216 protein-coding genes, 1 other RNA gene and 2 riboswitches (2 of these 219 running past the window's edge) are annotated in these 228153 nt (G+C 70.5%); of the genes, 74 read left to right on the forward strand and 143 right to left on the reverse strand.

What is annotated here, in order from left to right:
- The 3 genes from IT072_RS12155 to sucB all read left to right on the forward strand — a co-directional run.
- Window positions 1-33, forward strand: the 3' portion of a protein-coding gene (locus IT072_RS12155) for a leucyl aminopeptidase (RefSeq protein ID WP_223356948.1). Its footprint begins 1455 nt before the window's first position; the window shows 33 of its 1488 coding nt (coding positions 1456-1488); its start codon lies off the left edge, out of view; it ends in the stop codon at window positions 31-33.
- Window positions 34-136: 103 nt separating this feature from the next.
- A complete protein-coding gene (lpdA, locus tag IT072_RS12160) occupies window positions 137-1510 on the forward strand; it encodes a dihydrolipoyl dehydrogenase (protein ID WP_223356950.1) in 1374 nt (457 codons plus the stop codon).
- A gap of 68 nt (window positions 1511-1578) precedes the next feature.
- Window positions 1579-3075 (forward strand): 2-oxoglutarate dehydrogenase, E2 component, dihydrolipoamide succinyltransferase, encoded by a 1497-nt coding sequence (gene sucB, locus IT072_RS12165; protein WP_223356951.1) that lies wholly within the window; start codon window positions 1579-1581, stop codon window positions 3073-3075.
- Window positions 3076-3081: 6 nt separating this feature from the next.
- Here sucB and IT072_RS12170 read toward each other — a convergent pair whose 3' ends face one another.
- A complete protein-coding gene (locus IT072_RS12170) occupies window positions 3082-4599 on the reverse strand; it encodes a hypothetical protein (RefSeq protein WP_223356953.1) in 1518 nt (505 codons plus the stop codon).
- A gap of 138 nt (window positions 4600-4737) precedes the next feature.
- Here IT072_RS12170 and lipB point away from each other — a divergent pair, with 138 nt between their 5' ends.
- From lipB to IT072_RS12185, 3 genes are read left to right on the forward strand one after another with little or no spacing between them, the layout of a single operon-like run.
- Window positions 4738-5436, forward strand: a complete 699-nt coding sequence (gene lipB / locus IT072_RS12175) for a lipoyl(octanoyl) transferase LipB (protein ID WP_223356955.1) — start codon at window positions 4738-4740, stop codon at window positions 5434-5436.
- A complete protein-coding gene (gene lipA, locus IT072_RS12180; RefSeq protein ID WP_223356957.1) occupies window positions 5433-6422 on the forward strand; it encodes a lipoyl synthase in 990 nt (329 codons plus the stop codon). The genes lipB and lipA overlap by 4 nt, the downstream gene beginning before the upstream one ends.
- A gap of 49 nt (window positions 6423-6471) precedes the next feature.
- Complete coding sequence (locus tag IT072_RS12185; protein ID WP_223356959.1) at window positions 6472-7170, forward strand: DUF4191 domain-containing protein; 699 nt, start codon at window positions 6472-6474, stop codon at window positions 7168-7170.
- A 77-nt stretch (window positions 7171-7247) separates the two neighbouring features.
- Here IT072_RS12185 and IT072_RS12190 read toward each other — a convergent pair whose 3' ends face one another.
- Window positions 7248-7673 carry an RDD family protein gene (locus tag IT072_RS12190; protein ID WP_223356961.1) on the reverse strand — a complete coding sequence of 142 codons (426 nt, stop codon included), beginning with the start codon at window positions 7671-7673 and terminating at the stop codon, window positions 7248-7250.
- A 137-nt stretch (window positions 7674-7810) separates the two neighbouring features.
- Between IT072_RS12190 and glnA (IT072_RS12195) the strand changes: the two genes are divergently transcribed.
- Entirely contained in the window at window positions 7811-9235 is a 1425-nt protein-coding gene (glnA, locus tag IT072_RS12195) for a type I glutamate--ammonia ligase (RefSeq protein ID WP_223356963.1), read from the forward strand.
- Between the two features lie 226 nt (window positions 9236-9461).
- Here the strand turns inward: glnA (IT072_RS12195) and IT072_RS12200 are convergent, their stop codons facing one another.
- The 4 genes from IT072_RS12200 to glnA (IT072_RS12215) form a co-directional block, all read right to left on the reverse strand.
- Window positions 9462-10406 carry a DUF4238 domain-containing protein gene (locus IT072_RS12200; RefSeq protein WP_223356965.1) on the reverse strand — a complete coding sequence of 315 codons (945 nt, stop codon included), beginning with the start codon at window positions 10404-10406 and terminating at the stop codon, window positions 9462-9464.
- Between the two features lie 264 nt (window positions 10407-10670).
- Window positions 10671-11255: a hypothetical protein gene (locus IT072_RS12205; RefSeq protein WP_223356967.1), complete on the reverse strand. Its 585-nt coding sequence runs from the start codon at window positions 11253-11255 to the stop codon at window positions 10671-10673.
- Between the two features lie 76 nt (window positions 11256-11331).
- Window positions 11332-14337: a bifunctional [glutamine synthetase] adenylyltransferase/[glutamine synthetase]-adenylyl-L-tyrosine phosphorylase gene (locus tag IT072_RS12210; RefSeq protein WP_223356968.1), complete on the reverse strand. Its 3006-nt coding sequence runs from the start codon at window positions 14335-14337 to the stop codon at window positions 11332-11334.
- Between the two features lie 7 nt (window positions 14338-14344).
- Window positions 14345-15682: a type I glutamate--ammonia ligase gene (gene glnA / locus IT072_RS12215; RefSeq protein WP_223356969.1), complete on the reverse strand. Its 1338-nt coding sequence runs from the start codon at window positions 15680-15682 to the stop codon at window positions 14345-14347.
- Window positions 15683-15763: 81 nt separating this feature from the next.
- Between glnA (IT072_RS12215) and panB the strand changes: the two genes are divergently transcribed.
- Window positions 15764-16615 (forward strand): 3-methyl-2-oxobutanoate hydroxymethyltransferase, encoded by an 852-nt coding sequence (panB, locus tag IT072_RS12220; RefSeq protein WP_223356970.1) that lies wholly within the window; start codon window positions 15764-15766, stop codon window positions 16613-16615.
- 6 nt (window positions 16616-16621) lie between these two features.
- Here panB and IT072_RS12225 read toward each other — a convergent pair whose 3' ends face one another.
- The gene (locus IT072_RS12225; protein WP_223356971.1) at window positions 16622-16834 is read right to left on the reverse strand and encodes an SPOR domain-containing protein; all 213 of its coding nucleotides are present in this window, start codon (window positions 16832-16834) and stop codon (window positions 16622-16624) included.
- A 12-nt stretch (window positions 16835-16846) separates the two neighbouring features.
- On the opposite strand from IT072_RS12225, the gene map reads away from it, so the two are divergent.
- Entirely contained in the window at window positions 16847-17713 is an 867-nt protein-coding gene (map, locus tag IT072_RS12230) for a type I methionyl aminopeptidase (RefSeq protein WP_223356972.1), read from the forward strand.
- Here map and IT072_RS12235 read toward each other — a convergent pair.
- Window positions 17700-19157, reverse strand: coding sequence for an MDR family MFS transporter (locus IT072_RS12235; protein ID WP_223356973.1), 1458 nt, complete (start codon window positions 19155-19157; stop codon window positions 17700-17702). The genes map and IT072_RS12235 overlap by 14 nt on opposite strands.
- A gap of 69 nt (window positions 19158-19226) precedes the next feature.
- Between IT072_RS12235 and IT072_RS12240 the strand changes: the two genes are divergently transcribed.
- The 8 genes from IT072_RS12240 (at window position 19227) to IT072_RS12275 (ending at window position 28560) form a co-directional block, all read left to right on the forward strand.
- Entirely contained in the window at window positions 19227-19847 is a 621-nt protein-coding gene (locus IT072_RS12240; protein ID WP_223356974.1) for a TetR/AcrR family transcriptional regulator, read from the forward strand.
- Between the two features lie 10 nt (window positions 19848-19857).
- Window positions 19858-20613, forward strand: coding sequence for a polyphosphate--glucose phosphotransferase (gene ppgK, locus IT072_RS12245; protein WP_223356976.1), 756 nt, complete (start codon window positions 19858-19860; stop codon window positions 20611-20613).
- Between the two features lie 214 nt (window positions 20614-20827).
- Window positions 20828-20917 carry a potassium-transporting ATPase subunit F gene (locus tag IT072_RS12250; RefSeq protein ID WP_223356978.1) on the forward strand — a complete coding sequence of 30 codons (90 nt, stop codon included), beginning with the start codon at window positions 20828-20830 and terminating at the stop codon, window positions 20915-20917.
- 1 nt (window position 20918) lies between these two features.
- The gene (kdpA, locus tag IT072_RS12255; protein WP_223356980.1) at window positions 20919-22583 is read left to right on the forward strand and encodes a potassium-transporting ATPase subunit KdpA; all 1665 of its coding nucleotides are present in this window, start codon (window positions 20919-20921) and stop codon (window positions 22581-22583) included.
- 4 nt (window positions 22584-22587) lie between these two features.
- Window positions 22588-24747: a potassium-transporting ATPase subunit KdpB gene (kdpB, locus tag IT072_RS12260; protein ID WP_442786760.1), complete on the forward strand. Its 2160-nt coding sequence runs from the start codon at window positions 22588-22590 to the stop codon at window positions 24745-24747.
- A gap of 23 nt (window positions 24748-24770) precedes the next feature.
- On the forward strand, window positions 24771-25379 hold the full coding sequence (kdpC, locus tag IT072_RS12265; RefSeq protein WP_223356981.1) for a potassium-transporting ATPase subunit KdpC: 609 nt from the start codon (window positions 24771-24773) through the stop codon (window positions 25377-25379).
- Between the two features lie 2 nt (window positions 25380-25381).
- Complete coding sequence (locus IT072_RS12270; RefSeq protein ID WP_223356983.1) at window positions 25382-27871, forward strand: DUF4118 domain-containing protein; 2490 nt, start codon at window positions 25382-25384, stop codon at window positions 27869-27871.
- Window positions 27868-28560 carry a response regulator gene (locus tag IT072_RS12275; protein ID WP_223356986.1) on the forward strand — a complete coding sequence of 231 codons (693 nt, stop codon included), beginning with the start codon at window positions 27868-27870 and terminating at the stop codon, window positions 28558-28560. Before IT072_RS12270 ends, IT072_RS12275 begins: the two co-directional genes overlap by 4 nt.
- Here IT072_RS12275 and IT072_RS12280 read toward each other — a convergent pair.
- From IT072_RS12280 to IT072_RS12300, 5 genes are all read right to left on the reverse strand, one after another.
- Window positions 28533-28844, reverse strand: coding sequence for a hypothetical protein (locus IT072_RS12280; RefSeq protein ID WP_223356987.1), 312 nt, complete (start codon window positions 28842-28844; stop codon window positions 28533-28535). The two genes, IT072_RS12275 and IT072_RS12280, sit on opposite strands and share 28 nt — an antisense overlap.
- Before the next feature lie 40 nt (window positions 28845-28884).
- Window positions 28885-29255, reverse strand: an RNA gene (gene rnpB, locus IT072_RS12285) — RNase P RNA component class A.
- 51 nt (window positions 29256-29306) lie between these two features.
- Complete coding sequence (locus IT072_RS12290) at window positions 29307-30041, reverse strand: zinc ribbon domain-containing protein (RefSeq protein ID WP_223356989.1); 735 nt, start codon at window positions 30039-30041, stop codon at window positions 29307-29309.
- 76 nt (window positions 30042-30117) lie between these two features.
- The gene (locus tag IT072_RS12295; RefSeq protein WP_223356995.1) at window positions 30118-30936 is read right to left on the reverse strand and encodes a Nif3-like dinuclear metal center hexameric protein; all 819 of its coding nucleotides are present in this window, start codon (window positions 30934-30936) and stop codon (window positions 30118-30120) included.
- Window positions 30937-30954: 18 nt separating this feature from the next.
- Window positions 30955-33081, reverse strand: coding sequence for a purine-cytosine permease family protein (locus IT072_RS12300; protein ID WP_223356996.1), 2127 nt, complete (start codon window positions 33079-33081; stop codon window positions 30955-30957).
- Window positions 33082-33148: 67 nt separating this feature from the next.
- Between IT072_RS12300 and IT072_RS12305 the strand changes: the two genes are divergently transcribed.
- Both IT072_RS12305 and IT072_RS12310 read left to right on the forward strand, forming a co-directional pair.
- Complete coding sequence (locus tag IT072_RS12305; protein ID WP_223356997.1) at window positions 33149-33958, forward strand: thymidylate synthase; 810 nt, start codon at window positions 33149-33151, stop codon at window positions 33956-33958.
- Between the two features lie 5 nt (window positions 33959-33963).
- Window positions 33964-34446 (forward strand): dihydrofolate reductase, encoded by a 483-nt coding sequence (locus tag IT072_RS12310; RefSeq protein ID WP_223356998.1) that lies wholly within the window; start codon window positions 33964-33966, stop codon window positions 34444-34446.
- Here IT072_RS12310 and IT072_RS12315 read toward each other — a convergent pair.
- Complete coding sequence (locus IT072_RS12315; protein WP_223356999.1) at window positions 34439-35083, reverse strand: DUF1345 domain-containing protein; 645 nt, start codon at window positions 35081-35083, stop codon at window positions 34439-34441. The genes IT072_RS12310 and IT072_RS12315 overlap by 8 nt on opposite strands.
- 62 nt (window positions 35084-35145) lie before the next feature.
- Between IT072_RS12315 and IT072_RS12320 the strand changes: the two genes are divergently transcribed.
- Together IT072_RS12320 and IT072_RS12325 are read left to right on the forward strand one after the other, a co-directional pair.
- Window positions 35146-36435, forward strand: a complete 1290-nt coding sequence (locus IT072_RS12320; RefSeq protein WP_223357001.1) for an aminotransferase class I/II-fold pyridoxal phosphate-dependent enzyme — start codon at window positions 35146-35148, stop codon at window positions 36433-36435.
- A 7-nt stretch (window positions 36436-36442) separates the two neighbouring features.
- Window positions 36443-36973 carry a GNAT family N-acetyltransferase gene (locus tag IT072_RS12325; RefSeq protein WP_223357003.1) on the forward strand — a complete coding sequence of 177 codons (531 nt, stop codon included), beginning with the start codon at window positions 36443-36445 and terminating at the stop codon, window positions 36971-36973.
- Window positions 36974-37042: 69 nt separating this feature from the next.
- Here IT072_RS12325 and dhaM read toward each other — a convergent pair whose 3' ends face one another.
- From dhaM to trpD, 4 genes are read right to left on the reverse strand one after another with little or no spacing between them, the layout of a single operon-like run.
- Window positions 37043-37768, reverse strand: coding sequence for a dihydroxyacetone kinase phosphoryl donor subunit DhaM (dhaM, locus tag IT072_RS12330; protein ID WP_223357004.1), 726 nt, complete (start codon window positions 37766-37768; stop codon window positions 37043-37045).
- Complete coding sequence (gene dhaL / locus IT072_RS12335) at window positions 37765-38397, reverse strand: dihydroxyacetone kinase subunit DhaL (protein ID WP_223357005.1); 633 nt, start codon at window positions 38395-38397, stop codon at window positions 37765-37767. Before dhaL ends, dhaM begins: the two co-directional genes overlap by 4 nt.
- 34 nt (window positions 38398-38431) lie before the next feature.
- On the reverse strand, window positions 38432-39433 hold the full coding sequence (gene dhaK, locus IT072_RS12340) for a dihydroxyacetone kinase subunit DhaK (RefSeq protein WP_223357006.1): 1002 nt from the start codon (window positions 39431-39433) through the stop codon (window positions 38432-38434).
- Window positions 39434-39472: 39 nt separating this feature from the next.
- Window positions 39473-40522, reverse strand: coding sequence for an anthranilate phosphoribosyltransferase (gene trpD, locus IT072_RS12345; RefSeq protein ID WP_223357007.1), 1050 nt, complete (start codon window positions 40520-40522; stop codon window positions 39473-39475).
- 132 nt (window positions 40523-40654) lie between these two features.
- Here trpD and ctaE point away from each other — a divergent pair, with 132 nt between their 5' ends.
- The 5 genes from ctaE to IT072_RS12370 all read left to right on the forward strand — a co-directional run bounded on the left by ctaE (window position 40655) and on the right by IT072_RS12370 (window position 45835).
- A complete protein-coding gene (gene ctaE, locus IT072_RS12350; RefSeq protein ID WP_223357008.1) occupies window positions 40655-41299 on the forward strand; it encodes an aa3-type cytochrome oxidase subunit III in 645 nt (214 codons plus the stop codon).
- 26 nt (window positions 41300-41325) lie between these two features.
- The gene (gene qcrC, locus IT072_RS12355) at window positions 41326-42162 is read left to right on the forward strand and encodes a cytochrome bc1 complex diheme cytochrome c subunit (RefSeq protein ID WP_223357009.1); all 837 of its coding nucleotides are present in this window, start codon (window positions 41326-41328) and stop codon (window positions 42160-42162) included.
- 38 nt (window positions 42163-42200) lie between these two features.
- Window positions 42201-43274, forward strand: coding sequence for a cytochrome bc1 complex Rieske iron-sulfur subunit (qcrA, locus tag IT072_RS12360; RefSeq protein WP_223357011.1), 1074 nt, complete (start codon window positions 42201-42203; stop codon window positions 43272-43274).
- A complete protein-coding gene (gene qcrB / locus IT072_RS12365) occupies window positions 43271-44887 on the forward strand; it encodes a cytochrome bc1 complex cytochrome b subunit (RefSeq protein ID WP_223357013.1) in 1617 nt (538 codons plus the stop codon). The genes qcrA and qcrB overlap by 4 nt, the downstream gene beginning before the upstream one ends.
- A 108-nt stretch (window positions 44888-44995) precedes the next feature.
- The gene (locus tag IT072_RS12370) at window positions 44996-45835 is read left to right on the forward strand and encodes a methyltransferase domain-containing protein (RefSeq protein WP_223357015.1); all 840 of its coding nucleotides are present in this window, start codon (window positions 44996-44998) and stop codon (window positions 45833-45835) included.
- Here the strand turns inward: IT072_RS12370 and IT072_RS12375 are convergent.
- The 6 genes from IT072_RS12375 to IT072_RS12400 form a co-directional block, all read right to left on the reverse strand.
- Complete coding sequence (locus tag IT072_RS12375; RefSeq protein WP_223357018.1) at window positions 45804-46445, reverse strand: HAD family hydrolase; 642 nt, start codon at window positions 46443-46445, stop codon at window positions 45804-45806. The genes IT072_RS12370 and IT072_RS12375 overlap by 32 nt on opposite strands.
- Window positions 46446-46556: 111 nt before the next feature.
- Window positions 46557-46979 carry a cytochrome c oxidase subunit 4 gene (locus IT072_RS12380; protein WP_223357019.1) on the reverse strand — a complete coding sequence of 141 codons (423 nt, stop codon included), beginning with the start codon at window positions 46977-46979 and terminating at the stop codon, window positions 46557-46559.
- Between the two features lie 3 nt (window positions 46980-46982).
- Window positions 46983-48731 carry an aa3-type cytochrome oxidase subunit I gene (gene ctaD, locus IT072_RS12385; protein WP_223357021.1) on the reverse strand — a complete coding sequence of 583 codons (1749 nt, stop codon included), beginning with the start codon at window positions 48729-48731 and terminating at the stop codon, window positions 46983-46985.
- A gap of 9 nt (window positions 48732-48740) precedes the next feature.
- Window positions 48741-49628, reverse strand: a complete 888-nt coding sequence (gene ctaC, locus IT072_RS12390) for an aa3-type cytochrome oxidase subunit II (RefSeq protein ID WP_223357023.1) — start codon at window positions 49626-49628, stop codon at window positions 48741-48743.
- Window positions 49629-49773: 145 nt separating this feature from the next.
- The gene (erpA, locus tag IT072_RS12395; RefSeq protein ID WP_223357025.1) at window positions 49774-50130 is read right to left on the reverse strand and encodes an iron-sulfur cluster insertion protein ErpA; all 357 of its coding nucleotides are present in this window, start codon (window positions 50128-50130) and stop codon (window positions 49774-49776) included.
- A gap of 96 nt (window positions 50131-50226) precedes the next feature.
- The gene (locus IT072_RS12400; RefSeq protein WP_223357027.1) at window positions 50227-51663 is read right to left on the reverse strand and encodes a dipeptidase; all 1437 of its coding nucleotides are present in this window, start codon (window positions 51661-51663) and stop codon (window positions 50227-50229) included.
- 40 nt (window positions 51664-51703) lie between these two features.
- Here IT072_RS12400 and IT072_RS12405 point away from each other — a divergent pair, with 40 nt between their 5' ends.
- Both IT072_RS12405 and IT072_RS12410 read left to right on the forward strand, forming a co-directional pair.
- Window positions 51704-52300: a DUF3043 domain-containing protein gene (locus tag IT072_RS12405; protein WP_223357029.1), complete on the forward strand. Its 597-nt coding sequence runs from the start codon at window positions 51704-51706 to the stop codon at window positions 52298-52300.
- Window position 52301: 1 nt separating this feature from the next.
- On the forward strand, window positions 52302-53249 hold the full coding sequence (locus IT072_RS12410) for a ribonuclease HI family protein (RefSeq protein WP_223357030.1): 948 nt from the start codon (window positions 52302-52304) through the stop codon (window positions 53247-53249).
- On the opposite strand, the gene IT072_RS12415 is transcribed toward IT072_RS12410, so the two are convergent.
- The 3 genes from IT072_RS12415 to hisD are packed head-to-tail and all read right to left on the reverse strand — an operon-like array spanning window position 53217 to window position 56125.
- Entirely contained in the window at window positions 53217-54260 is a 1044-nt protein-coding gene (locus IT072_RS12415; RefSeq protein ID WP_223357031.1) for a quinone-dependent dihydroorotate dehydrogenase, read from the reverse strand. The genes IT072_RS12410 and IT072_RS12415 overlap by 33 nt on opposite strands.
- A 42-nt stretch (window positions 54261-54302) precedes the next feature.
- Window positions 54303-54776: a transcriptional regulator NrdR gene (gene nrdR / locus IT072_RS12420; protein ID WP_223357032.1), complete on the reverse strand. Its 474-nt coding sequence runs from the start codon at window positions 54774-54776 to the stop codon at window positions 54303-54305.
- A gap of 29 nt (window positions 54777-54805) precedes the next feature.
- Complete coding sequence (gene hisD / locus IT072_RS12425) at window positions 54806-56125, reverse strand: histidinol dehydrogenase (RefSeq protein ID WP_223357033.1); 1320 nt, start codon at window positions 56123-56125, stop codon at window positions 54806-54808.
- 81 nt (window positions 56126-56206) lie between these two features.
- Here hisD and IT072_RS12430 point away from each other — a divergent pair, with 81 nt between their 5' ends.
- Window positions 56207-56737, forward strand: coding sequence for a flavin reductase family protein (locus tag IT072_RS12430; protein WP_223357034.1), 531 nt, complete (start codon window positions 56207-56209; stop codon window positions 56735-56737).
- 11 nt (window positions 56738-56748) lie between these two features.
- On the opposite strand, the gene IT072_RS12435 is transcribed toward IT072_RS12430, so the two are convergent.
- From IT072_RS12435 to IT072_RS12540, 22 genes are all read right to left on the reverse strand, one after another.
- Entirely contained in the window at window positions 56749-57114 is a 366-nt protein-coding gene (locus IT072_RS12435) for a cupin domain-containing protein (protein WP_223357035.1), read from the reverse strand.
- Window positions 57115-57123: 9 nt separating this feature from the next.
- Window positions 57124-60639, reverse strand: a complete 3516-nt coding sequence (gene dnaE / locus IT072_RS12440; protein ID WP_223357037.1) for a DNA polymerase III subunit alpha — start codon at window positions 60637-60639, stop codon at window positions 57124-57126.
- A gap of 159 nt (window positions 60640-60798) precedes the next feature.
- On the reverse strand, window positions 60799-61719 hold the full coding sequence (locus IT072_RS12445; protein WP_223357038.1) for an RluA family pseudouridine synthase: 921 nt from the start codon (window positions 61717-61719) through the stop codon (window positions 60799-60801).
- Entirely contained in the window at window positions 61719-62279 is a 561-nt protein-coding gene (gene lspA / locus IT072_RS12450; protein ID WP_223360967.1) for a signal peptidase II, read from the reverse strand. Before lspA ends, IT072_RS12445 begins: the two co-directional genes overlap by 1 nt.
- A gap of 34 nt (window positions 62280-62313) precedes the next feature.
- Window positions 62314-63126, reverse strand: a complete 813-nt coding sequence (locus IT072_RS12455) for a DivIVA domain-containing protein (RefSeq protein WP_223357039.1) — start codon at window positions 63124-63126, stop codon at window positions 62314-62316.
- A gap of 150 nt (window positions 63127-63276) precedes the next feature.
- Complete coding sequence (locus tag IT072_RS12460; RefSeq protein WP_223357040.1) at window positions 63277-63573, reverse strand: YggT family protein; 297 nt, start codon at window positions 63571-63573, stop codon at window positions 63277-63279.
- A gap of 103 nt (window positions 63574-63676) precedes the next feature.
- The gene (locus IT072_RS12465; protein ID WP_223357041.1) at window positions 63677-64192 is read right to left on the reverse strand and encodes a cell division protein SepF; all 516 of its coding nucleotides are present in this window, start codon (window positions 64190-64192) and stop codon (window positions 63677-63679) included.
- A 72-nt stretch (window positions 64193-64264) separates the two neighbouring features.
- Window positions 64265-64966 (reverse strand): YggS family pyridoxal phosphate-dependent enzyme, encoded by a 702-nt coding sequence (locus tag IT072_RS12470; RefSeq protein WP_223357042.1) that lies wholly within the window; start codon window positions 64964-64966, stop codon window positions 64265-64267.
- Entirely contained in the window at window positions 64932-66098 is a 1167-nt protein-coding gene (gene ftsZ, locus IT072_RS12475; protein WP_223357043.1) for a cell division protein FtsZ, read from the reverse strand. The genes IT072_RS12470 and ftsZ overlap by 35 nt, the downstream gene beginning before the upstream one ends.
- Window positions 66099-66255: 157 nt before the next feature.
- Window positions 66256-67236 carry an FtsQ-type POTRA domain-containing protein gene (locus IT072_RS12480; RefSeq protein ID WP_223357044.1) on the reverse strand — a complete coding sequence of 327 codons (981 nt, stop codon included), beginning with the start codon at window positions 67234-67236 and terminating at the stop codon, window positions 66256-66258.
- Window positions 67237-67242: 6 nt separating this feature from the next.
- Complete coding sequence (gene murC, locus IT072_RS12485) at window positions 67243-68652, reverse strand: UDP-N-acetylmuramate--L-alanine ligase (protein WP_223357046.1); 1410 nt, start codon at window positions 68650-68652, stop codon at window positions 67243-67245.
- 60 nt (window positions 68653-68712) lie between these two features.
- On the reverse strand, window positions 68713-69789 hold the full coding sequence (locus IT072_RS12490; RefSeq protein ID WP_223357047.1) for a UDP-N-acetylglucosamine--N-acetylmuramyl-(pentapeptide) pyrophosphoryl-undecaprenol N-acetylglucosamine transferase: 1077 nt from the start codon (window positions 69787-69789) through the stop codon (window positions 68713-68715).
- Window positions 69786-71036 carry a putative lipid II flippase FtsW gene (ftsW, locus tag IT072_RS12495; RefSeq protein WP_223357049.1) on the reverse strand — a complete coding sequence of 417 codons (1251 nt, stop codon included), beginning with the start codon at window positions 71034-71036 and terminating at the stop codon, window positions 69786-69788. Before ftsW ends, IT072_RS12490 begins: the two co-directional genes overlap by 4 nt.
- Window positions 71002-72519: a UDP-N-acetylmuramoyl-L-alanine--D-glutamate ligase gene (gene murD, locus IT072_RS12500; protein ID WP_223357051.1), complete on the reverse strand. Its 1518-nt coding sequence runs from the start codon at window positions 72517-72519 to the stop codon at window positions 71002-71004. The genes ftsW and murD overlap by 35 nt, the downstream gene beginning before the upstream one ends.
- Before the next feature lie 23 nt (window positions 72520-72542).
- Window positions 72543-73655 carry a phospho-N-acetylmuramoyl-pentapeptide-transferase gene (mraY, locus tag IT072_RS12505; RefSeq protein WP_223357053.1) on the reverse strand — a complete coding sequence of 371 codons (1113 nt, stop codon included), beginning with the start codon at window positions 73653-73655 and terminating at the stop codon, window positions 72543-72545.
- Entirely contained in the window at window positions 73652-75079 is a 1428-nt protein-coding gene (locus tag IT072_RS12510) for a UDP-N-acetylmuramoyl-tripeptide--D-alanyl-D-alanine ligase (protein ID WP_223360968.1), read from the reverse strand. The genes mraY and IT072_RS12510 overlap by 4 nt, the downstream gene beginning before the upstream one ends.
- The gene (locus IT072_RS12515; RefSeq protein WP_223357055.1) at window positions 75079-76623 is read right to left on the reverse strand and encodes a Mur ligase family protein; all 1545 of its coding nucleotides are present in this window, start codon (window positions 76621-76623) and stop codon (window positions 75079-75081) included. Before IT072_RS12515 ends, IT072_RS12510 begins: the two co-directional genes overlap by 1 nt.
- 11 nt (window positions 76624-76634) lie before the next feature.
- Complete coding sequence (locus IT072_RS12520) at window positions 76635-78383, reverse strand: peptidoglycan D,D-transpeptidase FtsI family protein (RefSeq protein WP_223357056.1); 1749 nt, start codon at window positions 78381-78383, stop codon at window positions 76635-76637.
- A 19-nt stretch (window positions 78384-78402) separates the two neighbouring features.
- On the reverse strand, window positions 78403-79038 hold the full coding sequence (locus IT072_RS12525; RefSeq protein ID WP_223357057.1) for a hypothetical protein: 636 nt from the start codon (window positions 79036-79038) through the stop codon (window positions 78403-78405).
- The gene (gene rsmH, locus IT072_RS12530; RefSeq protein WP_223357058.1) at window positions 79035-80000 is read right to left on the reverse strand and encodes a 16S rRNA (cytosine(1402)-N(4))-methyltransferase RsmH; all 966 of its coding nucleotides are present in this window, start codon (window positions 79998-80000) and stop codon (window positions 79035-79037) included. The genes IT072_RS12525 and rsmH overlap by 4 nt, the downstream gene beginning before the upstream one ends.
- Window positions 80001-80102: 102 nt before the next feature.
- Window positions 80103-80534 (reverse strand): division/cell wall cluster transcriptional repressor MraZ, encoded by a 432-nt coding sequence (mraZ, locus tag IT072_RS12535; protein ID WP_223357060.1) that lies wholly within the window; start codon window positions 80532-80534, stop codon window positions 80103-80105.
- Between the two features lie 240 nt (window positions 80535-80774).
- Window positions 80775-81158, reverse strand: coding sequence for a DUF3040 domain-containing protein (locus IT072_RS12540; RefSeq protein ID WP_223357062.1), 384 nt, complete (start codon window positions 81156-81158; stop codon window positions 80775-80777).
- A gap of 77 nt (window positions 81159-81235) precedes the next feature.
- Here IT072_RS12540 and IT072_RS12545 point away from each other — a divergent pair, with 77 nt between their 5' ends.
- Window positions 81236-82354: a polyprenyl synthetase family protein gene (locus tag IT072_RS12545; RefSeq protein ID WP_223357064.1), complete on the forward strand. Its 1119-nt coding sequence runs from the start codon at window positions 81236-81238 to the stop codon at window positions 82352-82354.
- Window positions 82355-82363: 9 nt separating this feature from the next.
- Here the strand turns inward: IT072_RS12545 and IT072_RS12550 are convergent, their stop codons facing one another.
- A complete protein-coding gene (locus IT072_RS12550) occupies window positions 82364-82705 on the reverse strand; it encodes an Rv2175c family DNA-binding protein (RefSeq protein ID WP_223357065.1) in 342 nt (113 codons plus the stop codon).
- Between the two features lie 150 nt (window positions 82706-82855).
- Here IT072_RS12550 and IT072_RS12555 point away from each other — a divergent pair, with 150 nt between their 5' ends.
- Window positions 82856-83953 carry a LysM peptidoglycan-binding domain-containing protein gene (locus IT072_RS12555; RefSeq protein WP_223357066.1) on the forward strand — a complete coding sequence of 366 codons (1098 nt, stop codon included), beginning with the start codon at window positions 82856-82858 and terminating at the stop codon, window positions 83951-83953.
- A 97-nt stretch (window positions 83954-84050) separates the two neighbouring features.
- Window positions 84051-85952 (forward strand): Stk1 family PASTA domain-containing Ser/Thr kinase, encoded by a 1902-nt coding sequence (gene pknB / locus IT072_RS12560; RefSeq protein WP_223357067.1) that lies wholly within the window; start codon window positions 84051-84053, stop codon window positions 85950-85952.
- 67 nt (window positions 85953-86019) lie between these two features.
- On the opposite strand, the gene IT072_RS12565 is transcribed toward pknB, so the two are convergent.
- The 3 genes from IT072_RS12565 to IT072_RS12575 all read right to left on the reverse strand — a co-directional run bounded on the left by IT072_RS12565 (window position 86020) and on the right by IT072_RS12575 (window position 89180).
- The gene (locus IT072_RS12565; protein WP_223357068.1) at window positions 86020-87405 is read right to left on the reverse strand and encodes a class II 3-deoxy-7-phosphoheptulonate synthase; all 1386 of its coding nucleotides are present in this window, start codon (window positions 87403-87405) and stop codon (window positions 86020-86022) included.
- A gap of 109 nt (window positions 87406-87514) precedes the next feature.
- Window positions 87515-88204 (reverse strand): lysophospholipid acyltransferase family protein, encoded by a 690-nt coding sequence (locus IT072_RS12570; protein WP_223357069.1) that lies wholly within the window; start codon window positions 88202-88204, stop codon window positions 87515-87517.
- Window positions 88205-88232: 28 nt separating this feature from the next.
- The gene (locus IT072_RS12575) at window positions 88233-89180 is read right to left on the reverse strand and encodes an ROK family glucokinase (protein ID WP_223357079.1); all 948 of its coding nucleotides are present in this window, start codon (window positions 89178-89180) and stop codon (window positions 88233-88235) included.
- 151 nt (window positions 89181-89331) lie between these two features.
- Here IT072_RS12575 and IT072_RS12580 point away from each other — a divergent pair, with 151 nt between their 5' ends.
- Window positions 89332-91161 (forward strand): AMP-dependent synthetase/ligase, encoded by a 1830-nt coding sequence (locus IT072_RS12580; protein WP_223357081.1) that lies wholly within the window; start codon window positions 89332-89334, stop codon window positions 91159-91161.
- A 42-nt stretch (window positions 91162-91203) separates the two neighbouring features.
- Here IT072_RS12580 and IT072_RS12585 read toward each other — a convergent pair whose 3' ends face one another.
- From IT072_RS12585 to IT072_RS12605, 5 genes are all read right to left on the reverse strand, one after another.
- Window positions 91204-91671: a hypothetical protein gene (locus IT072_RS12585; RefSeq protein WP_223357082.1), complete on the reverse strand. Its 468-nt coding sequence runs from the start codon at window positions 91669-91671 to the stop codon at window positions 91204-91206.
- A gap of 584 nt (window positions 91672-92255) precedes the next feature.
- Complete coding sequence (locus IT072_RS12590; protein WP_223357086.1) at window positions 92256-93095, reverse strand: NAD-dependent epimerase/dehydratase family protein; 840 nt, start codon at window positions 93093-93095, stop codon at window positions 92256-92258.
- Window positions 93096-93130: 35 nt separating this feature from the next.
- Window positions 93131-93622 (reverse strand): peptide deformylase, encoded by a 492-nt coding sequence (gene def / locus IT072_RS12595; protein ID WP_223357088.1) that lies wholly within the window; start codon window positions 93620-93622, stop codon window positions 93131-93133.
- Between the two features lie 38 nt (window positions 93623-93660).
- On the reverse strand, window positions 93661-94971 hold the full coding sequence (locus IT072_RS12600) for a MinD/ParA family ATP-binding protein (RefSeq protein WP_223357090.1): 1311 nt from the start codon (window positions 94969-94971) through the stop codon (window positions 93661-93663).
- A 53-nt stretch (window positions 94972-95024) separates the two neighbouring features.
- Window positions 95025-98429: a pyruvate carboxylase gene (locus IT072_RS12605; protein ID WP_223357092.1), complete on the reverse strand. Its 3405-nt coding sequence runs from the start codon at window positions 98427-98429 to the stop codon at window positions 95025-95027.
- Between the two features lie 79 nt (window positions 98430-98508).
- On the opposite strand from IT072_RS12605, the gene IT072_RS12610 reads away from it, so the two are divergent.
- Entirely contained in the window at window positions 98509-99318 is an 810-nt protein-coding gene (locus tag IT072_RS12610; RefSeq protein ID WP_025157657.1) for a ParA family protein, read from the forward strand.
- Between the two features lie 88 nt (window positions 99319-99406).
- Here the strand turns inward: IT072_RS12610 and IT072_RS12615 are convergent, their stop codons facing one another.
- From IT072_RS12615 to IT072_RS12630, 4 genes are all read right to left on the reverse strand, one after another.
- Window positions 99407-99958 (reverse strand): MerR family transcriptional regulator, encoded by a 552-nt coding sequence (locus IT072_RS12615; protein ID WP_308443805.1) that lies wholly within the window; start codon window positions 99956-99958, stop codon window positions 99407-99409.
- 129 nt (window positions 99959-100087) lie between these two features.
- The gene (ftsR, locus tag IT072_RS12620) at window positions 100088-100780 is read right to left on the reverse strand and encodes a transcriptional regulator FtsR (RefSeq protein WP_223357099.1); all 693 of its coding nucleotides are present in this window, start codon (window positions 100778-100780) and stop codon (window positions 100088-100090) included.
- Window positions 100780-101289, reverse strand: a complete 510-nt coding sequence (locus IT072_RS12625; protein WP_374758256.1) for an FHA domain-containing protein — start codon at window positions 101287-101289, stop codon at window positions 100780-100782. Before IT072_RS12625 ends, ftsR begins: the two co-directional genes overlap by 1 nt.
- The gene (locus IT072_RS12630; RefSeq protein ID WP_223357101.1) at window positions 101276-101911 is read right to left on the reverse strand and encodes a CDP-alcohol phosphatidyltransferase family protein; all 636 of its coding nucleotides are present in this window, start codon (window positions 101909-101911) and stop codon (window positions 101276-101278) included. Before IT072_RS12630 ends, IT072_RS12625 begins: the two co-directional genes overlap by 14 nt.
- A gap of 43 nt (window positions 101912-101954) precedes the next feature.
- Between IT072_RS12630 and IT072_RS12635 the strand changes: the two genes are divergently transcribed.
- The gene (locus IT072_RS12635) at window positions 101955-102785 is read left to right on the forward strand and encodes a DUF1295 domain-containing protein (RefSeq protein ID WP_223357103.1); all 831 of its coding nucleotides are present in this window, start codon (window positions 101955-101957) and stop codon (window positions 102783-102785) included.
- Between the two features lie 34 nt (window positions 102786-102819).
- Here the strand turns inward: IT072_RS12635 and IT072_RS12640 are convergent, their stop codons facing one another.
- Window positions 102820-103317: a hypothetical protein gene (locus IT072_RS12640; protein WP_223357105.1), complete on the reverse strand. Its 498-nt coding sequence runs from the start codon at window positions 103315-103317 to the stop codon at window positions 102820-102822.
- A 63-nt stretch (window positions 103318-103380) separates the two neighbouring features.
- Here IT072_RS12640 and IT072_RS12645 point away from each other — a divergent pair, with 63 nt between their 5' ends.
- Genes IT072_RS12645 through IT072_RS12655 form a run of 3 tightly spaced genes read left to right on the forward strand, consistent with a single transcriptional unit; the run spans window position 103381 to window position 105076 of the window.
- Window positions 103381-103863: a hypothetical protein gene (locus IT072_RS12645; protein WP_223357107.1), complete on the forward strand. Its 483-nt coding sequence runs from the start codon at window positions 103381-103383 to the stop codon at window positions 103861-103863.
- A gap of 2 nt (window positions 103864-103865) precedes the next feature.
- A complete protein-coding gene (locus IT072_RS12650; protein WP_223357109.1) occupies window positions 103866-104237 on the forward strand; it encodes an RNA-binding S4 domain-containing protein in 372 nt (123 codons plus the stop codon).
- Complete coding sequence (locus tag IT072_RS12655) at window positions 104237-105076, forward strand: DUF72 domain-containing protein (RefSeq protein ID WP_223357111.1); 840 nt, start codon at window positions 104237-104239, stop codon at window positions 105074-105076. Before IT072_RS12650 ends, IT072_RS12655 begins: the two co-directional genes overlap by 1 nt.
- On the opposite strand, the gene IT072_RS12660 is transcribed toward IT072_RS12655, so the two are convergent.
- Both IT072_RS12660 and IT072_RS12665 read right to left on the reverse strand, forming a co-directional pair.
- Window positions 105073-105462 carry a VOC family protein gene (locus IT072_RS12660; protein WP_223357112.1) on the reverse strand — a complete coding sequence of 130 codons (390 nt, stop codon included), beginning with the start codon at window positions 105460-105462 and terminating at the stop codon, window positions 105073-105075. The two genes, IT072_RS12655 and IT072_RS12660, sit on opposite strands and share 4 nt — an antisense overlap.
- 33 nt (window positions 105463-105495) lie before the next feature.
- Window positions 105496-106446: a J domain-containing protein gene (locus IT072_RS12665; protein WP_223357114.1), complete on the reverse strand. Its 951-nt coding sequence runs from the start codon at window positions 106444-106446 to the stop codon at window positions 105496-105498.
- Window positions 106447-106602: 156 nt separating this feature from the next.
- On the opposite strand from IT072_RS12665, the gene IT072_RS12670 reads away from it, so the two are divergent.
- On the forward strand, window positions 106603-106983 hold the full coding sequence (locus IT072_RS12670) for a glyoxalase superfamily protein (protein ID WP_223357115.1): 381 nt from the start codon (window positions 106603-106605) through the stop codon (window positions 106981-106983).
- 7 nt (window positions 106984-106990) lie between these two features.
- Here the strand turns inward: IT072_RS12670 and IT072_RS12675 are convergent, their stop codons facing one another.
- The 6 genes from IT072_RS12675 to IT072_RS12700 are packed head-to-tail and all read right to left on the reverse strand — an operon-like array spanning window position 106991 to window position 112130.
- Window positions 106991-107869, reverse strand: coding sequence for a prenyltransferase (locus IT072_RS12675; RefSeq protein ID WP_223357116.1), 879 nt, complete (start codon window positions 107867-107869; stop codon window positions 106991-106993).
- Window positions 107866-108204, reverse strand: a complete 339-nt coding sequence (locus IT072_RS12680; RefSeq protein WP_223357117.1) for a lycopene cyclase domain-containing protein — start codon at window positions 108202-108204, stop codon at window positions 107866-107868. Before IT072_RS12680 ends, IT072_RS12675 begins: the two co-directional genes overlap by 4 nt.
- Window positions 108201-108530, reverse strand: coding sequence for a lycopene cyclase domain-containing protein (locus IT072_RS12685; RefSeq protein ID WP_223357118.1), 330 nt, complete (start codon window positions 108528-108530; stop codon window positions 108201-108203). Before IT072_RS12685 ends, IT072_RS12680 begins: the two co-directional genes overlap by 4 nt.
- Window positions 108527-110131, reverse strand: coding sequence for a phytoene desaturase family protein (gene crtI / locus IT072_RS12690; RefSeq protein ID WP_223357119.1), 1605 nt, complete (start codon window positions 110129-110131; stop codon window positions 108527-108529). The genes IT072_RS12685 and crtI overlap by 4 nt, the downstream gene beginning before the upstream one ends.
- The gene (locus IT072_RS12695) at window positions 110128-111033 is read right to left on the reverse strand and encodes a phytoene/squalene synthase family protein (RefSeq protein WP_223357120.1); all 906 of its coding nucleotides are present in this window, start codon (window positions 111031-111033) and stop codon (window positions 110128-110130) included. Before IT072_RS12695 ends, crtI begins: the two co-directional genes overlap by 4 nt.
- A complete protein-coding gene (locus tag IT072_RS12700; RefSeq protein WP_223357123.1) occupies window positions 111030-112130 on the reverse strand; it encodes a polyprenyl synthetase family protein in 1101 nt (366 codons plus the stop codon). The genes IT072_RS12695 and IT072_RS12700 overlap by 4 nt, the downstream gene beginning before the upstream one ends.
- An 84-nt stretch (window positions 112131-112214) precedes the next feature.
- Between IT072_RS12700 and IT072_RS12705 the strand changes: the two genes are divergently transcribed.
- Window positions 112215-112778 (forward strand): MarR family winged helix-turn-helix transcriptional regulator, encoded by a 564-nt coding sequence (locus IT072_RS12705; RefSeq protein WP_223357124.1) that lies wholly within the window; start codon window positions 112215-112217, stop codon window positions 112776-112778.
- Here the strand turns inward: IT072_RS12705 and IT072_RS12710 are convergent.
- Window positions 112753-114258: an SDR family oxidoreductase gene (locus IT072_RS12710; RefSeq protein ID WP_223357125.1), complete on the reverse strand. Its 1506-nt coding sequence runs from the start codon at window positions 114256-114258 to the stop codon at window positions 112753-112755. The genes IT072_RS12705 and IT072_RS12710 overlap by 26 nt on opposite strands.
- Before the next feature lie 80 nt (window positions 114259-114338).
- Here IT072_RS12710 and IT072_RS12715 point away from each other — a divergent pair, with 80 nt between their 5' ends.
- Window positions 114339-114680: a DUF7882 family protein gene (locus IT072_RS12715; RefSeq protein ID WP_223357127.1), complete on the forward strand. Its 342-nt coding sequence runs from the start codon at window positions 114339-114341 to the stop codon at window positions 114678-114680.
- 98 nt (window positions 114681-114778) lie between these two features.
- A complete protein-coding gene (locus tag IT072_RS12720; protein WP_223357129.1) occupies window positions 114779-114967 on the forward strand; it encodes a hypothetical protein in 189 nt (62 codons plus the stop codon).
- A gap of 36 nt (window positions 114968-115003) precedes the next feature.
- Here the strand turns inward: IT072_RS12720 and IT072_RS12725 are convergent, their stop codons facing one another.
- Complete coding sequence (locus IT072_RS12725; protein WP_223357131.1) at window positions 115004-115915, reverse strand: sigma-70 family RNA polymerase sigma factor; 912 nt, start codon at window positions 115913-115915, stop codon at window positions 115004-115006.
- Between the two features lie 273 nt (window positions 115916-116188).
- Here IT072_RS12725 and IT072_RS12730 point away from each other — a divergent pair, with 273 nt between their 5' ends.
- On the forward strand, window positions 116189-117637 hold the full coding sequence (locus tag IT072_RS12730; protein ID WP_223360971.1) for an MFS transporter: 1449 nt from the start codon (window positions 116189-116191) through the stop codon (window positions 117635-117637).
- Here the strand turns inward: IT072_RS12730 and IT072_RS12735 are convergent.
- Both IT072_RS12735 and ku read right to left on the reverse strand, forming a co-directional pair.
- Window positions 117623-118591 (reverse strand): DNA topoisomerase IB, encoded by a 969-nt coding sequence (locus IT072_RS12735; protein WP_223357133.1) that lies wholly within the window; start codon window positions 118589-118591, stop codon window positions 117623-117625. The genes IT072_RS12730 and IT072_RS12735 overlap by 15 nt on opposite strands.
- Window positions 118588-119466: a non-homologous end joining protein Ku gene (ku, locus tag IT072_RS12740; RefSeq protein WP_223357135.1), complete on the reverse strand. Its 879-nt coding sequence runs from the start codon at window positions 119464-119466 to the stop codon at window positions 118588-118590. Before ku ends, IT072_RS12735 begins: the two co-directional genes overlap by 4 nt.
- A gap of 75 nt (window positions 119467-119541) precedes the next feature.
- On the opposite strand from ku, the gene IT072_RS12745 reads away from it, so the two are divergent.
- From IT072_RS12745 to IT072_RS12755, 3 genes are read left to right on the forward strand one after another with little or no spacing between them, the layout of a single operon-like run.
- The gene (locus IT072_RS12745; protein WP_223357137.1) at window positions 119542-121998 is read left to right on the forward strand and encodes an ATP-dependent DNA ligase; all 2457 of its coding nucleotides are present in this window, start codon (window positions 119542-119544) and stop codon (window positions 121996-121998) included.
- A complete protein-coding gene (locus tag IT072_RS12750; RefSeq protein ID WP_223357139.1) occupies window positions 121995-122438 on the forward strand; it encodes a hypothetical protein in 444 nt (147 codons plus the stop codon). Before IT072_RS12745 ends, IT072_RS12750 begins: the two co-directional genes overlap by 4 nt.
- Before the next feature lie 44 nt (window positions 122439-122482).
- Window positions 122483-123784 (forward strand): MFS transporter, encoded by a 1302-nt coding sequence (locus IT072_RS12755; protein WP_223360972.1) that lies wholly within the window; start codon window positions 122483-122485, stop codon window positions 123782-123784.
- A gap of 104 nt (window positions 123785-123888) precedes the next feature.
- Here IT072_RS12755 and IT072_RS12760 read toward each other — a convergent pair whose 3' ends face one another.
- Complete coding sequence (locus IT072_RS12760; RefSeq protein WP_223357141.1) at window positions 123889-125031, reverse strand: citrate synthase/methylcitrate synthase; 1143 nt, start codon at window positions 125029-125031, stop codon at window positions 123889-123891.
- A gap of 15 nt (window positions 125032-125046) precedes the next feature.
- Between IT072_RS12760 and IT072_RS12765 the strand changes: the two genes are divergently transcribed.
- Window positions 125047-126306, forward strand: coding sequence for a citrate synthase (locus IT072_RS12765; protein WP_223357143.1), 1260 nt, complete (start codon window positions 125047-125049; stop codon window positions 126304-126306).
- An 81-nt stretch (window positions 126307-126387) separates the two neighbouring features.
- Here IT072_RS12765 and IT072_RS12770 read toward each other — a convergent pair whose 3' ends face one another.
- The 3 genes from IT072_RS12770 to IT072_RS12780 are packed head-to-tail and all read right to left on the reverse strand — an operon-like array spanning window position 126388 to window position 129042.
- Window positions 126388-127047, reverse strand: coding sequence for a methionine ABC transporter permease (locus tag IT072_RS12770; protein WP_223357145.1), 660 nt, complete (start codon window positions 127045-127047; stop codon window positions 126388-126390).
- Window positions 127044-128069: a methionine ABC transporter ATP-binding protein gene (locus IT072_RS12775; RefSeq protein ID WP_223357147.1), complete on the reverse strand. Its 1026-nt coding sequence runs from the start codon at window positions 128067-128069 to the stop codon at window positions 127044-127046. The genes IT072_RS12770 and IT072_RS12775 overlap by 4 nt, the downstream gene beginning before the upstream one ends.
- Before the next feature lie 4 nt (window positions 128070-128073).
- Window positions 128074-129042, reverse strand: a complete 969-nt coding sequence (locus IT072_RS12780; RefSeq protein ID WP_223357152.1) for a MetQ/NlpA family ABC transporter substrate-binding protein — start codon at window positions 129040-129042, stop codon at window positions 128074-128076.
- 203 nt (window positions 129043-129245) lie between these two features.
- On the opposite strand from IT072_RS12780, the gene IT072_RS21275 reads away from it, so the two are divergent.
- From IT072_RS21275 to IT072_RS12795, 3 genes are read left to right on the forward strand one after another with little or no spacing between them, the layout of a single operon-like run.
- Window positions 129246-129494: a BatC protein gene (locus IT072_RS21275; protein ID WP_263282045.1), complete on the forward strand. Its 249-nt coding sequence runs from the start codon at window positions 129246-129248 to the stop codon at window positions 129492-129494.
- On the forward strand, window positions 129494-130744 hold the full coding sequence (locus tag IT072_RS12790; RefSeq protein WP_223357153.1) for a cupin domain-containing protein: 1251 nt from the start codon (window positions 129494-129496) through the stop codon (window positions 130742-130744). Before IT072_RS21275 ends, IT072_RS12790 begins: the two co-directional genes overlap by 1 nt.
- A 10-nt stretch (window positions 130745-130754) precedes the next feature.
- On the forward strand, window positions 130755-131651 hold the full coding sequence (locus IT072_RS12795) for a sucrase ferredoxin (protein ID WP_223357154.1): 897 nt from the start codon (window positions 130755-130757) through the stop codon (window positions 131649-131651).
- Window positions 131652-131661: 10 nt separating this feature from the next.
- On the opposite strand, the gene IT072_RS12800 is transcribed toward IT072_RS12795, so the two are convergent.
- From IT072_RS12800 to IT072_RS12825, 6 genes are all read right to left on the reverse strand, one after another.
- On the reverse strand, window positions 131662-132087 hold the full coding sequence (locus IT072_RS12800; RefSeq protein ID WP_223357156.1) for a VOC family protein: 426 nt from the start codon (window positions 132085-132087) through the stop codon (window positions 131662-131664).
- Between the two features lie 89 nt (window positions 132088-132176).
- Window positions 132177-132590: a helix-turn-helix transcriptional regulator gene (locus IT072_RS12805; protein ID WP_223357158.1), complete on the reverse strand. Its 414-nt coding sequence runs from the start codon at window positions 132588-132590 to the stop codon at window positions 132177-132179.
- Window positions 132587-136093, reverse strand: a complete 3507-nt coding sequence (locus IT072_RS12810; protein ID WP_223357160.1) for a TM0106 family RecB-like putative nuclease — start codon at window positions 136091-136093, stop codon at window positions 132587-132589. Before IT072_RS12810 ends, IT072_RS12805 begins: the two co-directional genes overlap by 4 nt.
- Before the next feature lie 64 nt (window positions 136094-136157).
- Entirely contained in the window at window positions 136158-136721 is a 564-nt protein-coding gene (locus tag IT072_RS12815) for an HhH-GPD-type base excision DNA repair protein (RefSeq protein WP_223357162.1), read from the reverse strand.
- Window positions 136722-136870: 149 nt separating this feature from the next.
- Window positions 136871-137086, reverse strand: a complete 216-nt coding sequence (locus tag IT072_RS12820; RefSeq protein ID WP_223357164.1) for an SCO4848 family membrane protein — start codon at window positions 137084-137086, stop codon at window positions 136871-136873.
- Entirely contained in the window at window positions 137083-137976 is an 894-nt protein-coding gene (locus tag IT072_RS12825) for a LysR family transcriptional regulator (RefSeq protein WP_223357166.1), read from the reverse strand. Before IT072_RS12825 ends, IT072_RS12820 begins: the two co-directional genes overlap by 4 nt.
- A 92-nt stretch (window positions 137977-138068) precedes the next feature.
- On the opposite strand from IT072_RS12825, the gene IT072_RS12830 reads away from it, so the two are divergent.
- Window positions 138069-139325 (forward strand): MFS transporter, encoded by a 1257-nt coding sequence (locus tag IT072_RS12830; protein WP_223357168.1) that lies wholly within the window; start codon window positions 138069-138071, stop codon window positions 139323-139325.
- A gap of 28 nt (window positions 139326-139353) precedes the next feature.
- Here IT072_RS12830 and IT072_RS12835 read toward each other — a convergent pair whose 3' ends face one another.
- The 8 genes from IT072_RS12835 to IT072_RS12870 form a co-directional block, all read right to left on the reverse strand.
- Window positions 139354-139968, reverse strand: a complete 615-nt coding sequence (locus IT072_RS12835) for an NADPH-dependent F420 reductase (RefSeq protein WP_223357170.1) — start codon at window positions 139966-139968, stop codon at window positions 139354-139356.
- A gap of 85 nt (window positions 139969-140053) precedes the next feature.
- Window positions 140054-140899, reverse strand: coding sequence for an endo alpha-1,4 polygalactosaminidase (locus tag IT072_RS12840; protein ID WP_223357178.1), 846 nt, complete (start codon window positions 140897-140899; stop codon window positions 140054-140056).
- A gap of 185 nt (window positions 140900-141084) precedes the next feature.
- The gene (locus tag IT072_RS12845) at window positions 141085-141942 is read right to left on the reverse strand and encodes an SseB family protein (protein ID WP_223357180.1); all 858 of its coding nucleotides are present in this window, start codon (window positions 141940-141942) and stop codon (window positions 141085-141087) included.
- On the reverse strand, window positions 141926-142672 hold the full coding sequence (gene priA, locus IT072_RS12850) for a bifunctional 1-(5-phosphoribosyl)-5-((5-phosphoribosylamino)methylideneamino)imidazole-4-carboxamide isomerase/phosphoribosylanthranilate isomerase PriA (RefSeq protein WP_223357182.1): 747 nt from the start codon (window positions 142670-142672) through the stop codon (window positions 141926-141928). The genes IT072_RS12845 and priA overlap by 17 nt, the downstream gene beginning before the upstream one ends.
- A gap of 59 nt (window positions 142673-142731) precedes the next feature.
- Window positions 142732-143373 (reverse strand): imidazole glycerol phosphate synthase subunit HisH, encoded by a 642-nt coding sequence (hisH, locus tag IT072_RS12855; protein ID WP_223357184.1) that lies wholly within the window; start codon window positions 143371-143373, stop codon window positions 142732-142734.
- Entirely contained in the window at window positions 143370-143972 is a 603-nt protein-coding gene (gene hisB, locus IT072_RS12860; protein WP_223357186.1) for an imidazoleglycerol-phosphate dehydratase HisB, read from the reverse strand. Before hisB ends, hisH begins: the two co-directional genes overlap by 4 nt.
- Window positions 143969-145087 carry a histidinol-phosphate transaminase gene (locus IT072_RS12865; RefSeq protein WP_223357188.1) on the reverse strand — a complete coding sequence of 373 codons (1119 nt, stop codon included), beginning with the start codon at window positions 145085-145087 and terminating at the stop codon, window positions 143969-143971. Before IT072_RS12865 ends, hisB begins: the two co-directional genes overlap by 4 nt.
- Before the next feature lie 83 nt (window positions 145088-145170).
- Window positions 145171-145539 (reverse strand): LysM peptidoglycan-binding domain-containing protein, encoded by a 369-nt coding sequence (locus IT072_RS12870; protein WP_223357190.1) that lies wholly within the window; start codon window positions 145537-145539, stop codon window positions 145171-145173.
- Between the two features lie 240 nt (window positions 145540-145779).
- Here IT072_RS12870 and lexA point away from each other — a divergent pair, with 240 nt between their 5' ends.
- Window positions 145780-146463, forward strand: a complete 684-nt coding sequence (gene lexA / locus IT072_RS12875; protein WP_223357192.1) for a transcriptional repressor LexA — start codon at window positions 145780-145782, stop codon at window positions 146461-146463.
- Between the two features lie 92 nt (window positions 146464-146555).
- Here the strand turns inward: lexA and IT072_RS12880 are convergent, their stop codons facing one another.
- From IT072_RS12880 to hflX, 4 genes are all read right to left on the reverse strand, one after another.
- Window positions 146556-146906 (reverse strand): metallopeptidase family protein, encoded by a 351-nt coding sequence (locus IT072_RS12880; protein ID WP_223357194.1) that lies wholly within the window; start codon window positions 146904-146906, stop codon window positions 146556-146558.
- An 81-nt stretch (window positions 146907-146987) separates the two neighbouring features.
- On the reverse strand, window positions 146988-149336 hold the full coding sequence (gene metE / locus IT072_RS12885; RefSeq protein WP_223357196.1) for a 5-methyltetrahydropteroyltriglutamate--homocysteine S-methyltransferase: 2349 nt from the start codon (window positions 149334-149336) through the stop codon (window positions 146988-146990).
- Window positions 149337-149357: 21 nt separating this feature from the next.
- A complete protein-coding gene (locus IT072_RS12890) occupies window positions 149358-150308 on the reverse strand; it encodes a methylenetetrahydrofolate reductase (protein ID WP_223357198.1) in 951 nt (316 codons plus the stop codon).
- A gap of 225 nt (window positions 150309-150533) precedes the next feature.
- Window positions 150534-152045, reverse strand: coding sequence for a GTPase HflX (gene hflX / locus IT072_RS12895; protein ID WP_223357200.1), 1512 nt, complete (start codon window positions 152043-152045; stop codon window positions 150534-150536).
- Window positions 152046-152109: 64 nt separating this feature from the next.
- On the opposite strand from hflX, the gene IT072_RS12900 reads away from it, so the two are divergent.
- Window positions 152110-152736 (forward strand): class I SAM-dependent methyltransferase, encoded by a 627-nt coding sequence (locus tag IT072_RS12900; RefSeq protein ID WP_223357202.1) that lies wholly within the window; start codon window positions 152110-152112, stop codon window positions 152734-152736.
- 45 nt (window positions 152737-152781) lie between these two features.
- Here the strand turns inward: IT072_RS12900 and dapF are convergent, their stop codons facing one another.
- The 16 genes from dapF to dapA form a co-directional block, all read right to left on the reverse strand.
- On the reverse strand, window positions 152782-153660 hold the full coding sequence (gene dapF, locus IT072_RS12905) for a diaminopimelate epimerase (RefSeq protein ID WP_223357205.1): 879 nt from the start codon (window positions 153658-153660) through the stop codon (window positions 152782-152784).
- Window positions 153661-153662: 2 nt separating this feature from the next.
- A complete protein-coding gene (gene miaA / locus IT072_RS12910) occupies window positions 153663-154586 on the reverse strand; it encodes a tRNA (adenosine(37)-N6)-dimethylallyltransferase MiaA (protein ID WP_223360973.1) in 924 nt (307 codons plus the stop codon).
- Entirely contained in the window at window positions 154583-156193 is a 1611-nt protein-coding gene (gene miaB / locus IT072_RS12915) for a tRNA (N6-isopentenyl adenosine(37)-C2)-methylthiotransferase MiaB (protein WP_223357207.1), read from the reverse strand. The genes miaA and miaB overlap by 4 nt, the downstream gene beginning before the upstream one ends.
- Before the next feature lie 87 nt (window positions 156194-156280).
- Complete coding sequence (locus IT072_RS12920) at window positions 156281-157093, reverse strand: regulatory protein RecX (RefSeq protein WP_223357208.1); 813 nt, start codon at window positions 157091-157093, stop codon at window positions 156281-156283.
- Between the two features lie 82 nt (window positions 157094-157175).
- Complete coding sequence (gene recA, locus IT072_RS12925) at window positions 157176-158249, reverse strand: recombinase RecA (RefSeq protein ID WP_223357209.1); 1074 nt, start codon at window positions 158247-158249, stop codon at window positions 157176-157178.
- A 182-nt stretch (window positions 158250-158431) separates the two neighbouring features.
- On the reverse strand, window positions 158432-158656 hold the full coding sequence (locus tag IT072_RS12930) for a DUF3046 domain-containing protein (RefSeq protein WP_223357210.1): 225 nt from the start codon (window positions 158654-158656) through the stop codon (window positions 158432-158434).
- Between the two features lie 73 nt (window positions 158657-158729).
- Complete coding sequence (locus tag IT072_RS12935) at window positions 158730-159041, reverse strand: helix-turn-helix domain-containing protein (protein WP_223357211.1); 312 nt, start codon at window positions 159039-159041, stop codon at window positions 158730-158732.
- Between the two features lie 158 nt (window positions 159042-159199).
- Window positions 159200-159664 (reverse strand): CinA family protein, encoded by a 465-nt coding sequence (locus tag IT072_RS12940; RefSeq protein ID WP_223360974.1) that lies wholly within the window; start codon window positions 159662-159664, stop codon window positions 159200-159202.
- A 22-nt stretch (window positions 159665-159686) separates the two neighbouring features.
- Window positions 159687-160301, reverse strand: coding sequence for a CDP-diacylglycerol--glycerol-3-phosphate 3-phosphatidyltransferase (pgsA, locus tag IT072_RS12945; RefSeq protein WP_223357212.1), 615 nt, complete (start codon window positions 160299-160301; stop codon window positions 159687-159689).
- 9 nt (window positions 160302-160310) lie between these two features.
- Entirely contained in the window at window positions 160311-163127 is a 2817-nt protein-coding gene (locus IT072_RS12950; RefSeq protein WP_223357213.1) for an FtsK/SpoIIIE family DNA translocase, read from the reverse strand.
- A gap of 68 nt (window positions 163128-163195) precedes the next feature.
- Window positions 163196-163687: a GNAT family N-acetyltransferase gene (locus IT072_RS12955; protein ID WP_223357214.1), complete on the reverse strand. Its 492-nt coding sequence runs from the start codon at window positions 163685-163687 to the stop codon at window positions 163196-163198.
- Between the two features lie 63 nt (window positions 163688-163750).
- Complete coding sequence (locus IT072_RS12960; protein WP_223357216.1) at window positions 163751-164971, reverse strand: ABC transporter permease; 1221 nt, start codon at window positions 164969-164971, stop codon at window positions 163751-163753.
- Window positions 164968-165666, reverse strand: a complete 699-nt coding sequence (locus tag IT072_RS12965; RefSeq protein ID WP_223357218.1) for an ABC transporter ATP-binding protein — start codon at window positions 165664-165666, stop codon at window positions 164968-164970. Before IT072_RS12965 ends, IT072_RS12960 begins: the two co-directional genes overlap by 4 nt.
- Window positions 165663-166712, reverse strand: coding sequence for an efflux RND transporter periplasmic adaptor subunit (locus IT072_RS12970; RefSeq protein WP_223357220.1), 1050 nt, complete (start codon window positions 166710-166712; stop codon window positions 165663-165665). Before IT072_RS12970 ends, IT072_RS12965 begins: the two co-directional genes overlap by 4 nt.
- Before the next feature lie 72 nt (window positions 166713-166784).
- Window positions 166785-168461: a ribonuclease J gene (locus tag IT072_RS12975; RefSeq protein ID WP_223357222.1), complete on the reverse strand. Its 1677-nt coding sequence runs from the start codon at window positions 168459-168461 to the stop codon at window positions 166785-166787.
- 71 nt (window positions 168462-168532) lie between these two features.
- Window positions 168533-169510, reverse strand: coding sequence for a 4-hydroxy-tetrahydrodipicolinate synthase (gene dapA / locus IT072_RS12980; RefSeq protein ID WP_223357224.1), 978 nt, complete (start codon window positions 169508-169510; stop codon window positions 168533-168535).
- Window positions 169511-169626: 116 nt separating this feature from the next.
- On the opposite strand from dapA, the gene IT072_RS12985 reads away from it, so the two are divergent.
- The 4 genes from IT072_RS12985 (at window position 169627) to IT072_RS13000 (ending at window position 171966) form a co-directional block, all read left to right on the forward strand.
- A complete protein-coding gene (locus IT072_RS12985; RefSeq protein ID WP_223357226.1) occupies window positions 169627-170067 on the forward strand; it encodes a TlpA family protein disulfide reductase in 441 nt (146 codons plus the stop codon).
- On the forward strand, window positions 170054-170539 hold the full coding sequence (locus IT072_RS12990) for a DUF4395 domain-containing protein (protein WP_223357228.1): 486 nt from the start codon (window positions 170054-170056) through the stop codon (window positions 170537-170539). Before IT072_RS12985 ends, IT072_RS12990 begins: the two co-directional genes overlap by 14 nt.
- Before the next feature lie 101 nt (window positions 170540-170640).
- The gene (locus IT072_RS12995; protein WP_223357236.1) at window positions 170641-171066 is read left to right on the forward strand and encodes an OsmC family protein; all 426 of its coding nucleotides are present in this window, start codon (window positions 170641-170643) and stop codon (window positions 171064-171066) included.
- Window positions 171067-171075: 9 nt separating this feature from the next.
- Complete coding sequence (locus tag IT072_RS13000; RefSeq protein WP_327058909.1) at window positions 171076-171966, forward strand: TIGR01777 family oxidoreductase; 891 nt, start codon at window positions 171076-171078, stop codon at window positions 171964-171966.
- Window positions 171967-171978: 12 nt separating this feature from the next.
- Here IT072_RS13000 and IT072_RS13005 read toward each other — a convergent pair whose 3' ends face one another.
- Together IT072_RS13005 and dapB are read right to left on the reverse strand one after the other, a co-directional pair.
- Window positions 171979-172437 carry a hypothetical protein gene (locus IT072_RS13005; protein ID WP_442786761.1) on the reverse strand — a complete coding sequence of 153 codons (459 nt, stop codon included), beginning with the start codon at window positions 172435-172437 and terminating at the stop codon, window positions 171979-171981.
- Window positions 172438-172444: 7 nt separating this feature from the next.
- A complete protein-coding gene (dapB, locus tag IT072_RS13010; protein WP_223357239.1) occupies window positions 172445-173224 on the reverse strand; it encodes a 4-hydroxy-tetrahydrodipicolinate reductase in 780 nt (259 codons plus the stop codon).
- A gap of 66 nt (window positions 173225-173290) precedes the next feature.
- Between dapB and IT072_RS13015 the strand changes: the two genes are divergently transcribed.
- Entirely contained in the window at window positions 173291-173791 is a 501-nt protein-coding gene (locus IT072_RS13015) for a GNAT family N-acetyltransferase (RefSeq protein ID WP_223357240.1), read from the forward strand.
- Here IT072_RS13015 and IT072_RS13020 read toward each other — a convergent pair.
- Both IT072_RS13020 and IT072_RS13025 read right to left on the reverse strand, forming a co-directional pair.
- The gene (locus IT072_RS13020; RefSeq protein WP_223357241.1) at window positions 173788-174390 is read right to left on the reverse strand and encodes a histidine phosphatase family protein; all 603 of its coding nucleotides are present in this window, start codon (window positions 174388-174390) and stop codon (window positions 173788-173790) included. The genes IT072_RS13015 and IT072_RS13020 overlap by 4 nt on opposite strands.
- A gap of 39 nt (window positions 174391-174429) precedes the next feature.
- Window positions 174430-175779, reverse strand: a complete 1350-nt coding sequence (locus tag IT072_RS13025; RefSeq protein WP_223357242.1) for a M16 family metallopeptidase — start codon at window positions 175777-175779, stop codon at window positions 174430-174432.
- A gap of 197 nt (window positions 175780-175976) precedes the next feature.
- Between IT072_RS13025 and IT072_RS13030 the strand changes: the two genes are divergently transcribed.
- A complete protein-coding gene (locus IT072_RS13030; protein ID WP_223357243.1) occupies window positions 175977-176561 on the forward strand; it encodes a TetR/AcrR family transcriptional regulator in 585 nt (194 codons plus the stop codon).
- Window positions 176562-176895: 334 nt separating this feature from the next.
- On the opposite strand, the gene IT072_RS13035 is transcribed toward IT072_RS13030, so the two are convergent.
- The 8 genes from IT072_RS13035 to IT072_RS13070 form a co-directional block, all read right to left on the reverse strand.
- Window positions 176896-177960, reverse strand: coding sequence for an aldo/keto reductase (locus tag IT072_RS13035; RefSeq protein WP_223357244.1), 1065 nt, complete (start codon window positions 177958-177960; stop codon window positions 176896-176898).
- Between the two features lie 163 nt (window positions 177961-178123).
- On the reverse strand, window positions 178124-178963 hold the full coding sequence (locus IT072_RS13040; protein ID WP_223357246.1) for an HpcH/HpaI aldolase/citrate lyase family protein: 840 nt from the start codon (window positions 178961-178963) through the stop codon (window positions 178124-178126).
- Window positions 178960-179445: a MaoC family dehydratase gene (locus tag IT072_RS13045; RefSeq protein ID WP_223357249.1), complete on the reverse strand. Its 486-nt coding sequence runs from the start codon at window positions 179443-179445 to the stop codon at window positions 178960-178962. Before IT072_RS13045 ends, IT072_RS13040 begins: the two co-directional genes overlap by 4 nt.
- A complete protein-coding gene (locus tag IT072_RS13050; RefSeq protein ID WP_223357250.1) occupies window positions 179442-180089 on the reverse strand; it encodes a CoA transferase subunit B in 648 nt (215 codons plus the stop codon). Before IT072_RS13050 ends, IT072_RS13045 begins: the two co-directional genes overlap by 4 nt.
- Complete coding sequence (locus IT072_RS13055) at window positions 180086-180847, reverse strand: CoA transferase subunit A (RefSeq protein ID WP_223357252.1); 762 nt, start codon at window positions 180845-180847, stop codon at window positions 180086-180088. The genes IT072_RS13050 and IT072_RS13055 overlap by 4 nt, the downstream gene beginning before the upstream one ends.
- 26 nt (window positions 180848-180873) lie before the next feature.
- Window positions 180874-182091, reverse strand: a complete 1218-nt coding sequence (locus IT072_RS13060; RefSeq protein WP_374758265.1) for an acyl-CoA dehydrogenase family protein — start codon at window positions 182089-182091, stop codon at window positions 180874-180876.
- Entirely contained in the window at window positions 182088-184214 is a 2127-nt protein-coding gene (locus IT072_RS13065) for an acetyl/propionyl/methylcrotonyl-CoA carboxylase subunit alpha (protein WP_223357254.1), read from the reverse strand. Before IT072_RS13065 ends, IT072_RS13060 begins: the two co-directional genes overlap by 4 nt.
- A gap of 5 nt (window positions 184215-184219) precedes the next feature.
- Entirely contained in the window at window positions 184220-185782 is a 1563-nt protein-coding gene (locus tag IT072_RS13070; protein WP_223357256.1) for a carboxyl transferase domain-containing protein, read from the reverse strand.
- A 101-nt stretch (window positions 185783-185883) separates the two neighbouring features.
- Between IT072_RS13070 and IT072_RS13075 the strand changes: the two genes are divergently transcribed.
- Window positions 185884-186498: an SACE_7040 family transcriptional regulator gene (locus IT072_RS13075; RefSeq protein WP_223357258.1), complete on the forward strand. Its 615-nt coding sequence runs from the start codon at window positions 185884-185886 to the stop codon at window positions 186496-186498.
- A gap of 75 nt (window positions 186499-186573) precedes the next feature.
- Window positions 186574-189192, forward strand: a complete 2619-nt coding sequence (locus tag IT072_RS13080; protein WP_223357259.1) for a penicillin acylase family protein — start codon at window positions 186574-186576, stop codon at window positions 189190-189192.
- 60 nt (window positions 189193-189252) lie between these two features.
- On the opposite strand, the gene IT072_RS13085 is transcribed toward IT072_RS13080, so the two are convergent.
- From IT072_RS13085 to IT072_RS13100, 4 genes are all read right to left on the reverse strand, one after another.
- Window positions 189253-190515, reverse strand: coding sequence for a citrate synthase (locus IT072_RS13085; RefSeq protein WP_223360977.1), 1263 nt, complete (start codon window positions 190513-190515; stop codon window positions 189253-189255).
- A 205-nt stretch (window positions 190516-190720) separates the two neighbouring features.
- Window positions 190721-191839 carry a succinyldiaminopimelate transaminase gene (gene dapC, locus IT072_RS13090; protein WP_327058910.1) on the reverse strand — a complete coding sequence of 373 codons (1119 nt, stop codon included), beginning with the start codon at window positions 191837-191839 and terminating at the stop codon, window positions 190721-190723.
- Window position 191840: 1 nt separating this feature from the next.
- On the reverse strand, window positions 191841-192161 hold the full coding sequence (fdxA, locus tag IT072_RS13095) for a ferredoxin (protein WP_185276994.1): 321 nt from the start codon (window positions 192159-192161) through the stop codon (window positions 191841-191843).
- Window positions 192162-192251: 90 nt separating this feature from the next.
- Entirely contained in the window at window positions 192252-192662 is a 411-nt protein-coding gene (locus tag IT072_RS13100; protein WP_223357261.1) for a hypothetical protein, read from the reverse strand.
- A 98-nt stretch (window positions 192663-192760) separates the two neighbouring features.
- Here IT072_RS13100 and efeU point away from each other — a divergent pair, with 98 nt between their 5' ends.
- From efeU to efeB, 3 genes are all read left to right on the forward strand, one after another.
- On the forward strand, window positions 192761-193624 hold the full coding sequence (gene efeU, locus IT072_RS13105; RefSeq protein WP_223357262.1) for an iron uptake transporter permease EfeU: 864 nt from the start codon (window positions 192761-192763) through the stop codon (window positions 193622-193624).
- A gap of 66 nt (window positions 193625-193690) precedes the next feature.
- Window positions 193691-194872, forward strand: coding sequence for an iron uptake system protein EfeO (gene efeO / locus IT072_RS13110; RefSeq protein ID WP_223357263.1), 1182 nt, complete (start codon window positions 193691-193693; stop codon window positions 194870-194872).
- A 7-nt stretch (window positions 194873-194879) separates the two neighbouring features.
- On the forward strand, window positions 194880-196193 hold the full coding sequence (efeB, locus tag IT072_RS13115; RefSeq protein ID WP_223357264.1) for an iron uptake transporter deferrochelatase/peroxidase subunit: 1314 nt from the start codon (window positions 194880-194882) through the stop codon (window positions 196191-196193).
- 82 nt (window positions 196194-196275) lie between these two features.
- Here the strand turns inward: efeB and typA are convergent, their stop codons facing one another.
- Window positions 196276-198192: a translational GTPase TypA gene (gene typA, locus IT072_RS13120; RefSeq protein ID WP_223357265.1), complete on the reverse strand. Its 1917-nt coding sequence runs from the start codon at window positions 198190-198192 to the stop codon at window positions 196276-196278.
- 128 nt (window positions 198193-198320) lie between these two features.
- On the reverse strand, window positions 198321-200177 hold the full coding sequence (locus IT072_RS13125) for an ABC transporter ATP-binding protein (RefSeq protein ID WP_223357266.1): 1857 nt from the start codon (window positions 200175-200177) through the stop codon (window positions 198321-198323).
- A 68-nt stretch (window positions 200178-200245) separates the two neighbouring features.
- Here IT072_RS13125 and IT072_RS13130 point away from each other — a divergent pair, with 68 nt between their 5' ends.
- The gene (locus tag IT072_RS13130) at window positions 200246-200872 is read left to right on the forward strand and encodes a PH domain-containing protein (RefSeq protein ID WP_223357267.1); all 627 of its coding nucleotides are present in this window, start codon (window positions 200246-200248) and stop codon (window positions 200870-200872) included.
- A 32-nt stretch (window positions 200873-200904) separates the two neighbouring features.
- Here IT072_RS13130 and IT072_RS13135 read toward each other — a convergent pair whose 3' ends face one another.
- The 3 genes from IT072_RS13135 to IT072_RS13145 form a co-directional block, all read right to left on the reverse strand.
- Window positions 200905-201918 (reverse strand): ABC transporter permease, encoded by a 1014-nt coding sequence (locus IT072_RS13135; protein ID WP_223357269.1) that lies wholly within the window; start codon window positions 201916-201918, stop codon window positions 200905-200907.
- Window positions 201919-203451 (reverse strand): ABC transporter permease, encoded by a 1533-nt coding sequence (locus IT072_RS13140; protein WP_223357271.1) that lies wholly within the window; start codon window positions 203449-203451, stop codon window positions 201919-201921. It abuts the gene before it with no gap.
- 191 nt (window positions 203452-203642) lie between these two features.
- A complete protein-coding gene (locus IT072_RS13145) occupies window positions 203643-205433 on the reverse strand; it encodes an ABC transporter family substrate-binding protein (RefSeq protein WP_223357273.1) in 1791 nt (596 codons plus the stop codon).
- Window positions 205434-205714: 281 nt separating this feature from the next.
- On the opposite strand from IT072_RS13145, the gene IT072_RS13150 reads away from it, so the two are divergent.
- Window positions 205715-206509 (forward strand): CPBP family intramembrane glutamic endopeptidase, encoded by a 795-nt coding sequence (locus IT072_RS13150; RefSeq protein ID WP_223357275.1) that lies wholly within the window; start codon window positions 205715-205717, stop codon window positions 206507-206509.
- Window positions 206510-206534: 25 nt separating this feature from the next.
- Here IT072_RS13150 and gcvP read toward each other — a convergent pair whose 3' ends face one another.
- From gcvP to gcvT, 3 genes are read right to left on the reverse strand one after another with little or no spacing between them, the layout of a single operon-like run.
- Window positions 206535-209450 (reverse strand): aminomethyl-transferring glycine dehydrogenase, encoded by a 2916-nt coding sequence (gene gcvP / locus IT072_RS13155; protein ID WP_223357278.1) that lies wholly within the window; start codon window positions 209448-209450, stop codon window positions 206535-206537.
- 15 nt (window positions 209451-209465) lie between these two features.
- Entirely contained in the window at window positions 209466-209837 is a 372-nt protein-coding gene (gene gcvH, locus IT072_RS13160) for a glycine cleavage system protein GcvH (protein ID WP_223357280.1), read from the reverse strand.
- A 1-nt stretch (window position 209838) separates the two neighbouring features.
- On the reverse strand, window positions 209839-211023 hold the full coding sequence (gene gcvT / locus IT072_RS13165) for a glycine cleavage system aminomethyltransferase GcvT (RefSeq protein ID WP_223357282.1): 1185 nt from the start codon (window positions 211021-211023) through the stop codon (window positions 209839-209841).
- A gap of 65 nt (window positions 211024-211088) precedes the next feature.
- A riboswitch (glycine riboswitch) is annotated at window positions 211089-211197 on the reverse strand.
- Between the two features lies 1 nt (window position 211198).
- Window positions 211199-211294, reverse strand: a riboswitch (glycine riboswitch).
- Window positions 211295-211431: 137 nt separating this feature from the next.
- Between gcvT and IT072_RS13170 the strand changes: the two genes are divergently transcribed.
- From IT072_RS13170 to IT072_RS13200, 7 genes are all read left to right on the forward strand, one after another.
- Window positions 211432-212157, forward strand: coding sequence for an NUDIX hydrolase (locus IT072_RS13170; protein WP_223357284.1), 726 nt, complete (start codon window positions 211432-211434; stop codon window positions 212155-212157).
- Between the two features lie 5 nt (window positions 212158-212162).
- Window positions 212163-213452, forward strand: coding sequence for a quinolinate synthase NadA (gene nadA, locus IT072_RS13175; protein ID WP_374758268.1), 1290 nt, complete (start codon window positions 212163-212165; stop codon window positions 213450-213452).
- 1 nt (window position 213453) lies between these two features.
- Entirely contained in the window at window positions 213454-215016 is a 1563-nt protein-coding gene (gene nadB, locus IT072_RS13180; protein WP_223357288.1) for an L-aspartate oxidase, read from the forward strand.
- Window positions 215010-215870 (forward strand): carboxylating nicotinate-nucleotide diphosphorylase, encoded by an 861-nt coding sequence (gene nadC, locus IT072_RS13185; protein ID WP_223357290.1) that lies wholly within the window; start codon window positions 215010-215012, stop codon window positions 215868-215870. The genes nadB and nadC overlap by 7 nt, the downstream gene beginning before the upstream one ends.
- Window positions 215867-217018: a cysteine desulfurase family protein gene (locus IT072_RS13190; protein ID WP_223357292.1), complete on the forward strand. Its 1152-nt coding sequence runs from the start codon at window positions 215867-215869 to the stop codon at window positions 217016-217018. The genes nadC and IT072_RS13190 overlap by 4 nt, the downstream gene beginning before the upstream one ends.
- A gap of 156 nt (window positions 217019-217174) precedes the next feature.
- Complete coding sequence (locus tag IT072_RS13195; protein WP_442786806.1) at window positions 217175-218650, forward strand: MDR family MFS transporter; 1476 nt, start codon at window positions 217175-217177, stop codon at window positions 218648-218650.
- 131 nt (window positions 218651-218781) lie between these two features.
- Entirely contained in the window at window positions 218782-219351 is a 570-nt protein-coding gene (locus IT072_RS13200) for a carboxymuconolactone decarboxylase family protein (RefSeq protein ID WP_223357294.1), read from the forward strand.
- Between the two features lie 25 nt (window positions 219352-219376).
- Here IT072_RS13200 and aceB read toward each other — a convergent pair whose 3' ends face one another.
- On the reverse strand, window positions 219377-221011 hold the full coding sequence (gene aceB / locus IT072_RS13205) for a malate synthase A (RefSeq protein ID WP_223357297.1): 1635 nt from the start codon (window positions 221009-221011) through the stop codon (window positions 219377-219379).
- A 32-nt stretch (window positions 221012-221043) separates the two neighbouring features.
- Window positions 221044-222363 (reverse strand): isocitrate lyase, encoded by a 1320-nt coding sequence (aceA, locus tag IT072_RS13210; RefSeq protein WP_223357299.1) that lies wholly within the window; start codon window positions 222361-222363, stop codon window positions 221044-221046.
- Window positions 222364-222495: 132 nt separating this feature from the next.
- Between aceA and IT072_RS13215 the strand changes: the two genes are divergently transcribed.
- Window positions 222496-223950: a helix-turn-helix transcriptional regulator gene (locus tag IT072_RS13215; RefSeq protein ID WP_223357301.1), complete on the forward strand. Its 1455-nt coding sequence runs from the start codon at window positions 222496-222498 to the stop codon at window positions 223948-223950.
- Window positions 223951-224046: 96 nt separating this feature from the next.
- Here IT072_RS13215 and IT072_RS13220 read toward each other — a convergent pair whose 3' ends face one another.
- From IT072_RS13220 to IT072_RS13235, 4 genes are all read right to left on the reverse strand, one after another.
- Window positions 224047-225981 carry a glycoside hydrolase 5 family protein gene (locus tag IT072_RS13220; protein WP_223357303.1) on the reverse strand — a complete coding sequence of 645 codons (1935 nt, stop codon included), beginning with the start codon at window positions 225979-225981 and terminating at the stop codon, window positions 224047-224049.
- Window positions 225978-226817 carry a carbohydrate ABC transporter permease gene (locus tag IT072_RS13225; protein WP_223357305.1) on the reverse strand — a complete coding sequence of 280 codons (840 nt, stop codon included), beginning with the start codon at window positions 226815-226817 and terminating at the stop codon, window positions 225978-225980. The genes IT072_RS13220 and IT072_RS13225 overlap by 4 nt, the downstream gene beginning before the upstream one ends.
- A complete protein-coding gene (locus IT072_RS13230) occupies window positions 226810-227781 on the reverse strand; it encodes a carbohydrate ABC transporter permease (protein WP_223357307.1) in 972 nt (323 codons plus the stop codon). Before IT072_RS13230 ends, IT072_RS13225 begins: the two co-directional genes overlap by 8 nt.
- Before the next feature lie 89 nt (window positions 227782-227870).
- Window positions 227871-228153, reverse strand: partial view of an ABC transporter substrate-binding protein gene (locus IT072_RS13235; RefSeq protein WP_223357309.1) — the end only. The gene runs 1022 nt beyond the window's last position; only the last 283 of its 1305 coding nucleotides appear in the window; its start codon lies beyond the right edge, outside the window — the gene reads right to left on this strand; its stop codon occupies window positions 227871-227873.

The following is a 228153-nucleotide window of genomic DNA, read 5'->3' on the forward strand; positions in this document are numbered from 1 at the left end:
CTGCGTTTGGCCGAGGACATTTCGCGGAAGTAGTAGGGTCGTATGGGCGAGAAGATCTCGTCCGTCAACGCCTGCCCGGAGTCACCCCTCGGGGCAGGATCGTGTCACGAATCCTGATGCGCGAGGGAGTAACTGGGTGTCTGAGCAGAACTTTGACATTGTGGTGCTCGGCGGTGGGAGTGGAGGCTACGCAGCAGCGCTGCGTGCGGCCGAGCTCGGTTTCACCGTGGGCATGATCGAGAAGGACAAGGTCGGCGGCACCTGCCTGCACCGCGGCTGCATCCCGACCAAGGCGCTGCTGCACGCGGCCGAGGTCGCGGACTACTCCCGCGAGTCGGCGAAGTACGGCATCATCACCCAGCTCCAGGGCGTCGACATCAACGGGGTGACGGAGTATCGCCAGGGCATCATCGCGAAGAAGTACAAGGGCCTGCAGGGCCTCGTGAAGGCCCGCGGCATCACCGTCATCGAGGGCGAGGGCCGCCTCACCTCGCCGACGACCGTCCAGGTCGGCGACGACACCATCGTCGGCAAGCACGTCGTGCTCGCCACCGGCTCCTACTCGCGCAGCCTCCCCGGACTCGAGATCGGCGGGCGGGTGATCACCAGCGAGCAGGCGCTCGAGCTCGACTTCGTCCCCAAGAAGGTCGCCGTGCTCGGCGGCGGCGTCATCGGCGTCGAGTTCGCCAGCGTCTGGAAGTCGTTCGGCGCCGAGGTCACCATCATCGAGGCCCTCCCGCACCTCGTCCCGAACGAGGACGAGTCGATCAGCAAGTCGCTCGAGCGCGCGTTCCGCCGCCGCGGCATCGACTACCGGCTGGGCGTGCGCTTCTCCGGCGTCACCCAGAACGAGAGCGGCGTCGTCGTCTCGCTCGAGAACGGCGACACCGTCGAGGCCGAGCTGCTGCTCGTCGCCGTCGGCCGTGGCCCGCAGACCGCCGGTCTCGGCTACGAAGAGGTCGGCGTCTCGATGGACCGGGGCTTCGTCCTCACCGACGAGCGCCTGCAGACCAACATCCCCGGCGTGTACGCCGTCGGCGACATCGTCCCCGGCCTGCAGCTCGCGCACCGCGGCTTCCAGCAGGGCATCTTCGTCGCGGAGGAGATCGCGGGCCTGAACCCGATCGTCGTCCCCGACGTCAACATCCCCAAGGTCACCTACTGCGACCCCGAGGTCGCCTCCATCGGCCTCAGCGAGGCCAAGGCGGTCGAGCAGTACGGTGCGGACAAGGTCAGCAGCTACGACTACAGCCTGGCCGGCAACGGCAAGAGCGAGATCATCGGCACCAGCGGCACGGTCAAGGTCGTTCGCGTGAACGACGGCCCCGTCGTCGGCGTGCACATGATCGGCGCGCGCGTCGGCGAGCTCATCGGCGAAGCCCAGCTCGCCGTCAACTGGGAGGCGTACCCGGAGGACATCGCCCCGTTCATCCACGCGCACCCCACCCAGAACGAGTCGCTCGGCGAGGCCTTCCTGTACCTCGCGGGCAAGCCGCTGCACACCCTCTAAGTCCGCCGCTGCCGCGAACGCGGCTGCAATAAGCTACTGAACGATCAGGTTTTGAAGGAGAGAAGCTCATGAGCGAATCCGTCAGCCTCCCGGCACTCGGCGAGAGTGTCACGGAAGGCACGGTCACCCGCTGGCTGAAGAATGTTGGCGACCGTGTCGAGGTGGACGAGCCCCTGCTCGAAGTCTCGACCGACAAGGTCGACACCGAGATCCCGTCGCCGGTCGCCGGCGTCATCGAGGCGATCCTGGTGCAGGAGGACGAGACCGTCGAGGTAGGCACCGCGCTCGTGACCATCGGCGACGGCTCCGGCGCGGGTGCCGAGGCTCCCGCCGAGGCCGCTCCCGCCGAGGCTCCTGCTCCGGCCGCGGAGGCTCCCGCTGCCGCGCCGGCACCCGCCGCTGAAGCACCGGCCCAGGCCGCCGCGCCGGCTCCGGCCGCTGAGGCCCCGGCCCCGGCCGCTGCGCCGGCCCCCGCCGCTGAAGCACCGGCCCCGGCCGCTGCGCCGGCCCCCGCCGCTGAAGCACCGGCCCCGGCCGCTGCGCCGGCCCCCGCCGCTGAAGCACCGGCCCCGGCCGCTGCGCCTGCCCCGGCCGCCGCGCCGGCACCCGCCGCTGCGCCGGCTCCGGCCGCTGCCGAGGCCCCCGCGTCGGGCGGCGCACACGCCAGCAACGCCGGCTACGTGACCCCGATCGTGCGCAAGCTCGCCAACGAGCAGGGCGTCGACCTCTCGACCGTGACCGGCACCGGTGTCGGCGGGCGCATCCGCAAGGAGGACATCCTCTCTGCCGCGCAGCCCGCCGCTGCGGCTCCGGTCGCGTCGGCCGCCCCGGCCGAGGTCGAGGTGTCGCCCCTGCGCGGCACGACCCAGCCGATGTCTCGCCTGCGCAAGGTCGTCGCCGAGCGTGCCGTCATCTCGATGCAGTCGACGGCGCAGCTCACCTCGGTCGTCGAGGTGGACGTGACCAAGGTCGCCGCGTTCCGCGACAAGGTCAAGGGCGACTTCCTCGCCAAGACCGGCGTGAAGCTCTCCTTCCTGCCGTTCTTCGCCCTGGCGGCCGCTGAGGCGCTGAAGACCTACCCCGTCATCAACGCCACCGTCGACGGCGACAACATCGTGTACCCGGACCACGAGAACATCTCGATCGCGGTGGACACCGAGCGCGGCCTGCTGACCCCCGTGGTCAAGGACGCCTCGTCGCTCGACCTCGCCGGTCTGGCGAAGGAGATCGCCGACCTGGCCGAGCGCACCCGCGACAACCGCCTCAAGCCCGATGAGCTGGCCGGCGGCACGTTCACGCTGACCAACACCGGTTCGCGTGGCGCACTGTTCGACACCCCGGTCGTCTTCCTCCCGCAGGTCGCGATCCTGGGCACGGGCATCGTCACAAAGAAGCCGGTCGTCATCACGGCGGACGGCACCGAGTCGATCGCCATCCGTTCCACGGTGTACCTGGCCCTCTCGTACGACCACCGCATCGTGGACGGTGCCGACGCGGCCCGCTTCCTGGTCGCCGTGAAGAACCGCCTCGAAGGCGGCGACTTCCAGGGCAGCCTCGGGATCTGATCCCTCTCACGAGTACACCGCTCGTATCCGCCAACCGGCCTCGTTCCTCAGCAGCAGGAGCGAGGCCGGTTCGCTGTCCGCCCCACTCGCGGCATCCGGCACGATCCGCACGAGCGCGGCATCCCCCCAGCGCTGTGTCACCTCGGCGCTCGCGCCCGCGGCACGAGGGTCACCCCGCGCCGACAGCGCCGCGAGCGCCGCCTCTGCCGGGTCGTCACGAGACGGCACCCCACCGGCCTCGTGCTCTTCGGCGGCCTCCGGCGTCGTCACGCACGACGGTCCGGACACACCATCGGGTGATGCAGGGCCAGGCGACAGGGCATCCGGCGACGCGCCCTCTCTCCCCGGGTCACTGTTCCTCCCGGCATTTCCCGTCAGCTCGAAGAGGTCGACCTCGCCGCATCCCCTCGCGCCGGACCGCGGGTCACCCGACGCTGCCGGCCGTGGCGTGGGCGACGACGTGGCCGGACGCGGATCACGCGAGGACGACGCCGAGGGCGCGGTCGCCACCGCCACGGGAGCGTCCCGAGCCGGGCCCTGTTCCTCGAACGGCGGCGCCGTCGCCACGACCAGTACGCCGGTGACCACGGGCGCACCGATCGCGAGGACGAGCTTCGGCCGACGCCGGACCATCGACACCACCGCCGTCCGCACCGCCCCGAACGGGTCCCCGTCCAGCACCACATCCCACCGGGCGCTCCGCCGCCGCTTCGCACCCGCCGCCGACCGCCGACCGCGCGATCCGGCCTCGACGCGAACGGCGGCATGCGCCCTGGTGCCCATACTGGCGCCCACACCCGCTCGCACCCTCGACCCGTCGGCCGCGCCACTAGCAGTCAATCGCATCGCCACCGGGGGCGCCACCGTCAGCAGCTCCTCCCGCAGCCCGCCTCCGCCGAGCGCCATGACCCGCTCCACCCGGGCGAGCAGGGCACGTCCGCTGCCGTCGGCGACGGCGGACGCCATCTGCCGTACCAGGCGCAGGAACGCCTCCGCGTCGCGCGCGGCGCTCTCCTGCGTCAGCGGCCCGACGCCCCAGAGCCCACTGAGCACCGGGCAGCCGTCCGCACGGAACCGGATCCGCTCCCCGCTCGGCTCGAGGCCGCCGAAGCCCGCCCGGTGAGCTGCCTGCAGCACGTCGAACACGGCCAGCAGCACGGTGATTGCCTCGCCGAGGCTCAGCGGTCCTGCGTGCACGCGCGAGCGGAGGCTGCCCGCCGGCAGATGCTCGTCGAGGCGACTGCAGATCGGGTTCCCCCGCACCTGACGCTGGGGCAGCCCCGTCACCGTTGCGAGATGCTCCGATACGATCGCGTGCCGCGCCTCGGCGTCCGGGAAACCCATCCCGCTGCGTACGCAGAGCACCATGCTGCGCGCCAGCTCGCCGCCGTGCACGACCACGGCGTACTCCTCCGCCGTGGACCGCAGCACCTCGCGCCGCTCGACCCCCATGCACGCCGCGATCGCCGCCGCCTGCTTGCCCACGTCCGACGCATGCCGCGCCGCCCCTCGCTGATCTGCCATGCCCCCATCCCACCGGCCGCTCGCCCGCTCCGGCACGACGATCGCAGATCCGTGGACTTCGCGCCGTCGCCCACCGGCTGTGGAGGAGATCCACCCCAGACGACAACTTTTTAGACTGAGTACATATATGCTGTCCCGGTGACCAGCTACGACGCGACCGCACTCGACACCGGCTTCGTTCCTTACGACGAGGCCCTGCTCCACCAGCGCTCCCTCCACGCGGCCGTGGCCGCCGGACGCGCTCCGGACACCGTGCTGCTGCTCGAGCACGCACCGGTCTACACAGCCGGCAGACGCACCGAGGCGGACGAGCGCCCGGTCGACGGGACGCCGGTCGTCGACGTCGACCGCGGCGGCAAGATCACGTGGCACGGTCCCGGCCAGCTGGTCGGCTACCCGGTGCTCCGACTGCCCGACCCGATCGATGTCGTGGGATACGTGCGGCAGCTCGAGGCGCTTCTGATCGATGTGCTGGCGGGCGTCGGCGTACGGGGCGAGCGGGTCGACGGGCGCTCGGGTGTGTGGATGCGCGGCGACGGACGCGACGAGAAGGTCGCGGCGATCGGCATCCGCGTCGCCGACGGCGTCACGATGCACGGCTTCGCACTGAACTGCTCCAACGATCTCGAACCGTACGAGCGCATCGTCGCCTGCGGCATCCGCGACGCCGGCGTCACGACGGTCTCGCGCGTCCTCGGCCGGACCGTCACACCCCGCGACATCGCGCCCCTCGTCGTCGAGGCCTTCGACCGCCACGTCGCCACCGCGAGCACGCCCCACCCCGCCGGCAGGCGCACTGCGGGCACGTCCGTCCTCCCGGCCGGAGCCGCCGCGTGAGCGCCGCGCCCGACGGCCGCCGCATGCTGCGGCTCGAAGTCCGCAATGCCCAGACCCCGATCGAGCGCAAGCCGGAGTGGATCAAGACCCGCGCGAAGATGGGGCCGGAGTACCGCCAGCTGCACGCGCTCGTGAAGACGGAGGAGCTCCACACGGTCTGCCAGGAGGCCGGCTGCCCGAACATCTACGAGTGCTGGGAGGACCGCGAGGCCACCTTCCTCATCGGCGGGTCGCAGTGCACGCGACGCTGCGACTTCTGCCAGATCGACACCGGTAAGCCCGCCGAGTTCGACCGCGACGAGCCACGCCGCGTCGCCGAGTCCGTCGCGCGCATGGGGTTGCGCTACTCCACCGTGACCGGCGTCGCGCGCGACGACCTGGAGGACGAAGGTGCCTGGCTCTATGCGGAGACCATCCGCGAGATCCACCGGCAGAGCCCCGGGACCGGCGTGGAGATCCTGGTGCCGGACTTCACCGGGCGCCCGCATCTGCTGGGCGAGGTGTTCTCCGCCGGGCCGGAGGTGTTCGCCCACAACGTGGAGACGGTGCCGCGCATCTTCAAGCGCATCCGGCCCGCGTTCCGTTACGAGCGCTCGCTCGACGTGCTGACCCAGGGCCGGAACGCCGGGCTCATCACCAAGTCGAACCTCATCCTCGGGATGGGCGAGGAGCGTTCCGAGATCAGTCAGGCCCTGCGCGACCTCCACGACGCGGGAACGGACATCATCACGATCACCCAGTACCTCCGGCCGAGCCCGCGCCACCTGCCCGTGGCCCGTTGGGTGCATCCGGACGAGTTCGTCGAGCTGAAGGCGGAGGCGGAGGCCATCGGGTTCCTCGGCGTGCTCGCCGGCCCCCTGGTGCGCTCGTCCTACCGCGCCGGGCGCCTCTGGGCGCAGTCGATGCAGGCGAAGGGTCGTCCCGTCCCGCCCGACCTGCAGCATCTCGCCGACGCGTCGCTGGGGTTCGCGCAGGCCGTCTCCTGACCGCGAACGGCGTCTGCCGAAGGCTGTGCGGGACGGTATCCTTGTCGGTATGGCACGCAAGGACAAGTCCAGCAAGGAGCCCGGTCGGCTGAAGCAGATGTGGCAGGTCTTCCAGATGACCCGCCGCTACGACGACCGCGCACTGCTCTACATCATCCTGGGCTTCGTCCTCCCGATCGTCGCGGGCGTACTCCTGGCGATCTTCCTCTCCGGCGGCAACGTCTTCACGATGGTCCTCTGGATCATCGCGGGCGTCTTCGGCGGCGTGCTGGCGGCGCTCATCATCCTCGGCCGCCGCGCCGAGCGGGCCGCCTACTCGCAGATCGAGGGACAGCCCGGTGCGGTCGGCGCCGTTCTGCGCAGCTCGCTCAAGCGCAGCTGGCGCGGTTCGGAGATGCCGGTCGCCGTCAACAGCAAGACGCAGGACGCGGTCTACCGTGCCACGGGTCGCGGTGGCGTCGTGCTCATCAGCGAGGGCCCGAAGACGCGCACCCAGCGCATGGTCGACGAGGAGCGCCGCAAGGTGACCCGCGTGCTCCCCAACGTCCCCGTCACCGTCATCAGCGTGGGCCCGGACAGCGACGCCATCCCGCTGCACCGTGTGCCGCGCACCCTCGCCAAGATCAAGCCCACCCTGACCAAGGCGGAGGTCCTCGCGATCAGCAACCGCCTGCAGTCGCTCGAGAACGCGCTCCCCATCCCGAAGGGCATCGACCCGATGAAGGTCCGCGCACAGCGCGCCCGCTGAGTCGTCTCATGCGAGAACGCGCCGCCCCTCGGGACGGCGCGTTCTCGCGTTGCGGGACCCTGCGGGGCTCCCAGCGCTCAGCCGCGCAGCAGCACGGTGCCGGCGATCTTGTCGTGGAACCCGCGCTGGTCCGAGTCCCACACGAGCGCGGGGACGACGATGCACAGGAGCGCCGTGCGGACGATCGGACGCCAGACACCCACCCATCCCCCACGGACCGGGACGAGGCGCAGCCCGAAGATCCGGTGCCCGATACTGCCGCCGATGGTCGGGATGAAGACAACCTGCATGAGGGCGAAGATGCCGATGTTCGCCCAGCCGTCGTAGTGGAAGAACGCGAACGAGAGGAACGAGGCGATCGCCCAGTCGATCACGATCGCCCCGAGGCGGCGGCCGAAACGTGCCACCGAGCGCGGCCCGACCTCCGGGAGTCCGAGGCGTTCACCGGGATAGCGGCTGGGGGCGATGTCGCCGGAGCGGTTCGGGACGGGGTTCTGGGGCACCCGTCGAGTTTACCCGGGGCCGGTACGCGTAACATGCCGGAAACATTTGCGTCACCCCGGGGAAACGGCCTCCCCCTACCGTGGGTGTGGGACTGCACGCGCAGTCCGGTCACCGCAAGCCATTGGGAGTCCTCCGTATGTTCCGTGATTCTTCCGAGGTGCTCAAGTTCATCAAGGACACCGACGTCAAGTTCCTTGATATCCGCTTCACCGACCTGCCCGGTGTGCAGCAGCACTTCAACATTCCCGCTTCGACCGTCGACGAGGAGTTCTTCTCGGTCGGTCAGCTCTTCGACGGCTCCTCGATCCGCGGCTTCGCGTCGATCCACGAGTCGGACATGCAGCTCATCCCGGACGTGTCGACCGCTTACATCGACCCGTTCCGTGTCGAGCGCACCCTGATCATGGTCTTCGACATCTACAACCCGCGCAACGGCGAGATCTACGCGAAGGACCCGCGCCAGGTCGCCAAGAAGGCGGAGAAGTACCTCGCCTCCACCGGCATCGCGGACACCGCGTTCTTCGCCCCCGAGGCGGAGTTCTACATCTTCGACGACGTGCGCTACGAGGTCAACCAGCACTCGTCCTTCTACTCGGTGGACTCCGAGGAGGGCGCCTGGAACACCGGCCGCGTCGAAGAGGGCGGCAACCTCGCCAACAAGACCCCGTACAAGGGCGGCTACTTCCCGGTCAGCCCGGTCGACAAGCAGGCCGACCTGCGCGACGACATCTCGCTCAAGCTCATCGACGCCGGACTCATCCTGGAGCGCGCGCACCACGAGGTGGGCACTGGCGGCCAGGCCGAGATCAACTACCGCTTCGACACCATGGTCGCGGCCGCGGACGACATCCTCAAGTTCAAGTACATCGTGAAGAACACGGCCGAGCAGTGGGGCAAGGTCGCGACCTTCATGCCGAAGCCGCTCTTCGGCGACAACGGCTCGGGCATGCACACCCACCAGTCGCTGTGGAACGACGGCAAGCCGCTGTTCTACGACGAGTCGGGCTACGGCGGCCTCTCCGACATCGCCCGCTGGTACATCGGCGGCCTGCTCAAGCACGCCCCCGCGGTTCTCGCCTTCACGAACCCGACGGTGAACTCGTTCCACCGCCTGGTCCCCGGCTTCGAGGCCCCGGTCAACCTGGTCTACTCGGCCGGCAACCGCTCCGCCTCGATCCGCATCCCGATCACGGGCACCAACCCGAAGGCCAAGCGCATCGAGTTCCGCGCGCCGGACGCGTCGGGCAACCCGTACCTCGCCTTCGCCGCCCAGCTCATGGCCGGCCTCGACGGCATCAAGAACCGCATCGAGCCGCACGAGCCGGTCGACAAGGACCTCTACGAGCTCCCGCCGGAGGAGGCCAAGAACATCCCCCAGGTCCCCGGCACCCTCGCCGAGGCCCTCGACGCGCTCGAGGCCGACCACGACTTCCTCACCGCGGGCGGCGTGTTCACCCCGGAGCTCATCGAGACCTGGATCGAGTACAAGCGCGAGAAGGAGATCAAGCCGCTCGCGCAGCGTCCGCACCCGTTCGAGTACGAGCTGTACTTCGGCGTCTGACGAGACCTGACGAGGCGTGACGGGGCCCACCAAGGCCCGACGAGCACCTCTCGGGAAGCCCCGGCTCCCCTGGTTTTCCAGGGAAGTCGGGGCTTCTTCGTGTCCCCGCTCCATCAGGTCTGCAGAGCCCTATCCACCGCGATGGTCGATCAGGCGGACTGCCCCAGGGTCGAGATGTGTCAGCTGCGCGACTGGTGGCTTGGAGCGCACCAAATGACCGTGGCGCTCAATCCTGCTTCTCTCGATATGCAGGCGGTACGGACCGGGAGTCATCCGGATGGTGATAGAGGTTGCGGACCGAGTTGGCGGCCGTGCGCACATTGAACTCTTTCCTCATCGCCTGCGTGCCCGATGATCGATCGTCGAGGGCCCCCGAACGGGACGTCGCGATCAGTCCGTCAAGGTCATGAGTCGAGTAGCGCCCGTCGAGGGGGTTTCGCATCACGAGACCGATAGTGCGAGTCATCGGGTAGAGCACGAGTCGAGCTGTGGCAACCCCGACCCCCATCGCTGCGCCGAACTGTTCGTGAGCCACCAACGACACGGGAGCGTCGGACGTAATGAGCCCCGGCTCAGCGAAGTGAACCAGTGTCCAGGGTCGGGTCGCGAGGAACCCTGCAACCGGTGAGGTCAACTCGCCCATCAGTTCGATGTGGTCGCGAGCGGTGTACGACAGTGCGAAGCCGTCAGGCTCGAGAACGAGCGCCCAGGCCTCGTCGATCTCGGCAGTGCTGAGTGGACGTCCTGCGGTGTCGGAGGCCCACCGAGCGAAGTCCTCTCGGCCCAACTGGCCAGCCGCTGTGGAGAACAGCTCCGCGGCTGTCGACTGCATGAGTCTGCGCTGTTCCGGCCCACGGAGCATTTGCAGCGCGAGGAACTCGGCAAGCGTGTCCCGATCCTCCTTAGGGAGCGGCCATTCACCCCCGACAACCCGCTCGAAGAGTTCAGCGGTCTCCGCCTCGATTCCCGACCCGAGCGCCTTCTCGAACACATCCGAGCCGTTCGGATGGCCGGGTAGCGAGTTCAAGTGATTCTCGCCGCCGGTGTTCTCGACCAACGAGATGAAACTGCTGCGTTCCGGCAGACGAACCGTCTTGATCCGCCCGCCCTCGTCGGCGAATCCTTGGAGGACGAAGCGCGGATTGATGTGGTGGTACTTCGCGACGCTCATTCAGCCACGGTAATTGACGGGGTGCGCACGTCTCCACCTGCCGACAGGGCGTTCGTTCGACGTAGTTGGACCGTCGAACTGCGCACCGCGGGCGTACCGCCGAACGTGGAGGTCTCTCCATCTGGCAGCTCGCCGATCACGCCGACGTGCTCGTCTGTCGGAAAGTCGTGCCGGACGACATGGTCAAAGCCGAAGAATCGCGCCTCAGCGCGGCGTTCGTCACCGACGTCGGGCGATGGCCGTTCGCGAACCGAAAAGGCTGAGCTACCAGACCGGCAACGCCTCGCGCCACTCATGCCCAGGCGGGAGTCCGACTCGATCGGACTCGAGCGCCCACGCCCTGAACCGTGCGGGCAGCAAGACGGGCGCGTTCTCCTGGGCGTCCAGCAACAGATCCCAGCGGTCTTCGTATCCTGCGAACGTCGGCACGGACACCCTGGCTCGGTCCGCAGTGGCATTGCGCTGACCAGCGGGAATCCCCGGAAGGGTGAGCCAGTTCATGTGCTCGATCCAGGCGGCAGCCGCCACGTGGATCCTCGGCACTACGTAACTGCGTGGCGGCAACGCCAGGTCGTGCGGAACAGCGACCATCACGAAGAACTCCTGGGACCCACGACTCGGCCCCTGGGATTTGGAGCCCAGGGGCCAGCTGATTCCATCGAGCTTCGGTCCACGCGCTGCCTTCACTTGAATCTCGACCAGACGACGCTGATCGCCCTCGGCCAGTACCGCGAGGATGTCCGTGCGCTCGAGACCATCGCGAGTGAGCGCCGGCGCCCATCCGCGCCGCGCCAGCTCGGCAGCAACGTGATGCTCGCCGATCGTCTTCGTCTGCTTCGTGTCCACCATCGCTTCGACTGTAGCGACCTGTGCGGAGTCTCCCAATGCGAGACCGCGGGCCCCGGCCGAGGACAGTCGAACCAGCTCAGCCCGTGGGTGCCGGCCGCTCCTGGATGCCGTAGAAGCTGCGCTCGAAGACGGCGCGGGCACGGCGGGTGACGGCGAGGTAGTCCTCCTCCAGCCGGGTCGCGGAGCCCGGCGGGTACTCCATCAGGCGGGCGACGCCGTCGAGGGCGACACGGTCGGAGGGGAGGACATCGGCGGTCTTGTTCGTCCAGAGGGTCATCGCCGAGCGGGCGCGTGAGGCGAAGACCCACGCCTCGCGGAGCTTGGCGGCGTCCTCCTCGGTGACGAAGCCGTGCTCGGCGGCGACGGCGAGGGCGTCGAGGGTGCTCGGTGTGCGCAGGGCCGGGATCGCCGCGCCGTGCTCCAGCTGGATGAGCTGCACGAACCACTCGACGTCGCTGAGGGAGCCGCGGCCGAGCTTCAGGTGGCGGGAGGGATCGGCGCCCTGCGGCAGGCGCTCGTTCTCGACGCGGGCCTTGATGCGCTTGACCTCGCGGATCTGGCGCTCGCCGATCTCGGCCGGGTAGCGGACCTCGTCGGCGAGAGCGTCGAAGGCGTCGAGGAGGGCCTCGTCTCCGGCGACGCCCCGCGCGCGCAGGAGGGCCTGCGCCTCCCAGGTCAGCGACCAGCGCTCGTAGTACGCGCGGTACGAGTCCAGCGAGCGCACCGGGGTGCCGTTCTTGCCCTCGGGGCGGAGCCCGATGTCGAGGTCGAGCGGGAGGATGTTGTCCTCGGTGAGTCGCGAGAGGTCCGAGACGATCGCGAGGGCGGCGCGATGCGCTTCGTCCTGCTCGGCGGTGAGCGGACGGAAGACGTACATGACGTCCGCGTCCGAGCCGAACCCCAGCTCGCGTCCGCCGAACCGCCCCATGCCGATCACGGCGAACTCGAACGCGTCCGCGTCGCCGCGCGCCGCGCGGATCGCGGCCAGCACGCCGGCGATCACGTTCTCGGTGACGGCGCTCAACCCGTGCGCCAGCTCCTCGATCGTCGCGAAGCCCAGGATGCCCGAGAACGCCAGCCTCAGCACCTCCCGACGACGCACCGCGCGCAGAGCGGCGGCCGCCGTCTCCGCGGAATCGTGGCGCGCCAGGATGGCCGCCGTCTCCTCCCGGAGCAGCTCGGCCGAGCGCGGGCGCAGCTCGTCCTCCGTCTCGAGCCAGGCGACCGACTCGGGGATGCGTCCCAGAAGCTCACCGGCGAATCGCGATCCCGAGAGCACCCGGGTCAGACGCTCGGCCGCTCCGGTGGAATCGCGCAGCATCCGCAGGTACCAGTGCGTGGAGCCGAGATCCTCGCTGAGACGGCGGAAGGTCAGGAGACCGTAATCGGGATCCGCGCCGTCGGCGAACCACTGCAGCATCACCGGCAGCAGGTGGCGCTGGATGGTCGCGCGCCGCGAGACCCCCGAGGTGAGCGCCCCGATGTGGGCGAGCGCCCCGCGCGGGTCGCGGAAACCGATCGCTGCGAGCCGCGCCTCGGCCTGGGCGCTCGTGAGCGCGAAGTCCTCGCTCGGCGTGGCCGCGACGGCGCTGAGCAGCGGACGGTAGAAGAGCCGCTCGTGCAGCCCGCGCACGCGGTGCTTGATCTCGTTCCAGCGGGCGAACAGCTGGGCGGCGCTCGGCGCGAGGCCCGTCGCTCGCGCCAGGATGCGCTGGTCGCCCTCGTCACGGGGCATCAGATGGGTGCGGCTCAGGTGCCGCAGCTGGATGCGGTGCTCGATCAGCCGCAGCGTGCGGTAGTCCTGCGCGAACGCCGCCGCCTCCTCTCGGCCGATGTACCCCTGCGCGGCCAGGGCGGCGAGGGCCGAGAGCGTGTCGCGCTGCCGCACCTGGTCGTCGGTCTGGCCGTGTACGAGCTGGAGCAGCTGCACGGTGAACTCCACGTCGCGCAACCCGCCCGGTCCGAGCTTCAGCTGGTAGTGGACCTCGTCGTCCGGGATGTGCTCGGTGACGCGCTCGCGCATCCGCTGCACCGACTCGACGAAGTTCTCGCGCGACGCGCTGCTCCACACCTTGGGTGCGAGCGCCGCAAGATAGCGCTCCCCCAGCCCCGGGTCTCCGGCGAGCGGGCGTGCCTTGAGCAGAGCCTGGAACTCCCAGCCCTTGGCCCAGCGGTCGTAGTAGGCGACGTGCGACTCGAGTGTGCGCACGAGGGCGCCGTCCTTGCCCTCCGGACGCAGATTGGGGTCGACCTCCCACAGACCCGGCTCGATGGCCGGCTCGTGGATGCCGCGCATCGTGAGCATCGCGAGCCGCGTCGCGATGTCGACCGCGCGGCCTCCGCTCAGCCCGGCCTCGTCGTCGCCTTCGGTGACGAAGATGACGTCGACGTCGCTGACGTAGTTGAGCTCCCGGGCACCGGCCTTGCCCATCCCGATGATCGAGAACCGGGTGGCGCGCACCTCGTCCTCCGGGAAGCGTCCGGGTCCGGTGCCGCTGGTCTGGCGGCGCGCGACGGCGAGGGACGCCTCCAACGCGGCCGCGGCCAGGTCGGAGAGCGCTGCGGCCACGGCGTCGAAGCCGGCGACCGGGTCCTCCTGCTCGAGGTCGAAGCTCGCGATCTGCACGAGGCGCCGACGGTAGCGGACCCGCAGCGCGGTCCAGGCCTGCTCCTCGACGAGTGCGGCGAAGCCGTCTACCGCCCCCACCGAATCGAGGAGGTCGAGCCGGAGCTCGTCCGCGGTCGGAAGCGCCGTGACCGGGTGATCGAGTGCGGCGAGCTCGGCGGGCTGCCGCAGGAAGAACTCGGCCGCGCCCTCCGACGCCCCGATCACCCGCAGCACTCTGCGTGCGTCGTTGCGCGACGGGACGTAGCGCGCGCTCTGCACCGGCGCGTGCTGCAGGAGACGCAGCGCGAGAGCCAGCGCGTTGTCCGGATCCGCGGCGGCGCTCAGCGGGGGCAGGAGGTCGTCGACCGGGAACCCCGTGAGGGCGGCCAGCTCGTCGAGCTCGGCCCGGACGGAGCTCAGCCCGACGAAGCCGGCGCGCGCCAGCACCGTGAGGGAGAGCTGCTCGCGCGACACGACCGGGTCAGAGGATCTCGAGGTTGGTCCGCAGCTCGTACGGCGTGACCTGTGCGCGGTACTCCGCCCAGTCTTTGCGCTTGTTGAGGAGCACGTAGTTGAAGACCTGCTCCCCCAGCGTCTCCGCGACCAGCTCGGACTCCTCCATCAGCGAGATGGCGTGGTCCAGGCTCGCCGGCAGCTGGTTGTAGCCGAGGGCACGGCGCTCCGTGTCGCTCAGGGCCCACACGTTGTCCTCCGCCTCCGGCGGCAGCTCGTACTGGCCCTCGATGCCCTTGAGGCCCGCGGCCAGCATGAGCGAGAAGGCGAGGTACGGGTTGGCGGCGGAGTCGATGGCGCGGTACTCGACGCGCGAGCTCTGGCCCTTGTTGGGCTTGTAGAGCGGCACGCGCACGAGCGCCGAACGGTTGTTGTGGCCCCAGCAGACGAAGCTGGGCGCCTCGTCGCCGCCCCACAGGCGCTTGTAGGAGTTGACGAACTGGTTCGTCACCGCCGTGATCTCGGGCGCGTGCTTCAGCAGCCCCGCGATGAACTGGCGGCCCACCTTCGAGAGCTGGTACTGCGCGCCGGCCTCGAAGAACGCGTTCGTGTCACCCTCGAAGAGCGACATGTGGGTGTGCATCCCGCTGCCGGGCTGGCCCGACAGCGGCTTCGGCATGAACGTCGCGTAGACGCCCTGCTCGATCGCGACCTCTTTGACGACGGTGCGGAACGTCATGATGTTGTCGGCCGTGGTGAGGGCGTCCGCGTAGCGCAGGTCGATCTCGTTCTGGCCGGGGCCCGCCTCGTGGTGGCTGAATTCGACCGAGATGCCGAGATCCTCCAGCATCCGCACGGACCGCCGGCGGAAGTCGTGCGCGGTGCCGCCCGGGACGTTGTCGAAGTAGCCGGCGGAGTCGACCGGCTCGGGGCCGTTCTCGTCGAAGGCGGACGACTTCAGCAGGTAGAACTCGATCTCCGGGTGCGTGTAGAAGGTGAAGCCGCGGTCGGCCGCCTTCTCGAGCGTGCGCTTGAGCACGTTGCGCGGGTCGGAGACGGACGGCTGGCCGTCGGGCGTCGTGATGTCGCAGAACATCCGCGCCGTCGGATCGATCTCCCCGCGCCACGGGAGGATCTGGAACGTCGTGGGGTCGGGGTGCGCCAGCAGGTCGGACTCGTACGCGCGCGTGAGACCCTCGATCGCGGAGCCGTCGAAGCCGAGGCCCTCGCTGAACGCGCCCTCGACCTCCGCCGGCGCGATGGCGACCGACTTCAGAGTGCCGACGACGTCGGTGAACCACAGCCTCACGAACTTGATGCCACGTTCCTCGATCGTCCGAAGAACGAAGTCGCGCTGCTTGTCCATCCTGCCCCTTTCGTCAGCCCCTCCAGACTAGTGGTTCCGGGGCTCCGAACGGGCTCGGGACGCGTCACTAGACTGAGGCGCATGACCGAGCAGTCACCCGTTCCGAGCGTCCACCCCGCCACCCCGTCGATGCAGTCGCTCAAGCGCGTGCGCACGCGGCACTTCCAGGCGGCGAAGGACGAGGGCTCGTCGTTCACCGGCCTCACCAGCTACGACATGCTCACGGCGCAGATCTTCGACGAGGCCGGGATCGACTTCCTGCTCGTCGGGGACTCGGCGGGCAACAACGTGCTGGGCTACGACACGACCCTCCCGGTCACGGTCGACGAGCTCATCCCGCTCACCCGCGCGGTGGCGAAGGCCGTCAAGCGCGCCTTCGTGGTCGCCGACATGCCGTTCGGCTCGTACGAGACGGGGGTGGAGGACGCGCTGCACACCGCGGTCCGGTTCATGAAGGAGACCGGCGCCCACGCGGTCAAGCTGGAGGGCGGCGTGCGCAGCGCCGACCAGATCCGGCGCATCGTGGATGCGGGCATCCCGGTGATGGCGCACATCGGGTTCACACCGCAGAGCGAGCACGGGCTCGGCGGCCACCTGATCCAGGGTCGCGGCGAGGGAGCCGAGCAGCTGCTGGCCGATGCGCACGCCGTGGAGGATGCGGGCGCGTTCGCCGTCGTGCTCGAGATGGTCCCGGCCGCGGTGGCGCAGCGTGTCACGCAGGAGCTGCGCATTCCCACGATCGGCGTCGGCGCGGGCCCGCACGTCGACGGTCAGCTGCTGGTGTGGACGGACTGGGCCGGCTTCACGACCGGCCGCGTGCCGAGCTTCGTCAAGCAGTACGCCGACCTCAAGACGGTGCTCTCGGGCGCCGCCGCGGCGTACAAGGCGGACGTGCAGTCCGGCGCGTTCCCCGGGCCGGACCACAGCTTCTAGAAGAGGTCAGCGGCCGTCGGCCGCGTCCTCCTCGGCCCACTTGGCACTGTTCTCGCGCAGCTTCTCGAGCGCGTGCTCGGCCTCCTCGCGAGTGTCAAACGGCCCGACGCGATCAGGCGCCGGGGACAGGAAGCCCTGCTCCACGGCGCCGGTCTTCATGTTGTACCAGTACTTGTGCTCCGCGTCCTGCGTGATGCCGTACTCGTTCTCACCGGTCATAAGCTTGATCCTATGCCCAAGGATTCCGCCGGCCACCTGATCCCCGGTCGTGTCACCGCGACGCGTCCCGTGCCCGCGCGCATCCCGCGGCCCGAGTACGTCGGGAAGCCCTCGCCCGCGCCCAACACGCGCGGCGACGTGTACTCGCCCGACGAGATCGCGCTCATCCGGGCGTCGGGGCGGATCGCCGCGCAGGCGATCGCCCTGGTCGGCGAGGCGGTGCGGCCGGGCGTGACCACCGAGGAGCTGGACGCGATCGGGCACGAGTTCCTGATCGCGCACGACGCCTACCCGTCGACGCTCGGCTACCGCGGGTACCCGAAGTCGATCTGCAGCTCGGTCAACGAGGTGGTGTGCCACGGCATCCCGGACGACACCGTGATCGAGGAGGGCGACATCGTCAACATCGACATCACCGCGTACAAGGACGGTTTCCACGGCGACAGCAACCAGACCTTCATCGCGGGCACCGCGAGCGAGGAGGTCACCCTCCTCGTCGAGCGCACCCGCGAGGCGCTGAACCGCGGCATCAAGACCGTCGCCCCCGGCCGCCAGGTCAACGTCATCGGGCGGGCCATCGAGTCGTACGCCAAGCGCTTCGGCTACGGGGTCGTGCGCGACTTCACCGGGCACGGCGTAGGCGCCACGTTCCACTCGGGCCTGATCATCCCCCACTACGACTCGGCTCCGGCCTACGACGACGTGATGGAGGTGGGGATGGTGTTCACGATCGAGCCCATGCTCACCCTCGGGACGCACGAGTGGGACATGTGGGCGGACGACTGGACCGTCGTGACGCGCGACCGCAGCATGACAGCCCAGTTCGAGCACACGCTCGTCGTCACCGAGCGCGGCGCCGAGGTGCTCACGCTCCCCTGACCGCGGGGCCGGCGACCGGCTCCGCGACCGGGGCCGGCGCGACCGCGCCCGCATCCTGCGGGCGCCTCGGCCCGGCGGACGGCAGCACGAACGCGATCGCCACGCCCAGCACCGTGGCGCCGACCGCCACCCAGAAGGCGGACGAGAAGGCAGCGTCGAGCGTGGACCCGCCGAGCACCGCCGCCTGCAGCAGCACGGCGAACACCGCCGTGCCGAACGAGCCGCCGAGTTGCTGCGCGGTGCGCGTGAGGATGCTGGAGTGGGCGATCTGCTCGCCGCTCAGTCCCTGATAGGAGGCGACCATGAGCGGCATCGTGACCGCGCCGAGACCGAAGCCGCGGACGAACAGCGCGACGAGCAGCAGCGGGTCGGCCGACGCCGGCAGTCCGAGCGCGAACGGCACGGTCGCGACCGCGACGATCGCGAAGCCGACCACAGCGATCCAGCGCGCACCGATCCGGTCGATCAGTCGCCCGGCGAGCGGGCGGCAGGCGAGCATCCCGAGCCCCTGGGACACCAGGAGAAGCCCGGCGCCGAGCGCGTCCACACCGCGCATCTGCTGGAAGAACAGCGGAAGGAGCAGCATCGCACCGTAGAGGGCGACACCGGAGAGGAAGAGGAGGGTGGAGGCCGACCACACCGACCGCACCCGCAGCAGCCGCACATCGACCAGCGCGTCCCCGCGACGGTGGACCGCCCAGAATCCGAAGCCCGCGACGAGCACGGCGCCCGCCACCAGCGGGATCCACGCGTCGGCCCGGGCGAAGCCGCCGTCGAGCACGGAGTCGGAGAGTCCCAGGAGGAGACCGGCCAGACCGGGCACGAGGAGCAGGACGCCGACGATGTCGAGGCGGCGACGCGGATCGCGCCCACGGTCGGAGGGCAGCATGCGCCAGGCCAGGATCAGTCCGACGACACAGAAGGGGATGTTGACCCAGAACACCCAGCGCCAGTCGCCGACGGCGAGGATGAGGCCGCCGAGCACCGGGCCGAGCACCGGACCGGCCATCGCGGGCAGACCCACCACGGCGGTGACGCGCCCCAGTTGTCTCCCGCCCGCGACCTCCATCACCATCGTGGTCATCACCGGCAGCATGAGACCTCCCCCGACGCCCTGGAGCACACGGAAGGCGATGAGGCTGTCGGCATTCCACGCGAGGCCGGACAGGATCGAGCCGAGGAGGAAGATCCCGAGGGCCGCCATCCAGACACGCTTGCCGCCGAACCGGGCGAGGCACCATGCCGACAGCGGCACGGTCGCGGCGAGCGCCAGCAGGTATCCCGTCGTCACCCATTGGATGTGCGCGACGTCCGTGCGCAGGTCGGTCGCCAGCGAGTGCAGGGCGATGCTGAGGATGGTCGTGTCGAAGACCACCGCGAGCGCTCCGACGACCAAGGCTGTCGCCGTGCGGACCACGGTCCTGTCGAGTTTCTCCGCTGCCATGAGCCCACTCCTTAAGATGCGTGTATGTATCTAAACGCCGACCATACGCCGATCGGATAAGATGCGCAAATGGACTCTAATTCCTCACCTTCTCGCCGCCGGCGCGGAGCGGAGCTCGAGAGCGCGCTCCTCGACGCCGCCTGGGAGGAGCTCGACGCCAACGGGTACGCGGCGCTTACGATGGAGGCCGTCGCGGCGCGCGCGGGGACGAGCCGGCCGGTCATCGCCCGCCGCTGGCCGACCAGGAGCGACCTGGCGATGGCCGCCATCCGCGCGCACTACGACGGCGACCCGATCGACGTCCCCGACCGCGGCAGCCTCCGCGCCGACGTACTCGACCTCCTCCGCCAGTTCAGTGCGCGGCGCAGCGGGCTCGTCGCGCTCATCATGCTGCGGTTCTCCGGCATCGTCAGCGAGGCGGAAGGCGGCGTGGCAGGACTTCGCGAGCGCCTCATCGCCCCGGGCCCGTCCATGCTGGACGAGATCCTCGACCGTGCCGACGCCCGCGGGGAGATCGATCGCAGCCGCCTGCCCGACATCGTGGCCGGCCTGCCGACGATGGCCCTCCGGCACGAGATGCTGATGACGCTCCAGCCGCCGGCGGACGAGACGCTGGTCGCCATCGTCGACGACCTGTTCCTGCCGCTCGCGACGGCCACCCTCGCGCCCTCCGCCCGCGACCCGCGGTAGATTCGTGGGCATGAGCGGTCAGAAGCACGCAATCGGCATCGACATCGGCGGAACGGGAATCAAGGGAGGGCTGGTCGACCTCGAGACCGGGGAGCTGATCAGCGACCGCGTCAAGCTGCCGACGCCCGAGGGCGGCGAGCCCGACGGCATCGTCGAGGTCACCACGCAGATCGTCGACCAGCTGGCGGCGGAGGAGCCCGACGCGCCCGTCGGCGTCTGCTTCCCCGCCATCGTCAGCCACGGCGTCACCCTCTCGGCCGCGAACGTCTCCAAGAAATGGATCGACCTGCACGCCGAGGATCTGTTCGAGAAGGCGCTGGGCCGCGACATCCACTTCGTCAACGACGCCGACGCCGCCGGATACGCGGAGACCCGCTTCGGTGCCGCGAAGGGCAAGGACGGGTTGGTCATCATGACGACACTGGGCACCGGCATCGGCTCCGCCCTCATCTACGACGGTGTGCTCATCCCCAACGCCGAGCTCGGGCACCTCGAGGTCGACGGCCACGACGCCGAGTCGCGCGCCGCCTACTCCGCCAAGGAGCGCGACGACCTGAGCTGGGAGAAGTGGGCCAAGCGCCTCCAGAAGTACTACTCCACCCTCGAGTTCCTGTTCACCCCCGACCTGTTCATCGTCGGCGGCGGCGTCTCGAAGAACTACCAGGAGTTCCTCCCGCTGCTGAAGCTGAAGACCGAGATCGTCCCGGCTGTCCACCGCAACAACGCGGGCATCCTGGGGGCAGCGGCGCTGGCGGTCGCGAGCTAGCGCGAGCGATCCGCAAGGATTCCGCAGCGGGGCGTTAGGGATGCGTTAGGAGCGCCTCCGTGCGCCCCGCACGGGTGTGGACTCTCTCCTGCCCCGGTCGATCGGCCGGGGCGTCCTCGTGGATGGAGAGAGTCGTGCTGGACATCGTCTACCTCCTCGGAGTGGTCGTGCTCGCGCTCGTCGTGGGTCTGGCCGGCCGGGGGGTCGAGAAGCTGTGATCGTGATCGATGCGGTCGCGGCGCTGCTCGCCGTGGCCGCCGTCGCCTACCTGGTGGTGGCGCTCGTGAAGCCGGAGCGGTTCTGAGATGGGCGCGGACTCCGTGACGGGCACCTGGCTGTTCGTCGCCCAGTTGGCGACGCTCATCCTCCTGCTCGCCGTCGCCTACCGCCCCCTGGGGGACTACATGGCGCGCGTGTACACCACCGACCGCGACCTGGCCGTCGAGCGGGGCGTCTACCGGCTGATCGGCGTGGATGCGCGCAGCGGCCAGACCTGGCCCGCGTACCTGCGCGGCGTGCTGGCCTTCTCGGTCGTCGGCATCCTGATCGTCTACGGTCTCCAGCGGCTGCAGGAGTTCCTGCCCTACTCGCTGGGGATGCCCGCGGTGCCGGAAGGGACCGCGTTCAACACCGCGATCTCGTTCGTGACGAACACGAACTGGCAGTCGTACTCGCCGGACGCCACGCTGGGGTACACCGTGCAGTTCGCCGGATTGGCGGTGCAGAACTTCGTCTCCGCCGCCGTCGGCATGGCCGTCGCCGTCGCACTGGTGCGCGGGTTCGCGTCGCGATCGACCGGGACGATCGGCAACTTCTGGGTGGACATGATGCGCGGCACCGTGCGCATCCTGCTGCCGCTCTCGGTCGTCGCGGCCGTCGTCCTGATCGCGGGCGGGGTCGTGCAGAACGTCAACGGGTTCGAGCACGTGACGACCCTCACCGGAGCCGCCCAGTCGATCCCGGGCGGACCGGTCGCCTCGCAGGAGGCGATCAAGCTGCTCGGCACCAACGGCGGCGGCTTCTACAACGCCAACTCCGCGCACCCGTTCGAGAACCCGACCGCATGGACGAACCTCGTCGAGGTGCTGCTCATGCTCCTGATCCCCTTCTCGCTGCCGCGCACCTTCGGCACGATGGTCGGCGACAAGCGGCAGGGATACGCGATCCTGGCGACGATGGGGACCCTGTTCCTGGTGTCGCTCGTCGGCATGACGCTGTTCGAGGCCGCCAGCGGATCGATGGAGGGCAAGGAGACGGCCTTCGGCGTGCTCGGGTCGACACTGTTCAACACCACGAGCACCGCCACATCGACCGGCGCCGTGAACTCCATGCTCGACAGCTACAGCCCGCTCGGCGGGATGATGGCGATGATCAACATGATGCTGGGCGAGATCGTGCCCGGAGGCGTCGGCTCGGGGCTCTACGGCATCCTGGTCATCGCGATCATCGCCGTCTTCGTCGCGGGGCTGATGGTCGGCCGCACGCCGGAGTATCTCGGCAAGAAGCTCGGACCGCGGGAGATCAAGCTGGCGAGCCTCTACATCCTGACCACACCGACGCTGGTGCTCCTGGGCACCGGGCTCAGCTTCGCGATCCCGGCCGTCCGGGCGGACATCGAGAAGACGTCCATCCTCAATCCCGGACTGCACGGGTTCAGTGAGGTGCTCTACGCCTTCACCTCCGCCGCGAACAACAACGGCTCGGCCTTCGCCGGGCTCACGGCGGCGACCCCCTGGCTGAACACGGCCCTCGGCGTCGCGATGTTCCTCGGCCGTTTCCTGCCGATCGTGTTCGTTCTGGCGCTCGCCGGCTCGTTCGCGGCCCAGGGGCGCGTCCCCGCCACGGCAGGAACGCTCCCGACGCACCGGCCGCAGTTCGTCGGCCTGATGATCGGCACGGTCGTGCTGGTCTCCGCACTCACCTATTTCCCCGTTCTCGCGCTGGGTCCCCTGGCGGAAGGGCTCCAGTGACACCATGACCACACTCACCCCTCATCGCGGCATGCGCGCCCCCCAGGAGCGCACCCGCCCCTCCGGCGCCTTCAGTGGCGCCCAGTTGATCGCCTCCCTCCCCGGCGCACTGCGCAAACTCGACCCTCGCCTGATGTGGCGCAACCCGGTCATGTTCATCGTGGAGGTCGGCGCGGCTCTGACCACCGTGGTCGCCATCGCCCAGCCGTTCCTCGGCGCAGGAGGCGCCGGCCCGGCGGCCCTGGCCTTCACGTGGAGCATCGCCGTCTGGCTCTGGCTCACCGTCGTGTTCGCCAATCTGGCGGAGTCGGTGGCCGAGGGCCGCGGTAAGGCCCAGGCGGCCACGCTGCGCGCCACCCGCTCCACCACCCTCGCGAACCGCGTCGTGGGCTTCGACGAACAGGCCGACCCTGAGGCCGCGTCCGCCGCGCTCGAACAGGTCGCGTCGAGCGAGCTCGCCCTGGGCGACGTGGTCGTCATTGCGGCGGGCGAGGCGATTCCCGGCGACGGCGACGTGATCCGCGGCATCGCGACCGTGGACGAGTCCGCCATCACCGGCGAGTCCGCCCCCGTCGTCCGCGAGTCCGGCGGCGACCGCAGTGCCGTCACCGGCGGCACGCGCGTGCTCTCCGACCGCATCGTCGTGCGTATCACGTCGAAGCCCGGCGAGACCTTCGTCGACCGGATGATCGCGCTCGTGGAGGGCGCGTCGCGACAGAAGACGCCGAACGAGATCGCCCTCAACATCCTGCTGGCCAGCCTCTCGATCATCTTCGTCATCGTCGTGCTCGTGCTGCAGCCCGTCGCCGGCTACTCCGACGCGGCCCCGACCGTCCCGGTGCTCATCGCCCTGCTGGTGTGCCTCATCCCGACGACCATCGGCGCGCTCATCTCCGCGATCGGGATCGCCGGAATGGACCGGCTCGTGCAGCACAACGTGCTCGCGATGTCCGGCCGAGCGGTCGAAGCCGCGGGCGACGTCACGACGCTGCTGCTCGACAAGACCGGCACGATCACCTACGGCAACCGGCGCGCGAGCGAGTTCACCGCGATCGGAGGGGCCGATCCGGAGGATCTCATCCGTGCGGCCGCTCTCTCCTCGCTCAGCGACCCGACGCCGGAAGGCGTGTCGGTGCTCGACCTCGCTGCATCGCTCGGGCACGAGACGCCCACGACCGTCGAGGGCGAGATCGTCCCCTTCACGGCCCAGACCAGGATGAGCGGCCTCGACCTCCCCGACGGCTCGCAGGTGCGCAAGGGTGCGGCGAGCGCCGTCGTCGCCTGGGTGCGCGAGTGCGCGGCCGCGGCAGGCGCGACACCGCCCTCCTCCGCCGCACTGGCCGAGCTGGACGCCGAGGTGGAGCGCATCTCGCAGGTCGGCGGCACGCCGCTCGCCGTCGCGACACGCGGGGCCGACGGCAGCGCCGCCCTGCTGGGCACGATCTACCTCAAGGACGTCGTGAAGGAGGGGCTCGCCGAACGGTTCGCCGACCTGCGCAGGATGGGCATCCGCACCGTCATGGTCACCGGCGACAACCCCCTGACGGCGAAGGCGATCGCGGCGGAGGCCGGCGTGGACGACTTCCTCGCCGAGGCGAAGCCCGAGGACAAGCTCGCGCTCATCCGGCGCGAGCAGGAGGGCGGCGCCCTGGTCGCCATGACGGGCGACGGCACGAACGACGCCCCGGCCCTCGCCCAGGCCGACGTCGGGGTGGCCATGAACACGGGCACGTCGGCCGCGAAGGAGGCGGGCAACATGGTCGACCTCGACTCCGACCCGACCAAGCTGATCGACATCGTGCGCATCGGCAAGCAGTTGCTCATCACGCGCGGAGCGCTCACCACGTTCTCCATCGCCAACGACGTCGCGAAGTACTTCGCGATCATCCCGGCGATGTTCGTGGCGGCCTTCCCCGGCCTCTCCGCGCTCAACATCATGGGCCTGCACTCGCCCGCATCGGCCATCCTGTCGGCGGTGATCTTCAACGCCATCGTCATCGTCGCGCTCATCCCGCTCGCACTGCGCGGTGTGCGCTACCGACCCTCGGCCGCGTCGGCCCTGCTCGGCCGCAACCTGCTGATCTACGGGCTCGGCGGGATCATCGCCCCCTTCATCGGGATCAAGCTGATCGACCTCGTGGTCGCGTTGATCCCCGGATTCTGACACGCACGGATAAGGACACGACAATGAACGGCCTCCGCGGCGCCTGGCGCCAGTACTGGGTCGCCCTGCGCGCCATGATCGTCCTGACGATCGCGCTCGGCATCGCCTACACCTTCGTCATCACCGGGATCGGGCAGCTCGCGCTGCCCGCACAGTCGAACGGCTCGATCATCTCGGTGAGCGGGAAGCCGGTCGGCTCCGCCCTTCTCGGCCAGAGCTTCACCGACGCGCACGGGAAGCCGCTTCCGCAGTGGTTCCAGTCCCGTCCGTCGGCGGCGGGCGACGGCTACGACGGCGCCGCCTCCTCGGGCAGCAACCTCGCGGCGTCGAACCCCGCTCAGCAGAAGGCGGTCGAACAGCGCATCGCGACCATCGAGGCGAGTGATGGCGTGCCCGCGCACGCCATCCCGAGCGATGCCGTCACCGCCTCCGCCTCCGGGCTCGACCCGCACATCTCCCCCGCATACGCGCTCCTGCAGGTCGACAGGGTCGCGGCGGCGCGCGGCCTGCCTGCCGACCGGGTGCGCGCGCTCGTCGAGTCTAGGATGCAGGGACGGGACCTCGGCTATCTCGGGGACCCGACCGTGAACGTGCTCCAGCTCAACCTGGCCCTTTCGGAGATGGACAAGTAGACATGCCACGTGGTCGCCTGCGGGTGATGCTCGGCGCGGCGCCGGGCGTCGGCAAGACGTACGCGATGCTCGAGGAGGGCAAGCGCCTGCAGGGGCTCGGCAAAGACGTCGTGGTCGCGGTCGTGGAGACGCACGGTCGCGCTGCCACCGCCGCGATGCTCGACGGGCTCGAGGTCGTCCCCCGCCGGGTCGTCGAGCACCGCGGCGTTCAGCTGACCGAGCTCGACCTGGAGGCGGTGCTCGCGCGGGCCCCGCAGCTGGCCCTGGTCGACGAGCTCGCCCACACCGACGCCCCCGGGTCGCCGCACGCGAAGCGGTGGGAGGACGTCGACGCGATGCTGGACGCGGGCATCGATGTGATGTCGACGGTCAACATCCAGCACATCGAATCGCTGAACGATGTGGTCGAGCAGATCACCGGCGTACAGCAGCGGGAGACCATCCCGGACGCCGTGCTGCGCCGGGCCGACGTGATCGAGGTGGTCGACCTCGCCCCGCAGGCGCTGCGCGACCGGCTCACCGAGGGAGCCGTCTACCCGGCGTCGCGCATCGACGCGGCGCTGTCCAACTACTTCCGGCTCGGCAACCTCACCGCCCTGCGCGAGCTCGCGCTGCTCTGGCTGGCGGACGAGGTGGACAGCGCGCTGCAGAAGTACCGCGCCGAGCACGGCATCGCCGGCAAATGGGAGGCGCGCGAGCGCGTGGTCGTCGCCCTCACCGGCGGCCCGGAGGGCGAGACCCTGCTGCGTCGTGGCGCACGCATCGCCGCGCGGTCGGCGGGCGGCGAGCTGCTCGCCGTCCATGTCACGAGCGAGGACGGCCTCCGCACCGGCGCCCCCGGCACCCTGGCGGCGCAGCGTGCGCTGGTCGAGCAGCTCGGCGGCAGCTACCACCAGGTCGTCGGCAGTGACATCCCGCGCGCCCTGGTCGAGTTCGCCCGGGGCGAGAACGCCACCCAGCTCGTCATCGGCGTCTCACGGCGCAGCCGGCTCGCGGCGCTCCTCACCGGCCCCGGAATCGGCTCGACCGTCATCCGCGAGTCGGGCGACATCGACGTGCACATCGTGTCCCACTCCCGCGCCGGCGGACGGTTCTCGCTGCCGCGCCCGACGGGTGGCCTCACCGTGCGCCGACGCGTCCTGGGTTTCGCGCTGGCGCTGGTCGGCGGCCCCCTGCTCACCCTCCTCCTCACGAGCGTGCGCTCCGGCGAGTCGATGACGGCGGACGTCCTCAGCTATCAGCTTCTCGTGGTCATCGTCGCGCTCGTCGGAGGCATCTGGCCCGCCCTGTTCGCCGCCCTGCTTTCGGGCTTGACGCTCGACTTCTTCTTCGTCGACCCCCTCTACACGATCACGATCAGCGAGCCGCTGCACCTGCTCGCCCTCGTGCTCTATGTCGTGATCGCCGCTCTGGTCAGCCTCGTGGTCGACCAGGCCGCGCGACGCACCCGGGCGGCTCAGCGCGCGACCGCCGAGGCGGAACTGCTGGCGACGATCGCGGGCGGGGTCATCCGCGGACAGGACGCCCTGCAGGCGCTCATCACCCGCACCAGGGAGGCGTTCGGTCTCACCGGGGTACGCCTGCTCGACGGCGACGACGTCGTCTCGATCGACGGGGAGCCGGCGGACTCCGCGCACACGCAGCGCCTCCCGGTCGGTACCCGGGGCACTCTCGAGCTCTCGGGGCGCGACCTGGCCGCGAGCGACCGGAGGCTGCTCGGAGCCATCGTGGCTCAGCTCGACGCGGCGTTGGAGCACCGGGACCTCGCTGCGACCGCCTCGGAGCTGGGCCCGCTCGCCGAGGCGGACCGCGTGCGCAGCGCGCTCCTCGCCGCCGTCGGCCACGACCTCCGCCGCCCCCTCGCCGCCGCCACGGCCGCGGTCACCACCCTGCGCCAGACGGATCTCGCCCTGAGCGACGAGGATCGGGAGGACCTCCTCGAGACCGCGGAGGACAGCCTCGACGGCCTGGCGACGCTCGTCACCAACCTGCTCGACGTGAGCCGCGTGCAGGCAGGGGTGCTGGGCGTCTCCCTCGCTCCGACGGAGCTCGACGATGTGATCTCGCCGGCGTTCGACGAGCTCGGCGTCGGCCCGGCGGAGGTCGAGCTCGACATCGCTCCCGACCTTCCCGCGCTCGTCGCGGACGGCGTGCTGCTGCAGCGCGTCGTCGTGAACCTGGTGGGGAACGCCCTGCGCTACAGCCCGCCGGACCGTCTCCCGGTGCTGGCCGCGAGCGCGTTCGCCGGAATGGTGCAGGTGCGCGTGATCGACCACGGTCCCGGCATCCCCGGCGAGCGGAGGGAGGCGGTCTTCCTGCCGTTCCAGCGCCTCGGGGATACGGACAACGACACGGGCATCGGCCTCGGCCTGGCCCTCTCCAAGGGCTTCGTGGAGGGGATGGGCGGAACGCTCGACGCCGAGGACACGCCCGGCGGTGGACTGACCATGGTGGTGTCGCTGCCCGCGGCGACGGAGGAGGAGCCTGCGTGAAGATCCTGATCGCCGACGACGACCGGCAGATCCTCCGCGCCCTGCGCATCCTGCTGACCGCACGCGGATACGACGTGCTCACCGCGAGCACCGGCGCCGAGGCGCTGTCGGAGGCCGTCGAGCACCATCCGGACCTCGTCATGCTCGATCTCGGGATGCCCGAGCTCAACGGCATCGAGGTCATCGAGGGGCTGCGCGGATGGTCGACCGTGCCCATCCTGGTCGTCTCCGGTCGCACCGGCTCGGCCGACAAGGTGGACGCGCTCGACGCCGGCGCCGACGACTACGTGACGAAGCCGTTCGCCGCCGACGAGCTGCTCGCCCGCATCCGGGCGCTGACGCGCCGCCAGACCGGCGCGCCGGACGAGCCGGTGGTGACCTTCGGTGCGATCAGCGTCGACCTCGCCGCCCACCAGGTCACGCGGACGACCGTGGACGGCGTGGAGCATGTGCGGCTCACGCCGACCGAGTGGGCCATCCTCGAGGTGCTCGTGCGCAACCCGCGCCGTCTGGTGACCCGCCAGGCACTGCTCACCCAGGTGTGGGGGCCGCAGTACACGAGCGACACCGGGTACCTGCGCCTGTACCTCGCTCAGCTGCGCAAGAAGCTGGAGCCGGAGCCCTCCCGTCCGCGGTACCTGCTCACCGAACCGGGGATGGGCTACCGGTTCTCCCCCGACGCAGACTGAGCGAGCTCCCCGAGTGCAGCCAACGCGCGCCCGGCCAGCAGGGTGATCGCGAGGGCGAGACCGAGCGCGACGACGCACGCGGTCATCCAGTAGCCGAGCGAGAAGGTGGAGATGCGGAAGACGTCGCCGGACAGGTCCATCGCCCAGTACATCGGCTCCGGCACGATCGACGGGCACACCAGCAGCACGGCGACGCACGAGGCGTAACCCACTCCGACCAGCACGAACACGCAGATCGCGAGCGCGCCCGCCCGGGAGACGAGCTGCGCGGTTCGCTCCTCCATGCCCCGCTCCCCCTCGCGTGCCTCCGTCGTGCTCGTGCAGGGAATGGGCCGGCTGATACGCCGGGTTCTGTCACGACACCGTGGTGCCGCGGACGGCCATCTCTCTTGGGGCGACGTCGCCGCCGCCCTCCAGCGGTCTACCCGGGAACTCGGCGAGCCACCTTATGCGTTCCCTGTCTGACCTTGCTCCGGGCGAGGTTTACCGAGCCGACCGGGTCACCCCGGCCGCTGGTGGTCTCTTACACCACCGTTTCACCCTGACCACCGGCCGAGGCCGGTGGCGGTCTGCTTTCTGTTGCACTGTCTCGCGGGTTGCCCCGGGTGGGTGTTACCCACCGCCCTGCTCTGTGGAGCCCGGACGTTCCTCGGCGGCCCGCTCACGCGGACCGACGCGACCGTCTTGCCGACCCATTCCGCTGATCACGATAGCGCAGGCCGGCTGTGCGCCGGGTCAGAGTCGGCTCAGAGACCGGACTCCTCGTTGCGGATGAGGATGGCGCTGCTGTCGGGGCACAGGACGACGTCGTCGGCGGCCGCGCGGCGGATCTCGGCGAGGTCGGACTCGGTCAGCTTCACGTTGGATCCGAGAGAGACACCGCGCTGCAGCAGGGCGGCGCCGAGCCCGTAGCGGGCGCGCTGGCGTTCGTAGAGCGCGACCAGGTCGGCAGGGAGCGCGCCGGCGATGGTGGCGCGGTCGGCGGCGAGCGCCGTGCGCTGCGCCGCGATCTTCTCGGCTTCCGCGTCGCGTGCCGCCTCGAGCGCCTCCACGCGCGAACCGAGCTCCGCGCGCTCCGCCTCGACCGCGGCGAGCGCCTTCTCGAGACCGTCGACGCGCTCCATCACGGTCAGCTCGATCTCCTCGAGGTCGCCCTGTCGCTTCGCGAGGGAGGCGAGCTCGGCCTCGAGCGCCTGGACGTCCTTGACGGAGGCGGTCTGCTGCACGCGGTCGTTGTCGCGTTTGATCCGCGCCTCCACCAGCTCGACATCGGACTCGACCCGCTTCAGCTCGGTGCGGGCGTCCTCCAGCTCGCCGGTCGCGGCGATCCAGCGTGCGCGCAGGGCCTCGACCTCGGGCTGCAGGGCGCTGAGCTCCTTCGTCTGCGGCAGGGTGGCGACCGCATGGTCGAGCTGTGCGAGGCGGGTGTCGGCGGACTGCAGGCGCAGGAGTTCGTTCTGGTCGGCGGGGCTGGCTTTCACGGGCGGTGCTCCATCTTCGTGGGGGACGGTCGTCCGGGTCTGCCGGGATCGTCGAGGGCTGGTGGGTTCTGCGTGCTCACTGCAGGATGGCGAAGTCCCAGGGGTCGGTGCGCAGCTCGCTGACCAGGACCTCCACGCCCGGGAGGGCGGCGCGCAGCTGCTCGGCCGCGACCTCGAGCCACAGCCACTCGCTCGCCCAGTGCGAGACGTCGAGCAGGGCGGGGCCACCGCCGAGCACCGCTTGCTCGCGCGCCTCCGAGGCGGGATGGTGGCGCAGGTCGGCCGTGATGTAGACGTCGGCGGAGCGGACGGCGTCTTCACCGAGCAGGGAGTCCCCCGCCCCTCCGCACACCGCGACGCGGGAGACGGGCTGGTGGTAGTCCCCCGCGGCGCGCACTCCCCCGGCGGTGGGAGGGAGGACGCCGGCGATCTCGCGGGCGAGCGCACCGAGCGTGGTCGGCTGCGGCAGGGTGCCGACGCGCCCGATGCCCGTCACGCCGTCGGCTGCGGGGGCGATCGGGACGGCGTCGATGAGCCCGAGGCGCGCGGCGAGGACGGCGCTGGTGCCGGCGGCGACGACGTCGGCGTTGGTGTGCGCGGCGATCAGGGCGCAGCCGCCGCGGATGAGCCGGGCGAGCAGCGCTCCCTTGTACCGGTCCTCCGCGACGCTCGTGACCCCGCGCAGCAGCAGCGGGTGGTGCGCGAGAAGCAGGTCGATTCGGCCCTCGACGGCTTCGTCGACGGTCGCGGCGACCACGTCGACGGCGAGCAGGATGCGCTCGACCGGGGCGGCCGGGTCGCCCGACAGCAGCCCGGGGGCGTCCCAGCCCTCGGCTCCGGAGAGCGGCCACAGGCCCTCGACGGTCTCGCGGACGGAACGGAGGGTGTGCTGCACGGGATAGAGCCTACGGGATCAGGCGACGCCCTGCTCCTGGCGCCGGACGGCCGGGATGCCCGCCACGAGCGGCGTCACCAGCCCCAGCACGAGCGCGACGACGACACCGATGTTGCTGGTGCCGATGCCGGCCTCCGGGTCGATGCCGAGCAGCCGGAAGAGGTAGCCCTCCCATGCGAGCCAGGGCAGGTCGGAACTCACGAGCCCCAGCCCGACGGCCGACGCCACGAACAGCATTCCCAGGTTCACCCAGCGCCAGTCGGGGTACACCCCGCCGGTCGCCAGCAGCGACGGCTGGTGGAAGCGGCGCTCGCGCAGCATGGTCTCCGCCGCGAAGAGACCCGTCCACGCGGCGACGGGCACGGAGAGGGCGGTCGGCACGCCGCGGATGACGCTGTCCAGGTCGGTGACCGTGAGGGCCAGGACGATCCCGGCGAGCGCGATCGGACCGCCCGCGACGACCGTGCTCCACCGCCGGCCGAGCCGGACGCCGAGCGCGTCGAGCGTGAAACCCGCCGAGTACATCGTGAGCACCAGCGCCGAGATCAGGCTCAGCCCGACGGCGAGGAGCAGCGGGACCGGGAACCAGCCGGGGAGGCCGAGGGCGACGAAGCCCGAGACCGGGTCGCTCGCGAGCCGGTCGGCGAGCCCGGGGTGAGAGGCCGCGAGAAGGCCGCCGTACGACACCAGGACGAACGGAGGCACCCCGGCCCCGAAGGTCGCCCACAGCATCGCGGCGCCCCCGGACGAGGTCGGTCGTTGGTAGCGTGCCACCTCCGCGCTGCTCATCGCCCAGGCGAGCCCGAGGTAGCTGAACACCAGCACGGCGCCCGTCACGACGTGCGTCCACAGCGCGTCGGGGACGGCGAGAGCCCTGACGAGGTCGACGTGCCGCCACGTGCCGGCGATCATCACCGAGATCAGCGCCGCGGAGGCGATGGTGAGGAGGAGCTGCACCCGCGCGACGAGTGCGTAGCCGAAGTACGCGACGAGACCGGCGATCAGGATCGCGGCCAGCAGAGCGACCGCTGTCGGCGTCGCGCGGTCGGCCGCTCCGCCCCACGACACCGCGAGCGAGCCGGCCGCCGTCCCCGCCAGCCAGAGCAGCACGGCGCCCCAGAACAGCTTGGTCAGCAGGGCGAGGATCGCGGGGATGGCGTTTCCCCGGAGCCCGAATGTCGCCCGGGAGACCACCATCGTCGGCTGGCCGCTCCACTTGCCCGCGAGCGTGCCGAGCCCGAGCGGCAGGAACGACAGCGCCACCCCGACGAGGGTCGCCACCAGCAGCTGCCGCAGGCTGAGCCCGAGGGTGAACAGCGTCGCGCCGACTCCGATCGAGATGAGGGAGGAGGTGCCCGCGAACCAGAGCCAGAACATCCGTGCCGCGCGCCCCACCCGCCGGTCGACCGCCGACGGCTCGAGGTCGGCCTCCTCCGGCTCGAAGAGCGGCGCGGGGACCGGCTCGGCGCCGGAGAGGACCGTCTCGTCGAGCGCCACCCGCGGCGACGCGACCGGCGACGGCGCCGTACTGTGCACGTCATCGGCGTCGTCGTGCAGGTCGGTGTCGATGCGTGCGGACGTCGCATCGATCGGGCCGAGCTCGTGCGTGACGACCGGACCGGTGCCCGGAAGGTCGGGCAGGGCCGGTGCCAGCGCGATCCTCGGGACGACGGGCGGCGCGGGGCCGGCTGCCGGCTCGGGCTCGGTCTCTGGCTCGGGCTCGGTCTCTGGCTCGGGCTCGGGCCCCTCCGCCAGGAGCGGGAGCGGCTGCGAGTCGCGCAGCGCCAGCTCGGGGGGCACGAACGACAGGGGTTCGGCGCGCGAGGGAGGAGCGGGCGCAGGGGGCTCGGGCTGCGGAGACGGCACGGGTCGCGCCGCCGCCCCCACCCAGGCGCTGAAGGTCGGCTGCGGACCCTCCATCTGCCGCCGCACCGGCAGATCCTCGAAGCTGATCGCCTGCGTCGGCGGACCGATCCAGTCGTCGTCCTCCTCAGCGTCGCGCTCCGGCTCCGGCTCCGACTCCGCATCTGGCACCGCGGCCGTGCCCACGACAGGGATCGCGGAGGTGATCCGTGCGACCTCGCGCTCCAGGGCAGTGGCGAGCTCGTCGTCGCTGTGCCGTTCCGCGCCCGGACCCGTCTCCATGTCGAAAGACTACGACTCGCGTCGTGCGGGGGTCAGGGGTGACCGAACGGAAGTACCATCGTTGTCGATGAGCGAGACGATCCCGACCCCGTACGAAGACCTGCTGCGCGACGTCCTCGCGAACGGCAGCCGCAAGTCGGACCGCACCGGCACCGGCACGCGCAGCGTGTTCGGCCGCCAGCTGCGCTTCGACCTCGCCGAGGGCTTCCCCCTCATCACCACCAAGCGGGTCCACTTCAAGTCGATCGCGTACGAGCTCCTCTGGTTCCTGCGCGGGGAGAGCAATGTCGGCTGGCTGCGCGAGAACGGCGTCACCATCTGGGACGAGTGGGCCGACGAGCGCGGTGAGCTCGGACCGGTCTACGGCGTCCAGTGGCGCTCCTGGCCGGCGCCCGATGGCTCGCACATCGACCAGATCGCGCAGGTGATCGACCAGCTGCGCCGCGACCCCGACTCACGCCGGATCATCGTCTCCGCCTGGAACGTCGCCGACATCCCGAACATGGCGCTCGCCCCCTGCCACGCGTTCTTCCAGTTCTACGTCGCCGACGGCCGGCTCTCCTGCCAGCTCTACCAGCGCAGCGCGGACATGTTCCTCGGTGTCCCGTTCAACATCGCGAGCTACGCCCTCCTGACCCTGATGGTCGCTCAGCAGGTCGGCCTCGAGCCCGGCGAGTTCGTCTGGACCGGCGGCGACGTGCACATCTACGACAACCATGTCGAGCAGGTGGAGGAGCAGCTCTCGCGCGACCCGTACCCCGCGCCGCGCCTCCGCTTCACCCGCACGCCCGACAGCATCTTCGACTACCGCTATGAGGACTTCGTCGTCGATGACTATCAGCACCACCCGGCGATCCGCGCCGCGGTGGCCGTCTGAGCCGCGTGTCGGTCGCGCTCATCTGGGCGGAGGCCCACGACCGCATCATCGGCGCCGACGGCGGCATCCCGTGGCGCCTCCCGGAGGACATGCGGCACTTCCGCGCCCAGACCTCGGGCTCCCCCGTGGTCATGGGTCGCCGCACCTGGGACTCCCTGCCGGAGCGGTTCCGCCCGCTGCCGGGCCGCACCAACATCGTCGTCACCCGCCGAGCGGACTGGTCGGCTCCGGGCGCAGAGGTCGCGCACAGCATCGAGGACGCGCTCGCGGCGGCCGGCGACGCCGACACCGTCTGGGTGATGGGCGGCGCGCAGCTCTACACCGCCGCGCTCCCGCTCGCCGACCGCGTCGAGGTGACCGAAGTCGACCTCGCCGTCGACGGCGATACGCGTGCCCCCCAGCTGGGCGATGGCTGGACGGCCGAGCACGGCGAGTGGCTCACCTCCGCCGACGGACTGCGCTACCGCTTCGTGCGCTACCTCAGGTGAGCCCCGCCACCAGGTTCACCGTCGTCGCCAGGATGACCGAGCCGAACAGGTAGGAGAGCAGCGTGTGCCGCAGGATCGCACGCCGGATGTACGAGCTGCTGATGTTCGTGTCCGAGACCTGGAAGGTCATCCCGAGCGTGAACGCCAGGTACGCGAAGTCGCTGTAGCGCGGCGGCTCCTTCTGGTTGAAGTCGACGCCGCCGTCCTTGCGGTAGTACATCCGCGCGTAGCGCAACGTGTAGACGGTGTGCACGAGCACCCACGAGAGCGCCACACTCAACACCGCGAGCAGCGCCACCACCAGCTGCGGCGCGCCCTTCAGGTGCCGGGCGTCGACGACGATGTACACCACCGCCACGACCGAGGCGACGGACGCGAACAGCAGGAGCCAATCGGTCACCCGCCGGCCCGGGTCCTCCAGCGTGGCATGGCTGCGCGTCTGCGCGCCGTCCAGCCGCCACACGGTCGTCCACACCCAGACGATGTAGACGACGCACGCGCCCGCCCAGCCCGCGATCACGGCGTAGTGCCAGGCGTCCAGGAGCCCGACCACCACGCCGACGGCCACACCCGCGGCCAGCGCCACGATCATCCGCGCGCGCGACAACCCGCGGCCCTTCTGCACTTCGTCGGTCACATTCAGGATGTTCGCACACCCCGCCCGCGGCACGACCCCGCCCGCGCCGGTACGATCGGAACGTGACCTCCCCCGCGACACCTCTCACCGACCTGGACACCGAGGCGCTCCGCGCCGCGCACGCCGAGTTCTCGCGTGCGTACGAGGAGCTGAAGGCCACCGGCCTCTCGCTCGACCTCACCCGCGGCAAGCCGTCCGCGGAGCAGCTCGACCTCTCGGACGACCTCCTGCACCTCCCGGACGGTGAGTACCGCGACGCGGCGGGCACCGACCTCCGCAACTACGGGGGCCCGAACGGGCTGCCGGAGTTGCGCGCGATCTTCTCCGACGCGCTGCGCGTGCCGGTCCCCCAGCTCCTCGCGCTCGGCAACTCCAGCCTGACCCTCATGCACGACGTCATCGTGCAGGCCCTGCTCTACGGCGTGCCCGGCGGGGAGCGTCCGTGGGCCGGCCAGTCCATCAGCTTCCTCGCGCCGGTGCCCGGTTACGACCGGCACTTCACCATCTGCGAGCGCTTCGGCATCCGGCTGGTCGCCGTCCCGATGAACGACGACGGCCCCGACGTCGAGACCGTCGCATCGCTCCTCGCCACGGACGACAGCATCAAGGGCATGTGGTGCGTCCCGGTGTACGCCAACCCGACCGGAACCGTCTACAGCGAGGAGGTCGTGCGCGCCCTCGTCTCGCTCCCCGCCGCCGACGACTTCCGCCTGATCTGGGACAACGCCTACGCCGTGCATCACCTCGCCGACGAACGCCCCGAGCCGATCGACGTGCTCGCCCTCGCGGCCGAGGCGGGCAACCCCGACCGCCCGCTCGTCTTCGCCTCGACCTCCAAAGTCACCTACCCGGGTGCCGGAGTCGCCTTCGTCGGTGCGTCGGAGGCGAACATCGCCTGGTTGCAGCGCAACCTGGCTGCGCAGAGCATCGGGCCGGACAAGATCAACCAGCTGCGCCACGTGAAGCTGCTGAAGGACGCGGAGGGCCTCGCCGCCCACATGGAGAAGCACCGCGCGATCGTCGCCCCGAAGTTCGCCGTCGTCGACGAGACGTTCACCTCTCGCCTCGCCCCCTGGGGCGGCGGCACGTGGAACGCCCCGAAGGGCGGCTACTTCGTGAGCCTCGACGTGCTCGACGGCACTGCGGCGCGCGCCGTGCAGCTGGCCAAGGAGGCCGGCATCGCCGTCACCCCCGCTGGCGCGACCTTCCCCTACGGCGACGACCCGCGCGACGCCAACATCCGCATCGCGCCCACCTTCCCGCCGATCGGGGAGCTGCGTACGGCGCTCGACGGACTGTGCACGGCCATCCTCCTCGCCGAAGCCGAAGCGCTCCTGGCGGAGCGGGGCTGATCGTCCGGTGACCCTCGCGGGCACGGCGTCAGGTGCTCGGCCGGACTGGACGATCCGGCCGAGCGTCGAGGACGACTGGCAGGCCTACCGCGCGCTCCGCTTCGAGATGCTGGAGGACGCGCCGCTGGCGTTCCTCGAGACCCTGGAGGCCGCGCGCCTCCACCCCGACGAGCACTGGCGCCGCCGCACGGACGGCACGTCCACCACGACCCGGCTCTTCGCCGCGGTGGCTCCGGGTGGGACGTGGCTCGGCAGCATGGGCGGCCACCAGGCCGCGGGCACCCGTGACCCGTATCTCGTGGGCGTGTACGTCACCCCGGGTTACCGCGGACGCGCGGCCGGAGTCACGGACGCCCTCCTCGACGCCGTCATCGAGTGGGCGCAGGGACGCGGCGACCGCCTCCTCCTCGACGTGCACGAGCACAACCCCGCCGCGATCCGCTACTACGAGCGCCGCGGCTTCGTCTTCACCGGCCGCACACAGCCTTACCCGCTCGACCGCAGCACACGGGAGCGGGAGATGGCCCTCGCGCTCTGAGGAGCATGCCCGGAACGGTGGATGCCGCCTCCCCGGCGTAGGAGGCGGCATCCGCTGTGCGGCGTCCGCTCAGACCTCGCCGAACCCCGTCTCCACGAGGGCCACCAGGGCGTCGACCGCGTCGGTCCCAGCCGGGTCGTCCGACGCGATGCGGGCGGTGGAGCCCGCGGTGAGCCCCAGGGACATCACGCCGAGGAGGCTCTTGGCGTCCTTGCCGTTGACCGTCACCTTCGCCGGGAAGGTGTTGGCCAGTTTGACGAAATCGGCGGCCGGGCGGGCGTGCAGACCCTGCGGGTTGCGGACGAGCACCTCGCGCTCGTAGGGTCCGTCCGCTCCGACGGAGGCCGGCGCAGCCTCGGGTGCGGGCGCCGGAGACGCGGCCTCGGCCGCCTGCGCCTCCCCCGCCCACGCCGTCCGCGCCGTCTCCGCGGCGGCGGCGACCGCGGCCAGGTCGGCACCCGTCTCCGCCGAGACCGAGGCGGCGATCCCGCCCTCCACGAAGGGCACGTCGACCACGCGCACGCGGGCGCGCTCGTCGTCGCCCAGCATGTCGAGCACCGTCTCCGCGGTGAGCAGGGCCGAGCCGAGGTCGCTGATCACGACGACGCCCGACCCGGTGTCGGCCTCACCGACTCCGGCCATCACCTTCGCGAAGCTCGTGCCGATACCGTCGTAGTCCGTGCCTCCCGCCGCGACCAGGCGGACCGAGGGCGCCATCTGCGCCGCGAGGGCGACGGCGCCGTCGGCCAGGAGCACGCTGTGCGAGACGAAGACGATGCCCACCCGCTCGGTCATCCCGCCGCCTCCGCCGCCGCGCGCAGGATGAGCGCGGTCGACTGTGCTCCCGGATCGCGGTGGCCGGCGGATCGCTCGCCGAGATAGCTCGCCCGCCCCTTGCGGGCCACGAGCGGCTCGGTCGCGACGGCGCCCTGCTCGGCGGCGTCCGCCGCGGCCGCAAGGATCTCCGCGGGCGACGCCCCGGACTCCTGCGCGGCTGCAGCCGCCTCCACCGCGGGGGTCCAGGCGTCGACCATCGTCTTGTCGCCCGCCTCCGCCTTGCCGCGGGACACGATGCCGTCCCGGGCTGCGCCGAGCAGCGCGACGAGTGTCGGCCCGTCGATGTCGGCGTGGTCGCCGACCGGCTCCGCGGCCTTCAGGAACGCGGTCCCGTAGAGCGGGCCCGACGCGCCTCCGACGGTCGAGATGAGGGTCATCGCCACCGACCGCAGGGCCGCGTTCGGAGTGGCGTCCCCGGGGAGCTTCGCCAGCGCGTCCGCGGCCGCGTGCATGCCGCGGTCCATGTTCTCGCCGTGGTCGCCGTCGCCGATCTCCCTGTCGAGGGTGTTCAGCTCCTGCTTGTGCTCCCCGACCGCCGCGGCGGCCGCCATCACCCAGGCCGAGACCCAGTTCGTGTCCAGCGCCATCAGCGCCTCCTCCTCGTGTGGTGTGGTCGTGGGCCTAGAGTCCCCAGCGGAGCGCGGCGGTGTGCACCGGCGCGTCCCACAGCGCGGTCAGCTCGTCGTCGAGCTTGAGCACCGAGATCGAGGCGCCCTGCATCTCGAGCGACGTGACATAGCTGCCGACGAGCGAACGCGAAAGGGTGATGCCCTTCTCGTCCAGGATCTCCGCGGCGCGCCGGAACAGGATGTAGAGCTCCGACAGCGGGGTGCCGCCCATCCCGTTGACGAACAGGAGCACCTGGTCGCCCGACGAGAACGGCAGGTCCGAGAGCACGGCGTCCATCATCCGGTCCACCAGGCGGTCGGCCGGCTCGATCTTGATGCGCTCGCGGCCCGGCTCGCCGTGGATGCCGACGCCGAACTCGATCTCGTCCTCGGGGAGCACGAAGCCCGGCTCGCCGGCGTGCGGCACCGTCCCGTCCGTGAGGGCGAGACCGATGGAACGCACGTTGGCGTTGACCCGCTCGGCGATGGAGGTCACGCCGTCGAGGTCGTCGCCGCGGTCGGCCGCGGCGCCGGCGATCTTCTCGACGAGGACGGTTCCCGCCACCCCACGGCGCCCGGCCGTGTAGAGGGAGTCCTGCACCGCCACGTCGTCATTCGTGACGACTGCACGCACGGTGATCCCCTCGGCGCCGACCAGATCGGCCGCGGTCTCGAAGTTGAGCACGTCGCCGGTGTAGTTCTTGACGATGTGGAGCACGCCGGCGCCGCCGTCCGCGGCTTTGGTGGCCTCGACGATCGGCATCGGCGTCGGCGAGGTGAAGACCTCGCCGGGGACGGCCGCGTCGAGCATCCCCTTGCCGACGAAGCCGGCGTGGAGCGGCTCGTGGCCGCTGCCACCGCCGCTGACCAGGCCGACCTTGCCCTGCACAGGGCCGTCGGCGCGCGACACGAAGCGAGGATCATCCGACACCGTCACGATGTCGGCATGGGCCCGGCCGAACCCCGCGAGGGACTCCGCCACGACGTCGGGCACGTCGTTGATGAGCTTCTTCATTGAAAACCCTTCTTTCCACAGCTGTCGGTGCTTGCTACCTCAGCGCGTCGCCGCCACCCACTCGTCGAGCTTCGCGGCCGCAGCCCCGGAGTCGATGGCCTGGGCGGCGACCGCCATGTGCGAACGGAACCGATCCAGGATGGAGTCCTGGACCCTCGACGGGTCGGACGCGAGCTCGTACGACACGAGCCCGGCCGCCGCGTTGAGCAACACGATGTCGCGCACGGGGCCCTCCTGGCCCGCGAGCACGGCACGCACGACATCCGCGTTGTACGCGGCGTCCTTGCCGAGCAGGTCCTCGATCCGCGCCCGGGGGATGCCCAGGTCGCGCGGATCGATGTCGTGCTCGGTGACGAGGCCTCTGGAGACCTCCCAGACGTGGCTGTGACCCGTGGTCGACAGCTCGTCCAGCCCGTCGTCGCCCCGGAAGACCAGCGCGGTCGCGCCGCGGGTCTGGAACACGCCGACGATCAGCGGGATGCGGTCGAGCGTCGCGACGCCGACCGCCGACGCCTCGGGCCGCGCCGGGTTGCACAACGGTCCGAGGTAGTTGAAGACGGTCGGGACGCCGAGCTGCGACCGCACCGGGCCCGCGTTGGCGAAGCCGGGGTGGAAGGCGCTCGCGAAGGCGAAGGTGATCCCCGTCGTGCGCAGCACCTCGGCGACGCGCTCGGCCGGCAGGGAGAGGTCGATCCCGAGCGCCGCCAGCACGTCCGAGGAGCCGGACGAGGAGCTGGCCGCCTTGTTACCGTGCTTGATCACGGGCACCCCCGCGGCGGCGGCCACGATGGAGGCCGTGGTCGACACGTTCACGGTGCCGAACCGGTCGCCTCCGGTGCCGACGATGTCGAGCGCCATCGGGTCCACCGCGAGCGGCACGGCGTGGTCGAGGATGGCGTCGCGGAAGCCGACGATCTCGTCGACGGTCTCGCCCTTCGCCCGCAGAGCGACGAGGAAGGCGGCGAGCTGGGCGTCGGTCGACTGCCCGGTCATGACCTGATCCATCGCCCAGGCGGCGTCCGCGACACTGAGATCCTCGCCGGCGAGCAAGGAGGTGAGCACGGACGACCAGGACTGTGATTCCGTCATGAAACGATCCTATTGCGCACCGGTGGGCCACGGGGAGCCACGCTTCCGGGCGTCAACTAAGGGCAGCCTAACCACTCTGGGGGTTAATTCAGACCCTTCAGGTGAGAAAACCACGGCTCCTTTTCAGCCATAATGGGTTACGTGACGAGCACCTCAATCTCCCCTGCAGCGAATGCGCCGGCGATCAACCGGCCCAACGTCGTGGCCGTCGGCACCATCGTCTGGCTCGGCTCGGAGGTGATGTTCTTCGCGGGACTCTTCGCGATCTACTTCACCCTCAAGTCGACGTCGCCGGACCTCTGGGCCGCCGAGACGGCGCACCTCAACATCCCCTACGCGGCGACGAACACGACCATCCTCGTGCTCAGTTCCGTCACGTGCCAGTTCGGGGTGTTCGCCGCGGAGCGTCTGCAGGCCCACCGCACCGGAGGCCTGTTCCAGTTCTGGAAGTGGGGCCTCGTCGAGTGGTTCCTGCTCTCCTATGCGCTCGGCGCCATCTTCGTCGCCGGCCAGATCCTCGAGTACGCCACGCTCGTCAGCGAGGGCATCTCGATCCACTCGAACGCCTATGGATCGGCGTTCTACCTGACCACCGGTTTCCACGGACTCCACGTGACCGGCGGCCTCATCGCCTTCCTCCTCGTCATCGGCCGCGCCTTCGCGGTCAAGCATTTCGGCCACAAGGAGGCGACGAGCGCCATCGTCGTCTCCTACTACTGGCACTTCGTCGACGTCGTGTGGATCGGACTGTTCGCGGTCATCTACATCATCCGTTAGTAGAAATCAGGAGCTGACACCACCCCATGCGTCCCCGACACTCCGGACCCGCACAGAACCGCAGCACGGCGAAGCCCGTGCGCAAGAGCGGTCGCCGCCACCCTCTGGCCACCGTCGCCCTCCTCGCGATCGGTCTCGGCCTGACCGGCGGCGCCTACGCCGCCTTCACCACCACGACGGCGTCGGCCGAGACGGCTCCGGCAGCGGCGTCGCAGGCCAGCGTCGACGAGGGCAAGAAGCTCTTCCAGGCCAACTGCGCCACCTGCCACGGCATGGAGGCCCAGGGCACCGAGGCGGCGCCGAGCCTCATCGGCGTCGGTGCGGCCGCCGTCGACTTCCAGGTCGGCACCGGCCGCATGCCCATGCAGATGCAGGGCCCGCAGGCCCAGGAGAAGCCGGTCCAGTTCACCGACGAGCAGACCGCTGCTCTCGCCGACTACGTCGCCTCCCTGGCCCCCGGCCCGTCCATTCCGGAGCAGAAGTACCTCGACGGCAAGGGGGACGCCGCCCGCGGGGCCGAACTCTTCCGCATCAACTGCGCGATGTGCCACAACGTCGCCGGCGCCGGTGGAGCGCTCACCGAGGGCAAGTACGCCCCGCCGCTCACGGGCGTCAGCGCCAAGCACATCTACGAGGCCATGATCACCGGCCCGCAGAACATGCCGGTCTTCAACGACCTGAACGTCGACCCGCAGGGCAAGGCCGACATCATCACGTACCTCATGTACATCCAGGAGCACCCGTCCCCGGGAGGCTTCGAGCTCGGCTCGCTCGGCCCGGTGGCCGAGGGCCTGTTCCTGTGGATCTTCGGCCTCGGCGCCATCGTCGCCCTGACCGTGTGGATCACGGCGAAGTCCAACTAGCCGGTACTGAGCGTAGAGAAAGCGTAAGAAGGAGAACAATGGCACAGGACGAGAACGGCGGTCACGAGCTGACGCCAGCCAGTTCGTCAGCCGTCGACGCCCACCGCACGGGCGAATCGGGGACGGCGATCGTCGTCCGCGACGCGCCCGAGAACCCGGGCTTCCCGCCGCACCGGCCGCGCGTCACCGACCTCGACCCCAAGAAGGAGCGGCGCGCCGAGCGTACCGTCTACACGCTCTTCTACCTGTCGATCGCCGGAAGCGTCTGGGCCGTCGCCGCGTACATGGCGTTCCCGATCCACGACAGCGACCCCGCGTCGGTGCGCCTGAACAACCTGTTCATCGGTCTCGGCATCACCCTCGCACTGCTCGCGATCGGTATCGGCGCCGTGCACTGGGGCAAGGCGCTCATGCACGAGAAGGAGGGCGTCGACCTCCGCCACCCCGTGCGCGGCAGCGAGGGCACCACCGAGCGGGCCGTCGAGATCTTCCGCCAGGCCGACGAGGAGTCCGGCTTCAACCGCCGCACCCTGGTCCGCAACAGCCTCATCGGCGCGCTCATCGCGTTCCCGCTCCCCGCGGTCGTCCTCTTCCGCGGTCTCGCGCCGCAGGACGAGGACCCGGTCGAACTGCTCTCGCAGACGATGTGGGCCAAGGGCGTGCGCCTCACGCGCGACCCGTCCGGCACTCCGATCAAGGCCTCCGACGTCACCCTCGGCAGCGCGTTCCACGTGATCCCCGAGGGCCTCAACGAGACCGACGACATGCTCGAGCAGAAGGCCAAGGCGGCCGTCCTGCTCATGCGCCTCAAGCCCGAGGACCTGCACGTCTCCAAGGGCCGTGAGAACTGGAACTACGACGGGATCGTCGCGTACTCCAAGATCTGCACGCACGTCGGGTGCCCGGTGGCGCTCTACGAGCAGCAGACCCACCACCTGCTCTGCCCGTGCCACCAGTCGCAGTTCGACATCACGCACGAGGCCGAGGTCATCTTCGGACCGGCCAAGCGCCCGCTGCCGCAGCTTCCGATCACCGTTGACGCCGATGGCTACCTGGTCGCCCGCAGCGACTTCCACGAGCCCGTCGGCCCGAGCTTCTGGGAGCGCCATTGAGCACCACAGCCGCCGCACCCGCGGCACCTACGCCGGTCAAGAGCGGTGGATTCACGGCAGCAGCCGCGAACTACATCGAGGACCGCACCAGCATCTCGGGCGCCGTCAAGGAGTTCGGCCGCAAGATCTTCCCCGACCACTGGTCGTTCCTGCTCGGTGAGGTCGCGCTCTACAGCTTCATCGTCATCCTGCTCTCGGGGACCTTCCTGACGTTCTTCTTCCAGGCGTCGATGGCCGAGGTCGTGTACCACGGCTCGTACGTCCCGCTGAAGGGCATCCACATGTCCGCGGCCATGGAGTCCACGCTCAACATCTCCTTCGAGGTGCGAGGCGGCCTGCTCGTCCGCCAGATCCACCACTGGGCGGCGCTGCTGTTCGTGGCGGCCATCGGCCTCCACATGCTCCGCATCTTCTTCACGGGCGCGTTCCGCAAGCCGCGCGAGCTCAACTGGGTCATCGGCTTCGTCCTCTTCATCCTCGCGATGGCCGAGGGCTTCACCGGCTACTCCCTCCCGGACGACCTGCTCTCGGGCAACGGCCTCCGCATCATCGACGGTCTGATCAAGGGTCTGCCGGTCGTCGGCACGTGGATCTCGTTCCTCCTCTTCGGTGGCGAGTTCCCGGGGACCGCGATCGTGGGGCGCCTGTACACGCTGCACATCCTGCTGCTGCCGGCGATGGTGCTCGCCTTCATCGCGCTGCACCTGATGTTCGTCGTCATCCACAAGCACACGCAGTACGCCGCTCCGGGCCGCACCCAGGGCAACGTCGTCGGCTACCCGGTGCTCCCGGTGTACGCGGCCAAGGCCGGTGGATTCTTCTTCATCGTGTTCGGTGTCGTCGCGGCCATGGCCTCGCTCTTCACCATCAACCCGATCTGGAACTACGGACCTTACGATCCCTCCCCCGTCTCGGCCGGCACCCAGCCCGACTGGTACATCGGCTTCGCGGACGGCGCGCTGCGTCTCGTCCCGCCGGGCTGGGAGTTCGTCTGGCTGGACCGTACCTGGTCGTTCAACATCATCATCCCGGTCGCGATCCTCGGACTGTTCATCGTCACCGTGCTGATCTACCCCTTCATTGAGGCGTGGATCACCGGCGACAAGCGTGAGCACCACATCCTGGACCGTCCGCGCAACGCCGCGACGCGCACCGCGATCGGCGCTGCCGGCGTCACGTTCTACGCGGTCTTCTGGGCCGCCGCGAGCTCGGACCTCATCGCCACCCACTTCAAGCTGACGATGGAGGGCGTGATCCACACCCTGCAGGCGCTGCTGTTCCTCGGGCCGTTGATCGCGTTCGTGGTCACGCGCCGCGTGTGCTTGGCGCTCCAGAAGAAGGACCGCTCGATCGCCCTCCACGGCTACGAGACCGGTCGCATCGTCAAGCTCCCCGGCGGCGAGTTCATCGAGGTGCACGAGCAGCTGAGCGACTACGAGCGCTGGCGGCTGGTGAGCTACGAGTCCTACGAGCCGCTGATGATCCGCCCGAACAGGCAGGGCAAGATCACCATGGGCAACCGGATGCGTGCCGGACTCTCCCGCTGGTTCTTCGAGGACCGGATGGTCCCGCCGTCTAAGGGCGAGCTCGAGTCGGGTCACGACCACCACTGACCCGGTCCCCGTCGTGAGAGCGCCGGTGCGTGTGACGCACCGGCGCTTTCGCATTCCCACACGCGCCCTCTGTTGCCCGCCGACATCCGCTTTCCCCCGGAGCCTGCCGTGACCGATCTCCACCGCCTCGCCTCCTGGCTGCGCTGCCCCGTGTGCGCCGCCGATCTCGCCCCCGTGGACCGCCTCGTGCTCGGTTGCGCCAACGGCCACCGGCACGACGTCAACAAGCGTGGCTACATCAGTCTGCTCGGCGGCTCGAAGCATGTCGGAGACAGCGCTCCGATGCTCGACGCCCGCGATGCCGTGCTCGAGGGCGGCCTCTACACCGCGATCGCCTCCGCCCTGGCCGCCGCCGTCCCGCAGAGCGCCCTGCGCATCCTCGACGCCGGCGCGGGCACCGGGTATTATCTGCGCGCCGCACTCGCCGCACGTCCGGAGGCGACCGGCCTCGCGATGGACCTCTCCCACGCTGCGGTCACCCGCGCCACGCGATCATCGGACCGGATCGACGGACTCGTCGCCGACACGTGGCGCCCTCTGCCGCTGCACGACGCCGTGTGCGACGTCATCCTCGACGTCTTCGCTCCACGCAACCTGCCCGAGTTCGCCCGGGTGCTCGAGCCCGGCGGGACGCTCATCGTCGTCGTCCCCCGGGCCACGCACCTCGCCTCCCTCCGGAACGCCACCGCCATGCTGGATGTTCCCGACGACAAGGCGCTGGATGTCATCACCGCGGCAGCGCCTCTGTTTGCCCTCCAGGGGCGCGAACACGTCGAGGAGACACTCGCAGTCGACGAGCCTCTCCGACGCGCTCTCATCGCCATGGGACCGTCGGCGCATCACGTCGACGCCGGGACCGGCACGGGTATCGTCGGGCTCCCCTCCGAGACACGCCTCGACGTGGACGTTCTCCACTTCAGCGTCCGGGATGGCGGCCGCTCTCGCTGATCGACTCAGAGCCGTGCGGGGCCACGTCCGCCCCTGCCTGCCTGAGGTGCCGACGAAGGTCGACGACACCCGCAAAGAGGTGAGTCCGTATCGAGAGGCTGTCAGCGCCCACGAGTTTCGAGGCGGAGTCATCAGTGAAGAAGACGTCCTCGGCCGAGACATCGAGGGCGTCGAGGACGTGCTGGAAGGCGCGGACATCGGGCTTCGCGAATCCGATGTCGGCCGAGTTGAAGAATGCGTCGAATCGACCGCCGATACCCATCGCAGCGATCTCGGCGCAGATGGTGTCCGTTCCGTTGGTGAGCACGGCCGTCCGCACCCCGAGTCTCCGAAGTTCGTCGGACAGTTCCAGAACACCCTCATCGACGACCGCCGGTTGATCACCCCACTCCGCCACAGCTGCAGGGCTACCAACGAGCTCGCCGATCTCGTGCAGCCAGCGAGCTCGGCTGATTCGGCCCGTGGTGACGTCGTCTATGAGCGGCCTCGAGAAGGCGACACTCTCCAACCGCCCCGCCGTAAGGCCATATCTCCGCTCGATATCGACGACGACCTCGGGATCGAAGTTCCGGACGACTCCGTCGAGGTCGAAGAGCACGACACGAATCATTCGACGATCCTTTCCCCTCGGCCCACATCGCCACAGGTGGTCGGACGACGCCACTGGGCCGTCCCCCGAAGGAGACGGCCCAGTGGATGAGAGTCGTTCAGCGGTTGACGCTCAGCGCGCGAAGTACCCGCGGTAGTACTCGAAGACCCAGCCGACGATGCAGACGAGGCTGAAGGCCACACCGATGAAGCAGATCCAGAATCCGACGGCGAGGCCGAGGATCACCAGTGCTGCGCCGGCCGCCAGCGCGATCGGCCACCAGCTCCACGGGCTGAAGTGCCCGAGCTCCGGGTCGCCGTCGTCGATGTTGGCGTCGAGGCGGTCCTCCGGCAGCTCTCCGCCCTGGGAGGCATGCGAGCGGCCGATGTAGAACGCGATGAATGCAGCCAGGATGGCGCTCAGGACGAGCGCGACCGTACCGACCCACTCGACCTTCCCGTGCATCGGGTCGAGCAGGCTCCAGGCGGTGTAGACCACCGCGGAGAGGATGAAGAAGATCGAGAGGATCCAGAAGAGGATTGCATTTGCTCTCATGGGCTACTTCACCTCGTTGTTCGCGACGTCGAGCACCGGGGCATCCGGGGCGTCCTTGGCACCGCCGACGCCGATCGGGATTCCCGCCTCGGGGTGGTTCAGGTCGAACGCGGGCGACTCGGAACGGATGCGCGGGATCGACGTGAAGTTGTGGCGCGGCGGCGGGCAGCTGGTCGCCCACTCGAGCGAGCGGCTGTAGCCCCACGGGTCGTTGACCGTGACCTTGGGCGCGTTGCGCGCCGTCAGGTAGACGTTCACGAAGAACGGGATCATCGAGATCGCGAGGATTCCGGCGCCGATCGACGACAGCTGGTTCATCCAGGTGAAGCCGTCGGTGGGCAGGTAGGTCGCGTACCGACGCGGCATGCCGACGACGCCCAGCCAGTGCTGCACGAGGAAGGTCGTGTGGAAGCCGATGAAGAGCAGCCAGAAGTGCCACTTGCCGAGCCGGTCGTTGAGCATCTTGCCCGTCCACTTGGGCCACCAGAAGTAGAACCCTGCGAACATCGCGAACACGACGGTGCCGAAGACGACGTAGTGGAAGTGGGCGACGACGAAGTACGTGTCGGAGACGTGGAAGTCGAGTGGCGGGGAAGCCAGGATGACACCCGTCAGACCACCGAAGGTGAACGTGATCAGGAAGCCGATCGACCACAGCATGGGCGATTCGAAGGTCAACGAACCGCGCCACATGGTGCCGACCCAGTTGAAGATCTTCACACCGGTCGGGACCGCGATGAGCATCGTCATGAGCGAGAACCACGGCAGCAGGACCGAGCCGGTCACGTACATGTGGTGGGCCCACACGGTGACGGAGAGGGCGGCGATCGCGATCGTCGCGTAGATGAGGGTCTTGTACCCGAAGATCGGCTTGCGGCTGAACACCGGGAAGATCTCGGAGACGATGCCGAAGAACGGCAGCGCGATGATGTACACCTCGGGATGGCCGAAGAACCAGAACAGGTGCTGCCAGAGGAGGGCTCCCCCGTTGGCGGCGTCGTAGATGTGGGCGTCGAACACGCGGTCGGCGGCGAGGGCGAACATCGCGGCGGCGAGCACCGGGAAGGCCATCAGCACGAGGATCGACGTCACCAGGGTGTTCCAGGTGAAGATCGGCATGCGGAACATGGTCATGCCCGGAGCACGCATCGTGATGATGGTGGTGATGAAGTTCACCGCGCCGAGGATCGTGCCGAACCCGGAGAGGCCGAGGCCGAGCACCCAGAGGTTGCCGCCGATGCCGGGTGAGAACGTCGTGCTCGACAACGGCGCGTAGGCGAACCATCCGAACGAGGCCGCGCCCTGGGGGGTGAGGAATCCGGCGACCGCGATGAGCGAGCCGAAGGAGTAGAACCAGTAGGCCAGCGCGTTCAGCCGCGGGAACGCGACGTCGGGCGCACCGATCTGGAGCGGCATGAGCACGTTGGCGAAGCCGGCGAAGAGCGGCGTCGCGAACATGAGCAGCATGATCGTGCCGTGCATGGTGAAGAGCTGGTTGTACTGCTCTTTGGTGGCCACCACCTGCAGGCCCGGCTCGAAGAGCTGTGCCCGGATGATGAGCGCCATCACGCCGCCGATGAGGAAGTACACGAAGGACGAGATGAGGTACATGTACCCGATCGTCTTGTGGTCCGTCGACGTGATGTAGTTCACGAGGATGTTGCCCTTGCGCTCGATGCCGTTGGCACTGAGGATCGTGGGCTTCGGCGCGGGAGCGGTGGTCGCCCCGGGCGCCGGTGCTGTCGTCGTCATCGGTGTGTCCTACTCGTTGCCCTGAGGAGCGCCCGTTCCGGGCAGGTTCTGGTTGCGGTCGTACTCAGACCCGAGCTGACCCTTGAAGCCCTGGTCGCGCAGGCTCTGGATGTGGGCGTCGTACTCGGCCTGCGGCACGATCTTCACGTTGAAGAGCATCGCCGAGTGGTACTCGCCGCACAGCTCGGCGCACTTGCCGACGAACGTGCCGGTGCGGCCCGTCGTCTCGAAGTACATGTAGTTGGTCTTGCCCGGGATGACGTCCTTCTTGTAGAGCATCGCCGGCACCCAGAAGGAGTGGATCACGTCGCGCGAGTCCAGCTGGATGGTGATCTTCTTGTTCTCGGGCAGGTACAGGGTCGGGATCGACCCCTCCTGCACGGAGCCGGGGGTGGCGCTCGCGTCGTCCGGCTGGACCTGGATGCCCGGGTCGTACACGTTGTCCGTCACGTAGTTGAAGTCCCACGCCCACTGCTTGGCGTAGACCTGGATCTTGAGGTCCGGGTTCGCGTACGGCTTCTCGATCGCGTTCTGGTCCCGCGCGGTGAAGGCGAAGAAGCCCAGCACCAGGATGAGCGGGACGATCGTGTAGAAGATCTCGATCGGCATGTTGTAGCGCAGCTGCGCCGGGAGACCGGTCTGGCCCTTGCGGCGGCGGAAGACGATGACCGCCCAGACGATCAGGCCCCAGACGATGACGCCGACGATCAGGAGCACGATCCAACTCGTCACCCACAGACCGCTGATGCGCTCGGTGTGGTTGGTGACGGGCTGTTCGCCCTCGACGAATCCCGGGAGGAATCCGTTCAGCTGTGCTTGCGTGCAACCCGCGAGAACGACGGCGAGCGTCGCTGCGATCGGGATGGCAGCCCATCGGAGACGGCGATTGTGACGCACCGGTGACCTTTCGAGTGACTTCTGGGACAGTTCACATCCAAATGTATGTGGCTCTCCCTACCCTACTCCGCCGGACACCCTGATTCGAACACAATGGGCCGCCCTCGAGGGGCGGCCCATTGTGTTTTTGTGTGCTATGCGACGATCAGTGGAACGAGTCTCCGCACGCGCACGAGCCGGTCGCGTTGGGGTTGTCGATCGTGAACCCCTGCTTCTGGATGGTGTCTTCGAAGTCGATGGCGGCGCCGTCGAGGTACGGCACGCTCATCTTGTCGACGATGACCTCGACGCCGTCGAAGTCCACCGTGGCGTCGCCGTCGAGCATGCGCTCGTCGAAGTACAGCTGGTAGATCAGGCCGGAGCAGCCGCCGGGCTGGACGGCGACGCGCAGGCGCAGGTCGTCACGGCCCTCCTGCTCGAGCAGGCTCTTGACCTTGCTCGCCGCGGCCTCGGTCAGGCCGACGCCATGGGCCTTCGGCGCGGTCAGCGTTGTGTCGGTCATGGAACTCCTTCACGGAATACGGGACATCGGGAAACCGAAATCTGCGTCGATTGTACGTCGGAAAACCGAGAGGCTGTCCAGACGTTCAGACGGCGCTCAGACCGTGCGGCGGTCGAGCCGGGCGAGCAGCAGCGCCTCCGCGAGGATGGCTCGCTTGAAGACGCCGAGGTGCAGCGACTCGTTGGGGCTGTGCGCCCGGGAGTCCGGGTCCTCCACACCCGTCACGAGGATCTGGGCGCCTGGGAACTCCCGCACGAGGTCGGCGATGAACGGGATGGACCCGCCCACCCCGGTCTCCGCGGCCTCGCGGCCCCAGGCGTCGGCCATGGCGCGCTTCGCCTCCGTGGCGGCCCAGCCGGCGGTGTCGACGAGGAAGGCCTCGCCGGTGTCCACGTCCGAGATGTCGACGTGGGCGCCGAACGGTGCATTCGCGCGGAGGTGCTTCTCGAGGGCCGCGAACGCCTCGGCGGCCGGCTGGCCGGGCGCGACGCGCGCGCTGACGCGGACCGCGGCGCTCGGCAGCAGTGTGTTGGACGCGTTGGCGACGCTCGGAGCGTCGATCCCGGTGATCGTCACCGTCGGCTTCGACCAGAGGCGCGACAGGATGGGACCGGTGCCGACGGCCGTCACGCCGGGAAGCAGGGCGGCCTCCTCCCGGAACTGCTCCTCGCTGAGGTGGGGCGGCTCCTCCGCGTCGTCGTACGAGAGGAAGCCCTCGACCGCGACCGCCCCGTCCTCGTCGTGGAGCGTGGCGAGCAGCCTGATCAGCGCGAGCATGGCATCCGGGGCCGCTCCCCCGTACATTCCGGAGTGGGAGGCGTGCTCCAGCGTCGAGACGGTGAGGCGGAACGTCACGTTGCCGCGCAGCGACACGGTCAGCGCCGGAGTGTCGACGTCGACGTTGTCCGAGTCGGCCACGACGATCACATCGGCCGCGAGGGCCGTCCTGTTCTCGTGCAGGAAGTTCGCGAACGATCGGGAGCCGAACTCCTCCTCGCCCTCGATGAAGACGGCGAGGCCGAGGTCGAAGTCGGGCCCGAGCGCCTCGACGAGGGCACGGATGCTCGCGACGTGCGACATCACACCGGCCTTGTCGTCGGCGGCGCCACGCCCGTAGAGGCGATCGCCGCGGACCGTCGGCTCGAACGGCGGCGTGTCCCAGTCCTCGTCGGACCCGGGGGGCTGGACGTCGTGGTGCGCGTAGAGCAGCACCGTCGGGCGTCCGTTGCGCGCCGCGCGCGTGGCGAGCACCGCGGGCTGGCCGAGCTGGTCGCCGTCGATCGGCGCCTGCTTCACCTCGACGCTCTCGAACACGCCGGTCTCGCTCAACAGTGCGGCGACCGCGTCAGCGCTCGCCCGCACGTTCGCGGGGTCGAACGCCGACCACGAGACCGAGGGGATGCGGACGAGTCGCGAGAGGTCGGCAACCGTGGACGGCAGCCCGGTCTCGACGGCGGACCGCACGCGCTCCTCGGCCGCCGGATCGTCGGCTGCGGGCGAATACGGGTCGGAAGACGGCTGGGAGTCTGTCATGCGGGTAATCTTAAGTGACCCCACAACCGAAGGCTGAGCGTTGGCGAAACGAGACCACCCGGCGACCGAGGCGGAGACGCCGGTCGTCGAGACCCCTGAAGAGACTGCAGAGCGACTGACGCAGGGCAAGGGCGCTCCGACGCCGTCCCGGCGCGAGCAGGAGGCCGCCCGCAAACGCCCTCTGGTGCCGGGCGACCGCAAGGAGGCGGCCCGCAATGCCCGCGCCAAGCAGGCGGAGGCGCGCGAGAAGGCCCGCGTCGGCATGGCCAACGGCGACGAGCGCTACCTCACCGCCCGCGATCGGGGACCGCAGCGACGCTATGTGCGCGACTACGTCGACGCACGCTTCAGCATCGGCGAGTTCCTCATCCCGGTCATGCTGGTCATCATCATCCTGAGCTTCCTGCCGTGGCAGTTCCTGCAGGTGTGGGCCCTGTTCGCGCTGTGGGCGTTCTTCCTGATCTCCGTCCTCGACTGCATCGTGCTCGGCTTCCTGGTGCGCAAGCGCATCGCCGCGAAGTACGGCGCCGACAAGGTGGAGCGCGGCCTGCGCTGGTACGCCTCGATGCGCGCGCTGCAGCTGCGCGTGATGCGTCTGCCCAAGCCGCAGGTCAAGCGCGGCCAGTACCCGGCCTGACGTGACGATCGTCGCTGCCGCCGACGGGTCCGCCCTCGGCAATCCCGGTCCGGCCGGGTGGGCGTGGTACGTCGACGACGACTGCTGGTCGGCCGGCGGCTGGCCGCACGGCACCAACAACCAGGGCGAGCTGATGGCCGTCATCGATCTGCTGGAGTCCACGGCTCACCTCGACGACGACCTGCGCATCCTGTGCGACAGCCAGTACGTGATCAACGCCGTCACCAAATGGATGGCGGGCTGGAAGCGCAAGGGCTGGCGCAAGGCGGACGGCGCTCCCGTGCTCAACCGCGAGCTGCTCGAGCGTCTCGACCGCGCGTTGCAGGGCCGGCGGTACTCGTTCGAGTGGGTCAAGGGTCACGCCGGCCACGATCTCAACGAGGCCGCCGACGCGCGCGCACGAGCCGTCGCGACCGCGTATCAGAAGGGCGACCCCATCCCGATCGGACCGGGCTGGCCGCACGCACCGCAGAAAGCCGTGACCGCGTCGGATGCCGTGCGGGCGGACGACGTTCCGGACGCGACGGCGGCCACCGCCCCCTCTCCCTCTCTCGCGACGCCCGAGCCCGCGCTCGAGCTCGACATCTTCGGCGATCTCGCCGCGGCCGAGACCGACGAGGAGCTCGTCGCCCGTCTCGAGAGCGAACTGCTCGACCCCGCGGTGCGCTCCGACGCCTCCCGCGTGGCGGAACTGTTGCACCCCGACTTCGAGGAGATCGGACGTTCCGGCCGGCTCTGGGGCCGCGACGAGATGCTTCAGGCCCTCGCGGACGAGGAGTCGGCGCCGATCGAGTTCGACGTACTGAACACGGCGAGCGTCGCCGACGGCGTCATCCTGCTGACGGCGCGCACGATGGACGCGCGCGGAGGATCGCTTCGGAGCTCGCTCTGGCAGCGCACCGGGGGCCGCTGGCGCCTACGCTTCCACCAGGGCACGCCGGAGGCGTAGCAGCCCACGGTTGATCTGCCGCCCCCACAGCGGACCGCGGTAGAGGAATGCCGTGTAGCCCTGCACCAGGGTCGCCCCTGCGTCGAGACGCTCCTGCACGTCCTCCGCGGTCTCCACTCCCCCGACGGAGATGACGCAGAGCTCCGCGGGCACCGACGCGCGGATCAGCTTCAGCACCTCGAGCGACCGTGCGGCGAGCGGTGCGCCGGAGAGCCCGCCCGCACCGGCCGCAGCCACGACGGCGGGATCGGTGCGCAGCCCCTCGCGCGCGATCGTGGTGTTCGTGGCGATGATGCCCGCGAGTCCGAGGCGCACGACGAGCTCCGCGATGCGCTGCACCTGCTCGTCCGTGAGGTCGGGGGCGATCTTCACCAGCAAGGGCTTCTCCCCCGCGACCTCCTTCACGGCGCCGAGCAGCGGCGCCAGGAGGTCGAGCTCCTGCAGACCGCGCAGGCCCGGGGTGTTCGGCGAGCTCACGTTGACCACCAGATAGTCCGCCACCGGGGCGAGCGCGCGGGCGCTCGTCAGGTAGTCGGCGGTCGCGTCCTCGACCGCGACCACCCGGCTCTTGCCGATGTTGACCCCGAGCACGGGACGACGCCGGGCGCGCCGCACACGCAGGAGGCGGTTCGCCGCCGCCCCCGCTCCGTGGTTGTTGAATCCCATGCGGTTGACGACGGCGCGGTCCGGGATGAGACGGAACAGCCGCGGCGTGTCGTTGCCGGGCTGGGCGATCGCGGTGATCGTGCCGACCTCGACGTGGCCGAAGCCGAGTGCGCCCAGGCCGAGCACGCCCTCACCGTCCTTGTCGAACCCGGCGGCGACGCCGAACGGCGAGTCGAACCGCAGGCCGAGAGCCTCCACCGCGAGCGACGGGTCGGGCGCCGTGAAGCGACGCGCCAGGCCGCCGAGACCGAGTGCCGGGAGCGCTCTGATCACGAGGAAGGCGAGGTGGTGGGCCCGCTCGGGGTCGAGCTTGGAGAGGACGAGGTTGAAGAGTGTGGGATACATGCCGGTTCGAGAATACCGCGCGGCGGCGTTCGGGCCGGCGCGTCAGGCCTGCAGCTCGGCGGGCTCGCCGTGGTGGGCGACCCGCAGCTGCCGGATGGCCTCCTCGAAGTCGTCGAGCGAGTCGAAACCCTGGTAGACGCTCGCGAACCGCAGGTAGGCGACCTCGTCGAGCTCGCGCAGCTCGGGGAGGATCGCCAGGCCGATGTCGTTCGCCTCGATCTGCGAGGCGCCGGTCGACCGGATCGTCTCCTCCACCTTCTGCGCCAGCACGGCCAGGTCGGAGTCGGTCACCGGACGACCCTGGCAGGCCTTGCGCACACCGAGCATGATCTTCTCGCGGCTGAACGGCTCCGCCACCCCGCTGCGCTTGATGACGCTAAGGCTCGCCGTCTCCGTCGTGGAGAACCGGCGACCGCATTCGGGGCACTGCCGCCGGCGACGGATGGAGAGTCCGTCGTCGCTGGTCCGGGAGTCGATGACGCGGGAGTCCGGGTGGCGGCAGAAGGGGCAGAACATGCCTGAATTCTAGCGGCTCGCGCAGGAGGTCAGGCGTCCTCGCCGTCGTCGAACCGGATGGTGACCGCAGCGCCGTGCGCGGGCAGGTCCTCCGCGCTCGACAGGGCGACGATGCGGTCGGCGACCTCGCGGAGCGCGTCGCGGTCGTAGCGGATCACCTGCTGGGGTCGGAGGAACGAGTAGGCGCCGAGTCCGGGCGAGAACCGCGCCTGGCCCCCGGTGGGCAGAACGTGGTTCGAGCCCGCGAGGTAATCGCCCAGGCTGACCGGCGCGCTCGGCCCGACGAAGATCGCCCCGGCGTTCTGGATGTCGGCGAGGACCGTGTCGGGGTCGGCCGTCTGGATCTCGAGGTGCTCGGGGCCGTAGGCGTTGCTGAACGCGGCGGCGGCGGCCAGGTCGTCGACGAGGACGATCGCGGACTGCGGGCCGCCGAGCGCGGTGCGCACGCGGTCGCTGTGCCGGGTGGGGGCGACGAGCCCCTCCAGTTCGGCGACGACACGCTCCGCGAACGCGGGGCTGTCGGTGACGAGCAGTGAGGCGGCGGCCTCGTCGTGTTCGGCCTGGCTCACCAGGTCGGCGGCGACGAATCGCGCATCGGCCGCTTCGTCCGCGATCACCAGGATCTCGGTCGTGCCGGCCTCGGAGTCGATGCCCGTCTTGCCGCGCACCACGCGCTTGGCCGCGGCCACGTAGATGTTGCCCGGGCCGGTGATGACCTGGACCGGATCCAGGCCGATCTCCTCCACGCCCCACGCGAGCGCCCCGATCGCACCGGCGCCGCCCATGGCGTACACCTCGTCGATTCCCAGCAGCCCGGCCGCCCCCAGGATGACCGGGTGGACCGACCCCCCGAACTCGCGCTGCGGCGGGCTCGCGAGCGCCACCGACGCCACCCCGGCGATCTGCACGGGCACCGCGTTCATGACGACGCTCGACGCCAGGACGGCCTTGCCGCCCGGCACGTACAGACCGGCGCGCTCGACCGGCTGCCAGCGCTGGACGATCGTCGCCCCCGGGCCGATGCGCGTCTCCGCCGCAGGCGGCACCTGCACGGCGGTCGCCTCGCGCACGCGCGCGATCGCCTCCTCCAGGGCTTCGCGGACATCGGTGGGGAGCCCCTCCACCGCCGCCGCGATGTCGTCGGCGGGAACGCGGATCGCCGCGGGGGCGCCGCCGTCGAACCGCTGCGCCTGCTCGCGCAAGGCGTCCGCACCTCGGGCGCGAACGTCCTCGATCAGCTCGGTCGCGACATGCATCGCGACCTGGACGTCCACGACGGGACGGGGGACGAGGCGCTCGAAAGCGGCACGAGTAGGCTGGATTCCGCGGAGGTCGATGGTCTGCATCATGGCCAGCCCAGCCTATCCGCTCCCTCTCCCGTGTGACGGCGCGCGGAATTCTCCCCACCGATTGGTGCTTGCAGTAGACATATGAACAGCGCATCCCCCGACTCCACCGACGGCACCGTCACCGACGCGACCCCGGACCTGGCGGCGTTCCGCCAGACGTTCCGCCGCCACGCCGCCGGCGTCGCGATCGTCACCGCCCTCGGAACGGACGGGAAGCCGGTCGGCTTCACAGCCACCTCGCTCGCCTCCCTGGCCGCCGTGCCGCCGCTCGCCACCTTCAACATGGCGCTCTCGGCCTCCAGCTGGCCGGCCATCGCCGAGACGGACCGCGTCGTCATCCACACGCTCGGCGTGCGCAACAAAGCCGCGGCGCAGAAGCTGGCCGGCGACAACGCCCAGCGCTTCGAGGGTGAGCACTGGTACGCCGGCCCGCACGGCCTCCCTGTCATCAAGGACACGACCGCGTGGATGGTCGGGCGCATCATCGAGCGTGTCACGGTGCACAACAGCGCCGTCGTCGTGGTGCAGATCGAACAAGGCGGCCTCGGCGCCGAGGACGCCCCTCTGCTCTACCACGAGCGGCGCTACCACCGCCCCGCCGAGCTCGACTGAGCAGACCCGCGTCAGTCGAGCTCGCGCAGTTGCGCCGTGCGCTCTCCGCCCGCTGTGCCGGTGTTGACAGTGCCCGTGGGCTCGAACAGCACGGCCTCCACCTCCTCATCGGCCTTCGGGCAGTGCTCGATCCCGCGCGGCACCACGTAGACGTCGCCCTCGCCCAGGGTCACGTCGCCGTCGCGCAGCTGAATGGTCAGCTCGCCGCGGAGCACCAGGAACAGCTCGTCCGTGTCGGGGTGCTCGTGCCACACGAACTCGCCGAGCAGCTTCACCACCTTGACGTCGTAGTCGTTCACACTCGTCAGCCGGTGCGGCTGCCAGTGCTCGCCGATCCGTGAGAGTGCCTCGTGCAGATTGCGGACGCCGTCGCTCATGCTCCCACGCTAGACCAGGCAGTTGGGGCCGAGCAGCCCCTTCAGCTCCCCGTACAGGTCGGGGCTGACCTTGACGTGGTTCGGCACGCCGAGCACGCGGACGCGGCTGCCCGTCACCAGGTGGATACGCACCTCGTTCTCGCCGGGGTGCCGCGAGAACGTCTCGCCCAGCCGGGTGATGACGTCGGGGGTCGCGCGGCGGTCCTGCATGGTGATCTTCAGCGGGCTGCTGTCCTCGATCGGTCCGAGGTCGGGGTTCATCAGGCTGAAGGCGTGCAGATTCATGCCGTCGTCGCGTAGGCTCACACGGCCGCGGACGACCACGATCGAGTCGCCCGTCAGCATCGACGAGAACTCCTGGTACGCCTTGCCCATGAACATGACGGTCATCTCGCCGCCGAAGTCCTCGACCGTGATCATGCCGTACTGATTGCCGGACGCCTTCGCCACCCGGTGTTGCACGCTGGTGACCAGGCCCGCGATCGTGACCGTCTCGCCGTCCTGGATGCTGTCCGAACCGACGAGGTCGGCGATCGAGGTGCTCGCCATCTTCGCGAGCTGCAGCTCGAGCCCGGCGAGCGGATGATCGGACACGTAGAGGCCGAGCATGTCGCGCTCGAAGGCGAGCTTGTCCCGTTTACCCCACTCCGGGCGGTCCGGGATGCTGTGCTGCGCCTGGCCCGGCTCGTCGTCCTCCCACAGGCTGTCGAAGTCGAACCCGACGTCGCCGTTCGCCTCGTTGCGCTTGATCTTCACCGCGGACTCCACGGCGTCCTCGTGCACCTCCACCAGCGCGCGACGCGTGTGTCCCAGGGAGTCGAAGGCGCCCGCCTTGATGAGGGACTCGACCGTGCGCTTGTTCGCGGCGTGGATCGGCACCTTGGCGAGGAAGTCGTGGAACGAGTCGAAGCGCCCCTTGCTCTCGCGCGCCTCCCGCACGCCCTCGACGACGTTCGCGCCCACATTGCGCACCGCGCCCATGCCGAAGCGGATGTCCTCTCCCACGGCGGCGAAGTACAGGCTGGACTCGTTCACGTCGGGCGGCAGCACCTTGATGCCCATGCGTCGGCACTCGTTGAGGTAGAGCGCCATCTTGTCCTTGGAGTCGCCGACGCTGGTCAGCAGCGCGGCCATGTACTCGGCCGGGTAGTGCGCCTTGAGGTACGCGGTCCAGTACGAGATGACGCCGTACGCGGCCGAGTGCGCCTTGTTGAACGCGTAGTCGGAGAACGGGAGCAGGATCTCCCAGAGCTTGTTGACGGCGTCCATCGAGTAGCCGTTGTCCTTCATCCCCTGCGCGAAGCCCTCGAACTGCTTGTCCAGCTCGGACTTCTTCTTCTTGCCCATCGCGCGACGGAGGATGTCCGCCTGTCCGAGCGAGAAGCCGGCGACCTTCTGCGCGATCGCCATCACCTGCTCCTGATAGATGATGAGGCCGTAGCTGGTCGACAGGATGTCCGCGAGCGGCTCGGCCAGCTCTGGATGGATCGGCGTGATGTCCTGTTGACCGTTCTTGCGCAGCGCGTAGTTCGTGTGCGAGTTCGCGCCCATCGGGCCGGGACGGTAAAGGGCGATGAGCGCCGAGATGTCCTCGAAGTTGTCGGGGCGCATCAGGCGCAGGAGCGAGCGCATCGGGCCGCCGTCGAGCTGGAACACGCCGAGCGTGTCGCCGCGAGACAGGAGCTCGTAGGCGGGCCGGTCGTCGAGCTCGAGGTCTTCGAGCACGAGGTCTTCTCCGCGGTTCGCTTTGATGTTGTCGAGCGCGTCGTTGATGATCGTCAGGTTGCGCAGGCCCAGGAAGTCCATCTTGATCAGCCCGAGCGACTCGCAGGCCGGATAGTCGAACTGCGTGACAATCTGGCCGTCCTGCTCGCGCTTCATGATCGGGATGATGTCGATCAGCGGGTCGGAGGACATGATCACGCCGGCCGCGTGCACTCCCCACTGGCGCTTGAGGTTCTCGAGCCCGAGCGCGGTGTCGAAGACGGTCTTCGCCTCCGGGTCGCTCTCGACGACGGCCCGGATATCGACCGCCTCCTTGTAGCGCGGGTGGTTCTTGTCGAAGATCCCGGTGAGCGGGATGTCCTTGCCCATCACGGGAGGGGGCATCGCCTTGGTCAGCTTCTCGCCCATCGAGAACGGGAAGCCGAGCACGCGGCCGGAGTCCTTCAGAGCCTGCTTGGCCTTGATGGTGCCGTACGTGACGATCTGCGCGACGCGCTCCGAGCCGTACTTCTCGGTCACGTACTTGATGACTTCGCCGCGGCGGCGGTCGTCGAAGTCGACGTCGAAGTCGGGCATGGAGACACGGTCGGGGTTCAGGAACCGCTCGAAGATGAGTCCGTGCTGCAGGGGGTCGAGGTCGGTGATGCGCATGGCGTAGGCCGCCATCGATCCCGCACCGGAGCCACGGCCGGGGCCGACCCGGATCCCGTTGTCCTTGGACCAGTTGATGAAGTCGGCGACGACGAGGAAGTAGCCGGGGAAGCCCATCTGCGAGATGACGCCGATCTCGTAATCGGCCTGCTTGCGCACCTCGGGGGTGATGCCGTTCGGGTAGCGCTCGGTGAGGCCCCGCTCGACCTCCTTGACGAACCAGGTCTGCTCGGTCTCGCCCTCCGGCACAGGGAACCGGGGCATGAAGTTGGCGGCGGTGTCGAACTGTACGTCGCACCGCTCCGCGATCGCGAGCGTGTTGTCGCAGGCCTCGGGATAGTCCCGGAAGAGCTGGCGCATCTGGTCGGCCGACTTCAGGTAGAACTCGTCGGCGTCGAACTTGAAGCGGTTCGGGTCGTCGAGCGTCGATCCCGACTGCACGCAGAGCAGGGCCGCGTGGCTCTTGGCGTCCTCGGCGTGCGTGTAGTGGAGGTCGTTCGTGGCGACCATCGGCAGGCCCAGGTCTTTGGCGAGCCGGATCAGGTCGCTCATGATGCGGCGCTCGATGCCGAGCCCGTGGTCCATGATCTCGGCGTAGAAGTTCTCCTTGCCGAAGATGTCGCGGAACTCGGCGGCGGCTTTCACCGCTTCGTCGTACTGACCCAGTCGGAGGCGCGTCTGCACTTCGCCCGACGGGCAGCCCGTGGTCGCGATGATGCCCTTGCCGTACTGGCTGAGCAGCTCCCTGTCCATGCGGGGTTTGAAGTAGTAGCCCTCGATGGACGCCTTGGACGACAGCCGGAACAGGTTGTGCATCCCCTCGGTCGTCGCCGCGAGCATCGTCATGTGCGTGTAGGCGCCGGAGCCGGACACGTCGTCGCCCCCGCCGTCGCCCCAGCGCACTCGCGTCTTGTCGGTGCGGTGCGTGCGGGGAGTCAGGTACGCCTCCGTGCCGATGATGGGCTTGATCCCGGCATCGGTCGCGGTGCGCCAGAAGTCGTACGCGCCGAACATGTTGCCGTGGTCGGTGACGGCGACCGCGGGCATCCCCTGCCCTGCGGCGGCCTCGATCAGCGGCTTGACGCGCGCCGCGCCGTCGAGCATCGAGTACTCGCTGTGGACGTGGAGGTGGACGAAGGAATCGCTCATGTCGGGGACAAGCCTACGTCGTGCCAGGGACGTCCGGCGGGACGCGCGCGGCGACGGAGGAAATGTAGGTCGACGTGCATGGCGAACACAGGGAACGGAGGAGAGCCGAGGCAACTCACGTCGGAGCTCCTCCGCTCGCGACGCCCGTCGGGGCCGGCCTCAGGACGCCCGGAGGACATCGAGGGCGTGCTGGAGGTCGTCCGGGTAGCCCGTGGTGAAGGTGACCCATTCCCCCGTCGCCGGGTGCTCGAAGGCGAGCTGAACCGCGTGCAGCCATTGGCGCGTGAGGCCCAGCCGCGCGGAGAGGGCCGGGTCGGCGCCGTACATGGCGTCTCCGACGCACGGGTGGCGCTGCGCCGCCATGTGCACTCGGATCTGGTGCGTGCGGCCGGTCTCCAGGTGGATCTCCAGCAGGCTCGCCGCGGGGAACGCCTCGATCGTCTCGTAGTGGGTGACGGACGGCTTGCCGTCGGCGACGACCGCGAACTTCCAGTCGGACCGCGGATGGCGGCCGATCGGGGCGTCGATGGTGCCCGTCAGCGGGTCGGGATGACCCTGCACGACCGCATGGTAGATCTTCTCGACGGTGCGATCGTGGAAGGCCCGTTTGAGCGCGGTGTAGGCGCGCTCCGACTTGGCCACGACCATGAGGCCGCTCGTGCCCGCGTCGAGCCGGTGCACGATGCCCGCCCGTTCCGCGGCGCCCGAGGTGGAGATGCGGAACCCGGCCGCAGCGAGGGCGCCGAGCACGGTCGGACCCTCCCAGCCCACGGAGGGGTGGGCCGCGACGCCGACCGGCTTGTCGATCACGACGATGTCGTCGTCGTCGTGCACGATCGTCAGTTCGGGGACCGCGATCGGCACGATGCGCACCTCTTCGCGCGGCTGCCACGAGACCTCGAGCCACGAGCCGGCCGTCAGACGGTCCGACTTGTCGACGTCGCGGCCGTCGACGGTCACGCCGCCGGCCTCCGCGATCTCGGCCGCGAAGGTGCGGGAGAATCCCAGGAGCTTGGCGATGCCCGCGTCGACCCGGGACCCGTCGAGGCCGTCCGGAATGGGGAAGCTGCGGAACTCCACTACGGCTGCGGCTTCTCGGGGTGCTCGACCTCTGCGGCCGTCGGCGCAGGGGCCTCGTGGTCGGACTCCGGTTCGACCTCACCCTCGTCGTCCGCGGCACGGCGCCCGTCGAGCCCGACACCCCGGATGGTCAGGATCAGGAAGAGCGCCATGCTCGACACGATCGCGACATCGGCCAGGTTGAAGATGGCCGGCAGGAGCGGGATCTGCAGAAAGTCGACCACATGGCCGACACCGAAGCCCGGCTCACGGAAGAGCCGGTCGGTGAGGTTTCCGAGCAGGCCGCCGAGGAGCAGCCCGAACAGGATGGCCCACGCCGTCGACTTGATCCGCGGCGCGTACCAGATGACGAAGCCGAGCACGCCGACGCCGACGATGGAGAAGATCCAGGTGGATCCGCTGCCGATGGAGAAGGCGGCGCCGGCGTTCTTGACGAAGTTGAACTGCAGCAGCTGGCCGAGGACCTCGACCCGCTGACCCTCGTAGAGGTTGGCGACGACCAGGACCTTGGCGATCTGGTCGACGAGGTACACGCAGAGCGCGACCACCCCGAGGATCACCAAGGCCCGGACGCTGACCGAGGGCCGGGAAGGACTAGCCTCCAAAGCCGGGGAAGACCGGAGGCTGCTGGCCCTGGTCCGAGGTGCTGGAACCATCCGCGGCAACCGGGGCCGGCACACCGCCGCCCGCGCTCACCGGAGCGGCGGCACGGTTCTGGCCGAAGGCGGAGCCGCCCGCTGCCGGCTGGGCGTCGAGGTCGCGGAGCTGACCCTCGATGTAGCCCTTGAGGCCCTGACGGTAGTCGCGCTCGAAGGTGCGGAGCTCGTCGATGCGGCGCTCGAGCTGGGTGCGCTCCTGGTCGAGGGCGCTGATCTGGGCGCGCTGCTTCGACTCGGCCTCGGCGACGATGCGCGCCGCGGTGGCGTGCCCCTCGGCGATGAGCGAGTCGCGCTTCTCGACGCCCTCGCGCACGTGCTCCTCGTGGAGACGGCGCGCGAGCTGGAGGAGGTTGTTGGTCGCGTTCGGGTCGTTCGCGTTGTCGGCCGTGAACGCCGGAGCGGCAGCCGCGGCCGGCGCGGCTGCGGCGGACTGCTGGGCGGCCGCGAGGCGCTGCTTGAGCTCCTCGTTCTCCTGCTGGAGGCGGGTGAGCTCGCCGTTGTCGGCGGCAGGGGCGGCCTGCGCCGGGACCGGAGCCGGTGTGGACGAGCCGGAGCTGCGCTGCAGTTCTGCGATGCGCGAGTCGGCGGCGACGAGACGCTGCTTGAGCTCCTCGTTCTCCTGGCCCAGTCGGCGCAGCTCGACGACGACCTCGTCGAGGAAGTCGTCGACCTCGTCCTGGTCGTAGCCCTCACGGAACTTCGTCGGTTGGAACCGCTTGTTGACTACATCTTCCGGAGTCAGCGCCATGGCAAGCCACCTTAGATCTTGAAAGAGACGAACAGATAATGCGTTCAGCCAACGCTAGCAAAGTGGGCAGCCAGTGCGCACTCCGCCGCGCTCGCTCACGTCGGCTCGACCACCCTACATCGGCGTGGTCGGCCGTTCCGGGTTCGACGCTCAGCTGAATCCCAGCGTGACGTACAAACCGATGATCACCACGAGCATGGTGAGGCTCCAGCCGAAGTCCAGCGCGACCTGCCCCATCGACAGGGGCGGGATGATGCGACGGAAGAACTTGATGGGCGGGTCCGTCACGACGTACGTCGACTCGGCCAGCAGCAATCCGAACCCCTTCGGACGCCATTGCCGGGCGAAGGTCCGCACCAGGTCGAGCACGAAGCGCGCCCACATGACGAAGAAGTAGATGAGGAGGAGGTAGTACGCGACGGTCGCGACGATCGAGACGACAAACACTCTCCCAGTATGACGGAGAGCGCGGTATGACGGAGAGCGCACGCCCTCCCCCTCGGGGAGGACGTGCGCTCTCGTCGTGTCGGCGGCCGCGCGGCCGACCGGCTCAGTTCTGGGCGAAGAAGGAGGCGTCGACCTCGGCGTCCGCGCCGCCGTGCTCGCCGGAGACGACGACGTGCGACGGGGAGAGCAGGAAGACCTTCGGCGTCACGCGCTCGATCTTGCCGTAGAGGCCCTGCGAGAGGCCGCTGGCGAAGTCGATGAGGCGGCGCGCGTCGCCTTCGCTCATCTGCGACAGGTTGATGATCACCGGGATGCCCTCCCGGAACGACTCGGCGATCGCCTGCGCGTCGCGGTACTGGCGGGGGTGGACCGTGAGGATCTCGTTCATTTCCTGTACCGAAGCATTCCGTGCGGTGGACGATTTGCGCAGCGGGGTGACCGGAGCGCGGCCGGCCACGGGGGCGACCGGAGCGGGGTGGGGGACGGCCTGCACGGGAGCGGGGGCGGGAGCCTCGCGGCGCGGCGCGTGCTGCTGCGCCTGCTCGGGCTGCTCGTCGAACTCGAGCTCCTCGTCGGCGAGGCCGAGGTAGACCATCGTCTTCTTCAGCGGGTTGGCCATGCGCTTCCTCCGTGTAGACCTGTGCGCCGACGCCTCGCACGCACGTATTGCGAACCTTCTTCTCCTTCGAGATTAACGAAGGGTCGGCCGATTCCCGGTAATGGCGGTCCCGATCCGTAGGTGTGTCGCGCCGGCCGCGACCGCCTCGCGATAGTCCTGCGACATCCCGGCGGAGATCGCGGAGGCGTCGGGGGCCAGGGTGCGGACGCGGTCGCTGAGCGCTCGTACACGCGCGAATGCGCGGGCCGGCTCCTCGTCCAGCGGCGCCACGGCCATCACGCCGAGCAGGCGCAGGCCGGGCGTCGTGAGGACGTGCTCGACCAGAGGCTCGAGATCGCGGTCGGCCACTCCCCCGCGGGCGGGATCCTCCGTCAGGTTGAGCTGCACGAACGCGTCGACGGACTCCTCCTCGGAGCGCAGGGCGTCGACGAGCGAGACCCGGTCGATGGAGTGGATGACATCCGCATACCGGCGCACCTGCCTGGCCTTCTTGCTCTGCAGCTGGCCGACGAAGTGCCACCGGAGATCGAGGTCTGTCAGCCCGGCCGCCTTCTCCTGCGCCTCCTGGTGGCGGTTCTCCCCCACGTCGCGCACCCCGAGCGCGGCGAGCTCGCGCACGAGCGACGCGGGGTGGAACTTGGTCACCACGATGGTGGTGAGCTCGGCGGGGGCGCGCCCGGCCGACCGAGCGGCATCGTCGATGCCGGCCCGGACGGTCCGGAGGCGCTCCGCGAGCGGACTACTTGAGGAAGTCGGGGATGTCGAGGTCGTCATTCTCGTCGTCGAAGGCCGGGTCTTTGAGGGCGGTCTCGGCGACCGGGGTCTCCCCGGTCCAGGTCTCGGTCACGGGGGCCTCGACCTCGCCGGCCTCGACCACGGCGGACGAGGCGGCCGCCTCTTCCGATCCGGCCTCGACGAACGTCGAGCGACGGGTGTCGACCACCGGCTTCGAGCCGGGCTCGCCGCCGTCGAAACCGGCCGCGATGACGGTGACGCGCACCTCGTCGCCGAGGGTGTCGTCGATGACCGCTCCGAAGATGATGTTCGCCTCGGGGTGCACGGCCTCCTGCACCAGGCGGGCCGCATCGTTGATCTCGAAGATGCCGAGGTTCGAGCCGCCCTGGATGGACAGCAGCACGCCGTGCGCGCCATCGATGCTGGCCTCGAGGAGCGGGGACGCCACGGCCAGCTCGGCCGCCTTGATCGCACGGTCGGCACCACGCGAGGAACCGATTCCCATGAGGGCGCTGCCCGCGCCCTGCATGACCGACTTCACGTCCGCGAAGTCGAGGTTGATGAGGCCGGGGGTCGTGATGAGGTCGGTGATGCCCTGGACGCCCGCGAGCAGCACCTGGTCGGCGGTGGAGAACGCCTCCAGCATGCTGATGCCGCGGTCGCTGATCTCCAGCAGGCGGTCGTTGGGCACGACGATGAGGGTGTCGACCTCTTCCTTCAGCCGCTGCACGCCCGCCTCGGCCTGGCCCTGGCGGCGCTTGCCCTCGAACGAGAACGGCTTGGTCACGACACCGATGGTGAGCGCGCCGATCGACTTGGCGATGCGCGCCACGACCGGGGCGCCTCCCGTACCGGTGCCGCCGCCCTCTCCCGCGGTGACGAAGACCATGTCGGCGCCGGCGAGCGCCTCCTCGATCTCCTCCGCGTGGTCCTCGGCGGCCCGGCGGCCGACCTCGGGATCGGCTCCGGCTCCGAGGCCGCGGGTGATCTCGCGCCCGACGTCGAGCTTGACGTCCGCGTCGCTCATGAGCAGCGCCTGGGCGTCCGTGTTGATGGCGATGAACTCGACGCCGCGGAGGCCGAGCTCGATCATGCGGTTCACGGCGTTGACGCCGCCTCCGCCGATGCCGACGACCTTGATCACGGCGAGGTAGTTCTGATTTGCTGTCACGTCCGGCCTCCACGGGAACCTTCAACCTCAAGTCGAGGCTTAAAGTTATGCTGAGTATGCAATTCTCTTTCTCGACGTTAGGTGCGCGCGGCGCGTGCCGGGGTAACCCGGCAGGCGTGTCGGGAAAGTGCGCGCCGAAGCGGTGGCCGACACGGCGTCAGCCGGTCGTCACGCTGTGCGGCGACGACACGTCGTAGTGGCTCGCCCCGCCGGCTCCGGCGAGAAGCGCGGCGAGGTCGGCCGCCTTCAGATCCGAGTCCTCGGCGCTCCCCCACACCACGGTCGCGCCGCTGCCGCGCAGCGTGAACGAGACGTCGTCCTTGGTCGTCGCGGAGATCGTGTCGACCTGGGCGAGCGTCGCCGCGGGGAGCGCGCTGAGGACGCTCGCGGCGGCGGCGAACGCGGAGCCCGCGTCCTTGTCCGCCGAGCCGCCCGCCGCCGTGATCAGCGGCACGCCCTCCGGACGGGCCGCGGTCGACGAGATCGGGACCTTCGCCGCGTCGACCAGGACGAACGCCGCCCCCTCCTGCACCGCGCCGATCGGCTGCCGCTCGACGACGCGGATCACGATCGTGTCGGGCGGGTGGCTCTCGACCGTATAGCTGCGGATCAACGGGAACGCCGCGAGGTCGTGCGAGATGCCCGCCTGGTCGAGCAACGGCAGGGGTTTGCCGAGCTGATCGCCGAGCTTCGCTTCGATCGCCTTGGGGTCGAGCCGGGATGCCCCCGTCACTTCGATGTGCTTCAGTGCCAGGACGGGCGAGAAGGCCAGCAGCGTGACGCCGAGGACGAGTGCGGCGAGCACGCCGCCCGCCGCCAGCCAGGCGCGGCGGCGACGGCGTGAACGCTTCGTGAACCGGCGCACCTCCCCGCGCTCGACGCGCTTGCGCTCCTTGCGCGCCGCGCGGAGAGCCCTGCTGATGTCCCGGTTGCTCGGGAGGCGGTCGTACGGGGAGGTCTCGGCCGCGCGCGAAGGCGCCTCCACGATCGGGACGGGCTCGGTGGCTGTGCGCGCCGGCGACGCCGCCCGCTCCGGGGAGACCGCGCGAGGGGTCGTCTCCGAGGGGAGCCGCTCGGACGCGGCCGGCCGGGCGGACACCTGGTCGGTCTGCCGGTCGTATCCCTGGGGGCGCTTCACGGGCGACTACTCGCGGACGCGGCGGAGCGAGTCCAGCAGCTGGGGGACGATCCGGTACACGTCGCCGCACCCGAGGGTGATCACGAAATCGCCCGCACGCGCGATCTCGGCGGTGTGGTCGGCGGCGGCCTGCCAGTCGGCGATGAACGCGACATGCTCGGGATGCTCGAAGCGCTCGGACACGAGCGCGCCCGTGACGCCCGGCTCCGGGTCCTCGCGGGCGCCGTAGACGTCGAGTACGACCGTCTCGTCGGCGTACTTCTCGAGGGTCTCGGCGAACTCTTGTGCGAACAGTCGCGTGCGGCTGTAGAGGTGCGGCTGGTGGACCGCGATGATGCGACCGGATCCGACGACGGTCCGCGCCGCCGAGAGGGCGGCCGCGACTTCGGTCGGATGGTGGGCGTAGTCGTCGTAGACGCTGACGCCGCCGACGGTGCCGTGCAGCTCGAAGCGTCGCTCGGTCCCGCCGAACTCGGCGATGGCCGCCAGCGACGCCGCCGGCTCGAAGCCGAGGCCGGTGAGCACGGCGAAGGCGCCCGCCGCATTGATGGCGTTGTGGCGTCCCGGAACGCGCAGCTGCGCCGCGTACTCCGCGCCGTCATACGAGAGCCGGAAGGCGACCGGCCCGTCGGTGACGATCGAGTGGACGCGCACCGCGGCGTCCTCCGCCTCGCCGAAGGTCACGACGCGCTTGTCGGGCGTGGTCGCGAGCAGGCGGTCCGTCACGTGCTTCGCTCCGGCGTCATCGGACGACACCACGACGAGCTCGCTCGACTCGCGGGCGAAGGTGACGAAGGCCTCCTCGAACGCCTCCAGCGAGCCGTAGTGGTCGAGGTGGTCGGGATCCACGTTCGTGATCAGCGCCACGGCCGTGTCGTAGAGCAGGAAGGTGCCGTCCGATTCGTCGGCCTCGACGACGAACAGCTCGCCGCTGCCCGACTGGGAGCTCTTGCCGAGCGAGGCGATCACGCCTCCGTTGACGAAGCTCGGGTCCTCCCCCAGTCCGAGGAGGCCCGTGATGATCATGCCGGTCGACGTGGTCTTGCCGTGGGCGCCCGCCACGGCGACGAGACGCTTGCGGTTGATGAGCCAGGCGAGCGCCTGCGACCGGTGGAGCACCGGGAGGCCCTTCTGCAGCGCCAGCTGGTACTCCGGGTTGTCCTGCCAAAGAGCGCCGGTGACGACCAGGGTGTCCGCGTCGCCCACGTTCGCGGCGTCGTGGCCGACGGCGATCGTCGCGCCCAGGGCGCGCAGCGTGTCGATGTTCGCCGAGTGGCGCACGTCGGAACCGGTCACCGTATACCCGGCCTCCAGGAACAGACGGGCGATGCCGCTCATCCCGGAGCCGCCGATGCCCACGAAGTGGAGGGCGCCGAGCTCGTCGGGGATGGTCATGGTGAGGTCGGGCTTGATCACGGGCACTGCTTTCGGTTCACGCGGAGAATCTGCATCACGGGCTCCCATCCTCTCACGGGGTCACCGCGTCTCCTGGGAGCGCCGGACCAGCGCCGCCGTGCGGGCGGAGCCGTCCCGCACACCGGCCGACGCGGCCCGTGCCGCCATCCCGGCGACGCGATCGCGGTCGGCGAGCAGAGGAAGCAGTTCGGCGTCGACCCACTCCGGCAGGAAGGCGGCGTCATCGACGAGGATGCCGCCGCCGGCCCCCACCACGCCCGCCGCGTTGTAGCGCTGCTCCCCGTTCCCGATCGGGAACGGCACGTAGACGGCGGGGATGCCGAGGGCGGCGAACTCGCACACGGTCGCCGCGCCCGCACGGGCGACGGCGAAATCGGTGATCGCGAACGCGAGGTCCATGCGGTCGCAGTAGTCGATCAGGCGATAGTGCTCGACGCCCGGATCGGTCAGCTCGCCGCGGCCGCCCTGGATGTGGAGAACCTGCCAGCCCGCGGCCGTGAGCTCCTGAGCCCGCGCCGCGATCGTGCCGTTGAGACGGCGCGCGCCGAGCGAACCTCCCGTCACGAGCAGCGTAGGGCGATAGTCGGCGAGCCCGAACTCGGCGAGAGCGGCGGGGCGGGCGGCGACGCGGTCCAGCTCCTCGATCTCGATCCGCAGCGGCATGCCCACGAAGGTCGCGTGCGGCAGCGGCGTCCCCTCGAAGGCGACGCCCACCCAGGGTGTGTAGCGGGCGCCCAGCCGGTTGGCCAGGCCGGGCCGGGCGTTGGCCTCGTGCAGCACCAGGGGCACCCCCTCCTTGCGGGCGGCGGAGTAGGCCGGTGCGGCCGCGTAGCCCCCGAAGCCGACCACGACGTCGATGCCGCGGTCGCGGATCAGGTCGCGGACAGTGCGGATCGCGCGTCGGTACTCGCCCGGGAACCGCAACGCGGCGGCGTTCGGCCGGCGCGGGAACGGGAGCTTCGGGATGGTGAGCAGCTCGTAGCCGCGCGCCGGGACGAGCCGCGCCTCCAACCCCTCCTTCGTTCCGAGCACGAGGACCTCCGCAGCCGGATCATCGCGGCGCAGGCGATCGGCGACCGCCAGCAACGGGTTCACGTGGCCGGCGGTCCCCCCGCCGGCCAGCAGGTAGCGCGTCATGCGCGGGTACCCGCCCGACGGGTGGTGGCGGATGAGGACTGCGACTCCTTGCTCGATTCGCGCGCGAACGAGAGGACGATTCCGATGGCGACCATGGAACTGATCATCGCAGTCCCGCCCGCGGAGATCAGCGGCAGAGGCACACCCAGGACTGGTATGACGCCGAGCACGACCGCGATGTTCACGAAGGCCTGACCGATGAGCCAGACCATGATCGCGGCGGTCGTGACGCGGGCGAACGGGTCGGTGGAGGCGTGGATGATCCGCAGGAACACGATCGCGAGCAGCACGAACAACAGGAGGACGACGATCGCGCCGATCAGACCGAGTTCCTCGCCGATGATCGCGAAGATGAAGTCCGTGTCGGCCGCCGGGAGCCACGACCACTTCGAGTGCGAGTTGCCCAGCCCCACACCGAAAACGCCTCCGGACGCGAGGGCGTAGAAGCCGTTCTTGATCTGCCAGTCGACGTCGGGGTTCGCCGCGCTGGTGCCGCCGAAGTAGGCCGCGATGCGGCCGACACGGCTCGCGCTCGACAGCGCGACCGCCACCGCGACCGCTCCCATGCCGAGCGTCCCGATGACCAGGTAGCGCATCTTCACGCCGGCGTAGAACAGAGCGCCGAGGACGATAGCCGCCATCACCACGGTCGTGCCCAGGTCGCCGCCCAGGAGGACCAGGGCGATCGCCCCGCCGGCCACCGGGACGACCGGGATCGCCACGTGCTTCCACTGGTCGAGGACGTCCTTCTTGCGGGCGAGGACGACGCCGAGCCACACGACGAGGGCGACCTTGATCGCCTCCGACGGCTGCCCGGTGAAACCGCCGATGCGCAGCCAGTTGCGGTTGCCGCCGATCTCGACCCCCAGCGGGGTGAGCAGGACGAGCACCTGGAGGAAGCAGGCTGCCGCGAGCAGGAACCAGATGCTCTTCTTCCAGAACTGCGGTGGCAGGCGGGAGACCAGGAACATCAACGGCAGGCCGATGAGCGCGAACGCTCCCTGGGACCAGAACCGCGAGAAGAAGTTGTCGCTGTCGCTGTGCGACTCGACCGAGGATGAGGAGAGCACCATCACGAGACCGAAGATCACCATGAAGAGGGTGACCCCGAGCAGCAGGAAGTAGTTGGCCGACTCCGCGGTCACGTTCTTTCCGAGCGAGATGCGTGCGGTCAGGCCGCCGAGGCGCGAGCCGGACGACGAGGCGGCTCGGTCAGTCCTGTTCAGGACGCGAGGCGGAGAAGTCATCCGCCTCACCTCCCAAGTACTCGTTGACGGCCGCCTGGAAGAGGCGTCCTCGTTCCGCATAGTCGGCGAACTGGTCCATCGACGCCGCGGCGGGAGCCAGCAGGACGGTGTCGCCCTCGCGGGCGAGACCGCCGGCCGAGCGGACAGCCGTCGGCATGACCCCCTCAGTCTCGTCGGCCTCCACCTCCACCACGGGAATCGTCGGCGCGTGTCGCCGGAATGCCTCGCGCAGGGGCTCGCGGTCCACGCCGATGAGCACCGCTCCGCGCAGGCGCGCCGCGTGGGTGCGGACCAGCTCGTCGATCTCGACGCCCTTGAGCAGGCCCCCGACGACCCACACCACCGACGGATAGGCGCGGAGCGACGCGTCGGCGGCGTGCGGGTTGGTGGCCTTGGAGTCGTCCACCCAGCTGATCCCCGCCTCCACCCGCACCAGCTCGATGCGGTGCGCGTCGAGGCGGAAGGCCGTGAGCACATCGCGGATGGTCTGCGGCTCGACGCCGTAGGAACGCGCGAGGGCGCTGGCGGCCAGGATGTTGGCGACGACGTGCGGGGCGGCGAGTCCCGCCTCGCGCAGCTCGTCGAGTGTGGTGAGCTCCAGCGCCGTCGTCGCGCGATCCTCGAGGAACGCGCGGTCGCACAGGATGCCGTCGACGACACCGAAGTCGCTCGGGCCGGGGACGTCGAGGCCGAAGCCGATGGCGCGGGCGCCGTCGACGACCTCGGCCTCCTCCACCATCAGCAGCGTGTTCGCGTCGGCGCGATTGAAGACGCACGCGACCTGCGTGTTGTCGTACACCTTCGCCTTCGCTGCGATGTACGCCTCCAGTGAGCCGTGCCAGTCGAGGTGGTCGTCGGCGATGTTGAGGCACGCGGACGAGTACGGGGAGAGTTCGCCCCCGGCGTTGCGGTTGATCCAGTGCAGCTGGTAACTGGAGAGCTCGACGACGAGCACGTCGAAGCCCTCGGGGTCGCGGATGGCGTCGAGAACGGGCACACCGATGTTGCCGCAGGGAGCGACGCGACTTCCCCCGGCGAGGAGCATCGTGGCCGTCAACTGCACCGTGGTGGTCTTGCCGTTGGTTCCGGTGACGCAGATCCAGTCCGCCGGGGCGTTGCCGCTGCCCGGACCCGCGACCTTGTCGCGCAGCCGCCAGGCCAGCTCGATGTCGCCCCAGACGGCGATCTCGTTCCGTTCGGCCCACACCAGCAGCGGGTGGTCCCAGTGGAACCCCGGCGAGACGACGATCAGCTCGGGGTCGAACTCGGTCAGCCGCGCGGGAGGCGAGGACAGGTCCGGCTGCTCGAGCAGCTCCGCTCCGATGACCTCGAGCAGCATGGCGCGCTCGGCGTCGGCGGAGGCGGTGACCACCAGGACCTCGGCGCCGAGCTCCGCCAGCGTGTCCGCGACGGAGAATCCGGTCACCCCGAGGCCGTACACGGCGACGCGCAGGCCTCGCCAATCGTGGTGCCAGCTGGTCAACGCGGCAAGTCGCTCCCCGACTCTCACGTCGCCAGCCACTCGAGGTAGAACGAGCCGACGCCGGCGGCGACGAGCAGGCCGCCGATGATCCAGAAGCGCACGACGACCGTGACCTCCGCCCAGCCCTTGAGCTCGAAGTGATGATGGATGGGGCTCATCAGGAAGATGCGCTTGCCGTGCGTCAGCTTGAAGTACGCCCGCTGGACGATCACCGATCCGGCCTCGATGACGAACAAGCCGCCGATGAGCACGAGCAGGAGCTCGGTGTGGCTGAGGATCGCGAGGGCCGCGACCGCGCCGCCGAGCGCGAGCGAGCCGGTGTCGCCGAGGAAGATCTGGGCCGGGGAGGTGTTCCACCAGAGGAAGCCGACCACGGCTCCGACGATGGCCGTCGCGACGATCGCGAGATCGAACGGATCCCGTACCTCGTAGCACTTGGCCACGTTCTCGGGATTGAGATTGGAGTTCGCGCACGACTGGATCGACTGCCAGAAGCCGATGATGATGTACGCGCCGATCGCGAGGATAGAGGCGCCCGACGCGAGTCCGTCGAGGCCGTCGGTGACGTTCACGCCATTGGACGTCGCGGCGACGATGAAGTTGATCCAGATCAGGTACAGGCCGTAGCCGACGACGATGCCGATCGCGCCGAACTGCGTGAGATGGCCGAAATCGATCGGCAGGTCGCGGATGAACGAGACGTTCATCGACGCCGGGGTCTCGTCGTTGCCGTTCGGGAACGAGATGGCCAGGAACGCCCACACGGTCGCGACGATGACCTGCCCGGCCACTTTGGCCCAGCCGGTGAGGCCGAGGCTGCGCTCGCGCCGGGTCTTGAGGAAGTCGTCGACGAAACCCACGACGCCCAGGCCGACCATGAGGAACAGCACGAGCAGGGCGGAGACGCTGGTCTCGTCGCCCGTGAGCAGCAGCGCAGTGAAGTAGCCGAAGAGGGTGCCCAGGATGACGACGATGCCGCCCATGGTGGCGGTGCCGCGCTTGGCGTGGTGGCTCTGCGGGCCGTCGTCGCGGATGAACTGGCCCCACTGGAGGCGGCGGAACAGGCGGATGAACAGCGGCGTCAGGAAGAGCGAGAACGCCATCGACAGCGCACCGGAGGTCAGCAGGGCTCTCACGAGAACAATTCTCCCAGTCGGTCGCCGAGGAAGCGCAGCCCCGCGGAGTTGGAGGACTTCACGAGCACGGTGTCGCCCTCGCGGAGCGCGCCGGCCAGGTGGGCGTACGCGTCGTCCTGCGTGTCGAAGTAGAGGGACTCGCCGTCCCAGGAGCCTTCGTTGATCGCCGAGATGTGCATCCGCCGGGCGGAGGGCCCGACCACGACGAGCTGGCCGATGCCGAGCCGCACGGCCAGCAGACCGATGCGGTCGTGCTCCTCCCCCGAGAACTCGCCCAGCTCGCTCATCTCGCCGAGCACGGCCACCGTGCGCGCCCCGGGCTCGGCGATCTGCGCGAGCGTCTTGAGGGCGGCGGACATGGAGTCGGGGCTGGCGTTGTAGGCGTCGTTGATGACGGTGACGCCGCGCGCACCGCCCATGACCTCCATGCGCCAGCGCTCGGCGCGCGTCACCGCCTGCAGACCGGTGACGATCGCGTCGATGCCCACGTCGAGGGTGTGCGCCGCCGCGGCTGCCGCGAGCGCGTTCATGACGTGATGCTCGCCGAGCACGCGGAAGTGCACCTCGCGCTCGGAGCCGTCCGGGAGGTGGAGGGTGAACGATGTGCCGGCGGCGCTCGAGACGATGCCGGTCGCGCGCACGGCCGCCCGGTCATCCAAACCGAACCAGAGTACGCGGGCGACCGTCTTGTCGGCCATGGAGGCGACGCGCGGATCGTCGAGGTTGAGCACCGCGACGTCGGACTCGAGCAGGTCGCTGACCATCTCGGTCTTCGCCGCGAGCGTCCGCTCGATGCCGCCGAACTCCCCGGCGTGCGCGAGGCCGACTTTGAGGACGATCCCGATGTCGGGGCGCGCCATGCGCACGAGACGGGCGATCTCGCCGATGCCGCTCGCGCCCATCTCGGCGACGAGGAACTGCGTCTCCTCCGTGACCTCGAGCATCGTGACCGGCGCCCCGACCTCGTTGTTGAACGAGGCGCGCGGGGCGATGGTCGGACCGACCTGCTCCAGGATCTCGCGGAGGAGGTTCTTGGTGGTTGTCTTGCCGTTCGAGCCGGTGACGCCGACGATCTTCAGGCGACCGAGGGCGCGCACCCGGGCGATCACCTCGGTGGCGAGGTCGCCGAGCGCGACGACGGTGTCCTCGACGAGCAGTTGCGGCACCGCGAGGTCGAGCGGGTGGTCCACGACGACGAGCGCGGCTCCCGCCTCCGCGGCCTGCGGAGCGAACAGGTGTCCGTCGGTGAACTCGCCCGGCTTGGCGAAGAAGATCGTTCCGGGGACGACCTCGCGCGAGTCGGTGGTCGACAGGCCGTCGACCACGGTCTCGGCAGTGGCGGGGACGCCCGCGACGGCGGCGCCGTCGAGCAGCAGGGTGCCGCGAGTCGCCGCGGCGACCTCGGCGAGGGTGAGCGCGATCATCAGAGCCACCCGGCCTCTCGAAGGGCGAGACGGGCGTCTTCGCGCGCGGAGTACGGCAGGCGCTGGCCCGCGACCTCCTGGTAGTCCTCGTGCCCGGGTCCGGCGTACAGCACGACGTCGCCCTCGCCGGCGAGCGAGAGTGCCGTGCGGAACGCGGCGCGCGGGTCCGGAACCTCGTACAGCTCGCCGTCCGGGACGGCGGACCGCGCGCCGTCGAGGAGCGCCTGACGGATCGCGGCCGGGTCCTCCCAGCGGGGGTGGAAGTCGGTGATCACGACCGCGTCCGCGCCGCGCGCGGCGATGGCCCCCATGTCGGCGCGCTTCGTGGTGTCGCGGTCGCCGTCGGCGCCGAAGACCATGACGATGCGACCATCCGTGACCTTGCGGAGGGCCGTGAGCGTGGAGAGGAAGGCGTCGGGCGTGTGACCGTAGTCGATGAAGACGACCGGTCCGCGGTCACCGGACAGGCGCTCGGTGCGACCGGGGATATAGGTGTCGATCCCTCCGTCGCGATCGAGCGCCGCGCCGATCGCGTCGAGGTCGTAGCCCGACTCGACGAGCATCACGATCGCCAGGGCCGCGTTGGAGGCGTTGTACGCGCCCACCAGCGGAACGGAGGTCTCGATGCGACGGCCTTCCGGACCCTCGAGCGCGAACGCCGTGTCGGAGAGCGACTCGCCGAGGACGGACAGGGTCCAGTCGGCGTCGGAGCCGGGCGCGCTGGCGAGGGTGGTCACGGGGATGCGCGACTGCTCCACCAGCGCACGACCCCAGTCGGAGTCGACCGTGACGACGCCGCGACGGGCACGGTCCGGCTGGAACAGCTCGAGCTTGGCCTCGAAGTAGTCGTCCATCGCGGTGTAGTCGTCGAGGTGGTCGTGGCTGAGGTTCGTGAACCCGACGACGTCGAACTCGATCCCGTCGACGCGGTGGCGGCTGAGCGCCTGAGCGGACACCTCGAGTGCGACGGCGCGGACGCCCTCCTCGCGCATCCGGGCGAGCAGCGCGTGGAGCTCGCTCGCCTCCGGCGTGGTGAGCTTGCTCGTGATCGCCTGATCACCGATCCGGCGCTCGGCCGTCGAGCTGAGCCCCGCGACGACGCCGAGCTGGCCGAGGATCGCGTAGAGCAGATAGACGACGCTCGTCTTGCCGTTGGTCCCGGTGACGCCGAACAGTGTCGCCTGATTCTCGTCCGTGCGGTAGATCCACGCGGCGACGGCCCCGAGGGCGGCACGCGGGTCCGGGGTGACGATGACCGGCAGCCCCGAGGCGGACGCCAGCTCGGCTCCCGCCTCGTCGGTCAGCACGGCGACCGCCCCGGCCTCGGCGGCGGCCTCCGCGTAGCTCGCACCGTGCACGTTGCGGCCGGGCACACCGACGTAGAGGTCGCCGGGCTCGACGGCGGAGCTCGCGAGGGCCGCGCCGGTGACCTCGACGGCGTCGAGATCACCTCGGCAGTCCAACCCGAACTCCGCTACCAGCTGGGCGAGCGGGCGGGCGACGGGATGCTCGGGGCGCAGAGAGGAGGGCGCCGGTCCTGTCACGGGGCTCACTTTCAGTAGTACGGAGGGTAGTCGGCCGGGCTGGTCGTCGACGGCTTCACCCGGTAGGTCTTCAGCACCTGGCTCATGATCGTGTGGAACAGCGGAGCGGCTGCTGCCGACGAAGTAATGGTAGTCGGGTATCCGAGGTTGACCGAAACGACGTACTGGGGGTCGTCCACCGGGGCGACGCCCATGACCGAGACGTAGTACGACGGGAGGTAGCCGCCCTTGCCGTCCGGCTGCTGGGCCGTTCCGGTCTTCGCGGCGACGCGGTAGCCGGGGATCTGGAGCTGCTTGGCGAGCTCTCCCTTGGTGACCACCGACTCCATCATGCCGAGGGTGGTGCTCGCCGCGTCCGCGGAGACGACCTGAGTGGCCGCGCCCGAGGGGACGTCGGTGACCTTGCCGTCCGCGTCGGTGCAGCTCTCGACCAGGGAGAGCGGGATGCGCGCCCCTCCGTTCGCGAGCGCCTGGTACGCGCCGACCATCTGGAGCTGAGTCGCCGAGACTCCCTGGCCGAACATCGTCGCGTACTTGGTCTGGTCGTCCCACTCCGACACCGGATGCAGCAGGCCGTCGGACTCGCCGGGGTACGGCAGCCCTGTGGAGTCGCCGATGCCGAACTTCTTGAGGTAGTCGTAGCGGGTCTGGTCGGGCAGCGCGCGACCCAGCTGTGACATGCCGGTGTTCGACGACATCATCAGCACGCCGGTGAGGGTCAACCGCAGCGGGGCGTGATAGCCGGAGTCGTGCAGATCGGCGCCGTTGCCGGACTTCCATTCGTACGGTGCCAGAACCTGCGACGTCGGGCTGGCCTTGCCCTGATCGAGCAGCATCGCGGCGGTGAGCGCCTTGAAGGTCGAACCGGGCTCGTACGGGGTCGTCAGCGGGAGCAGGTTCCAGTACGACGGATCCGTCCCGTCGAGGTTGTTCGGGTCCGCTGCCGGCCACTGGGCGACGGCCTTGATCTTGCCGGTCTTCGCCTCCGCGACCGTGACGAAGCCGAACTTCGAGCCGGTGGCCTGTACCTGCTGGGCCAGCGTCTGCGTGGCGAACCATTCGAGGTCGCTGTCGATGGTCAGCTTGAGCGTGCCGCCGTCCTTCGCTTGCTTCTGCACGACGGTGCTGCCCGGGATCGCGACGCCGTCCGCACCCTGCTGGTAGGTCTCCGTGCCGTTCCGGCCGGCGAGGCAGCCGTTCTCGCTGTCCTCGAGGCCGCCGTTGCCGGAGTCGGACATGTAGCCGAGCAGGTTCCCGGCGACCGCGCCGTTCGGGTAGCTGCGGGTCTGGTCCTTGGTGAAGGTGAGCCACGCGTATGGGAGCTTGTTGAGCTTGTCGAACGTCCCCACGTCCATTCCGGACTTGATGAGCACGTACTTCGACTTGGGGTTCTGCGCGAGGGCGTCGTCGAACAGCTTCACGACGGCCTCCGTGCCCTGACCTGTGATCGCGCCGATCTTGGCCGCGGCCTCCTCCATCTTCTTGTGGCCGTCGGTGCCGGCGACCGCGTCCGAGGGAGACGCGGCCGCAGTGTACTTGTAGATCGTCGTCGCGAGCACGGTGCCGTCGTCGTCGACGATGTCGCCGCGGTTGCCGTAGAGCGTGGTCGACCGCTCCTTGGCGTCGACGGACTGGGCCTGCAGCGCGTCCGCCCGCACCACCTGGATGTCGACGAGCTTCGCGCCGAGGATGCCGACCGTCACAGCGACGGCCGCGACCGTCACCGCGGTCCGGCGCCGCAACATCTTCTTGCTGGTCATGCCCGCGTCCGTCCCGTCGTCAGTGCGTCACCGGCGTCGGCAGCGCTCCCTGCAACGGTACGGTCGGCGGGGTGGTCGGCGGGGTCGCCGCTCCCGCGCTTGCGGAATTCCCAGTTTGCGTCGTCGCGGTCTGCTGGCCCTGCGCGTTCACGACGCCGACACCGGCGAGGAGCGAGTTCGGGACCAGGTTGCCCTGGCCGCCGGTGACCGTTCCCGCAGCGCCGTTCGCCGCGATCGGGGCGCCGAGCACGGCTCCGTCGGAGAGACGCAGGTAAGCCGGATTGCTGTTGCTGACCATCCCGAGCGCATTGGCGTTGGCCGCGAGGTTCTGCGGCGACGACACGCGGGTGAGGTCCTCCGAGGCGGCCTGCAACGAGCGCTGCAGGCTGGTCTGCGTCGCCTGCAGGCCGTTGAGCGTGTAGGCACCCTGCGAGATCGCGATGCTCAGCAGCAGCTGCGCGACCACGATGACCAGGAGGGTGCCCACCGCCACCACCGCGTAGAGTGCGCGCGGCCGGGCGCGGCGCTGCGACCGGGAGGAGACGACCTCCAGATGCCCGCGACGCTCCTGCTCGGCGGGAGCGGGCAGCACCCCCTCGGGCCAGGAGGCCACGGGACGGCGGCGTGCGGTCGACTCGGCCAGACTCGTGCTCACGAGGCCCTCCTCACCCGTTCGGCCGCGCGCAGGCGCACCGGGGTCGCCCTCGGGTTCGCGGCCTTCTCGTCGTCGTCCGCGAGCTCGGCGCCGCGGATCAGCAGTCTCAGTTCCGGCTTGTGCTCGGGCAGCTCAACCGGCAGTCCGGGAGGTGCACTGGAGACCGACCGGGTCTGCAGCTCGCGCTTGACGATGCGGTCCTCCAGGGACTGGTAGGACTCGACGACGATGCGGCCGCCGACGCGCAGCGCGTCGATGGCGGCCGGGATGGCGCGCTGCAGCACGGCGAGCTCCTGGTTGACCTCGATCCGCAGCGCCTGGAACACCCGCTTGGCGGGGTGACCCTGCCGCTGCACGGCGACCGGGGTCGCCTTGGTGATCACGTCGACCAGTTGGCCGGAACGCACGAGCGGCGCCTGCTCGCGCGCCTGCACGATCTTCTGCGCATACCGGGCGGCGAGCTTCTCCTCGCCGTACTCGCGGAAGATGCGGCGGAGGTCGGCTTCCGAGTATTCGCGGAGGATGACCTCGGCGGTGAGCTCGCTCGTGCCGTCCATGCGCATGTCGAGCGGGGCGTCCTTCGAGTACGAGAATCCTCGCTCCACCCTGTCGAGCTGGAGCGACGAGACGCCGAGGTCGAACAGCACGCCGTCGGCCTCCTCGATGCCGAGGCCGTCGAGGGCCTCGCGCACGCCGTCGTAGACCGTGTGGACCAGGTGCACGCGGTCGCCGAAGCGCGCCAGGCGCTCCCCCGCGATGGCGAGCGCCTCGGGGTCGCGGTCGAGCCCGACCAGCGTCGCTCCCGGGAACCGCTCCAGCACGCCGGCGGAGTGCCCGCCCATGCCCAGGGTGGCGTCCACGAACACCGCGCCCGGCCGCTCGAGCGCCGGGCCCAGCAGCTCGATGCATCGCTCCAGGAGGACCGGGGTGTGGATCCTGTCGTTCTCCGTCGACTCGCTCATCGTTTCGAGGGCCCGTGCCCCTGAGTCCGGATCCCCATCCATTCCGACCTGACACCGGGGAAGGTGCGTCAGGGCGTATGGCTGGGAGTCCGGCGCCAGGCGCTAGAACAGCCCCGGGATCACCTCCTCGTCGGTCTCTGCGAATGTGGATTCCTGCTCCGCCAGGTAGGTCTCCCAGGCCTGGGCGTCCCAGATCTCGGCACGGCTGCCCGCACCGATCACGACCAGGTCGCGGTCGAGTCCCGCGTACGAACGCAGCGCCTGCGGGATGGTCACCCGGTTCTGCTTGTCCGGCACCTCCGCGCTCGCCCCCGAGAGGAAGACGCGCAGGTAGTCGCGGGCCTGCTTGCTCGTCACCGGCGCCTGGCGGATCTTCTCGTGCAGCGCCTCGAACTCGCGCTGGCTGAAGACGTACACGCAGTGCTCCTGGCCGCGGGTCAGGACGAGTCCGGACGCGAGCTCGTCCCGGAACTTGGCCGGCAGGATGATGCGCCCCTTCTCGTCGAGCTTGGGGGCATGGGTACCGAGGAACATCGGACGCCTCCCCACTCTTCCGACCCAAGGTTGTGGTGCGCCTCCACTTTACTCCATTTCCATCCACAAAATCACGCAATACGGGAATATTGGCCCGAATAGGGGTGTTCTGGCCCCGAAATTACGCGGATTTCGGCGGTGGAGGAAAGTGGAGGAAGTTGACACCTGCGGGGAGGAAAACGCGCACGAAAAAAGGCCGATCGCACGGATCGGCCTTAGTGGTGGTGCGAAGTGGAGGGGCTAGCCCTGCCCGTCCTGGCGCTTGTCCCAACGGTCGTTGAGCTTGTCCATGAAACCGGTCTGGCCACCGCGCGGCGCCTTGGCGCTGGTCGGCGCAGCCGGGGCGTCGGGATCGATCGCGACGCGCTTGCCCGGAGCGATCGCCAGCAGCACGCCGGCGAACATCACGACGAAGCCCAGGATGCCCACGATGGGCTGCTGGACGAACACGCCCGTGACCAGGACACCGACGCCGACGACGGCGATCAGGATCCCGAGGACGATCGATCGGTACGCGGGTCGCACCCGCTTGCCGCCGACCTTCGCGACGAAGTCTGCGTCGTTCTGATAGAGGCTGCGCTCCATCTCTTCGAGGAGGCGCTGCTCGTGCTCCGAAAGCGGCATCCGTTTCCCCCTCTTTCTCACGGGTTCAAGGCTTGTGTGGCTGATTGTAGCCGTGCGCCTTTGACTAGGCTAGGAGTGTGTCTGAAAGCATCCGATTCGTCGACCTGATCCAGTCCAGAATCGATGGATTCTTCGATGTCCGTGCATCTATTCTCGTCTCGATCGCGGAGGAACTCTCGCCGATCGCGGCGTTCTCAAGGGATTTTCTCAGCGGCGGCAAGCGTTTCCGTGCACTGTTCTGCTTCTGGGGCTGGCAGGCGGTGCGAACAGCGGGCGGCGAGAGCGACGACGCCCCCGTCACGACCGGTGGCCCGCTCGACGCCGTGGTGTCCGTGGCGAGCGCCCTCGAGCTCTTCCACGCGGCGGCCCTGGTGCACGACGACCTCATCGACAACTCGGACACCCGCCGCGGCGCGCCCTCGGCCCACCGCCGCTTCGAGCGGCTGCACGACGACGAGCACTGGCGTGGTGACGGGGAGTCGTTCGGCCACGGCGCGGCGACCCTGCTCGGCGATCTGCTCCTCATCCTGAGCGACGAGCTCTTCGACGAGGGACTCACGCAGGCCGTCAGCCCGTCGGCGCGGCGGGCGGCGCGAGCCGAGTTCAACCGCATGCGCATCGACGTCACGGCCGGGCAGTACCTCGACATCTTCGAGGAGATCGGCTGGGAAGGTCGCCCGGACGCCGATCAGCTCGCTCGTGCCGAACGCGTCATCGTCTACAAATCGGCGAAGTACAGCATCGAGTCGCCCCTCCTCATCGGGGCGAGCCTCGCGGGCGCGACCGTCGGCCAGCTCGACGCCCTGCGCGGCTTCGGCCTCCCACTGGGGATCGCCTATCAGCTGCGCGACGACCTGCTCGGCGTCTTCGGGGACGCCGCCGTCACCGGCAAGCCGAGCGGAGACGACCTCCGCGAGGGCAAGCGCACCGTCCTGGTCGCCCTGACCCGCGACGCGGTGCCGTCGGGCGTGCGCGCCACCCTCGACGAGCTGCTCGGCGACCCGGACCTGACGGAGCAGCAGATCAGCATGCTTCAGTCGACCATCCGCGAGTCGGGGGCCGTCGACGCCGTGGAGCAGATGATCGCCCGCAACGTCGAGCGCGCCCTCGCCGCCCTCGCGGCGGCGCCGATCGGCGAGCAGGCCAAGGCGCAGCTGCGCGACCTCGCCGTGGCCGTCACGCGGCGCGCGGCCTGAACGAGCCGCTCAGGCGAGCGCCTGGGCCACCCGCCGCACCTCGGCCTTGCGGCCGTTGCGCAGTGCTTCGATCGGCGACGTGCCGAGCGACTCCTCCTCCTCCAACATCCAGTCGACGGCCTCCTCGTCGCCGAAGCCGGCGTCGGAGAGGACGACCAGCGTGCCGTGCAGCTCGGCGATGGGCTCGCCGTCACGCAGGAACGCCGCCGGCACCTTGATCACGCCGTCGACGCGCTTCGCGGCCAGATGGCGGTCCTCGATCAGGCGGCGCACGCGGCTGACACCGATGCCCAGCTGATCGACGAGGTCGGGGATGGTCAGCCACTCGGTGGCCTGGACTCGCTCGTTCACGCCATCAAGCGTGCCACGTCCGGAGCCGCGACGTGAGCGGGGCCGATTGTTACGATCAGGTAAACTGCTTTCACATCCGTCACTCTGGTTGACTCCCTCTGCATTCTGTGTCAGCGTGGGCACCAGTGTGTCACTCGAAAGGGGGGTCCGATGTCCGTACGAGACGACGAAGCCGCTACGCACGAGCCCGTCCGCCACTGGGCCCGCTCGGTCCTCGGCACCGTGCCCATCGCGGTCGCGAGTTCGATCGCCGTGACCCTCAACCTCGTCACACCGGCGCAGGCCGTCCCGCCGGAGACGGCCGAACAGCCCCGTGAGAAGACCCCGACGACGGGATCGACCCGGATGGCGCCGGCCTCCGCCGGCACGACGACCTCCGCACCGCTCACGGCGTTCGCGGGCGTGCCGAGCAGCTACACCGTCGTGTCGGGCGACACCGTCAGCGGCATCGCGTCGCGCTTCGGGGTCTCGACCGCGAGCCTCCTCGCCCTCAACGGTCTGAGCTGGAAGAGCCTGATCTTCCCCGGCCAGGTGCTCGCGCTCACCGGGGCGGCCGCCTCGGCTCCTGCCCCGTCGGCTCCGGGACCCGCCGCCCCGGCCGTCACGAAGTACTCGGTGGTCTCGGGCGACACGATCAGCCGGATCGCCGGCCGTTTCGGGGTCTCGACGGCGTCGGTGCTCAGCGCGAACGGACTCAGCGGCTCGAGTCTGATCTTCCCCGGGCAGCAGATCACCATTCCAGGCATGACGACCGCCGCCGCCGTCACTCCGAAGCCGCCTGCGCCTGCGCCGGTCGCCGCTCCGGCGCCGCTCCCCGTGGCCGCCGCAGGCCAGGTGGTCGCCCTCACCGACGAGATGCGCGGCAACGCGGCCCTCATTGTCCGCATCGGGCGCCAGGAGGGCGTGAGCGATCAGGGGATCGTCATCGCCCTGGCCGCCGCCGCCCAGGAGTCGGGGCTGCGCAACGTGCGCTACGGGGACCGGGATTCGCTCGGCCTGTTCCAGCAGCGTCCCAGCACGGGCTGGGGCACGGCCGACCAGGTGCTCGACCCCGAGCGGGCGACCCGCGCCTTCTTCGGCGGCGCGAACAACCCCAACCCCGGGCGCACCCGCGGCCTCCTCGACATCCCCGGCTGGACGTCGATGACCGTCACCCAGGCGGCGCAAGCCGTCCAGATCTCGGCGTTCCCGGACGCCTACGCCAAGTGGGAGACCTCCGCCCGCGCCTGGCTCGCCCAGCTGGGCTGACCCGGGTGGCCCGCAGAAGGTCACAGGCGCATCACGGCCCGAGCGCACACCGGTGTTTTGCAGGGTCCACGCACCTGCCGTTCCCTAGACTCGTTCCGTGACCACGAGCCAGACCGACCCCTTGATCGGCCGTCTCATCGACGGCCGATACCAGGTGCGCTCGCGGATCGCCCGAGGCGGCATGGCGACCGTCTACCTCGCCACCGATCTGCGCCTGGAGCGACGAGTCGCGATCAAGGTGATGCACGGCCACCTCGCCGACGACAGCACGTTCAAGAGCCGGTTCGTGCAGGAGGCCCGGTCGGCGGCGCGCTTGGCGCACCCCAACGTCGTCAACGTCTTCGACCAGGGTCAGGACTCCGACATGGCCTACCTGGTCATGGAGTACCTTCCCGGCATCACGCTGCGCGATCTGCTCAAGGATTACGGCAAGCTCACCCCCGAGCAGACGATCGACATCATGGAGGCCGTGCTCAGCGGCCTCGCCGCCGCGCACAAGGCCGGCATCGTGCACCGCGATCTCAAGCCCGAGAACGTCCTGCTGGCCGACGACGGCCGCATCAAGATCGGCGACTTCGGCCTCGCGCGGGCGGCGAGTGCGAACACCGCCACCGGGCAGGCGCTTCTCGGCACCATCGCCTACCTCTCCCCCGAGCTCGTGACGCGCGGGGTCGCTGACGCGCGCAGCGACATCTACGCGCTCGGCATCATGATGTTCGAGATGCTGACCGGCGAGCAGCCGTTCCAGGGCGAGCAGCCGATGCAGATCGCCTACCAGCACGCGAACGACGCGGTGCCGGCTCCCAGCAGCAAGAACCAGGCGGTCCCCGCCGAGCTGGACGAGCTCGTCCTCTGGGCCACCGAGAAGGACCCCGATCGACGCCCCGCCGACGCCCGGGAGATGCTCGACCGGCTGTTCGAGGCCGAGAAGTCCCTCCGCGGCGAGGCGGTGCTGCAGCCGACGATGGTCCTGCCTCCGGCGTACGCAGCCGACGAGGGCGACACCCAGATCATCAACCCGGCCATCCGTCAGCAGGTGGCGGCCAACACGCCGAGCTCCGCCGACGCCCTCACCGCGGCCGCCAAGCGCCGTCGCGGCAAGGGGTGGTGGCTGTTCGCGCTGATCATCCTCCTGGCGGGTGTCGCTGGAGGCACCGGCTGGTACTTCGGCTCGGGTCCCGGCTCACTCGTTCAGGTCCCGAAGCTCGTGAATGTCGCTCCGGACGCCGCCGCGGCACAGCTGAAGGAGCTGGGCTTCCAGACCAAGCAAGCACCGGAGTACAGCACGACGGTGCAGAAGGGCCTCGTCTCGAGCACGGATCCGGGAGAGGGGGCATCCGCAGCCCGCGGCAGCCTGGTGACGGTCCGGATCTCGCAGGGCCCGGCGCCCATCACGCTCGGCGCGCTCGCCGGAACGACCCTCGACCAGGCCAAGGCCGAGATCACGGGCAAGAAGGCGCACGTGGGCGCGGTCGCCGAGCAGTTCGACGGGAAGGTCCCGTCCGGCACGGTCATCTCGGCGTCGGGTGCCCTCGACGGCCGCGACCTCTCCGGCGGCGGAGACTACTTCGAGGCGGCGACGGTCGACCTGGTGGTCTCGGTCGGCCCGATCCCGGACGTCGCAGGCAAGTCGGTGGACGACGCCACCGCCACGCTCGCGAAGGTCAACCTCAAGGTCGGCGAGGGCCCCCAGAGCTACAGCGACACGGTCGAGAAGGGCGACGTCATCGCCGCCCACCCGCAGAGCGACGTGGTGAAGCCGGGCGACACCCTCTTGCTCGAGACCTCGAAGGGACCGGAGCCCGTCCCGGTGCCCGACGTGGTCGGCAAGACCTGGGATGTCGCGAAGAAGGCTCTGCAGGACGCCGGCTTCCAGCTGAAGTACAGCCCGATCGCCGATGTCGCGCCTGCCGCGTTCGTGGTCTCGAAGATCTCTCCGGCGGCGGGAGAGCAGGCTCCGAAGGGGTCCACGATCACGGTGAACTTCGCGGGCTTCTAGCCCGTCGCCCGCTCCACGGAAGAGCCCCCGTCGTCCGAGGACGGCGGGGGCTCTTCCGTGGCGTGCGTCAGGCGTTGCCGAGCTCCTCCGCGACGAGGAACGCCAGCTCCAGCGACTGCATGTGGTTCAGTCGCGGGTCGCACAGCGACTCGTAGCGCGTGGCGAGGGTCTCCTCGTCGATGTGCTCGGAACCGCCGAGGCACTCGGTGACGTCGTCACCGGTGAGCTCGACGTGGATGCCGCCCGGGTTGGTGCCGGCCGCGCGGTGCGCCTCGAAGAAGCCCTTGACCTCGTCGACCACATCGTCGAAGCGACGGGTCTTGTAGCCGTTGGGCGTGGTCAGGCCGTTGCCGTGCATCGGGTCGGTGACCCACAGCGGCAGCGCGTCCGCGCCCTTGATGGCCTCCAGCAGCGGCGGGAGTGCGTCACGGATCTTGCCCGCGCCCATCCGCGTGATGAAGGTCAGGCGACCGGGCTCGCGCTCCGGGTCCAGCTTGTCGATCAGGCGCAGCATCGTGTCCGGCGTGGTCGTCGGACCGAGCTTGACGCCGATCGGGTTGCGGACTCGGGAGAGGAAGTCGACGTGCGCGCCGTCGAGCTCCCGCGTACGCTCCCCGATCCACACGAAGTGAGCGGAGGTGTTGTACGGGGTCCCCGTGCGCGAGTCGATGCGCGTCATCGGCCGCTCGTAGTCCATCAGCAGCGCCTCGTGGCTGGCGTAGAACTCGACGCGCTTGAGCTCGTCGAAATCGGCGCCCGCCGCCTCCATGAACTTGATCGCCTTGTCGATGTCGCGCGCCAGGCCCTCGTACCGCTGGTTCGCCGGATTGGCGGCGAAGCCCCTGTTCCAGCTGTGCACCTCGCGCAGGTCGGCGAAACCGCCCTGCGTGAACGCGCGGATCAGGTTCAGCGTGGACGCCGCCGTGTGGTAGCCCTGGACGAGGCGGCGCGGGTCGGCCTGCCGCGATTCGGGGGTGAAGTCGTAGCCGTTGACGATGTCGCCCCGGTAGGCCGGCAACGTGACGCCGCCGCGGGTCTCGGTGTCGCTCGAGCGCGGCTTGGCGAATTGTCCGGCCATCCGCCCCATCTTGATGACGGGGACGGAGGCGCCGTAGGTGAGGACGACGGCCATCTGCAGGACCGTCTTCACCCGGTTGCGGATCTGGTCGGCGGTCGCTCCGGCGAAGGTCTCGGCACAGTCCCCGCCCTGCAACAGGAACGCGTTGCCCTCGGCGGCGCGCGCCAGACGCGAGCGCAGCTGGTCGACCTCTCCCGCGAACACGAGCGGCGGCAGGGTGGCGATCTCGGCGGAGGCGGCGGCAGCGGCCTCCGCATCCGGCCAGGTCGGCTGCTGCTTGATCTCGAGGGTGCGCCAATAGTCCAGGCCCTCGATCACGGACTCGTCTGGTCGCACGACGGGATCTGTGGTCTGTAGCACTGGTCTTCCGCTCATTCGGGGGCGCGCCGCACTCGGCCGCGCCGGTGGGATTGGTGGATACCGAGCCTACCGTGCCGCGCAGCGAGAGCGTGACCGCGGGGCGATCGCGGGTCGAATGTGACGATCAGCGGGAGAGCGAGGCCCGCTTCTCCTTGACCGTGCTCGCATACACGTCGACGTATTCCTGCGCTCCGAGCGCGTGCAGCTCGTACATGATCTCGTCCGTGACGGAGCGGAGGATGAAACGGTCGCCCTCCATGCCGTCGAAGCGGGAGAAATCGAGCGGCTCGCCGATGATGATGCCGATGCGGCCGATCTTCGGGACGCGCGTGCCGATCGGCATGATGTCGGCGGTATCGACCATCGCGACCGGGACGACCGGTACGCCGGCCTCCAGGATCATCCGGGCGACGCCGGTGCGTCCGCGATAGAGCTTGCCGTCGGGGCTGCGCGTCCCCTCCGGGTAGATGCCGAGGATCTCACCCCGGGCCAGCACCGCGAGACCGGTGTTGAGCGATGCCTCCGACGCTTTGCCGCCGGAGCGGTCGATGGGCAGCTGCCCCGTCGCCTTCATGAAGGTCTTGGTCGCCCATCCCTTCAGCCCCTTGCGCGTGAAGTAGTCGCTCTTGGCGAGGAACGAGACGTGCCGGTCGACGATGAGCGGCAGGAAGATCGAGTCGATGAACGAGAGGTGATTGCTGGCGAGGATGACGGCCCCACCGGCGGGGATGTTGTCGAGACCGACCACCCACGGCCGGAAGATCCCGCGCAGGACGGGTCCGACCACCACGTATTTCATCAGCCAGTAGAACATCGCTCTGCAGCCTAGCCCCCGTCCGGCGTCAGAGGGAGGCGTGCACGCGGGCGAGATCCGCCGCGCCGACGACACCCGCGTCGTTCACGAGCTCGGCGATCTTGAACTCGGGCTCGGGGTGGTACCCGCGGGCCGGGAGGTTCTCGAGGTACGCCAGGCGGATCGGCTCGAGCAGCAGCTCGCCGGCCTGGGCGACCCCGCCGCCGAACACGAAGAGCTGCGGGTCGAGGATGGCGCCCAGGCTCGCGCAGGCCTGTCCCAGCCAGTCGCCGAGCTGGCGGAGCGCGGCGAGGGCGCCGGGGTCCCCCGCCATGATCAGGGTCGAGATGTCACTGCCGCTGAGGGTCCCGGTGCGTGCGCGCACGTCGGCGAGGGCCTGGCCGATGCCGCCCGCGTCGGCGAGCTCGTTCGCCATCCGCTGCAGCGCGCGGCCCGATCCGTACTGCTCGATGCAGCCGTGCGCACCGCAGCCGCAGGGCAGGCCGCCGGGCACCACGCGCATGTGGCCGATCTCGGCGCCGGCACCGAAGCCGCCGCGGAAGAGGCGGTCGTTGCTGACGATCGCCCCGCCGACCCCCGTGCCGATGGTGAGGATGACCATGTCGCTGACGAGACGGCCCGCGCCGAAGCGGAACTCTGCCCATCCCGCAGCGTTGGCATCGTTCTCGATCAGGACGGGCAGGTCGATGCGCTTCTCGAGCTTCTCCCGGAACGGCTCGTGGCGCCAGTTGATGTTCGGGGCGTAGTAGACGGTCGACTGCGCGGCGTCGATGAATCCGGCGGCCGCGACACCGGCGCCCGCGATCTCCTCCGGACCGTCGGAGAGGCGCTCGATCATCTCGACCACAGCGTTCTCGATCTCCGCCGGGCTGGTCGCGTCGGTCGGGACACGGTCCTCGCGCACGATGACCCCGAGCTCGTCGACGACGGCCCCCGCGATCTTCGTGCCTCCGATGTCGATCCCGATCGCGTGCACAGGCAGAACCTTCCAGAGGGGGCGGTGGTGGGATGGTGGGGGCGGGCCGCCCGGGAGGCGACTCCCGCCGCACCATCTAGAGTGTAGTTAACGAGTCCGGCCGAAGCCATTCGGTCGAGCCAGTCGCCCACCGGTATCGAAGGAGCTGCCCGTGATCAGTTTCGAAACACCCGCCGTCGTCCCTGCCGACCCCGAGGCCAACTCGACCGACCTGCTCATCCAGCGGGTCGCCGCGACCCCGGACGCGCCGCTCTTCAGCGTTCCGGACGGTGCCGGTTGGCGAGACATCACCGCAGCCGAGTTCCACCGTCAGGTCGTCGCGCTCGCCAAGGGACTGGTCGCCGCGGGAATCCAGCCCGGCGACAAGATCGGCCTGATGTGCAAGACGCGGTACGAGTGGAGTCTCATCGACTTCGCGACCTGGTTCGCCGGCGCAGTGCTCGTGCCCATCTACGAGACCTCCTCCCCCACGCAGATCCAGTGGAACATGGCCGACTCGGGCGCCATCGCCGTCATCCTGGAGAACGCCGAGATGCACGCCCGCTTCGACGAGGTGCACGCCGACCTCCCGCTGATCGGGGACGTGTGGCAGTTGCACCTGGGCGACCTCGACAAGCTCACCGCGGCCGGGGTCGAGGTGCCGGACGCGGAGATCGAGCGGCGCCGTAACCTCGCCCGCGGCGAGGACATCGCCACTCTGATCTACACCTCGGGCTCGACCGGCCGCCCCAAGGGCTGCGTGCTCACCCACTCCAACTTCGTCGAGCTCTCCCGCAACTCGGCCGAAGCGCTCACCGAGCTGGTCAACCAGCCGGGCGGCGCCTCCACCCTGCTCTTCATCACCACCGCCCACGTCTTCGCCCGATTCATCGCGGTGCTGTGCGTCACCGGAGGCGTGAAGGTCGGGCACCAGGCCGACACCAAGCAGCTGCTGCCTGCGCTCGCCAGCTTCAAGCCCACCTTCCTCCTCGCGGTCCCCCGCGTGTTCGAGAAGGTCTACAACTCGGCCGAGCAGAAGGCGGAAGCCGGCGGCCGGGGCAAGATCTTCCGCGCCGCCGCCGCCGTCGCCGTCGAGCACTCGAAGGCCGTCGAGTCCGGGTCGGTGCCGTTCGGGCTGAAGCTGAAGTTCGCCCTCTACGACCGGCTCGTCTTCAGCAAGCTGCGCGCCGCGATGGGCGGGCGGGTCCGATACGCCGTGTCGGGCTCCGCCCCGCTCGGTGCGCACCTCGGCCACTTCTTCCACAGCCTGGGCATCAAGATCCTCGAAGGCTACGGCCTCACCGAGACCACGGCCCCTGCGACCGTCAACCTCCCGGACTCCTTCAAGATCGGGACCGTCGGCCCCGCGCTCCCCGGTGTCGCGCTGCGGCTGGCCGACGACGGCGAGATCCAGGTGAAGGGGATCAACGTCTTCAAGGAGTACTGGAAGAACCCGGAGGCCACCGAGGCCGCCTTCGACGACGGGTGGTTCAAGACGGGCGACCTCGGCTCGTTCGACGCCGACGGCTTCCTCTCCATCACCGGTCGCAAGAAGGAGATCATCGTCACCGCCGGCGGCAAGAACGTCTCCCCCGCCGCTCTCGAGGACCCGATCCGCGCCAACCCGCTCGTCGGCCAGGTGGTCGTCGTCGGCGATCAGAAGCCGTTCATCTCCGCCCTCGTCACCCTCGACACTGAGATGCTGCCCACCTGGCTCGCCAACAACGGCGAGGACAAGGACATGACGCTGGCCGAGGCGTCCGTCAACCCGGCCGTCAACGCCGAGATCCAGCGCGCGGTCGACGCCGCCAACGCCGGCGTCTCGCGTGCAGAGAGCGTGCGCAAGTTCGTCGTGCTCGCGACCGAGCTCACCGAGGCGAGCGGCCACCTGACGCCGAAGCTCAGCATCAAGCGCAACGTCATCCTCGCCGACTTCGCCGACGTCATCGACGGCATCTACAGCGACAACCCCAAGACCCAGGGCATCTCCCTCGCCTACTGACCCCGCGCGATATTCGTGCCGAATGTCGAGTTTCACGCCGCGTTACTCGACATTCGGCACGAATCTCCGGAGGCGCGTGACGAAGGCGGCGCGCTCGTGGAACAGGTCGCGTGCCGTCACGCGTACCACCCGCCACCCCTCACGCTCGAGCAGTTCACGTCGCTCGATGTCGAGATGCCACTGGCGCTGGTCCACGCGGTGACCGTCGCCCTCGTATTCGAGGGCGATACGGTGGCGCGCGACCGTGAGGTCGGGGTGCAGGACAAGCCGGCCTCCGTCGACAGGTACAGGCGCATTGACGGCAATACCCGACACACCGCACTCCTCGAGCAGCAATCGCAGCAGCGACTCCGGCCGAGAGTCCGTTCCGTAGCGGATGCGCCGCAGCGCCCAGGTGCGAGAGCGTGAGCCCTTGGTCCGATGCAACTCGTCTGCCAGTGCCGCGAGATCATCATGGGTCACAAGGGCTTCCCTGCCGCGGGCTCCCACCAGGTGATCGCCTGCCGCCACTAGATCCTCCCTATCCAGAACCCCCGAGAGTTGGCACCAAATGTGCGCGGGCGCCGAAATGCGAAGACCATCCGTCACTGCGCCCTCGACACTGCGCAAGCTGTGCCCGACGACGCCTCGCGCGCGGCGGCGTTCGCGGGTATTCGACGGCGACGTGCAGGATGCCCTGCACGATGCCAGGTGGCAGGGGAATGCCGAGCAGAGCCGCGGCTGTCTGGTGACTGAAGTAGGCATCCGCCGGCATCACATGCAGGTAGGCCCGGCACCGCGCGAGCACACCCTCCGGTGGTCGAAACGTGTGGACGGCGTGGAACGGATGATGCAGGTCGCGAGCGCGGAGGCGCGACGCACTCACGCCCGACAGGCGTGCGTCCTCCGAGGTGAAGGATCGTCCACCGAGGCCGGCGGGAAGAGGTGCAGGAGTGCGCATCCCCTCATCGTGGCAAGCAGCTCGCCGCTCCTGCGCCCTCCCGACGCTTCTGTGGAAAAGTACCTCCTCATCGCCACAACTGTGGACGAACATTCGTGACGATTCGCAGGAATGGCGCACGCAGAGTCGACATTCGGCACGAATGCCGAAGGGGTCAGTCGCGCCAGGAGTGGGCGGGGGCGTAGCCGAGGAGGCGGCGGGCCTTGTCGATGGAGAGCAGGGTGTCGTTGACGCCGAGCTCGCCCTTCAGCGGGACGCCGGGGAAGACCTCGGCCACGAGCTCGGCGTTGGGACGGGTCATCACGGTGTCGGCGGCGGCGATGATGAAGCGGTCGAAACCGGTGGCGTCCCAGTCGAGGGCGCGTTTGACGGCCTGCGCGCCATCGCGGGCGTCGATGTAGCCCCAGAGGTTCCACTTGCGGGCCCGCGCGTCGTCGTCGAACGACGGGAACTCGGCGTAATCGGACGGGTCCATGACATTGGAGAACCGCAGCGCGACGATCTTGAGCGACGGGTCCCAGCGCACGAGCTCGATCGCCATCTGCTCCTCGAGGTGCTTGACCAGGGAGTAGGTCGACTCGGGACGTGCCGCGTAGTCCTCGTCCACCGGGATGTACGGCGGGGGCACGTCGAACGGCAGACCGAGCACGGTCTCGCTCGACGCGTAGACGATGTTCCGGATGCCCGCCCGGCGCGCGGCCTGGAAGACGTTGTACGTCGCGCGGATGTTGTTGTGGAAGGTCGCCACGTCGCTCAGGATGCCCGGGGCGGGGATGGTGGCGAGGTGCACGATCGCGTCGAACCCGGTGTGCCGGTCGTCGACGCCGAGAATGGCGTCGAGCGTCTGCCCGAAGTCGGTCAGGTCGACGCGCACGAAGCCGGGTCCGCGCTCTCCCACCACGTCGAGGCTGACGACGTCGTCGCCGCCCGCTCGCAGTTCGCGGACGACCGTGCGTCCGAGCTTGCCTGATCCTCCGGCGACCGCGATGCGCATGACGTCAGTCTAGGAGGAGGGAGGGACGGTCCGGGTCAGAACCAGTCGCTCTCGCGCACCTGCTTCATGGCCTCGCGCCGCGTCTCCTTGTCGAGGCGGTCGAGGTAGAGCTTCCCGTCGAGGTGGTCGGTCTCGTGCTGCAGAGCCTGCGCCATGACGCCGGTGCCGGAGACCTCGATCTCGTTGCCGTCGACGTCGATCCCACGCACGCGGGCGAAGGGATAGCGGAGGGTCTTGAACCACAGCCCCGGGACGGAGAGGCAACCCTCGTCGACCAGTTCGGGCTCGCCGGAGACCTCGACCAGCTCCGGGTTGATGACGTAGCCGACGTCGCCGTCCACGTTGTAGCTGAACGCGCGCAGGTTGACGCCGATCTGCGGAGCCGCGACACCGGCGCGCCCCGGCGGCAGCACGCTGTCGACCAGGTCTTCGACGAGGCCGCGCACCCCGTCGTCGATCTCGCCGACGGGCAGGGATGGGGTCTTCAGGACGGGGTCGCCGAAAATACGGATCTGACGCTCGGTCACGAGTACTACTCCTCGGTGGGGCGGACGGACGGACGGGCTCAGTCGCGCTCGGCGGGAAGTCCCTCGACCACGAGCGCGGCGAGGGTGCGGGCGGAGAGCTTGGTCAGCGGCTTGAGTGCCTTCCACTGCACCACAGAGCCGGCGGCGAGCTGCGGGTCGTACGGGATGCGGACGATCTCGCGGACCCGCGAGCGGAAGTGCGCCTCGATCTCCTCGAGCTTGACCAGGTTCGTTCCCTGCGTCGCCGTGTTGAGCGCCACGATCGCGTTGCGCACGAGATCGCCGTAGCCGTTCGCCTCGAGCCAGGTCAGGGTCTCGGACGCGAGGCGCGCCTCGTCGACGCTGCCGCCGGAGACGATGACGAGGGAGTCGGCGCGCTGGAGGGTGGCCCGCATGACAGAGTGGACGATGCCGGTGCCGCAGTCCGTCAGGACTATCGAGTAGAAGCGCGCCGTGAGGTCGGCGACGACGTTGTAGTCGTTCTCGTCGAACGCCTCCGAGAGCAGAGGGTCCGTGTCGGATGCGAGGATGTCGAGCCGCGTCTCGTCCCGCGAGACGAGCGCCGAGAAATCGGTGAAACCCGTGATGCTCGCGGCCTTGTGCACCACGTCGCGCACGGTCGCCCGCGTCTGCTTGGGCACGCGCTCCGAGAGGGTGCCGCGATCCGGGTTGGCGTCGATGGCGACGATGCGGTCGTCGCGGGCGTCGGCCAGCGCCATCCCGAGCAGCGTGGTGACGGTGGTCTTGCCGACGCCGCCTTTGCGGGTCAGCACCGGCACGAAGCGGGTGCCGCCCTCGAACTGCTTCTGGATGCGGTGGTCGAGCTCCTTGCGCGCACGCACCGTGGCGGAGTCGCCCAGGTTCACCGTGCGGAAGGTCGCGTTGTAGACGAAGCGCTGCCACGGACCCTCCGGGCCGGGACGGGTCTTGCGGTTGACCTCCAGCAGCCGGTCGGCGGTGAGCATGGCCGCCGGTTCGGGCTGCGTCGAGTGCTCGCCGCGCATCCGGTCGCGCCGTGACTGCCCGAACTGCTCACGCTGAGTGTCACCGGCCGGCAGCGGGACGACCGGCTCCGCCGTCTCCGTGCGGGTCGTCTCCGTCGGGCCGGTGGCCAGACGAGAGGCGACGATCGCGACGGAGGTCGTGCTCGGCTCTGTCGGCGACGCGACGAACCCGGGGTCGATCGGGATGTCGTCGATCGCGACTGCGGCCTCGTCATCCGGCACCTCTCGCGGAGGGGTCGGCGGAAGATCCACGGCGATGCTCAGCGTCTCCGGCGTGGTGAGCGTGAGCTCCTCGTCCAGGGGCGTGAGGTCGCGGCGCTCCGGCTCCTCCGGCTTCTGTGCCACGTTCTTCGGTCTCCTCCTGCCTCCTCACGGAGGCGACTTCGACAGTGTAGGCGCTACGCCGTCGCGACCACGACCAGGAGGTCGCCGGCATCGACCTGCTGGGTCTTCGGGATCGCGAGCCGCTCGATCGTCCCCGCGATGGGGGAGGTGATCGCCGCCTCCATCTTCATGGCCTCGATCGACGCCACGGCCTGCCCGGCCTCGACGCGGTCGCCGACGGCGACGTGCAGGGTGACGACGCCCGAGAACGGCGCGGCGATGTGGCCCGGCTTCGCCGAGTCCGCCTTCTCCGCCGCCTTCGTCTCGACGACGATGCTGCGGTCGCGCACGAACACCGGGCGCAGCTGGCCATTGAGCGTGGTCATGACGGTGCGCATGCCCTTCTCGTCCGCCTCGCCGATGGCTTCGAGCCCGATGTAGAGGCGCACGCCCTTGCTGAACTCGATGACGTGCTCCGCGCCCGGCTTGAGACCGTAGAGGTAGTCGAGCGAGTCGACGACCGAGAGGTCGCCGAACAGTTCGCGCATCTGCTCGAAGATCCGGGTCGGGGCGGGGAAGAGGAGCCGGTTGAGCGCGGCGCGGCGCTCCGCGCTCGAGCCTTCGAGCGCGGCCGCGTCCTCCGCGGGGACGTCCTCCACACCGACCTTGACCGTCTTGCCGGCCAGCACCTTGGTGCGGAACGGCTCGGGCCAGCCGCCGGGCAGCTCGCCCAGCTCGCCCGCCATGAAGCCGACGACCGAGTCCGGGATGTCGTAGTTCTGCGGGTTCTCGGCGAAGTCGTCCGGGTCGGCGTTCACGGCCGCGAGGTGCAGAGCGAGGTCGCCGACGACCTTCGACGAGGGCGTCACCTTGGGGATGCGTCCGAGGATGCGGTTGGCCGCCGCGTACATGTCCTCGACGAGCTCGAAGTCCTCCGCGAGGCCCAGGGCCTTGGCCTGCTGACGCAGGTTGGAGAGCTGTCCGCCCGGGATCTCGTGCTTGTACACGCGGCCGGTGGGCCCGGGGAGGCCGGACTCGAACGGCGCGTAGACATGGCGCACGGCCTCCCAGTACGGCTCGAGGTCCTCGACGGCGGAGAGCGAGATGCCGGTGTCGCGCTCGGTGTGGGCGAGCGCGGCGACGAGAGCGGAGGCGCTCGGCTGGCTGGTGGTGCCCGCCATCGGCGCGCTGGCCACGTCGACCGCGTCGGCGCCGGCGCGGGCCGCGGCGAGAAGCGTCGCGAGCTGGCCGCCCGGGGTGTCGTGCGTGTGCACGTGCACCGGCAGGTCGAAGCGCTCGCGGAACGCCGCGACGAGCTTCTCGGCCGCGGACGGACGCAGGAGGCCCGCCATGTCCTTGATCGCCAGGATGTGCGCGCCCGACTCCACGATCTGCTCCGCGAGCCTCAGGTAGTAGTCGAGCGTGTAGAGGTCCTCGGCCGGGTCGAGCAGGTCGCCCGTGTAGCAGACGGCGACCTCCGCGACCGCGGTGCCCGTGGCGAGCACCGACTCGATCGCCGGGCGCATCTGGGACACGTCGTTCAAGGCGTCGAAGATGCGGAAGATGTCGACGCCGGTCGCGGCGGCCTCGCGCACGAACGCGTCCGCGACCTGCGTCGGGTACGGCGTGTAGCCGACGGTGTTGCGCCCGCGCAGCAGCATCTGGATGTTGACGTTGGGCAGCGCTTCGCGCAGCGACGCCAGACGCTCCCACGGCTCCTCGCCGAGGAAGCGGAGCGCGACGTCGTAGGTCGCACCACCCCAGGCCTCGACCGAGAGCAGCTCGGGCGTCATGCGCGCGACGTAGGGCGCGACCGCGAGGAGGTCCTTGGTGCGCACGCGGGTCGCGAGCAGAGACTGGTGCGCGTCGCGGAACGTCGTCTCCGTGACCGCGAGGGCCTTCTGCGCGCGGAGCGCCTCGGCGAAGCCCTTCGGTCCGAGCTCCAGCAGCCGCTGACGGGAGCCGGACGGCGCGGGGACGTTGAGGTCGATCCTGGGCAGCTTGTCCGCCGGCTCGGCCGTCTCGGGCCGGGGGCCGTTCGGCTGGTTGACCGTGACGTCGGCGAGCCAGTTGAGGACCTTCGTGCCGCGGTCCTTCGAGACGCGGCCCTTGAACAGCTCCGGCCGCTCCTCGATGAAGGCGGTCGAGACGTCGCCGGCGATGAAGTCCGGGTCCTCCAGGACGGCCTGCAGGAACGGGATGTTGGTGGCGACGCCGCGCACGCGGAACTCGGCCAGGGCGCGACGGGCGCGCGAGACGGCGGCCGGGAAGTCGCGCCCGCGGCAGATGAGCTTGGCGAGCATCGAGTCGAAGTGGGGGCTGATCTGCGATCCGGGGCTGATCGTGCCGCCGTCGAGGCGGATGCCGCCGCCGCCGGGCGAGCGGTAGGTGGTGATCTTGCCGGTGTCGGGGCGGAAGCCCGCGGTCGGGTCCTCCGTCGTGATGCGGCACTGCAGGGCGGCGCCGCGGATGTGGACGGTGTCCTGGCTGAGACCCAGCTCGGCGAGCGTCTCGCCCGCGGCGATGCGCATCTGCGACTGCACGAGGTCGACGTCGGTGATCTCCTCCGTGACGGTGTGCTCGACCTGGATGCGCGGGTTCATTTCGATGAAGACGTGCTCGCCCGCCCGGTCGCCCGCGGTGTCGAGCAGGAACTCGACGGTGCCTGCGTTCTCGTAGCCGATCGACTTCGCGAAGGCCACCGCGTCGCGGTACAGCGCCTGGCGGATGTCGTCGGAGAGGTTCGGCGCCGGGGCGATCTCGACGACCTTCTGGTGGCGGCGCTGCACCGAGCAGTCGCGCTCGAACAGGTGCATCGTGTTCCCCGCGCCGTCGGCGAGGATCTGGACCTCGATGTGGCGGGGGCGCAGAACGGCCTGCTCGAGGAACATGGTGGGGTCGCCGAAGGCGCTGTCGGCCTCGCGCATCGCCTCTTCGAGGGCGGCGCGCAGCTCGCCCTTGCTGTTCACCCGGCGCATACCGCGGCCGCCGCCTCCCGCGACCGCCTTCGCGAAGATCGGGAAACCGATCTCGTCCGCGCCCGCCAGCAGCTCGTCGATGTCGCGCGACGGCGGCGTGGACTTCAGCACGGGCACACCCGCGGCGATCGCGTGCTCCTTCGCCGTGACCTTGTTGCCCGCCATCTCGAGCACCTCGGCGCGCGGGCCGATGAAGGTGATGCCTGCCGCGCGCGCGGCCTCGGCCAGGTCGGGATTCTCGGACAGGAAGCCGTACCCGGGGTAGATCGCATCGGCGCCCGACTCCTTGGCGACGCGGATGATCTCCGCGACGTCCAGGTACGCGCGCACCGGGTGGCCCGGCTCGCCGATCTGGTACGCCTCGTCGGCCTTGAGCCTGTGCATCGAGTTGCGATCCTCGTACGGGAAGACGGCGACCGTCTGGGCGCCCAGCTCATAGGCGGCGCGGAAAGCACGGATCGCGATTTCACCACGGTTGGCAACGAGGATCTTACGGAACATGGGGACCTTTCGAGCAGGGGTCGACACCACACAGCAAACGGTTAGGTTCTCTAAGACTAGTGAAGGTAACGTGGCTCTCGTGCACGTACTCAGCGTTAGTTCCCTCAAGGGCGGCGTCGGAAAGACGACCGTGACCCTCGGACTGGCCTCTGCCGCGTTCGCGAAAGGGCTGCGGACGCTGGTCGTCGACCTCGACCCGCAGTCCGACGTGTCGACCGGCATGGACATCCAGGTCGCGGGCCACCTCAATGTGGCCGACGTGCTCGCGTCCCCCAAGGAGAAGATCGTGCGCGCCGCGATCGCGCCCTCCGGCTGGACCAAGGGCCGCGCGGGCAAGATCGACGTCATGATCGGCAGCCCGTCCGCGATCAACTTCGACGGGCCGCACCCGAGCATCCGTGACATCTGGAAGCTCGAGGAGGCGCTCGCCAACGTCGAGCACGACTACGAGCTCGTCCTGATCGACTGCGCGCCGTCGCTGAACGCCCTCACGCGCACGGCGTGGGCCGCGAGCGACCGCGTCGCCGTCGTCACCGAGCCCGGGCTGTTCTCGGTCGCCGCCGCCGACCGGGCCCTGCGCGCGATCGAGGAGATCCGCCGCGGCCTGTCGCCGCGCCTCCAGCCGCTCGGCATCATCGTCAACCGTGCGCGCGTCCAGTCGTTGGAGCACCAGTTCCGCATCAAGGAGCTGCGCGACATGTTCGGGCCGCTCGTCCTCGCCCCGCAGCTCCCGGAGCGTACGTCGCTGCAGCAGGCGCAGGGCGCCGCGAAGCCGTTGCACGTGTGGCCGGGCGAGAGCGCACAGGAGATGGCGCACAACTTCGACCTGCTGCTGGAGCGTGTGCTGCGCACCGCCCGCATCGGCGAATACGCGACCGCCGGATCCTGACGCGTAACGGCCTGCTCCTGATCGGAGGCGCGGGCTCGACACCCGACGTCGGATGATCCGCCCGGACGCCCGCTGGGCGGGACCGGTTCTAGGAGGCCTTGGACTTCGAGGCGCGGCGCTGGGCCAGCTCGTCGAGCGAGTCGCTCTGCGTGTCGAGCTCGACCAGGCTGGACTCCACCTCGCGGAGGACCTTGCCCACGGCGATGCCGAACACGCCCTGGCCGCGACTCACGAGGTCGATGACCTCGTCGTTGGAGGTGCAGAGGTAGACGCTGGCGCCGTCGCTCATCAGCGTGGTCTGGGCGAGGTCGCTGACCCCAGACTCCCGCAGCTGGTTCACGGCGGTGCGGATCTGCTGGAGCGAGATCCCGGTGTCGAGGAGACGCTTGACGAGCTTCAGGACGAGGATGTCGCGGAAACCGTAGAGACGCTGCGAACCCGAGCCCGCCGCGCCGCGGACGGTCGGCTCGACCAGGCCCGTGCGGGCCCAGTAATCGAGCTGGCGGTAGGAGATGCCGGCCGCCCGGGCGGCGACCGCACCGCGGTAGCCGTTGGCGTCGTCCATGTCCGGCAGGCCGTCGGTGAACAGCAGACCCAGGTCGTACCGGGCAGCGCCGTCGTCACGACTCGCTTCGCTCATGATGTTCGCCTCTCGCCCGTTCTCGGATCGTGCGCCGACGGTGGGCGCTTCATCCACGGTACCGATGCGGGAGGTCCCGGGCAACGACATCCGGACATTCACTGTCGGCGTGTCGAGCGGTTCGGTCGGTCACGGACGCAGGCGCGCCAGCGACGAGCGGATGATGCTGCCGCGGACAACGTCGAGCTGACCGGCGATCTCGCGCGCGAGCTCGGCCGTGCGCGCCTTGCTGGAGACGTCGTTGCGGCGCGCGATCGGCACGAGGGCGGTCTCGATGAGACCGATCTCGCGTTCCGCCGCGGCGCGGAATCCGCGCAGATGACGGGGCTCGATGCCCGACTTGCGCAGTTCGACGAGGGCACCCAGCACGGTCAGGGCGTCCTCCCCGTAGAGGTCGGCCGGGGCGATCAGAGAGGCCGTGATCGCCTGCTGCAGGAGCTCCGGGCTGGCGCCCGACTCCCGCAGCAGGTCGTCCCGTTGGAGGCGCCGTTCTCCGACCAGGATCGACGGCGCGGCCGCTCCTCCCGGGATGCTCGGCTCGAGGCCGGCGTCGAGGTCGGCGAGGTAGGCCTTGATGACCTTGAGGGGCAGATAGTGGTCGCGCTGCATCCCGAGCACGGTGCGCAGTCGCTCGACATCCTCCGGGGAGAACTTGCGGTAGCCGGAGGGCGTGCGGGCCGGGGAGACCAGGCCGCGCTCCTCGAGGAAGCGCAGCTTGGACGACGAGAGGTCGGGGAACTCCGGAGTCAGTCGCTCGAGGACCTGCCCGATGCTCAGCAGGGCGCGCGAGGCGCCCGACGCCCTCGCCGCTTGCCGGGCCACTAGCCGTTCGCCGCGGCGGCGAGGTCTTGGCGGGACGCGTAGAACGTGAGCCGGAACTTGCCGATCTGGACCTCGGCGGAGTCGGAGAGCAGCGCGCTCTCGATGCGGACCCCGTCGAAGTAGGTGCCGTTCAGCGACCCCAGGTCGCGCACCTCGAACGCCGTGCCACGGCGGGTGAACTCGGCGTGGCGGCGGGAGACGGTCACATCGTCGAGGAAGATCTCGGCGTTGGGGTGACGGCCCGCGGTCGTCACGTCTGCGTCGAGCAGGAACCGCGCCCCGGCGTTCGGCCCCCGGCGCACGACCAGCAGGGCGGAACCCGAGGGCAGGGCGTTGATCGCCTCCTGCTCCTCCGGCGAGATCTCTCCGTCGAGCGGGAACATCTTCGAGACGAAGTCCTCGCCGAAACGCGCCGTAGTGTCTTCATTCCCCGACGCGGATTCACGCAGGGGGTTGTTCCCGGCGTCGTCCGCCGGTCGGTTCAGGTAGTTCTCGTCAGGCACCGTCAACCTCCTCGTGATCCAGCGTATCCGATCGAGCGGCCCCGTCATCGGCCGGAAGGCGTATTACTCGGGCGGTTTCGCGAATGTAGACGATACCTGCCCACCAGTAGAGGAAGGCGCCCCACAGGGCGAAGGCCCAGCCGAGCGGCAGGGAGAAGGGCGCGAGCGGGGCGAAGGCCTCGCCCAGCATCAGCAGCGGAAGCGCCCAGAACAGGCAGAACGTCGCGACCTTGCCCAGGTGATGCACCGGGAGCGGGCCGAAGCCGTGGTTCGCGAGGATGACGCCCAGCACCGCGAGCATGACGTCACGGGCGACGATCACGGCCACGAGCCACCAGGGGATGACCTCCCGCCAGGCGAGACCGATCAGCGCGGCGAAGATGTAGAGCCGGTCGGCCGCCGGGTCCAGGAGCTGCCCGAGACGGGACACCTGGTCGAGCCGGCGCGCGAGGTAGCCGTCGAGGAAGTCGGTGATGCTCGAGACGACGAGCACCAGGAGTGCGAGTGCGTCGTAGCCGACGATCACGAACGCCAGGAACACCGGCACCAGGGCGAGCCGGAAGAAACTGAGGAGGTTCGGGATCGTCCAGACGCGGGAGCTCACCTCGCGTTCGCCGACTCCATCCACATGTCCACTCTACTGACCGACGCCGAGGCCTAGGATGACGGACGTGGAGCCCTTTCTCATCTGCCTCTGGATCCTCATCGGAGTGTGCGCGCTCACGTGGGTGCTCTCGCTGATCACCGGCGAGCACTCCTGGGTCGACCGCATCTGGTCGCTCGTGCCGCTCGCGTACGTCTGGGTGTTCGCGGGGGCGACCGGGCTCAGCGATCCGCGTCTGGTGCTGATGGCGGTGCTCGTGACCCTCTGGGGCGCGCGGCTCACGTTCAACTTCGCGCGGAAGGGCGGCTACGCGCCGGGCGGGGAGGACTACCGCTGGGAGGTGCTGCGCGGCCGCATGCCGGCGGCGGCCTTCCAGCTGTTCAACCTGTTCTTCATCGTGATCTACCAGAACGTTCTGCTGCTGCTCATCTCGCTGCCCGCGTGGACCGCCTACGAGCACCGCACTCCGCTCGGGCCGCTCGACATCGTGCTCGCGATGGTCTTCCTGGCGTTCCTGGTCGGCGAGACCGTCGCGGATCAGCAGCAGTGGGACTTCCACCGCTGGAAGAAGGCCGAGGTCGCCGCCGGCCGCACGCCGTCGCCGCGGTTCCTGCAGACCGGGCTCTTCCGCCTCTCGCGCCACCCGAACTTCTTCTTCGAGCAGGCGCAGTGGTGGGTGCTCTTCCTGATCGGCTGCACCGCGGCGGGGTCGATCCTGCAGTGGACCGTCATCGGACCGCTGCTGCTCACCGGCCTCTTCATCGGCTCGACGGTCTTCACCGAGAGCATTTCGCGGTCGCGCTATCCGGAATACGTCGAGTACCAGCGGCGCACCTCGCCGATCGTGCCGTGGTTCCCGCGCCGCGGCGGCGCGGAGCCGGTCACCGCGTCCCGCTGACCGAGTCCTGCCGGCCGCTCCGTGCGGCGGCCGCTCAGGAGGTCGCGGCCTCCGGGCGCGCGGGCTTGGGGAACACCGAGCGCATGTGGTCGGAGTCGAGATAGTCGGCGACGCCGATCAGCAGCAGACTGAACACGATCTGCTCGGTGACCATCCAGAGCGGGTAGAGGCCGGGGATCGCGGCGAGCACCAGCGTCACCACGGGGAAGATCTTGGAGAACAGCCGCAGGCGCGAATACGCCCAGTAGTAGCCCTTCTGGGCGCGCCACGCGAAATAGAACAGGGTGGCGGTCATCGCGAGCACGATCAGGGCGCGCATCCACACGGCGAAGGGCACCGCGACCCCGCCGAGGGTGAGCACCACGGCGACGACGACCGCGGCGAGCCCGATCAGCAGCTCGGCGACGAGCAGCCAGAAGATGACGACGAACGCGCGACGGGTGCGCGGGTGGTCGCGTCCCTCCATCGGCACCGTGTAATCGGCGTGGCGTCCGCCCGCGAGGCGATCGAGCCGCTTCAACAGTTGTTCCATGCCTTCACGGTACCGCGGCGGGTGATCCGGGCACCGTGCGGGCGGAGCGCGTACCGTGGAGCCATGTCGTGCATCCGCTTCAACACCCCTGCCCAGCGCCAGGCGATGCGTGAGCACCGCCCGGCGATGCTCACGGCGGAGGAGGCCGCGGCCCTCCACCCGTCGCCGCCGGTGACGGAGAGCAAGATCCGCCGGCTGCGGCTGCTCGCGACCGACGCCAACCCGAAGATCCGGGAGGCCGTCGCCAGCAGCTACAACACACCGCTCGACCTCTTCGAGAAGCTCGCGGTCGACCCTGACGAGGGGGTGCGCGGGTGCGTCGCGAAGAACGAGGCGACGCCGTGCGACATTCTCCGCGAGCTCGCCGACGATCGCTCGGAGACGGTTCGGGGCTGGGTGGCGGTCAACTATTTCGTGCCGGCCGATGTGATGGAGAAGCTCGCGAAGGACCGCAGCAGGACGGTCCGCAGCCTCGTGCAGTGGAAGGCGCAGCTCGCCGAGGAGGAGGCGGTCGAGCACTCCGCCGCCGTGCCCGCCGGGGCCTGACCGTGCCCGACCCCTCGAGCGTCCGTGTCGACGCGTGGGCGTGGGCCGTCCGGCTGTTCAAGACGCGCTCGGCGGCCTCGGACGCGTGCAAGGCCGGCCACCTGAAGATCAACGGCGACCGCGCCAAGCCGTCGCAGCAGGTGCGGGTGGGCGACGAGGTGCGCGCCTTCGTCGCCGGAACCGAGAAGATCTACGTCGCGCGTCGGCTGATCGTGAAGCGGGTCGGTGCCGCGGTCGCGGCCGACTGCTTCGAGGACCGCACTCCTCCCCCGCCGCCCCGGGCGGAGACGCCCACCGACGTGACGCGTGAGCGCGGCGCAGGACGCCCGACCAAGCGGGACCGGCGGCAGATCGAGCAACTGCGGGGCCGCTGATGGTGCGGCGGACGCGTGGGACCGCCCGGGTCGGGATCGCCGGCTGGACCTATGCGCCGTGGCGCGGGGTCTTCTACCCGAACGGCCTGCCGCACCGCGCCGAGCTGGCCTACGCGGCCGAGCGCCTCGACTCGATCGAGCTCAACGGGAGCTTCTACTCCCTGCAGCGGCCCACCAGCTGGCGCAGATGGGCGGCGGAGACCCCCGATGATTTCGTGTTCTCCATCAAGGGCGGCCGCTACATCACGCACATCCTCCGCCTGAGGAACACGCGGGAGGCGCTCGCGAACTTCTTCGCGTCCGGGATGCTGACCCTCGGACCCAAGCTCGGCCCGCTGCTGTGGCAGCTGCCGCCGAACCTGCCCCTCGACCCCGAGGCGCTGGACGCCTTCCTGGCCGGCCTGCCCACGACCACCCGGGAGGCCGCCTCGCTCGCCTCCGAGAGCACGCTCGACGAGGACCGACGGGATGCCACGACCCCCGCCGACGTCCCGCTGCGGCACGCGGTGGAGGCGCGCCATCCGTCGTTCGCCGACCCGGAGTTCGCTCGCATCGCCCGCGCGCACGGGGTCGCGGTCGTCGTCGCCGACACCGCAGGACGGTACCCGATGCTGCGGGAGGTCACCGCCGGCTTCGTCTATGCGCGCCTGCACGGCGACGAGGAGCTCTACACGAGCGGCTACACCGACGAGGCGCTCGACCGCTGGGCGACGGACATCGACCGCTGGCTCGACGACGGACTCGATGTCTACGCGTACTTCGACAACGACGTGAAGGTGTGCGCACCCTACGACGCGATGGGCCTGCGCGAGCGCCTCGTCGGTCCGGCCCGACCCTAGTCCTGCAGCACCGACATCACATTGCCCGCCGGGTCGCGGAACCACGCGATGTCGGGCCCGCGGTTGTGGCTGCGGCCGCGCAGCACGCCCTTCTCATCGGTCGGGAGGTTCGGGTCGTCGTAGATCGTCGTGACCACCCCGCGCCCGTTCAGTTCGTCGACGGCCGCATCGATGTCGGCGACGACGAGGTTGAGGATCGTGAACGTGGCCGGGACGTGGTCCGGCTTCGGGTAGACGAAGACGTGCGACCCTCCCGGGAGGGCGATGTCGAGGTTGCCCATCGGCCCGTCCGTGCAGTCCAGCCCGAGGGTGTCCCTGTAGAAGGCGCGTGCGGCGTCGATGTCGTCGACGCTGAACCCGCTGAAGATGTCGAGTGCGGTGACCATGCCCTCCACTCTTGTCCTCCCAGGGGTTCGCGTCTAGACGAAGCGGACGGCCTCCTGCAGGCGGGTGCGCACCTCGAACGCCCGGTCGACGCTCTCGCGGGCGGCGGCGTTCGCCCCGTCGCGGAGGATCGTGGGCAGCACGGAGCGCCGGACGACGAGGGATCCCGCCAACCGGCCGCGCTGGATCACGTCGACGGGCACGGCCAGGTCGGCGTCGGGCACGACGACGATGAGCGTCGTGAAGCGCACGCCGGCCTGCCGCCCGAAGCTCTTCGCGGCGCGATGGAGATCGTGGAACGGCTCCTCGTCGCGATCGATGCCCGGGCCGACGAGCTCTCCCTTGGCGAGCTTGACCTCGGAACCCCAGTCGGCGGAGCGGAGCGCGAACAGCCCGGCCGGGCCGAGCACGATGTGGTCGAGCTTGGCGTCCGATGCCGGATGCACGGCGACGTCGTTCCAGATCGTGAAGCCGATGCCGAGACCCGACACGGAGCGCGCCGTGGCCTCCTCGGCGAGCGCCTCCGCGAGGAGCCCGCGGATCTCGCGCGGCGCAGAGCGCACGAGGGCGGGATCGTAGGGGTCCTCGAGCTCGGTTCCGCGTCCGACCCATTCGCGCAGCAGCGTGAGGTAGCGCTCGCGCGCGCGACCTCCCGGATGCCCGTAGCTGCGGGCGCGCACCGTCGCCCCGCGCGTGGAACGCGTCGCGTGGAAGGTCGCGCTGAATCCGCCTCCCGTGCCGTCGTGCTCCCCCGCGACGGCGTCGACGGTGACGGTCTCGCCCCGGTCGTAGCGGGCGCGGTCGTCCGGGTCGCCGACGAGCTCCCACGCCTCCTGCACCGCCTGGAACGCGGCGGCGGTGCCGCCGGTGTCGGGGTGGGTCTGCCGCGCCAGGCGGCGGTAGGCGCGGCGCAGCTCCTCCTGGGTCGCACTGGAGCGGACACCGAGCACCTCGTACGGGGTGGCTGCGGCCGGACTGTCGCTCATTCGCTCGGAGGATCCTTCTGTCGTGCGGGGAGGGTCGGTTTCCGACGATAGCGCGCTCGTCCGGGGATTCGCTTCATTTTTGATTGCGGCCGGAAAGTGACCGCATATCCGCGCAGACTGGACCCATCAGCTGAACCGGACAGAAAGGCAGCGACCATGGCCATCAGCGATTGGCGCATCGAACTGATCATCCTCCCCGTCACCGACGTGGACAGGGCCAAGGAGTTCTACGTCGACACGCTCGGCTGGAACGCCGACCACGATCAGCGCGTCTCGCCGACGCTGCGGTTCGTACAGGTCACCCCGCCGGGGTCCGCGTGCTCGATCGCCTTCGGTGAGAGCCTGACCGAGATGGCGCCGGGCACGATGCAGGGCCTGCAGATCGTGATCCCCGACGCCGACGAGGCCCTTGCTCACCTGCGCGAGAACGGCGTGGAGGCGCAGGGCGTCGCCGATCTCGCCTGGGGTCGGTTCGTGACTTTCACGGATCCGGACGGCAACGCCTGGTCCCTGCAGCAGCTCCCGCCGCGGCCGTGACGTGCGCTCAGCGGAGCGCGTAGCCGATGAGCAGCAGCGTGACGGCGAAGCCGCACACGTAGTTGATCCAGAGGAAGCGCCGCCAGCCCCGGTTGGCGGCGCTCGCCTGTTCGTCCGGCACCGACCAGTAGGGCGCGGCGGCGAGGAGGTACGGCACGGCCAGAACCGCGGCGAGCGGTCCCGGCCACGCGGTGAACAGCACGCACACCCCGGCGAGCGCCCAGGCCGCCATCGCGAGGCGGGTGGTGGCCGCGGCGCCGAGCACCGTGGCGATCGAGGCGATGCCGCCCTCGCGGTCCGGAACCACATCCTGCACGGCACCGAACGCGTGGCTGCCGACGCCCCAGAGGAAGAACGCGAGGAGCACGAGCCAGAGTTGCGGGGTGAAGGCCGCTCCGGCGAGCACGAGGCCGTAGAGCGCCGGGCTGACGAAGTGGAGGCTGGAGGTCGTCGAGTCCAGGAACGGGATCTCCTTGAACCGGAGCCCGCGCACGGAGTACGCCAGCACCAGGAACACGCTCGCTGCGAGAGCGAGCCAGGAGAGCGGCGAGCCGACCACCACAAGGTACACCAGGAACGGCACGCTGGTCACCGCGGAGGCGATGAGGGTACGCCTGTGCATCCCCCGGTCGAGCAGGGCGCCCTCTGCACCGCCCTTGCGCGGGTTGCGCAGGTCGGACTCGTAGTCGAAGACGTCGTTCACCCCGTACATGGTGAGGTTGTACGGCACGAGGAAGTAGAGCGTCCCGATGACGAAGGTCGCGTCGATGCGCCCCGCGGTGAGCAGGTACGCGGCGGCGAACGGGAAGGCCGTGTTGATCCAGCTGAGGGGGCGCGAGGCGAGCAGCAGCTGCCGCCAGGGAGCGGGCGCGGTCGTGGTCGTCATCGGGGCTCCCCCGGCGTTCCGCGCGGACGTCGGCGCAGGAGGAGCCACAGCGCCGGCAGGAGCAGCAGACCCGCCAGCGGATACGCGAAGTCCTCGACGGGTACGAGTCCCAGCCGCAGGCCGGTCAGGTGCGCGGCGCCGTACGTCATCAGGCCGACCCCGATCATGAGGTTGTCGAACACGGCGGTCAGCACACCGATCAGCACCCCGGTGAGGACCACCGGGAGCCACCAGCGCCGCAGAAGGGGCCGCCGGTCGGGGGCGCGGAGGAGCGCGACGACGAGCACGACGACAGCGACGGCGACGAAGACCAGGCTCAGCCAGAGATAGGTCACGAGCCTCCCTCCCGCCGTCGATCGAGCAGGGCGCGGGTGCCGAAGAGCACGATGAGGGTCAGATAGCAGAGGAACAGGAGGAAGAAGACCTCCTCGAGGGGCAGCTCCGGCGCCAGCTCGATGCCGGTCATGAAGCGCGACCCGCCGCGGGCGAAGATGCCGAGAGCGATGCCGGCGACGTCCCAGGCCAGGAAGAAGACCAGCCCCACGGCGATCACGACGGACGCCCGTCGCGGGTCGCGCCAGAACACGAGCCGGAATCGGGCGTCGAGGAGCACCATCGCGGCGAGCGAGAGCAGCACGGCCCCGAGGTAGATCAGCGTCATGACACGCGCTCCGTCTGCGACGCGGAGGCGAGGGGCTCGGGCAGCGGCGTGGCGGAGACATCACCGCGCACCCGCTTGACGGCCAGCTCCGCGCTGATCAGGCACATCGGCAGCCCGATGCCGGGGATGGTCGAGCATCCTGCGTAGAGCAGCCCGTCGATGCGTGCAGACGCGTTGCCGGGGCGGAGGAACGCGCTCTGGCGGAGCGTGTGGGCGGGGCCGAGCGCTCCACCGCGCCAGGCTCCGAGATCGCGGGAGAAGTCCTCCGGTCCGAGAGTACGGCGGACGACGATGCGGTCCGCCAGGTCGGGGATGCCCGCCCACTCAGCGATCTGGGCGATGGCCGCGTCCGCCGTCCGCTCGACCAGCCGGTCTCCTCCGCCGTCGACTCCGCCGGAGCCGATGGACTCGTCGGCGGGCACCGGCACGAGCACGAACAGGTTCTCGTGCCCCTCCGGCGCCACGGACGGGTCCGTCTCGCTCGGTTTGCACACGTAGAGGGAGGCGGGGTCGGGGATCCCGGGCGATGCTCCGTAGATCCGGTCGAAGTTGGCCTCCCAGTCCGTCGTGAAGAACAGGTTGTGGTGGGTGAGCTGGGGCAGCGAGCCACGCACGCCCAGCAGCACCAGGACGACCCCGGGGCCGGGGTCGCGCTTCTCCCACGCCCGTTCGGGATGCGTGCGCAGCTCCGGTGGGACGAGGCGCGTCTCCGTGAGGTGCAGATCGGCGGCCGACACGACGAGATCGGCGTCGAGCTCCCGCACGGCCCCGGTCGCGTCGACGTACGAGACGCCCGTGGCGCGGGCGCGGGCGCGCGCCGGGCCGCGCGCCGTGCGGATGGCCGTCACGCGTGCACCGGTCACGAGCTCCGCCCCGGCCTCCGCCGCGAGGGCGGCGACCCGGTCGATGAGGGCGGTGAAGCCGCCCATCGGGTAGCGGACACCGTCCTCCAGGTCGAGGTGGCTCATGAGGCTGTACATGCTCGGCGCCCGGTCGGGAGAGGTGCCGAGGAAGACGGCCGGGTAGCCCAGGATCTGACGCAGCCGCACGTCGCGGACGAATCCGGCGACGTACCGGTCGAGAGGCTCCAGCAGCAGACGGACGAGCCGACCCGCCCGACGCAGGATGCGGCCGCTCAGGAACGGCCGGAACGACGCGAACGTGCCATAGAGGAACGACGACACCGCCATCGCGTACGTCTCCCTGGCGCGAGCGAGGTAGCGGTCGAGCGCAGCGCCTGCACCGGGCTCGACACTCTCGAAGAGCTCGCGGTTGGCTGCGCCGTCCGCGCGGATGTCGAGCGGAGACCGGCCGTCCTCGGAGAACACCCGGTAGCCCGGGTCGAGGGTGACGAGGTCGAGTTGCTCGGCGGTGGTCGTGCCGAGCAGCCGGAAAAAGTGGTCGAAGACCTCGGGCATGAGATACCAGGACGGGCCGGTGTCCCAGCGGAAGCCGGCGCGCTCCCACGACCCGGCGCGCCCGCCGAGGGCGTCGGACTGCTCGAGCAGCGTCACCTCGTGACCATCGCGCGCGAGCAGCGCCGCCGAGGCCAGCCCGGCGATGCCGCCGCCGATCACGACGGCGCGGCGCGATCCGCTCATCGCAGCGACCCGGCGCCGGCGCGCACCAGGATGGCGAGCTTGGTCCGCGTCGGCACGCTGACGCGCCGACTCAGGAGCTCCGCCGCCGGGGTCTCGCGGATGCGGTCGCTCAGCTCGGCGAAGAGGCCGTGCGCCGCCAGCACCGCGCGCCGGCAGCTGTCCGGCAGCTCCGGGATGACGTCGGCCGCCGCCCCGAGGTCGCAGTCGATGTCGACGACGAGTGCGAGCTTCTGCCGCTCCGTCAGCCGGGCGGGATCGATGCCCGGGAAGTAGCTGCGGCCGAGCTCCGTGTAGTCGGTGGCCAGATCGCGGAGGAAGTTGATCTTCTGGAACGCGGCCCCCAGCCGCCGCGCACCGCTCTCCAGACGACGTCGGGTGTCGTCCGGAACCGGACGACCGGAGAGGAAGGCGGCCAGGCACATCAGGCCCACGACCTCCGCCGAGCCGTAGATGTACTCGCGCAGCTCGTCGGCCGTGAAGTCGACGGGGCTGAGGTCGCGCCGCATCGACGCGAAGAACGGTCGCGTCAGCTCGGCGCCGAAGCCGGCGGAGCGCGCGGTCGCCGCGAACGAGTGCACGACGACGTTGGCGCTGTACCCGGTACGCATCGCCCGTTCGGTGTCGGCCTCCAGCGCGTCGAGGAGGTCGCGCTGATCGTCGACGCTCAGCCCGGCCTCGGCCGCCGCTCCGTCGACGATCTCGTCGGCGATCCGCACCAGGGAGTAGACGTCCTCGACGCGGGGGCGCACGTCGGCACCGAGCAGGCGGGTCGCCATCCCGAACGAGGTCGAGTACTCCTTGATGATGGTGGCGGCGCCGGCGTGCGCCGCCCGCGTGTAGAGCGCGAGATCGGTCGGATGGGGGCCCGCCGGCACCGTCGCGGCCACCGGTGTGCGCGTCATGCGATCCTCCCCACGCAGCCCCGGGCGATGCCGGCGAGCTCCTCGGCGAGCGGCGGGGGCACGGCAGGGGCGTCGAGCACGGCGATGGCCCGGTCGACCTGGTCGATCAGCAGGCGCTCGACGAAGCGGCGGGCGCCGCAGTCCTCCAAGGCGGCGGCGAGCTCTGCGGCGTCGGCGAGCGTGAGGTCGCCGCGACCGAGGCGTGCCTCGATCGTCGGCCAGCTCTCGGTGCTGCGGGCGAAGGCGATCAGGGTGGTCTTCTTGCCCTCCCGGAGGTCGCTGAGGACGCTCTTGCCGGTACGCTCCTGGTCGCCGTAGACGCCGAGGAGGTCGTCGCCCAGTTGGAAGGCGACGCCGACCAGGCGCCCGTACTCGGCGAGCGCGGCCAGCAGGCGGTCGTCGCCGCCGGCGAGGATGGCCCCGGCCATGGTGGGCCCGGCGACCGAGTAGGCGGCGGTCTTGCGCTCGGTCATGCCGAGAACCGCGGGAAGGGTCGGGGAGGTGAGTCCCACAGCGAGGGAGACATCGGTGAGCTCACCCGCGGCGGTCACGACGACGGAGTGGTCGAGCACGTCGAGCAGGCGGAGCCGCGCCTCGGTGGGCACGTCGACGCGCCCCACGAGGGCTGTGGCGGCGTGCAGCAGGAGGTCCCCCGCGAGGATCGATGCGGCCTCGCCCCAGAGCGCGGACCGCGGGCGGTCGACTCCGTTCGCGGCCGCCTGCGCGGCGAACTCGCCGGAGAGGTTAGGCCTCCCCCGCCGCACGGTGTCGCCGTCGATGACGTCGTCGTGCAGGAGGAACGCGGTGTGCAGCAGCTCGAAGGCGACGGCCGTGTCGATCGCCGTCTCGTCGACGGGGCGGCCGAGCGCAGTGAGGGTGGCCAGCACGAGTCGCGGGCGCATGCGCTTGCCCCCGTCGGCGGCGGCGCGTGCACTCGACCAGAGGCGTTGGTAGTCGTCCCCGAGGCCAGCCGAGGCGGAGGTGCGCTCCGCGAAGAACGAGGCGAGGCGGCCGTCGACGCGCTCGAGTCCCGAAGCGATGTCGAGGGGTGTGGAGACGGCGACCGGACGGCCGACCCCGGTGTCGAATGTGGTCATCGGGACCTCCCTCGTCGGCTAGTTTATCTAGCCAAGATAGAATTCAGGCTATCACGCTTCTCACCGGGCGCGTAGGCTATCCTCATGAGTTCCAACGAGGACGCGCGGCGCATCACGGGCTCGATGATCGACCCCCGCGTCATCGACCCCCGGCAGGAACTCGTGCGACACGACGACCTCTCGGAAGAGGAGCTTGCCGAGATCGTGTGCGTGCTCGCCGCCATCCGCGGCTGGCGAGAGGCCGAGCAGCGGCTGAGCTTCGAGTCGCGGACCAAGATGCGGCTCAACGAGACCGACATGAAGGCGTTGCGGTACATCATCGCCGCGACGAACGCCGATGTCGTCGTCACCGCCGGGGCGCTGTCCGAGCACCTGCGCATCTCGACGGCCTCCACCACCAAACTGCTCGACCGGCTGGAGGCCTCCGGCCACGTCGTACGCCGTCCGCACCCGACCGATCGGCGTGCCGTGACGGTGGTCATCACCCCCGAGACGCACAGCGAGGTGCGCCGCACCATGGGCCGCCAGCACGCGCGACGGTTCGAGGTGGCCCGAGCGCTCACCCACGAGGAGCGCGAGATCGTCACCCGCTTCCTGACTGACCTCAGCGCGACCGCCCTCGTCATCCCCTCCCCCTCCGAGGACTGACCACCGAGCGCAGCCGGTCGGGCTCGGCGACGATGCGGTTCGCCATGCCGTTGAAGATCACGCCGTGGAAGGGCAGGATCGAGAACCAGTACAGCCGTCCGGCCAGCCCGCGGGGGAAGAAGACGGCCCGCTGACGGTAGTGGGAGCCTCCGCCGGCCGCCGGGGTGACGTCCAGCTCCAGCCACGCGCGGCCGGGCACCCGCATCTCGGCGCGCAGGCGCAGCGCACCACCCTCCGGGCCACGGGAGATCCGCTCCACCCGCCACCAGTCCAGCACCTCGCCGGTCGAGAGGCGATCGGCGTCGCGCCGCCCCCGCCGCAGCCCGACACCGCCGACGAGTTTGTCCATCCAGCCGCGGAGCGCCCAGGCCAGGGGGAACGAGTACCAGCCGCGCTCCCCGCCGATGCCCTCGACCACCCGCCAGAGCTCGGCCGGTGCGGCATCGGACTCCCGCTCCCGGACGTCGGTGTAGACGGTGTGCCCGGTCCATTCGGGGTCGCTCGGCAACGGGTCGCTCGGCGCCCCGGCGACAGAGGAGTTGCGCCAGCTCGTCTCGACGTCGCCGTCCCGCATCCGCGCCAGCGCGAGCCGGACAGCCGTGCGGTAGCCGGTGAGCCCGCCCTCCGGCGGCGGGATCACCGCGTCGATGTCGTGCTCGCGCATCACGCAGTCGTACTGCAGCGACTCGATGATCGGGACCGCGAGGCTGCGCGGGATGGGCGTCACCAGGTTCACCCATTGCGACGCGAGCCACGGGGTGAAGACCGGCAGCGACGCGATCGGCCGCTGCGGGAGCCCCGCCTCGACCGCATACCCGTTCATCATCTGGCCGTAGCGCAGGATGTCGGGGCCTCCGATGTCGAACGCGCGGGACACCTCCGGGGGCAGCTCCGCGGCGGCGAGGAGGTAGTGCAGCACGTCGCGGATCGCGATCGGCTGGATGCGGTTGCGCACCCAGCGGGGCGCCGGCATGTACGGGAGGACCTCGGTGAGCTGCCGGATCATCTCGAACGACGCAGAGCCGGAGCCGATGACGACCCCGGCCTGCAGCACGATCGCCGGCACGCCGGAGTCGAGCAGGATGCGGCCGACGGCGACCCGCGAGCGCAGATGCTGGGACAGCGGCCCGTCCGGGTGCAGGGCGCCCAGATAGACGATCCGGCTCACGCCCGCCGTACGGGCCGCCTCGGCGACGACGCGCGCGGTGTCGGCCTCCTCCGATGCGAAGTCCCCGCGTGCGCGCATCGAGTGGACGAGATAGTAGACGACGTCGATCTCCGCCATCGCGCGCTCCAGCGACGCGGCGTCGGACAGGTCGCCCTCGACGACCTCCACCTCGGCGGCCCAGGGCACGTCGGCGAGCTTCTGCGGCGACCGCGCCAGGACCCGCACGGAGTGGCCGCGCGCGAGCAGCCGCGGCACGAGCCTCCCACCCACGTAGCCGGTGGCGCCGGTCACGAGCACGCGCTGGGAGGTCATGCGCCGACCATACGCCGCACCGCGCGACGCGCAAGCAGGGGTGGAGCGGGAGCGTCGCCCGTGTCCTGTACGGTTCTCGCATGGGCAAGCTCGTATATGCGGGGACGACGGAGATCGGATTCGAAGACCGTGTCCTCGCACACCTGCAGATCGTGATCGGTCTCAAGCTGCGACGCAAGGAGGGCTTCTTCTTCTCCTGGCGCGACGAGCAGGGCGTCGGGGACGGCCGCAGCGCGATCTGGGTGGACCCGGCGGTGCCGCTTTTGTTCCGCTACAGCGGGGGCCGGCCCCCCAAGATCAACAAGGTCTGGCTGGAGCAGCTCACGATCTCGTCCAACAGCGCGGCCGGACTGCAGCTGACGGAGGAGATCGGAGCGCTCGGCGCCGACGAGGTCGACGCCGACTCCCCTCCGGGGCGCTGACCGCCGGGAGGCCGTGACCGCCGAGAGGCCTTGATCGCTATCACGCCCGCGCCTACCGTGGGCGCTGTCCACGGCGTGGCAGGAAGCGAGGAGAGGCCATGACAGCGGACGAGGCGGTTCCGGCCCCAGGGGTTCCGACGGACGCAGTGCCCGCGGCGGGTGCTCCGAGCGGTGACGACGGCCAGGCCGCGCCGCGCACCGCGGACGCCGCCCTCTCCGGCGAGCAGCCCGGCGACATCCCGTTCGAGCAGGCGGCCGCCGAGCACGAGAACCCCGCGCTCAGCTGAGCCCGGGGTTCCGGTGGAGGGTGCGGGTGCGTGCGCTCAGCGCAGGTACTCGAGCAGCTCGGGGCAGCGCAGGCGCTTGAGGCTGCGCGTCTCCAGCTGGCGGACCCGCTCGCGGGTGATGCCGTAGACCTCGCCGACCTCGTCGAGGGTCATCGGCTTGTGGCCGTCGAGCCCGAAGCGCATCCGCACGACCTTCGCGTCGCGCGGCGGGAGCTCGCGGAGGCGATCCTCCAGATCGCGGTGGCGGAACACGACCTCCACGGCCTCCGGCGGCCCGGGGAAGTCGTCGTCCTCGATGAGGTCGCCGAGCTCGGCGCCCTCGTTCTCCCCGACCGGCACGGCCAGCGAGACGGTCTCGGAGTCGCTCATCTGCAGCTTGTGCACCTCGGCCTCGGTGAGGTTGGCGGCCTCCGCCAGCTCCTCCAGGGTGGGCGTGCGGCCCAGCTCCCCGCCGAGGTCGCGGCGGATGCGGTCGAGCTTGTCGATCTTCTCCACGGTGTGCACCGGGATGCGGATCATGCGGGCCGTGTCCGCGATGCCGCGGAGGATCGACTGGCGGATCCACCAGGTGGCGTAGGTCGAGAACTTGTTGCCCGTGCGGTAGTCGAACTTCTCGACCGCGCGGACGAGGCCGAGGTTGCCCTCCTGGATCAGATCCATCACCGGGAGTCCGCGACCGGAGTAGCGCTTGGCGATGCTCACCACCAGACGCAGGTTGGCCTCGATGAAGCGCTCGAAGGCGCGCTTGCCGTCGTCGGAGAGGTACTGCAGTTCGCGCTTCTCGCGCGGGGTCAAGCCGGGGCGGGTGGCGAGCCGGTCGCCCGCGAGGACTCCGACCTCGATGCGCTTGGCCAGCGCCACCTCTTCGTCGGCCGTCAGCAGCCGGGTCCTGCCGATCGAATTCAGGTAGTCGCGCACCGGGTCGCTGGTCACTTCGAGCACAGTCATCGTGTCATCCCATCAGCTCGTTCGTCTGCGTTGCCGCGGTTGTTCGGTTCTTCCTTGCGTCCTCAGAGTAGGCAGGAGGGTATGTACCCCAACAAGGGGTTGACACTCCGACGACGCGTGCGCTAAAGCCTGTTTTCGTCCCCCGAATCCGCGCTGATGTCAAGGCTCTGCGCGGAATCCCCGGCGGATCGTACGGTGGCGGTCGTGAGCACACGTACACACGGTTCCCCTGCACCGACCCTCGGCACCATCCGGACGCTGATCCCCGCGCGGATGGACCGTCTGCCCTGGTCCCGCTTCCACTGGCTCGTCGTCCTCGGGCTGGGGACGGTGTGGATCCTCGACGGCCTCGAAGTCACCATCGTCGGCGCGATCGGCAGCCGTCTCACCGAGCCCGGCAGCGGTCTCGGGCTGACGACCGGCGAGGTCGGTGTCGCGGCGGCGATCTACGTGGCGGGCGCGTGCGTCGGCTCGCTCGTCTTCGGGTACCTCACGGATCGCTTCGGCCGGAAGAAGCTGTTCATCCTCACCCTCGGCCTCTACCTCGTCGCCACGGTGCTCACGGCCTTCTCGTTCGCCCCGTGGATGTTCTTCCTCTTCCGCTTCTTCACCGGTGCGGGCATCGGCGGCGAATACGCCGCCATCAACTCGGCCATCGACGAGCTCATCCCCGCCCGCCGCCGGGGACTCGTCGACCTGGCGATCAACGGGTCCTACTGGCTCGGCACGGCGTTCGGCGCGGTGCTCACCGTGTTCCTGCTCAATGAGCAGCTCTTCGCCGCCGACATCGGCTGGCGCCTCGCGTTCGGCCTGGGCGCGCTGCTCGGGCTCGTGATCCTCCTCGTGCGGCGCAACGTGCCCGAGTCGCCTCGGTGGATGTTCATCCACGGTCGCGACGAAGACGCCGAGAAACTGGTGGACGGCATCGAGGGCGACATCGAGGAGGAGCGGGGCGAGAGCCTCCCCGTGGTCCCCGACGAGAAGTCGATCGAGATCCGGCAGCGCCGTTCCACCGGCTTCGGCGAGATCGTGCGGACCGCGGTCACCCGCTACCCCAAGCGCTTCGTGCTCGGGCTGTCGCTGTTCATCGGTCAGGCCTTCCTCTACAACGCCGTGTTCTTCACCTACTCACTCGTACTGACGAAGCTGCTGCACGTGCCGGACGACATCGCCCCGTGGGCGCTCGTCCCGATCGCGGTCGGCAACTTCCTCGGCCCGATCCTCCTCGGCCACCTGTTCGACACGGTCGGGCGCAAGGTGATGATCACCACCTCGTACGTCGGCAGCGGGGTACTGCTGGTCGGCACCGCGATCCTCTTCGACGCGGGGGCGCTGGACGCGTTCTGGCTCACCGCCTGCTGGATGGCCGTCTTCTTCCTCGCCTCCGCCGGCGCCAGCAGCGCCTATCTGACGGTGAGCGAGATCTTCCCGATGGAGACGCGCGCGATGTCCATCGCCTTCTTCTACGCGGTCGGCACCGGGCTCGGCGGCATCATCGGCCCCATCCTGTTCGGCCAGCTCATCGAGGGCGGCATCCACTCGGTCGTGATCGGCTACTACCTCGGCGCCGGCTTGATGATCGCGGCGGGGCTCGTGGAGCTGTTCCTCGGGGTGGACGCGGAAGGCAAGTCGCTGGAGGACATCGCGCAGCCGCTGTCGGCCCGGGACGCGGCGGCCACAGATGCGGAGGGGCCGGCGTCGACGAGATCAGCCCGCGAGTAGCTCCAGCAGCGCCGGTTCCGGCACCCGCCCACCGGACGTGTCGATGACCTCGCCCTGGCGGTAGCGGTCGAACACGCGCGGGTCGATGTAGCTGTTGCGCGCGATCGCGGGGGTGTTTCCCAGCGCGGCGGCGGCCTCGTTGACCGCGGCGGTGACGCGCTTCTTGCGGCGCGATTCCGTCGTGCTCGTCCCGAACGCGGCGAGCGCCTCCGCCGCGACGATGGTGCCGTGGAGGGTGCGGAAGTCCTTGGCGGTGAACTCCCCGCCGGTGTGGCGTCGGATGTACTCGTTGAGGGAGGCGGGACGGATCGAGTGCCAGGTGCCGTCCTTCCACGAGAGCAGGCGGGAGCGCTGACCGCGGAGCGCCTGGATCTGGGTGAGCAGCTCGGCGAGATCGGCGTCGACGAGCGTGCTCGTCCACTTCTGGGCGGACTTCGCCGGGAAGGTGAGGGTGATTTCGTCTCCGTCGATGCGGGCGTGGCGGCAGAGCAGGGTGGTGAGGCCGCGGCTGCCGTTGGCGTGGAGGTATTCCTCGCTGCCGATGCGCACGCTGCCGAGGTCGATGATGCGGAACGCGGCGGCGAGGACGCGGTCACGGGTGAATCCCTCCGCGCGAAGGTCCATCGTCACCTTGCGGCGTGCCCCGGGAAGGGTCTCGGCCAGCTGAGCGGCGCGCTCGAACTTGATGCGATCCTGGTGCAGTCGCCAGGCGTCGTGGTACCGGTACTGCCGCCGGCCGGCCTGGTCCGTGCCGGCGGCCTGGATGTGGCCGCGGGCATCCGGCGAGATCCAGACGTCCTCCCACGCCGGCGGGATGACGAGCGAGCGGATGCGCTCCAGCTCGCGCTCGTCGACGACCGGGTTGCCGGCCTCGTCCTCGTAGACGGGGCCCTTCGCGCTCGGGCGACGGTGGTATCCCGGCCCCGAGGGGTCGGAGCGGCGCAGGCGCGTCACGCGGGCTTCTTCGTCTTCTTCGTCGGAGCTTTCTTGGCTGAGCCCCCCGACGACTTCTTCGCCGAGCCCGCGTCTGGGTCCGTGCCGGAGCGGCTGCGCTCGACGCTGCGCTGGAGCGCCTCCATGAGGTCGATGACCTCGCCGCCGCCCTTCGCCTTCTCCGGCTCCTCGCCGAAGGTCTCGGCGGTGTCGATGCTCTCGCCTTGCTCGAGCTTCGCATCGATGAGCTTGCGGAGCTCCTCCTGGTACTCGTCGGTGAACTTCTCCGGCTCGAAGTCGCCGGCGAAGCTCTCCATCAGCGCGGCGGAGAGCTTCAGCTCGCGCTCGGTGATGCGCGGCGAGCTGTCGAGGGCGGGGAAGTCGGCCTCGCGGATCTCGTCGTGCCACAGCATCGTCTGCAGCACGAGCACGTTCCCGCGGACGCGCAGCGCGCCCAGCCGGGTCTTCTGGCGGAGCGCGAAGTTGACGATCGCGGTGCGGTCCTCGTCCTCCAGCGTCTTCCGCAGCAGGGCGTAGGCCTTGAGCGACGTGGAGTCGGGCTCCAGGTAGTAGCTGCGGTCGAGCATCATCGGGTCGATCTGCTCGTTCGGCACGAACTCGACGACGTCGATCTCGCGGCTGCGCTCGGCGGGCAGGGAGGCGAGGTCGTCGGGCGTCAGGATGACCGTCCGCTCGCCGTCGTCGTACGCCTTGGCGATGTGCTCGTACGGGATGACCTTGCCGTCGATCTCGCAGCGGCGCTGGTACCGGATGCGGCCGCCGTCGGCGTCGTGCACCTGGTGCAGCGCGACGTCGTGATCCTCCGTCGCGCTGTAGACCTTCACCGGCACGTTGACCAGCCCGAAGGTGATCGCGCCCGTCCATATGGCCCTCATGCGCTCCATGGTGTCCGCGAGTCGCCCAGATTTCAACCAGTGATCGAAGGATGGGCGGCGGCGTACGGTGGGCGCATGGCAGCGGAGGACACCGAGACCGTCTCGATCGACGGCCACCGGCTGAAGCTCACGAACCTCGACAAGGTGATGTATCCGGAGACGGGGACGACCAAGGCGGACGTGATCGGCTACTACCACGCGATCGCCGACGTGCTCATCCCGCACGCGCGCGACCGGATCGCTACCCGCAAGCGCTGGGTGCACGGCGTCGGGACGGCCGAGCATCCCGGCGAGGTGTTCTTTCAGAAGAACCTCGATCCGTCCTCCACCCCGAGCTGGGTGAAGCAGCGGACGATCACGCACAAGACCAGCACGAACACGTACCCGCTGGTGAACGACACGGCGACGCTCGTCTGGCTCGCGCAGATCGCGTCGCTGGAGATCCACGTGCCGCAGTGGCGGGTCGGCCGCGGCGACCAGCGCCGCAATCCCGACCGCATGGTGCTCGACCTCGACCCGGGCGACGGCGCGACCCTCGCCGACTGCGCGGAGGTCGCCCGGCTGGCGCGCGACATCCTCGGCGGGATGGGGCTGGATCCGCTCCCCGTCACGAGCGGGTCGAAGGGCATCCACCTGTACGCCCCGCTCGACGGCTCCCAGACGAGCGACCAGGTCTCGGCCGTCGCGCACGAGCTGGCGCGAGCCCTGGAGGCCGACCATCCCGACCTCGTCGTCAGCGACATGAAGAAGGCGCTTCGCTCGGGCAAGGTGCTCGTCGACTGGAGCCAGAACAACGGCGCGAAGACGACGATCGCGCCCTACTCGCTGCGCGGCCGGCTGCGGCCGACCGTCGCCGCGCCGCGCACGTGGCGGGAGCTGGCGTCGAAGGAGCTGCGCCACCTCGAATACCAGGAGGTGCTCGAGCGGGTGAGCAAGCGGGGAGACCCGCTCGCCGCGCTGACGGCCGGGGGGACCGCGGAGGCGGGGCATCCCGACGCCGACCGGATCGTCATCTCCGACGCAGCGGCGAAGAGCGACCGGCTCACGACCTACCGGTCGAAGCGGGACGCCGCCAAGACGCCCGAACCGGTGCCGGAGGTCAGCCCCGACGCCGCCGACGGCCGGTCCTTCGTCATCCAGGAGCACCACGCCCGGCGATTGCACTGGGACTTCCGTCTGCAGCACGATGGCGTGCTCGTCAGCTGGGCCCTCCCGAAGGGGCCGCCCGACGACCCGAAGCAGAACCACCTCGCCGTCCACGTCGAGGACCACCCGCTCGAATACGGGACATTCGCCGGCGACATCCCGCACGGCGAGTACGGCGCCGGGCACGTCGACATCTGGGACCACGGCGAGTACGCGCTCGAGAAGTGGCGCGACGACGAGGTGATCGTCACCCTCACCGGCCAGAAGGACGGCGGCCTCGGCGGTGTGCCGCGGAAGTTCGCGCTCATCCGCACCGGCGGACGCGACGGCGACGAGAAGAACTGGCTGATCCACCTGATGAAGGCCGACGGCGCGGGCGCGGCGGCGAAGCCGGGCCCGGCCATCACCGATCCGCCCGTCTCACCGATGCTCGCCACCCTCGGCTCGGAGAAGGATGTCGACGACGAGGCCGACTGGGCCTTCGAGATGAAGTGGGACGGCATCCGCGCCATCGCCGTCGTGCGCGGGGGCCGGCTGCGGCTGACGACCCGCAATGGCAACGACGTCACCGCGACCTACCCGGACCTGGCCGGACTCGCCCGGCTGGCCGACGGCCACGACCTCGTGCTGGACGGCGAGATCGTCACGCTCACCCCCCGCGGGCGTCCCGACTTCGGGTTGCTGCAGTCCCGCATGGGGCTGACCCGGGCGGCCGAGGTGGCGGCCGCCGCCGAACGTGCGCCGGCACACTACTTCGTCTTCGACCTCCTGGAGCGGGACGGCCACGACCTGCGCCGCGAGACCTACGACGACCGCCGCTCGGCACTCGAGGAGGCCGTGCGGCCACCCGGCGGCGATCCCGTGCAGGTGCCTCCCGCGTTCGCCGGGGACCTCGCCCACGCCGTGTCCTCCTCCCGCGAGCTGGGGCTGGAGGGAGTGATGGCCAAACGCCGGGACAGCACCTACGTCTCGGGGAGGCGCACCCGGTCCTGGATCAAGATCAAGCACCATCTCGCCCAGGAGGTGGTCATCGGCGGGTGGACGCCCGGCACCGGACGGCGCGCCGGGTCGCTGGGCGCGCTGCTGCTCGGCATCCCGGACGGCGACACCCTCCGTTACGTCGGCAAGGTCGGCACCGGCTTCTCCGACGCGGACCTCGACCGCCTCACGAAACTCCTCTCCGCGCACCCCCGGAAGACCAGCCCGCTGGCGGACGTGCCCTCGACCGACGCCCCCAGCGCTCACTGGGTGCGCCCGGAGCACGTCGGCGAGGTGGAGTTCGCCGAGTGGACGGGCACCGGCCGGCTCCGCCAGCCGTCGTGGCGCGGTCTCCGGCCCGACAAGTCGCCGGACGAGGTCGTACGGGAGGTAGGATCGTCGTCGTGAGCACGCACGTTACCGCCCCCAGCACGTCCACCGCCGAGACCGTCACCGCCGACGACGAGCACGGCGGCCTGGTCCGCAGCCTGAGCGCCACCCTCCCCGGCGCGCTCGGCTCGGTCATCGCGACGGTCGTGGTGCTCGTCACCATCGTCTTCGGCATCTGGAGCCTCATCGCGACCTGGAGCGGCAACCCGGGCGCCGGTCTCCCGCTCTTCCAGGTGGTCGTCGCCGGCACCGTCGTCGCGCTCAACGCGATCTTCGCGCGCAAGACGTTCAGCTACGTCATCACCCTCATCGGCGCCGTGCTCTGGCTCTGGGTGTCCGTGACCCCGTTCGAGGCGTTCTGGCAGACGATCCTGCAGGCGGTGACCTTCACGATCATGGCCGCGGGTGTCGTCTTCTCGACCGCCGCGGTGGCGCTCAGCAAGAAGCCCCGCTTCTGAGTCGGGGCGACGCTCCCGACACGAAGGAGCCCGACGATACGACGCTGGCCCGCCGGCGCCACTTCGTCGACCTCAGCCCGCTGAGGGAGTCCCCCGCGTTCGCGCGCCTCTGGCTCGGCGGCGCGATCTCCGGCATCGGCGGTCAGATGACCATCGTGGCGGTCGGCCTCCACATCTACGACCTGACCGGGTCGACCCTGGCGGTGGCACTCGTCGCCCTCTTCGCGCTCGTGCCGATGATCGTGTTCGGACTCTACGGCGGGGTGCTCGCCGACGCGTTCGACCGTCGGCTGGTCGCACTGATCACGGCCATTGTCGCGTGGGCCTCCACCGCGGGCATCGCGGTGTTCGCGTGGCTCGACATCCAGGTGGTGTGGCCGCTCTATGTGCTCACGACGATCAACGCGGTGGCGTCGGTCATGATCGGCGGCACGCGGCAGGCGATCACGCCGCGCCTGCTGCCCACCCGGCTCCTCCCCGCGGCGAGCGCGCTCGGCGGGATCAGCATGGGCGTGATGGTCACCGTCGGACCGGCGCTCGCGGGCGTGCTGGTGGCGACGGTGGGCATCCCGTGGACGTACACCCTCGACGTGCTGCTCTTCACGGCGGCGTTCCTCGGCATCTTCACCCTGCCGGCGATCGTGCCGGAGGGTGAGAAGCAGAGCGCCGGGCTCGCGTCGGTGCTGCAGGGTCTGCGCTTCCTGCGATCGGCGCCCAACCTCAGCATGACGTTCGTGCTCGACGTGATCGCGATGACGTTCGGTCAGCCGCGCGCGCTGTTCCCCGCCGTCGGCGCGCTGCTGATCGGCGGCGGTCCGGTGACCGTCGGCATCCTGACCGCGGCCGGCGCCGTCGGCACCCTCGTGTCGAGCGTCTTCTCGGGGAGGCTGGGTCACGTGCGCTGGCAGGGTCGTGCCGTGGAGCGGGCCATCCTCGTGTACGGCGCCAGCATCCTGGGCTTCGGGATCGTGCTGGCCGTGGTGGCGCTCGGCGGCTGGACGGGCGGCGGTGCGTCGATCGCCCAGGCCAATCTCCCGGCGCTCGTGCTCGCCACGCTCCTGCTCGCCGCCTCCGGCGCGGCCGACAACGTCAGCTCCATCTTCCGCATGACCATCCTGCAGGCCTCGGCGCCCGACACCATGCGCGGGCGGCTGCAGGGCGTGTTCACGGTCGTCGTGACCGGCGGCCCGCGGCTCGGCGACCTCTATATCGGCCTCCTCGCGCTCACCGGCGCGCTCTGGTTCCCGCCGCTGCTGGGCGGACTCCTGATCATCGTGCTCGTCGCGACCGTCGTGCGCGTGCAGGGGGCCTTCCGGCGGTACGACGCCCTGGAGCCGACTCCCTGACGTCCCCGCCGCAGCGCTGACGTGTGCGCGTGGCCTCGGGACGGCTGGACCGGCTCGCCCCGCCGCTCTCGTCCCGCACCGGCGCACAACCGCGGATGCTGTGCTCAGGCCCGCACCGGATCGGGACCGACGTAGCGCGCTGACGGTCGGAAGATCTTGCCGTCCTCCGCCTGCTCCAGCACGTGCGCCGTCCAGCCGACGACGCGCGCGGCGGCGAAGGTCGGCGTGAACATCGGGCGCGGGATGCCGCAGAGCTCCATCACGATGCCGGCGTAGAACTCGACGTTGGTGTGCAGCTCGCGGCCGGGCTTCAGCTCGGCGAGCAGCTGCTGCACGCGCTCTTCGACGCGCACCGCGAAGTCCACGCGTGCACCGCCGAATCCGAGGGCGACATCCCGCAGCATCCGGGAGCGCGGGTCCTCGGTGCGGTAGACGGCATGGCCGAAGCCCATGATGCGATCACCCGAGCGCACGGCGGCGGTGACCCACTCGTCGATGCGGTCGGGCGTGCCGATCGCGTCGAGCGTGTCGAGCGCGCGGCTGGGCGCACCACCGTGCAGCGGCCCGGAGAGCGCGCCGAGGGCGCCGCCGACCGCGGAGGCGAGGTCCGCTCCCGTCGAGGCGATGACGCGAGCGGTGAAGGTGGACGCGTTGAAGCCGTGGTCGATCGCCGCGGTCATGTAAGTGCTCAGGGCGCGCTCGTGCTCCGGTGCGGGCTCCTCCCCGGTGAGGAGGAAGAGGTAATCGGCGACATGGCCGAGGTCGTCCCGCGGCGCGAGCGGCCGACTCCCCCCGGCGAGCGCGTGCAGGGAGGCCAGCAGGACCGGGGTGATCGCGGCGACGCGGATCGCGTCGCGCAGCCGGGCGCCCGCGTCCTCGTCGTAGACGGGACGGATGCCGTCCGCCGCCGCGACCGCCGTGAGCGCCATCCGCAGACCGGCCAACGGATCGCCTGCGGTGAGCCGTGCGATCGCGGGCAGGAGCTCGGAGACCTCCTCCGGCACGCGGCGGGCCTCCGCGACACGGACCCGGAAGGCGTCGAGCTCCGCGTCGCCCGGCAGCTCGCCGTGCAGCAGCAGATACCAGGACTCCTCGAAGGTGCGATCGCGGGCGAGGTCGACCGCCGAGTGCCGCCGGTAGTGGTAGAACCCCTCCTGCCCGCGCACGTCGCCAAGCGCGGTGCGCGCGGCGACGACGTTGGTGAGCCCACGGGGAACGTCGATCAGGGTGTCGTCCATCCGGTCCATGAGGATAGTGTGAACATGGATTTTCACGACGTCAACGTTGATCGGATCAACATGGATGCACTCCCCCGGCTGACCGCCGAGCAGACCGCCACGCGGCTCGGCGTCAAGCTCGAGACCCTGTACGCCTACGTCGCCCGCGGCCGCCTCACCCGGGTGCGGACGGCGGAGGGCTCCACCTTCGACCCACTGGAGGTCGAGCGTTTCGCCGCATCCCGCCGCCGTCGCGACGCGCCGGCCGGTGCTCAGGGCGGTCGCTCCGAGGGCCGCCCCCTGATGGTGATCGAGACGGACTTCGCACTGATCGAGGACGGCGAGCTGTACTACCGCGGGCGCCGCGCGACCGATCTCGCCGCCGAGAGCTTCGAGACGGTCGCGCACTGGGCGCTCACCGGCGACTGGCAGCCGGAGATCCGGTTCCGCCCCGGCGCCGGAATGGCCGACGTCCGGCGTGCGGTGGAGTCGCTGCCCGCCTCCGCCGGGGACCGCGACCGGCAGCTGATCGCGGTGACAGCCCTCGCCTCCGCAGACCCTTTGCGGACCTCCCTCGACCCGGCGAGCGTCGCCGGGGCGGCTGAGCGCATGGTCGCCGGGATGGTGGAGGCGCTCCCCCTCCTCCGGGCCGAGGGTGAGCACGAGACCGACCCGCTCGCACTGCGCCTGCACCGCCGGCTCCGCACCGGGCCGCCCGCGCCGAGCGCGGTCGCCGCCCTCGACGCGGCGCTCGTGCTGCTCATCGACCACGACCTCGCCGTGTCCACTCTCGCCGCCCGCGCCGCGGCCTCCGCGCGCGCGACTCCATACGGCGTCGTGGTCGCCGGGATGGGCGCGCTCGACTCCCCGTTGCACGGCAACGCCAGCCGGGCGGCCCATCGCCTGCTCGCCCGGGTGGTCGACGGAGAGGAACCCGCACGGGTCGTCGCCGACGCCGTCGTCGGCACCGGTGGACCGGTCCCGGGGTTCGGGCAACCGCTCTACCCGGACGGGGATCCACGGGCCAGAGCCCTCCTCGATCTGCTGGGCGGCGACCCCGATGCCGGTCCGGTGCTCGCCGCGGTCGGGAGTGCGGCGAGCCTCCTGAGCGATCGCACCGGTGCGCTGCCGAACGTCGACCTCGCACTCGGCGCGCTCACGCTCGCGCACGGGATGCGCGATGACGCCGGCGAGGTGATCTTCGCCACGGCGCGGTCGATCGGCTTCGTGCTGCACGCGCTCGCGGAGTACCGTGAGCCTCCGCTCCGACTGCGACCGGTCGGCCGCTACACCGGCCCGACCTGACGCGGTCGACGACCGCGTGCATCGCCGCGGGACGGCCGCGCCCGCGTGTGCACACGCCGTCGTCCCGAGCGGCAGCAGCCGCTACCGCCGCAGCGCCTTGCGCGCCAGCCAGTTGCCGAGGAACTGGGCGGCCTGCACCAGCACGACGATGGTGATGACCGCGATCCAGGTCACCGCCCAGTCATAGCGCTGGTAGCCGTAGGCGATCGCGAAATTGCCCAGGCCGCCGCCGCCGATGCTGCCCGCGATCGCCGACAGGTCGACGATCGCGACGAAGATGAACGTGTAGCCCAGGATGAGCGGGCCGAGCGCCTCCGGGATCAGCAGCGTGGCGATGATGCGCAGCGGGTGGGATCCCATCGCGCGGGCCGCCTCGATCACGCCCGGCTCGATCGTGACCAGGTTCTGCTCCACGATCCGCGAGATGCCGAACGTCGCGGCGATGGTCATCGGGAAGATCGCCGCGGGCGTGCCGAGGAACGTTCCGAGCACCGCCTGTGTCAGCGGGGCGATCGCGGTCATGAAGATGATGAACGGGATCGGGCGGATGAAGTTGACCACGATGTTGAGGACCGTGAAGACCGCCGTGTTCTCCAGCAGGCCGCCCTTGCGGGTGGTGTAGAGCAGCACGCCGAGCACCAGCCCGAAGACGCCACCGAGCACGAGGGTGACGACGACCATCCAGAGCGTCTGCCCGATCGAGTCGAGATAGACGGGCCAGAGAGTGGACCAGTCGCTCATGCGGCGACCTCCTCGACCTCGGTGACGGTGCGCAGCTCGGCGACCAGCGCGTCCACGGCGGCCGGCTCACCGAGCAGCTCGAGCGTGAGGCTGCCGAACGAGCGGCCCTGCAGCGCGGAGATGCCCCCGTAGACGATCTCGAAGCGCACGCCGTGACGGCCGACCGCATCCGAGAGCACCGAGCCCAGCCGGCCGTCGTCGGTGATGCGGGCGGAGACGATACGGCCGGTGTGCTTGCCGCGCAGCCGCTCGATGTCGGCGGCCTCGGGCTGGTTGCGGAGTACCGTGCCGACGAACCGCCGAGCGGTCGACGTCTGCGGGTCGGAGAACACCTCGAAGACGCTCCCCTGCTCGATCACCCGTCCGGAGTCGAGCACGGCGACGCGGTCGGCGATCGACCGGACGACCTCCATCTCGTGCGTGATGACGACGATCGTGACGCCGAGCTCCTCATTGACGCGCTTGAGCAGCGCGAGCACGTCGGCGGTGGTCTCGGGGTCGAGGGCGCTGGTCGCCTCGTCGGCGAGGAGGATGTCCGGATTCGTCGCGAGCGCCCGCGCGATGCCGACGCGTTGCTTCTGGCCGCCGGAGAGCTGGTCGGGATAGGCCCATGCCTTCTCGGTCAGCCCGACGAAGGCGAGCAGCTCCGCGACGCGCGTCTTGCGTTCGTCCGCCGGCCAGCCCGCCACCTTGAGCGGATAGGCGATGTTGCCGAACACGGTGCGCGAACGGAACAGGTTGAACTGCTGGAAGATCATCCCGATCCCGGCGCGGACGCTGCGCAGCTCGCGCTCCTTCAGCGCGGTGAGCTCGCGGCCATCGACGACGATCGAGCCGCTGGTCGCGTGCTCGAGGGCATTGATGAGGCGCAGGAGCGTGCTCTTGCCGGCACCGGAGTAGCCGATGATGCCGAAGATCTCGCCGCGCTCGACGGCGAGATCGATGTCTTCGACGGCGGTGACCGTGGCGTCACCCGAGCGGAAGCTCTTGGTGACGCCACGGAACTCGATGATGGGGCTCACCGTGCTACTTCGCCGCCTCGATGTTCTTCTTGAGGGTGTCGAGGACCGCGATCAGGTCGGACTGCGGCTTGTCGACGATCACCGCGGTGTTCTTCGACTCGGCGAGAACGGACTCGGTGACCTCCTTCGAGTGGTAGAGCTCGGCGACCTTGAGGTACGTCGCGTTGTCCTTGTCCTTCTCGCGGGCGACGAAGGCATTGATGTAGGGCTCGGCGGTCTCGGACTTCGGGTCGTCCTGGAAGATGGCGGACTTCGGGTCGATGCCCGCGGTCAGCGCGAAGTTGTTGTTGACGATGGCGCCGTCGGCCGAGTTGAGCGCCGGGGCGGTCTGGGCCGCGTCGACGGGGATCACGGTGACCTTCGAGGCCGCGACGTCGATGTCGGCGGGCGTGGCAAGAGTGTTGCCGCCGTCCTTCAGCGTGAGGAGGCCGGCCTTCTGGAGCACGAGGAGCGCTCGGGCCTGGTTGGTCGCGTCGTTCGGGATGGCGATCTGCGCGCCCTGCGGGATGGCGTCGACCGAGTCGTACTTCTTCGAGTAGAGCGGCAGCGGCACGACGAGCGTGGAGGCGATGGGCACGAGGTCCTGCTTGGCCTGCACGTCGTAGTTCGCGAGGAACTGCAGGTGCTGGAAGAGGTTGAGGTCGATCTGCCCGTCAGCGAGCGCCGGGTTCGCCTGCGTGTAGTCGCTGAAGCCGACGACGTCGATGGTGATGCCCTCCGCCGCCGCCTTCTTCTTGAGGATCGACCAATACGGTGCGGCCTGCTCGGTGGTGCCGATCTTGACCGTGACGTTCTTCGAGCCCGCGGCCTGCGAGGATCCGGTGCCCGCGAGGTTGACGGCGATGAGCACGCCCGCCACGACGACGGCGACCACCGCGACGCCGATGCCGACGAACCAGCCGGTCTTGGACTTCTTCGGCTTCTCGGGCAGGGCCGGAGCCGGCGAACCGGCAGGAGGGGTGGCGTCGGGCATGGCTGTGCCTCTCTCTTGTGAAGGGGGGATGTGATACCGGTGTTCGTCCGCCGGTGGACCCAGCCTCTCAGCCGCCCGGTGGAGGGTCAAAAAGCATTCCGAAATGTGACGAGGGACGTCTCGCCCGCGCTGTTCCGGACACCCCTATGACGCAGGCGGCGGCGCGCGTAGTGTGGCGGGCACCGAGCGAAGTGGAGGCCCCCATGGGCGCGATCGACGACGACGACATCACCACCAGTGCCAGCGGCGGCGGCGAAGGCCCCGCGGACGGCGGAGCCAACCCGAACGGCCACGACGGCGGAGCCGACGGATCGGCCGGCGAAGGCCCGGCCGACGGCGGAGCCAACCCGAACGGCCACGACGGCGGAGCCGACGGATCGGCCGGCGAAGGCCCGGCCGACGGCGGAGCCAACCCCAGCGGCCACGACGGCGGAGCCGACGGGTCCGCTTGATGGCGACGGACGGGCGCGGGCCGGGCGACCGGCCCGCGCTTTCGCGTTGCACGGCGATCGGGCGGGACGCGTTCGCGGCGGACCACTGGGGACGTCGGCCGCTGTTCACCCGCGCGGCCGACCTCGACGGCGGCTTCGCCGATCTGTTCAGCGCGGAGGATGCGGACACACTCGTCGCCGACCGGGCGCTCCGCACCCCGTTCGCCCGCATGGCGAAGGAGGGCGACGTGCTTCCCGCCGCGCGCTACACGGGCGGTGGCGGTTTCGGGGCCGAGATCGGCGACCAGATCGCGAGCGACCGCGTGCTCGCCGAGCTCGCCGCGGGCACCACGCTCGTGCTCCAGGGGCTGCATCGCACCTGGGCGCCGATCGCGGAGTTCGCGCGGGCGCTCTCCGCCGAGCTGGGTCATCCCTGTCAGGTGAACGCGTACATCACACCGGCCTCCGCACGCGGCTTCGACCCGCACTACGACGTGCACGACGTGTTCGTGCTGCAGATCGCCGGGGAGAAGCAGTGGCGCATCCACGAGCCGGTGCACCCGGATCCGCTGCGCGGCCAGCCGTGGACAGACCACCGTGCCGCCGTCGCCGCCCGAGCGCAGGAGCCGCCCGCGATCGACGAGACGTTCCGCCCGGGCGATGCCCTGTACCTGCCGCGTGGCTGGATCCACTCGGCGACCGCGCTCGGCGAGCTCTCCATCCATCTCACGGTAGGGGTCGCCGCGTACACGCGCGAGGAGGTGATGGCTGCCGCGGTCGGGCAGGCCTCCGACATCGCCGCCCTCCGCACGTCGCTGCCGCTGGGCTTCGACCCGGACGACCAGGCCGCGGTCGACGCCGAAGTGTCGGCTGCCCTCGACACGCTCCGCGCGGCGCTCGATGATCCCGCGCGCCGCGCGGCCGTCGCCGCGGCGGTCGGGGCGACGCTGCGTGCGCGGCGGCGTCGCGACTCGCCTCCCGGACCGGTCCGCCCCCTCGCCACGGTGGCGGCCTCCGATCGCCTGGACGGGATGACCGTCGTCGCCGCACGGAGCGGGCTCCGGCCCGAGCACACCGTCGAGGTCGAGACGGTGACGATCCGTCTCGCCGGCCGCACCGTCGCCCTCCCGATCGCGGCGCGCGCCGCCGTCGAACGGCTCCTGGACGGGAGTCCTGTCCGTGTCGGCGAGCTCCCCGGCCTCGACCCGGAGTCCGCGGTGGTCGTCGCACGGCGACTGCTGCGGGAGGGCGTCGTCGTGATCGCACCGTGACGGACCCCCGATGACGACGGCGGCCGGCTGGCTCCCCTGCAGCGACCGCGCCCGCGAACGGGGCGACCCGCTCGCGGGCACCGCCGGCCTCGGCGAGCGGTGGTTGCTGGTCGAGATCGAGAGCGGGTGGGGGCGGCACGCCTTCTTCGACTCGGCCCTCGACCCGGCCGTGGGCGCAGCGCTGGTGGCGCGGGCGGAAGCCGCGGGGATCCGTCCGCTGGCGATCCGCCGCACCGGGCTGCGAGCGGAGGACCGTCGTGGCCAGCGGTCCTGGCGCTGGGCCCTCGTGGATGCTCGTCCCGGGCGCGCCGCCATCCGCTGGGGACGCGCGGACACGGAGCGGGAGCTGCTCGCGCTGCCGCTCGACGGCAGCGCGGGCGTTCCGAGCGACCGCCCGGTCTATGCGGTGTGCGCGCACGCCCGGCACGATCAGTGCTGCGCCGTCCGCGGACGACCGGTGGTGCAGGCGCTGGCGGCGGCGCATCCCGACGAGACCTGGGAGTGCTCGCACCTCGGGGGCGACCGCTTCGCCGCGACCATGATCGTGTTCCCGCACGGACTGCTCTACGGGCGCGTCCCCGCTGCCGAGGCCGGGCAGGTGGTCGCACGATACGCAGAGGGCCGCGTCGATCCGCGCTACCTGCGCGGTCGCACCGCGCTCTCGACCGTCGCGCAGGCGGCAGAGGCGTTCGCCCGGGACCACTCCGGCGACGACGCGATCGAGGCCTTCCGCGTGCTGGAGGAGCATGCGCACCCGCACGGGTGGACCGTCCGCCTCGCGCACGCCGGCGGAGCGGTCGAGGTCGAGGTGGGCGAGCGCCTCTCGGAGCCGCTGCTCAGCACCTGCGCGGCGACCGTCGCCCACCGGGTCCGAGAGTTCGTGCCGGTCTCGGTGCGCCGGGCCTGAGCGCGGGCGCCTACGCGGGCTGCGACTGCGCGATCCCCCACTGCTGGATCTTCACCAGGTTGCCCGCCGGGTCGCGGAAGGCGCAGTCGCGCGAGCCGTAGAACTGGTCGATCGGCTCCTGCAGCACCTCCGCTCCCGTCGCGCGGATGCGCTCGAAGAGGCCGTCGACGTCATCGGTGCTGAAGACGACGCCCGGCAGGGTTCCCTTGGCGGCGAGGGCGGCGAGGGCATCGCCGTCGGCTTGCGGGCGCCCCGCGTAGGGGTCGGAGATGACGATCTGCGAGCCCGGCTCGCCGGCGACCCCCATCGTGATCCAGTGGTGGCCGTCGTAGGCGACGTCGTTGAGGACGTCGAGGCCGAGCGCGTCGCGATAGAACGCGAGGGACTCGGCGGGATCGGTGGCGATGATGTCGACGAAGTGCACGGAGATGCTCATGGCTCCACCCTACGAAGGCGGCACCGGAGGCGCTTCTCCAAAACTGCTCGCCCCGTCCTGGTGCGGTGCGCGCCCCGGCGCCGGCGGGCTCAGCTGCTCCGCTGGTGCTCGCGCACGGGACGGACGCGCTGCTTGGCGATGCAGTCCGGCATCGCGGTGACGGAGAGGTGCTCGCGCGAGCGGTAGCTGGAGGGCGTCTCCCCCACCAGCTCGCTGAACTTCGCGCTGAACGACCCGAGCGACGTGCAGCCGACCGTCATGCACGCGTCGGTCACGCTCATCCCGGTGCGGAGCAGTGCCATCGCGCGCTCGATGCGGCGTGTCATCAGGTAGCTGTACGGCGTCTCGCCGTAGGCGGCGCGGAATCGGCGCGAGAAGTGGGAGGCCGACATGTAGGCGTGCGCGGCGAGGGTCGGCACGTCGAGCGGCTTGGCGTAGTCGCGGTCGATGAGATCGCGCGCCCGCCGGAGCGCCGCGAGCGTCTGCAGCTCCTCGCGGTTCATCCCTCCACCGTAACCCGCGCGGCCTCCGGCGACCAGGCGGGGATGTCCTCCACGAGCCGGATGAACCCGCTGAGCTCGGTGACGCCCGCCGGGGTCGTCGGCAGGAACTCGGACAGTTCGGGCGAATGGACGAGGAAGGCCGCCCACTTCGCGCGCGAGATCGCGACGTTCAGACGGTTCATCATCAGCAGGAACGACATGCCGCGCGGCGCGTCCGCTGCACTGGAGGCGGCGAGGCTCACGATCGCGATCGCGGCCTCCTGCCCCTGGAACTTGTCGACCGTCCCGACCCGTACGGCTGTCTGCCCGGCGGCGTCGAGCGCGGTGCGCACCTGCGCGAGCTGTGCGTTGTAGGGCGTGACCACGATGACGTCCTCGGGAGCGAGAGGTGCGTCGGTCGCACCGGCGGACGGGTCCGTCCAGGAGCGCCCGAGCACCGTGTCGACGAGCTCGAGGACCACGGCCGCCTCTTCCGGCGACGCGGTCGCGTTGCCGGTGTGCGCGACGGGGACGGGGTGCAGGCCCGGCTCCACGCCGTCGAGCACGCGGTCGCTCGCGGTGGGGTGGGCGTGCAGCCGCCCCTCGTATGAGAGCACGGAGACCGCGTCGGCCAGAGCCGGATGCATGCGGCGGCTCTCGGCGAGGAAGTAGCCGTACGCGGCGGGCAGCACGTCGTGCCCTTCGCTCACCCAGCCCAGCGCCGAACCGTCGACCGGTTCGGGGTGGCGGCCCTGGCTGACCTGGGGCAGCTGCTGCGGGTCGCCGAGCAGCAGGAGGTTGCGCGCGGCGACACCGACGGCGATGGTCGAGGCGAGGGAGAACTGGCCCGCCTCGTCGACGACCAGGAGATCGAGGCTGTCGCGCGGCACACGGCCGGGGTTGGCGAAGTCCCAGGCGGTCCCTCCCAGCACGAAGCCGGACGCCGCGTTGTCCTCCGCGAAGACCAGGTGGGCGTCCGACGGGAGAACCGTGTAGGCCCGCTCGACGTCGGGAGCGGCGGAGGCACTCGCCGCCTTGCCGACCCGTGCGGGATCGAGCCCGGCCGCCACGACGCGGTCGAGCAGGTTCTCCACCACCGCGTGCGACTGGGCGACCACTCCGACGCGCCAGCCGTGCTCGGCGACGAGCCGGGCGATGACGTGCGCGCCGAGGTACGACTTGCCCGTGCCGGGCGGCCCCTGCACGGCGAGGTACGAGCGGTCGAGGTCGAGCAGGCTCGCCACCACCGCCGTGATGCGTCCGCCGCCGTCGGCCGGCCCCTCGTCGGCCAGCCGGCCCGAGCGGGTGCGCGGCGGTGTGCGGCGCAGCAGATCGACCGTCGCATCGACCGGCCAGGTGCCGCCACGCAGCGCGGCGAGGAGGTCGGAGCCCCACTCGCGGATCGCGTCGCCCAGCCGTCGTGCGTCCGGCGGCGCCGCGGGTGTGAGCGCCGTGGGCGTGTTGCGGTACGGGAGGACGTCCTTCGGCAGTGTCTCCCGAACCACGACGGAGCCGTCGTCGGTCGCTCCGATCACGGCGACGGTGCGGGCGGTGCGCGAGCCCGGCTGGGCACGCGGCTGGCGGTAGGGCCCCGGGAACTCGTAGAGCAGGAAGGGCCCGCTGCGCTCGCTGACGCGCACGGCGCTCCCCGCTCCCCACTGCCCGCTCAGGAGCAGCTCGCGGCGTTCGACACGCTGTCCGTCGTCCTGGTGCCAGTCGCGGACGACCTGCACCGACTCGACGGCGAGCACGTCGCGGGTCTCGGCCCACTCCTCGATCGGCTGGATGAGGCGGGCGTAGTGCGACTGCCAGAAGGTCTTCTGCTCGCGGCGGTGGAAGTCGATCGCGGCCGCCGCAAGGGCGACCGCCGCTCGATCGGGAGTGCGGTGCGGGTCGAGCGGATCGCCCGCGTACCCGAGCAGGGCGGCGCGCAACGGCGACTCCTCCGGGGCGGGTTCGAGGTCGTCGACGGGTGCCGCGCCGACCGGGATGCTGTTCTCCGCGGCGCGGTCGAGCAGCCAGTCGCGCAGGCGCAGGGTGCTGACGCAGTCGTAGCGGTTGTAGTCGGCGAGCGCGTCGAGCAACGGCTGCGCCTCGTCGTCTCGTCCCAGCGCCAGCAGGTCGCGGGCGTTGGCGTACTCGGTGATCGAGTCGGCGCCGTTCGTGACTTCGCTGTGGCGCAATTCGTCGCCCATGTAGAGCGGTTCGAGCTTCTTGATCGAGTACGAGCGCGACCCCACCCGGACGGCCTTGCGCACCAGCGGGTACAGGTCGACCAGCACCGCGTCGCGCAGCAGGCCGTCGACCTCCTCTTCGCCGACGCCGTGGCGGGCGGCCAGCGCGAGCAGGTGGGTCTGCTCGTAGGCCGCGTAGTGGTAGATGTGCAGCTGCGGGTACTGTCGGCGGCGCTCGCGCACGAACGCGAGGAACGCCTCCAGTGCCACCCGCTCGGCTGCGAAGTCGTGCCCCCAGAAGGCGGTGTACTCGGCGTCCACGTCGACCATGCCGAACAGGTAGTCGAGTCCCCAGCGCTCGCCCGCGCCCTCCGTGTAGAGCGGATCGCCCTCGAAGTCGAAGAAGAGGTCGCCCGGATCGGGCTGCGGAAGGGCCGCGAGCACGGGCGCGTTGTAGACCCGGACGGGAGGGGCCTCCCCCGGTGCGGCCCGCAGCTGCAGCCGAGCCTGTTCGCGCAGCCCCTCGAGCGTGCCGTCGGGGATCCCCTCGATCGGCCCGTCGGAGGCGGCCAACGAGTCGATGGTGCCGAGCCCCGCGGCGATCAGGCGGTCGCGCTGCGTGACGCGCATCCCCGCGACCAGGAGCACGTCGTGGGAGGCCTGCACCTCGGCGTCGCACGTGTCGCAGCGACCGCAGACGGTGAAGCGGGGGTCGCCCCACGCGACCGCACCCGGATCGGCCAGATGCGCGTCGATCACATCGAGCAGACGGGCGCGGCGCTTGCGATAGACCGGTTCGATGTCGGACAGCCGGTGCTCGCTCACGGATCCGTCGCCGAGGAGCAGCTCGACGGTCTCGTCGGTGTCCACCCCGAGCCGGCGCAGCTGGTCGGCGTAGGCGGCGAGCTGCAGCAGCGCGGTGACGCGCGCACTGCGGGCGAGCTTGGAGTCCTGCACGCGGTAGCGGCCATCGGGACGACGCACCACGAAATCGGCGAAGCCGACGAACGCCCCGTCGAAGAACGTCGCCTGGAACACGACCTCGGCCTCGGACCGGAACGCCTCCGAGGTGAGCGCGACGGCCTCCGCCAGAGCGTCCGCCGTCAGATTCTCGGGGCGCGCGATTTCGGCCACGCCGCTCCCGAAGGTCTCGCGGTAGCGCTCCAGGATGTGGTGCTCGTGCTCGTCGCCCAGCCGGGATGACCGCACGTACATCGGGTCCTCGATCTCGCGTTCCTTCTCGATGCGCCCGAGCTTGACGTCGAGCGAGCGCAGGAACGCGAACTCGCATTTGGAGGCCTCGGTCAGATCGCTGGCGCTGGTGACGATGACTCCGTCGAGCACGAACACGCGCTGCCCCTTCCGTCGAACCTCCCCTCAACCTACCGGGGACCCCCGACACCCCCGGAGCGGCTCAGCCCTTCGCCGCCGCCTTCATCGCGCGCTTGTGCTCGCGCACGCGGGTCAGCGACGCGGCGTCGACGATGTCGGCGACCGACCGGAAGCCCTCGGCACCGTAGTCCCCTGCCGCCTCGCGCCAGCCCGGCGCCCGCACATCCTTCTGCTTGCCGAGCAGGGCGAGGAAGATCTTCGCCTTCTGCTCGCCGAAGCCGGGCAACGCTCTGAGACGGCGCAGCACCTCCGCGCCCGACGGATCGTCGCGCGTCCAGATCGCGGCCGTGTCGCCGCCCCAGTCGGAGACGATCGCGGCGGCGAGCGCCTGCACGCGACCCGCCATCGAGCCGGGAAAGCGGTGGACGGCGGGCGTCTGCTTCATCACGGCCGTCAGCTCGTCCGGGTCGAGCGCGGCGATCTGCGCGGGCTCGAGTGCGCCCAGCCGGTCGCGCAGCTTCGCCGGGCCGGCGAAGGCCGTCTCCATCGGCACCTGCTGATCGAGCAGCATCCCGACCACGAGGGCGAACGGCGAACTGTCGAGAAGGGCGTCCGCCTCGGCGTCGCCCGTGATGTGGAGGGACATGCCCTCATGGTCCCACGCACCCGCCTGCTCCGGAAAGCCGCACCGCCACACCGCTCAGTTCGCCGTTCAGACGGCGTTCTCGCGCCGCCGCGCGTACAACTCCGGATCGGCGCGGGATCGCTCCGCAGGGCGATGTCGACGACGCGCGCTCACTGCAGCAGCAGCGCGACCCCCGCGATCGCCGACAGCACCGCAAGCAGCAGCGCGACCGCCAGGAGCACCGCGTGAACGATGAGGAACGGGGTGGCCTTGCCTGCGGCGTCGCGGGCTCGGGCGTCCCGGCGGACGCGGGTGAAGAAGCGGGGCCACGCGAAGACGTTGAAGGCGGCATTGAGGAACAGGACGAGGGCGGCGAAGACGGTCATCGTGCCTCCAGCGTACGGGACCGGCCGAAGCGCTCGCTCAGGAGGTCGAGCATCGCGAGCGCGGCCGTGCTCGGGCGCGGGCGCGCGATCGCGTCCAGCCGCCACTCGATGCGCTCCCTCAGGGGGATCACGACGGCACCCGCGGCGGGGATCACCGTGAGAGCGGGTAGGACCGCGACGCCGAGGCGCGCGGCGACGAACCGCGGGATCTCGCCCAGGTCGGACAGCTCCGTCGGCACACGGCGCGAGATCCCGCGCGCGGCGAGCTCCCGGTCGAGTGTGACCCGGTTGCCGAACCCCGCGCGGGCGTCGACCCACTGCTCGTCCGCCAGCTCGGCCAGCGACACCTCCGGGCGTCCGGCCAGCGCGTGATCGGCCGCGACCACGGCCACGAACGGCGAGACCGCCAGCTCGCGCTCGAGCAGCCCGGGCAGGCGATCCGGGAGGCCGACGAAGGCGACGTCGAGCCGCCCCTGCCGCACATCCTCCGCCAGCCCGGTCGAGCCGCTGGGCGACGGCCCGAGGCGCAGATCGACGAGAGGATGCCGCTGATGGAACTCCCCCATGATCCCCGGCAGGTCGATCGTCGTGAGGTTGGTGAAGATGCCGACCCGCACGACGCCGCGCAGCTCGCCGTCGCCGCGCGCCGCATCCCGAACGCGCTCGACGGCCCGCAGCGCGTCCCTGGCCTCCTCCAGCACAGCGACGCCCGTCGCGGTCGGCCGCACCCCGTGCGGATCGCGCTCGAACAGGGCGGCGCCGAGCTCTCGCTCGAGGGCCCGGACGCCGGCGGAGACCGTGGACTGGGCTGCGAACACCCTCTCGGCCGCGCGCGTGAAGTTGAGCTCTTCGGCGACGGCGACGAGGTATTCGAGCTGACGGGTCTCCATGGGCCCATGATAGTGCGGCCATCGATCATTCCGATGACAGGCATCGATTCTATCCGTTGGACTCGATTGCCGGGGCGGTGCATTCTTCACATATGACCACCATCCGCGAACCCGAGACCGCTTCCGTCCCCGCACAGCACACCGCTCCGCTCCGCCGCGCCGGCGGCTGGCGCTTCCGCCACGGTGCAGGATTCTGGGTCATCGCCGCAGCGTTCCTCGCGGTGATGGCGTTCTCCACCGTGCCGACCCCGCTCTATGCGCTGTACCAGGCGCGGGACGGATTCCCCACCTGGGTGATCACCGTCGTCTTCGCCGCCTACGCGGTCGGGGTCATCGCCAGCCTGTTCCTCATCGGACATCTGAGCGACTGGGCCGGCCGCCGCAGGATGGTCCTGATCGCCCTGCTGGTCGAGCTCCTGGCCGCGGCCGTCTTCCTGGTGTGGAACGACGTCTCGGGTCTGATCGTCGCGCGCGTGCTCTCCGGTGTGGGGGTGGGTGCTCTCACCGCGAGCGCGACGGCGCATCTCAGCGAGCTCCGTGCGGTCGCCCGTCCGGAGGAAGGACCCCAGCTGGCCGGGACGGTCTCCACCGTCGTCAACACGGGCGGACTCGCCCTCGGCCCGCTGCTGGGCGGCGCGTTCGCGCAGTTCCTCCCTGCTCCGCTGCTGCTGCCGTACGTCGTGTTCCTGGTCGTGCTCGCACTGGCCTCGCTCGCGGTCGCGCTCGTGCCCGAGACGGTGGAGCGGGCCGAGGAGCGCCCCGCCTACCGTCCGCAGCGGATCTCGCTCCCCGCCTCGGCGCGCGGCGCGTTCTCCGCCGCCGCCGTCGCCGCGTTCGCCGGCTTCGCCGTCTTCGGCCTCTTCACCTCGCTCGCGCCGAGTGTGGTCTCCGGCGTCCTGCACCAGAGCTCGCACCTCCTCGCCGGCGCGGTCCCGTTCACCGTGTTCGCCGCCTCCGCCCTGTCGCAGATCGTGTTCGCGCGGTTGCGGATGCGCGCCCAGCTGGCCCTCGCCCTGGTGCTGATGCTCGTCGGACTCGCGGGTCTCGCCGCGGGCGTCCTGGTCGCGTCGTTGGCGGCGTTCCTGGTGAGCGGCATCCTGGCCGGGGCGGGCGTCGGCCTCCTCTTCCGCTCGGCCATCGGCGTGACGGCGGCGCTCTCCGCCCCCGAGCGACGCGGCGAGGTCCTGGCGGCGATCTTCCTGGTCGCCTACATCGGTCTCGCCCTGCCCGTGCTCCTGGTGGGCGTCGCCCTGATCGTGTGGCCGCTCGTCCCCGTCCTGATCGTCTTCGTCGCGGCGGTCGGCGTGCTGGCCCTGGTGGGCGGACTGCGGATGCTGCGCACCGCCTGACCGGCGGCGGCCATCCGCCGGCGTGGCGTCAGCCGGGCAGGTCGATCACCCGCAGCGATGTCGCACGAGCGTAGCCGCCCTCGACGAGGTCGACCTCGAAGCCGGCCAGTTGCTCCAGGTGCCGTGAGACGCGCAGCGCGCCGACATCGAGAGGCTCGCAGCCGATCGCGACGACGAGCTCAGTGACGAGCGTCTTCGCCGGGCCGTCGTCGGCGGCCACCAGCACCTGCGGACTCCCGTCTCCGGCGAGGTGCTCCGCGTAGACCGTGTTGAAGGCCTTGACGACGATCGCGCCGGGCGCGGCCTCCGCCATCCGCTCGGCCAGCGACGGCCCGGCCCCGTAGCGGCTCTCGAAATGCGGCGGATCGATCGGGTTGCCCAGGTCGAGCACGACCCGACCGGCGAGCTCGCCGGCGAGCTCGCCCACGACCTCGAGAGCGGCCGTGTCCCGTACCGCGACGATGACGACGTCGCTCTGCGCCGCGTGGAGCAGGTCGGTCCCGGAGCTGGCGCCGATCTCGCGGGCCAGCGTCTCGGCCCGGACGGGATCCCGCGACCCGATGACGACGTCGTGCCCGATGGCCGACAGCCGGCGGCCGAGCGCCGCGGTCATCGCGCCCGTGCCGAGGATGCCGATCCTCACCTGTCCTCCCCTCCGTCGATCCCCGTCCGACGGACCGGGTGCGGACGATCGCACGTCCGCACCCGGTCCGTCTGCGGCCGATCGCTCAGCAGTACTCGTAGCGGTAGGCGCTGTTCCCCTTCGCGACCACGTCGCGGTCGCGGAGGATCACCGAGATGTTCTTGCCCTGCGCGGCGCACGCCTGGGTGTACGCGGAGCGGGGGTTGTCGGTGTACTCGATCTCGATGACGTTGTTCCCGTACACCGAGGTGTAGGCGTCGCACTCCGTGTTGTACTGGCACTCCTCGGCGATCGCGAAGTCGAAGCCGACCGTGTTCTTGCCGGCCGACCCGAGCTCCGTCGTGTTCTTCTGCGCGATCGCGAGGCCCTTCTGGTGCGCGTGCGCGGCGAGGAGCGTCGCCAGGTTGACGTTGTTCTGCTTCGTGAGCAGCTGCTTGCCGCCGCTCTTCGAGCGCGTCCAGGAGTCCAGGTTGTCCGGCTCGACCGCCTGGAATCCCTTGGTGGCGCACTCGTCGATCCAGCCGTTCACGATCGCGGCGATCCGGGTGCGCTTGGCCGCGGTGGACGTGTCGAGCAGGTACTCGTTCCACTCCGGGTCGCCGACCTTGACGCCCTTCGCGTTGCGGAGGATCAGGTCGTCGTTCGCGCCCGCCCACGTCGTGGTGTCGTCGGGCTGCGTCTGGAACGCATTGACGTAGCAGATGTTGTACTTCCCGGCGACCGGGGCGGCGGTGTGATCGCGGTCGACGATCCCGACGGACGCCGCCGGTGTGTACGGTCCGCCGATCTGGTAGTCGAACTGGGCGTTCACCGGCGGCGGCGCCGGTGTCCCCGTCGCCGCCTGGGCGGCCGTCCCGCCTGCCACGACCGACACGGCGATCGCGCCGGCCGACAGCAGGGTGGTGAGGATGGTGCGAGATGAGGCACGCATCGGTGCTCCGATCTGCGGATGCCCCGCCTCGAGCGTGATCTCTGGCGTATCGCCCGGCGATCGTTCCCCTGACCGCCGGTAGGGCTCTCCACGGCGCGCTCAGGATACGAGGGGCGCGCGGGCCGACGCAAGAAACGCTCAATCGGACCGACGATTCGGGACCGCCGCCCGACCGTCGTGATCGCTCAGTCCGCCGCCACCAACTGCACCCGGAGGGAGTCCACGCGCGTCGCGATCACGTCGTCCGCGGCCCAGCGCTGGGCGAGCCGGGCCAGGATGACGTCCAGTTCTTCCCTGGTCAGGCCGGTGGCCAGCGCGAGCCGCACGACGAGCTCCTCCCCCCGCAACCGGTGGTCGGGGTCGCCGGCGTCCAACCGCACGGCGTGGACCCCGAGCTCTGTCGCGATCGACGCGTCGAAGGCGGCGGACACCTCGGGATCGCGGTGACTCGGCAGCCAGCGTCGCCCTCGCGCCACGGCCCAGACCGCGGGCCGCCGCAACACGAACTCCGTCTCGCTGGTCGGGTCGAGGACGATCAGTTCCGTCTCCTCGGAGGCCGCGGCGAGCGCGGCTCGACGGCCGTCGACAGGGACGGGACGCGCGGCGGGATTCCAGGTCTGCATCGCCGTCACGGACGAGAACACCGGCAGGACGCTCCGGCCGTCCGGGCCGGAGACCGTCACGATCGACAGCTCCTGCGACTTGTCCACCGTCAGTCCGGCATCGGTCGTGCCCTCGTCACCGAGTTCGGCTACGAGCGGGATGAGGAGGCGGGACTCCCCGAGCACGTGCACGACCGCCTCGGGTCCGACCTCTCCCGCGCGGAACGCCGCGAGGGCGCCGAGCAGCGCGGGGGGCGCCGTTCCGTCGTCGTCGCCGAACGGGTTGTCGTCGAAATGCCGCCCGTCCCAGGGCTGCCCGGCGGAGTCGGCGAGCGAGGCCGCGAAGCTCCGCAGGCGGTCGGCGCCCTGCTCGGTCGGCGTCGCGGGCGGGCGCGCCGCCGCGGCGTCCTGACCGTCGTCCGGGTCAGTAGCCCGCGACATCCAGCGCCTCAGGGAGCGTGAACGCGCCGGAGTACAGCGCCTTGCCGACGATGGCGCCCTCGAGTCCCAGCGGGACCAGCTCGCGCAGGGCGGCGATGTCGTCGAGGTTCGCAATGCCGCCGGAGGCGACGACCGGGCGCTCGGTGCGGTCCATGACCTGACGCAGCAGATCGATGTTCGGTCCGCGCAACGTGCCGTCCTTGGTCACATCGGTGACGACGTACCGGGCGCAGCCGGCCTCCTCGAGGCGGTCGAGGACCTGCCAGAGGTCGCCGCCGTCGCGCGTCCAACCGCGCGCGGCGAGCGTCGTGCCGCGCACGTCCAGCCCGACCGCGATCGCCTCCCCGTACTGCCCGATCACGTGGGCGGCCCACTCCGGGTTCTCCAGCGCGGCGGTGCCGAGGTTGACGCGCGTCGCGCCGATCTCGAGCGCCTGCTCCAGCGACTCGTCGTCGCGGATCCCGCCCGAGAGCTCGATGTTGACGCCCTTGACCTGGCGGATGACCTTCTTGAGAAGCGACCGGTTCGACCCGCGGCCGAAAGCCGCATCGAGGTCGACCAGGTGGATCCAGTCCGCGCCGGCGTCCGCCCACTCGGCGGCCGCGTCGACCGGGTCGCCGTAGCTGGTCTCGCTGCCGGCCTCGCCCTGCGTCAGACGCACAGCCTTGCCGTCCGCCACGTCGACGGCCGGGAGCAGGACGAGCTTCGGCGTCTTGTTGAATTCGCTCACAGTGTTTCCTCGTTCGGGCCCGCGGAACAGCGGGACGGATGATGCGCCGAGAGGCGGGTTCAGAGGGTGCCGATCCAGTTGCGCAGCAGCTGGATGCCGGCGACGCCGGACTTCTCGGGGTGGAACTGGGTGGCGCTCAGCGGGCCGTTCTCGACCGCGGCGACGAAGCGCGGACCGTGCTCGGCCCAGGTGACGCGCGGCCTCGGGAAGGGCCCCGTCACCTCGAGCGTCCAGTCCTGCGCGGCGTAGGAGTGGACGAAGTAGAAGCGCTCATCGCGCAGGCCGGCGAACAGCACGGAGTCCTCTGGGGCGTCCACCGTGTTCCAGCCCATGTGCGGCACGACCTCGGCCTCCAGCAGCCCGACGGTGCCCGGCCACTCTCCGAGCCCCCCGGTCTCGACGCCGTGCTCGACGCCGCGCTCGAACAGCACCTGCATGCCGACGCAGATGCCGAGCACCGGTCGACCGCCCGCGAGCCGACGGTCGATAACCTCGTCACCGTGCGAGGCGCGCAACGCGTCGATGACCGCGGTGAAGGCACCGACGCCCGGCACCAGCAGGCCGTCGGCCTCCAGCGCACGCCGCCGGTCGCCGGTGAGCTCCACGTTCGCGCCCGCCGCCTCGAGCGCCTTGACGGCCGAGTGGACGTTGCCGGAGCCGTAGTCGAAGACGACGACGTCGGGTGTGCCGGAAGCCGTCACAGCGCGCCCTTGGTCGACGGGATGCCGTTCACCAGCGGATCCAGCGCCTTCGCCTGGCGGAACGCACGCGCGAACGCCTTGAACTCCGCCTCCGCGATGTGGTGCGGGTCGCGCCCGCCGATGACGGTGACGTGCGTCGTCATGGCCGCGTTGAAGGAGATGGCCTCGAAGACGTGACGCACCATCGAGCCCGTGAAGTGACCGCCGATGAGGTGGAACTCGAACCCGGCGGGCTCACCGCCGTGCACCAGGTACGGGCGGCCGGAGAGGTCGACGACCGCCTGGACCAGGGCCTCGTCCAGGGGCACGAGCGCATCGCCGTACCGGGAGATGCCGCTCTTGTCGCCGAGCGCCTGACGGATCGCCTGACCGAGCACGATGCCGACGTCCTCGACGGTGTGGTGCACGTCGATCTGCGTGTCACCGTTCGCGCGCACGCGCAGGTCGGTCAGCGAGTGCTTCGCGAACGCCGTGAGCAGGTGGTCGTAGAACGGGACGCTGGTGGCGATCTCGGAGACGCCCGTCCCGTCGAGGTCGAGGCTCAGCTCGATGCTCGACTCGCTGGTCTCGCGCTGCAGGCTGGCGGTGCGATCGGTCATGACTGCGAGTTTACTGGGACGGCGGACGCGCTGCCGGACGGGCGCCCGAGCGCGGCCAGCGCCTCCAGGAAGGCGGTGGTCTCTGCCTCGGTCCCCGCGGTTACCCGCAAGTGGTTCGGGATGCCCACGTCGCGGATCAGGATGCCGCGCTCCAACAGCGCCTCGAAGACCGCGTGCGGGTCCTCCACTCCGCCGAACAGCACGAAGTTGCTGCCGCTGCGGTGCGGCGCGTATCCCAGGGCCGCGAGTTCGACGACGAGCCGGTCGCGCTGCTGCCGGATCTCCCCCACCATCGCGAGCATCTCGTCCGCGTGGGCGAGGGCGCCCACCGCCGCCGCCTGGGTCAGCGCCGACAGGTGGTACGGGAGGCGCACCAGACGAAGGGCGTCGACGACGGCCGGGTCGGCGGCGAGATAGCCGACGCGGGCGCCGGCGAAGGCGAAGGCCTTGCTCATGGTCCGCGAGACCAGGAGACGGGGGCGCCCGTCGAGCAGAGCGAGAGCGGACGGCTCTCCCTCGGGCATGAACTCGGCGTAGGCCTCGTCCACGACGACGATGCCACGGGCCGCGTCATACGCGGCTTCGATCGTCGCGAGGCCCAGCGGGGTGCCGGTGGGGTTGTTGGGCGAACAGAGGATGACGATGTCGGGGTCGGTGCGGCGGATCTCCGCCGCGGCGGTCTCCGGCGTCAGCTCGTAGTCGGTGTCGCGCGGCCCGGCGATCCAGTCGGTGCCGGTGCCGGATGCGAGCAACGGGTACATCGAGTACGTCGGGGCGAACCCGAGCAGGCTGCGGCCCGGCCCTCCGAACGCCTGCAGGATGTGCTGCAGCACTTCGTTGGATCCGTTCGCCGCCCAGATCCGGCTCGCGTCGAGGCCGTGGCCGAGGTAGCGCGCGAAGGCCTCGCGCAACTCCGTGAACTCGCGGTCGGGGTAGCGGTTGACGCCCGTGATGGCGACCGCGACGCGGGAGACGATGTCCGCCGCGACGTCCTCCGGCACCGGATGCGTGTTCTCGTTCACGTTGAGAGCGACGGGAACCGACTTCTGCGGGGCACCGTACGGCGTCCGTCCACGCAGGTCATCACGGATCGGGAGATCGGAAAGGGAGGTCACCACTCCATGCTAGCCAGGTCGACCGGCACGACTCCCCCGTATGACGCCCGGTCGATCGCGCTGCTCAGTGCTCGTACTTGGTCTCAGTGCTCGTACTTGGTCGGGACCGCGAGCTGCTGCCCGGGCGACACGACGCCGGAGGCGTCGAGCCCGTTCAGCTGCACCAGGTCGGCGATGACGTCGCGAGGATCGGCGCTCGGCGCGATGCGCTCCGCGACCGTCCAGAGCGAGTCGCCCGACTCCACCGTCACGTGCTGGAAGGCCACGTGGGCCTGCTCGCTGGTCGCCACGGCGCCGCCCCCATTGAGCGCGAACACCAGGGCTCCGAGGATGAGCGGGAGAGCCGCGAGCGTCGTCAGCACAGCCCGACCGCGTCGCGTGAGACGCAGCCGCGTGCGTGCGCCCGCGGGAAGAGCGGGAATCGTGCTGCTCACCATCACCGTCGTGCTCATGGCCGTGACCTCCTCGTGCGTCGCTGATGCGAAGCTGTGTTCCGAATGTATCTTCGAATGTCCGAAACCGCAAGACCCGATGCGCCCGAGAAATCCGCCCACGGATTTCGAGACACACTCGAACACATGTTTGTTTCCGGCCGTATCGTGGATACAGTTTCGATTGTCTGGACTTCACCTTTCCAGGCACCACCGACATTCGGGACGAGCGGATGCGGTCGAGCTCACGAAGGGACGAGCGTGTCGAACGAGAATCAGGCTCCGCGGGGCGGCACGCGCCGCCGAAAGAACCTCAGCGAGAAGCAGCTCGCCATCCTCGACGTGATCCAGAAGTCCGTGAACCAGCGGGGCTATCCGCCGAGCATGCGCGAGATCGGCGACGCCGTCGGCCTCTCCTCCCTCTCGTCGGTCACTCACCAGCTCAACCAGCTGGAGCTGAGCGGGTACCTGCGCCGCGACCCGAACCGCCCCCGCGCCCTCGAGATCCTCATCGACCTGCCGTCGTCGTCGTCCGAGTCCGTCGACTACGAGAACCAGACCCCTGTCGGCGACGCCGCGATGGTCCCACTCGTCGGCCGCATCGCCGCCGGCGTGCCGATCACGGCCGAGCAACAGGTGGAGGAGGTCTTCCCCCTCCCCCGCCAGCTGGTCGGCAACGGCGAGCTCTTCATGCTCAAGGTCGTCGGCGAGTCGATGATCGACGCCGCCATCACCGACGGCGACTGGGTCGTGGTGCGCCAGCAGAACACCGCGGAGAACGGCGACATCGTGGCGGCGATGCTCGACGAGGAGGCCACCGTCAAGGTCTTCCGGCAGCGTGACGGCCACACGTGGCTGCTGCCGCGCAACTCCAACTTCGAGCCGATCCTGGGCGACTACGCGCAGATCCTCGGCAAGGTCGTCGCCGTCCTCCGCGCCGTCTGACCCCTCCCGGGCGTCACGATTTGGACCAAATGTCGCGTTTGCGGAGCCGATAGGCGTTATTTAGTCCACATGGGCATGGGGATGCGCGCGCATCAGGCCCAGCCGAGCTCCTGCAGCTTCGCGTCGTCGAGGCCGTAGTAGTGCCCGATCTCGTGCACCAGTGTCACCCGCACACGGGCGCGCAGCTCGTCGACGTCCGAGCAGCTCTCCTCCAGGTTGTTGCGGAACAGCGTGATGCGGTCCGGCAGCTCACCGAATCCATAGACGCCGCGGGTCGTCAGCGGCCGTCCGCTGTAGAGCCCGAACAGGCGCGGCCGCTCCCCCGACGGCTGGTCCTGGATGAGGAACGCCACGTTGTCGAGGTGCCCGACGATCGCGTCCGGCAGCGCGTCGAACACGGCGCCCACCAGCTCCTCGAACTCGGCGTCGGTCATCTGCACCATGCGCCCATCCTCGCGCACGGGGCACGGCAGAGGGGCGCCGTCCGCCCACGGCGGAACGACGCCCTTCGGCGACCGGGAGGGTCAGGCCTCGACGGACACGCGCTCGCGCACCGCGCGCGTCGCCTCGATGATGTTGCGGAGCGATGCGACAGTCTCGTCGTATCCCCGTGTCTTCAGTCCGCAGTCCGGGTTGACCCAGAGCTGGCGACCGGGGATCGCGCCGAGCGCCGTCTCGAGCAGCTCGGTGACCTCGGCGACGGAGGGGACGCGCGGCGAGTGGATGTCGTAGACGCCCGGGCCGATGCCGTGCTCGAAGCCGGAGGTCTGGACGTCGTGCACGACCTCCATGCGGCTGCGCGCGGCCTCGATGCTGGTGACGTCGGCGTCGAGGTTGCGGATCGCGTCGATGACCACACCGAACTCCGAGTAGCAGAGGTGGGTGTGGATCTGCGTCTCGTCGCGCACGCCGGCCGTCGCGAGCCGGAAGGAGCCGACCGACCAGTCCAGGTACTCGTCCTGCGCGGCACGCTTCAGCGGCAGCAGCTCGCGCAGCGCGGGCTCGTCCACCTGGACGACGCGGATGCCCGCGGCCTCGAGGTCCTCGATCTCGTCGCGCAGCGCGAGCGCGACCTGGCGGGCGGTCTCGCCGAGCGGCTGGTCGTCGCGCACGAACGACCAGGCGAGGATCGTCACCGGACCCGTCAGCATCCCCTTGACCGGCTTGTCGGTGAGGCTCTGCGTGTACGTCGACCAGTCCACCGTGATCGGCTTCGGTCGCGAGACGTCCCCCCACAGGATGGACGGACGCGTGCAGCGCGATCCATAGGACTGCACCCAGCCGTTCTGGGTGACGGCGAACCCGTCGAGGTTCTCCGCGAAGTACTGCACCATGTCGTTGCGCTCGGGCTCGCCGTGCACGATGACGTCGATGCCGATCTCCTCCTGCAGGTCGACGACGCGCTTGATCTCGGCCTGCATCCTGGCGAGGTACTCCGCCTCGGTGATGAGCCCTTTCACCAACTGTGCGCGGGAGCGGCGGATGTCGCCGGTCTGCGGGAAGGAGCCGATGGTCGTGGTCGGGAGGAACGGCAGGCCGAGCGCCGCGTCCTGGGCCGCGAGCCGGTCCTCGTAGGCGCCGCGGCGGAAGTCGGCCTCGGTGAGCGCGGCCTCGCGGGCGCGCACCGCGTCGACCCGGACGCCCGGGGCGGAGGCGCGGTCCGCGAGCGACGCGGTCGCCGCCGTGAGCTCGTCCTGGATGGCCTCGTGGCCGTCCACCAGGCCGCGGGCCAGCACGGCGACCTGCCCGACCTTCTGGTCGGCGAACGCGAGCCACCCCTTCAGGCGAGCGTCGAGGTCGGGCTCGTCCTCGACGTCGTGCGGCACGTGCAGCAGCGAGGTGGAGGTGGAGACGGCGACGTCGGGGCTGAGCGACAGCAGCTCGGTGAGCGTGCCGAACGCGGCCTCGAGATCGCCGCGCCAGATGTTGTGGCCGTCGATCACGCCGCCGACGACGGTCTTGGTCGCGAGCGACCCGGCTGTCGCCGCGTCCAGCCCGGACGGCAGCGAGCCCCGGACGAGGTCGAGTGAGAGGGCCTCGATCGGCGAGGCGGCGAGGACGGGGAGTGCGTCGTCCAGGCTGCCGTACGGGGCGGCGACGAAGATCGCCGGGCGGTCGGCTGCGCCGCCCAGCGCGGAATAGGCGGTACGGAGCGCCTCCAGGACGGCCTCCCGCGGCTCCTCGATGCTCTCGCTGACGAGGGCCGGCTCGTCGAGCTGCACCCACGGTGCGCCGGCGGCGTCGAGCCGGGCGAGCAGCTCGCGGTACACCGGCAGGAGGTCGGCCAGGCGCGACAGCGGCCGGAAGCCCTCCGGCGCCTCGTCCGACGCCTTGCTGAGCAGCAGGAATGTCACCGGGCCGACGATCACCGGTCGGGTGACGAAGCCGGCGCCGCGCGCCTCCTCGAACTCGCGGACGAGACGGTCCGACGCGAGGCGGAAGTCGGTCTCCGGGCCGATCTCCGGCACCAGATAGTGGTAGTTGGAGTCGAACCACTTCGTCATCTCGAGCGGGGCGTTGTCGCCCTCGCCCCGCGCGATGGTGAAGTAGCCGGCGAGGTCGACGGAGCCGTCCGCGCGCGCGAGGCCGGAGAACCGGCTCGGTACGGCGCCGACGGCGACGGCCGCGTCGAGCACCTGGTCGTAGTAGCTGAAGCTCTCGGGGATGGAGGCGTCGTCGCGGCCCAGCCCGAGGCTCGCAAGCCGCTCGCGGGTGGCGGCGCGCAGTCCGGCCGCGGTCGCTTCCAGCTCTGCGGCATCGATCGTGCCGGCCCAGAAGGACTCGACCGCCTTCTTGAGCTCGCGACGGCGTCCGATGCGCGGGTAGCCGAGGATCGTTCCCGCCGGGAAGGCGGCACGGGAGGTGGAGGTCATGGTGGAGCCCTTTCGGTTGCGTCAGGAGGTGGAGACGGCGGAGGTGGCGTCGGCGGGCAGGACGCCGATCCGGTCGAGGACGGACAGCACCGCCTCGCTCTGGTTGAAGGTGTAGAGGTGGAGGCCGGGGGCGCCGCCGTCGAGCAGGCGCCGGCCCAGGTTCGCAGCCCACGCGATGCCGATCTCGCGGCGGCCCTCGTCCGTGGGCTCCACCTCGAGCTGGATGGCCAGGTCGCTGGGGAGGTCCTCGCCGCTCAGCTCGAGCATGCGGGCGAGACGCCCCGGCGATGTCACCGGCATGATGCCGGGCAGGATCGGGAAGGTGACACCCGCGTCCTTCGCTTTCTGTGCGAACGACAGGTAGTCCTCGGCGTGGAAGAACAGCTGGGTGATCCCGAGGTTGGCGCCGGCGGCCTGCTTGGCGAGCAGGGCGTCGATGTCCTGCGACAGCGAATGGGAGGCGGGATGCCCGTTGGGGAACGCCGCGACCGCGATCTGCACGTGCTCGCGATGGGCGAGCACGGCCTGGGCGTGCAGCTCCGGCACCGGCAGCTCCCCGTACGGAACGCGCTCCGCCTGGACGCGGTGGATGAGCTGGACCAGTTCGGCCGAGCTGCGGATGTCACCGAGGCCGTCGTCGCCGGGTGCGGCGTCTTCCGGCGGGTCGCCGCGCACGGCCAGGAAGCGCCGGACCCCCGCGTCGAGGAATTCACGGATGAGCCGGTTGGCCTCCTCGTGGGACGAGCCGACGCACGTGAGGTGCGCCATGGGGCTGACGTCGGTGTGCTCCAGGATCTGACGGAGCACGTCGAGCGAGGAGGTCCGCGACGAGCCGTTCGCCCCGTACGTGACGGAGATGAAGTCCGGTCGGGCGGCGGCGAGCCGCGCGATGGTCGCGGGCAGCGCGGCGGCGGCGCGCTCGTTGCGCGGCGGGTAGAGCTCGAAGGAGTACCGGGAGGTGGTACAGCTCATGGCGTCCTCAGGTGGTCGATCAGCGGCACGGGCACCCGGCCCGGCCGACGGCGCGCGTCGGGCGGAGCGGGTTCACGGGCGGGTGCCGGGCTCGGCTGTCGCACCACCGAGCGGATGACCGCGTCGGTTGAGTGAAGAATCTACAGGCGACGAAGGCCGGACGGAATCGTCTGTGTCATCATTCGACACACGCTCCCGTCCGGCCTCGTCACCTCCGGTCGTCGTTCAGACCGCGAACGGCTCGAACACCGCCGCGTACTCCGGCATGATCTTCGCGTGGACCCGCGTGCCCTCCTCCACGTATTCCGTGGAGAGGACACGTCCGCGCTCGTGCAGGGCCGAGATCAGGTCGCCCCGGTCGTACGGCACGACGAGCCGCACCTCGACCGACAGGTCGGGCAGCAGCCGGGCGATCGCCGCGAGCACCTCGTCGATCCCCTCACCCGTGCGGGCGGAGGCGAAGATCGCTCCGGGCTCCAGCCCGCGCAGCACCAGCCGCTCGTCCGGGCCGATCAGGTCGGCCTTGTTGAAGACCACGATCTCCGGGATGTCGCGCGCCCCGACCTCGCCGATCACGTCGCGCACTGTCGCCAGCTGCGACGCCGGGTCGGGATGCGAGCCGTCGACGACGTGGAGGATCACATCGGAGTCGGCCACCTCCTCCAGCGTCGAGCGGAACGCCTCCACCAGCTGGTGCGGCAGGTTGCGCACGAAGCCGACGGTGTCGGCGAGGGTGTACAGGCGGCCGTCGGCGGTCACGGAGCGGCGCACGGTCGCGTCGAGCGTGGCGAACAGGGCGTTCTCGACGAGCACGCCCGCCTTGGTCACCCGGTTCAGAAGGCTCGACTTGCCGGCGTTGGTGTAGCCGGCGATCGCGACGGAGGGCACGGAGTTGCGGTTGCGGTTCGCGCGCTTCGCCTCGCGGGCGGGCTTGAACCCGGCGATCTGCTTGCGCAGTTTCGCCATCCGGGTGTGGATGCGCCGACGGTCCAGCTCGATCTTCGTCTCACCGGGACCGCGCGACCCCATGCCCGCACCGGCGCCGCCGACCTGGCCACCGGCCTGGCGAGACATCGACTCGCCCCAGCCGCGCAGGCGCGGAAGCAGGTACTCGAGCTGCGCGAGCTCCACCTGCGCCTTGCCCTCGCGGCTCTTGGCGTGCTGGCTGAAGATGTCGAGGATCACCGCGGTGCGGTCGATCACCTTCACCTTCACGACGTCCTCGAGCGCGCGCCGCTGGCTCGACGCCAGCTCGGTGTCGGCCACGACGGTGTCCGCGCCGAGCGCGGCGACGATGCCCGCCAGTTCCTCCGCCTTGCCGCGCCCGAGGTAGGTACTCGGGTCCGGATGCGGGCGGCGCTGGAGCAGGCCGTCGAGCACGACGGCGCCCGCGGTCTCCGCCAGGGCGGCGAGCTCGCGCATGGAGTTCTCGGCGTCCTGCAGGGTGCCCTGCGAGTACACGCCGATGAGCACCACGTTCTCGAGTCGGAGCTGCCGGTACTCGACCTCGGTGACGTCCTCGAGCTCGGTCGAGAGCCCGCTGACGCGGCGGAGTGCCGCGCGCTCCTCCCGGTCGAACTGCTCGCCGTCGTGGGAGCCGTCGGCGGTCGCCGTGGACTGGAGCGCCTGCGCGCCCGTCCCGAACAGCGTCACGCTCGCACGGTTCTTCTCGGTCGCGAGCACGCGCGCGACGACGTCGTCGGTGCCGTGTTCTTCGATTTCGGTTCGTTCAGTCATTCTTCGTCCCCGTTCCGGGTCCATCCCAGTTTGTCAGTTCGGCTGCGTCCTGTACGGTCCTCTTATGGCGAGCGGAGACCACTACTTTTCCACGGCTCCCGAGAGCGAGATGAACCTGCGGCCCATCACCGTACGGCTGGCCGGCCAGACGTACGAGCTGACGACCGCGAACGGCATCTTCAGCCCCGAGCGCATCGATACGGGAACGAGAGTCCTGCTCGACCATGTCCCCGCTGCGCCGCCCGGAGGTCAGTTCCTCGACCTGGGCTGCGGCTGGGGACCGCTGGCTCTCACACTGGCTCTCGAATCCCCTCATGCGACGGTCTGGGCCGTCGACGTCAACACCCGAGCCCTGGATGTGGTGCGCTTGAACGCGCAGAAGCTCGGTCTCACCAATATTAACCCCGTCACCCCCGACGATGTTCCCGACGACCTGCTGTTCACGGCGATCTGGTCCAATCCGCCCATCCGGATCGGCAAGGACGAGCTGCACAACATCCTCACCCGCTGGCTCCCGCGCCTCGAGCCGGGGTCGGACGCGTGGCTGGTCGTGCAGCGCAATCTCGGCAGCGACTCCCTGCACCGCTGGATCGAGGCGGCCCTGCCTGAGCTGAAGACGACGCGCGCCGCGATCTCCAAGGGCTACCGCGTCCTCCGCTCGCACCGGCCGCGGCGCACCGCTGACGACTGAACCTCCGGGACGCGGCCGGAGCATTCGTGCCCAGCGCCGCTCGGCTCAGGCGAGCTCGAGGGTGCCCGTGTAGACCAGTTCCGCCGGGCCGCTGAGGGCGACGTGCTCGCCGTCCTCCGTGGCGAACATGCGCACGCCCACGGTCCCGCCCGGCACATCGACGCGCCACTGATTCGGTGCGCCGTCTCCCGCCCAGTACCGCACCGCGAGCGCCGCGGCGGCCGCGCCTGTTCCGCACGAGAGCGTCTCGCCGCTGCCGCGCTCGTGCACGCGCATCCGGATGCGGCCGACGCCGTCCTTGACGAGCGGCTCGTGCGGCACGACGAACTCGACGTTCGCGCCGTGCTCGGGCGCCGGCTCGAGGTGCGGGATGTACGTGAGGTCGGCGGCCTCCAGCTCGCTCTCGTCCGCGACCGCGACGACGACGTGCGGGTTGCCCATGTCGATGCCGAGGCCCGGGCGCGCGACCGGGAGCTCCTTCGCGCGCACCAGGGGCTCGCCGCCGTCGAGGTCCCAGCGCCCGAGGTCGACCTGGAATCCGGTGAGGTTGCGCTGCACATCGCGGACGCCTGAGCGGGTCCCGATGGCGAGGGTGTCTCCGTCGGCGAGCTCCACGAGCCCCGATTCGATCAGGAAGCGGGTGTAGACGCGGATGCCGTTGCCGCACATCTCGGCCGCCGATCCGTCGGCGTTGTAGTAGTCCATGAACCACTCGGCGCCCTCGTCCTCCGCGAGTGCCTCGACGCCCTCCGGGAGGTGCTTGGACTTCACCGCGCGGATGACGCCGTCGGCTCCGACGCCGAAGTGGCGGTCGCAGATCTCGGCGATCTGCGCGGCCGTCAGCGGAAGCCGTCCGTCCGGGTCGGAGTAGAGCACGAAGTCGTTGCCCGTGCCCTGACCTTTGGTGAAGTGGAGTGTCGCCATGCTCACAGCCTAGCGAGCGCCGCGTCCACGATCGCCGGGTCGTCGTACGCCAGCCAGTGGAGGTCCGGGTACCGTTTGAACCAGCTCACCTGGCGTCGCGCGTAGCGACGGGTCAACTGCTGGGTCCGGCCGATCGCCTCGGCCGTCGTCAGCTCGCCGCGCAGCTCGGCGAGGGCCTGGGCGTATCCGATGGCGCGGCCAGCGGTGATGCCGCGCTCGATCCCTCGAGGGATCAGGCCGCGCACCTCGTCGAGCAGGCCGTCGGCCCACATGCGCTCGACGCGGGCGTCGAGCCGGGTCACGAGCTCGTCGCGCGGCGCCGCCAGTCCCAGGAGCGTCACCGGCCGCCAGGGAACGGGCGTCTCGGGCAGGGTGCCGCTCACCGGCTCGCCGGTCAGCTCGGCGACCTCCAGGGCGCGCACGATGCGTCGGCCGTTCGTCGACCCGATGCGCGCGGCGGCCACGGGGTCGACCGCGGCCAGCCGTCGGTGGAGCATCCCCGGTCCCTGCGCCGCGAGCTCGGTCTCGAGACGCGCCCGCAGCTCCGGGTCGGTGCCGGGGAACCGGAAGTCGAACACCACGCTGGAGACGTAGAGCCCGGATCCGCCGACCAGGATCGGGACCGCACCGCGCGCCAGGATGTCGTCGACCGCGGCCCGTGCCTCGGGCTGATACCGGGCGACCGTGGCCTCCTCGGTGACGTCGAGGACGTCGAACAGGTGGTGCGGCACACCGCGCCACTCGCTCGCGGGGATCTTGGCCGTGCCGATGTCCATGCCGCGGTAGAGCTGCATGGCGTCGGCGTTGACGACCTCCGCGGCCTGTCCGCGCGCGCGCAGGCGCTCGGCGAGCGCGAGCGAGAGGTCGGTCTTGCCGGTTCCGGTGGCCCCGACGATCGCGACGACGCCGGGGCCGTCGGCGTTCAGCGCTGGCCGTCCGTCGGGTCGTAGATCGGCATCGTCCCGACGCCGGGCGAGGTCAGTGGCTCACGCGTGCGCAGCGTCGGGAGACCGAGAGACACGCGACCGCCGGCGTCGGCTGTGGCACCCGAACCGTGGGCGGGGACGGCACAGGACTCGGCCTCAGCGCGATCCCACGCGTCGCCCGCCTGCGTCCGACGCACCCGGAACGGACCGTCGGCGACGGCGTCGGCGATGAGGTAGTGCGGAGCGGCCTGCGTGACGCGCACCGTGACCACATCGCCCGGCCGCGGCGCCTCCGCTCCCGCCGGGAGCTCGAAGTGCACCAGGCGGCTGTCGCGGGCGCGACCGCTGAGCCGGCGCGTGTCGGCGTCCTTGCGGCCCTCGCCGTTGGCGACGAGCAGCTCGACCTCGCGGCCCACCAGCTTCTCGTTCTCTTCGAGCGAGATGCGCTCCTGCAGTGCGATCAGGCGGTCGTAACGCTCCTGCACGACCTCCTTGGGCACCTGGTCGTCCATCGTCGCGGCGGGGGTACCGGGACGGATCGAGTACTGGAACGTGAACGCCGAGGCGAACCGGGCCGCCTCCACGACGCGCATGGTCTCGAGGAAGTCCTCCTCGGTCTCGCCGGGGAACCCGACGATGATGTCGGTGCTGATCGCGGCGTCCGGCAGCTTGGCGCGCACGCGGTCGAGGATGCCGAGGAACTTCTCGGAGCGGTACGACCGGCGCATGCTGCGGAGGATCCGGTCGGAGCCCGACTGCAGCGGCATGTGGAGCTGCGGCATGACGTTCGGCGTCTCGGCCATGGCGTCGATCACATCGTCGGTGAACGCCGCCGGGTGCGGGCTGGTGAACCGGATGCGCTCCAGGCCCTCGATGCGCCCGGCCGCCCGCAGCAGCTTGCTGAACGCCTGCCGGTCGCCGAACTCCACGCCGTAGGAGTTCACGTTCTGCCCGAGCAGGGTGACCTCGATCGCGCCGTCGTCGACGAGTGCCTGGATCTCCGCGAGGATGTCGCCCGGGCGGCGGTCCTTCTCCTTGCCGCGCAGCGAGGGCACGATGCAGAAGGTGCAGGTGTTGTTGCAGCCCACCGAGATGGAGACCCACCCGGAGTAGGAGGAGTCGCGCTTCGTCGGCAGTGTGGAGGGGAACGTCTCGAGCGACTCGAGGATCTCGATCTCGGCGTCGTCGTTGTGGCGCGCGCGCTCGAGGAGGCTCGGTAGCGCACCCATGTTGTGGGTCCCGAAGACGACGTCGACCCAGGGCGCCTTCTCGAGGATGACGTTCTTGTCCTTCTGCGCGAGGCAGCCGCCGACGGCGATCTGCATGCCCTCGTGACGGCGCTTGATGCCGGCGAGGTGTCCGAGGTTGCCGTACAGCTTGTTGTCGGCGTTCTCGCGCACGGCGCAGGTGTTGATGACGACGATGTCGGCTTCGGCGCCGTCGGCCGGAACGTAGCCGGCGGCTTCGAGGGACCCGCTGAGCCGCTCGGAGTCGTGCACGTTCATCTGGCAGCCGAACGTGCGGACCTCGTAGGTCCGTGCCGTGCCGTCGGCACGGAGGGCTGCCGCCGAGGGCTCGATGACGCTGCGCTGTTCGATGATGCTCATGATGCCGACAATTCTACGTTCGCCTCGCCGCGGCTCAGAACAGCGTGGATCGCGCGGAGGGATGTCCCGGGGATGCCAGCCTCCCGCCTACTGGAACCGCACGCCGCCGCGCCGACGCGAAGCCAGGGCGGCCTCCATCGCCTGCCGCACGATCGCGGAGCTGTAGCCCTTGCGGGCCAGGAAACCGTGGAGACGACGACGCACCGTCTCGTCGTCGTAGGACGACAGCTGGCCGATGCGCTTGACAGCGAGCTCGGTGGCGCGCTCCAGCTCGTCCTCGTCGGCGATGTCGGCCAGCGCGATCTCGATGAGCTCGGGATCGATGTGCCGCTGCTTCAGCTCCTGCTCGATCGCGGTGCGCCCGAGCCCCTTGCGGCTGTGCTGCGTGAACGCCAGGCTCACGGCGAGCGACGCGTCGTCGATCACGCCGAGCGTCTCGAGGCGATCCAGCTCGGGGCCGAACACCTCGGGTTCGATCTCGCGCTTGAGGAGGACCTGCTCCAGCTCCCACCGGGACATGCCCCGGCGTGCCAACTGCCGGATGGTGACCGCTGAGACCTTCTTCGCCTGGCGATCGGCTTCGTCGTCGTCCTGATCGACGGAGGTCACGGCTGCGGCCGCTGCGGTGGCAGCCGCTCGTCCGTCGTCCGCCCACGTGTTGTTCCATCGAGTGGCGCCGGGGAGTTCGACGATCCTCGCGTCCGCACCCTCGTCGCCGGGCTCATGCTCGGTCTCGCGCGCGACTCCTCGCGCCGTTCCGGCCGGATGCCGGCTCTCCACGCCACGCGACGCCGGCCGCCGCAGCGGAGTGACGGGCGCGAGGCGGTCCCCGTCGCCCCCTCCGTTCATCGGCTCGTTCTTCGCTTCACCGAACGGATCGGATGGAAACCTCACGACCATGAAGCTCTCCTCGAACACCTCTCGCGCGATGCACGGACAAACGGTCGGCGACTGGCGGGTCGCACGGACCCGCCAGTCGACGTCAGGCGCCCTTGCGTGCCCGCAGCTTCTCCTCGATGGACTCGACCTCGCCCTGCGGCTGCGCGACGGGGTTGGGGTCGGGGACGATGCCGAGCTTGATCTTGATCTTCGTCTCGATCTCGGCGGCGATGTCCGGGTTCGCGATGAGGAAGTTGCGCGAGTTCTCCTTGCCCTGCCCGAGCTGGTCGCCCTCGTACGTGTACCAGGCGCCGGACTTCTTGACGAGCCCGTGCTCCACCCCGAAGTCGAGCAGGCTGCCCTCGCGGGAGATGCCGACGCCGTACAGGATGTCGAACTCCGCCTGCTTGAAGGGCGGCGCCATCTTGTTCTTGACGACCTTGACGCGCGTGCGGTTACCGACCGCGTCGGCGCCGTCCTTCAGGGTTTCGATGCGGCGGATGTCGAGTCGGACCGACGCGTAGAACTTGAGCGCCTTTCCACCGGCGGTGGTCTCGGGGCTCCCGAAGAAGACGCCGATCTTCTCGCGTAGCTGGTTGATGAAGATCATCGTGGTGTTGGTCTGGTTGAGCCCACCGGTCAGCTTGCGCAGGGCCTGCGACATGAGGCGGGCCTGCAGGCCGACGTGGGAGTCGCCCATCTCGCCCTCGATCTCGGCACGCGGCACGAGCGCCGCGACGGAGTCGATGACGATGAGGTCGATGGAACCGCTTCGCACGAGCATGTCGGCGATCTCGAGCGCCTGCTCACCGGTGTCGGGCTGCGACACGAGGAGGGCGTCGATGTCGACGCCGAGCTTTCGGGCGTACTCGGGGTCGAGAGCGTGCTCTGCGTCGATGAAGGCAGCGATTCCGCCGGCCCGCTGCGCATTGGCGATCGCGTGCAGCGTCAGGGTCGTCTTACCCGACGACTCCGGGCCGTAGATCTCGACGATGCGGCCGCGCGGGAGCCCGCCGATGCCGAGCGCGACGTCGAGCGCGATCGAGCCGGTCGGGACGACCTCCACCGGGGCGCGCTCGTCGCTGCCCAGTCGCATGACCGAGCCTTTTCCGAACTGACGGTCGATCTGCGCGAGTGCGGTCTCGAGCGCCTTCTCGCGGTCTGCGGGTGATGGCATGTGCGGTTCTCCTTCTTACGCTTCGCTGACGAGTCCGACTGTACGAGAGACGTCCGACACGAGGACATCGTCCGGGAGATCTGTGGACAACTCGTTTTCGATTGCGGTTGTGAGGAGAGTCTAGCCACATCCGAACATATCTTCGAGACGTTCGAAGCGGCGTGTCGCGGGACGCGCGGCGCTCAGGCCCGTGGCGCCGGCCGCCCGGCGCCGTGCCAGTGCGCCACCGGGACGCCGGCCTCACGGCACAGCGCGAGCCAGACGTCGCGCGCCGGGAGACCCGCATCCAGCGCCTGCTGCGCGGTGCGGCCACCCAGTTCGCCGAGCACGAGGTCGGTGAGGAGGGCCTGGCCGTAGCCGCTGCCGAACTCGTCGGCGACGGCGCGCTGGAATTCGCTGAGCTTCATGTGTGCGTCCCGGTGGGGTAAGACGAAGGACGCCCCGCGCGGGCGGGGCGTCCTCGAGTCTGGTGGATGGGGATCAGCGAGCGATCAGCGGCGCTTCCATCGCCGTGACGAACTCGTCGGGCACGGTGTCGGGGATGACCGGCTCGAGGCCCTCGAGCACCGCGATGCGGTCCCCGACCTCGCGCATGATGACCGACACCGGCGTCTCCAGTGCGTCGGCGACCGAGGCGAGGATCTCGCTCGACGCCTCCTTCTGTCCGCGCTCGACCTCGCTGAGGTAGCCGAGGGCGACGCTCGCCTTGCTGGCGACCTGCCGCAACGTGCGGCCCTTCTGCAGGCGGAAGTCCCTGAGCACGTCGCCGATTTCCTGACGTACAAGAATCATTCGGAGCCTCCTTCTCAACCCTGCCGACGTATCGATGGATGCCAACTGTACCGCATCCCTGGTGGTCACGATATCGGCGACTACTGGGCTTTTCTTGTGAATGCAGCAGGTGTAACAGGACCGAAACACACGGTATTCCCGGGGTCCCGACGGCGTGGTCAGGCGCCCGTCTCGGCGATCAGTTCTGCGACCGCCCGCTCCACCGTGGCTCGCCGGATCGCGGCACGGTCGCCGGTGAGCGCGAGCTCGACGACCCGTGTCCCGGCGTCCGACGAGACACCGACGAACACGGTGCCCACGGCGCGGCCTCCCTGCGGATCGGGTCCGGCGACACCGGTGGTGGCGACGCCGAGGCCGGCCGGGCGGCCGTCGACGGCGAGACGGGTGCGCACGCCCTCCGCCAGCTGCGCGGCGACCTCCGGGTGCACCGGACCTTCGGCCGCGAGCAGGTCCGCGTCGACTCCGAGCAGCGAGTGCTTGAGCTGGGTCGCGTAGACCACCGCTCCCCCGAGCACGACGGCGGAGGCGCCCGGCACGCGGGTGAGCTCGGCGGTCAGCTCACCGCCGGTGAGCGACTCCGCGGCGGCGACGGTGGTGCCCGTCGCCCGCAGGCGTGCGATCAGACGGGCCGCGGGGTCGTCCGGGTCAGCCGGCGGCACGCTTCGCCCGCCGGCCTTTCCAGGCCTGCCAGAGGTAGTCGAAACCCGTGACCACGGTGAGGACCACCGCGGCCGTCATGAACACGCCGTTGACCCAGAAGACCCAGTCGCCCAGCACGGTCCAGAGCGGGAACAGTGCGAGGGAGATCGCGATGGACTGGACGATCGTCTTGATCTTGCCGCCGCGGGAGGCGGCGATGACGCCCTGCCGGATCACGACGAACCGGTACAGCGTGATGCCGACCTCGCGCACCAGGATGACGATGGTCACCCACCACGGCAGCTCCGCCAGGATCGAGAGCGCGATCAGCGCGCCCCCCGTGAGCACCTTGTCGGCGATCGGGTCGAGCAGCTTGCCGAGGTCGGTGACGAGGTTGTTGCGCCGCGCGATGGCCCCGTCGACACCGTCCGTGGCGATGGCGAGGACGAAGAGCACGGCCGCCGCCCAGCGCAGCCAGCCGTCGGCGCCCGCGTCAGCGAGCAGCATCCACACGAACAGCGGCGCGAGCAGGATGCGCACCACCGTGATCACATTGGGCACGTTCCAGTTGCTGGGCCGCGGGACCGGGGCGCCCGCGATCGGGGGTGTCTCGGACGTCATCGCGATGATCTACTCCCTGCCGGTCAGCTGCCAGGCGTCCTCGCCGGAGTCGCCCTCGACCTCAGGATAGCCCTCGGTCATCGCGGCGACGGGGTCGTCCCCGTAGCGGTCCTCGGTCGTGCTGTGCTCGTGACCGCCGGCAGCTGGAGCGGCAGGCGCCGCGGACGACGCGGGCGGGGCGGCGCTCGCAGGCGGCTCGGCCCCGCGCAGCCGCGCCAGCACCTCCGGGAGCTGCTCCGCCGTCACCAGCACATCGCGGGCCTTCGATCCCTCCGACGGGCCGACGATCTCGCGCGACTCGAGCAGGTCCATGAGGCGGCCCGCCTTGGCGAAGCCGACGCGGAGCTTGCGCTGCAGCATCGAGGTGGAGCCGAACTGCGACGAGACGACCAGCTCCGCCGCCGCGAGCAGCAGCTCGAGGTCGTCGCCGATGTCGGAGTCGATCTGCTTCTTCTCGGCGCCCGCCGTGACGTCCTGCCGGTACTCCGGGCGGGCCTGGCGTGTGACGTGCTCGACGACCTTCTGGATCTCGTCCTCGTTGACCCAGGCCCCTTGCACGCGGAGCGCCTTGGAGGCGCCCATCGGCAGGAAGAGCCCGTCGCCCTGGCCGATCAGCTTGTCGGCGCCCGGCTGGTCCAGGATGACGCGGGAGTCGGTGACGCTCGTCACGGCGAACGCGAGCCGTGAGGGCACGTTGGCCTTGATCAGGCCGGTGACGACGTCGACGGACGGCCGCTGCGTCGCGAGCACCAGGTGGATGCCCGACGCACGCGCCAGCTGCGTGATGCGCACGATCGAGTCCTCGACGTCGCGCGGGGCGACCATCATCAGGTCGGCGAGCTCGTCCACCACGACCAGGAGGTAGGGATACGGCTTGAGCTTGCGCTCGCTCCCGGCCGGCAGCACGATCTCGTCGTTGATGACGGCCTTGTTGAAGTCGTCGATGTGGCGGAAGCCGAAGCTGGCCAGGTCGTCGTAGCGCATGTCCATCTCCTTCACGACCCACTGCAGCGCCTCGGCGGCCTTCTTGGGGTTCGTGATGATGGGCGTGATCAGGTGCGGGACCCCGCCGTAGATCGTGAGCTCCACGCGCTTCGGGTCGATGAGGACCATGCGCACCTCGGACGGCGTGGCGCGCATCAGCAGGCTGGTGATCATCGAGTTGACGAAGCTCGACTTGCCGGAGCCGGTCGATCCCGCGACCAGGAGGTGCGGCATCTTCGCCAGGTTGGCGACGACGAACCCGCCGCCGACGTCCTTGCCGACGCCGATCGTCATGGGATGCGTGCTCTTGGCGGCGGCGGGCGAGCGCAGGATGTCGCCGAGCGAGACGATCTCACGGTCGGAGTTCGGGATCTCGACGCCGATCGCGCTCTTGCCCGGGATGGGCGAGAGGATGCGGACCTCGTTGCTCGCGACCGCGTACGAGAGGTTCTTGCTGAGCGCGGTCACGCGCTCCACCTTCACGCCGGGGCCGAGCTCGATCTCGTACTGCGTGACCGTCGGCCCGCGGGAGTACCCGGTGACCTTGGCATCCACCCCGAACTGCGTGAGCACCTCCGTGATCGCCGCGACGATCTCCTCGTTGGCACTCGACCGCGTCTTGGCAGGGGTACCCGCCGACAACATGGTGGCCGACGGGAGGCTGTATGGCGCGACCGGGCCGCTCTCGCCGTCGACGGACGTGGAGTCGTCGAAGTCGTCGGCGCCGGCCTGGAATCCGGGCAGGACCGCGGGGGCGCTACCCGGAGACGCGGCCGCGGCCGCGGCCGTCGGGGGCACTTCGCCCGTGAAGCGCTCGAGGGCGTCCTCCGCAAGGGCGAGCTCGCTGAGCACCTCCGTGTTGTAGTGATCGCTGGACGGGTCCGGCTCCAGGGCCGTGGCGAACTCGCCCTTGCCCCTCTTCGGCTCCCCGAAGACCTCCGTCAGGCTGTCACGCCCGGGGGCGTCGTAGTCGGGATCCTCTTCACGCTGCGACGTGTTGCGCCGCCACCAGGGGAGGTTGCCCGTGTGCTCCGACTCGTCGTCGTCGACGCCGTCGAGCGGCACCTGCTTGGTCTTGGCCTCCTTGGCGGCCTCGCGGGCCTCCTGGCGCTCCTCGTCCGTCGGCAGCTGTGCGCCGAACAGGTAGGCGTAGAGCTCGCGCATGCGGGCGGGCAGCTTGTTCGGCGGCGTCTTGGTGATGATGAAGAGGCTGAGGACGAGCAGCAGCACGACGACCGCGCCCGCGCCGTACGGCGTGATCACCATCGACAGAGGGGCGGCGATCAGCCAGCCGAGCACGCCCCCGGCCTGCGCGAGCGCCATCATGCCGTCGCTCGGCGTCGGGTGGTGGCTGAACAGGTGGCACAGCCCGGAGACCATGAGCAGCAGGATGCCGACCCCGATGCCGATGCGCGTGTTGTCGTGCACCGAGCTCGGGTGCCGGAACAGCCAGGCCGCGAAGAGCACCATGATGACCGGGAGCGCGAACGCGACCCGGCCGAAGAGACCGCCGAACGTCCAGGCGTCGAGGGTGCGGGCGATCTGGTCGTTGATCAGGAACCACTCGATCACCGCGCCCGCGACGGCGAGCAGCACGAGGAAGAACGGGAACCCGTCCCGGCGTTCCTCTTTGCTCAGCTTCTCCGGGCCGAGCGCACGGAAGGCGCCTCCTGTGAGGTGCGCCAGCCCCATCCAGGCGCGGACGAGGGGGCTCGGCGCGGCGTCGGCGGCCGGGTAGGCCACCGTCTTCTGGGCGGCGGTCTTGGACGCCGGCTTGCGCGCGCTCGAACCGCCGCGACCGGACCGGCCGGCGCGCGCGTTCGACTTGGTGCTCGTAGCCATGGGTCATACGGTACTTCTCACCCGCGACAGCACGCGGTTCCCGCGCCTGCAACCGGGAAATCCGCGCGTCAGCGCAGGGCGCGCACCATGACGTCGGCACGGTCGTCGGAGGCCACGGTCACGTAGCCCTCGCTCACGTAGAGCCGCTGCGCGAAGTTCGCGCGTTCCACGCTGAGGCTGAGCCGGGCGACGCCGCTCGCCGCCCCGCGCCGGGCGATCTCACGGAGGAGCGCCCGCCCGACGCCCTGCGCACGCCACTGCGGGTTCACCCCGAGCGTCAGCTCCGGCACCCCGACGGCGACGAAGCCCGATCCCGGCGCGTTCGCGGGGAACAGCCGCGCCCAGCACGCACCGACCGGAGTGCCGTGATGGTCCTCGGCGACACAGCCGAAGTCGCCGGGCCGCATCCAGCCGGCGATGTAGCGGGCCACGAACGGGTCCTCGAGCACGGTCACCCGGGGGCGTGCACGCAGCGCGTTCCAGTTGACCGCCTCGACGAGCATGTCGGCGAGGACCCGTGCGTCGTCGCCCGCCGCCGGGCGGATCCGGTACCCGCTCATGGGGGAACGCTACTCGCCCGGGTGTTTCCGGGAGGTTACGGATGCGGAGGCGACAGGCGTGCCTCAGTACCGGATCGCGTCGATGACCTTCACGCGCACCGCGACGAGGGCCGGGATCAACCCGGCGAGGGCGCCGACCGCGGTCGCCGCGACCAGGCCGATCACGGCGGCCTCCACCGGGAACGGCGGCGGGTCCGCCACCATCCCGCGACCGACGAGCTGCTCGACCCACGGGCTCTTCACGATGAGAATGGCGAGCCCGACCCCGGCGGCGCCGGCGACGACGGTGGCGACGACGCTCTCCATCATGACGGCGAAGAACACCCGCCCTCCGGTGGCTCCGAAGCTGCGGCGCACGCCGATCTCCCGGATGCGGTTGCGCACCGTCACGAGCGCGATGTTGACGAGCCCGAGCGCGCCGAGCAGCAGGATGAGGACGGCGATGCCCATCACGACCAGTTTGAGCGCGGCGAGCGGGTCCTCGGTCTGGTACGCCAGGTAGTCGGTGCGCGAGACGTCGACGGTGTTCGCGCCGAGCGCTGCGCCGAGCTCCGATCGCAGCGCGGCGGTCAGGGGATCGGCCAGCTCGGGAGGCACCCACGCTTCGACACCGTTCCCCATCGACGTGCCCGGAGCGATGAGCGCGTCCGTCCCCTCGACGAGCCCGTAGGCCATCGGGTAGTCGGGGTTGTCGGGGGTGCGGATCACCCCGATCACGACCGCCGTCACCGTGCCCTCCCCCGACCGGATGGTCGCCACCGGGTGCGCGGCGAGCGCCGGCGAGCCCAGCCGGTGCCAGAAGTCCTCGTTGACGACGAGCGCGGGAGCGAGGCGTTGCGTGTCGTCGTTGGTGAACCACCGGCCGCGCTGCACCATCGTGCGGTGCATCGTCGCGTAGTCCGGGTCCACCGTCTGCAGGGAGACGTCTGCGACACCCGTCCGGAACTGCACCGAGACGCTCCCGCCGCCGACACGCGACCAGTAGCGGATGGCGTGCCGCTCGGCCGCCGTCGCCCAGGCCTCGTCGAGCGTCACCGGGCCCCCGGCAGCCGGAAGCGAGGGATCCGACATCGGCCGCACCGCGATGAGGGCCGGGCGCCCGCCGTAGCGGTCGTTGCTCTCGGTGATGGACTGCTGCGCGATGTTGGCGAGGCCCACCACGGAGGTGAGTGCGCACACCGCGACGCCGACGCCGATCAACGACAGCAGCACGCGCCCGCGATGCACCCGGACCTCCTGCCAGGCCTCCACGATCGCGCCCCAGACGGTCTCGACCGCCCTCACGCCGCCACCTCGACGTCCGACGGCCGCAGGCGGCCCGCGTCCAGCCGGTAGCGGAGGTCCGCCCGCGCGGCCACTGCGGGATCGTGCGTGATGACGATGAGGGCGGCGCCGTTGTCGGTCGCGACCTCGTCGAGCAGGTCGATCACGGTCGCGCCCGTCTCGACGTCCAAGGCGCCGGTGGGCTCGTCGGCCAGAATCAGGCGCGGACCGCGGACGAGCGCGCGGGCGATGGCGACGCGCTGCTGCTCACCGCCGGACAGCAGCTCCGGACGGGCGTCGAGCCGGTGCCCCAGACCGACCCGGTCCAGCATCTCGGCCGCGATCGCGCGACGACGCCAGAAGGTGCGGCCGGACGCGTACAGCAGCGGGGTGGTGACGTTCTCCAGGGCGGTGCGCCCCTGCAGGAGGTTGAACTGCTGGAACACGAAACCCACCGACGCGCCGCGCAACCGGTCGCGGCGGCGGGAGCTCAGGCGCGCCGCGGGAATGTCGTCGAACCACAGCTCGCCCGACGTCGGGCTGTCGAGCAGCCCGAGGATGTTCAGGAGCGTCGACTTGCCCGATCCCGATCGCCCGACGACCGAGATCCGATCGTGGGGCGCCACGTCGAGGTCGACCCCGTGGAGGATCGTGAGCGGCTCCGCGTCCGGGATGGGGACGGTCTTGGTGACGCCCTCCAGCCGCAGCAGACTCATGAACCGACCGGCCCGGTGCACACCACGCCGCCGTCCGGCATGGCGGCGCAGCCGTCGCCGGTGCTCTGCGGCGCGCCGGGCACGAACTCGAGGATGGAGTCCCCCTCGGCCAGGCCCTCCGTGATCTCCACGGAGGTGCCGTCGGTCAGTCCCAGCACGACGGGCTTCTCCACGGGGGTGCCGTCGTCCCCCGTCACATAGACGACACCCTTCTGCGCGGAGCCTTTGACCGCGGTCGTCGGCACGGTGAGCACTCCCTCGGCACGGCCAGCCGACATCGTCACCGTCGCGGTGAGGCCGGGGAACACGGTGACATCCGCAGGCACAGCGCAGCGGACGGTCGCGCTCACCGCGCCGGACGCGGCTCCGGTCTGCGGCGCGGCGCCCTGCTGCGTGTCGGAGGCCGTGGGAGGCGGGGTCGAGATGGTCAGGCCGGTGCAGGTGAACGGGGCAGGGCCGCCCTTCACGGTGACCGTGGCCTCCGTCGGACGAGCGGTGAGCCGGTACTGCTGCTCCGCGGGCAGGGAGGCGGTGACCGAGAAGGTGGGCGGCGCGACGGAGGCGACTTTGTCGCCGATGGCGACCGCCTGACCCGTCAGCACCGGCAGCTCGCTCACGACGCCGCCGATCGGCGCGGTGACCTCGACGTACGTGACCTTCGGCTTCTGCTCCGTGACCACGACCTCCCCGTCTGGTCCGGTCTGCTGGATCGGGTCGCGGGGCGTCTCCACCTTCACGTCGAAGAGCAGGGCGCCTTCGCCGACGGCCTGGCCGACCGCGACCTGGACCTTGTTGACGGTCCCGGCCGCGCCGGAACGCACCGGTGCGGCGTCGTCGGCGACGATCGAGCCGCTCGCCGAGACGTCATTGACGATCGTTCCCTTCTGCACTGTGGTGACCGGATCGCTCAGCTCGGCCGTCGGGACGGCCGGATCGGCCGGCTTCTCCCCGTCCGGGAAGAACGCCAGCTTGACCAGCGCGACGGCGATCGCCGCCACCAGGACCGTCCTGATGGCGGGGAACACCCAGCGTCGCACAACCCCCATCTGCTGCCTCTCGTCTGCGGGCGTCGTCGCCCGGTTCTGTGCGCGCGGGCTCCCCGGCCCGCGCGCGCTCCCTCACGCCTCGATGACGAGCGGGACGATCATCGGCCGGCGGCGGTAGCTGGTGTTGACCCAGCGGCCGACCGTGCGGCGCACGACCTGCGACAGCGCGTGCGAGTCGCGTACGCCGTTGCCGGCCGCCTCCGCCAGCGCCGCGGCGATCTTGGGCTTGACGGTGTCGAACACCGCGTCGTCCTCCGCGAAGCCGCGGGCGTGGATCTCCGGTCCGGTCACGATGCGCCCGGTCGCGGCCTCCACGACGACGATGATCGAGATGAAGCCCTCCTCGCCGAGGATGCGGCGGTCCTTGAGGTCGGCGTCGGTGATCTCTCCGACGCTCGAGCCGTCGACGTAGACGAAACCGAGGTCGAGCTGGCCGACCACGCGGGCGACGCCGTCGCGCAGGTCGACGACCGTGCCGTCCTCCGCCAGGATCGCGTTCTTCTCGGGCACCCCGGTGTCGATCGCGAGCTTCGCGTTGGCGACCAGGTGCCGGTACTCGCCGTGCACCGGCATGACGTTGCGCGGCTTCAGGATGTTGTAGCAGTAGAGCAGCTCGCCCGCGGCGGCGTGGCCCGAGACGTGCACCTTGGCGTTGCCCTTGTGGACGACGTTGGCGCCGAGCTTGGTGAGGCCGTCGATCACGCGGTAGACCGCGTTCTCGTTGCCCGGGATGAGGCTGGAGGCGAGGATCACGGTGTCGCCGGGGCCGACCTCGATCTGGTGGTCCAGGTTGGCCATGCGGGCGAGCACGGCCATCGGCTCCCCCTGCGACCCGGTGGACATGTAGACGATCTTGTCGTCCGGCAGGTCCGCGGCCTTCTTGTAGTCGATCAGCACACCCTCGGGCACCTTGAGGTAGCCGAGCTCGGCGGCGATGGTCATGTTGCGGACCATCGAACGGCCGAGGAGGGCGACGCGGCGTCCGTTCGCGTGTGCGGCGTCGAGCACCTGCTGCACGCGGTGCACGTGGCTCGAGAAACTCGCGACGATCACGCGGCGCGGCGCGCGGGCGATGACGTTGTCGAGCACCGGCCCGATCGAACGCTCGAGCGGGGTGAAACCGGGGACGTCGGCGTTGGTGGAATCGGCGAGGAAGAGGTCGACGCCCGCCTCGCCGAGACGGGCGAACGCGCGCAGGTCGGTGATCCGGTCGTCGAGCGGGAGCTGGTCCATCTTGAAGTCGCCGGTGTGCAGGACGACACCGGCCGGGGTCGTGATGGCGACGGCGAGGGCGTCGGGGATGGAGTGGTTGACCGCGACGAACTCGAGGTCGAACGGTCCGAGCTGCTCATGCTGCCCCTCGGTGACGGAGAGGGTGTACGGCTGGATGCGGTGCTCCTTGAGCTTCGCCTCCACGAGGGCCAGGGTCAGGCCGGAACCGATCAGCGGGATGTCGGCCCGCAGCTTGAGCAGATACGGGACGGCGCCGATGTGGTCCTCGTGTCCGTGCGTGAGCACGACGCCGAGCACGTCGTCGAGACGGTCGCGGACGGGCGCGAAGTCCGGCAGGATCAGGTCGACGCCGGGCTGGTTCTCCTCGGGGAACAGCACGCCGCAGTCGACGATGAGCAGCTTGCCCTCGTACTCGAAGACCGTCATGTTGCGGCCGATCTCGCCGAGACCGCCGGTGGGGATGATGCGGAGCGTTTCGGGTTCGAGCGCGGGCGGGTCGGTGACCAGGTTGGGCATATGCCCTCCTCAGGGTGTTTCGTGTGAAGTCGGGGGCGCGTCGGCGCCCGGGCCGTTGGTGGCGGCGGCCCCTACCGCGTGGTCCCGGCGATCTTGGGGAGCGCTCCACCGGCGGCCGCGTTGCGGTCCGGCCGGAAGTTGGAGAAGTCCACACCGGGGATGTCCTTGACGAGATCGAGCTCGTCCTCGATCTGAGCGGCCTCCCACTCCTCCGGGCCGACGAGCGGCAGCCGGACGCGGGGGCTGGAGATGCGGCCGAGGCCGTGGAGGATGTACTTCGCGGCGACCGTGCCGGGCACGTGGGTCATCACCGCGCGCACCAGAGGCTCGAGCTTGCGGTGCGCCGCGGTCGCCGTCGCGAGATCGCCGGCGTTGACGGCGTCGACGATCTGCCGGTACGGGGTCGGAGCGATGTTCGCCGTCACGCCGATCAGCCCGCTGGCGCCGATCGCCAGGTGCGGCAGGACGTTCGCGTCGTCGCCCGAGAAGTAGAGCAGGTCGGTCTGGTTGAGCACCCGGCTGACCTCGCTGAAGTCGCCCTTGGCGTCCTTGATGGCGAGGACATTCGGGTGCTTGGCGATGCGCAGGATCGTCTCGTACCTGATGGGGACTCCGGTGCGGCCCGGGATGTCGTACAGGATGACCGGGAGGTCGGTCGAGTCGGCGATCATCCGGAAGTGCGTGAGGATGCCCGCCTGGGTCGGCTTGTTGTAGTACGGGGTGACGACCATGACGCCGTCGGCCCCGGCCTTCTCGCTCTGCCGGTACAGCTGGATGGCGTGAGCGGTCTCGTTGGAACCGCCGCCGGTGATGATCTTGGCGCGGCCGCCGGAGACCGACTTGCCGATCTCGACCAGGCGGAGCTTCTCCGGGTCGGTCAGTGTCGAGGTCTCCCCCGTCGTCCCCGTGACGACGATGCCGTCCGCTCCCGCGGTGATGACGTCGTCGATGTGCTTCTCCACGCCGGCCCAGTCGACTTCGCCATCGGCGGTGAACGGGGTGACCAGGGCGACGAGCACCTGGCCGAACGGGTTCGCGGAGGAAGACATGGCACCAGGCTATCGGTACGCGACCGGGCCGCGCCTCCCCGGCGACCCGGCAGCGCTGTCACAGTGCGACACACGGGATGCGCCCGGGCGTGCCGGGCGCGTAGGGTCGCCCCACCATGAACGGCATCGCAGCGCTCGGCATCCTGCTCGCCCTGGTGGCCACGGCCACCGCGGCCGGCCTGGTCTGGCGCGCCACCACGGGGCGCGCGCGGTCCGCCCGGCGCGCGGACACCGTCCGCGCGGCCGAGGTGGGCGCGAGCGCCTTCGGCGAGCGCGCGACCCTGCTCCAGTTCTCCACCGAGTTCTGCGCCCCGTGCGCCGCCACGGCGCGCGTGCTCGAGGCGGCCGCGCGCGAAGAGGAGGGCGTCGCCCACGTCGACGTCGACCTCACGGAGCGCCCCGATCTCGCCCGCCGTTTCGCGGTGCTGCAGACCCCCACCACCCTCGTGCTCGACGGCACGGGCGTCATCCGCGCCCGCATCGGCGGGGCGGCACGGCCCGCCGACGTGCGCGGCACCCTCGACCGCATCCTCGGGAGCGACCATGTCACAGCCTGACCAGACCGCCGGCATCGACCCGCGGTCTCCGCGCTTCGGAGCGGGCATCACCGCCGCCCTGCTCCTCGTCGACGTCTTCCTCGCCCTCGTCGGGGCGACGACCGCGGCCGCCGCCCTCCTCCTGGCGATCGCGCTGCTGTTCGCCTGGGGAGCGTTCGCGGGCATCCGCCGCCACCCCTACGGCGTGCTCTACCGCCGGCTCGTGCAGCCACGTCTCGGGCCGCCCGCCGAGCGCGAGGACCCGGCCCCGCCGACGTTCGCGCAGGGCGTCGGCCTCGTCGTCACCGGTCTGGGGCTGCTGCTCCACCTGCTCGGCGTTCCGTACGCGCTGCCGGTCGCGGCCTCCCTCGCGTTCGTCGCCGCCTTCCTGAACTCCGTGTTCGGGTACTGCCTGGGCTGCCAGCTCTACCTGCTGCTCGTCCGTGCAGGCCTCGTCCGCCGGGGGACGCAGGCGGGTGGCCCGGCCGTCTGAGCACCGAAACCGGGAATCCCCCGGACGCCGGCCGTGCGATCCCTCCTCGCCAGTAGTCTGGACGGGCCCGCCGCGACCGCGACGGAGGAACAGGAGCACTCATGGCCGTCACCAGCGAATCCACCACCGTCTGGACCGGAGACCTCAAGTCCGGCTCCGGGAGCGTCACCCTCGACTCCTCGAACGCTGCACAGCTTCCCGTCACCTGGAAGGCGCGGTCGCAGGGCGGCGGCGACGTCACGACGCCGGAGGAACTGCTGGGAGCCGCGCACGCGGCCTGCTTCTCGATGGCCTTCTCGAACATCCTGACCGAGTTCGGCTCGGCCCCCGAGAGCATCCGCACGACCGCCGCTGTCACCTTCGACCCCGCGTCGGGCATCACCGGCAGCCACCTCACGGTCCAGGCGACGGTCCCGGGCCTCTCGAACGAAGACTTCCAGCGCCTCGCCGACGAGGCCAAGAGCGGTTGCCCGGTCTCCCGCGCGCTGGTCGGCATCCCGATCACCCTCGACGCCTCCCTGGCCTGAGCCGTGCAGGTGCTTGTCGCCGGGGCGTCCGGCATGATCGGCACCGAGCTCACCCGTCAGCTCGTCGCGGCGGGCCATGAGGTGCGACGCCTCGTGCGCCGCCGCCCGCAGTCCGCGGATGAGTTCCACTGGTCGCCGTCCAGCCGCATGATCGACGTCAACCTGATGGAGACGGCCGACGCGGTCGTCAACCTCTCGGGCGCGTCACTGAACCACCTGCCGTGGACGGCCGCGACGAAGCGGCGCATCCTCTCCTCCCGGCTGGAAGCGACGGGGACCCTCACCGATGCGATGCGTCAGGCGGCCGCGCCGCCCGCGGTGTTCCTGAGCGGCTCGGCCGTCGGGTACTACGGCGACCGGCCCGGCCAGACGCTGACCGAGGCGTCCGCCAAGGGCACGGGGTTCCTCTCCGATGTCGTCGAGGCGTGGGAGACCGCGGCGCGACTGGCGCCGGAGAAGACGCGCGTCGCGCTGCTGCGCACGGGGCTCGTGATCGGTCGCGGGGGTGCCATGAAGCCGCTGCTCCCGCTCGCACGGCTCGGCCTCGCCGGGCCGATCGCGGGCGGCGGGATGCACTGGCCCTGGGTCGGCCTCCACGACGAGGCCGCCGCCATCGTGCACCTGCTCACCTCGACTCTGGACGGCCCTGTGAACATCGTCGGCCCCACGCCGTCGACCGCGGGCGGTGTGCTGCGCGCCCTCGCACGCGCGGTGCACCGGCCGTACGGCCTCCCGGTACCCGAGAAGGCCGTCACGCTCGCACTGCGCGACGCCGGGCGCGAACTGCTGCTCGCGAGCCAGAAGGTCGTGCCGGAGCGGCTGCTCGCCGACGGCTTCGTCTTCCGCGACACCACTGTGGCAGAGGCGATGGAGCACCTCGTGCGCGCCGGGACGGCCTGAGGCCGTCGGCGCTCAGCTGCGCGCCGCGCGCGCCTCCGCGCGGTGGAGCCGGATCGAGGTGCGAAGCGCCTCGCGGGCCCGCCGCCGGTCGCCGGACGCGTCGTAGGCGAGGCCGAGGCGGAACCAGGCGCGCCAGCTCTCGGGCGCGGCCTCCACCTCCGCCTTGTAGGTCGGAAAATCGGCGTCCGCCGCATCCCGCAGCGGACGTCCGCTCGCGCGGTGCGGCAGCTGCTCGACCGGGAGGCCCCCCTCGGCGTCCAGGATCCGCACGAGCTTCTCGGTCTGCGCGCCGAACAGCAGCTCCCGGCCGATCGCCCAGGCCGCGATGATCGGCAGCACGACGAGCGCGATTCCCATCACCACACCGACGATCTCGCCGGTCGCGATCAGCATGATCGAGCGCTGGAAGACCAGCACCAGGTAGACGAGCAGGATGATCGCCATCACGATGGCGGCGACGCGGTTCCTCACGGCGGCCTCAGCGCTCGCGCACGGTGGGTCGCGGCGGCTCGCCGTCCGGCCCGGCGATGCCGAGGTCGACCAGGGCGTCGAGGCCGACCGTGACGCCCGACGCCGTGGCGGCGGCCCGCAGCGCGAGCAGGATGCCCGCCTCGTACGCCTGCGGCCCGACCGTGTCGTGGTGGATGGTCAGAGTCTCGCCAGGGCCCCCGAAGACCACCCGCTGCTCGGCGACGACGCCGCGCATCCGAAGGCTGTGGATGGGCACGCTGGCGACCTGCTGGCCCCGCGCGCGCTGATCGGTGTGCGGCGCGTCCACCGGCCCCCGGGCGGCCCGGGCGGCGCCGATCAGTTCGGCCGTGCGCACCGCGGTCCCCGACGGCGAGTCGACTTTGGTTGCACCGTGAGTCTCGATGATCTCGATGGAGTCGAAGAAGCGGGCGGCCACCGTGGCGAAGGCGGTGCCGAGCGCGGAGCCCAGCGAGAAGTTCGGAATGACGACCGCCCCCTGTCCCTCGTGCTCGGCGACGCGGCGCTCGAGGTCGAGGATGCGGTCGGCCGACCACCCGGAGGTGCCGACGAGCACGTTCAGCCCGTGGTCGACGGCGAACGCGACGATCCCGGGGCTCACCTGCGGCAGGGTCATGTCGACGAGGACGTCGGCGCCGAGCATGTCGTCGAGCGCCGACGACGAGCCCAGGGTCGCGACGAGCTCGAGGTCGTCCGCCTGCTCGATGAGCCGGACGGCCACGCTTCCCAGTTTTCCGCTCGCCCCCGCGACGGCCACGCGAATAGTCACCCGCCCAGCCTACCCGGGCGCCGCGCCGCTCCTGTCGCGCACGGGCGCGGGGATTACCCTGGACCGATGGTGTCTTTCGCAGACGTCGCCGTCACCGACGCGACCGCCCACCGCATGCTCGCCGCCTACTTCGCCGAGCGCGCGCAGACCTTCCCCGCGACCCAGGGCGCCTATCGCACGACCTTCCCGGACCCCGGGCAGTTCGTCGCCCCGGCGGGCGTCTTCCTGCTGGCGTACGACGACGACGAGGAGGCGGGCTGCGGCGGCATCCGCGAGCTGGGCGTGCCCGATGCCGATCTCGAGGAGGGGATGCCCGTCGTGCGCTACGAGATCAAGCACCTCTGGGTGGCGCCGGCGCACCGCGGCCACGGGCTCGGCCGCACCATCCTCTCCGAGCTCGAGCACCGCGCCCGCGGCTTCGGCGCCACCGAGGTCGTGCTCGACACGAACGCCAGCCTGGAGGCGGCGGGCGGACTCTACCGTTCGCACGGCTACGAGGAGATCCCGCCCTACAACGACAACCCGAACGCCACGGACTGGTTCCGCAAGCGGCTCGACGTCGGCTAGACGGGCTGCAGCTCCGGCAGGCCGGTGCGGAGCTCCACCGGCAGGTGGCCGAGGTCGTTGTGCACGACCAGCACCGGCGGCTTGGCGGAGCGCACGCGGATGATCGTCAGCCCGCAATTGGCCTGGTTGAGGCCGAGCCAGCGCCAGGCGGGGGCGTCGAACACGTGACGCACGAACCAGCCGATGACGAAGTTGTGGGTGACGAGGAGGTCGTGCCTGTCGCCGAGGGCGGGGGTGAGGAACTCCCCCACGGCGTCGTCCATCTGTGCGCGGCCCGCTTCGATCTCCGCCTCCGTCACCGAGCCGAAGAACGACTCGAACGCCTTGGGCATGTCCGGCGTCGGACCGGAGGGGATGCAGTCGAACAGCAGGCTGGACGGCTCGGGCAGCAGCGCGGGCATCCGCTCGGCCATGATCGAGGCCGTCTCGGCCGCGCGCACGAGCGGCGAGTGGTACATCGCCGTGAACGGGATGCCGCTCAACCGTTCGGCGATCAGCTGCGCCTGCCGCTTGCCGCGCGGGGAGAGCGGGCCGTCCGGCAGGCCGTGCTCGGCGTCCTGCTGCTCGCCGTGTCGGACGAGGTAGAGGTAGTGGGGCACCGGGGAGACCTTTCGCAGAAGTCGTTCGAAGGAGGCGGATCAGGGAGCGAGACCGGCGAACATCCCGTCGGTCACGCTCCCCACCGCAGAGACCGAGACCGGGCGGTCTGCCAGGTCTCGGGCGAGGTCGCGCACATCGTCGGCGGTGACGAGGTGCAGGCGACGGAGGCTTTCGTCCAGATCGGCGAACTCGCCTAGGCTGATCTCGGCCCGCCCGAGGCGGGACATCCGGGTGTCGGAGTCCTCGAGGGCGAGCGCCGCCCCGCCGGAGAGCTGCCCGACGGCGCGGTGCAGCTCGTCGGGGGTGATCCCCCCGTCGGCGAGGCGGTGCAGCTCGGCGAGCATCAGCTCGGCGACCTGACGGGCCTTGGCCGGCGCGCAGCCGGCGTAGAGCCCGAAGACCCCGGCGTCCGAGTAGGAGCCGGAGAAGGAGTAGACGGTATACGCGAGACCGCGCCGCTCGCGGATCTCCTGGAAGAGCCGGCTGGACATCCCGCCGCCGAGTACGGAGTTGAGAACGCTCATGGCCGTGCGACGCTCATCGGTGGCGACGATGCCGGGCACGCCGATCAGGAGGTTCGCCTGCTCGGTCGGGCGCTGCACGGTGACGAGGGCGGCACCGCGCTCGATCGCGGCGGCCGAGGAGGAGCGGCGGTCCACCGGGTCGGCGGCGCGCTCGGGGTCCCAGCCCGCGGCGGCGAGCGCACGCACGACCCCGTCGACGAGCAGGTCGTGGTCGACGGCCCCCGCGGCGGCGATCACGAGATCCTGGGGCCGGTAGTTCGCCTGGTAGTGGGACCACACGGCGTCGCGCGTCGCGGCACGGATGGTCTCCGGGCGGCCGCCGATCGGGCGCCCGAGCGGGTGAGCGCCCAGGACCGCCTGGAACAGCCGTTCGTTCGCGACGTCTCCCGGGTCGTCCTCCGCCATCGAGAGCTCCTCCAGGATGACCCCGCGCTCGTTCTCGAACTCGACCGGGTCGAGGAGGGACGAGGTCAGCATGTCGCCGATGACCTCCACCGCCATGGCCAGGTCGCGATCCTGCACCTTGGCGTAGTAACAGGTGTACTCCTTGGCTGTCATCGCGTTGTGCTCGCCGCCGACCGCGTCGAACGCGATCGCGATGTCGAGGGCCGTTCGCGAGCGTGTGCCTTTGAACAGCAGGTGCTCGAGGAAGTGGGTGGAGCCGAGGCTGCCGGGGACGTCCGCCGTCTCGTCGCGCGAGCCGACCGCGACCCAGTAGCCGAGGGTCGCGCTACGTGCGCCGGGAACCTGCTCGCTGAGCACGCGGACGCCGCTGGGGAGGACGGTGCGCCGGACCAGCGCGTCGCCGGATGCGGCGAACGAGAGGTCGGCCAGACCGAGCGGGAGGTCGACTGCGCTGTTCATCCCCTCCACCCTACGCCAGCGGCTTCGGAATGCCTGAGACTCTCCGATGAGGACAAACAGACTGGTCTGTCTACCTATATACTGAACTCACCACACGGACCGGTCGCATCCCCCGGACCCCCGTCCCGACCGGCCCGGTGGTTCCCAACCGCCGAGGAGGCATGCACCGCCTCCCGTGACAGAAGGAGTCGCGCCCGATGGTCGTAAGCGCCCGAGCGACGATCCGGCCCCCAGCGCCGTCGAAGATCAAGATCCTCGCCACCGCGGACGAGCTCTTCTACGAGGAGGGCATCCACACCGTCGGCGTCGATCGCATCATCGCGGGCGCCCGGGTCACGAAGGCGACGTTCTACAAGCACTTCCGCTCCAAGGACCTCCTCATCATCGCGTACGTCGAAGGCCGCGACCGGCAGGTGCGCGAGTGGTTCGCGGAACTCGAGCAGGCCGGCGCGGACCCGCGCGACATCGCGCGCGCGCTCGTCGACTCGATCAACGAGGAGGCCGTCCGTCCCGGATTCCGCGGCGACCCGTTCATCAACGCGGCCGCGCAGTTCGCCGACGAGAGCCACCCCGTCCGCGTCGCCGTCACCGCGCACCGCGACTGGTATGCGAAGCGCATCGAGCAGCTGTTCCGCGAGATCGGCCACCCCCGCCCGGGAGACGCGGCGGACGACCTCATCCTCGCGCGCGACGGCGCCCTCGCCGGCGGCTACGTCGGCGACCCGATCGCCGCGGGCGCCGCACTCCACCGCTCCCTGCAGCGCATCCTCGGCGAGGCGTAGCGCTCCTCCCCTGCTCCGACGCCCGACCTCCGGAACTCCGGAGTTCCGTCGCGCCACGCCGCAGAAATCGCCGTAACTCCGGAGCTTCGTCGCCGGACGGCGCACATCTCCGGAACCACTCGGCGCGCAGGCGGGAGCGACCGCGGCGCACCTGGTAGATCCGGAGATCTGAGCCGGGCGGCCGGATATCTCCGGAGGTACGGTGCCGTGAGCGGCGTGTCGGAGCGAGACTCCGGAGTTCCGGACGTTTCGCCGCGCTTCTACGGCGCGGCACGGCTGAGCGAATCTCCAGATATCCGGAGGCACCGGCGCGCGTGCGCGGAGGGGGCGACGGCTACTCGGAGACGCGGTCGAGGTCGAGCATCTGGGCGCGGGTGAGGCGGATGCCGGCCCCGGCCATCAGGGCGTCGACCTGGTCGGGGCGACTGGCGCTCGCGACGGGCGCCGCGATGCTGCGCTTGGCGAGCAGCCAGGCGATGGCGACGCTGGCGGGCTGCACACCGTGCTCGGATGCGATCCGGTCGACGACGGCGAGCACGCGCTGGCCGCGGCGGTTGACGTACGCCGACGCGCGCACACTGCGGGCGCCCGCCGTGAGGTCGGACTTCGAGCGGTACTTGCCGGTGAGGAATCCGTTGGCGAGCGCGTAGTACGGCATGACGGACAGACCCTGCGCGGCCGCGACGATGCGCAGGGCGCTCTCGAACTCGGCGCGGTGCATGAGGTTGTACTGCGTCTGGATGGCGACGAACTTCGGCAGGCCGGACGAGGCCAGGATGCGCGCCTCGATCAGCCGGTCCGCACCGAAATTCGACGCGGCGAGGTAACGGACCTTGCCCGACTCGATCAGCCACTCCGCGGTCGCGAGGCTGTCCTCCAGCGGGACCTCGGGATCGTCGTCGTGGAAGTACAGCAGGTCGATGTGATCCGTCTGGAGACGCTCGAGGGAGGCCTCCACCGCACGCACGATGCTCACGGAGCCGAGACCCGGGTTCTCGTGGTGCCGGCCGACCTTGGTGGCGACGACGAGCTGGTCGCGGTTGCGGCGCTCGCGCATCCACTTGCCGATGAGGACCTCGCTGCGCCCGCCGACGTAGCTGTCGGCGGTGTCGATGAAGTCGCCGCCGAGCGCGGTGAAGCGATCGAGGATGGCGAGTGAGGTGTCGCCGTCGGCCGTCCAGCCGAAGACGCTCGCGCCGAGCGAGAGCGGATAGACGGTCAGGTCGCTCTCGCCGATGCGGCGCGGGGCGATGATCGAAAGGGGACCCGTGCGCTCCAGCGCCGGATCGATGTCGAGCGGTCCGCCGGTGTCGGTGGAGGGATCGACCACCGGCGTCGCGACCGGTGCGGTGCGCAGGCCGACCGTCTCGAGAAGGCGCAGGGGAAGCAGTTGCGGCATCACATCCCCCTGCACCCGATCCTGGCTCTGACCGGCCGGATCGTCGTATCGAATCGATTCGAGAATGGTCTACTCCCGAACTGTACTTGCAGAGTACGGCAAACCCCCGACCCGCCAGCCCGGAAACGGGTGAACTGCAGCAGAAACCTTGGTCACGGTTTCATCACGGTTGCGGGGCCGCGATCGGCGGAACGGCGCGGCGGACCACGGCACGCGCGTGCGCCAGCACCGGGCCGTCGACCATGCCGCCGCGGAAGCGGAACACCCCTCCCCCGGCGGCGTCCGCGGCGGCCAGCAGCGCACGCGCGGTCGCCTCCTCCTCGGCGGTCGGCCGATAGGCCGCGCGGATGGTCTCGACCTGCCCCGGATGGATGCACGCCGTCGCCGCGAACCCCACCGCGACCGCGTCCTCCGCCTCCGCCCGCAACCCCGTCAGATCGGCGATGTCGAGGTGCACGGTGTCCACGGCGTGGATGCCGGCTGCCCCCGCCGCGAGCAGCACTGCGGAGCGGGCGTGCCGGGCGACATCGCGGTACGTCCCGTCCGCATGACGACTCGATGAGCCACCCACGGAGGCGACGAGGTCCTCCGCGCCCCACATGAGCGCGAGCGCGTTCTCCGCACGCGCCAGCTCCGGCGCCGCGAGCACTCCCGCGGCCGTCTCGCACAGCGCGATGACATCCATCCCCCCGAGCCGGGCGAGGTCGGAGGCGCGCTCCGCCTTGGGCAGCATGACGGCGCGGTACGGCGTCTGCTCCAGCGCGGCCAGATCGGCGTCGTGGTCGTCGGAGCCGGCCGGGTTCACGCGCACGATCACGCGCGCCGGATCGAGCTGCGAGGCGGCGAGCGCCTCCCGTGCCGCGGGGCGGCGGCCGGGGTCCACCGCATCCTCCAGGTCGAGGATGACGGCGTCGGCGCGCTCGAGCGCCTTCGCGTACCGGTCGGGACGATCGGCCGGGCAGAACAGCAGCGCCGGACCCCACGGGAACGCGGGCGCCGTCATGTCGCCGCCCGCTCGTGCGCCGCCCTGGTCCACACCATGACCTGACGGGTGGCGGTCGCGACGACCACGCCGTCCTGATTGCGGCCGGTGTGCTCCAGCGTCACGATGCCCTGACCCGGGCGGGAGGCCGAGAGGCGCTTGGCGGTGACGACGGTCTCCGCGTAGAGAGTGTCGCCGTGCCGCATCGGGTGCGGGAACGCCACCTGCCCGAAGCCCAGGTTCGCGACGATCGTGCCCTGCGTCAGCTGCGCCACCGACAGGCCGACCAGCGTCGAGAGGGTGAGCATCGAGTTGATCAGGCGCTCGCCGAACGGCTGGCCGTCCGACCACGCGGCGTCGAGGTGCAGCGCCTGCGTGTTCATCGTCAGCGTCGTGAAGAGCACATTGTCGGCCTCGGTGAGCGTGCGGCCCGGACGGTGCCGGTAGCGCACGTCCTCCTCCAGCTCCTCGTAGTACAGGCCGCGCTGCTCGATCTCCCTCACGGCGTCTGCTCCAGATCGACGGTCAACGGCGCGCCGGTCGCGGCGACGACCTCGTCGACCGTGACCCCCGGGGCGACCTCGCGCAGCACCAGCCCCGCTTCCGTGACGTCGATGACGGCGAGATCCGTCACGATGCGGTCGACGCACCCCGCGCCCGTGAGCGGGAGCGTGCACGCGCGGAGGATCTTGGGTCGGCCCTCGCGGTCGACGTGGTCCATCATCACGATGAGCCGCTTGGCGCCGAAGACGAGGTCCATCGCGCCGCCCATGCCCTTGACCATCTTGCCGGGGATCATCCAGTTGGCGAGGTCGCCGGTCTCCGACACCTCCATGGCCCCGAGCACGGCCACGTCGACATGGCCGCCGCGCACCATGCCGAAGGAGAGCGACGAGTCGAAGTAGGCGGCGCCCGGTTCGACGGTCACCGTCTCCTTGCCGGCGTTGATGAGGTCGGGGTCGACGTCGTCGTCGGCCGGATACGGCCCCACCCCGAGCACGCCGTTCTCCGAGTGCAGGATGACCTCCACACCGGCCGGGATGTAGTTCGGGATGAGGGTCGGCATCCCGATCCCGAGGTTGACGTACTGGCCGTTGCGCAGCTCGCGGGCAACGCGCGCGGCGAGCTCGGTGCGGGTGAGGCTCATGCGGTGCTCCCTTCGTGGACGGTGCGGCGCTCGATGCGCTTCTCCGCGCCCGGCGCGTGCACGACGCGCTGGACGAAGATGCCCGGGCAGTGCACCGCTCCCGGGTCGATCTCGCCGGGCTCGACGAGCTCCTCCACCTCCGCGACGGTGACACGGCCGGCCATCGCGGCGAGCGGGTTGAAGTTCATCGCGGCGGCGTGGAAGACGAGGTTGCCGTGCCGGTCGCCCTTCGCGGCGTGCACGAGCGCGAACGCGGGGCGGAGGGACTCCTCGAGGACGTAGTCCGCTCCGGCGAAGCTCCGCACCTCCTTCGGCTCGGACGCGACCGCCACCGACCCGTCCGGCGCGTAGCGGCGCGGCAGGCCGCCGTCGGCGATCTGCGTGCCGACCCCCGCCGGCGTGTAGAACGCGGGGATCCCCGCCCCTCCCGCCCGCAGCTTCTCGGCGAGCGTGCCCTGCGGGGCGAGCTCCACCTCCAGCTCGCCCGAGAGGAACTGTCGCGCGAACTCCTTGTTCTCGCCCACGTACGAGCTGATCATCTTGCGGATCCGCCGCTCGGCGAGCAGCAGCCCGAGGCCCCAGTCGTCGACGCCGCAGTTGTTGCTCACCACCTCCAGGTCGGTCGTCCCGGCCTCCAGCAGTGCCCCGATCAGGGCGCTCGGGATGCCGCACAGCCCGAAGCCGCCGACCGCGAGAGTCGCGCCGTCGCCGATGTCGGCGACGGCCTCGGCCGCCGTGCCCACCGTCTTGTCGATCACGGTTCCTCCTGTCTCGTGCTGCCGGGTCAGGCGTCGAAGCCGAGGGCCCGCGAGATGACCATCAACTGCACCTCCGACGTGCCCTCGCCGATCTCCAGGATCTTCGAGTCACGGTAGTGCCGCGCCACGGGGCTCTCGTTGAGGAACCCGTAGCCGCCGAAGATCTGCGTCGCGTCCCGCGCGTTGTCCATGGCGGCCTCGCTGCACACCAGCTTCGCGATCGATGCCTCCAGCTTGAAGGGCTGCCCCGCCATGAGCTTCGCGCAGGCGTCGTAGTAGGCCAGGCGCGCGGTGTGCACTCGCGCCTGCATCCGGGCGATCTTGAACGCGATGTACTGGTTGGAGCCGATCGGGCGGCCGAACACGTTCCGGCTCCGGGAGTAGCGCAGCACCTCCTCCAGGCAGCCTTGCGCCGCGCCCGTGCACAGCGCGGCGAACGCAACGCGGCCCTCGTCGAGCGTGGCGACGAAGTTCGCGTATCCGCGGCCGCGCTCCCCGAGCAGGTTCGCCTCGGGCACGCGCACGTCGGTCAGCGTGAGCGGATGGGTGTCGGACGTGTGCCAGCCGACCTTGTCGTACGGTTCCCCGGCCACGAAGCCCGGAGTGGGCACGGGGACCAGGATGGCCGACAGCTCCTTCTTGATGGAGCCGTCGGCGCGGCGGCTCTCGCCGGTCACGGCGGTGATGGTGACCAGGCGGGTGATCTCACTGCCGGAGTTGGTGATGAACTGCTTGCTGCCGTTGATCACCCACTCGCCGTCGCGCAGTTCGGCGGTCGTCTTCGTGCCCGCGGCGTCGGATCCGGCGTCGGCCTCCGTCAGACCGAACCCGGCGAGCGCCTCCCCGCGCGCCAGCATCGGCAGCCACTCCTGCTTCTGCTCTTCGGTGCCGCTGCGGAACACCGGCATGGCGCCCAGGCCGACCCCGGCCTCCAGGGTGACGCCGATCGACTGGTCGACGCGGCCGAGCTGCTCGACGGCGAGGCAGAGCGAGAGGTAGTCCTTGCCCTGGCCTCCGTACTCCACCGGGAACGGGAGGCCGAACAGCCCCATCGCGCCCATCTCGGCGATGATCTCGTACGGCAGGCTGCGGCGCGTGTCGTAGTCGTAGGCGGCGGGGGCGACGACGGTGTCGGCGAAGTCGCGCACGCGGTCGCGCAGGCGGCGCTGCTCGTCGGTGAGCACGAAGCCGGCGATGTCGTGATCGGCGGCGGTCTGCGCCGGTCGGGTCATCTGCATGGTCATGGGGTTCCTGTCTGTTGTGGTGACTGTCCCTGGTGGTGAGCGGCGACCGGCGATCGTGTCGGGTCGTCGCCGTCCGCCGCGATCGGCGGGAGCTCGGAGGAAGCGGCGGGGGCGGTGTGCTCGTCCAGGTCGACGGCGGCGACCAGCTGGTCCCGGCGCACGAGATCGCCGGGAGCGACGTGCAGGCGGACGGTCCCCGCCACGGGCGCGAGCAGGCGGTGCTCCATCTTCATCGCCTCGACGACGGCGAGGGTGTCGCCCGCCGCCACGGCGTCCCCGTCCACGACGGGCACGGCCACGACGGTCCCCGGCATGGGCGATCGGACCTCCGGGTGCGCGGCGGCCTCGCCGCGGTCGAGGGCGGCCAGCTCGTCCGCCAGCCGCTCCTCCCTGCTGCGGAGCCGGAGCGCGCGCACACGACCGCCGGCGGCGAGCCAGACTGCGCCGCCGTCGCACACGCTGTCGTAGGCGGAGGTGATGCCGTCGAGCGTCAGGAGGGCGCGGTCGGGAGCCCCGCCGGCGCCCGGCCGCACGGTCAGCGCGGCCGTGTGCGTCGACTCCCCCACGGTGACCGCGGAGCCCTGCGCCGAGACGGCGACCGGCACACCGTCGACCTCGTACCGGACCGCGCGCGATCCGCTCATCCGCCAGCCGGACGGGGCGGCCCAGAGCGGGCCGACGACGGCAGCGGTCGCGGCCGTGCGCTCGCGATGCGCGAGCAGGGCGGCCAGGACGAGCTCGGCGACGGCGGGCGGGGCGGGCTCCCGGTCGGAGTGGCGGCGATCGATCAGGGTCGTGTCCATCGTCCCCTCGAGGACATCGGGGTCGGCGAGCAGTTCTCGCAGCCACGCGACGTTTCCGGTCGCGCCCAGGATGCTCGTCCCGGCCAGCGCGGCGTCGAGGCGCGCGATCGCCGTCGCGCGGTCCTCGCCCCAGGCGATCACCTTGGCGAGCATCGGATCGTACTCCGTCACGACCGCGAGACCGGGCGCGAGTCCGCTGTCCACGCGCACGCCCTCGCCGTCCGGCTCGCGGAGCGCGAGCACCGTGCCACCGCCGGGCAGGAAGCCGCGCTCCGGATCCTCCGCGTAGACGCGCGCCTCCACCGCATGCCCGTCGAGATGCACGTCCGCTTGCGCGAACCCCAGCGGCTCCCCCGCCGCGATGCGCAGCTGCCACTCGACCAGGTCGAGACCGGTGACGAGCTCGGTGACGGGGTGCTCCACCTGCAGTCGCGTGTTCATCTCCATGAAGAAGAACTCGCCGGGGGCGTCGGCCGAGACGAGGAACTCGACCGTCCCGGCACCGCGGTAGCCGACGCTGTCGGCGACCCGGCAGGCCGCCCGGCCGATCCGGTCCCGTGTCTCCGCGTCGAGGAGGGGCGACGGCGCCTCCTCGATCACCTTCTGGTGCCTCCGCTGCAGCGAGCACTCGCGCTCGCCGAGGTGCACGACGGATCCGTGCCCGTCGGCGAGAACCTGCACCTCGATGTGGCGCGGGGAGTCGACGAGCCGCTCCAGGAACAGGGTGTCGTCGCCGAACGCGGACGCGGCGACCCGCCGGGCGGCCCGGAGCGCCTCGGGCAGGTCGGCGGCCGCGCGGACCGCCTGCATCCCCTTGCCGCCACCGCCGGCGGACGGCTTCACCAGCACCGGGTAGCCGATGCGCTCGGCGGCGGCGATCAGGGCGTCGTCGCCGAGGCCCGGCACGGCGATGCCGGGGATGGTCGGGACGCCGTGCGCCTCGACCTCGCGCTTCGCGGCGATCTTGTCGCCCATGATCTCCAGGGCGTGCACACCGGGGCCGACGAAGGCGATCCCGGCGTCCGCGCAGGCCTGAGCGAGCGCGGCGTTCTCGGAGAGGAACCCATAGCCGGGGTGCACCGCCTGCGCCCCGGTCGCGGTCGCCGCGGCGACGATCGCGTCCACGTCGAGGTAGCTCTCTCGGGCCGGGGCCGGTCCGAGCCGCACGGCGAGGTCGGCCAGGGCGACGTGCGGGGCGTCGCGGTCGGCGTCGCTGTAGACCGCGACGGAGCGGATCCCGAGCCGGCGGAGGGTGCGGATGACACGACAGGCGATCTCGCCGCGGTTGGCGACGAGGACGGAGGAGAACGGCACGGTCATCGCGATCACATCCGGAAGAGGCCGAAGGCCGTGTCGGGAAGCGGGGAGCGGCAGATCACGTCGAGGGCGAGCCCGAGCACCGTGCGCGTCTCGGCGGGGTCGATCACGCCGTCGTCCCAGAGCCGCGCGGTCGAGTAGTACGGGTCGCCCTGCTTCTCGTACTGCTCGGCGATGGGCGCACGGAACGCGGCCTCGTCCTCCGCGCTCCACTGGTCGCCGCGCGCTTCCAGCTGGTCGCGCTTGACGGTGGCGAGCACGCTGGCCGCCTGAGCGCCGCCCATGACGGAGATACGCGCCGCCGGCCACATCCAGAGGAACCGCGGCGAGTACGCCCGCCCGCACATCGAGTAGTTGCCCGCCCCGAACGACCCACCGATGACGACCGTGAGCTTGGGGACGCGCGCCGTCGCGACCGCGGTGACCATCTTCGCGCCGTTCTTGGCGATGCCGCCCGCCTCGTAGTCGCGACCCACCATGAACCCGGAGATGTTCTGGAGGAAGAGCAGCGGGATGCCGCGCTGATCGCATAGCTCGATGAAGTGCGCACCCTTGAGGGCCGACTCGCTGAACAGCACGCCGTTGTTCGCGACGATGCCCACCGGGTGGCCGTGGATGCGGGCGAACCCGGTCACCAGGGTCGTCCCGTACTCGGGCTTGAACTCGTGGAGGCCGCCGGCGTCGACGAGACGGTCGATCACCTCGTGCACGTCGTAGGGCGCCTGCACGTCGACCGGCACGACGTCGTAGAGTCCGGCTGGGTCCGCTGCGGGGTCCAGCGCGGGGACGACCTCCCAGGCCGGAGCGACCGGCGGAGGCAGCGTGGCGACGATGTCGCGCACGATGGCGAGCGCGTGCTCGTCGTTCTCGGCCAGATGGTCGACGACGCCGGAGGTGCGGGCGTGCAGGTCCCCGCCGCCGAGCTCCTCGGCCGTGACGACCTCCCCGATGGCCGCCTTCACGAGGGGAGGGCCGCCCAGGAAGATCGTGCCCTGCTCGCGCACGATGACGGTCTCGTCGCTCATCGCGGGAACGTAGGCTCCTCCGGCCGTGCAGGAGCCCAGCACGGCCGCGATCTGAGGGATCTTGGCGGCGGAGAGGCGCGCCTGGTTGTAGAAGATGCGGCCGAAGTGGTCCCGGTCGGGGAAGACGTCGTCCTGCATCGGCAGAAACGCCCCGCCGGAGTCGACCAGATAGATGCACGGGAGATGGTTCTCGAGCGCGATCTCCTGCGCCCGCAGGTGCTTCTTGACCGTCATGGGGTAGTAGGTGCCGCCCTTGACGGTCGCGTCGTTGCACACGATCATGACGTGCCGTCCGCGGACGAGGCCGATGCCGGCGATCACGCCGGCCGCGGGGCTCTCGTCGTCGTACATCCCCGTCGCGGCGAGCGGCGCGATCTCGAGGAACGGGCTCCCCTCGTCGAGCAGGGTGTCGATGCGCTCGCGCGGCAGGAGCTTGCCCCGGGCCAGATGGCGTTCCCGGGCTCGCTCCGGGCCGCCCGCCGCCGCCGCCGCGAGGCGCTCGTGCAGCTCGGCGACCAGCTCGCGCTGCGTGGTGGTGGCGGGCATCGTGCTCCCTCGTCGTCGTCGACTTTTCGGTTAGTGGTCGCTAACCCGTTTTTAGGTTAGTGTTCATTAACCCAAATGTCCAGCCTCCCGGAGACGCGACGATGACCGAACAGCCCGCCGTCGAGCGACCGACGCAGCGCAGCCGCGCGAAGGCCGACCGCCGTGCCGCACTGCTCGACGCCGCCGCGGCCCTGTTCGCCGAGCGGGGCTACAACGGGGTCTCCATCGAAGACCTGGGCTCCGCGGTCGGGGTGAGCGGTCCGGCGGTGTACCGGCACTTCCCGTCCAAGCAGGCGGTGCTCGCCGCACTCCTGGTCGACGTGAGCCAGGGCCTCCTCGACGGGGGCGCCGCCGTCGAAGAGCGGAGCGACGACGCGGCCGGCGCGCTCCGGGACCTGATCGCGTTCCACGTGGACTTCGCCCTCGGCGCGCCCGACACCATCCGGGTGCAGGATCGCGACCTCGACGCCCTTCCGACCGCCGAGCGGCGCGAGGTCCGGCGCCTGCAGCGCCGGTACGTGGACGTGTGGACGCACGTGCTCGGCACCGTGCACCCGGCCCTGGGCGCCGACGAACTGCGGGTGCGCGTGCAGGCCACCTTCGGCCTGATCAACTCGACTCCGCATTCGGCGCGCATCGGATCCGAGCCCGTCGCCGAGGCGCAGGTGCGCCCGGTGCTGGAACGGATGGCCTGGGCGGCGCTGACGTCGCGCTGACCCGCCGGAGGCCCACGCCCCGGCGTCGGATGGGTGGGTTAGGGTCCAAGGGAGGCATCGAGCTCGAGGAGGCACGTGGGCGACGACACCCCCCGACTGCGGCTGCACCACCGGTTCTGGCGTGCGCTGGGCGTCGTACTGGCAGTGGTGCTGGTGATCGCGGCGGTCGCGGGAGGCGTCGGATTCTGGACGGTCACCCGCTCCTTCCCGCAGACCTCCGGCTCGATCGACGTCCCGGGCCTCCAGAAGCCGGTGACCGTGTACCGCGACTCCGCGGGCGTGCCGCAGATCATCGCGTCCACGGCCGACGATCTCTTCCGCGCCCAGGGGTTCGTGCACGCGCAGGACCGCTTCTGGGAGATGGACTTCCGGCGGCACGTCACCGCCGGACGCCTCTCGGAGATGTTCGGCGCCAGCCAGGTGCCGACCGACACCTTCATCCGCGCGCTCGGGTGGCGGCGCGTCGCCGAGCAGGAGGTGAAGCTCCTCGACCCGACCGCGCTCCGCTACTTCCAGGACTACGCCGACGGCGTGAACGCGTACCTGGTCGCGCACTCCGGCGCGGAGCTGAGCGTCGAGTACGCGGTCCTCGGCCTGCAGAACCCGGGCTACAAGCCGGAGAAATGGACGCCCGCCGACTCGGTCGCCTGGCTGAAGGCCATGGCCTGGGATCTGCGCTCCAACCTGGAGGAGGAGGTCGACCGCGCGCTCCTCGCGGCGACGATGACGCCGCAGCAGATCGCGGACCTCCATCCGGGTTACGACTACGCGGCGCATCCGACGATCACGGTGGAGGGCGGAGGGGATCCGGGCCGCACCACCGCGGACGCGACCGGCGCGACCGCGGCGAACGCGAGTGCGAACGACGACGGGTCTGCCGCGGCCCTCGTCGCGGCACCGCCCGCCGACTACCGCGCCCAGCTGGAGCAGGTCTCCGCGAGCCTGGAGTCCCTCCCCCGTCTGATGGGCCCGGCCGGCAGCGACATCGGCTCCAACTCGTGGGTGGTCTCTGGTTCCCTCACCGACACGGGGAAGCCGCTGCTCGCCAACGACCCCCACCTCGGTGCCTCGATCCCCTCCGTGTGGTACCAGGTCGGACTGCACTGCGCGACGGTGGGCCCCGCGTGCCCGTTCGATGTCTCGGGCTTCGGGTTCTCGGGCTTCCCCGGGGTCGTGATCGGCCACAACGACCGCATCTCCTGGGGATTCACCAACCTCGGGCCCGACGTCGCCGACCTCTACGTCGAGAAGGTCACCGGCGACACGTACGAGTACGACGGTGCGCAGGTGCCGCTCGACATCCGGACGGAGACGATCTCCGTCGCCGGCGGAAAGGACGTGAAGGTGACCGTCCGGTCCACCCGGCACGGGCCGATCGTCACCGATCTGTCGGACGACTATGCCGACATCGCCAAAGACCAGGCCGGCAAGCTCGGCATCCCGGCGCAGCAGTACCAGCTGTCGCTGCAGTGGACCGCGCTCACCCCGGGTCCGACGGCCGGAGCCATCTTCGCCTTCGACACCGCGACGGACTGGACGAGCTTCCGCGCCGCGGCGGAGGGCTTCCAGGTGCCGTCGCAGAACCTCGTCTACGCCGACGTGGACGGTCACATCGGCTACCAGGCGCCCGGCAGCGTCCCCATCCGGGCCGCCGGCGACGGCACGATGCCGGTGCCGGGATGGACCAGTCAGTACGGCTGGATCGGCACGGTGCCGTACGACCGGCTCCCCTCGGTGCTCGACCCGCCCAGCGGGTACATCGTCACGGCCAACAACGCCGCGGTCGGCCCGGACTACCCGGTCATGATCACGCGCGACTGGGAGTACGGCTACCGCGCCAACCAGATCGCGGTCCGCCTCCAGGCACTCGCCGCGTCGGGGAAGAAGATCTCCGCCGCGCAGCTCGCGGACATCCAGGGCGACACCTACGACGCCAACGCCGCGACACTGGTCCCGCTGCTGCAGACCGTCGGCGCGGCGGCGGAGCCGGGCTCGGGCGCGGCCCGCGGCGCCGCGCTCCTGGCGGGCTGGGACTACCACGACGACGGGGACAGCGCCGCCGCAGCGTACTTCGCCGTGTTCTGGAAGAACCTGCTGCACGACGCGTTCGGGCGCAAGCTCCCCGCATCCGCCCCGCCCACCGGCGGCGATCGCTGGTTCGCCGTGGTGCAGAACCTCGCGGCCCACCCGGACTCACCCTGGTGGGCCGACGCCAAGCTCGGCGTGTCCGACCGAGACGGGATGCTCCAGCGCGCGGCCGATCAGGCCTGGACGGAGGCGCGGAGCCTGATGGGCGACGACCCGGCACGCTGGCGCTGGGACCGCATCCACACGCTCACCCTCACGAACGCCAGCCTGGGGGTCTCCGGAGTGGCGCCGGTGGAGTGGCTCCTCAACCGCGGCCCGTACCCCGTCTCGGGCGGCTCGAGCGTGGTCGAGGCGAACGGCTGGGATGCCTCTGTCGGCTACCAGGCCGACCGGGTCCCGTCGATGCGCATGATCGTCGACCTGGCCGACTTCGACCGCAGCCGCTGGATCAACCTGGCCGGCGCCTCCGGGCACGCGTTCGACCCGCACTACACGGACCAGACGGACCTCTGGGTGAGGAACGAGACGCTCCCCTGGGCGTTCAGCCGCGCGGCCGTGGTCGCGGGCGCGCACCAGACGCTGACGCTGCGACCCGCGCGCCGCTGACCAGGCGCGGCAGCGGCTTCGCCTCGGGAGCCCGGTCCACCGGGGCCGGAGCGACTCCGATCAGCGGACGGTCGGCCAGGAACGCTCGCCGCTGCCCGTGTACAACTGCTGCGGGCGGCCGATCTTGGTGGCCGGGTCGAGGTTCATCTCCCGCCAGTGGGCGATCCAGCCGGGGAGACGGCCGATCGCGAAGAGCACCGTGAACATCCGCGTCGGGAAGCCCATCGCCTTGTAGATCACGCCCGTGTAGAAGTCCACGTTCGGGTAGAGCTTGCGGTCGACGAAGTACTGATCCGCGAGCGCGACCTCCTCGAGCTCCTTCGCGATGTCGAGCAGCGGGTCGTGCACGCCCAGCGCGGCGAGGACCTCGTCCGCCGACTGCTTCACGAGCCGCGCGCGCGGGTCGAAGTTCTTGTACACGCGGTGCCCGAAGCCCATGAGCTTGACACCCGACTCCTTGTTCTTCACCCGCTCGACGAACTTCTGCACGCTCTCGCCGGAATCGCGGATGCCCGCGAGCATCTGCAGCACGGCCTCGTTCGCCCCGCCGTGCAGCGGGCCGTAGAGGGCGTTGATGCCGGCGGAGACGGAGGCGAACAGGTTCGCCTGCGTCGACCCGACCAGGCGCACGGTCGACGTCGAGGCGTTCTGCTCGTGGTCCTCGTGCAGGATGAGCAGGCGCTCGAGGGCCCGCGACAGCACAGGGTTCACCTCGTAGGGCTCAGCGAGCGTGCCGAAATTGAGACGCAGGAAGTTGTCGACGAAGCTCAGCGAGTTGTCCGGATAGAGGAAGGCCTGGCCGACGCTCTTCTTGTGCGCGTACGCGGCGATCACCGGGAGCTTGGCGAGCAGGCGGATGGTCGAGAGCTCGACCTGCTCCGGATCGGAGACGCTGAGCGAATCCTGATAGAAGGTGGACAGGGCGGACACGGCGCTGGAGAGCACCGACATCGGGTGCGCGTCGTGCGGCAGCGCACTGAAGAAGCGGCGAAGGTCCTCGTGCAGGAGGGTGTGGCGGCGGATGCGCTCGTCGAAGTCCGCGAGCTCAGTCGGCGTCGGCAGCTCGCCGTGGATGAGGAGCCAGGCCACCTCGAGGAAGGTGGAGTTCTCCGCGATCTGCTCGATCGGGTAGCCGCGATAGCGCAGGATGCCCTGGTCGCCGTCGATGTAGGTGATCGCCGACCGCGTCGCCGCGGTGTTGACGAAGCCGTAGTCGAGGCTGGTCAGGCCGGTCTGCTTGGTGAGGCTGGAGAGGTCGATGCTCGAGGCGCCCGACGTGCTCGGCAGGATGGGGAACTCGGCGACCCCGCCCGGGTAGCGCAGCTCGGCGACGGCCGCCTCCTGCTCGACGGGGCCGGTACGCTCCGTCGGTGCATTCTCGGTGCCGAGTCCAGTCACAACGCCTCCAGGTCTTGGGGTTGGGCAGAGTTGAGCGCGCCGATCGTGGCAGCGCTGCATCATTCGTGCGGGTACAGCCTAACGAACGCGCGAGGCAACTGTCGCATCACGCAAAGCCCGGCCGATCGGGTTAGAGGGAGTCTCCAAATGTGCGGAGACGCTCTGCGGCCGCGGCGATGCGCTCATCCGTCGCGGTGAGGGAGAGCCGCACGTGCTCGGGATAGTGGTCGCCGTAGAAGTGGCCGGGGCCGGCGAGGATGCCGAGGTCGGCCAGCCGGCCGATGCTCTCCCAGGCGTCGCGGCCCTCCGTCGCCCACAGGTACAGGCCCGCCTCGCTGTGATCGACGCGGAAGCCGGCCGCCTCGAGAGCGGGCTTCAGCAGCTCGCGACGCGCGCGGTAGCGTTCGCGCTGCGTCGCCACATGGGCGTCGTCGCCCAGGGCGACGACCATGGCGGCCTGGAGCGGCGAGGGAAGCATCAGACCCGCGTGCTTGCGCACGGTGGTCAGCCTCCCGACCACGGTGCGGCAGCCGGCGACGAACGCCGCCCGGTAGCCCGCGAGGTTCGACTGCTTGCTGAGGGAGTAGACGGCGAGGATGTTGCGACGGTCGTCCCCGATCACCCGCGGATCGAGGACGCTCGGGATGCGCTCGGCGTCCCACGGGGCGTCCCAGCCCAGCTCGGCGTAGCACTCGTCGCTCGCGAGGTAGGCGCCGAGTTCCCGGGCCCGCTCGACGGCCGCGCGCAGGTCGTCGACCGACAGCACCCGCCCGTCGGGGTTCCCGGGACTGTTCAGCCAGATCAGGCGCGTGTTCTGCGGCCATTCGGCCGGGTCGTCGCTCGCCAGGGTCTCCGCCCCGGCCATCGCGGCCCCGATGGCGTAGGTCGGGTACGCCGCGCGCGGATGCACGACGACGTCGCCCTCCCCCAGTCCGAGCAGGAACGGCAGGAACGCGACGAGCTCCTTCGACCCGATGGTCGGGAGCACGTTGTCGACGGTGAGGCCGGGGACCCCGCGGCGACGGGCGAACCACCCCACGATGGCCTCCCGCAGCGCCGGGGTGCCGACCGTCTGCGGGTAGGCGTGCGCGTCGGTCGCCTCGGCGAGCGCGGCACGGATGAGCGCGGGGGTCTCGTCGACCGGCGAGCCGATCGAGAGGTCGACGATTCCGCCGGCGTGCGCACGGGCGCGCTCCGCGTACGGCGTCATCTGATCCCAGGGGTACTCCGGGAGTTCTTTCAGCGCCACGTCAGTGCGCCTGCGGCGGCAGGGCGGAGATCAACGGGTGATCCTTGGCGATCACGCCGACCTTGGCCGCGCCGCCGGGTGAGCCGATGTCGTCGAAGAACTCGACGTTGGCCTTGTAGTAGTCCGCCCACTCCTCGGGGAGGTCGTCCTCGTAGTAGATGGCCTCGACGGGGCACACGGGCTCACAGGCGCCGCAGTCGACGCACTCGTCCGGGTGGATGTAGAGCGACCGTTCACCCTCGTAGATGCAGTCGACCGGGCATTCGTCGATGCACGCGCGGTCTTTGACGTCGACGCACGGGAGGGCGATGACATAGGTCACGGTGGTTCTGATCCCTTCGCGAGAGCTTCGAGAGGTTCGAGGCGAGCCTCGGGAGCTACCCGTCTAGCTTATTCCGATATCCGCGGAGCCCTATTCCGAAACGGCGGGGCCGGGCTCCATGGCCGCCGCGGGCTCGGGGCGCGCCGGCCGGCGACGCACGTCGGGCCAGGCGACCACCACGGCGGCGATCAGGATCGGCGCCACGAGCCAGATCTGGCCGGCGAGCGTGTTCGGGATGAGCACCGAGCCCCCCGGGCTCTGCTGCGCGAAGAGCAGCACGGACGCGATCGCGCCGAGCGCGGCGAGGATGGCGGGCACCCGGGTCGCCGCGAGGAGCCGGAGTCCGACCAGCAGCGAGGTGTACGCGAGAAGCGCGCCGATCAGCCCGAGCGGGATGCCCACCCCCCAGGTGACGTCGATCGGGTGCGCGACCGTGCCGACCGCTCCGACCAGGAGGCCGGCGAGCACGAGCAGCACGGCGTTGAGGATCCGGCTGAGCATTCTCGCATCCTATCTGGACAGATCGAGAGGTCAGGACGTACGCTCGATCGGTAAGGTTAGCCTTACCAACCCCCTTTCCCTCTCCAGCAAGGTCCTCTGTGCTCGCGAACTATCTGATCGGCCTCCGCGAAGGCCTCGAGATGGCGCTCATCGTCACCATCCTCATCGCCTACGTCGTCAAAGTCGGCCGGAAGGACGTGCTCTCCAAGCTCTGGATCGGCGTCGGCATCGCCCTCGTCGTCCCGCTCGGCATCGGAGCCCTGCTGACCTGGGGCCCCTACGGCCTGAGCTTCCAGGCGCAGGAGATCGTCGGCGGCGGGCTCTCGGTGGTCGCGGTCGCGTTCGTGACGTGGATGATCTTCTGGATGGGCAAGACCGCCCGGTCGATGAAGTCCCTGCTGCACGAGCGACTCGACTCGGTGCTGGTGGGCGCGGGATGGGGGGTCGTGATCCTGGCCATGCTCAGCGTGGGCCGCGAAGGCATCGAGACCGCGCTCTTCGTGTGGGCCACCGTCGACAGCGCGGGCGGCAGCTGGGAGCCGTTCGTCGGCGCGCTGCTCGGCCTGCTGACCGCCGGAGTGCTCGGCTTCCTCCTCTACCGCGGCATGGTCCGCATCAACCTCGGCACCTTCTTCGCCTGGACGGGCGCGTTCCTCATCCTCGTCGCGGGCGGCGTGCTGGCGTACGGCGTCGGCGACCTGCAGGAGGCCGGCGTGATCCCCGGCGCGGGCATCCACGCCTACGACATCAGCGCCGCCATCCCGGCCTCCAGCTGGTACGGCACCGTGCTCGCCGGTGTGATCAACTTCAACCCGTCCCCGACCTGGTTCCAGGTCATCGCCTGGTTCGGCTACATCATCGTCGTCTCGTTCTTCTACATCCGCGCCCAGCGCGCCGCCCACCGCCCGCCGGCGGCCTCCGGAGCCCCCGGCCAAGCGGCGGGCACCCCCGTCGCCTCCTGAGGCGGCCCCACGCACGCACCCCGACACCGCATTCCACAGCACCCGAAGAGAAAGCACAGCACCCACATGGCTCGATACCGTCCACTCGGCGTGATCGCCGGCAGCATCGCCGGCGCCGCCGCCCTCGCCGCCGCCCTCACCGGCTGCGTCCCCAACACGGCGACCGCCGAGGCCGAGGCGATCTCCGTCACGCTCGACGACGACGCCTGCACCGTGTCGACCGCGACGGCACCGTCCGGCCCCGTCACCTTCCAGGTCACCAACAAGGGCACCGACGTCAACGAGTTCGAGGTGCTCGCGCAGGACAAGCTCCGCATCGCGGGCGAGAAGGAGAACATCGGCCCGGGCACGACGGTCAACTACGTCGTGCAGCTCGCCGAGGGCGACTACTTCACGGCCTGCAAGAAGGGCATGGTCGGCAGCCCGACCTCCGTCACCGCGTTCACCGTGACCAAGGGATCGGGTGACACGAAGACCGCGAGCGAGAGCAAGCAGGTCGCCCAGGCGGTCACCAACTACACCAGCTATGTCAAGGACCAGGCGGGTCAGCTCCTCACCGCGACGAAGGCGTTCGCCGCCTCGTACGAGAGCGGCGACGACGCGGCGGCGCAGGCGCAGTATCCGGCCGCGCGCATGTTCTACGAGCGCATCGAGCCTACGGCCGAGCAGTTCGGCGACATCGACCCGGCGCTCGACCTGCGCGAGGCGGACCTCGAGCAGGGTCAGGACTGGACCGGCTGGCACCGCATCGAGAAGGACCTCTGGGCTCCGGCCGGGTTCACCCCGTCCGACGCCGCCGGGCGCAAGGTGCTCGGCGATCAGCTCGTCGCCGACACCCAGAAGCTCTACGACCTCGTGTACGCCAAGGACTTCACCCTCACGCTCGACCAGATCTCCAACGGCGCCAGCGGCCTGATGGAGGAGGTCTCGCGCAGCAAGATCACCGGTGAGGAGGAGACCTTCTCGCACACCGACCTGTGGGACTTCAAAGCGAACGTGGAGGGCGCGGAGGTCGCGTACGGCACCGTCCGTGACATCCTGTTGGAGAAGGGCAGCACCGGGAAGAGCGCCGCGAAGACGCTCGACACGGAGTTCGCCGCCATCGACAAGCTCCTCGCCCAGTACACCTCGGGCGACGGCTACGTCAGCTACACCCAGCTCACGACCGAGCAGGTGAAGGAGCTCTCCGACGAGGTGAACGCCCTCAGCGAGCCGCTGAGCCAGCTGACATCGATCCTCGTCAAGTAGGAGTCGCGTGAGCGAGGAAACACCCGCCGAACGCCCGGGGTCCGCCGAGGACCCCGGGCGGTCCGGACTGTCCCGGCGTGGGCTACTCGGCCTGGCCGGGCTCGGAGTCGGCGCCGGGGTCGTCGGATTCGGCGCCGGGATCGCGGTCGATCGCGCGGCCTCGGGCGCCCAGGCCGCCACCAGCGCCGTCTACCCGTTCTACGGAGAGCACCAGGCGGGGATCACGACGCCCGTGCAGGACCGCCTCCACTTCGCCGCGTTCGACGTCGCCCCCGGGCTCGACCGTTACGGCCTGATCGAGCTGCTGCGCGACTGGACGGTGGCCGCTGCTCGGATGAGCCAGGGCAAGGCCGCCGGCACGTACGGCCCGGCCTCGGGCCCGTCGGACCAGCCCCCGGATGACACGGGCGAGGCCCTCGACCTGCCGCCCGGGGGGCTCACCCTCACCTTCGGCTTCGGGCCGACCCTCTTCACCGCGGCCGACGGCCGGGACCGGTTCGGGATCGCGTCGAAGCGTCCGGACGCACTCGTCGATCTCCCCCACTTCCCCGGCGACGCTCTCGTCGACGCGGCCAGCGGGGGCGACCTCTGCATCCAGGCCTGCAGCGAGGACCCGCAGGTCGCCGTGCACGCCATCCGCAACCTGTCGCGCATCGCCTTCGGGCGGGCGGCGATCCGGTGGTCGCAGCTCGGCTTCGGCCGCACCTCCTCCACCTCCCGCAGCCAGGTGACGCCGCGCAACCTGTTCGGCTTCAAGGACGGCACCGCGAACATCAAGTCCGAGGACCAGAAGGTGGTCGAGGACCAGGTGTGGGCCGCCGGCTCCGACGGCGCCTCCTGGATGGCGGGCGGCTCGTACCTCGTCGCCCGGAAGATCCGCATGGTCATCGAGAACTGGGACCGCCAGCAGCTCGGCGAGCAGGAGCGCATCATCGGCCGCGACAAAGGCGAGGGCGCCCCGCTCTCGGGAGGCACGGAGTTCAGCGACCCGAACTTCCTCGCGCTCGCCTCCGACGGCGGCACGAAGATCGACCCGGACTCGCACGTCCGCCTCGCACACCCCACGATGAACGACGGCGCCCAGCTGCTGCGCCGCGGCTACAACTTCGTGGACGGCAACGACGACCTGGGCCGGCTCAACGCCGGGCTGTTCTTCATCGCGTTCCAGCGCGACCCGCGCAGACAGTTCATCCCCATCCAGACCCGGCTCTCCCGCAGCGACCTGCTGAACGAGTACCTCAAGCACGTCGGCTCCGGCGTCTTCGCCGTGCCTCCCGGCGCGACCGAGGGATCCTACGTGGGCGCCGGGCTCTTCACGTAGCCCGCACATTCGTGCCGAATGCACGAAAAGGGGTGGGGATTCGCGACATTCGTCACGAATCCCCACCCCTTCGTCGTCGGCGCTACGCGTCCTGGCGCTTGAGGCGGGCGGCGGCGCGGCCGCGCGCGGTGGCGTCGAGCTCGACCTTGCGGATGCGCACGGCCTCCGGGGTCACCTCGACGCACTCGTCCTCGCGGGCGAACTCGAGGCACTCCTCGAGGGTCAGCTGACGCGACGGCGTCATGGACTCGAACGTGTCGGCGGTGGAGGAGCGCATGTTGGTGAGCTTCTTCTCCTTGGTGATGTTCACGTCCATGTCGTCGGCGCGCGAGTTCTCGCCGATGACCATGCCCTCGTAGACCTCCTCGGTGGGGTTCACGAAGAAGCTCATGCGCTCCTGCAGCGCGATGATCGCGAACGGCGTCACGACGCCGGCACGGTCGGCCACGATCGAGCCGTTGCTGCGGGTGACGATCTGACCGGCCCACTCGTCGTAGCCGTGCGCGATGGCGTTCGCGATGCCGGTGCCGCGCGTGGTGGTGAGGAACTCGGTGCGGAAGCCGATGAGGCCGCGCGACGGCACGATGAACTCCATGCGCACCCAGCCGGTGCCGTGGTTGGTCATGTTCTCCATGCGTCCCTTGCGGGCGGCGAGCAGCTGGGTGATCGCGCCGAGGTACTCCTCGGGGGCGTCGATCGTCAGGTGCTCGTACGGCTCGTGCGTCTTGCCGTCGACCTTCTTGGTGACCACCTGGGGCTTTCCGACGGTGAGCTCGTAGCCCTCGCGGCGCATCTGCTCGACGAGGATGGCCAGCGCGAGCTCGCCGCGGCCCTGCACCTCCCAGGCGTCCGGACGGCCGATGTCGAGAACGCGCAGCGACACGTTGCCGATGAGCTCACGGTCCAGGCGGTCCTTGACCATGCGGGCCGTCAGCTTGTGGCCCTTCACCTTGCCGACCAGAGGCGACGTGTTGGTGCCGATGGTCATGGAGATCGCGGGCTCGTCGACGTGGATGGCGGGAAGCGGACGGACGTCGTCCGGGTCGGCCAGGGTGTCGCCGATCATGATGTCGGCGAAGCCGGCGACGGCGACGATGTCGCCCGGGCCCGCGGACTCGGCCGGGTAGCGGTCGAGCGCCTTCGTCATCAGCAGCTCCGTGACGCGGACGTTGTGCACGTCGCCGTCGTGACGCACCCAGGCGACGGTCTGGCCCTTGCGGAGGGTGCCGTTGAAGATGCGGAGCAGCGCGAGTCGGCCGAGGAACGGCGAGGCGTCGAGGTTGGTGACGTGCGCCTGCAGGGGCGCCTCGGGGTCGTAGCTCGGTGCCGGGATGTGCTCGAGGATGGCCTCGAACAGCGGCTCGAGGTCGTCGTTGTCGGGCAGCTCGCCGTTGGCCGGCTGATTGCGGCTCGCCGCGCCGGCGCGGCCGGACGCGTACACGACGGGCACGTCGAGGATGGCGTCGAGGTCGAGATCGGGCACGTCGTCCGCGAGGTCGCTCGCGAGTCCGAGGAGCAGGTCCTGGCTCTCGCCGACGACCTCCTCGATGCGGGCGTCGCCGCGGTCGGTCTTGTTCACGGCCAGGATGACCGGCAGCTTGGCCTCGAGCGCCTTGCGCAGCACGAAACGGGTCTGCGGGAGCGGGCCCTCGCTCGAGTCGACGAGCAGGACGACCCCGTCGACCATCGACAGACCGCGCTCGACCTCGCCGCCGAAGTCGGCGTGGCCCGGGGTGTCGATCACGTTGATGGTGATCGGGCCGTTCGTGGCGTGCTTGCCCTTGTACGAGATCGCCGTGTTCTTGGCGAGGATCGTGATGCCCTTCTCACGCTCCAGCTCGTTGGAGTCCATCGCGCGCTCTTCGACGTGCTCGTGGTCGCCGAACGAGTTCGTCTGGCGCAGCATGGCATCGACCAGCGTGGTCTTGCCGTGGTCGACGTGGGCCACGATCGCGACATTGCGCAGATCGTCGCGGTGGGCGACGGCGTTCTCGGACATGCGTGAGGGCTCGACTCTCGTCAGGAGGTTTTCGGGGAACGGTCCATTCTATCCCCTCCGGACAGCACGGAACGCCGCCCCCGCGCTCGGCGGGGACGGCGTTCCGTGACGATCCGGTGGACGGGAGGTTACAGGCCCTGCGCCACCGGCGGCTCGGGCTCCTGCGGCAGACCCTCGTTGACCGGGGCGGCCTCGTCGGAGCCGGCGGCCAGCAGCTCGAGACGCAGAGCCCGGCGCGCGCGCTGCTGCTCCGGGTCCGGGAGCGGCACCGCGGCGAGGAGGCGCTGGGTGTACGCCTCCTTCGGGTAGCGGAGGATCTCGTCGCGGGTGCCGACCTCGACCAGGCTGCCGTGGTGCATCACCGCGATGCGGTCGGCGAGGACGTCGATGACTGCGAGGTCGTGGGTGATGAACAGGCAGGCGAAGTTCATCTCCTTCTGGAGCTGCTGCATGAGCTCCAGCACCCGGGCCTGCACCGACACGTCCAGCGCACTGGTCGGCTCGTCCGCGATGAGCACCTGCGGCTTCAGCGACAGGGCGCGGGCGATGCCGACACGCTGCTTCTGACCGCCCGAGAGCTCGTGCGGGAAGCGGCTGCGGTACGCGCGGGGAAGCTCGACGCTGTCCAGGAGGCGGTCCACCTCCTTGGCGAGGTCGGCGCCCTTGAGTCCCTTGGCGAGGCGCAGCGGCTCGCCGATCGAGTCGGCGATCTGCAGGCGCGGGTTCAGCGACGACGACGGGTCCTGGAAGACGATGCCGACGTTGCGGTGCAGCTTGCGGATCTCGTCGCGCTTGGCGTTGCTGATGTCCTGCCCGGCGACGACCAGCCTGCCCGAGTGGATGGGCAGAAGACCGATGGCCGCGCGGCCCAGGGTGGTCTTGCCGGAGCCCGACTCGCCCACGAGGCCGACGACCTCGCCCTCGTGGATGGTCAGATCGATGTCGGTCGCGGCCCGGAACGCGGGCACACGCCCGTGCTTCGGATATTCGATCGAGACCTTGTCGAAGTCGACCACGACCGCTCGCTTGTCCATCTCGGACTTCTCGTGCTCGGCGGCGGCGAGGCGCTCGTTGGCGCGGATGCGCTCGGCGAAGGCGGCGTCGGGGTTCTCGGTGCCGGCGGCGAGGGCGGCGGTCGTGTCGATCTCCTCGTCCTCACGCTGGCCGAGGTGCGGAACCGCGTCGAGCAGAGCGATCGTGTACGGGTGCTGCGGAGCCGCGAAGACGCCCTCCACGGTGCCCGCCTCGACGATGTCGCCCTTGCGCATCACGACGATGTTGTCGGCCAGGTCGGCGACCACGCCCATGTCGTGCGTGATGAGGAGGATGGCACTGTCGAGCCGGTCGCGGAGGCTGCGCAGCAGCTCCAGGATCTCGGCCTGCACCGTGACGTCGAGGGCCGTGGTCGGTTCGTCGGCGATGAGCAGCTTCGGGTCGCACGAGATCGACTGGGCGATCATCGCACGCTGCCGCTGGCCGCCGGAGAGCTGGTGCGGGTAGGAGTTGAAGGCCTTCACCGGGTCCGGCAGCTCGACCATGTCGAGCAGTTCGAGCGCGCGCTCCTTCGCCTCGTGCGGCGACATGCCGTAGTGGATGCGCAGCGTCTCCACGATCTGGAAGCCGACGGTGTAGACGGGGTTGAGCGCCGTCATCGGCTCCTGGAAGATCACGGCGACCTGGTTGCCGCGGACGCGCCGCATCTGCGACTGCGAGAGGCCGGTGATCTCGCGCCCCTCCAGCTTGATCGACCCGCGGATGCGCGAGTTCTTCGGCAGGAGGTCGAGGATCGCCATCGAGCTCGCACTCTTGCCGGAGCCGGACTCGCCCACGATCGCGAGCACTTCGCCCGCCTTGATCGAGTAGTCGAGCTTCTTGGCCGCGGGGACCCAGACGCCGTCGACGCCGAAGTCGACGGAGAGGCCGCTGACCTCCAGGACGGGGGCTCCGGTCACGACGCCGGCCTGACCGGTGGTGGTGTCGGTCATGATTCGAGGTTCCTTTCGGGAGCGGTCGGCGTCGGGATGCCGTGTGGGCGGGATGAGAGCATGGAACCATGCCCTACGTCCCCTCCCCCGACCGCGAGGTTTTCGTGTCCCGGTTCAACCGGGTGCTTGCCGTCCTGGTCTGGGCGGCCGCCGCCGTCCTGACCGTCGGGCTGCTGGTGAGCGTCCACGACGCCCGTCTGCTGTACGTCGTTCCGTGCGCGCTGTTCGCGCTCATCGGCTGGGCGATGCTGTGGCGTCCGCTGTTCGTCGTCGACCGCGACGGCCTGACCGCCGTCAACGTGACGCGGACCGTGCACATCCCCTGGGAGGCGCTGATCCATGTCGACACCAAGTACGCGCTGACGCTCTACACCCCGGGCCGGAAGATCCCGGTGTGGTCCGCACCCGCGCCCGGCACCAGCCGGACGCTGCGCGCCACCCGCGACGAGACCAAAGGACGCGTGGGCCGGCCGAGCGTCGAGGCCACGGTGCGCCGTCCCGGCGACCTGCTGTCGACCGAGTCGGGCGCCGCCGCCGAGGTGGTGCGCCGCCGCTGGAGCGAGCTCCAGGCGTCCGGCGCCATCGAGGCGGGCCGCGCCGAACAGGCGCCCGTGACGAGCCGCTGGCACGTGGCGACGCTGTGCGGCATCGCCGTGCTGCTGGCAGGCACGGTCGCCGCCCTGCTCCTGGCCTAGCGGGTCCAGGAGCACGGCGGCGAAGCGGGAGGTCACAGCACGTCCTCCGCGAGGGCGGCGCCCGTCGTCGGGCCGCCGTCGCCGCCCTCACCCGACTCCGGCTCCTGCTCGCGCATCTTGCGCAGGTTGAAGCGGCGATGGCGCGGGTCGAACGCGTCGCGCAGTCCGTCGCCGACGAAGTTGACCAGCAGCGCGAGGGAGACGATGAACGCCGCCGGCCACCAGAACAGCCACGGCCGGGTCTGGAACGCGGACTCGTTCGAGCTGATCAGGAGACCGAGTGACACGTCGGGTGCCTTGATGCCGTAGCCGAGGAACGACAGGGCCGTCTCGAGCAGGATGGCCGAGGCCATGATCAGGGTCGACGCGACGATCACGACGCCGATCGCGTTCGGCAGGATGTGCTTGAAGATGATGCGCATGTCCGACGCGCCGGCCACACGGGCCGCCTCGACGAACTCGCGCTCGCGCAGGGAGAGGAACTCGCCCCGGACCAGTCGGGCGATGCCCATCCAGGAGAAGAAGCCGAGCATCAGCGCGAGGAAGAACGCGCCGAGTCCGCCGAAGGCGTGGCCGACCACGGAGCCGATCACGAGCGCCGGGATGACGATGAACACATCGGTGATGCGCATCAGGATCGCGTCGACGACGCCGCGGAAGTACCCGGCGATCGCGCCGACGACCACGCCGACGACACTCGCGATGAGGCCGAGGACGATCATGACGAGCACCGAGTTCTGGATGCCGCGCATCGTGAGTGCGAAGTAGTCCTTGCCGATGCGGTCCTGACCGAACGGGTGCTCCGCCGAGGGCGAGCCCTGCTGGAACTGGTCGTTCAGCTCGGTGTACGAGTACTTCCACCAGCCGTGGATCGGGCCGATGCCGATCGCCGAGACGGAGAAGAGCACGATCAGGATGAACAGGATGGCGCTGCCGACGGCGACCTTGTTGGAGAGGAATCGCTTCCAGATGAGCTTGCCCTGGCTGACGGGCGGCGCGCTGGGCGCCTCCAGCTCGTCGGCGATGCGGGATTCGGGAGCAGACATTTATCGGACCCTCACTCTCGGGTCGAGTGCGGCGTAGGCGAGGTCCGCGAGGAAGTTGAACAGGATGGCCATGACCGCGATCACGAGGAAGTACGCCATGACCGGGTTGAGGTCGCCGCGGCTGAGTCCGGCCGCGAAGATCGACCCCATGCCGGGGATGGCGAACACCTTCTCGGTGATGATGGCGCCACCGAGCAGCGCGCCCACGTCGAACGCCACGAGGGTGGTGATCGGGATGAGCATGTTGCGGAAGGCGTGGCGCACGACGACCGTGCGCTCGGGGAGGCCCTTCGCCCGGGCTGTGCGGATGAAGTCCTGGTTGAGGACCTCGAGCATGCCCGCCCGCGAGTAGCGGGTGTACGACGCGAACGAGATCAGCAACAGGGCGATCGTCGGCAGGAGCAGGTGAGTGAAGGTGTCGAGCCCGGTCTCCCACATGTCGCCGGTGAGGCCCGGCGTCGAGGAGCCGACGGTCGCGATGGGACGGCCGTTGGTGTCCTGGAAGTACTGCGGCCACGCCTGCATGAAGCGGTCGACCAGGATCAGGAAGCCCGAGACGATGCCGACGATGACGGAGATGCGCATGTTCTGACCGCGGTCGTATCCGCCGACGAACCAGCCGACCGCGAGGCTCACGATGACCGCGACGACCGCCAGGATGGCGATCGTCGCCGGCGTGGAGACCGCGAACAGGCCCTGCAGGGCGAAGTAGCAGACGAGGGCGATCGCTCCGGTGATCGCCGCCGAGATCAGCGCGCGGCGGTTCTGGAGGCCCGAGATCAGCGCGGTCGTTCCGACGATCACGGCGGCGATCAGGATGATCATGACCACCGGGCCGAGGCCGGGCTGGAGGAACCAGTTCAGCGCCGACATCAGCAGCAGCACACCGGCGGTGGCGACGCCCGAGATGCCGAAGGTCCAGACCCTCCTGCGCAGGTCGCCGCCGATCAGGGATTGCCAGATGAAACCGGCGACGATGCCGATGATCACCGCCACCCACCACGGGATCACGGGGTGCACGAGGAAGTTGTTGAACCCGATGGCGACGAACTCCTTGAGGAGGACGGCCACGAGGAAGGCCGGGAGGGAGTACAGGAAGAAGCTGAGGAACGTGACGACGTTGTCGAGTCCGCTGTACTGCCGGAGGGCCGTGACGATTCCGATCGTCACACCGAGGAGGATCGCGAGGATCAGCGCAACCGTGACCAGCTGGATGGTCGAGCCGAGCGCCTGCGGGAGGATGTCGACCACCTTGGCGTTCGACACCGTCGAGCCGAGGTCGCACGCGTTGGCGAACGGAATGAGGCACTTGGCCGCGCCCCCGAGCCAGAGCAGCCACCGCAACGGCGGGATGACATCGAGGTCGAGCAGCTGCACGCGGGCGGCGATCAGCTGCGTCTTGTTCGGGGAGTTGCTGCTCCGGAGGTCCTGGAGCGGGTCGGCGCTGTAGGCCACCAGCATGTACATCAGGAACGAAGCGGCGATGATGATGAGCACTGAGACCAGTAGGCGTCTCAGGATGAAACTCGCCATAGGTGGGGAACCCTTACTGACAGGACGCGCCGAACGGGTGGGGCGGCGGGCTGGGCTCGCCTGGGCGCGTCTCGGATGGGCGGACGGATCGCGTCCACCGACTACATGATACGGGGCGCCGGCCGGAGAGCCGACGCCCCGCCGCAGGAGAGTGCCCGGGGTTCACCCGGGCACTCTCGCTGTCGGAGGTGTTACTTCGAGGAGGACTTGACCGACCACTCCCAGAAGTTCCAGAACGGACCGGTCTGGTTGCCCATGTACTTCACGCCCTCGACGCGAGCGCTGGCGCCGAAGACGCCGGGCAGCTGGAACAGCGGCAGGCCGTAGCCGTCCTTGAAGGTGGCCGTGTCGATCTGCAGCTCGAGCTTGGTGAGCTCGTCCTTGTCCAGGGTGGTCTGGGTCTGCACCGCGACATCGTTCATCGCGTTGTAGCGGTTGTAGTTACCGCCGCCACCGGTGGTGAACAGCTGCGGGATCTGCGAGGTGCCGGCACCCGGGCTGATCCAGCCGAACAGCGAGGCGTCGTAGTCGCCACCCGGCAGGAGCTTGCTCCAGTCGGGCGATCCGGCGTCGACGATCTTGAAGCCGGCCTTGGAGGCCGAGGCCTGGATGGCCTGGAACTCGTCGACACGGTTCGGGTTGTTCGTGTTGTAGAGGATGCGGACTGTCGGGGTCGCGCCGGCCAGCAGGGCCTTGGCGCCGTCGATGTCCACCTTGTCGTAGGCGTCGGAGCCGTTGCTCTTGACCGCGTCCGCGTACTCCGACTGGTTCGGCAGCCAGATCTGCGAGTTCAGGACCTTGGCCTTCGAGTTCACCGGGGTGACGATCGAGTCGAGGATCTGCTGACGCGGGATCGTCTTGAGGAACGCCTCGCGCACCTTCGGGTCGGCGAACGTCTGCGAGCCGAAGTTGAGGTCGAGGTGGTCGTACGACGCCTGGTCGCCGGTCAGGACCTTCGCGCTCGTCTGCTTGAGCGCAGTGAGCGTGTCGGCCGAGGCCTGCGGGTTGATGATGTCGACCTCACCGTTCTGGAGAGCGGTGACCTGGGCGCTCGGGTCCGGGATGATGCGGAAGACGATCTTGTCGACGTTGCCCTTGTTCTTGCCCCAGAAGTACTTGTTCTTCGTCATGGTGATCGACTGACCGGGGGTCCAGCTGGACACGACGTACGGGCCGGAGGCGACGAGGAGGTCCTTGTCGGTCGGGAACGCGGTGATGTCGTAGCCGGTGTTGACGAAGTCGGCGGCCTTCTTGAGCGTCGCGTCCGGAGCGGCCGGGTTCGACGGGTCGCCCTTCGGGAGGCCCTTGAGCAGCTTGGTCAGGTCGGCGGCCGACGAGAGGCCCGCCTTCTTGGCCACGATGTGCGCGGGCTGCGCGATCGGGTTGAAGAGCTCCCAGTCCACGAAGGGCTTCGCGTACTTGAGGGTGATCGAGTGGTTGTCGTCGCCGATGGTCGGGAACGACGTCTGGTCGATGCCGGCGGTTCCGGCGGCCGGGGTGAAGTACTGCGTGCCCGACTTGACCTCACCCGAGTCGGGGTCGAGGGTCGCGGAGTCGTAGTAGGCGGACTGCATGGCCCAGCCGAGGACCATGTCGTCGGCGGTGACGGGCTGGCCGTCGGACCACTTGGCGTCCTTGGGAAGCGTGTACTTGACAGTCAGCGGGTCGTCCGAGGTCTTCTCGAACGTGCCGAACGAGTCGTCGTGGACGATCTTGTAGTTGTTGTCGATGTACTGGAAGCCGGAGCCGTACGATCCATCGAGGTAGCCGACCTGGCCGTTGGTGTCCAGGTTGCCCTGGGGGGTCTGCGAGTTGAGCGAGGTCAGGTCGTTCACGACGGCGACCGTCACGGTGCCGCCCTTGGCAGCGGTCGAACCGCCGGTGCTCCCGGACGTGGTGCAGGCGGAGAGGGCGAGTGCGGCGACGCCTGCGACGGCGACCGCGCTGACCGCGAACCTGACCTTTCTTCCCTTGGTGTGCAATGTTCCTCCTGTGCGAAGTGTGCGCGGCACAGGCGTGCGAGAGTGCCCAGGCCGCGCTCGATAAGAATGACCCTAGGTAGCGCACGCCATCAATGCAAAATGAGGCCCGAAAACGTTACACAGTGGTAACTCAGTCGGCGGAATCTTGCGCACCCCCGCCCGAAACACCCGGAAAGCGTCGTCGCATGCACGATTTCAAGCGCTTCCACGGCCTTCGAACGCTCTCAGACGCTTCCGGGACTCCCCCGGCGGCGCGGCCTCGGGGCTGGCAGGATGCACATATGAGCAGTGAACCGACCTGGACCGGCGAGGTGCCCGTCGAGCGGCCCGGCCGGGCGCGGCTGTGGTGGGAGATCGCGATCGTTCTGGGGCTGTCCCTCGGGCAGTCCGCGATCTACGCGATCGTCGACATCGTCGACAAGAGCACGCGGTCGCAAGCGCTGGCCGACCAGGTGGCCCAGGTCAACCCGTCGCAGTCGAGCCGGGAGCTGTTCGACGTCGTGTACCAGGTGCTGGGCAACCTGTTCCCGCTGTTCGCCGTCGCACTGGTGATCTTCCTCCTCTGGCAGCCGGGGCGCAGCGGGTTCCGGCGGATCGGCCTGGACGCCACCCGGCCCTGGCAGGACCTCGGGCGGGGCGGGCTGCTCTTCTTGGTGATCGGCATCCCGGGCATCCTGTTCTTCGCGCTCACGCGCGTGCTCGGCATCACCGTCACCGTCGAGGCGTCGTCGCTCACCACCCACTGGTGGACGGTGCCGGTCCTGATCCTCGCGGCGCTGCGGGCCGGGCTGCAGGAGGAGGTCATCGTCGTCGGGTACCTCTACACCCGGCTGCGCCAGCTCGGCTGGGGCACCTGGACGATCATCCTGGGTGCTGCGGTGCTGCGCGGCAGCTACCACCTCTACCAGGGCTTCGGCCCGTTCATCGGCAACGCCGTCATGGGCGTCGTCTTCGGCTGGTGCTACACGCGCTGGGGCCGGACGATGCCCCTGGTGATCGCGCACGTCGTCATCGACATCGTTTCGTTCGTCGGCTATCCGCTCGCCGTCGCCTGGTGGCCCGCGATCTTCGCGTGACGGGCCACCGGGCGACGGCCGCGACTCAGGAGAACGCCTCCGGCGGCGGGCAGGCGCAGAACAGGTTGCGGTCGCCGTAGGCCTGGTCGATGCGGCGCACCGGTGGCCAGTACTTGCCGCGCACCAGCCCCGGGACCGGGTAGACGGCCTGCTCGCGCGTGTACGGGTGGTCCCAGTCGGCGGCGACGACGGACTCCGCCGTGTGCGGCGCTCCGCGCAGCGGGTTGTCGTCGACGGGCCAGGCCCCGTCGGCGACGGCGTCGGCCTCGGCCTTGATCGCGATCATGGCCGTCACGAAGCGGTCGAGCTCGGCGAGGTCCTCGCTCTCGGTCGGCTCCACCATCAGCGTGCCCGCGACGGGGAACGACATCGTCGGCGCGTGGAAGCCGTAGTCGACGAGGCGCTTCGCCACGTCGTCCACCGTCACGCCCGTGCGCTCGGTGAGCGGGCGGACGTCGAGGATGCACTCGTGCGCTACGAGGCCGTCCTCGCCCGCGTACAGCACCGGGAAGTGGTCGCGCAGGCGCGCGGCGACGTAGTTGGCGGCGAGCACAGCAGCACCGGTCGCGTCCCGCAGACCCTCGGCGCCCATCATGCGGACATACGCCCAGCTGATGGGGAGGATGCTCGGACTGCCGTACGGCGCGGCCGAGACCGGCGCGCCGCCGTGCTCCACCCGTCCTCCGCCGGCGAGGACGTGCGTGGCGTCCTGCGCGAGCGGGTGGCCGGGCAGGAACGGCGCGAGGTGCGCCTTCGCCGCGACCGGGCCGACGCCGGGACCGCCGCCGCCGTGCGGGATGCAGAAGGTCTTGTGCAGGTTGAGGTGGCTGACATCGCCGCCGAAGTCGCCGAACCGCGCGTAGCCGAGCAGGGCGTTGAGGTTGGCGCCGTCGACGTAGACCTGTCCCCCGGCGTCGTGGACGGCGGAGGTGATCGCCACGACCTCGTGCTCGTACACGCCGTGCGTCGACGGGTAGGTGATCATGAGGGCGGCGAGCGTCTCGGCGTGCTCCGCGATCTTCGCGCGGAGATCGTCCAGGTCGACGTTGCCGAGCCCGTCGGTCGCGACGACGACCACGCGCATCCCGGCCAGGACGGCGGAGGCGGCGTTCGTGCCGTGCGCGCTCTGCGGGATGAGACAGACCGTGCGCTGTTCATCCCCGCGTGAACGGTGGTAGCCGCGGATCGCCAGCAGGCCGGCGAGCTCGCCCTGGCTGCCCGCGTTGGGCTGCAGGGAGACGGTGTCGTAGCCCGTCACGTCGGCGAGCCAGGCCTCGAGCTGGTCGATCAGCTCGAGGGAGCCGCTCACGTCCGCCGCGGGGGCGAACGGGTGGAGAGCGGCGAACTCCGGCCAGGTGACCGCCTCCATCTCGGTGGCGGCGTTGAGCTTCATCGTGCAGGAGCCGAGCGGGATCATGCCGCGGTCGAGCGCGTAGTCGCGGTCCTGCAGCTGGCGCAGGTAGCGCATCATGGCGGTCTCGGAGTGGTGGGTGTTGAAGACCGGATGGGTCAGGTACTCCGAGCGGCGCTCGAGGGCGGAGTCGAAGGACGCGGCGGACGGCAGCGACAGCGCGGGCTCGCCGTCGACCGTGCCGCCGAGGGCCTCGATCAGGTCCGCGAGGGGGAAGACGCCGTCGCGCAGGTCGGCGGCGACCTCCTCGTCCACGCTCAGGGAGACCAGGCCCGCGTCCGTGGCGTGCAGCAGCAGCCCGCGTGCGTGGGCGCGCTCGACGACGCCGGACGCGTCGTCGACGGCGACCTGGAGCGTGTCGAAGAACGACCGGGACACCACCTCGACGCCCGAGGCGCGCAGCAGCTCTGCGACCGCGGCGGTGCTCGCGTGCACCTGGCGGCCGATCGCGCGGAGCCCGCGCGGGCCGTGATAGACGGCGTACATCGCGGCCATGACGGCCAGGAGCACCTGCGCGGTGCAGATGTTGGAGGTGGCCTTCTCCCGGCGGATGTGCTGCTCGCGGGTCTGCAGGGTGAGGCGGTAGGCCGGCTTGCCCACGGCGTCCTGCGAGACGCCGACGAGGCGGCCGGGCAGCTGACGCTCCAGTCCGGAGCGGACGGCCATGTAGCCGGCGTGCGGGCCGCCGAACCCCATCGGCACCCCGAAGCGCTGGCTCGTGCCCACCGCGACATCGGCGCCGAGCTCTCCCGGCGAGCGGAGCTGCGTGAGGGCGAGCAGGTCGGCGGCCGCCACCACGACGGCGCCGGCGGCCTTGGCCGTCGCGATCACGGCGGACGGATCCCAGACGCGCCCGGACGCCCCCGGGTACTGCACGAACAGACCGAAGGCGTCGGAGAGCTCCGGGGCATCGGCGGCCGTCGACGCGAGGTCGCGCACGACGAGCTCGATGCCGACGGCCTCCGCCCGGTTGCGGAGCAGGGCGACGGTCTGCGGGAAAGTGTCCACGTCGACGACGAACCGCGCGGACGCGGCCTTGGAGGCGCGCCGGGCCAGCAGCATCCCCTCGACCACGGCGGTGCCCTCGTCGAGCATCGACGCGTTCGCGGTGTCGAGCCCCGTGAGATCGGCGACCATCGTCTGGAAGTTGATCAGGGCTTCCAGACGTCCCTGCGAGATCTCGGGCTGGTAGGGCGTGTACGCCGTGTACCAGCCGGGGTTCTCGAGCACGTTCCGCTTGACGACCGCGGGGGTGATGGTCCCGTAGTAGCCGAGGCCGATCAGCGAGCGGTTGACCGTGTTGCGCGAGGCGATCTGCCGCAGCTCGCGGAGCGCGGCACGCTCGCTCGCGGGCGACGGCAGCGCGGGCCGGTAGGCGGGGTCGACGCGGATGCCGGCGGGCACGGCCGCGGCGACGACCTCCTCGACGGAGGAGTACGAGCGCGCGTGCGCCTCCCCGAGTGCGGACAGCATGGTGCGCTGAGCGTCGCCGTCGGTCCCGATGTGGCGCGCCTGGAAGAGTTCAGTCATGTGCGGGGAACAGCCTCACTCGCCCGTGAGGGCGGCGTACTCGTCGTAGCCGAGCAGGGCGGGCAGCTCGGTGAAGGAGACCTTCACGAGCCAGCCCTCGCCGAACGGGTCGCTGTTGACCAGCTCGGGGGAATCGACGACGGCGTCGTTCACGGCGGTGACGGTGCCGTCGACGGGCGCGAACAGCTCACCGACCGACTTCGTCGACTCGATCTCGCCGACGACACGACCGGCGGCGACGGAGCTGCCCACCGCCGGCAGTTCGACGAAGACGACGTCGCCCAGCTTCTCGGCGGCGTAGGAGGTGATGCCCACGGTCGCGACGTCGCCCTCCACGAGGAGCCACTCGTGCTCGGCGGTGTACTTGAGGTCCTGCTCTGCGGCCATGTCAGCCGTCCTTTCGTGGGGAGTCGGTCTTCCTGCGGTAGAAGGGGAGGGCGGTGACGGTGAACGGGAGGCGGGTGCCGCGCACGTCGACGTGCAGCTCGGTCCCGGGACGGGCGAACCGGGGCGCGACGTAGGCCATCGCGATGGGCACGCCGATGGTCGGCGAGAGGGCGCCGGAGGTGACGACGCCCACCTCCTCGTCCGCGCCGTCGGGGGCGGCGGCGACCACCGGGTAGCCCGCGCGGGCGGCGCGCTTCCCCTGGCCGGTCAGGCCGACGAGCACGCGGGCGTCGGGGTGGGGGCCGTCCTCGCTGGCGGCGCGGCCGATGAAGTCGGTGTCCTTCGCGAGGTTCACGACGCGGCCGAGGCCGGCCGACGCCGGCTTGGTGTCGAGGCCGAGCTCGTGACCGTACAGCGGCATCCCGGCCTCCAGACGGAGGGTGTCGCGGCTGGCGAGACCGGCGGGCACGAGGCCCTGCTCGGTGCCGGCCTCCAGGAGGGCGTCCCACAGGGTGCGCGCCTCGTCGGGCGCGAGATACAGCTCGAAGCCGTCCTCACCCGTGTAGCCGGTGCGCGCGATGAGGACCTGGTGGCCCTCGAACTCGGCGGGAACGCTCCAGTAGTACTTGAGCGCGGTGAGGCGCTCGGCGATGTCGCCGCCCTCGACGGTGAAGCCCTCGGTCGCGAGCAGGATGGACAGGCTCGCCGGCCCCTGCACCGCGATCAGGGCGATGTCGTCGCTCTCGTCGTAGACCTCGACATCGAACGGGGCGGTGCGCTCGCGCAACTCCTCGGCGACGACGTCGCGGTTGCCGGCGTTGGCGACCACCATGAAGCGGTCGTCGCCGGTGCGGTAGACCACCAGGTCGTCCACGATCCCGCCGGCGCGCGAGAGCAGCAGCGAGTACTTCGCCTGGTCGATCGCGAGAGCGGAGAGCTTGCCGGCGAGCGCGTAGTCCAGGGCCTCCCCGGCCTCCGGCCCGATGAGCACGATCTCGCCCATGTGGGAGAGGTCGAACAGCCCCGCCGCGGTGCGGACGGCGTGATGCTCGGCGAGGTCGCTCGAGTAGCGCACGGGCATCTGCCACCCGGCGAAGTCTGTGAAGGAGGCGCCCGCGGCGGCGTGGGCGTCGTGGAGGGGCGACGTGCGTCCGCCGTCGTGCGGCCGGTCGTCCTGCGAGGTCATGAGTTCTCCGATCGCCGGCCGTCGGCCGGGGGCTGTCGCAGCGGTCGCCCGCTGACGGGAAGAACTCCCCCTCTGTCATCCGGCCTGAGAGTTTCACCGGCGAGCACCCGCGCGGGCGCCGCCGATTTTCACCGTGGGCGAGGACGGCGGTCGCCGTCCTGCTTTTCAGAGTGGCCAGTCCGATGCGGTACGCGTACCTGAGAGATTGTCGGGGAGGATTGCTCCTTCGGTGTCGCCACGCTCGCGCGCGCGACTCTCCCGCATCGACCTCGTCGGCCCTGTGTTCAGTTGGATGGGGCCAGCATAACGGACGCGGCGGTTTGGTGTTCTGGTCGATCTGACACTAAGATGGGTCAAGTTAGAGTCAGAATGACTTTTAGTAGCGGTTCCGTCCGAACGGGAGCAGCGATGGCAGGGGAGCACCAGAGGCCGAGCGTGATGCTCGCCGTCTCCACGGTGATCTTCGCCCTGCGCACGGACGACGCGACGGGCGGCCTTCCCCAGGTCTGGCTGCCACTGGTGCGCCGCATCCGCGATCCGTTCGAGGGCCGCTGGGCGCTCCCCGGCGGGCCGCTGCACGGCGAGGAGGATCTCGCCTTCGCCGCCGCCCGCACCCTCAGCGACACGACCGGCCTCACCCCGCGGTACCTGGAGCAGCTGTACGCCTTCGGCGACACCTCCCGCTCCCCCGCCGGCGAACGCGTCGTCTCGATCGTCTACTGGGCGCTGGTGCGCTCGGAGGAGGCCGAGCGTGCGAGCGTCGGCGAGAACGTGCGCTGGTTCCCGGCCGACGACCTCCCGCCGCTCGCCTTCGACCACCAGCTCATCGCGGAGTACGCCCTCTGGCGGCTGCGCACCAAGATGGAGTACTCCCGCATCGCCCACGCCTTCCTGGGCGAGCGCTTCACCCTCGCCCAGCTGCGGGAGGTGCACGAGGCGGTCCTCGGGCGCGCGCTCGACCCCGCCAACTTCCGCCGCACGATCGAGGCCTCCGGCACTGTGGAGGCGACGGACGAATACCTGACCGGCACACCGCACCGCCCCCCGCGGCTCTACCGGTACAACGACTCGATCGACCTCGCCGACGCGGGCCCACTGCCGCGCCAGCAGCATCCATTCGGAGGAGAGAAATGACCACGATCGCCTCGGTCGACACGACCATCCAGCTCATCGCCCGCGGCGAGGTCGACGGCGCGACCTGCACGCCCGACCTCGTCGAGGCGCCCTGGAACTTCGACTCCGCTCCCCCGTCGTACGGGCCCGGCGCCTCGATGGCCGACCCGATCCCCGCACTCGCACCGCGGCAAGGCGAGCTGCCGGAGGAGTACCGCACGGCGAGCGCCGACGAGCTGCACACGCGCATCCTGGACGCCAAGGCCGCACTCGGAGACCGCGTCGCGGTGATGGGCCACTTCTACCAGCGCGACGAGGTCGTGCAGTTCGCCGACTTCGTGGGCGACTCCTTCCAGCTGGCGAATGCGGCCAAGGCGCGTCCGGAGGCGGAGGCGATCGTGTTCTGCGGAGTGCACTTCATGGCCGAGACCGCCGACATCGTGTCGCGCCCCGACCAGCGCGTCATCCTCCCGAACCTGGCCGCCGGGTGCTCGATGGCCGACATGGCCGACCTCGACTCGGTGCAGGAGTGCTGGGAGCAGCTCGAGGAGCTGTACGGGACGGAGCCGGATGCGGAGGGGCGTGTGCCGGTCATCCCGGTGACGTACATGAACTCGTCGGCGGCGCTCAAAGCCTTCTGCGGGGAGCACGGCGGGATCGTCTGCACCTCCTCCAACGCGGCGACCGTGCTGCAGTGGGCGTTCGAGCGCGGGCAGCGGGTCCTTTTCTTCCCCGACCAGCACCTCGGCCGCAACACCGCCAAGGCGATGGGCGTGCCGCTGGAGCAGATGCCGCTGTGGAACCCGCGCAAGGCGTGGGGCGGGACGGACGAGCAGACCCTGCAGGACGCCCGCGTGATCCTCTGGCACGGCTTCTGCTCGGTGCACAAGCGCTTCACGGTCGGGCAGATCGAGCACGCCCGCGCCGAGTTCCCCGGCGTCCGGGTGATCGTGCACCCCGAGTGCCCGATGGACGTCGTCGACGCGGCCGACGAGTACGGTTCGACAGACTACATCGTGAAGGCCATCCAGGCGGCGCCCGCCGGATCGACGTTCGCGATCGGGACCGAGATCAACCTCGTCCAACGGCTCGCGGCGCAGTTCCCGCAGCACACGATCTTCTGCCTCGACGCGGTCGTCTGCCCGTGCTCGACGATGTACCGCATCCACCCCGGCTACCTGGCGTGGGTGCTGGAGGGCCTCGTCCGCGGCGAGGTGCTCAACCAGGTGAGCGTGCCGGCCGAGGTCGCCGAGCCCGCCCGCGTCGCGCTGGAGCGGATGCTCGCGGCGCGGCCGGACACGACCATGGCGGCCTGACGTGGCACGTGTGGTCGTCGTCGGCAGCGGGATCGCCGGCCTGGTCGCGGCGCTCGATGCGGCGCACGACCACGAGGTCGTGCTGGTCACCAAGGCCGTGCTCGCCGAAAGCAACACCCGGTACGCCCAGGGCGGGATCGCCGCCGCGCTCTTCCCGGACGACAGCTCGGCCGCGCACGCGGCCGACACGCTGCGCGCCGGCGCCGGCCTCGCCGTGCTCGAAGCCGTGGACGCGCTCTGCGCGGACGCCCCGCAGCGCATCCGCGAGCTGATCGACCTCGGTGTTCGGTTCGATCGCGACGGCGACGGACTCGCCCGCGGCCTGGAGGCGGCGCACTCCCGTGCGCGAGTGCTGCACGCGGGGGGCGACGCCACGGGCGCCGAGATCGAGCGGGCGCTCGTCGCCGCTGTGCGCTCCTCCGCCGCACGGATCGTCGAGCAGGCCTTCCTGCTCGATGTCGTGATGCGTGACGGCGCAGCGGCGGGGGTTCTGGTGCGCCGAGCCGACGGCGCCGTGCAGGAGGTGGCGGCGGACGCCGTCGTCCTCGCGACGGGCGGCCTCGGACAGCTGTATGCCCACACGACCAACCCCGCCGTCGCCACCGGCGACGGCGTCGCGGCCGCCTGGCGGGCGGGAGCGGCCATCGCCGACCTGGAGTTCGTGCAGTTCCACCCCACCGCACTGGCTGTGCCCGGGTCGTTCCTGGTGTCGGAGGCCGTGCGCGGCGAGGGCGCCGTGCTGCGCAACGCGCGCGGCGAGCGGTTCATGCTCGACGTGCATCCCGACGCCGAGCTGGCCCCGCGCGACGTGGTCGCCCGCGGGATCGCGGTCGAGATGGCCGCACAGGGCGGCGCTCCTGTGGTGCTGGACGCGACCGCGCTCGGCGCCGCGTTCCTCGCACGCCGCTTCCCCACGATCGACGCCGCGTGCCGGGCGGCCGGGATGGACTGGGCGCGCGAACCGGTGCCGGTCACCCCGGCCGCGCACTACGCCATGGGCGGCGTCGCCACCGACACCAGCGGCCGCACCACCGTTCCCGGTCTCTTCGCCGTCGGCGAGGTCGCGTGCACCGGCACGCACGGAGCGAACAGGCTCGCGTCGAATTCGCTGCTCGAGGGGCTGGTCTTCGCGCACCGCGCAGCCCGTGCGATCGGGCGACCGTGGGAGGCCGCCCCGGAGTGGATCGCGGAGGCGTCCGTCGCGACGGCACCGTCGTCCTCGCCCCACCCCGACGGCACAGCCGAAGACCAGCATGCCGTTCCGGGCATGCGGTTCGAGCGCGCGCGGCTCCAGCGTCTGATGTGGGACGCCGCCGGCGTCCACCGCGACCGCGCCGGGCTCACGAAGGCCGCCGCGGAGCTCGCCGCCACCGCCGATCCCGAACCCGGCGAGGACCGCGACCTGCTGCAGGTCGGGCGTCTCGTCGTCGCCGCCGCCCTCGCCCGCGAGGAGTCGCGCGGCGCCCACTTCCGCTCCGACTTCCCCGCCCCCGCCGACCCTCCCGCGCGGCACACGGTGCTCCTGCCCGTCGCGCACGTGCAGAAAGCCGCCCTCGCATGCTGACCCGCCAGATCATCGAGACCGCCGTCCGGGCCGCCCTCGTGGAGGACGCACCCTGGGGCGACCTCACCAGCCAGCTCCTCATTCCCGAGACGGCATACGCGACCGCCCGGCTCGTCGCGCGCGAGCCGGGGACCTTCGCCGGCGGCGAGGTCTTCGCCGCCGCGATGACGCTCACGGACCCAGCGGTCGAGGTGATCCTGGAACGTGCAGACGGGGAGGAGTTCGCGGCGGGCGACGTGCTCGCGACGGTGAGCGGACCCGCCCGCTCCGTGCTCCAGGGCGAGCGGGTCGCCCTGAACTTCGTGCAGCGGATGAGCGGCATCGCCACCCTCACCGCCGCATTCGTCGCCGAGGTCGCCGGGACGTCCGCGCGGGTGGTCGACACGCGCAAGACCACCCCCGGACTGCGTGCCTTCGAGCGCCACGCCGTGCGCGCCGGCGGCGGCCACAACCACCGCTACTCGCTCTCCGACGCCGTCATGGCCAAGGACAACCACCTCGCGGTGCTGACGGCGCAGTCCGGCCTCAGCGTCACCGACGCCTTGCTCGCGGTGCGGGCGCAGCTCTCGCACACGACGCACCTGGAGGTCGAGGTCGACCGCATCGATCAGATCGAGGCGGTGCTGGCCGCCGGGGTCGACACGATCATGCTCGACAACTTCACGGTCGACGAGCTGCGCGAGGGCGTCGCCCTGGTCGGCGGACGCGCGATCGTCGAGGCCAGCGGCAACGTGAGCCTCGCGACCGTGCGCTCCATCGCCGAGACCGGGGTCGACGTGATCTCGTCGGGCGCGCTGACGCACAGCGTGCGCTCGCTCGACCTAGGCCTGGACGTGGTGGTCGAGTCGCCGTGACCGGCGGGCTGTACCTCGACGCGGCCGCGACGTCCGCGGTTCGCCGCGAGGTGCTGGAGGCGATGTGGCCGTACCTGACCGGCAACTTCGGCAACCCGTCCAGTCATCACACCGTCGGAGAGTCCGCCGCGCGCGCCCTCGCCGACGCGCGCGCCACCGTCGCGACGTGGCTCGGGTGCCGCGCGTCCGAGGTCGTCTTCACCTCCGGCGGCACGGAGGCGGACAATCTGGCCGTCAAGGGGATCGCCCTCGCGTCCCCGCGCGGACGCCACATCGTCACGACGCCGATCGAGCACGAGGCGGTGCTGGAGTCGGTCGACCAACTGGTTCGGCTGCACGGCTTCGAGGCGACGATGGTGCCCGTCGGCGCGGACGGCCTCGTCGACCCCGCGGCCTTCGCCGCGGCGCTGCGTCCGGACACGACCCTCGCGAGCGTCATGCTCGCGAACAACGAGGTCGGAACGGTGCAGCCGATCGCCGAGCTCGCCGCGCTCGCGCACGAGCACCGCATCCCCTTCCACACCGACGCGGTGCAGGCGGCGGGCTGGCTGCCGCTGGACGTCCGGGAGCTCGGGGTCGACGCGCTGAGCGTCTCTGGCCACAAGATCGGCGCGCCCAAGGGCATCGGCGCACTGTTCGTGCGCGGCCGCATCCCGCTGGAGCCGGTGCTGCACGGCGGAGGCCAGGAGCGCGGGCGCCGCTCGGGGACGGAGAACGTCGCGGGCGCGGTCGGCCTCGCCGCCGCGGCACGGCTGGCGGTGGAGGGTCGCGCGGCGAACGCCGCCGCCGCGACGAGCGCACGGGACGCCTTCATCGCGGCCGTGCTGACCGCCGCGCCCGATGCACAGCTCACGGGGCATCCGGCCCGGCGCCTCCCGGGCACGGCGTCGTTCGTCTTCCCCGGCACCAACGGGGAGGCCGTACTGCTCGAACTCGAACGGCACGGGATCGTCTCCTCGAGCGGGTCCGCCTGCGCCGCCGGAAGCGAGGACGCCTCGCACGTGCTCCTCGCCCTCGGATATCCCGAGGACCTCGCGCGCACCGCGGTCCGCTTCTCGTGGGGGCCGGAGGTCGGGGCGGCAGAGCTCGCCGCGGTCGCGCCCGCCGTCGGCGACGCGGTGCGTGCCGTGCGCGGACTGGGCCGCTGACCGGAGCCCGTTCTATTCCCGGTTTCGCGGTCAGTGAACGGCGGGATCGTTTACCCGCGCGAAACCCCGGATGTCCGCGGTCACGGATACTGTTGACCGGTGACTGAGCAGACCTCACCTGTGCCCGACGCCCTCGCCGAGCCCGCCGCGCCCGCGGTGACCGAGCCGGTGGTGACGGCCGCCGCCGCGGAGGCCGCCGCCGACCCGCGGGTCGAGCGCCGCAACAACCGCGTGATCTGGCTGCTCCTCGCCGCGACGTTCGTCGTCATCCTCAACGAGACGATCATGACGGTCGCCATCCCGAAGCTGATGGACGACCTCAAGATCGACGCCCTGGCCGCGCAGTGGCTGTCCACCGCGTTCATGCTGACGATGGCGATCGTGATCCCGATCACCGGGTTCCTGCTGCAGCGGTTCACGACCCGCGCGATGTTCATCACGGCGATGTCCCTCTTCTCGCTGGGCACCCTGACCGCGGCGCTGGCCCCGGGCTTCGCGGTGCTGGTCGGCGCGCGCGTCATCCAGGCGTCCGGCACGGCGATGATGCTCCCGCTCCTGATGACGACACTGATGACGCTCGTACCCCCGGCGAAGCGTGGCCGCACGATGGGCAACGTCTCCATCGTCATCTCGGTCGCGCCCGCCATCGGCCCGACCATCTCGGGGTTCATCCTCAACTACCTGGCCTGGCGCTGGATCTTCCTCATCGTGCTGCCGATCGCGCTGGTCATGCTGCTCATCGGGATGCGCTTCGTCGAGAACGTCACCGAGACGCAGAAGGTCCGCATCGACGTGCTGTCGGTCGTGCTCTCCGCGCTCGGTTTCGGCGGTCTCGTCTACGGTCTCAGCCTGTCGGGCGAGTCGGGCGGCACGTCGGCCGGCCCGGCGCTCTGGATCTCGCTCGCGGTCGGCGTGGCCGGCCTGGCCGCGTTCATCCTGCGCCAGCTGATCCTGCAGCGCAGCGACCGGGCGCTGCTCGACCTCCGCACCTTCCGCTCCCCCGTGTTCACGGTATCGATCGTCCTGATGACGATCAGCACCGCGGCGATGTTCGGCGTGATCATCGTGCTGCCGCTCTACCTGCAGCACGTGCTCCACCTCGACACGCTGTCCACGGGTCTGCTCCTCCTCCCCGGCGGGCTGGTGATGGGCCTCGCGGCACCGTTCGTCGGCCGCCTCTACGACCGGTTCGGCCCGCGCGTCCTCGTCGTGCCCGGCTCGATCCTGGTCAGCCTCGCGCTGTGGTCGCTGACGTTGGTGGGCGAGCACACCCCGGTGCCGATGGTCCTCGCCGCGCACGTCGTGATGAGCCTGGGCCTGGCCCTCATGTTCACCCCGCTGTTCACGGCGGGACTGGGCGCCGTGCCACCGCACCTGTACTCGCACGGCAGCGCGATCGTCGGCACCGTGCAGCAGGTCGGCGGCGCCGCCGGCACGGCCCTGCTGGTCGCGGTGCTGTCCGCCCAGACCGCCGCGCTCTCGGCGGGCGGGGCCTCCCTGGACGCCGCCACCGCCGGTGGAATCAAGCTGGCGTTCGTGGCCGCGGCGATCATCTCGCTGTTCGCGATCGTCGGCTCCTTCTTCATCAGCAAACCGGCCGACGCGCTGCCCGAGGGCACGTTCGCGCACTGACCCGTATCGAGGTTCACGTCGTGGCCGCTATTCCGGCCGAATGAGGGCCACGACGTGAACCTCGGGACCCGTAGCCAGACGGGACGCCGGGTGGCATCATGGGCGGGTCGGGGCGTCACGAGGAGGCAGCCGTGTCCATCATCCAGACCACCGAACCGGGCGAGGCGACAGGTGATGTCGCCGAGATCTACGCCGACGACGAGCGCACCATCGGCTACGTCCCCGAGCACACGCGGGTCATGGCCGTCAACCCCGAGGCGTACCGGGCCTGGGAGCAGCTGATCCGCGCGATCGCCTCCCCACTCGGGCTGCGCCGCTATGAGCTGGTCACACTGGCCGCCGCACAGGGCGGCCATTCCGCGCACTGCCGGCTCGCCCACGGCAACCGGATGCGGACCCTCATCGACGAGGAGCAGCTCGAAGCCATCGCGAGGGACTACCGCCACGCCGATCTGAGCGCCGCCGAGGTCGCGATGATGGAGCACGCCGAGCGCATCAGCACCGACGCGCCGGACATGACGGAGGCGGACGCACAGCGACTCCGGGAGGTCGGATTCACCGACCGGGAGATCGTGGACATCACGCTCGCCGCCGCCGCTCGCAACTACTTCAGCCGGGCGATCCAAGCGCTCGGGGTCGCGGTGGATGTCCCTCCCGGCCTGAGCGATCGGCTGCGCGGCGCCCTGCTGGCACCGCTCTGACGGCGGCACCAGCAGGGCGGCGGCCTCAGCCCGCCAGCGCGAGCCGCGCGGGCTCCGGCGTGTCCACGAGGTGACGGGCGTAGGCCGGGATGGTCAGGAACGTCGGGAACTCCTCGCCGAGGGAGACCTCCCGCAGGATGTCCGCGGCCTCGGTGTAGTGGTCGTCGCCGTCGGCCGAACGCAGCCGGGCCACCTCCTCGTCGAGGATCCCCTGGACGAGAGCCCGGTCGACGGGGGTGCCTTCCGCTGTCGTGACCCGGTTGTCGATCCACTGGCGCAGGAGGGAGCGGGAGATCTCGGCGGTGGCGGCGTCCTCCATGAGCCCGTCGATGGCGACGGCGCCGGTGCCGCCCAGCCACGCCGCGATGTAGCGGAGGGCGACCGAGACGTTGGAGCGCACCCCGGCGTCGGTGACCGTACTGTCGGCGGTGGTCACGTCGAGCAGGTCCGCAGCACTGACCGACACCTCCCGGCACAGCCGGGAGACCTGGTTGGGCCGCTCCCCCAGCACCGCGTCGAACTCGGCGAGCGCGGTGGGGATGAGGTCGGGGTGGGCGACCCAGGTGCCGTCGAAGCCGTCGCCGGCCTCGCGGCGCTTGTCCTCGGCGACCTTGGCGAGCGCCCGCTCGGTGGCCTCCGGATCGCGGCGATTCGGGATGAAGGCGCTCATGCCGCCGATGGCGTGCGCGCCCCGCTTGTGGCAGGTCGCGACGAGCAGTTCGGTGTAGGCGCGCATGAAGGGGACGGTCATCGTGATCCGGTCCCGGTCGCCGAACGCGAAGCGACGGCCACGGCCGAGGAAGGTCTTGATGATCGAGAAGATGTAGTCCCAGCGTCCGGCGTTCAGCCCGGCGCAGTGGTCGCGCAGCTCGTAGAGGATCTCCTCCATCTCGAACGCGGCGGGGATCGTCTCGATCAGCACGGTCGCACGGACCGTGCCGACGGGCATCCCGATGCGCTGCTGCGCGAAGACGAAGATGTCGTTCCACAGGCGGGCCTCGAGGTGCGACTCGAGCTTCGGCAGGTAGAAGTACGGCCCCCGGCCGCCGTCGACCAGGGCCTGGGCGTTGTGCCAGAAGTACAGACCGAAGTCGGTCAGCGCGGCGCTCGCGGGGGCGGTGCGCCCGGCGCGGTCGGTGAACGCGAGGTGCTTCTCGACCAGGTGCCAGCCGCGGGGGCGCATCACGATGGTCGGCGTGTGCTCGAGCGGGGTGGTGACGCGGTACTCCTTGCCGTCCGGGCTCGTGAACTCCAGCTCGCCGCGGACGGCGTCGCGCAGGGTGCGCTGGCCGCCGACGACGTTGCTCCAGGTCGGGCTCGTGGCGTCCTCCTGGTCGGCGAGCCAGACGCGGGCACCGGAGTTGAGGGCGTTGATCGCCATCTTCGGGTCGGTCGGGCCCGTGATCTCCACCCGGCGGTCGTCGAGGCCGGGCCCGGCTCCGGCGACGCGCCAGGTCGGGTCCTCGCGGATGGCGGCCGTCGCGCTCAGGAAGCGCGGGTCGCGCCCGTTGCCGGCCTCGCCGCGGTGCTGCTGGCGTTCGGCGAGCAGCTCCTGGCGACGGGCGGCGAACGCCTGGTGCAGGTGGTCGAGGAAGCCGAGGGCCTCCGGGGTCAGGATGTCGTCCGAGCCGGGAACGGTCGGACCGGTGATCTCGATCATGGTCGTGTCTCCTTGGTCAGTGCGCCAGCCGGTCAGAACTGGTGCTGTTCGGTGGATCCCACGAGGGCGAGGGTGGCGCTGTCGGGGTTGAGCGCGGTCGCGACGCGGTCGAAGTAGCCGGTGCCGACCTCCCGCTGGTGGCGGGTGGCGGTGTAGCCGTCGGCCTCGGAGGCGAACTCGGCCTCCTGCAGGTCGACGTAGGCGCTCATCTGCCGCGAGGCGTAGTCGCGGGCGAGCGTGTACATCGAGTGGTTGAGGGCGTGGAAGCCGGCCAGCGTGATGAACTGGAAGGCGTAGCCCATGGCCGCCAGCTCCCGCTGGAAGCGCGCGATGGTGTCGTCGTCGAGGTGCGAGCGCCAGTTGAAGGACGGCGAGCAGTTGTAGGCGAGTTTCTTGCCCGGGTACCGCGCGTGGATCGCTTCGGCGAAGCGACGGGCCAGCTCCAGGTCGGGCTCGGCCGACTCCACCCAGAGGAGGTCGGCGTACGGCGCGTACGCCAGCCCGCGCGAGATCACGGGGTCGATGCCGTTGGTCACCTCGTAGAACCCCTCGGCGGTGCGGGTGCCGGTCAGGAAGGGGCGGTCGCGCTCGTCGTGGTCGCTCGTCAGCAGCGTCGCGGCCAGCGAGTCCGTGCGGGCGATGACGATGGTCGGGACTCCCGCGACGTCGGCGGCGAGCCGCGCGGCGTTGAGGGTGCGGATGTGCTGCCCGGTCGGGATGAGGACCTTGCCGCCCATGTGACCGCACTTCTTCTCGCTGGCGAGCTGGTCCTCCCAGTGCACGCCCGCCGCGCCGGCCTGGATCATCCCGTGCATGAGCTCGTATGCGTTGAGCGGGCCGCCGAAACCGGCCTCCGCGTCGGCGACGATCGGCGCCATCCAGTCGGACACGGCGCCGTCGACGCCCTCGACCTGGCCCGCCCGCAGCAGCGCGTTGTTGATGCGGCGCACGACGGCCGGGACGGAGTTGGCCGGGTACAGGCTCTGGTCGGGGTAGGTCTGGCCGGAGAGGTTCGCATCGGCCGCGACCTGCCAGCCGGAGAGGTAGATGGCCTCGAGCCCGGCGCGCACCTGTTGTACAGCCTGGTTGCCGGTGAGTGCGCCGAGGGCGGCGACCCACTGCGCGTCGGGACCGGCGCCGTCGCGCTGGATCAGCTCCCAGAGCCGCTCCGCGCCGCGACGGGCGAGCGTCTGCTCCTCACGGACGGGGCCGCGGAGCGCGACGACATCGGCGGCGGTGTAGTCGCGGCGGATGCCGGACCAGCGCGGGTCGGCGTCCCATTCCAGCTGGAGCGCGGCGGCGGTCTGCGTCGTGTCGCCGGGGCGGTGCTCGGGGTGGGCTGCGGTGCTCATCGTGACCTCCATCGGTCGGATCGGTTGAGACGATCCTGCGACCGTCGTCACCGGCCGCGACCGGATCCGTCGACAGAAATTCAGCGGTTCTTCTGTTTGCCAGAACTTCGCGACAGTGTCACCATGGCCTGCATGACAGACACGGTCGACGACGACCTGGCGGCGGACGCGCTCACCCTCGGGCGGCGTATCCGTGCGGCGCGCACGCGACGAGGGATGACCCTGGAGGCCCTGGCCGCGGCGATCGACCGCGCGCCGTCGCAGGTCTCCACCATCGAGAACGGCAACCGGGAGCCGCGCCTCCCCCAGCTGCGCGCCATCGCCGCGGCGCTCGGCGTCACGGTCGACGACCTGCTCGCCCCGGAGGCCCCCGACGAGCGCGCAGCGCTGGAGATCGCCGTGGAGCGCGCCCAGCGGGGCACCGTGTTCGGCGCCCTCGGGATCGACCCGGTCCGCGTCTCCAAGGCGGTCCCCGATGCCACCCTGCGGGCGATCCTGGCGCTGCATCAGGAGGTCGAGCGCCTGCACCGGGAGCGCGCCGCGACCCCGGAGGAGGCCCGCCGTGCCAACGCCGAGCTGCGCGCGACCATGCGCGCGCGGGACAACCACTTCCCCGAGCTGGAGGGCATCGCGGCCGAGCTGCTCGGCGCCGTCGGTCATACGGGCGGCCCGGTCTCGCAGCAGACCGTCGCCGACATGGCCGACCACCTCGGGTACTCCCTGCACTACGTCGGCGACCTGCCGCACTCCACCCGCTCGGTGACGGACAAGCGCAACGGCCGCATCTACCTCCCCACCGAGCAGTCGGCCTCCCGCGACTCCCGCTCCCCCATCCTGCAGGCGTTCTCCTCCCAGCTGCTCGGTCACGACGAGCCCGGAAACTACGCCGAATTTCTGCGGCAGCGCGTCGAGACCAACTACCTGACGGCGGCGCTGCTGCTGCCCGAGAAGGATGCCGTCGCGTTCCTGACCGAGGCCAAGAACTTCCGCCGCATCTCGATGGAGGATCTCCGCGACGCCTTCGCGGTGCCCTACGAGACCGCCGCACATCGCTTCACCAACCTCGCGACGGCACGGCTCGGCATCCCGGTGCACTTCATGAAGGTGCACGAGTCGGGCACGATCATCAAGGCGTACGAGAACGACGCGGTCGCGTTCCCCTCGGACGCGCTCGGCGCCATCGAGGGAACGCCGGTGTGCCGCAGCTGGACGGCCCGCACCGTCTTCGATGTCGAGGACCGCTTCAGCCCGTACTACCAGTACACGGACACCCCGAGCGGGACGTACTGGTGCACCTCCCGCATCGAGAAGGCCAAGGAGGGCGACTACTCGATCAGCGTGGGCGTGCCGTTCGCGCACGTGAAGTGGTTCCGCGGGCGGGAGACCGCCCACCGCGCGGTCTCCCGCTGCCCGGAGGAGTCGTGCTGCCGGCGGCCGTCCGGTGCGCTCGCGGACCGCTGGGAGGGGCAGGCCTGGCCGGCCGCGCGCACGCCGACGTCCCTGCTCGCGGCGCTGCCGACCGGGACGTTCCCGGGCGTCGACTCGACCGAGGTCTACGACTTCTTGGAGCGGCACGCGCCGGCGTGACTCCCGACACGCGACGCGCCCGCAGCGGGGTCGCATTCCGCCGGAATGCGGAGGTGAGAGCGGCGGGATGCGACCCCTGTGTCGAGCGCTGCGACGTCAGTCGAAGCGCAGCAGACGGAGGGCGACGCCGTACGGCGGCAGGGCGACGTCCGGGGCCGGCTCTCCGTCCAGCGTCCGCAGCTCGCCCTCCGTCTCCGGGCGCACCGTGACCGGCTCCGGATGCTCGGAGAGGAAGACCACGAACCGGCGGCCGTCCTCGTGCACCAGACTGTCGACGAAGACGAGCGGGTCGTCGAGGCGCACGTCGCGTTCCACGTCCGCGACGGCGGCGAGCGCGTCGTACAGCCGCCAGGTCTCCTCGGGGTTCACGCGCGCGAGCTCGGACGCGAAGTACTCGAGCGGGTAGGTGCACAGCACCGCGCGGCCGCGGCCGTGCTCCTGCACCACGATCGCCGGGCGGCCGTGGCCGTCCACGGCGACCACCCGCCCGGACGACGCGACCACCGGGAGGAACGTGCGGCCGTTCTCGTTGCCCGCCGGGCGGAACGACAGAGTCACGCCGGCCGGGAGCGTCCCGAACGCCTCCGTGAGCCGCAGAGTGACGACCTCGTCCTCGACCGGCTCGGCGAGGCCGTATGCGCTCGCCGGCCGCACCCCGAACAGCGCCTCCGTGTTCGCCCACCAGGGCCCCCGTTGGACGCCGCTCCCGCCGTGCGCGTACGACGCGTAGACGGTCGCGCCGTCGCGGGCCAGCTCCTCCAGCTGCAGCCAGGAGGTCGCGCACAGCTGCTTGACCGAGGGCAGGAGGTAGAGGCCGTACCCCTCCGGCAGGCCGCCGTCCTCTCGCTCCCGGACCACCGCGACCGGGACGTGCGCCTCGTGCGCCGCGAGGTAGGCCTGCTCGCCCGTCGCGACGATGTGGGCCCGCTCCTCCTCCTGCGTGAAGGGGTAATCGGCGGCCAGATGCGAGGGCACGACGAGCGCGGCGTCCACCGCGGAGCGGCGCGCGTTCGGCAGGTCGATCGCCGCGAGGTCGGCGGCGAACCGGGCGAGCTCGAGCAACGGCGGCTTGGGCGCGCCGGCACGGTCGGTGATGCCGAAGTGCATCTCGAAGGGATGGTGGGAGTACGGCCGCTGGTCCGCGAGATCGTCGTAGTCGGTGTTGTTCCAGGCGATCCACCCCGTCGCGCCGGCGAGCAGCGTCGAGTGGAGCAGCTGGCGGTAATAGGCGGCCGCCCCGTCGGCGGCGACGAAGTCGCTCGTCACGCCGAACTCCTCCATCACCACCGGCAGGCCGGTCCCGGCGCAGAGCTCGGCGACGTAGGCGGCCTTGAGGTGCTGGCGGAGCTGGTCGGTCTCCATCCGATACACGTGCGGCCCGACGAAGTCGGTGAAGCCGGCGAGGTCGCCCACGGAGAATCCGTTGTCGTGCCCGGTCGTCTCGATGCCCCACGCGCCGTCGCCGACCGCGACCGGCTGGGTGCCGCCTCCCGCACGCACCGCGTCCACCAGCAGGGAGGCCCAGGCGTCGACGATCGGACGCGGCGCCTCCCCGCCGTAGATGGGCACCTCGTTGGTCAGCAGCCAGCCGGCCACGGCGGGATGCGCGGCGAAACGCGCGGTCAGCTCGCGCACGTACCAGGCCTGGCGGCCGACGAACCACACATCACGGTACAGATCGCGACCCTCCCGCCACACCGGATCCCAGTTCTCGCCGGACATGTGCCCGACCAGGAACGTGGGCACGGTCGTCATCCCCACGTCCGTGTGCGCATCGAGGAAGTCCGCGAAGTTCGCCACGCACTGCTCGTCGAGCGTGTCGGGCGCGGGATGGAAGTCGGGCCAGTAGAAGAACGACCTGGTCATGTTCAGCCCGTGGTCCGCGAGGACGCGCAGCTCTTGGCGCACGACCTCCCGGTCGTAGCGGGTCCACATCAGCGGGCCGCCCGACCGCGACCAGAAGTTGGCGCCGAGCCAGATCGCGGGCGCACCCTCCACGGAGAGGACGGGCGACGGACGCTCGGCACTCACTTGACCGCCCCCGCCGTCAGCCCGGCGACGAAGCTGCGCTGCAGGAGCAGGAACGCCACGACGATCGGGATCGACACCACGAGCGAGGCCGCCATGATCTGGTTCCAGTACACGTTGGTCTGCGTGGAGTACAGCTGCAGCCCGACGGCGAGGGTCCTGTTCTCGTCCGTCGTCATCACGGAGGCGAACAGCACCTCCCCCCAGCTCGTCATGAACGAGTAGATCGCGACCGCGATCAGCCCCGGCTTCGCGGCGGGCAGCACCACGTGCCACAGCGCGCCCATCGGACCGGAGCCGTCGACCATGGCGGCCTCGTCGAGGTCGCGCGGGATGCCGTCGAAGTAGCCGGCCAGCATCCAGATCGAGAACGGCAGCGCGAAGGTCAGGTAGGTGATCACGAGGCCCCAGCGCGTGCCGACCAACTGGATGCCGACCGCCTGGTTGATGTTCACGAAGATCAGGAACAGCGGCAGCAGGAACAGGACGCCCGGGAACATCTGGGTCGAGAGCACCGTGGTCGTGAAGACGCTGCGGCCTCTGAACCGGTAACGGGAGACAGCGTAGGCGGCGAACACCGCGATGATCAGGCTCAGGATGGTCGCCGAGCTCGCCACGATGAGGCTGTTCACGAAGTACGACGCGAGCGGCACGGTCGTCCACATGTCGATGAACGGCTGGAAGGTGATGTTCGTCGGCCACCAGGTGAACGCACCCTGCACGTCCGACAGCGGCTTGAGCGACGACGTGATCATCACGTAGAGCGGTACGGCCGTGAAGAGCGTCAGCACGACGATCACGACCCAGCGGAAGACCTTGGACGACGCGGTTTCACGCATTGCGGTTCCTCCGGTTCAGCACGACGAGGTAGAGGCCGGACACGATGAGCAGGAAGATCAGCAGCAGTACGCTCATCGCCGCGCCCGACCCGAAGTTCCAGGTGAGGAAGGACGCGTTGTAGATGTGGAACGAGATCAGGTCGCCGGAGGGCGGCTGGGCGTTGCCGAACAGCACGAACGGCGTATTGAAGTCGTTGAACGTCCACAGGAACATCACGAGCAGCAGCACCGCGTTGACCGGCCGCAGCATCGGCAGGGTGATCGCTCGCCACTGCCGGAACGGCTTCGCGCCGTCGACCGCGCTGGCCTCGTACACCTCGTCAGGGATGGACTGGAGCCCGGCCATCAGCATCAGGAACGCGAACGGCCACAGCCGCCAGATCGCCACGATCACGATCGACCAGAAGGCGTTGTCGCCGATCAGCCAGAACGGCTTGGCTCCCGGCAGCCCGAGGTTGTCGAAGAGGAAGTGGTTGACTGCGCCGGTGTCCTTCTGGAGCATGAACTTCCAGGTGATGATGCCGGCGTAGAGCGGCAGCGCGTACGGCACGAGGAAGAGCGTGCGGAAGAACCCGCGACCGCGGAACTTCCCCTGCAGGGCGACGGCCGCGGCCATCCCGATGCCCCACGAGAGACCGACCACGAGGATCGTGAAGGCGACCGTGATGAGGAACGATTTCAGCAGCCCGGCGCCGATCGACGTGTTGAAATCGAGCGCCACCTGGTAGTTCCTGAAGCCGACGAACGGCGCCTCGCTCCAATTGGCGATGAAGAACTTGGTGAGCTGGAGGAAGCTGATCCAGATTCCCGTGAGCATCGGGATGACGTGGATCACCAGCTCGAAGATGATGGCCGGGGCCAGCAGCACGAGCGGCAGCCACCAGCCCTTGGGGCGACGCCGGCGCGGTTTCGCGGGGGCGGCCGCCGGAGCGGGTCCGGTGCGGACGGATGTCGTCGTCGACATGGGTCTCCTTCGGGGTCGAGAAGGCGTCGAGGGGTCGTCGCTCGGCGGCCGGGCAGGAGGCCCGCCCGGCCGCCGAGCGGACGGCGCGGTCAACCGCCCAGGGACTGCTTGACCTGGTCCTGGGCGGACTGGAGCGCCGCCTTGATGTCGGAGTCGGAGACCGTGCTCCCGGTGGCGATCTTCGCGAACATGTCGTTCATCGCCTTGCCGACCGTGTTCTCGAACTGGTCCTCGGCCGGCACCAGCGGCAGCGGCTTGGACATCTCGTTGTAGATCTTCGTGAAGGTGGCGGCCTCGTCGGCGTTGTCGGTGAAGACGGCCTTCGCACCGTTGAGCACGGGCAGCGACGCGTAGGGCTTGCCGAGCGTGGTC

The sequence above is a fragment of the Leifsonia sp. ZF2019 genome (assembly GCF_019924635.1).
In the GTDB taxonomy this organism is placed as follows: Bacteria; Actinomycetota; Actinomycetes; order Actinomycetales; family Microbacteriaceae; genus Leifsonia.

Excerpts from the sequence above, each read along its gene's own strand:
- IT072_RS12300 (WP_223356996.1), bottom strand. The coding sequence starts at position 33,081 with ATGGAGACGGGTCCGGGCGCGGAACGGCACAGCGACGACGAGCTCGCC.
- IT072_RS12660 (WP_223357112.1), bottom strand. The coding sequence starts at position 105,462 with ATGGTCACCGCACTCGACATCTTCAGCGGGTTCAGCGTCGACGACATC.
- IT072_RS12815 (WP_223357162.1), bottom strand. The coding sequence starts at position 136,721 with ATGTCCCTCCACATCACGGGCGACGCCGAGGCGGACGCCCTTCTCGAC.
- gcvH (WP_223357280.1), bottom strand. The coding sequence starts at position 209,837 with ATGGCCGCAGAGCAGGACCTCAAGTACACCGCCGAGCACGAGTGGCTC.
- ftsW (WP_223357049.1), bottom strand. The coding sequence starts at position 71,036 with ATGACTTCTCCGCCTCGCGTCCTGAACAGGACTGACCGAGCCGCCTCG.
- IT072_RS12920 (WP_223357208.1), bottom strand. The coding sequence starts at position 157,093 with ATGGTCGTGAGGTTTCCATCCGATCCGTTCGGTGAAGCGAAGAACGAG.
- IT072_RS12280 (WP_223356987.1), bottom strand. The coding sequence starts at position 28,844 with ATGGAGGAGCGAACCGCGCAGCTCGTCTCCCGGGCGGGCGCGCTCGCG.
- dhaL (WP_223357005.1), bottom strand. The coding sequence starts at position 38,397 with ATGGCGCTGGACACGAACTGGGTCTCGGCCTGGGTGATGGCGGCCGCC.
- IT072_RS12975 (WP_223357222.1), bottom strand. The coding sequence starts at position 168,461 with ATGCCCAACCTGGTCACCGACCCGCCCGCGCTCGAACCCGAAACGCTC.
- IT072_RS12225 (WP_223356971.1), bottom strand. The coding sequence starts at position 16,834 with ATGACCGGTGAGAACGAGTACGGCATCACGCAGGACGCGGAGCACAAG.
- ctaE (WP_223357008.1), top strand. The coding sequence starts at position 40,655 with ATGGGTTACGTGACGAGCACCTCAATCTCCCCTGCAGCGAATGCGCCG.
- IT072_RS12840 (WP_223357178.1), bottom strand. The coding sequence starts at position 140,899 with ATGCGTGCCTCATCTCGCACCATCCTCACCACCCTGCTGTCGGCCGGC.
- IT072_RS12510 (WP_223360968.1), bottom strand. The coding sequence starts at position 75,079 with ATGATCGCGCTCACCCTCGCCGAGGTCGCCGCGGCGACTCGCGGCACC.
- IT072_RS12935 (WP_223357211.1), bottom strand. The coding sequence starts at position 159,041 with ATGATTCTTGTACGTCAGGAAATCGGCGACGTGCTCAGGGACTTCCGC.
- IT072_RS12795 (WP_223357154.1), top strand. The coding sequence starts at position 130,755 with ATGACGACGGCGGCCGGCTGGCTCCCCTGCAGCGACCGCGCCCGCGAA.
- qcrA (WP_223357011.1), top strand. The coding sequence starts at position 42,201 with ATGGCACAGGACGAGAACGGCGGTCACGAGCTGACGCCAGCCAGTTCG.
- IT072_RS12675 (WP_223357116.1), bottom strand. The coding sequence starts at position 107,869 with ATGACGACCACGACCGCGCCCGCTCCCTGGCGGCAGCTGCTGCTCGCC.
- nrdR (WP_223357032.1), bottom strand. The coding sequence starts at position 54,776 with ATGTTCTGCCCCTTCTGCCGCCACCCGGACTCCCGCGTCATCGACTCC.
- IT072_RS12375 (WP_223357018.1), bottom strand. The coding sequence starts at position 46,445 with ATGATTCGTGTCGTGCTCTTCGACCTCGACGGAGTCGTCCGGAACTTC.
- IT072_RS12540 (WP_223357062.1), bottom strand. The coding sequence starts at position 81,158 with ATGCCGCTTTCGGAGCACGAGCAGCGCCTCCTCGAAGAGATGGAGCGC.
- IT072_RS12790 (WP_223357153.1), top strand. The coding sequence starts at position 129,494 with ATGGCGACGGACGGGCGCGGGCCGGGCGACCGGCCCGCGCTTTCGCGT.
- IT072_RS12455 (WP_223357039.1), bottom strand. The coding sequence starts at position 63,126 with ATGGCGCTGACTCCGGAAGATGTAGTCAACAAGCGGTTCCAACCGACG.
- IT072_RS12730 (WP_223360971.1), top strand. The coding sequence starts at position 116,189 with ATGGACCGTCTGCCCTGGTCCCGCTTCCACTGGCTCGTCGTCCTCGGG.
- aceA (WP_223357299.1), bottom strand. The coding sequence starts at position 222,363 with ATGAGCACCGCAGCCCACCCCGAGCACCGCCCCGGCGACACGACGCAG.
- IT072_RS12845 (WP_223357180.1), bottom strand. The coding sequence starts at position 141,942 with ATGTCGCGGGCTACTGACCCGGACGACGGTCAGGACGCCGCGGCGGCG.
- IT072_RS21275 (WP_263282045.1), top strand. The coding sequence starts at position 129,246 with ATGGGCGCGATCGACGACGACGACATCACCACCAGTGCCAGCGGCGGC.
- IT072_RS12930 (WP_223357210.1), bottom strand. The coding sequence starts at position 158,656 with ATGAAGCTCAGCGAATTCCAGCGCGCCGTCGCCGACGAGTTCGGCAGC.
- ku (WP_223357135.1), bottom strand. The coding sequence starts at position 119,466 with ATGAGGGCCATATGGACGGGCGCGATCACCTTCGGGCTGGTCAACGTG.
- IT072_RS12205 (WP_223356967.1), bottom strand. The coding sequence starts at position 11,255 with ATGGTGGACACGAAGCAGACGAAGACGATCGGCGAGCATCACGTTGCT.
- IT072_RS12470 (WP_223357042.1), bottom strand. The coding sequence starts at position 64,966 with ATGACGACCTCGACATCCCCGACTTCCTCAAGTAGTCCGCTCGCGGAG.
- gcvP (WP_223357278.1), bottom strand. The coding sequence starts at position 209,450 with ATGACTGAACTCTTCCAGGCGCGCCACATCGGGACCGACGGCGACGCT.
- kdpA (WP_223356980.1), top strand. The coding sequence starts at position 20,919 with ATGGGCGCGGACTCCGTGACGGGCACCTGGCTGTTCGTCGCCCAGTTG.
- typA (WP_223357265.1), bottom strand. The coding sequence starts at position 198,192 with ATGTCCGAGAACGCCGTCGCCCACCGCGACGATCTGCGCAATGTCGCG.
- IT072_RS12305 (WP_223356997.1), top strand. The coding sequence starts at position 33,149 with ATGAGCGAGACGATCCCGACCCCGTACGAAGACCTGCTGCGCGACGTC.
- IT072_RS12965 (WP_223357218.1), bottom strand. The coding sequence starts at position 165,666 with ATGAGTCTGCTGCGGCTGGAGGGCGTCACCAAGACCGTCCCCATCCCG.
- IT072_RS13065 (WP_223357254.1), bottom strand. The coding sequence starts at position 184,214 with ATGACCGTGCCGTTCTCCTCCGTCCTCGTCGCCAACCGCGGCGAGATC.
- panB (WP_223356970.1), top strand. The coding sequence starts at position 15,764 with ATGACCGAGCAGTCACCCGTTCCGAGCGTCCACCCCGCCACCCCGTCG.
- IT072_RS12685 (WP_223357118.1), bottom strand. The coding sequence starts at position 108,530 with ATGACGCTGATCTACCTCGGGGCCGTGCTGCTCTCGCTCGCCGCGATG.
- IT072_RS12760 (WP_223357141.1), bottom strand. The coding sequence starts at position 125,031 with ATGGACCGGATGGACGACACCCTGATCGACGTTCCCCGTGGGCTCACC.
- IT072_RS12770 (WP_223357145.1), bottom strand. The coding sequence starts at position 127,047 with ATGAGCGACTGGTCCACTCTCTGGCCCGTCTATCTCGACTCGATCGGG.
- IT072_RS12645 (WP_223357107.1), top strand. The coding sequence starts at position 103,381 with ATGTCGTGCATCCGCTTCAACACCCCTGCCCAGCGCCAGGCGATGCGT.
- IT072_RS13015 (WP_223357240.1), top strand. The coding sequence starts at position 173,291 with ATGGTGTCTTTCGCAGACGTCGCCGTCACCGACGCGACCGCCCACCGC.
- IT072_RS12720 (WP_223357129.1), top strand. The coding sequence starts at position 114,779 with ATGACAGCGGACGAGGCGGTTCCGGCCCCAGGGGTTCCGACGGACGCA.
- dhaM (WP_223357004.1), bottom strand. The coding sequence starts at position 37,768 with ATGACCGAGCGGGTGGGCATCGTCTTCGTCTCGCACAGCGTGCTCCTG.
- glnA (WP_223356969.1), bottom strand. The coding sequence starts at position 15,682 with ATGGACAAGCAGCGCGACTTCGTTCTTCGGACGATCGAGGAACGTGGC.
- IT072_RS12990 (WP_223357228.1), top strand. The coding sequence starts at position 170,054 with ATGTCACAGCCTGACCAGACCGCCGGCATCGACCCGCGGTCTCCGCGC.
- IT072_RS13225 (WP_223357305.1), bottom strand. The coding sequence starts at position 226,817 with ATGCGTGAAACCGCGTCGTCCAAGGTCTTCCGCTGGGTCGTGATCGTC.
- efeO (WP_223357263.1), top strand. The coding sequence starts at position 193,691 with ATGGCTCGATACCGTCCACTCGGCGTGATCGCCGGCAGCATCGCCGGC.
- map (WP_223356972.1), top strand. The coding sequence starts at position 16,847 with ATGCCCAAGGATTCCGCCGGCCACCTGATCCCCGGTCGTGTCACCGCG.
- dapA (WP_223357224.1), bottom strand. The coding sequence starts at position 169,510 with ATGTCTTCCTCCGCGAACCCGTTCGGCCAGGTGCTCGTCGCCCTGGTC.
- IT072_RS12570 (WP_223357069.1), bottom strand. The coding sequence starts at position 88,204 with ATGTTCTACTGGCTGATGAAATACGTGGTGGTCGGACCCGTCCTGCGC.
- erpA (WP_223357025.1), bottom strand. The coding sequence starts at position 50,130 with ATGACCGACACAACGCTGACCGCGCCGAAGGCCCATGGCGTCGGCCTG.
- sucB (WP_223356951.1), top strand. The coding sequence starts at position 1,579 with ATGAGCGAATCCGTCAGCCTCCCGGCACTCGGCGAGAGTGTCACGGAA.
- trpD (WP_223357007.1), bottom strand. The coding sequence starts at position 40,522 with ATGACGGAATCACAGTCCTGGTCGTCCGTGCTCACCTCCTTGCTCGCC.
- IT072_RS12985 (WP_223357226.1), top strand. The coding sequence starts at position 169,627 with ATGAACGGCATCGCAGCGCTCGGCATCCTGCTCGCCCTGGTGGCCACG.
- nadC (WP_223357290.1), top strand. The coding sequence starts at position 215,010 with ATGCTGACCCGCCAGATCATCGAGACCGCCGTCCGGGCCGCCCTCGTG.
- IT072_RS12900 (WP_223357202.1), top strand. The coding sequence starts at position 152,110 with ATGGCGAGCGGAGACCACTACTTTTCCACGGCTCCCGAGAGCGAGATG.
- IT072_RS12185 (WP_223356959.1), top strand. The coding sequence starts at position 6,472 with ATGGCACGCAAGGACAAGTCCAGCAAGGAGCCCGGTCGGCTGAAGCAG.
- IT072_RS12800 (WP_223357156.1), bottom strand. The coding sequence starts at position 132,087 with ATGAGCATCTCCGTGCACTTCGTCGACATCATCGCCACCGATCCCGCC.
- IT072_RS13230 (WP_223357307.1), bottom strand. The coding sequence starts at position 227,781 with ATGTCGACGACGACATCCGTCCGCACCGGACCCGCTCCGGCGGCCGCC.
- IT072_RS12830 (WP_223357168.1), top strand. The coding sequence starts at position 138,069 with ATGACCACCATCCGCGAACCCGAGACCGCTTCCGTCCCCGCACAGCAC.
- IT072_RS12430 (WP_223357034.1), top strand. The coding sequence starts at position 56,207 with ATGAACAGCGCATCCCCCGACTCCACCGACGGCACCGTCACCGACGCG.
- IT072_RS13100 (WP_223357261.1), bottom strand. The coding sequence starts at position 192,662 with ATGCTCAGCCGGATCCTCAACGCCGTGCTGCTCGTGCTCGCCGGCCTC.
- IT072_RS12665 (WP_223357114.1), bottom strand. The coding sequence starts at position 106,446 with ATGAGCGACAGTCCGGCCGCAGCCACCCCGTACGAGGTGCTCGGTGTC.
- IT072_RS12970 (WP_223357220.1), bottom strand. The coding sequence starts at position 166,712 with ATGGGGGTTGTGCGACGCTGGGTGTTCCCCGCCATCAGGACGGTCCTG.
- IT072_RS13140 (WP_223357271.1), bottom strand. The coding sequence starts at position 203,451 with ATGGCGAGTTTCATCCTGAGACGCCTACTGGTCTCAGTGCTCATCATC.
- hisB (WP_223357186.1), bottom strand. The coding sequence starts at position 143,972 with ATGACCGATCGCACCGCCAGCCTGCAGCGCGAGACCAGCGAGTCGAGC.
- IT072_RS12670 (WP_223357115.1), top strand. The coding sequence starts at position 106,603 with ATGGCCATCAGCGATTGGCGCATCGAACTGATCATCCTCCCCGTCACC.
- IT072_RS12695 (WP_223357120.1), bottom strand. The coding sequence starts at position 111,033 with ATGACGCGCACACCGGTGGCCGCGACGGTGCCGGCGGGCCCCCATCCG.
- IT072_RS13040 (WP_223357246.1), bottom strand. The coding sequence starts at position 178,963 with ATGACGGCGCCCGCGTTCCCGTGGGGTCCGGCGCTGCTGTTCTGCCCG.
- pgsA (WP_223357212.1), bottom strand. The coding sequence starts at position 160,301 with ATGACGTCCGAGACACCCCCGATCGCGGGCGCCCCGGTCCCGCGGCCC.
- IT072_RS13035 (WP_223357244.1), bottom strand. The coding sequence starts at position 177,960 with ATGCCGCAACTGCTTCCCCTGCGCCTTCTCGAGACGGTCGGCCTGCGC.
- IT072_RS12380 (WP_223357019.1), bottom strand. The coding sequence starts at position 46,979 with ATGAGAGCAAATGCAATCCTCTTCTGGATCCTCTCGATCTTCTTCATC.
- IT072_RS12805 (WP_223357158.1), bottom strand. The coding sequence starts at position 132,590 with ATGAACCGCGAGGAGCTGCAGACGCTCGCGGCGCTCCGGCGGGCGCGC.
- IT072_RS12765 (WP_223357143.1), top strand. The coding sequence starts at position 125,047 with ATGGATTTTCACGACGTCAACGTTGATCGGATCAACATGGATGCACTC.
- IT072_RS13070 (WP_223357256.1), bottom strand. The coding sequence starts at position 185,782 with ATGCCCGCCACCACCACGCAGCGCGAGCTGGTCGCCGAGCTGCACGAG.
- IT072_RS12715 (WP_223357127.1), top strand. The coding sequence starts at position 114,339 with ATGGGCAAGCTCGTATATGCGGGGACGACGGAGATCGGATTCGAAGAC.
- IT072_RS12200 (WP_223356965.1), bottom strand. The coding sequence starts at position 10,406 with ATGAGCGTCGCGAAGTACCACCACATCAATCCGCGCTTCGTCCTCCAA.
- IT072_RS13060 (WP_374758265.1), bottom strand. The coding sequence starts at position 182,091 with ATGACCATGCAGATGACCCGACCGGCGCAGACCGCCGCCGATCACGAC.
- ctaD (WP_223357021.1), bottom strand. The coding sequence starts at position 48,731 with ATGACGACGACAGCACCGGCGCCCGGGGCGACCACCGCTCCCGCGCCG.
- IT072_RS12820 (WP_223357164.1), bottom strand. The coding sequence starts at position 137,086 with ATGACCGTCTTCGCCGCCCTCGTCCTGTTCCTCAATGCCGCCTTCAAC.
- recA (WP_223357209.1), bottom strand. The coding sequence starts at position 158,249 with ATGCCATCACCCGCAGACCGCGAGAAGGCGCTCGAGACCGCACTCGCG.
- dnaE (WP_223357037.1), bottom strand. The coding sequence starts at position 60,639 with ATGAGCGATTCCTTCGTCCACCTCCACGTCCACAGCGAGTACTCGATG.
- IT072_RS12640 (WP_223357105.1), bottom strand. The coding sequence starts at position 103,317 with ATGGAACAACTGTTGAAGCGGCTCGATCGCCTCGCGGGCGGACGCCAC.
- IT072_RS12565 (WP_223357068.1), bottom strand. The coding sequence starts at position 87,405 with ATGAGCGGAAGACCAGTGCTACAGACCACAGATCCCGTCGTGCGACCA.
- IT072_RS12955 (WP_223357214.1), bottom strand. The coding sequence starts at position 163,687 with ATGAGCGGGTACCGGATCCGCCCGGCGGCGGGCGACGACGCACGGGTC.
- IT072_RS12615 (WP_308443805.1), bottom strand. The coding sequence starts at position 99,958 with ATGAGCGAAGCGAGTCGTGACGACGGCGCTGCCCGGTACGACCTGGGT.
- dhaK (WP_223357006.1), bottom strand. The coding sequence starts at position 39,433 with ATGAAGAAGCTCATCAACGACGTGCCCGACGTCGTGGCGGAGTCCCTC.
- IT072_RS12780 (WP_223357152.1), bottom strand. The coding sequence starts at position 129,042 with ATGCCCGACGCCACCCCTCCTGCCGGTTCGCCGGCTCCGGCCCTGCCC.
- IT072_RS12235 (WP_223356973.1), bottom strand. The coding sequence starts at position 19,157 with ATGGCAGCGGAGAAACTCGACAGGACCGTGGTCCGCACGGCGACAGCC.
- IT072_RS13075 (WP_223357258.1), top strand. The coding sequence starts at position 185,884 with ATGACCGAACAGCCCGCCGTCGAGCGACCGACGCAGCGCAGCCGCGCG.
- metE (WP_223357196.1), bottom strand. The coding sequence starts at position 149,336 with ATGACCTCCACCTCCCGTGCCGCCTTCCCGGCGGGAACGATCCTCGGC.
- dapF (WP_223357205.1), bottom strand. The coding sequence starts at position 153,660 with ATGGCGACACTCCACTTCACCAAAGGTCAGGGCACGGGCAACGACTTC.
- kdpB (WP_442786760.1), top strand. The coding sequence starts at position 22,588 with ATGACCACACTCACCCCTCATCGCGGCATGCGCGCCCCCCAGGAGCGC.
- IT072_RS12465 (WP_223357041.1), bottom strand. The coding sequence starts at position 64,192 with ATGGCCAACCCGCTGAAGAAGACGATGGTCTACCTCGGCCTCGCCGAC.
- aceB (WP_223357297.1), bottom strand. The coding sequence starts at position 221,011 with ATGATCGAGATCACCGGTCCGACCGTTCCCGGCTCGGACGACATCCTG.
- hisD (WP_223357033.1), bottom strand. The coding sequence starts at position 56,125 with ATGATGCAGACCATCGACCTCCGCGGAATCCAGCCTACTCGTGCCGCT.
- IT072_RS12270 (WP_223356983.1), top strand. The coding sequence starts at position 25,382 with ATGCCACGTGGTCGCCTGCGGGTGATGCTCGGCGCGGCGCCGGGCGTC.
- miaB (WP_223357207.1), bottom strand. The coding sequence starts at position 156,193 with ATGAGCATCATCGAACAGCGCAGCGTCATCGAGCCCTCGGCGGCAGCC.
- IT072_RS13050 (WP_223357250.1), bottom strand. The coding sequence starts at position 180,089 with ATGAGCCTCACCCGCACCGAGCTCGCCGCGCGCGTTGCCCGCGAGCTG.
- crtI (WP_223357119.1), bottom strand. The coding sequence starts at position 110,131 with ATGAGCGGATCGCGCCGCGCCGTCGTGATCGGCGGCGGCATCGCCGGG.
- IT072_RS13150 (WP_223357275.1), top strand. The coding sequence starts at position 205,715 with ATGAGCAGTGAACCGACCTGGACCGGCGAGGTGCCCGTCGAGCGGCCC.
- IT072_RS12880 (WP_223357194.1), bottom strand. The coding sequence starts at position 146,906 with ATGGTGCAGATGACCGACGCCGAGTTCGAGGAGCTGGTGGGCGCCGTG.
- IT072_RS13125 (WP_223357266.1), bottom strand. The coding sequence starts at position 200,177 with ATGACCGACACCACCACCGGTCAGGCCGGCGTCGTGACCGGAGCCCCC.
- IT072_RS12710 (WP_223357125.1), bottom strand. The coding sequence starts at position 114,258 with ATGACCTCCCAGCGCGTGCTCGTGACCGGCGCCACCGGCTACGTGGGT.
- IT072_RS12490 (WP_223357047.1), bottom strand. The coding sequence starts at position 69,789 with ATGACGCGCTACCTGCTGGCCGGCGGGGGGACCGCCGGCCACGTGAAC.
- rsmH (WP_223357058.1), bottom strand. The coding sequence starts at position 80,000 with ATGAGCGAGTCGACGGAGAACGACAGGATCCACACCCCGGTCCTCCTG.
- IT072_RS12240 (WP_223356974.1), top strand. The coding sequence starts at position 19,227 with ATGGACTCTAATTCCTCACCTTCTCGCCGCCGGCGCGGAGCGGAGCTC.
- IT072_RS12725 (WP_223357131.1), bottom strand. The coding sequence starts at position 115,915 with ATGACTGTGCTCGAAGTGACCAGCGACCCGGTGCGCGACTACCTGAAT.
- IT072_RS12170 (WP_223356953.1), bottom strand. The coding sequence starts at position 4,599 with ATGGCAGATCAGCGAGGGGCGGCGCGGCATGCGTCGGACGTGGGCAAG.
- IT072_RS12415 (WP_223357031.1), bottom strand. The coding sequence starts at position 54,260 with ATGTATCCCACACTCTTCAACCTCGTCCTCTCCAAGCTCGACCCCGAG.
- IT072_RS13030 (WP_223357243.1), top strand. The coding sequence starts at position 175,977 with ATGGTCGTAAGCGCCCGAGCGACGATCCGGCCCCCAGCGCCGTCGAAG.
- IT072_RS12605 (WP_223357092.1), bottom strand. The coding sequence starts at position 98,429 with ATGTTCCGTAAGATCCTCGTTGCCAACCGTGGTGAAATCGCGATCCGT.
- IT072_RS12995 (WP_223357236.1), top strand. The coding sequence starts at position 170,641 with ATGGCCGTCACCAGCGAATCCACCACCGTCTGGACCGGAGACCTCAAG.
- IT072_RS13215 (WP_223357301.1), top strand. The coding sequence starts at position 222,496 with ATGACAGACACGGTCGACGACGACCTGGCGGCGGACGCGCTCACCCTC.
- IT072_RS12870 (WP_223357190.1), bottom strand. The coding sequence starts at position 145,539 with ATGAGCACGACGGTGATGGTGAGCAGCACGATTCCCGCTCTTCCCGCG.
- IT072_RS13025 (WP_223357242.1), bottom strand. The coding sequence starts at position 175,779 with ATGAACAGCGCAGTCGACCTCCCGCTCGGTCTGGCCGACCTCTCGTTC.
- gcvT (WP_223357282.1), bottom strand. The coding sequence starts at position 211,023 with ATGACCTCGCAGGACGACCGGCCGCACGACGGCGGACGCACGTCGCCC.
- IT072_RS12400 (WP_223357027.1), bottom strand. The coding sequence starts at position 51,663 with ATGACAGACTCCCAGCCGTCTTCCGACCCGTATTCGCCCGCAGCCGAC.
- IT072_RS12700 (WP_223357123.1), bottom strand. The coding sequence starts at position 112,130 with ATGACCACATTCGACACCGGGGTCGGCCGTCCGGTCGCCGTCTCCACA.
- IT072_RS12890 (WP_223357198.1), bottom strand. The coding sequence starts at position 150,308 with ATGAGCTGTACCACCTCCCGGTACTCCTTCGAGCTCTACCCGCCGCGC.
- IT072_RS13130 (WP_223357267.1), top strand. The coding sequence starts at position 200,246 with ATGCCCTACGTCCCCTCCCCCGACCGCGAGGTTTTCGTGTCCCGGTTC.
- kdpC (WP_223356981.1), top strand. The coding sequence starts at position 24,771 with ATGAACGGCCTCCGCGGCGCCTGGCGCCAGTACTGGGTCGCCCTGCGC.
- hflX (WP_223357200.1), bottom strand. The coding sequence starts at position 152,045 with ATGACTGAACGAACCGAAATCGAAGAACACGGCACCGACGACGTCGTC.
- IT072_RS12950 (WP_223357213.1), bottom strand. The coding sequence starts at position 163,127 with ATGGCTACGAGCACCAAGTCGAACGCGCGCGCCGGCCGGTCCGGTCGC.
- IT072_RS12655 (WP_223357111.1), top strand. The coding sequence starts at position 104,237 with ATGGTGCGGCGGACGCGTGGGACCGCCCGGGTCGGGATCGCCGGCTGG.
- IT072_RS12520 (WP_223357056.1), bottom strand. The coding sequence starts at position 78,383 with ATGACCAGCAAGAAGATGTTGCGGCGCCGGACCGCGGTGACGGTCGCG.
- IT072_RS12745 (WP_223357137.1), top strand. The coding sequence starts at position 119,542 with ATGGCAGCGGAGGACACCGAGACCGTCTCGATCGACGGCCACCGGCTG.
- ppgK (WP_223356976.1), top strand. The coding sequence starts at position 19,858 with ATGAGCGGTCAGAAGCACGCAATCGGCATCGACATCGGCGGAACGGGA.
- IT072_RS12705 (WP_223357124.1), top strand. The coding sequence starts at position 112,215 with ATGAGTTCCAACGAGGACGCGCGGCGCATCACGGGCTCGATGATCGAC.
- qcrC (WP_223357009.1), top strand. The coding sequence starts at position 41,326 with ATGCGTCCCCGACACTCCGGACCCGCACAGAACCGCAGCACGGCGAAG.
- mraZ (WP_223357060.1), bottom strand. The coding sequence starts at position 80,534 with ATGTTCCTCGGTACCCATGCCCCCAAGCTCGACGAGAAGGGGCGCATC.
- IT072_RS13170 (WP_223357284.1), top strand. The coding sequence starts at position 211,432 with ATGGCAGGGGAGCACCAGAGGCCGAGCGTGATGCTCGCCGTCTCCACG.
- glnA (WP_223356963.1), top strand. The coding sequence starts at position 7,811 with ATGTTCCGTGATTCTTCCGAGGTGCTCAAGTTCATCAAGGACACCGAC.
- IT072_RS13135 (WP_223357269.1), bottom strand. The coding sequence starts at position 201,918 with ATGTCTGCTCCCGAATCCCGCATCGCCGACGAGCTGGAGGCGCCCAGC.
- IT072_RS12825 (WP_223357166.1), bottom strand. The coding sequence starts at position 137,976 with ATGGAGACCCGTCAGCTCGAATACCTCGTCGCCGTCGCCGAAGAGCTC.
- IT072_RS12435 (WP_223357035.1), bottom strand. The coding sequence starts at position 57,114 with ATGAGCGACGGCGTCCGCAATCTGCACGAGGCACTCTCACGGATCGGC.
- IT072_RS12590 (WP_223357086.1), bottom strand. The coding sequence starts at position 93,095 with ATGCGCATCGCGGTCGCCGGAGGATCAGGCAAGCTCGGACGCACGGTC.
- IT072_RS12555 (WP_223357066.1), top strand. The coding sequence starts at position 82,856 with ATGTCCGTACGAGACGACGAAGCCGCTACGCACGAGCCCGTCCGCCAC.